The following is a 180,853-nucleotide window of genomic DNA, read 5'->3' on the forward strand; positions in this document are numbered from 1 at the left end:
TGCGTAGCCGAGCGCAATGCCGCCCAGGCCACCGTCCACTGGCAGTTTACCCTCGAAAAAGCCCGCGTCAAACTCGACCGCCACTATCAGAAAATTAGGGTAGCTAATTCCCCTGACTGAGCACTAGTTCGCCAGCAGCCGCTCTACTTCGGAGGCGTAGTAGCCGCCCCGCATGGCTTCGAGCGTGGCCTGGGCTTCGGCCTGCCAGGGCTGGTGGGCGCGCATAAAATTGAGAATATGCAACGCGCCTTGCCGGGGGTACCACTCACCCTGCTCGTTGACAAAGGCTACCAGGGCGGTGCGCAGCCGGTGCAGCAGCGGCGAGGGCAGCGTGGCCAGGGGCGCATTTACCAAGGCCGGGTCCGTTACGTCGCGCACTTCCTGCAAGGGATAGTACAAGCGGTAGCCAGCTTCCAGCGTCTGAAAATCAGCGGGGTTTTCCAGCAAATACACTTGGTCCTCCACAAATTCCTGAAAGGTGGCAAAGTAGGTGCGGGCTGCTGCTTCGGTAAAGGTGAGGGCGGGCCGGTCGGCCTGGTAATCACCTTCATACCAGCCAGTGAGCAGCCTGTTGGCCCAGCCGCGCACCAGCTCCGACTGCGCCACGTTGGTCAGAAAGCCGCGTAGCAGCCGGTGCAGCGGCTGCAACTCGCCTACCTGATGCGTTCGCAACTGCTCCCATACCAGGTTTTCCAGGTTTCGAAACGAGTTGACCGGAGCCATGCCAACCATGGTGGGTACACAGCTTATTGGCAGCGCCCCATCGGCTATGACCGTGTTGAGCGCGGGTATCTGCAGGGGGTCAAACAGGTCGTAGCGCAGCAGCTCGTAGCACACGTCTGGCACCTCGCCGGGCGGCAGGGAGGGCGATGTGAGCACCTTCGTGATGAAGTACGGCACGGGGTACAGGGTGATGAGGCGCACGGCATCGCCGGGGCGCAAGTCGAGCATCATCAAGTCTTCGACGGGCGCTATCTCGTAGCGGCTGAGCGACTTGCTATTCAGCAGCCGCAGTAGCAGCGGGCGCAAGTCGGGCCGCGGTCGCTCCTGCTGGCTGATAGTCCACAGCAGCTTGCTTATTTGCTGAGAATTAAAGCCGGGTAGCAGGGCCGCCAGGTCGAAGTCGGCCCCCATTTTGGTAAGGGTGAGGGCGGCGGCGAAGCGTCGCAGGGGCACCCGCAGGGCCGCGTGCAGGGCGTCGGGGGCCTGGCTGGCCAGGGCCGCCGCAAACGCGATGTCGGGGTTGGCACTGCCCAGCGCCTCCGGCAGCACGGGCTGCGGCCCGGGGCGGTTGCAGGCATCAAACAAGGCAATGCTGGTGTGTGCTTCTACCCGCGAAGGCCCCTCGCTGGCCGCATACACAGCCGATTTTAGCTGATATTCAGTACTATAGGATATCTGTTCCATCAGCAGCCGCCAGTGGCAGAGCGTAATACCCGCCTCACCTTGCAGAATCAGGTCGCGGTCGTTCAGGTGGGTGCGGGCAGTCTGAAAATCCGGCCAAAGCTCAGCCTCGGCAAAGGAGATGTCGGTAGCCAGCAGCAGGCGCAGGCGGGCCAGCGAGGCTAGGCTACGGGCAATAGGCAGCGGCGACTCGTCCCGGATTTCGAGTAGCCGCTCAGCATCCGAGCCGCCTCCCAGCGGCGGCATGAGCAGCAACTCCATTTCCTCCTCTGGCAGGGGCAGGCGGGGCAGTATCGCTTCTTCCCAGGCCTGTGCCCAGCCACCGCTTTGCCGCAGAAGGCTTTCGGCCAGCTGCATTCCTTGTACGTGTTGGGCTATCACGTTGCCCTGCGCCTCATACAGCCGAGTAAAGTGGGCTATCTGGTCGGGTTCCATGGTGGCCAGCCGCGGCGGAATCACAAACTGGTCGGAGCCAACGTGCTTCAGCCAGCGGGCGGCGGCATATTGCTCAGCGGGTATTTGCCCGGCCCCGCAGTGGCGGCAGTACTTGCCATCGGGCGTGTACTTTACGCACCAGTAGCAACGGTGCTCGCGGCGCACCGCGGCGCCGCAATGCACGCACAAGTCGCCAGGCTGCCAATCGGGCGGCTGCACTTGGCCGCAGGTTTCACAAGTAGCACGCATACAAACTCAGTAATGGGAAGAAAGGGGTGATTCGGTGGGAGATGGAAAGGTAAAGAATTTCGCGAAATCCTTTCGTAAATACTGTAAGGGGTGTGTTTGGGTTAGCTGGCCGGGTTGGTGGTAAGCCGAGCTGGCCGCCGGGTGGTAGCAATGCGTATCTTGGCAATGGTTGCCGGGCACAGTTGGCGGCCGGTTCACTTACGTGCCCCGCCCTGTTTTGCCTACCGAAGCCTCCGAATCAAAAACCGCCATTATTGCTGCGCTGGCGGCTAACCTGGCCATTGCCATTATCAAGTTTGTGGCGGCTTGGTTTACTGGTAGCTCGGCCATGCTCTCCGAAGGAATTCATTCCCTGGTAGATACGGCTAATGAGTGGCTGCTATTGCTGGGGTTGCGGGCCAGCCAGCAGCCGGCCAGCGAACGGCGGCCCTTCGGCTACGGCCGTGAGCTATATTTCTGGGCCTTTATGGTGGCGGTGTTCATCTTTAGCATCGGCGGCGGGCTGTCGCTGTACGAAGGCTACGAGCACCTGCGCCACCCCGCGCCCCTCGGCGACCCCACCTGGAACTACGTGGTGCTGGGCCTGGCCTTCTGCTTCGATGGGCTTTCGTTTCGGGTGGCGCTGCGCACCTTCAATGGCCAGCGTGGCCGCCAACCGTTTTGGGCCGCCTTCCGCAAAAGCAAAGACCCATCAGTGTTCGTGGTGCTGTTTGAGGACGCGTCCGACCTGTTGGGGCTGCTCATTGCCTTCCTCGGGGTGTTTCTCAGCCACATGCTCAACATGCCCGCCCTCGATGGTGTGGCCTCGCTGCTCATTGGTGTGCTACTGCTGCTGGTGGCTGCCTTCCTGCTGCGCGAAACCAAGAGCCTGCTCCTCGGCGAGCCCGCCGAGGCTGCCTTGCTGGCTCATATCACCGAGCTGGCCAACGCCGAAAAGGATATTGTGCGTACCAGCCCGCCGCTCTCGTCCTACCTCAGCCCGCACGAGATACTTGTGGTGCTGCCCATTGAGTTTACGCCCACGCTGCCGGCTGCCAAGCTCACCGAAACAGTTAATCGCCTGCTGGTAGCCATCAAATCGACTTATCCCGAGGTGCAGCATGTGTTCGTGCAGCCCATCTCCGATGCTACTGCCGATTAGTGCAGCCTTGCGTTGGCTCCAGGCTCGAAATCCTTTGTGAAATACGCTGGTTTTCAAGGCTTTGCTATTACTAGGTAGCCCCGCCGGGTACGACCCCGCTGGGGCTACCTAGTAATCCAAATTTTGTAGATAACGTATTGATAATAAATATGTTACGGCTAGAAAGCCGACCAGTTTCGTGCTTTACCTTCAGGCTGGCCTGATGTTCAGCAGTATTTCGTAAGCCTCACTAAGGTCCTCTGCATCTTTTTCGCTTAGCTGCGGCCCTTGCAGCAACCAGCTTTCCAGGCGCTGGATGAAGGTGCTGTGTACGGTAATATTCTGTAACCAACTGGCTACTAACTTACTAACTACTGGGGTAGCAAAAGGACTGGTGAACTGCGCCGACCCATCGGGCTCCGGCTCAACCCAATAAATCAGTAAATCTTTCAGGTGAAGCAGGCTTGCCGGGTTATCACTAGTCGCCCAAGCGTTTAGTAGTGGGGCCAAGTCAAAGTGCGCAATTCCGAACATAACCAGGACGCTCTCCAGCGAATCGCCGCCCGGCAGCGGATATTGCATCAGGCTCTGCCGAAAGTAAGCCAGCGCAAATGCCGCCAGCAGCTCCAATTCGGGTTTCAGCTTGGGCCCGGCCCACGCCGCAGGCTGGTCGAGGTCGAGCCGCAAAAAGGTAGTTTCAACGGCGAAGGCGGGAAAGTCATAGTCGCTTACCAACTCCAGAATTCGCGGTAGAAAATGCTTCATCTCCAATAACTCCCGCGGCGTGTGGCGGCGCGCCGACTCGTAGTAAGCCCGAAAAAAAAGATTGCTCGAAATACTACGCAATGGAGTAGAAACCAGCTCCTGCTCCTCCGCATCGGTTATGCAGCAAGCCTTGCACACATCCAGCGTGCTGCCAATGGTATACGGCGCAAATAGGGCATAAGCCTTACTGACAATAGCTTGCAAGCCAGTATTCATAGTAAAAATTAATTGGGGTATAGCTTACTTGCAAAAGAAAAAGGCGCGGCAGAATTTCTGCCGCGCCTTTCACGCTGGTACTAATTACCAAGGCCTACGCCATATTATTTGAGACTACTTTAGCGGTCAGGAACTCGCGGTTCAGAATGGCAATGTTCTCCAGCGAAATGCCCACCGGGCATTCGGCTGCGCACGAGCCAATGTTAGAGCAAGCCCCAAAGCCTTCGATATCCATTCGGGCTACCATGTTTTCCACGCGGGTTTGCGCTTCTACCTGGCCCTGTGGCAGCAACGCCAGCTGCGATACCTTCGCCGACACGAACAACATGGCCGAGGCGTTTTTGCAAGCCGCCACGCATGCGCCGCAGCCAATGCAGGTAGCCGCCTCAAATGCACGGTCAGAAATGTCTTTCGGAATCGGAATCTCGTTGCCGTCGGGGGTGCCGCCGGTGTTCACGCTCACGTAGCCGCCCGCCTGAATGATGCGGTCGAACGCCGACCGGTCCACGCTCAAGTCTTTGTTAACCGGGAATGCGTTGGCACGCCAGGGCTCGATGGTGATAGTCTCCCCATCCGAAAACTTACGCATGTGCAGCTGGCACGTGGTAGTGCCCTTCTCGGGGCCGTGCGACCGACCGTTAATGAAGAGCGCGCACGAACCACAAATGCCTTCGCGGCAGTCGTGGTCGAAAGCTACTGGGTCCTGGCCTTTGTGCAGCAAGTCCTCATTAAGCACGTCGAGCATTTCTAGAAACGACATATCGGGCGATATCTCGTTCACTTTATACTCCACAATCTGGCCTGATGCCTGGTGGTTGGGCTGCCGCCACACGCGCAGCGTCAGGTTCATGGGTTTCGCGTTGGGGTTAGAACCGGCCATTTGTTTTAAGCTGTTAGCTTTAAGCTGTTAGCTGTCAGTCTTCCCTTTGCTGTTAGCGTGTTAGCGCAAGGCTAACAGCTAACAGCTAAAGGCTAACAGCTTAATAAAATTATTTATAGCTCCGCTGGGTGAGCTTCACGTTCTCAAACACCAGCTCTTCTTTGTTGAGGCGCTCGGGCTGGTTGTCACCCGTGTACTCCCAGGCCGCTACGTAAGCGTAGTGGTCGTCGTCGCGCTTGGCTTCGCCTTCCTCGGTGGCGTACTCCTCGCGGAAGTGGCCGCCGCAGCTTTCGTTGCGGTCAAGGGCGTCGTCCACCATCAGTTCGCCAAGCTCCAGGAAGTCAGCCACGCGGCCGGCTTTTTCCAGCGCCTGGTTCATCTCTTCACCCGAGCCTACCACTTTCACATCCTGCCAGAACTCCTTGCGCAGCTTGGCAATCTCGGCTTTGGCAAACTTGAGGCCTTCGGCATTGCGGGCCATGCCGCAATACTCCCACATGAGGTGGCCGAGCTTTTTGTGAAACTCGTCGGGCGTGCGGTTGCCCTTGATGCTGAGCAACTGCTCTACGCGGGCCTGCACGCCGGCCTTAGCTTCGGCAAAGGCGGGGTGGTCGGTAGTAACCGGCTTGGGAGGCGTGGCAGCCAGATAATCACCAATGGTAGAGGGGATTACGAAGTAGCCATCGGCCAAGCCCTGCATCAGGGCCGAGGCACCGAGGCGGTTGGCACCGTGGTCGGAGAAGTTGCACTCGCCCGTGGCGTAAAGGCCAGGAATAGTGGTTTGCAGGTTGTAGTCAACCCATAGGCCACCCATGGTGTAGTGAACCGCCGGGTAAATGCGCATGGGGCGCTCGTAGGGGTTCTCATCTGTAATCTTCTCGTACATCGCGAAAAGGTTGCCATATTTCTGGCTAACCGCCTCAGCGCTGGTGCGCTTGATGATTTCGGAGAAATCGAGGTACACGGCAAGGCCCGTCGAGCCTACGCCGCGTCCTTCGTCGCACATCTGCTTGGCGTTGCGGGAGGCCACGTCGCGCGGCACGAGGTTGCCGAAGGCGGGGTACTTGCGCTCCAGAAAGTAGTCGCGGTCGTCTTCCTGCACGTCCTGCGGCTTCACCTCGTTGTTGCGCACGCGCTCGGCCATCTCCTTGGTCTTGGGCACCCACACGCGGCCATCGTTACGCAGCGACTCCGACATCAGCGTCAGCTTCGACTGGTAATCGCCCGATACCGGGATACAAGTCGGGTGAATCTGGGTGAAGCAAGGGTTGGCGAAATACGCGCCTTTCTTGTGCGCCCGCCAAGCGGCGGTGGCGTTGCAGTACATGGCGTTGGTGCTCAGGTAGAACACGTTGCCGTAGCCGCCGGTGGCCAGCACTACGGCGTGGGCCGCGTGGGTCTGGGTTTCGCCAGTGATGAGGTTACGCGTCACAATGCCGCGGGCCTGGCCATCCACTACTACTACATCAAGCAGCTCCGAGCGGGTGTACATTTTTACCTTGCCATAGGCAATCTGGCGGCTCAAGGCCGAGTAAGCACCCAGCAGCAACTGCTGTCCGGTTTGGCCGCGGGCGTAGAACGTCCGGCTTACCTGCGCGCCGCCAAACGAGCGGTTGGCCAACAACCCACCATACTCGCGGGCGAAGGGCACGCCTTGGGCTACGCACTGGTCGATGATGTTGACCGATACCTGTGCTAGGCGGTACACGTTGGCTTCGCGCGAGCGGTAGTCGCCGCCCTTGATGGTGTCGTAGAACAAGCGGAATACCGAATCACCATCATTCTGGTAGTTTTTGGCGGCGTTCACGCCGCCCTGTGCAGCAATGGAGTGCGCGCGGCGCGGCGAATCGTGGTAAGTAAACGCTTTTACGTTGTAGCCCAGCTCAGCCAGCGAGGCGGCGGCCGAAGCGCCGGCCAGGCCGGTGCCCACCACAATCACGTCGTATTTCCGCTTGTTGGCGGGGTTCACGAGCTTGACGTTGAACTTATGCTTGTCCCATTTCTCGGCCAGGGGGCCTTCGGGCGCTTTGGAATTCAGAGCCATTCTATTGGGTAGTTAGGTTAGTTGAGTGGGGTAGGGGCTAAAGTGGGAAGCAGGTGTTGGAGTGCCAGTGCTACCCAACCTCATAACCACTAAACAACTGACTTAGTTGAAGGCCACCAGCAAGTGTTGCAATACGGCTGGGGCGCTGGTGATAATTGCGCCCTCGTCGTTGGTGAAAAAGTAGAAGTACAGCGGCATCGAAGCAAAGCTCGCCGACACCAACACGGCAAACGCGTAGCCGAAATTGGTAATCAGGGGCATGTATTTACGGTGATTCAGGCCCAGCGTCTGGAAGCCCGAGCGGAAGCCGTGCCACAGGTGGTAGCCCAGGCTGGCCTGCGCGGCTACATACAGGGCTACGTACCACCACTGGTGAAACGAGGACACTACCAGCCGGTACAGGTCATCATTCTTGTTGATGTCCGGGTCGAGGGTGCCAAAGCGGGCACGCCAGAAGAAATTGTACAAATGCACGATGAGAAACACCAGGATGATGGAACCCAGGATGCCCATGTTGCGCGAGGTCCACTCCGAGTTTTTCTTAGCCTCCCACTGGTCATAGCCGTGCGAACGGGCGCTTTTGTTGCGCATCGTCAGCATCAGGGCCTCGTAAATGTGAAAGCCAAACCCCAGCACCAGTCCCCACTCAATGGTGCGGATAACGGGGTTGTGCCCCATGAAATGCGAGTAAACGTTGAAGGCCAGGCCATCATCGTTCTTGAAAAGCTGGAAGTTGCCAATCAGATGCACTACCAGGAACGTGCAGAGAAACAGACCCGTAAGGGACATAATAATCTTGCGCCCGATGCTGCTGGTAAAGGTTTTTGTAACCCAGTTCATATAATTTTCAGTCGAAAAAAAGACCGTTTGTACCGCCCAAAGGTAGGGCCCGCAAGGGCCTTAGCCCAAGGCACGGGCGTAACATTGGCGTTATTTAGAATGGTTAAACCCAGTGCCTAACCTAGCAGTCGTACAGCATGAATCAAACTAGCCAGAATACCGTTAGCCGATTCGCAGCGTACTTTAGGACAACCAACCGGCTCGGAAAAAGGTTGGCAAGAAGTAGGCTTTGGGCGAAGTCCGATTTTTGCGGTTGAAAACTGTCTTTACAACACCGGTAGATTATGCGAGTTCTTTTATCCTTTGGGAAGAATGGGGGGCGTAGCGCTTGGCTGTTGGCCACGCTGTTGCTGGTAGCGATGGGGTGGCTGCGGCCCCAGGCGGCGCAGGCGTCGCATATCCGGGCGGGTGACATTCAGGCCAAGGTGGACACCATCAATGGCAATCCCAACCGGATATTCTTCAAGCTCACGCTGTACCGGGACATTGCGGGTGTTGACCAGCCGACTGTTACGATGTATTTTGGGGATGGTACCCGGCTCGATGGTATTCCAAAGGCTTCTACGCTGCGAGTTGGGACAACCGATATTTTTACCTACTACTGCGAGCATACTTACCCAGGTACATTTAAATATACGGTAAGCTTTGTGGGCGAAAACCGAAATAGGGATGTCATTAACATGTTCAATTCGGACCAGCAGACTTTCTACATAAGCACGGTTATCAATGTAACGCCTCTTTATGGCCGCAACCATTCGCCTGTGCTACGAGCCCCGGCCATTGACCAAGGCGCGGTGGGACAGGTTTTCTTGCATAACCCAGCTGGCTATGATGCCGATGGTGACTCGCTAGCCTATCATCTTATTGATTGCCAGCAGGTAAATGGGGGTACGCCTGCCTCCAATGCTACCAACCGGCCAATTCCGGTACTCTGCACCAACTATGTGAAGCCTGATAATCAGGCAATTGCTTCGGGCGCTAAGCAAGTACCATTCTCAGGCATCCCCGCTGGTATTCCGGCTAATAATGCCATTATCGTGCAGGATGTGAATACCGGGCAGATAACTTGGAACGCCCCCGCGCGTGCCGGCATCTATAACATTGCTTTTCAAGTAGATGAGATTCGACGCACGGTCAATGGCTTCACCACGATTGGCTCAGTTATCCGGGATATGCAGATTATTATTCAAGCGACTAATAACCTGCCCCCCACGCTCATTGTACCGCCCGACTTGTGCGTAATAGCGGGCCAAAACGTGACGCTGAATGTGTCGGCCAGCGATGGTGTGGGCCCCAATGCCCCGCCTACCAATGTAATCCTGACGGCCTTCAGTGGTATTTTGCCGCCCGCCACCTTCCGGCAGACTTCGACGGGCACGTCCGTAACGGGTACGTTCAGCTGGAACACTGATTGTAGCAACGTGGCCAACCAGCCCTACGTGGTGGTTTTTCGGGCCCAGGACACGCCGCCCAACGCCGCCACGGCCCCGCTGGTTGATATTAAACCGGTGCGGATTACTGTGGTGGGGCCGCCGCCCCAGAACCTACGGGTAGTGCAAACGGCCGCCGGCGGCATCACCGACGTGGTTTCCTGGGATAGGTACACCTGCCAGAATGCCAGCCAGATACTGATTTACCGTAAGGAGAATCCCTCCGGCTTCAACCCTGGGCCGTGCGAAACTGGTATTCCGCCTTCGGCAGGCTACACGCAGGTGGGTTCGGTGCCGGTCACGGCCACCACCTTTGCCGATAACCAGGGCCTAGTGCGGGGCAAAACGTATTGCTACCGCATCTACGCCACGTTCCCGCTGCCTTCGGGTGGGGCCAGCATTGCCTCGGCCGAGACGTGCGTAACGTCGAGCGGCCGCTCGGCCATGCTCACCAACGTGGACGTGGATGCCACCAACCCCATTACCGGGCAAATAACCGTGAAGTGGACGCAGCCCCGCACCAGCTTGGGCGCGTTTATATCGCCGAGCTACCGCCTGAGTCGCAGCGTGGGCACGGGCACCCCGGCACTGGTGGCCACCATCACTAACATCGCCGATACGGTTTATGTCGACCGTGGCCTGAACACCACGGATAACCAGTACACTTACGCGCTGATATTCATCAACACGCCCACGGCCGGCGCGGCCCCGGTAGAGGAGCCCGCGCCCACGGCTACCAGCGTGCGCACCAGCCTCGTGCCCGATGGTATCAACAAAACCATCACCGTGAACTGGGCCTACAATGTGCCCTGGACCAACAGCACGCAGCCCAGCCGCATCTACCGCCAGGACCCCGGCACCACCACCTACAACCAGGTAGCCACTGTGACGCCGGGCGCGACCAGTGGCACCTACGTCGACCGCAACCTGGTGGCCGGGCAGCAGTACTGCTACTACGTGCAAACCAACGGGCAATACCCCGGCTTCCTGAATTCGGCCAACCAGCCCATTCTCACGAACCTGCTTAACAAGAGCCAGCAAATCTGCACTATGCTGCTCGACGTGCCTTGCACGCCGGTGCTGAGCCTACAAGTGACGAACTGCGACAGCTTGGCCAACCTGCCCGACTACCTGCCGGTGAATCAGGCCTACCAGAACCGCCTGCGCTGGACTACGGGCACACTGCCCGCCGGCTGCGCTACCAATGCCGTGCGTTACCGCGTGTTCCGCGCCGATACGGAGGGCGGTACCTACGTGCTCATCGACTCGACCACCGCGCTCACCTACCTCGACCGCAACCAGCCCCGGCCCACGTATTGCTACAAGGTGCAGGCTGTGGCCGCCAACGGCCAGCGTAGCGGCCTCAGCAACTCGGCTTGCCAAGCCGACTGCGTGTTCTTCATCCTGCCCAACGTCTTCACGCCCAATGGTGATAACATAAACGACGTGTTCCGGCCCAAGGTGTCGAGTCCGGTAACGCGCACCCACATCCAGATTTTCAACCGCTGGGGCCGCAAGGTTTACGAGGGCAGCGCCGACCCCTACATCAATTGGACGGGTGGCGGCGCGGCGGGTGAAAGCGCCACCAGCGGCCTCACCGCGGGCGGCATCTACTACTACCTGGCCGAGGTGGAATTTGCCGATGCCGCTCAGACCAAGCGCACCTTCAAGGGTTGGGTAGAGCTGATTCGTTAATCGCTTGCCATTGTGCTCACCGAGAAAGCCGCCCCCACCGGGGCGGCTTTTTTGGCTTTATTTTGCCGGGCCCGCCGGTAGCGCGGGTGGTTTTTCAGGCCCTAATCCCTTGTTATTTTGAATCCTTCCCACCTTTCGGAGGCCGCCGCGACGGCCGTAGTTTTTCCGGGCCAGGGCTCGCAGTTTCCGGGCATGGCCCGCGAACTGTTTGCGCAAAGTGAGGCCGCGCGCGCGCTGCTCACCCAGGCCAATGATATTCTGGGCTTCAACCTTACCAAGCTGATGTTTGAGGGCAGTGACGAGGACCTGCGCCGCACCGACGTAACGCAGCCAGCCGTGTTTGTGCACTCGGTGGCGCAGTTTGTGGCCCAGCCCGACCTGCAACCCGCCATGGTAGCGGGCCACTCGCTGGGCGAATTCTCGGCCCTGGTAGCGGCCGGTGTGCTCACCTTCGCCGATGCCCTGCCGCTGGTGGCGCGCCGCGCCCAGGCCATGCAAGCCGCCTGCGAGGAGCAGCCCGGCACCATGGCCGCCATCCTGGGCCTGCCCGATGAAGCCGTGGAGCGCGGCTGCCAGGAGGTAGCCGCTGGGGGCGATATCGTGGTGGCTGCCAACTATAACTGCCCCGGCCAGCTCGTTATCTCGGGCTCCACGGCCGGCATTGCCAAGGCCTGTGAAGTGCTGAAAGCCGCCGGGGCCAAGCGTGCCCTGCCGCTACCAGTGGGCGGCGCGTTTCACTCGCCCCTGATGCAGTCGGCCCAAGCCGCGCTGGCCGAGGCCATCGAGCGCACCACCTTCTACCCTGCCCGCTGCCCCGTATACCAGAACGTAGACGGCGCGCCGCACCGCGACCCCGCCGAAATAAAAGCCAACCTGCTGGCCCAGCTCACCTCCCCTGTGCGCTGGACGCAAAGCGTGCAGGCCATGTTCCGCGACGGTGCCACGCACTTCGTAGAGTGCGGCCCTGGTAAAGTGCTGCAAGGCCTAGTGAAGAAAATCGAGCCCACGGCCACGGCCGGCTCGGTAGGGTAGTACTATTTCTAGGATTTGCGCAGAAGGGCTAAAAAACGCCCTTCTGCGCAAATCCTGAATTCATAAAAACCCTCATAACGTCTCGTGCCCTACGAGCGAAGCACGACCTTATCAAGGCTTTTCATAAAATAGTAGCCTGCATCATAACCGCCTCACCTCCAGCATGTCCGGGCACGAGGCCAGTAGCTCGGCCACGGTGCGGTGCAGCACCGGGTGCACCAGCTGCGGGGCTACCTCGGCCAGCGGCACCAGCGCGAAGCGCCGGCCTTGTAGCGCCGGGTGCGGTACGGTAAGGTGCGGGCTATCAATGACTTCCTGCCCAAATAGCAGGATATCAACGTCGAGCGTGCGGGCGGCCCAGCGCACGAGGCGCTCGCGTTGCTGAAGCTGCTCGGCGGCCAGGCAGGCGGCGAGCAGGGTTGGGGCATCCAGCTCGGTTTCAATAGCCAATACCTGGTTGAGAAAGGCCGGCTGGTCCTCCACGCCCCAAGCCGCCGTTTCATAGAGCGACGAGGCCGCCGCGATGCGCCCCGCGGTGGCGGCCAGGTCGCGGCGTGCCTGCGCCAGGCGCGCCGGCCGGTCGCCCAGGTTACTACCTAACAGTAAGTAAGCTAACGTACTAACCATTTAATGGGCCGCAAAAAACGTCGCCGTGCGCTCGGCAATGAGCTGAACCTGGGGAGGCAATTCAGAGTTGGTCCACGGGTGCGTGCTGCCAAATACGTGGTTGGCCCCGGGCACTACCAGCACCTCGGCGGTGGGTTGGCCGGTGTGCAGCTGGTGCACGGCTGCCACGGGCACGGTTTCGTCGTGGTCGCCGTGGATAAGCAGCAGCGGCTGGCGCATAGCGGGCAGCAGGGCGGGTAGGTCGAGGCGGGCGGGGTTTTGGTAAAAATTTTCTACAATCTGGTAATACATGGGGAGTTGCTGGCCGGTGCGGGCGTTGGGCACTTGCAGCACGCCGTCGCGCTGCCACTGGGCCAGCACGGGGGCGGGCCAGCGCGGGTGCAGGTCGGCCACGGCGGCCCAGGTGGCCGCGGCAGTCACGCGCGGGTCCTCGGCGGCCTTGAGCAGCACCAGGGCCCCGCCCCGGCTGTGGCCCACCAGGTAGAGGCGGCGCAGGTTGAGAGCGGCGGGCGGCAGGGGCGTGGCCCCCGGCGTGTGCAGCGCATCGAGGAGCTGGCCCAGGTCGTCGAGCTCCAGGCTGAAATTGTTGCGGCCGAACGCCTCCAGGTCTTCCAAATCGCCGGAGCCGCCCACCACCACACCGTTGTGCGACAGGTTAATCTTAATAAATACAAACCCCTTTTCGGCGAAGAACCGGCCCAGCAGCCCGAAGTGGCCCCAGTCCTTGAACCCCTTGAAACCGTGCACGAACACTACCACGGGCTGGGGCTGGCCGGTGGGCTGGTAGGTGGCATCGGCGGCAAATTGCCGGCCGTGCGAAGGGCCGGTAAGCGTAAAATCGACGGTGGTCAGCATGGGGCTAAGGTAGGCAGTGCGGCCCGGCTGCCGTATTATTGCGCCCGCATGGCAAACCCCCTCGACCAGATTCAGGCTCCTATTGCGGCCGAGATGGCCGAGTTCGAAGTCAAGTTTCGGCAGTCGATGCAGACCAAGGTGCTGCTGCTGGATAAGATAATGGGCTACATCGTGCGGCGCAAGGGCAAGCAGGTGCGGCCGATGTTCGTGTTCCTGACTGCCCGCGCCAGCGCCGCCGACCCCACCGCCCCACTGCCCGAAGCCGTGTTCCGGGGCGCGGCCCTCATCGAGCTGCTGCACACCGCTACGCTGGTGCACGACGACGTGGTGGACGAAAGCAACTACCGCCGCGGCTTCTTCTCCATCAACGCCCTGTGGAAGAATAAGATAGCTGTGCTGGTGGGCGATTACCTACTGAGCCGGGGCCTGCTGCTATCGTTGGAAAACGACGACTTCGACCTGCTCAAAATCGTGAGCAACGCCGTGAAGGAGCTGAGCGAAGGCGAGCTGCTGCAAATTGAAAAGGCGCGCCGCCTCGATATTACGGAGGATGTTTACTTCGACATTATTCGCCAGAAAACGGCCTCGCTCATTGCCTCCTGCACGGCCGTGGGCGCGGCCGCGGCCGGGGCTGATAAGGCCACTATTGAGCGCGCCCGGCTTTTTGGCGAGAAAGTGGGCATGGCGTTTCAGATAAAAGACGACCTGTTTGACTACGGCACGGCCGAAATTGGCAAGCCAGTAGGCATCGATATCAAAGAAAAAAAGATGACGCTGCCGCTTATTTACGCCCTGCAAAAAGCCAGCTGGCTGGATAAGCGCCGCGTTATTTTCAACGTGAAAAACAACGCCGGCCACCGCGACCGCGTGCAACAGGTGATTGACTTCGTAAAGCAATCGGGCGGCCTCGACTACGCCATCCAAACCATGGAGCGCTACCGCGACGAGGCCCTGGAAATCCTGCGCGAGTTCCCCGCCTCCGAAGCCCGCGACTCGTTGGAAACGCTGATTAACTACACGATAGAGCGGGAGAAGTAGCGCGAAGTTTCCACTTCGTGCGCGAGCGTAGCGAGCATGCTAGTCGGCGTGGCCGGGCCTACTCGCTGCGCTCGTGCACGAAGCAGCGCTTCGCGCTACATCAACACCAACATTGGGTCGGGGCACAGCGCGGCCCAATACGCTCGCTCGCGCGGCGCGGCCACACCCGGAAAATCGCCCATTCTCCCCTGCATATCAGCGAGTAGCTGGAAATGCAGGTGCGGGGGCCAGTCGCCGTTTTCGGGGTAGGGGCCCACGTGGGCGAACACCTGCCTAGCGGCCAGCGTCTGCCCGGCGCGCAGCCCGGCCAGGTCGGTGCGGGTGAGATGGCCGTAGAGGCTGTAAAAGGTAACACCTTCTACATCATGCTGTAAGATAATGGTGGGGCCGTAGTCGCCGAAATTATCGTTGTCGGCCAGGCTGTGCACTACGGCGGGCAGCGGCGCGGCCACGGCCGTGCCAGCCGGCACCCACACATCGACGCCCAGGTGCAGGGAGCGCGGCTCGGTGGCCGCCTCAAAATGCGCGCTGCGGCGGTAGATAACCCGGTTTTCGAGGTAGCCGCCGATGCCGACGGTGGCGTACTGCTCACGCAGCATAGCGTGCACCAATTCAGCAAAGGCCGCTGTGTCGCGCAGGCGCTCGGGGTGGGTGAGGCGGGGGTTGGCGGCGGTGAAATTGAGCTGGGCCACGCCGGGGGCGGTGAGCGGGTAGGCGGGCAGCACGGGCGCAAACGCGGCCCGGTGCCGGGCCAGTAAAGTGGGTAAATCGGTCATAGGTGAAACGAAGCTAGCGCCGGCCGGTTAAACGTTTACCCCGCCTAAATGCGGGCAGCCCGGGCTTTGCGCGCCGCGCCTGCCGTAAATTTGGGGCCTTATCCAACTCTGCCTTATGTCGTCGTACCTGACGCTCACCGTCGTTGCCCTCACCCAGGAAACCCCTGATACCGTTACCATTCACTTGCAGCGGCCCGATGGCCAGAAAGTGCCCAGCAAGCCCGGCCAGTTTTTGACCCTGCTGGTGCCCTGCGGCCCGGCTGGCGGCAAGCCCGAGCGCCGTGCCTACTCGCTCAGCAGCACGCCCGCCGAGGCCCCGCGCCTGTCCGTGACAGTGAAGCGCGTGATGGGCGGCCTGGTAAGCAATTATCTGCTTGATAATGTGAAAGTTGGCCAGCAGTATGAGGTGATGCCGCCGCTGGGTAACTTTGTGGTGCAGCCTGCCGCCAAGGCGGCGCGCTCGCTGGTGCTCATTGGGGCCGGCTCGGGCATTACGCCCCTCATGAGCATGCTGAAAGCCGTGCTGGCCGAGGAGCCCCAGAGCCACGTGCTGCTCATTTATGGCAACCGTAACGAGGAGACGGTTATCTTCCAAAAGCAGCTTACTGACCTGGAAGCCAGCAGCCGCGGCCGCCTGCAAGTCGAGCACGTGTACAGCCAACCGCTGCGCGCCGCGGGTGCGCACCAGCACACCGGCCGCCTCAACCGCACCACTATTTTGCGGGTCCTGGAGCAGCGCCACCAGTTTCCGGCCCCGCAGGCCGAGTACTACATCTGCGGGCCCGAGGGCCTGATGGCCGAGGCCCAGGCCGCCCTGGAGCTGCTGAGTGTGCCCGCCAGCCGCGTGCGCCGCGAGAGCTTCGTGGCCGCGGCCGACGCGGCCGAAACCGGCGACGCGCACGGCGATACCCTCACTGGTAGTGACGATGGCAAAGTGACCGACCGCGCCGTAACCATTCTCTACGAAGGCAGTGAATACAAGCTGGTGGTGCCCGCCAAGCAAACTATTCTCGACGCCGCCCTCGATGCCGACATCGACCTGCCCTACTCGTGCCAGGCGGGCGTGTGCACGGCCTGCCGGGGCAAGTGCCTCAGCGGCAAGGTGCACCTCGACGAGCGCGAGGGTCTGTCGGATGCTGAGCTGGCCAAGGGCTACATCCTCACCTGTGTAGCGCACCCGCTCACGGCCGATGTGGTAATTGAAATCGATTGATAGCCAACGCATAAGCGTCGGAGATATAGTGGGTCTCGGTGTTCGGTAATAAGATTACCCGGGCGGCTGAAAATTATTTGCGTAACTTGTTTGCTATGGTGTTTTCTGAGTTTGATACCCCAGCCGCTTCGCTGGCCACCGATACTGCCCGCCCGCCCCGCCACTACCTGCCCGAGGACTTTTACGTGACCGACTGGGCCGCACTGGAACCGTTTTTTCAGGAACTGGCGCACCGCGACCTGGCCGATGCCGGGGCGCTGGAGCGCTGGCTGCTCGACCGCTCCGAGCTGGAGTCGGTGCTGAGCGAGGACTTGGCTTGGCGCTACATCCGCATGACCTGCGACACCCAGGACGGCGGCCGCGCCGAGGCGTTCCAGTTCTTCGTGCAGGAAGTGGAGCCCCTTACCGCGCCCTACGACCACGCCCTCAACGAGAAGCTGCTGACTAGCCCCTACCTACCGGAACTGGATGGCAGTCGCTACGGCGTGTTTCTGCGTTCGGTGCGCCGGGCGTCGGAAATATACCGGGAGGAAAATATTGCCCTCAAAACCGACATCTCGACCAAGCAGCAGCAGTACGCCGCCACTGCGGGCGCCATGACGGTAACCCTTGACGGCGAGGAGATTACGCTACCCCGCGCCGCCGACCGCCTCAAAAGCCTGAGCCGCCCCGTGCGTGAGCAGGCTTGGCGCGCCGTGCAGGCCCGTCGCATGCAGGATAGCCAGCCCCTCGACCAGCTTTTTACCGAGTTGGTGCAACTGCGCCACCAGGTAGCGCTGAACGCGGGCTTTGTCAACTTCCGCGACTACATGTTTGCTGCGCTGGGGCGCTTCGACTACACGGCCGAGGACTGCTTCGACTTTCACGCGGCCATTGGGGCCACGGTAGTGCCGCTCATCAACGAGTTTGATGAGGCACGCCGCCAAGCCCTGAAGCTGCCCGCCCTGCGCCCCTGGGACCTCGATGTGGACCCCAGCGGCCAGCCGCCGCTGCACCCCTTCACCACCGGGGCCGAGCTGCTCGACAAGACCATCACCGTCTTTGAGCACCTCAACCCTTTCTTGGGCGATTGCCTGCGCACCATGCGCCAGATGGGTCACCTCGACCTCGAAAGCCGCAAGGGCAAGGCCCCCGGCGGCTACAACTACCCGCTGGACGAAACGGGTGTGCCATTTATTTTCATGAATGCCACCTCGTCGCTGCGCGATGTGGTGACCATGCTGCACGAGGGCGGCCACGCCGTGCATTCGTTTCTCACGCGCCGCCTGCCGCTTTCGGCCGACAAGCACCCGCCGTCGGAGGTAGCCGAACTGGCCTCCATGAGCATGGAGCTGATGAGCATGGACCACTGGGACGTGTTCTTCCAAGACCCCGCCGACCTGCGCCGCGCCAAGAAAACCCACCTCGAAAGTGTGCTCGAAACCTTTCCCTGGGTGGCTACCATCGACAAGTTTCAGCACTGGGTGTACGAAAACCCCGGCCACACTGAAGCCCAACGCCACCAGCGCTGGACCGAGATTTTCCAGCACTTCAACCAGCGCACCGTAAGCTGGAACGGCCTGGAGCAGTTCCGGCCCTACCTCTGGCAGAAGCAGTTGCACCTCTACGAAGTGCCATTTTACTACATCGAGTACGCCATGGCGCAGCTCGGGGCCATTGCCATGTGGCGCAATTTCCGGCAAGACCCCGCCGCCGCGCTGGCGGGCTACCAGCGCGCGCTGGCGCTGGGCTACACCGTGCCCATCGGCGAGGTGTACGCGGCGGCTGGCATCCGCTTTGATTTCAGCACCGAGTACCTGCGCCAACTGGCCGACTTTGTGCGTGAGGAAATGGCGGCGCTGTAATTCGTTAGTTACTAGTAAGTTGCTCCGATTATTGACCTCGGTTACGTGCTCCGGTCCGACGGCGAAGCCGTCCGACCGGTTGACGGATGCGCCGCTTGGCTAGTCGTTCAGCTACCGCTCACGCGAAAGCTAGTCCGACGGCGGAGCCGTTGGACTGGCGCACGTAACCGAACCTGGAGAGTATCCAGACGCAAAAATGCCCGGCCGAATACCGGGCATTTTTGCGTCTGGATAAGTAGACTACCGAAATTTCGGGTTGGAAATCCGAACCTCGTGGTTGATGATTTCCACTTTTTTATCCTTTGGGTAATCGACCTGAAAGCTGAAACGCAGCCGCTGGCTGGCCCCGGAGACCAGGGGCAATACCCAGGTGAGCTTGCCGCTGCGCTCGTCGAGCTGGGCCCCGCTGGTTTCGAGCACTTTGACACTGATTTCTTTTTCCTCGGACACCGGCACCTGGTCCAGAATGCGCAGGCGTACGGCTTCGGGGTGGCGGTTGCGCACGTTTAGCTCGTAGGTAAGGCGCACGCGGCGCTTGTCGCTGAAGGGCACGTTGCCGCTGAAGTCTTCGAGCTTGGCGCGGCCCACTACCAGTTGGTCGTCGTGGCCCAGGGCTACTTCCAACGAGTCGTTGTAGGCGCGGTCATTCAGCTCCGTAGTGCCTACGTAAGCCCCCTGGTGGTAAACATTAGCCTCGCTGGGGAGCTGCAATCCCTCCCAACCTGCCACCTTGGCTTGCAGGAATACGTTTTCCGACAGGCGCGGGATGGCCAGGTACTCGGGGCTGGCCGCCAGCCGCACGGCGGGCAGCGTGAGCTCGCGCCGCTTGCCAGCGGCCAGGGTTACGGGCTGCGGCACCTCGTAGCGCGTGCTTTGGGCCACCTGCACCGGGCGGCCCTTGGCAGTGCCTTTGACTACAAACTCATCAACGCGGCCCTCGCCAACGTGGTCGCCGCCCGTAAAATCAAGGGCCCAGGGCGAAAGGCTGGGCCGCGATACATCGTCGGCTACCACATGGCGCATTAGTACCAGGCGCACCTGCTGCCAGGGCAGGCCCGTGCGGTTGCTCACCAAGCCGTGCGTCACGAACTGAAGCTCCCGGCCGGTAGCATTGGCCCGAATGTCGAGTTTGGGAAACCAGGGCGACCGGCTTTTCACGTAGTAATGTATCGTGAGGGGCACCGTGAGGGGGCGGGCCGCCCGCACCAGCAGCACCTGGTGGTCGTTGGTGCCGGTTTCGGAGGCGCGGGAGCGCACCAGGTCGGCCTGCGCTTTCAATAAGCCAAGGCGGTTTTGCAAGCGGTTAGTTTCCAGTTGAATAGCGGACAGGCGGGTGCGCATGAGGGCCGCGCCTTTTTGCACCTCGGCGCTCCAATTGGCTTGCGTGCCCGTGGGCAGGGTTTGGTTGGCCAGCAGGAAGGACTTCTCTTGCTGAAGCCCTTGCAGCTCGCCCTCGGTGGTAAGTCTTTCGGCTTCGGCGCGGGCCAGGCTATCCGCGGCCGTTTGGTTGATGATGACCGGCGTAGTAATGGGGTTGTCCTCTTCTTCTACCGAAAGCAGCTCGGCCCCGTCGCCCAGTTGCACCTCCAGGGTTTGGTTATCCAGGCGAGGAGATAGATTACTCACAACCAGCCGGTTGATGCCGGTGGCTAGCGTTACGGAGGCTTGGTGTTCCAGCGCGGTACCGTTCAGGTACACCGTTACGGTGGTGAGGGCAGGCTTAACGGTGAGGGTAGGCGGTGTCGTTTGGGCGGCCCCGTTTAACGTTGCGAATAAGCCCGGTAAAAGCAAAAAGTAGCGGAAGGACATAGGAATGAAGTAAGCCCAGCAGCGCGTGCCAAGCCCGCAAAGGTGCACCACGCCAAGCCCACCCGAAAAGCTTGGCCGCGCTTTAGTCGCCGAAGTACCTTTGCGGCCCTTATGCTCACCGTTCCCGTAATAAATTCCTCGCGGCACCCGCTGCCCGAATACCAAACCGCCCACGCCGCCGGCCTCGACCTGCGCGCCGACCTGCCCGCCGGCCCGCTCACGCTGGGCCCATTAGAAAGAATGCTGGTGCCCACCGGCCTCAGCCTGGCGCTGCCCATGGGCTACGAGGCGCAGGTGCGGCCCCGCAGCGGCCTGGCCTACAAGCACGGCATCAGCATTGTGAACAGCCCCGGCACCATCGATGCCGATTACCGCGGGGAGATTAGCGTGCTGCTGGTCAACCTTTCCAACGAGGTATTTACCGTGCAGGATGGCGAGCGCATTGCCCAGTTGGTGGTGGCCCGCCACGAAACCATTGTATGGCAGCCCACCGAGTTGCTAACCGAAACCGTGCGCGGGGCCGATGGCTACGGTAGCACGGGTAAGTAGCCTGGCCGCAAAAAAAATCAATAAAACAGAACGTCATACTGAGCTTGCGAAGCAGCGGGCTCGCGCCAATAGGTTGGTAACCCAACGGCGCGAGCCCGCTGCTTCGTAGGCTCAGTATGACGTTCTGTTTGCTCTTGGTTGCTTTATGCTAGCGGTTGGGAGCCGTGCCGGCGGCGCGCTGGCGGGCAATGATTTGCAGGTTGCCACCGGCGGAGTTGAGCTTCTGGCTCAACTCCCGAATTTTATCGCCCAGGCCTTCGAAGCTGTGGATGGGCAGTGCCGCGCGCGACGACAGGTCGGCCAGCCGCTGGAACGAGTCGCCCATACCGCCTACGTTGTTGGCTTGGATGTGGCCGTTGAGCACATCCAGCTCCTGGGCTACGAGGCGCACGGCGGGGTTATCGCTGCTGCTGAGGGTTTGGTACCAATTAGTTACGTGCTGCTGGCCCACGCTGGTGTCCTGCACAAAGCCGGCGTCGATGGCCGCAAATAGCACCTGAATGCTGGATTCGATTTCGGAGAAGAAGTTCATAATACAAAAGTAAGGACCTGCTGCCCTAACGCCTACCCGCGCCGAGTGGTTATGTAGCGAAGCAAGTGCCAGGCTGGCCGCCGCTGGGGCGCATCTTTGCGCGGGAGTACCCCCGGTGGCCCACCACGGCGGGGGCTGCCCCGCGCTGGCCGCAGAAACTGTTAGCTGTTAGCTTATTTATGTAACGTATTGATTAACTGATATTTATGAATTTAATCACGCTCACCGACTTGCAGCAGGCGCAGCAGCGGCTGCGCGGCATGGCGCGGCACACGCCCCTGCTGCCCTTTTCGCTGCCCGAGCTGGGTACCGAGCAGGTGTACCTCAAGCCAGAGAGCCTGCAACCCATTGGCTCTTTTAAGATTAGGGGGGCCGGCAACCGCATACTGGCGCTCAGCGCCGAGGAGCGGGCGCGGGGCGTGCTGGCGTATAGCAGCGGCAACCACGCGCAGGGCGTGGCCTACGCGGCGCGGCAGCTGGGGATGAAGGCCACCATTATTATGCCCACCAATGCGCCGCAGGTGAAGGTAGCCGCCACGCGGGCGCTGGGGGCCGAGGTTATTCTCTACGACCCGGCCCTCGAAAAGCGCGAGGCCGTGGCCGCCCGCCTGCTGGCCGGCGCCGCCGAGCCGCCCGTGCTGGTGCCGCCCTTCGATGACCCTTACGTGATTGCCGGGCAGGGCACCGTGGGCCTCGAAATACTCGCCGACCTGCCCAGCGTGGACCTCGTGCTGGCTCCCGTGGGCGGCGGCGGGCTGCTGGGCGGCATGGCGGCGGCCCTCAAGCTGCTGAAGCCCAGCGTGAAGGTGATTGGCGTGGAGCCCGAGCTGGCCGCCGATGCGCAGGCGTCCTTCCGGGCCGGGCGGGTGATAGAGTGGCCCGCCGCCGACACCAACCGCACGCTGGCTGACGGCGTGCGTACGCTGGCCGTGAGCGAGTTAACCTTCGCCCACCTGCGGCAATACGCCGACGATATCGTGACCGTGAGCGAGGCCGAGCTGCGCGCCGCCGCGCGCCGCCTGCTACTCGAAGCCCGGCTGGTGGTGGAGCCTACCGCCGCCCTGCCGCTGGCCGCGCTGCTGCGCCACCGCGCCAGCCTGCCACCCAGCCAGCACACGGTGCTGGTGCTCACGGGCGGCAACGCCGACCCGGCCACGCTAATTGAGCTGCTAAGGGGGTAAAATTCGGGGGGTATATGGGCAGGTTGGGGTTCGCCTACCATCTTTGCTTCACGTTGCGGCTGTCTATGGCAGCCAACCGCAGCGGGCTAAAAACAGTATGCCTTCTAAACACTTCTGAAAACACTTTCCACCCAAGTTTCTCCGATGAAAATTATTGTTCCGATGGCCGGCATGGGCAAGCGCATGCGCCCGCACACGCTCACCGTACCCAAGCCCCTCATTCCCATTGCTGGCAAGCCCATTGTGCAGCGCCTCGTGGAGGACATTGCCCGCGTGTGCGGCGAGCCCGTAACGGAAGTTGCCTTCATCATCGGCCGCTTTGGGGCGGTGGTGGAGAAAAGCCTGGTTGCCATTGCCGAGTCGGTAGGGGCCAAGGGCACCATTTGCTACCAGGATGAGCCGCTGGGCACCGCCCACGCCATTTTGTGCGCCAAGGATTCGCTGAGCGGCCCGCTGGTGGTGGCCTTCGCCGATACGCTGTTTAAGGCTGATTTTGTGCTCGATAGCTCGGTGCCCGGCACCATCTGGGTGCAGAAAGTGGCTGACCCCAAGCCCTTTGGTGTGGTAAAGCTGAACGAGCAGGGCCAGATTACGGAGTTTGTGGAAAAGCCGCAGGAGTTTGTGTCCGACCTGGCCATTATCGGCATTTACTACTTCCAAGACGGCGAGTACCTGCGTAGCGAGCTGCAGTACTTGCTCGACAATGACATCAAGGACAAGGGTGAGTACCAACTCACTAACGCCTTGGAAAACATGAAGAACAAGGGCACCGTATTCGTGCCCGGCCAGGTAACCGAGTGGCTCGACTGCGGCAATAAAGACGCCACCGTGCACACCAACCAGCGCTACCTCGAATACCTCAAGGAGCGCGGCGAAAAGCTGGTGGCCGACTCGGCCAAAATCACCAACTCGGTCATTATCGAGCCCGTGTACATTGGCGAGAACGCCGTGATTACCAACTCGGTAGTGGGCCCACACGTGTCGCTGAGCGCCGACGCCGTGGTGGAAGACTCGCGCCTGGCCAACTCCATTGTGCAAACGGCCGCCACCGTGCGCCACGCCAACGTGGCCAACTCGATGATTGGCAACAGCGCCAGCGTTACCGGCCAGCCGGCCGACCTGAGCGTGGGCGATTTTAATGTGCTGCGCGTGTGATGATTTAACCGCGTAGTGCGTTATCCAGCGGCGTGGCCCCCAGTGGGGCCGCGCCGTTCGTGGTTATGCCCCGTACATTCGCCCCAAAAGCTAGTTGGTTTGTTTGCTATGCATATGCGTTCGTTTGCGGTTAATATCCTTATTTTGAGCTTGTTGGCTGGCGGTAGCCAGGCGCAGGGGCTGGCCCCGGGGGCAGGTAGCCCGCCCGACTCGGCGGCCCTGCGCAAGCCCGTGAAGCTGAGCCGCAAAGAGCGGCGCGAGTTGGCGCAGCGCGTCGAGATTGAAGCCAAAAAGGTGGCGGCCCGCCCGCCGCTCTCAGCCAAGGAGCGCGAAATGAGCGAGTCGCTCTACACCGACGGCGTGAAATACGTCATCCTCGAAGACTACCCCAAAGCCCTGGAGCGGCTGCTGAAAGCCTACACGCTGATGCCCGAAAACGCGGCCGTGAACTACAAGCTGGCCGAGGCTAACTTGCTGAGTGGCAACCTGCGCGATGCCACCGGCTACGCCGAAGCCGCCGTGAAGCTCGACGCTAAAAACCCCTACTACTACCTGCTATTGGCCCAGTCGCAGGCCAGCCAGAAACAGTACGAGGCCGCCACTGCCACCTACGCCAGCCTGGTAAAGGAGGTGCCCAACTCGGGCAGCTACCTCTTTCAGCTGGCCGACCTCTACCTGGCCCAAAACAAGCTGCCCGAAGCCCTGGCGACCCTCGAAAAGGCCCAGACCCAGTTTGGTAGTCTTGACGAAATCGCCTTCAAAAAGCAGCAGATATACCTGCGCCAGAACAACTTGCCGCTGGCCCTGAAGGAAGGTGAAAACCTGATTGCGGCCAACCCCACTGAGCCGCGCTTCGTAGTGGCCCAGGCCGAGATGTACGCCGCCAACAACCGCCTGCCCGATGCCATTCGGGTGGCCGAGCAGGCCCTGCGCCTGGAGCCCAACAACCCCCAGGCCCGCCTGATACTGGCCGACGTGTACCGCCAGCAAAACCAGCCCACCGAGGTAGAGAAGCAGCTGCGCCTGGCCTTCGACAGCCCAGCGCTTGATATCGACCAGGCGGTGCGCATTCTGGCGGGCTACATCAAGCAGCTGCCCGACCCCAAAGTGGCCCCGCTGGCCCTCGACCTGGCCACCGCCACCGTGCGCAACCATCCCCGCGAGGCCAAGGCCTACAGCGTGGCCGGCGACGTGGAGATGCAAACCGGCCGTAAAAAAGAAGCCCGCAATACCTACCTCAAGGCCCTGAAATACGATAAATCGAAGTTTCAGCTCTGGCAGCAAGTGGTGCTGCTTGATGCCGAGCTGAGCCAGACCGACTCGTTGCTGGTGCACAGTGACGCGGCCCTGGAATTGTTTCCCAACCAGGCCCCGCTGTGGTTTTACAACGGCATGGGGCATCTGCTGAAAAAGCAGCCCCGCGAGGCCGTACAGGCCCTGGAGCACGGCCGCCGCCTGGCCGTGGGCAACGCTGAGCAGCAAACGCAGTTCGACTCGCAGCTCGGCGATGCTTACCAGGAAATGAAGGACTACGCCAAGTCGGACGCCGCCTACGATGCCGTGCTGGCCGCCGACCCCAACAACTACGGCGTGCTCAACAACTACAGCTACTACCTCAGCCTGCGCGGCGAAAAGCTGGACAAAGCCAAGGACATGGCGGGCCGCACGGTGAAGCAGTTCCCTGACAACGATACCTACCTCGACACCTACGCCTGGGTGCTTTACAAGCAGAAAGACTACGCCGGGGCCAAGCTCAACCTGGAGCGCGCCCTGAAAACAACCAAGGATGCGAGCATCCTGGAGCACTACGGCGACGTACTGTGGCAGCTTGGCGAGCGCACCGGGGCCGTGGCCGCCTGGCAGCGCGCCCGCAAAGCCGGCCCCGGCACCTCGGCGCTACTCGACCGTAAAATCAAAGAACAAAAATTATATGAATAAATCTGCTCTCGTGCTCGCCGCCCTGGCCCTGGCCAGCTGTCACCGCGTGCCGTCGTCGTCGGGCAAGCTCGGGCCGGGCACCTCCACCGCCATAGTGCCCGTAGAAACGCCCGCTGGCGTGAAGACGGCCAACACCAACTTTCCGTACCTGAACGGGCGCGGCAAGGTGCATTTTAAGCGCAAGGACAGCGACATGTCGGCTAATTTCAACCTGCGCATCCGGCGCGACTCGGCCATCTGGCTGTCGGGCTCGCTGCTGGGCATTGAGGGCGTGCGGGCCCTGCTCACCCCCGACTCGGTGCGGGTAGTCAACCGCCTGGAAAAGACCTACTTCGCCGGCGATTACGCCTACCTGAGCCAGCTGCTGAACGTGCCCGTAACGTACCACCAGATGCAGGATATCCTGCTCGGCGACTACCAGCCCGCCCCCAAAGGGGCCCTGCCCGTGGTGAAAACGGAGGGCGACAACCAAGCCGTAACCTACCCCCAGGCCCCCCTGATACTGGAGCAGCTGGTGAGCATCAGCACCGGCCGCCTGCAGCAGCTGAAAGTGAGCGAGAGCGCCGCCCAGCGCAGCCTCACCGTGGGCTACGCCGATTTCCAGGTGCCCATCGGCACGCAGCTGCTGTTTGCCTTCACCACCAACGTGCTGGGCCAGCAGGGCGGCACCGAAAGCACTTCGGCTACCCTCAACTACCAGAAAGTAGAAGTCGGCTCGGGGCATCTGGACTTCCCGTTCAGCATCCCCAAGGGGTATGATAAGCAGACCAAGGTGAAGAAGTAAAGCCAGGTAAATCAACTACTTACGCAAAAAGCCGGCCGTCCTGTCAGGATAGCCGGCTTTTTGCGTAAGTAGTTGATTTACCGCTTAATGCGTAATCTGAATGTGCTCGGAATAGGCGTCTTTGCCTTGGCCTACGCGTAGGTTATAGAGGCCATCGGGTACATCACGCACATCAAACACGGCTTTACCACCCTCGCTCTGCTTCGTCTTGACCTTCTTGCCGTAGGTGTCGTACAGGTCAGCCTGAAACGATTTGGTGGCTCCGGCGTCGGTTTTGGCAGTGGAGGAAGTGGGTTCGTCCGCGCCATCTGAGACGGTTAGCTCTGAAGTAGCCGGGTTGGGGGCAGCTGCAAATTTGGGCCCGGTAGGCACGAAGATGAAGTCGCCCACCAGGCCGCAGTCGCTGCTGGTGCCAGCGGCGGTAGCCATTATTTTAACTGTGCTCGTGACGGACGAGGGGATAGAGAATGTAATAGAATTGGCGGTCGTGTTATACAGCGTTACGGCCGGAGTGTTGGAGCTAAAGGTGAAGGTATAAGGCTGGTCGAGGGTGATAGTGATGGGGATATTATAGCCCATAATGAAGCTCGTTCCCGTCAGCGTGTAGTTCGACCCGTTGTAGTAGTAGCGGCCGGTCGGGTAAGCCCCACCCACCGAGACGGTTTTTGTGACGGGTGGCCCGCAGGGAAACGTAGCTGTAATGGTGGCTGAGCCTTGGGCACCTGGGGCCGCCGAGGTGGCAAACTGGCTACCCGAGCCGGTGGTGGTCGTGAAGAAATTGCTGGGTGTAACGCTCCACATCACATCTTGCGTCGTAATTAACCGAAAAAACGGACGTGGGCGAGGTACATACCTGAGTGGGGCCGGTAATAGTTAACGCGATACTGCACTCGGTAGCGCAAGGGAGCGAATTCGTATTACCATTAAACGGCCGTTGCATTTCGTTGTATATCCATTCGCTGTTACGGGCTGTGAAGCGAATATGAGGCTGGTTAAAATCACTGCCAGTAGTGTTCTGATTTGCGATATAGCTCGGTATACGAGGTGGGCTGGGATTATCAGTGGTGTTATTTATGTACTTAGCGTAGGCCGTGGCTGGCGTGACGGTGAGTACGTCGAGGGCACTGTAGGTAGGTACGAAGCAGAGATTACCATTGTAGACATTCGTAATGTCCGCAGCCTGCAGGATTCCAATATTAAAATCAGAGTTTTCAAGCAAATCCCGCTGCTCGTACAAATTGGTGTAGCCGCCCGCTAATGTTTCGTAGGGTAGGGTATTGGATGGGGAAGTATAGTTGCGATTGAGTAAGTTAACCGCGATACGGAGCCACAATACGCGAATCTCAAAGGAGACGCGCAAATGCGCAATAGTATTTTGGGTGCCATAAGCTGGCAAGCCGTTGGCGATGGCTTCCGTGCGAAAGCCAATATCTGCAAAATTATTGTTGGAGCCTAGTAGGTAAGCGCGGTCGTTGCGGGTCAGTTCCTGGTAGACTGGGGTATTTTGAGGCCGGCCGCACTGCGAGCCTACGCTGGTGGCAATGATGGGTGGAAAAATGGCCGGGGGCGTACCACCAAAGTCAATCATGTCTTTGTACGGGCCGTCGATAAACGTATTGTTCTCATACTCATTGTCGATGCCTGTCACGCTTTTGAGGGAGAGCTGCTTGGTAGCCGGGGCCGCAAGAATAGCCAGCGCATCTTTTAACTTAACGCTCATATCAGAAGTATACACTATGCCTTTAGCCCCACCCTGGTTGTTGCCGGGCAAGATGGCCAGCGGAAAATCGGCTTGCCGGGTGAGGGCTTGCAGGCCCATGGGGTTGTTGGCCCCGCGCTGGGGGCTGTCGTGCAGCACCAGCAGGCGGGTTTGGGGGTCATAGCCGGCGCGTACCAGCTGGGCCAGGCCGTAGCGGGCAATCAGGCCGCCCATGCTTTCGCCCATTACCACGTTTGGCTCCACGCTGCCCGCCTGCTGCTTCCAGTCGTTGACTTGGCGCAGGACTATTTCAAACAGCAGCGCATTGCGCCGGATGTCGTCGGCCCCGTCCCGGAAATCAATGTAGACGAGGTCGTAGCCGACGTTCTGGAGCGCGTCGTTAAAGTTGAAAGGAGCAGCACGGTCAATACCTCTTATAAAGCTTGCAATATCATTATTTTGATTATTCATCCCCACCAGATTTGGCGCGATGAGTGAGGTATCATACCCCTCCACCACAATAAACGGCTTGACGACGGCGGTATGAAGCTGCCCGTTGGTTTTGCCGTAGCGCACGTTGACTGTGCCCCCACGGTGGTGGGTGTAGTCGGTAGGTGCCGGGACATTGACAGTGGAGGCAATTGGCCAGTCGAAGCCCTCGGGAGAACCTGGCGGGGTATCGGGATTATAGAGGTTCGTGGTGCTGCCACTTTGACCCGAAGTGGTTTTAGCAGCGGCTGTTGTACTGCCCGGCAGTATAGTGAGGTCGAACCAACTCTCGCGTACTTCGTTGTAGTCGGGGTCTACCGTGGAGCGGTAGGTGAGGGCTACTTTGATGCGTTTGGTGCCAGCTGTGGCGTAGGTGGTGCTGAGCGGTTGGTCCCAGGCTGCCTGGTGGTAGCCCTGGCCATCGCCAAAGTCGAGGAGAAGTAGCGGGGCGGCCGTGGGAGTGCCGCTGGCCAGGTAGAGGTTGCTGGGAAGCACCAGCGACACGGTGGGCGTGGCCGAATACGTGCGCGCCGGGGCGGCCGCAAACAGCACGGCCGTTTGGTAGGGGCTTTGTTGGCGGCCAGCCACGTCGTACAGCTGCTCGTTTTGAATGGTGACCAGGCCAGCGGTTTCGGCATCGGGCCGGAGGTGGGCATAGCCGAGGTATTGCACGGCAATTGGAATGGTGCCGTCCGGCGTGGTAGGAGTAGCAGCCAGCACCCGTTGGTTGAAGGTGAGCAGGTCGGGCAGGTTGTCGGAGCCGGCAATGCGGCTGCTCTGCACCGACACGAAAAGGTGGCGAAAGACATCCATATCGGCGCGGGCCGAGTCGCGCAGAGTGCCATCAAAACCCTGAACGGGGGCCATGAGTACTCCGTATTCGAGCAGGCGGCCGGTAGGCACCTGGCTGATGTCGAGGTGGGCAAACACCTGGTAGAGCTTTTGGGTGAGTAAATCGGCCCCGGCGGGCGGGGCTACGAGCTGCGTGGGCAGTACCTGGAATGTAGTAGTAGGCCAACTCACGCGCAGCTTGCTGCTGCCAGTCCAGTTGCTGGTGCTGCTAAGGGCGGCCCGCAGGGCGGCTACCGTGCCGCTACGGGGGCTGCTGGCCAGGTAGTTGCCATTGACGAAGGGTAGCGATAAGGCGCTGCTGCCGGCAGTGAGGCCGGGCGGTAGCGCCGAGGTATTGGCCGAGACTACATTGCTCCAGGTGTTTTTAAAAGCCAGCCCGTACAGAAAGGCTGGAGCCGTTTCTGACCCCTGGTATACCAGCAGCTAGTCGCCGTCGGTGGCGAGTAGAAAGCGGCCGGGGTGCGTGAAGGCCGCGCTGTCGGCCCGAAAGCTGACAACTGTGCCACGGGCCACGCCCGCCGCCGGGGCCGTGTAGATGCAGATGCCCTCCGTGAGGCGAAAGCCGCCAGTGGGTAGCCAGCCGTTGTCGGTGAACTTGAGCTGGGTGCCGGGGGCCAGGTCCACAAGGGGCGTGAAGGCAAAGTCGTCGGGGTCGGTAGCATCGAAGCCGAGCAGGGCGATGTCGCCGGCCTGCAGGGGCGGCGTGGGGGACTGCGCGCGGGCCGTACCGACCAGCAGCAGGCTCAGTAAACAGGTAAAGAGGTGTTTCATGCGGGAAAAGGGAAAAGGTGAGGGAAGGGACTAGAGTTTTTTATCGAAGCGCCCTTGGGTAACGCGCACGCTGTCGCAGCCCGGCTTGTAGAGGGTGAAAGCGAAGGTGCCTGAGATGATGCCGGCTTGCTTGTCGAGGCGCGTGATGGTCAGCGTACCTCGGCGGTAATGCACTTCATTTTGGTGAAACTCGCATTCCCCTTTACTGCCGTAAAAGAGCCCTTCCTGATGGTTTGGAATAGAAAGAGAATAGGTGCCGGTAGATTTAAGACTATCTGAAAAAATTATAATGTCTTGTCGAGAAGTGCTGCCCACTGGATAGTATCTATAAGTGCCAATATTCAATGTGCCTTTGCGATAGTTTGGGTCGTAATAGATGGAGTAGTTCGAGGTTCCATCATTGCCGCCGGGCAGCCACGGCTGGCCATTGACGAGGCAGCCGAAGGTGTTAGCCCCGGTCTGAGTAGCGGGAGGCAATTGGCTGACTGGGTCGGGGTCGCTTTTCTTGCAGCCCAGCAACAGGGCCAGGGGCAGTACCAGCGTTAAGAAATGTTTCATGATGGAAAAGCGAAAGAGTAAAGATTATCAAATAAAAGAGTTTTTCAGTAAAAATCAATATTATCTTCTTGTGAATCAGAAAGTAAGGGTTGCTTTACTGAAGCCGGGCAGGTAGGCCAGGGGCACGGCGGCTTCGAGGAGGCGGCCGGTGGGCACCTGGCTTTTGTCGAGGCGGGCAAAGACGTTGTTGAACTTTTGGCGCACGGGGTCGGGGCTTTGGGCGCGAGCGGCATGAGCCAGCAGCAGCAGGCTTAGCAGGCAGGTAAAGAAGTGTTTCATACTGGACAAGGGAAAAGGGAAAAGGTGAGGGGAGTTAGAGTTTTTTGTCGAAGCGCCCTTGGGTAACGCGCACACTGTCGCAGCCCGGCTTGAAGAGGGTGAAGGCGAAAGTGCCCGAGATGATACCCGCCTGCTTGTCGAGGCGCATGATAGTTAAGGTGCCCCGGCGGTAAGTCGTCGTACTATCTGTGTTGCTCCAGTAGCAATTTGTTTTTCTGTCTTGAAACACAACCCCTACGCGTTTAGGGCTACGAAAGGAATAGGTACCGACCTGAAAATCAGAGAGAATATCAATATAAATATTCTGAAAATATTTACTCGCATCAGGGTATCGGTAGGTCTGCAAATCAAATACCCCTCCGTTCAAACCCGAGTCATAAGATATGCTGTAGTTAGAAGTGCCATTGTAACCCTGCGGGGTCCACGGCTGGCCATTAACGAGGCAGCCGAAGGTGTTGGCCCCGGTCTGGGTGGCGGGGGGAAGTTGGCTGACCGGGTCGGGGGCGCTTTTCTGGCACTGGCTCAGACCCAGCAGGGCGGCCAGCAGAAAGACGGTAGAGCGATGGCGCATGAACAAAAGGGTAACGGATGGGAGCAACTGGAAAAGGCTACGTTAAAACGAAGGTGGCAAAGCACCACTCAACAGCGCAAGCCTAAATTCAAGCTGGTCAGACTTTCAAAACCCTGGATTCGGCAGCTGCGCAAGTACCGGAAGTGGCTTTGGTACACCACAAACCTGTAAAGCGTAGCGCTGGTGAAGGACTTTAGGTAGTGGACTGAAAGTGACGTGCAACTCCCGGCCGCGGCCGCGTTTGGCGCAACAAAGCCACGGCGGCCGCCCGGCCCGCTATTCGTGCGTTATTTTGTGGGGCGGTATTCTGCCTGCCGCGCCCGGTTTGTTTCGTGACATTTTTCTCGTCTGTTGTTAAGTATTGGCTGGTGGCCAGCGTGCTGCTGCTGCTGGCCGGCCCCGCGGCGGCCCAGCGCCACCGCCCGGCCAAGGCGCGCAAGGCGGCGGCCCGGCCGGCGGCCAAGGCGCGCCGCCCTGCCCCGCGCGGCCCGCGCGCCAAGAGCAAGGGCCAGCTGGAGCGCGAGCGCGAGGCGAACATCAGCCGCATTGCGGAGGCGGGTAAAGTGCTGACCCAAACCACCCAGAAGAAGCAGGTTTCGCTGGGCCAGCTCAACGTTATCAAGGAGAAGCTGACGGTGAAGCAGGGGCAGATTCAGCACATTTCGACGCAGCTGCAAGGCATCGAAACCAACGTGCACCAAACGGTGCGGCAGGTGCTGAGCACCCAGGAGCAGCTGGCCCGCCTCAAAATCGAGTACGCCCGGCTCATGTACGCAGCTTCCAAAACGAGCAGCGGCTTCAACCAGCTCATGTTTTTGTTTGCCGCCGAGTCGTTCAACCAGTTTGTGCTGCGGCTGCGCTACGTGCACCAGTACACCGAGGAGCGCCAGAAGCAGGCCATGCGCATATTGGGCGCGCAGCAGCAGCTGAGCCACGAGCTCGATGGCCTTACGCAGCAGCGCCAGCGCCAGAAAAGCTTGTTAACCAACCAGTTGGTAGAAAACAAAAACCTGTTGGGCCTCAAAACCGAGCAGGATGAAGTAGTGCAGCAGCTCAGCCAGCAGGAGCAGGGCCTGCGCCAGGAGCTGGCCCAGCGCCAGCAGGCCGTGGCCCGCCTCGACGACCTCATTGCCCAGCGCGTGCGCGAAGAAATAGCCCGCGCCGCCCACGCCGCCCGCCTGGCCGCCATAGCCGCCCGCCGCCGCGCCGCCCGCGCGGCCACGGCCGGCACCCGCCGCCGCCCGGCCGCCGCCCGCAACGACGAGCCCGGTGCTGATAACCCCGATGACGACGCCAGCGCCAACCCCGAAAGCGACGCCCCCGAAGAAACCAACGCCGACCGCCACGCCAGCCGCGTGGCCCTCACGCCCCAAACCGCCGCGCTCTCGTCCAACTTTGCCGGCAACCGGGGGCGGCTGCCCTGGCCGGTGGCGCACGGCTTTTTGGCCCAGCGCTTTGGCCGGCACCCGCACCCGGTGCTCCGGCACGTAACGGTAGATAACCGCGGCGTGGATATTCAAACTAATGAGGGCGAGGCCGTTAGGTCAGTGTTTGCGGGCCGGGTGCTCACGGTGGCGCAGGTGCCGGGCATGAACACCATCGTCATGATTCAGCACGGCGAATACTTTACGGTGTATGCCAAGCTGCGCTCGGTGACCGTGCACGAGGGCGAGCAGGTGGGCGCCCGCGAGGCCATCGGCACGGCCGCCACCGACGCCGACGGCACGGCGCAGGTGCAGTTTCAGGTGTGGCGCAACTCGGCTAATCTTAACCCCGAGAGCTGGCTGGGCCGGAAGTAGGGCAGCGTGCAAGTAGTTAGCGTAAAAGAGAGCGTCATGCGCATCTGGCGGCCGCCGCCAGATGCGCGTGACGCTCTCTTGTTGACCTGCTGTCCGCGCTACCTTTAGCCTCATGCTCAATACTTTATTTCTGGTACTCGCCTTGCCCCTGCCCCAGGGGCCGGGGGCCGATACGACCCAAACCTTCGCGGGCGTACTGAACCAGCAATACGCCTGGGGCGTGGTGGGGCTGCAAGATGGCCAGGTGCTACGCGGATTTTTACCTGCCAACGCGAACGGCTCAACCGATGTGATACCCTACTACCAGCTGCGCTCCGATGGTAGCCGGCCGCGAAAGCCCAGAGCCCTGACCACCGCGCAAGTGCAGTGGATGCGCGTACGGGGCCAGTATTCGGAGCTACTGGGCAAAACCAAGGATGACACTGGCGAGCTGGCCGCCCGCCGCACCACGGGGGCGCTGGAGCTATTCGTGGTGAAGTCCCGCCCGCCCTTCATTGTCAATTTTATGGGGCCTACGCCGGTGGCGGGCCTGCCCACTGCCAGCGCCGCGCCGGTCTTCCAAGGCCCCGTGAGCTGGTACCTGCGCCACCCCGGCGCGGCGGCGGTGCGCGTGGAGTCCGGGCGCTTCGCCAGCCAGGTACCGGCCTTTTTGCGCAAAGATGCCGAGCTGGCCCGCCGCGTGTCCGCCGGCGACGAAGGCTACCGCTTCGCCGACCTAGAAAGCATTGTGCAGCAGTATAATGAGCGCGTGAAATAGGTAGGGTGCGGAGGTAGAGCCGTTTGTCATTGCGAGCAACGCGAAGCAATGACAAACGGCTCTACCCCCGCACCCTACCCTAAATCAACTGCTGCTGGGCGGCCAGGCGGATGAGCGACGCCGTGTTGCTGACCTCAAACTTGGTGAGTAGGTTGCGGCGGTGGGTTTCAATGGTGAGAGGACTAAGAAACAGACGGTTACCGATTTCCTGGCTGGTGAGGCCCTCGGCGATGAGGCGCAGCACCTCGCGCTCGCGGCGGGTGAGCAGGGGCGGGCCGGGCGCGGCGGCGGGCGTGGGGCGCAGCAGCAGCTCCTGCACTTCGTCGCTGAAATACTTTTTGCCGGCGTGCACGCGGGCGATGGCCTCGGCCAGCTCCTCGGGCGAGGCATTTTTGAGCACGTAGCCGGCCGCGCCGTGCTCCATCATGCGCAGCACGTAGCTTTTTTCGTTGAGGGTGGTGAGGGCCAGCACGCGCAGGGCCGGGTAGCGGGCCGTGAGCTGGCGGCACACTTCGGTGCCGCTTTCATCGGGCAGGTTGATGTCGAGCAATACCACGTTGGGGTGGTGCTGGGCCACGGCGGCGTAGGCTTCGGCGGCGGTGGCGCAGGCGGCCACTACCGTTACGAAAGCCAGCGGCTCCAGCAGCACTTGCAGGCCGGCGCGCACCAGTTGGTGGTCATCAACGAGCAGCACACGAATGGGAGGGGTCATACACAATTAATTGAAGGCGAAGTAGCTGCGTCATCGGCTGGGGCCAGGCGCAGGTCGAGGCTGACGGAGGTGCCCTGGCCGGGGGCCGACTGCACCTCCAGGGTGCCACCCAGGTAGGCGGCGCGGGTGCGCACGCTGCGCAGGCCCACGCCCGCGCCGGCCGCAGTGGGGTCGAAGCCCTGGCCATCGTCCTCCACCACCAGTTGCAGCTCGGGGCCGTGGCGCATCAGCTGCACCAGCACCTGCCGGGCCCGGGCGTGGCGCAGGGCATTGGTGAGCAGCTCCTGCACCATCCGAAACAGCGCCACCTCGGTGGCGGGGGGCAGGCGCGGGGCGTCGAGGCCGTGGGTCTGGAGCTGCACGTGCAGCGCGCCGGTTTGCTGCACCGCCTCGCAGAGGTCGCGCAGGGCCGGGGCCAGGCCGAAGGCCAGCACGGCTTCGGGCAGCAGGTGGCGGGCCATGCGGCGCAGCTCAGCAATGGCCTCATCTAAATGCGTGATGGCCTGGTTGAAGAGCTGGGCCGGCTCGGGGGGCAGGGTGGTGCGGCTGCGCACGCTGCCCAGGTACAGCTTCACGGTGGCCAGGGTGCCGCCCAGGCCGTCGTGCAGGTCGCGGGCCACGCGGGCGCGCTCCTCTTCCTGGCCCGCGAGCACCGCCTGGGCCGTGCGCAGCGCCCCGGCCTGGGCCAGCGCGCCCGCCTGCTGGGCTTGCAGCAGCTGGCGCTGGGCGCGCAGCCGGCGGCGGCTGGCCCACAGGCCCAGCGCCAGCGCGCCCCCGCCCACCAGGGCCAGCACCAGGGCCAGGTACACGGTATTGAGGCGGCGCGCCTGGCCCAGCGCGCGCTGCTGGTCGCGCAGCTGCTGGGCCTGCTGGCGGGTGCGGTACTGGGTTTCGAGGGTGCTCGCCTGGCGGCGCACGGCGGCGCTGGCCAGGGTGTCGCGCAGCTGCTGGCCGCGCCGGTAGTAGCCCAGGGCCGCCTGCCACTGGCCGGCATTTTCTTCGAGCTGGCCCAGGTTGGCGAGCGTGTTCAGCTCCTGCTGGGCGTCGCCGAGGCGCTTGGTCAGGGCCAGGCTGCGTTGCATGAGGGCGTGGGCCGGGTCCGGGTGGCCCAGCGCTACTTCGAGCTGGCCCAAGCTCAGCAGCAGGCGGGCCTGGTAGCCGGCCGCACCCTTGCGGGTGGCGGCGGCCAGGGCCTGTTGCAGCGCGGCGCGGGCCGGCGTAGGCTGCCGCGTATACAAATAATACTCACCCAGCTGGGTATAAAACTCGGTGGCGTACAAGGGGTTGCGCTGCACCAGCGGCCGGGCGGCACGCAGCTGCTGCCAGGCGCTGTCGGGCTGGGCGCGCAGCAGGTAGCGGGTGGCCAGCTGCACGTGCACCGGCACCAGCTCGGGCACGGGGCCGGTGCGGGCGGCCAGCGCCACGGCTTGCTGCCAGTAGCGGGCTGCTGCCACTGGCTGCCCCAGCTCTTGCAGGCAGTTGCCTATGTTGCAGTACACCGTGAGGCGGGTGCGGTAGTCGGGCGAGGCGGCCAGCAGGGTGGCGGCTTGCAGGTAGGCGCGCACGGCCGCCGCGTACTGGCCCCGGCGCTCGGCCACGTTGCCGCGGTTATTGGCCACGCCGGCCCGCAGCCGCTGCTGCCGCGGGCTGGGGGCGGGGCCGGCGAGCTGGTCGGCAGTAGCCTGGGCCAGCGCGCCGTAGCGGTCGGCGGCGGCATTATCATTCCGAATAATGGCCAACGAGCTGAGCCGCAGCCAGCTCACGGCCCGGCCGTAGCTAAAGCCGGCGCGCGTGCTCAGGGCCAGCGCCTGCCGGGCGTAGCGGCCCGCCCCGGCCGTGTCGGTGGCCGTGAGGGCCACCGATAAGCGCAGCGCGGTTTTGGCGCGGGCCGAGTCGCTGGTTTCGGTGCGCAGGGCGGCGCGCAGGCTGTCGGCCTCGGGCGGGGCGGGCTGCTGCGCGGCGGCGGAGTAGCCTGCCAGCAGCCCGGCCGCTACTGCCAGCCCGCGCCCGCGCCGGCCGCGCAAGGCGCGCCGGGCACACTCAAACAGGAAGCACACGGCTGGCATAGGCCCGCAAACTTGCGCATAATCTGGCGGCAAAACCAGGGCTGGCGAAAAACTACTGGTTTTCTGGTAGGGCAAATTACCGCTTTCCCGTGACGCGCGCCGGAATGAGCCGGGGGAGCTTTGTCTCATTCTTTCACCCCGCTTTTGCCCATGTCTACCGTCCCAGCTCTGGCCGCCGCTCAGTCGCCCTAGTGGTTACTAAACTGCTCATTAGCAGGTTTATTGCCTTTTTCTTAACTCCCTCCTTTTCTGCGTTTATCATGAAAAATATTCTCTGCTGCCTTGGCCTGCTGGCCGGCCTTGCCACGCCCGCCGCCGCCCAGGACCGCCGGGCCGCGCTGCCAGCCCCCGTTGCCCGCCCGGCCGTGTGGAACGCCGGCTCCCGGCCCGGTAGCCGCGCCGATATGCCGGCCTCGCCCCGCCCGGGCTGGCAGCCGGCGTGCCCCACCTACCGCACGCTGGATGTAGCCAGCGTGGCCTTGGGCGTGCTGCAAACCGTGCACATGGTCCGCTTTCTGCGTGCTCACCCCGAGGTGCTGACGACGTACCCGGCCGCGCCGGAGCCAACGTGCTTCGGCCGCCGCTGGGCTGCCGCCGCGGTAGGCCGCCCGGCGGGTAGCGGCGCGCTGGCCGCCCGGTTTGGGGTGAAAGCGGGCTTCAACCTGGCTGGCATCACGGGTAGCAATGACCGGGGCTACAAGTACCGGGGCGGTTTCAGCGCCGGTTTCATGGCCGATGTTCCCTTCAATGAGCTGGTTTCCTTCCACCCCGAGCTGCTGTATGCGCAGAAGGGAGCCCGGTACAGCGGCACCGATGAGCTAAGCGGTATTCCGGTTGGCATCGACGGCACCCTGCGGCTGCACTACCTCGACCTGCCCTTGCTGGCGCGCCTCAAAACCGGTGGGTTTTTTGTGGAGGCCGGCCCGCAGCTGGGCTACCTGCTGGGAGTGCGCGAAGAGGCCACGGCTACCATTGCTGGCCTGGGGCCCTTCGCCGACAGCAATACTGACCTCGCCGGCTATCGCCGGCTTGACGTAGGCTACGTGCTGGGCGTGGGCTATCAACTGCCGCAGGGCCTCGAAGCCAGCCTGCGCTACAACGGCGGCTTATCCGACCTGCAAAACCCCTCCGATGACCCGAAGCTGCGTAACTCAGTCTTTCAGTTGCAGGTTGGGTATGCGTTTGGTAAGTAGTTGATATAAAGAAAGTAGGGTAAGCTTTAGCTTGCCGGGGGGCGCGCCGACTAGGAATTTCCCAGTTGGCGCGCCCCCCGGCAAGCTAAAGCTTACCCTACGTTTTTATTATTCCATAATATCCTCGTTCCAAAGGCCGGGCTCGGCCTCAATAAACTCGCGCATCATCTCCACGCACTCAGTTGAATCGAGAATCTCCACCTCCACACCGTGCGATTTCAGAAACTCCAGCGACTCGCCGAAGGTCAGGGCCTCGCCCACTATCACCTTGGGAATTTTGAATTGCACGATGGTGCCGGCGCACATGTAGCAGGGCATCAGCGTGGTATAGAGCACGGTGTCGCGGTAGGTGCGCTGGCGGCCGGCGTTGCGCAGGGCGTCCATTTCGCCGTGGGCGATGGGGTCGAGGTCCTGCACGCGCTTGTTGTGGCCGCGGCCCACAATGTTTTGGCCGCGCACCAGCACCGAGCCGATGGGAATGCCGCCTTCCCGGCGGCCCAGCCGCGCCTCGTCGATGGCGGCTTGCATGAAAATATCCATTGCTTTGGTTATTAGTTAGTTAATGTTCTTCTGTCCTTGCGCTCGCAAGGACAAACGTACGCATTCAAACTCAGCCCCTTTACCGCACCAGCTCTACCCAGCCCTTGATGGCGGCCGTGCCGTCGGGCGGCGTGAGCAAGTAGTAGTATACGCCGGGGGCCAGGCCCGCGCCATCCCAGGTGTTTTGGTAGGCGGCGTTTTCGTACACTTGCTGGCCCCAGCGCGAAAACACTTGCAGGCGGGGCGGGCAGCCCCCCAGGCGCGGGGTGAAGAGGTCGTTTTGGCCGTCGGCATTGGGCGTGAAGATGTTGGGAATCAGCATCTCCTGTACCGTTACCGGGGGTAGGTTCAGCGCCTGGCTGCAACGGCCCTGGTTGAAGCTGAGCGTGACGCGGGGCCGGAAAGTACCGGCCTTGAGGTAGGTATGCGTCACATCGGGGCCCGTGGCGACGGCCGTGCTGTCGCCAAAATTCCAGGTGAGCACCGCGCCAGCGGGTAGCTCGGCCGCCGGCTGGCTGAAGCGCACCAGCAGCGGCGCTACCGTACTGGGCACGCAGGTACCCGGCACCAGTACCGGGGCCAGCACCGGCACGGCCAGCAGCGTCACGCGCCGCGTGGCCGAGGCCGCGCAGCCCGCCGCCGGGGCCACGGTATACGTGAGGGCCACCGTGCCCGGTGTAGTGGGGGGCGTAAACACGCCGCTTGCCGATACGCCCGGCCCAGCCCAGGTGCCGCCCGCCGGCAAGCCGCGCAGCCGGAACGCCTGCCCGCTGCCGGGGCACAGCACCGTATCGGCGGGCACCGTTACCACGGGTGCCGGCAGCACCTTAATGGTGACGGTAGCCTGGCTGCTGCTGGTGCCGCAGGCCGCCACGGCCGCCACCGAATAGGTGAGGGTTTGGGTGCCTACCAGGGCCTGGCTGGGGGTGAATGTATAACTACCACTTGATGAAGAAGTTACACCAGGCCCGCTCCAGGTGCCGCCGGCGGGGCTGCCGCCCGTGAGGGCCAGCGGCCCGGCGCTGGCGCACACTGCCGGCAGGGCTGCCACCACCGCCCGCACCGGGTTGCTCACCGTAATGAGTAATCGGGCCGAGGCCGTGCAGGCTGCCGTGGCCCCGGGTACGGTGTAGGTGAGGGCCTGGGTACCCACCAGCGCCAGGCTGGGGGTGAAGATGAAGCCCGCCGCTACCGACCCCGACACGCCCGGCCCCGCCCAGAAGCCACCGCTGGGCAGGCCCCCCAACGCCAGCGGCGGCGAGCTCACGCACAGCGTCTGGTCCTGGCCCACGGCCGCCACGGTGGGCTCAAAGTTGAGCTTGAAGGCGGCGTTGTTGCACAGCGGCGAGCTACCCTGGGCCGGCGTGGAGATTGAGCCATTGACGGGCGAGTACGAAAACGCGCCCGGCGGCACCGGGAAGCCGTTACGGTTGGAGCACGAGCAGGCCGCCGCGTACACCACGCCGCGGGGGTCGAAGCGCGAGGTGCCGCCGTCCACGTGGTCGCCCTCCGAGTTGGGGGTGGCGTCGCCGAAGAACGTGCCGTAGGTGAGGGCCGTGAGGCCGGGCGCGAACTGCGCCAGGTAAAAATCGGAGCCCGCGCCCGGCGTATCGGGGGCCTGGCGCACGGCGTTGGCGGTGGTGGGCATGCCGTGGGTATAGCCGTTTTGGTTGACGAAGCTGGGGTAGGTATAAATGGGGGTGCGAAAGCCATTTACCTCACCGCCCCAACCGCACACGTACACCCGGTCGCACTGGTCTACCAGGAAGGCGGTGGGCGAGATATCGAGGGTGTTGCGCCCGCTGCCTATTACGGTGCTTATCAGGGCTTTATCTAAATCGGGACTCAGCTTCTGGATGAACGTCCGGCTGCCGGGGTTGTGGTACGCGCCCGCCGATACGGGCCAGGTGCCCAGCGTCTGGCCCAGCACGTACACGCCGGCATCGGCCCCGAGCTGCACAAAAAACGCCTGGTCGTAGGCGCTGGTACCCAGGTAGGTAGCCCGCTGCACGGCGCTGCCATCGGCCGCGATGCGGGCCACGTAGCCATCCACGTTGCCCTTCGCCCGCGGTTGGTAGCCGCCCGCGGTGCCCGGAAAGCTGGGGCTGAGCGTGCCGCCCGCTACGTAGGCATTGCCGGTCGCATCGAGCTGGATGGAGTAGGCCGCATCGGCGCCGCTGCCGCCCAGGAAGCCGCTCCAAACCAGGCGGTTGAGGCCCGGGGTGAGCTTGCACACCACGGCGTCGCAGGTGCCGCCTTGGTAGCGGCTGGCAAAGCTGCCGGCCGTGGTAGGGAAGCTGCCGGAGCCCGTAACCGACGCGATGTACACGTTGCCCTGCGCATCGGTCAGGATGTCGCCGCGCAGCGCATCGCCGTAGTTTTGAGGTAGTTGGCGCGCGGCCGAGCTGGGCACGTAGGCCGCAATGCCGTCGTTGGCGGTGCCGCCCAGGTAGGTGGAGGCGGCCAGCCCGCCGCCGCTGGCGCTGAGGCGCGTCACCACAATGTCGGTGCCGTTGCTCACCCGGTACACGCCCGGCCCACCGTCGCCGAAGGGGTCGACCGAACTGCCGCCCTGAAACCGGCTTTGCACCGCCCCGGCCGTGGTGGGGTAATCGGTGGACGACGTACTGCCCAGCACCAGCAATTCGTTCTGGGCATTGACTACCAGGCTGCTTGGGAAATCGGCCCGGTTGCCGCCCAGGTAGGTGGCCCACACCCGCGCCGCCCCCCCGTTAACGGCCGGGTTATACTTGATGAGCGCTATGTCGATAACGGCCGCAAACGTAGTCTGGTAAGCGCCCATCGTGGTCGGGAAGCTCGGCAGGGTCAACAAGTCATCGAGCACAATACCACCCGAGTACATGTTGCCCGCCGCGTCGTAGGCCGCCGTGAAGCCCCAGTTGCTGCCCCGCGCCCCCGAGTAGGTCGAGAACACCACCGTGGGGTCAATAATCAGCGGCCGGGCGTGGTCGTACGCCCCCAGTTCAAACGAAACCAGGTTTTCGGGGGCCGGGCGCAGGCGGTAGTGGCAGGCCACCGGCTGGCGCTGGCCGGTGGCCGCATCGAGCTGGTAGGCGTGGGGCAGCAGCTCGGTAAGCTCGCCCACCGAGGTGCCCACGTGCAGCTGGCCATCGGCGCTGAGCGTGAGGCCGGTAGCGCCCTCGTAGCGCAGCTGCACGCGGCGCGCATCGGCCCCGGCCGCCACCTCAAAGTCGTACTCCAGGTGCTGGGTGGCGTTTTCGTAGAAGCGGGCGGCCACGCCCGGCCACGGTGCATCGTAGCGCACCTGCCGGTAGCCGGGCACGGCGCTGGCCCAGCGGGCGGGGTCGTTGCCGTGCAGGTAGTTGCGCACTTGGCCGGTGGGCTGGCTGGGTTGCAGCGCGGTGGTAGTGTCGGCCCCCACAAAGCGCACCCGCAGCTGGTGGCCCTTGATGGGGGCCGCGCCGCCGGGCGGCGCCGCGGCCGCCGCGCGGGCCGGGGCCGCTTTGGCGGCGGCGTGGCCCGGCCCCGCGTGCGGGTGCTCAATGGGCTGCAACAGGCTGTAGCGCAGGCCGCCCGGCTCCAGACACAGGTGGCCGCCCGGCACGGCCGCCGCGTAGCGCACCGCCGCCGGCCACTGGCCTTTGTTGGCCACAAACTCCAGGCTCGGGGCCTCGTCGGCCGGCAGGGCTACGGCCGCTGGGGCGCGCCCGGCGCTCGACTGCGCCCAGCTGGGCCCACTGAGCGCAAGTAAATAAAGAAGACCAGCGTAAAAATTCTTCTGCATATAAAATGGTCGGTGCGAGTGGCTAGTAAAGCTAGCGCAGTTTTCAGGTTGGCCGCTACTCCGGTCGGCCAGCTCGCGCCGGCCGACCAGTTTAGTATGTCGGGCGGGTCAACGACAACCGGTCGGCCGGCTAGCGCCGGCCGACCGGCGCGAAACCAACCCGCAAACCGCAGTGAGCCCGCCCGCCCACCGCCGGGCGCGAAAGGCCGTATTTTTGTCGGGTCGGGGGCCAGCTTACGCGCGCCCGGCCCGTTGTGCGCCGTTTGCTTTCTTATCGTTTTACCCTGCTCGTGCTCGTGGGCCTGCTGCTGAGTGTGGCCGCCGAGCGGGTGCCGGCCGGGCAATTGGCCCTGGCCCCGCTGCTGGCCCTCACGGTGCCGCTGTGGCTGGCGCTCACGGGGCTGCTGGCGCTAGGCTGGGGCTTGCGGGGCCGGCGCATTGCGCTGCTGCCGCTGGCCGCGCTGGCGCTGGCCTGGCCGCAGGTGCAGCGCGGGCTGCCGCTGCATTTAACAGTTAACAATAAGCAATTAGCAGATAATCAAGAGTCTGTAGTTAAAAATCAGAAAACCAATACGTTGCGTTTGCTGTCGGCCAACGTGCGGATTTTCAACGTGTATGCGCACCTGCGCAAGGCCGACCCTACTGCGCCGGCCCGCGCCATGGCCTGGCTGGCCGCCAGCCCCGCCGATGTGCTGTGCTTGCAGGAGTTTTACCAGGAGCCGGCCGGCACGCGCACGGCCGATGGCGACCTGTTTCGGGTGGCCGACAAGCTGGGGCCGCAGCGTGGGCGGCAGGTATTCGTGTCCAAGAGCCTCACTAATAGCGCGGGGGCCGAGTTTGGGCTGGCTATTTTTTCGCGGCTGCCCATTGTGGGGCGGGGCGAAATCGCCTTTGGCCGCCTCAGCCAGAACCACGCCATGTGGGTCGATGTGGCCGGCCCCGGCCGCCGCGACACGGTGCGGGTTTTCAACGTGCACCTCCAAAGCATGAGCATGGACGAGAACGATATTGTGGCCGCTGGCACCAGCAAGGCCGGTTTGCAGCGCAAGGGCCGGGGCCTGCTCGGGCGCTTTGTGCGCGGCGCGGCGGCCCGCGCCTGGCAGGCCGATACGCTGCTGGCCCACATTCAGCGCTCGCCCTACCCGGTGCTGCTGGCCGGCGACCTCAACGACCTGCCCTATTCCTACGCCTACAACCGCCTGGCCGGCCCGCTCCAAAACGCCTGGGCCACCGTGGGCTTTGGGCCGGGCAACACCTACCACGGCCACCTGCCCCCGCTTTTGCGCATCGACCAGCAGTTTGCCGGCCCCCAGTGGCGGGTGCTGGCCTGCCGCATTCACACCGAAATCCTGTATTCCGACCACTTCCCGGTGGAGGCGCTGTACGAGTTGAACGGTCTGTAGGGTAAGCTTTAGCTTGCCGGGCGTTGGTTGCCTATGAGCCTCAAGCTTACCGTTTGCCCACCTGCCCAAACGCCCGGCAAGCTAAAGCTTACCCTACAAACCGTTCAGTTGCCAAACTTTGCCGGACCTTTGCCGTTGGCTACCGCCCATTCCTCAACAAGCAGCCCGCCTGCTACCTGATGACTGCTACTTGATGACTGAAAAAATGCTGACGCTTTATAATACGCTCACCCGCAAAAAGGAATCTTTCGCGCCCGTGCACCCGCCGCTGGTGGGCCTCTACCTCTGCGGCCCCACCGTGTACAACGATGCCCACCTGGGCAACGCGCGCGGCCCCATCGTGTTCGACGTGCTCACGCGCTACCTGCGCTACCTGGGCTACCAGGTGCGCTACGTGCGCAACATCACCGACGTGGGCCACCTCGTGGGCGATGCCGACGACGGCGAGGACAAACTCGCCAAAACCGCCCGCGCCCAAAAGTTGGAGCCTATGCAAGTGGCTCAGCACTACACCGTTCGCTATCGCCAGGCCATGGCCGCCCTTGGCTGCCTGCCCCCCGATATCGAGCCCCAGGCCAGCGGCCACATCACCGAGCAAATCGCGCTTATTGAGGAGATTATGGCGCGCGGCCTGGCCTACGAGGCCAACGGCTCGGTGTATTTCGACGTGCCCAAGTACAACGCCGAGGGCCTGAGCTACGGCCGCCTCTCGGGCCGCGTGGTGGAGGAGCTGCTGGCCGGCACCCGCACCGAGCTGGCCGGCCAGGACGAAAAGCGCTCGCCCACCGACTTCGCGCTGTGGAAAAACGCGGCCCCTGAGCACCTGATGCGCTGGCCCTCGCCCTGGGGCGAAGGCTTCCCCGGCTGGCACCTCGAATGCTCGGCCATGAGCCGCAAGTACCTCGGGGCCGAGTTCGACATTCACGGTGGCGGTCTCGACCTCATGTTTCCGCACCACGAGTGCGAAATTGCCCAGAACGAGGCCAGCGCCACGCCCGGCACCGGCGCGCGCTTCTGGCTGCACAATAATATGCTGACCGTGAACGGCCAGAAGATGAGTAAGTCGCTGGGCAACTTCGTGACGCTCAACGAGATGTTTCAGGGCCAGAGCGCGGCGCTGTCGCAGGCCTACTCGCCCATGACGCTGCGCTTCTTCTTCCTGCAAGCCCAGTACCGCTCGCCCATCGACCTCAGCGACGACGCCCTGCAAGCCGCCCGCAAAGGCTACCGCAAGCTCATGAACGGCCTGCGCCTGCTGGATAGCGGCAAACTGGAAACGCGAACTGCGGAGGTTGAGATTGACGCCGAAAAGCTAACCGCCAACAGCCAGCAGCTAACCGCGCTAAGCCAAAAGCCCTTCGAGTTTCTCAACGACGACCTCAATACGCCCCGCGCTGTGGCCGCTATATTCGACCTGCTTAAGCGCTTCAATACGCTGGCTACCAGCCCCGTGGCCCTGGCCGAGGTGAGCCCCGAAGCCGTGGCCGAAACCAGCGCCGCCTACCGCACCCTGGTCACTGACATCTTGGGCCTGTGCGACGAGCCCCGCGCCAGCGCCGAAGAGCTGCTGGCCCTGGCCCTGGGCTTTTACCAGGAAGCCAAAGCGGAGAAAGCCTACGACAAAGTAGACCAGATTCGTGCCGCCCTCAAAACCCAGGGCATCGTCATCAAAGACACCAAAACCGGCGTCGAGTGGGCGTATAGCGAAGACTAAACCCAGAAGTTTGTCAGGCTGACGCAGGAAGCATCTTATCACGGCTGCCTTCGTCAGAACTACTAACTCAAGCGGCGCGGGCGTGATAAGGTCCTTCGCAAGCTCAGGATGACAACTGTTTTCTATGCGTGCTCAACGTTTTCAATTTTCGCTGCTCGCCGTGGCCGGCTTGGTCCTGCTCACCGCCTGCCCCGCCGAAAAGCCCGTCGAAACGGCCGCGCCGCCCGTGGCAGCGGCGGCCATCAAAGCCCCGGCCTTCAACGCCGATTCGGCCTACGCCTACACGGCCAAGCAGGTGGCCTTCGGCCCGCGCGTGCCCAACTCCAAGGCCCACGTGGCCTGCGGCAACTACCTGGTGGCCAAGCTAAAGCAGTTTGGCTTGAGCGTGCGCGAGCAGCCCTTTGAGGCTAATACCTTTGATGGCACGCGCATTAAGGGCCGCAACATTATTGCCCAGTACCAGCCCCAGACGGCGCGGCGCGTGGCCATTTTTGCGCACTGGGATACCCGCCCTTTTGCCGATGCCGACAAGGGAACCAAGAAAAACAAGCCCATGGACGGGGCCAGCGACGGGGCTAGCGCCGTGGCTACGGCCCTCGAAATAGCCCGCAGCATCAGCCAGCAGCCCGCTGGCCAGGCCCCCAACGTGGGCGTCGACATCATCCTGTTTGATGCCGAAGACTGGGGCCATGACGAAACCAGCCAGGCCGATGTGCCCAACAAGCTGCCCGCCGGCACCGACTCGTGGTGCCTGGGCTCGCAGTACTGGGCCAAAAACCTGGTGCCCGCCGGCTACAAGGCCGAGTACGGCATTTTGCTCGACATGGTAGGGGCCAAAGGCGGCCACTTCACCCGCGAGGCCCTCTCGCTGAGAAACGCCCGCCCGGTGGTGGACAAGGTGTGGAATACAGCCGCTAAAATTGGATATTCCGACTATTTCCTATTCAACGATACGAGCGAGATTCTCGACGACCATAAGTACGCCAATGACGCCGGCGTGCCCACCATCGATATCTACGACCACCCTGCCTACGGCGGCGAATACTTCCCGGCCTATCACCACACCACGGCCGACAACATGAGCCTCATCGACCGCAAAACGCTGAAGGCCGTGGGCCAGACGGTGTTGCAGGTGCTGTATCAGGAATAAAGCGCAGCTGAAAGGGAGGAAATAAGAACGTCCTGCTGAACAAAGTGAAGCATCTCTACCGCATCGTTGAATGACGAGGTAGAGATGCTTCACTGCGTTCAGCAGGACGTCCTTGTTTGGCGTGGCCCTCAGTTTGTCAGCGTAACTATTAGATTATCTATTTATTAGCCGTAGCGACTGCTACCTGCTCAGCTTGCTTCACGTAGCGCTGCAGGTGAATGACGAGCGCCTCAAACACATCGGTGAGGCGCAGGCGCAGCCAGGGGTACAGCGGGTTAGGTATGCGCACGGCACCGGCATCGACCTGGCGGGCCAGCAGCAGCAGGCGCAGCAGCTCATCGAGCTGGCGGTTGAACGACTCGACGACCGTGCCGGTGAGGCGGGTGCCGGTGGGCGCGTACTGCTTGGGGCGGCGCAACAGGTTGTCGCCCAAGCCGTTGCGGTCTTGCGTGGTGGAGGTGAAGTAGCGGCCAAGCCAGCCGCTGCGCACCTGCGCGCCGGCCGTAGAGCCACTGGCCTGGGCCAGCCGCAGGCGCGCCTTGAGGTTGGGCAGGTAGTAGCCACCCACTAGGTTGAGGTGTTCCAGGCACTGGGCGGCGCTCCACTTATCGTAGCCGGGGCGGCGGTTGAGCTGCTCCGAGGTGAGGGGGCGCAGGCGCTGGTGCGAGAGCACGCGCAGGGCCAGCACCTTGTTGGTGAGTTGGTCGAAAAACTCGGTTGTATCGCGTGCGGAAGCACTCATATGCGGAGGAATGCCGGGCAAGGCGCTGCGTTTAAGTTGTAATATTACGGCGTAGGCCGGATTAGTACTACCTGCCTCCATGCCTTTTCCCGTTGGCTTATGCATAAACCCGCTTCTCTTCTCCGTCACTTCTGCTGTCTGCTTGGCTTGTTGCTAGGAGTGGCAGGCAGAGTGGCGGCCCAGGCCGTGCCCAACCCAGGCGAGAAAATAGAAAGCCTGGTCACCTTTGGCGCGCAGGCCCCCATCACCAGCGGCGACGACGATTTTACCCAAACCTTCTTCTTTCTAGTGCCCGCCACCGAGCGGCGGCCCCTCTACATCCGGGTGTTTGACCCCGATTGCGGAGGGCAGCTCGATGCCAAGGTGGGCCAGTTTAATACCCGCACCGAGTTCAGCCTCTACGGCGGGCCGGGCACGCACTCGGCCAAAGGCGCTACCGACCCGCGGCCGGTCAGCCCCGCCGCGCCGCCCACCGGCCGCCTGCTCAAGCAGCAGGTTTTTGGCGAAGACCCAGCCTACGATGGCAAGTATTTCAACTTCGGCCCCCTCAACCCGCTGGAGGGCGAGCTGGTAGGCCAGTTTCAGGGCTACGTATATAAGGTAGTGGTGCGCGGGCTGAGCGGCAACGACGGCAACCTCTATCGCTTCTTCCTCAGCAGCAGCCCCACCGAAAACGTGCCTATTCCGGGGGGCAACGCCTTCACCTACGAGTACTGCTTTCGCATTCCGGCGGCGGCCCCTGGCCGGGCCGTTACGCTGCACCTCTACCCCTTTGCTAATGAAGGAGTTGTCAGTATCAAGCAGAGCAATTTCGACATGGATAACTCGGCCAAGCTCACCGTATTCAGCATAGCAAAAAACGGCCACGCGGCCCCCGTGAGCGGCGATGGGCAGTGGACGAGCAGCATCCTGCCCATCGACACCAAGGAGCACGGCTTGTCACTGGATTTTCGGCTGGTAAGTACCGCGCCCATCTTCAACGACGTGGTGTTCTACGTAACCGACCAGTACGACACGGCGCTGCCCTTCTTTGCCGTGCCCCTGGGCGGCCCGCCGCGCTATAAGTACGATATCGACATGAAAGTGCATCGGTAAAGGGGTAGTTGAGTAAATGAGTAAGGGGTGCAGGAGTGCTGTTGTTCATTGAATCAGCACGACATTACTCCTGCACCCCTTACTCATTTACTCAACTACGCCATTTACTGATTGTCCCGCCCGGCGTTGCGGCGCGGGGCGGTATCGTCGGCATCCTGGGGCTTGTCGCCGTCGGCAGGCCGGAAATCGTCGCGCTTGTCCTGGCCGTAGTTCTGGGCTTTGTCCTGGCTGGTAAAGTTGTCGTATTCCGGGCCGCGGGCGCCGGGGTTCTCATCGTCGTAGGAGCCGCCCTTCGAGCCGTGGCCCTGGCTGACGTCGCCCTCCTTGGAGCCCGCCGGGCCAAAGCCGTTGCGCGAGTCGCCGGTATTGGGGTTGCCCGCCGGGGCTTCCTCGCTGCGGCCGTGGCCATAGCCGTAGCCGGGCGCTTGCATAGTATCGGGCGAGTTGACGGGGGCGGGGGCACCCTGGCCGGCGGGGGCGTTGCCGCCCGGCTGCTGGTCGTGGCTGCGGCCGCCCTGGGTGCCCTGGTTGTCGTAGCCCCCGCGCGACGAGCGCTCATCCGCTGCCTCGCCGTGGCCGTTGGGGCCCATCGCAAGGTGGTTGGCCGTAGCGCCGGCCGGCAGGCCTACCCCCGAGGTATGGCCGTAGTCGGCCGCGTAGGCACTGCCGACGGTGGGCGAACCATTATCGTTCTGAAAGGCGGCCGTGGCACCTTCTTTACTGGGTAGGTTACGGTTGTCCTGCACGTTGCCGCGGCCATCGGTCTGGCGGTCAGCTATGTTATCGCCAAACGATGCGGTGGGCACGGGGGGCGTGTCGCGCACGGCGTGGCCCTGCTCGGCGGGGTTGCGGTCCTGTCCATCGTAGTCGCGGTAGGCGTTGTGCTGGAGGCCGGGCCGCGACGCGCCCTCGCCGTAATACTTTTCTTCAGTGGCCTCGGCGGCGGGGTGCTCGGCGGCCGTGTTCACCTCGCGAAACTGGTTGCCGTAGCCGCCGTGGGTAGCGCCCAGGGTACCCTGCTCGCCAAACTCGCCCCGGTTGGCATCGGCGCGCTGGTTATCGGCGCGGGTAAGGTCTCGGAAGCTGCCCTGCACGTCGTTGCCAAAGTTGCCGCCGTACACGTTGGGCTGGGCTGCGTTGTTGGCGGGGGCTGATACGTCGGCGGGGCTGGCCTCGCGGTTTTCCTGCTCGCCACCTTCCTCCACGGCTCCCTCGCCGGCGGCCATCTCGCTGTCAACCAGCTCTTTGGTAGAAGGCGGCGCAGTGTTGTCGGGGCTGGGGGCGGGGGCGGGCGGGGTGGTTTTATCGGCTAGCTGGTGCAGGTTTTGGGCATCGCCGGTGGGCTGGGGTTGCACATCGGCGGGGTTGGCTTCGCGGTTTTCCTGCTTGCCGCCTTCCTCCACGGCTCCCTGGCCAGCGGCCATTTCGCTGTCGAACAGCTCTTTGCTGGAAAGCGAAGGAGTGGGAGTCGCCTCGCCCGACTGCATAGCCGGCGTGGCTGGCTGGAGCGAGCTGTTGGCGTTGGTGTTTTGGGCGTCGGCTCCCATTTTGGCGGTTTCGTTGGCTGGCTGGCTGGGGCGGTTGCCGGCAATATCGTTGGGCTGGTCGTTGAGAGTTGGCATGAGTTGACGGGCTAGGAGAAAGGATGGAGGGTGGGAACGGAAAAGGATTACCGCTTAGCTATACGCCCCGGCGCGGCTGGTGTTCGGCTGGCCTTGCTGCGGGTAGCCGGGCTTACATTTGGTGGCCCCCTGGTCGGGGTCACTTTCCCACGTTTTCACCGCTATGATGCAACGCCGCCAATTTCTTCAGCAGAGCACGCAGGCCGCGCTAGCTTCCGCACTCCTGCCACTAGCTGCCACCGCCGCCACCTTGCCCGATGCGGCGCTGGCTGAACTGCCCTCCAACGCAATATTTGATAAAGAGGTAGATGTTATTGAATTAACAATCAATGACTTGCAAAAGATGCTGCAAGACGGCCTCACTAGCCGCCGCCTGTGCCAAGCCTACCTCAGCCGCATTGCGGCCATCGACAAGGCCGGCCCTGGCCTGAACGCTATTATCGAGCTGAACCCCGACGCCTTGCGCATCGCCGACGACCTCGACAAAGAGCGCAAGGCCGGCAAGCTGCGCGGTCCGCTGCACGGCATCCCGGTATTGATAAAGGACAATATCGACACCGGCGACCAGATGCAGACCACCGCCGGCGCGCTGGCCATGGCCGGCCACCACGCCGCCCAAGATGCGCACGTGGCCAAGCAGCTGCGAGCGGCTGGGGCTATCATTCTGGGTAAAACCAACTTAAGCGAGTGGGCCAACTTCCGCTCGACGCATTCGGTGAGCGGCTGGAGCAGCCGCGGCGGCCAAACCCACAACCCCAACGTGATTGACCGCACGCCCAGCGGCAGCAGCGCCGGCTCGGGCGCGGCGGCTTCGGCCAGCCTGTGCGCCGTGGCGGTGGGCACCGAAACCAACGGCTCCATCGTGTCGCCCAGCTCGTGCAACGGCTTGGTGGGCCTCAAGCCCACCGTGGGGCTGGTGAGCCGCACGGGCATCATTCCCATTTCGGCCACCCAGGATACGGCCGGCCCCATGGCCCGCAGCGTGCGCGATGCGGCCATTTTGCTGGGCGCGCTGGCCGGCCCCGACCCCGCTGATGCCGTCACGGTTTCGGCCCGCAACCCGGCCAAAGCCGCCGACTACACCCGCCTGCTGCGCCCCGACGCCCTGAAGGGCCAGAAGCTAGGCGTAGAAAAAAGCCACCTTGCCAGCCAAACCGCCGGCGGCGAGCTGCTACGCCAGGCGGTGGCCGCCCTCAAAGCCCAGGGTGCCACGGTAGTAGAAGTAGATGTGCGCACCCCCACCCAGCCCATCGGCGAGGCCGAGTTCGACGTGCTGCTCTATGAGTTTAAAGACGGCGTGAACAAGTACCTGGCCGGCACCAAGGCCCCGGTCAAAACCCTGGCCGACGTTATCGCCTTCAACAAGGCCAACGCCGCCAAGGCGATGCCCTACTTCCAGCAGGAAATATTGGAGCAGGCCGAAAAAACCGACGGCCTTACCAGCGACAAATACAAAACTGCTCTGCGTAAAGTGGTCGATATCTCCCGCGCCGCCCTCGACGCGGCCCTGAAAAGCAACGGCGGCCTGGCTGCCGTGGTCGGCATCACCACCGGCCCGGCCGCTTGCATCGACCTCGTGAATGGCGAATATGGCACCGGCCCCGGCTATGCGGGCGCGGCGGCCATGGCTGGCTACCCGCACCTCACGCTGCCCATGGGCTACGTGCACGGCCTGCCCATCGGTATTTCGTTCGTGGGCGCGCCGTATAAGGAAGCGGAACTGCTGGCGCTGGGCTACGCGTATGAGCAGGCCACCAAGCACCGCCGCGCGCCCGAGTACAAGGCGGTAGTGGGCTAGAAGTACGTAGCGTAAGCTTCAGCTTGCGAGCGAGCGCAGCGAGCATGCGGGCCTGGGTGACCCTAGCGCCAGCTGCTCGCAAGCTAAAGCTTACGCTACCTGCTAAAATATCTTGCCTGGGTTTAGAATACCTTGTGGGTCAAATACTTGCTTGATGCCGCGCATCAGGTTTAGGTTGGCTTCGGCTAGGGCAATGTGCATGTACTGCTTCTGCACCAGCCCGATGCCGTGCTCGCCCGAGATGGTGCCGCCGAGCTTCACGCAGAGCGCAAAAATCTCCGAAATGGGCTCGCGCAGGCCCACGTTCCACTGCTCGTCGGTGAGGGTGCCGCGGATGATGTTGACGTGCAGGTTGCCGTCGCCGGCGTGGCCGTAGCACACGGTTTTGAAGCCGTGGCGGGCGCCGATTTCCTTCACGCCTTTCAGCAGGGTGGGCAGCTCGGCGCGGGGCACCACGGTGTCCTCCTCCTTATATACGGAGTTGTAGCGCACCGAATTGCCGATGTTGCGCCGAATGCGCCAGAGGTCGTCCTTCTGACCGGCCGTGTCGGCAAGCAGGATTTCGCCCACGTCGTACTTCTCCAGCACGCCGTACACCTGCTCGGCTTCCTTGTAGAGCTCGTCGAGGTCCTGGCCGTCCAGCTCGATAAGTAACTGAGCGGTAATGTCTTCGGGCATAGTAAGCGGAATTTTCAGGTAGTCGGACGACCAAGCGATGGCCTCGCGCTCCATAAACTCCATGCCCGAGGGGATGATGCCCGCCCGAAATACCGCCGATACCGCCTCGGCCGCCTGCGCCTCCTGGCGGAAGGGCACCAGCATCAGAATGTTGTGCTGCGGGTAGGGGAGGAGCCGAAACACCGCCTTGGTAATGATGCCCAGCGTGCCCTCCGAGCCCACCATGAGCTGGGTGAGGTTGTAGCCGGTAGCGTTTTTGAGGGTGTTAGCCCCCGTCCAGATAATTTCGCCGGTGGGCAGAACTACTTGTAGGTTAAGCACATAGTCGCGGGTAGTGCCGTACTTCACAGCCTTGGGGCCGCCGCTGCTCTGGCTGAGGTTGCCACCCAAAAAGCACGAGCCTTTGCTGGCCGGGTCGGGCGGGTAAAACAGGCCCACTTCCTTCACCGCGTTCTGAAACGCCTCCGTTACCACGCCCGGCTCCACGGTCGCTTGCAGGTTGCGCTCGTCAATTTTGAGAATCTTGTTGAAGCGCTCCATGCTGAGCACCACGCCGTTGTGAATGGGCAGTGCCCCGCCGCTGAGGCCAGTGCCGGCCCCGCGCGCCGTTACGGGCACCCGGTGGTCGTGGCAGAGCTTCATAATGGCGCTCACCTCCTCCACGGTGCCGGGGCGCAGCACCACGTCGGGCGCAAAGTGGAGGTCCTCGGTGTGGTCGCGGCCGTAGGCTTCGTACTGCTGGGCCTCGGTGCGGGCGGCCGTGAGCACGTGGGCCGGGCTCACTATCTCCTCGAAAGCAGATACTAGCGCGGGGGTAAGGGCGTTGAATTGCATGAGTGAAAAAACGCGGCCGGGGGCCGCTGGGCTATATTTGCCAGTAATGCAGTGTGAAAAAACGAAGGTAAGGCCCACAGCGACAGTGCTCACTACGGCGCGGCGGGTGGGCCCCCGTGGCGGGTGGCGAGGGTATTACGGCCTGGTAATCGTGTTGTTACTGCTCGGCAGCAGCTGCCAGCGCAAGCTCAACCAGCACAACGGCCGCTACTACTCGGCCCGCGACATGGCCCGCCTGAAGCACGGCCAGCGCACGGCCCGCCCCAGTGCCCCGCGCACCAAAACCAGAACCACCACCACGGCCGCCGGCGGCAGCGTAACCACCACCAAAACGGTGGTGAAGCGCCCCTTTCGCACCGGCAACGCCACCGGCACGCTGGCCAGCGTCATCGACAATGCCCGCGGCTACCAGGGCACGCCCTACCTGTTTGGCGGCACCACGCGCCTGGGCCTGGACTGCTCGGCGCTGCTCCAGTTATCGTTTGCCGAGGCCGGCGTGACCATTCCGCGCTCCAGCAACGAGCAGGCCGTATGGGGCCAACCCGTGAAGCCGACCGAGCTGAAGCCCGGCGATTTTCTTTTTTTTGGGGCCTCGCCCGGTTCGCAGGTCATCACGCACGTGGGCATGGTGACGGTAGTCGATGGCGAGGGCGTCGAGTTCATTCACGCCTCTACTTCGCTGGGCGTCATTGAGAACAGCTTCGAGGCCGACTATTACCTGAGCCGGTTTATTCGGGCGGTACGGCCCCGTTTGTGAAGGCTTAGTGAAAAATAGATGAAGGTTTAATGAGTATTTAGTAAACAGTGGAGCTTAGTAAGCAATTAGCCCTTAGATTGTTAACATTGCCGTAATATGGCGGCCTAAAGAGGCGAAGTACCTTTGCGCGCCTACCCGCTGCGCTCTTTTTTACTTTTTTCCCTCTTTATGAAAATACTATACTTTCGGCACGCTTTCGTGCTGGCGTTGCTGCTGCTGGTAGCCCAGCTAAGCTGGGGCCAGGGTGCCACCACGGCCGCTATGAGCGGCACCATCACCGATAGCAAGGGCCAGCCCCTGCCGGGCGCTACCGTGCTGGCGGTGCACACGCCCACCAACACGCAGTACGGCGTGGGTACCAATACCGAGGGCCGCTTCAGCATCCAGAATATGCGCGTGGGCGGGCCCTACACCATTAAGGTGTCGTTTGTGGGCTACCAGGATTTCACCCGCACGGGGGTGAACCTGACGCTGTCCGAAAACTTTCGCCTCGATACCAAGCTGGGGGAGGCCTCGACTCAGCTGACGGAGGTGACGGTAACGGGCCGCCAGAACTCGGTTATCAACGCCGACCGTACGGGCGCAGCCACTACCATTCAGCGCGCCCAGATTGAGCAGTTGCCCACCATCAACCGCTCGTTTGCGGACTACACCCGCCTCACGCCCCAGGCCAGCGGCAGCGGCGGCTTCGGGGGCCGCGATGGCCGCGTCAACAACGTAACCATCGACGGCGCGCTCTTCAACAATGCCTTCGGCCTGTCGGGCACCATTGGCGGGCAGGCCAACGCCCAGCCGATTTCGCTCGATGCCATCGACCAGATTCAGGTAAGCATCGCGCCCTTCGACGTACGCCAGGGCTCGTTTACGGGGGCCAACGTGAATGCCGTGACCCGCTCGGGCACCAACAAGGTATCGGCTTCTGTATATGGCTTTTACCGCGACCAGAAGTACGTGAGCAAGCAGATTGGCGACGTAAACAACCCGGTGCCTACCTTCAACCTCAAGAACTTCGGCTTCCGCGTGGGCGGCCCCATCATCAAGGACAAGCTGTTTTTCTTCCTCAATGCGGAGCGCGAGCTGCGCACCGACCCGCCCTCGGGCAACTACCAGGCCGCTACGGCCGGCAACCCGGCCAACGGGCAGACGGTATCGCAGGCCTCGGCCCGGGACCTGGACGCGCTCAGCAGCTTTCTGACGCAGAATTATAACTACAGCCCCGGCGCGTACCAGGGCTACTCGCTGGCCTCCAACAGCGATAAGATTACGGCCAAGCTCGACTGGAACATCAGCGCCAACCACCGCTTCAACATCAAGTACAACTACCTCAAGTCGTACCGCGACGTGCCGCCCAGCTCCTCGGGCGCTATCGGCAACAACCGGGCGCAGACGATATACGGCTTGCCCTACGCTGGGGCGTATTACCGCATCAACAACAATCTGAACTCGATTATCGCGGAGCTGAACAGCTCGTTCGGAACGAAATACTCGAACAACCTGACGGCGGGCTACATCGCTAACCGCGACTTCCGGCAGGCGGTCGGGGGCGGGGATATTCCGCAGTTTCCGCTGGTGGACATCGGCACTGGTTCGGGCCTGAGCCCCATCACGACGGACGCTAAAACGGGCCAGCCGGTTTATGCGCGGGTAACGGCTCCGCAAACGCTTACTTCGTTTGGCTATGAGCCGTTCTCGGCCTTCAACATCCTGAACACCGACACCTACCAGATTGGCGACAACTTCACGGCGTTTTTGGGCAAGCACAACCTCACCGTAGGTACCTACAACGAGCTGTATAAGTTTACCAACGGCTTTGCGCCCCAGTACTACGGTGCGTTCACGTACAACTCGTTGCAGGATTTTTACGCTTCGGCCTCCACGGCCACCGCACCCTACGGCTACAACTACACCAGTGGCGGCCAGCCCACACCCCGCACCCAGGCCGATGGCCTGCGCCCGGCCCAGCGCTACCAGTTGCGCTACTCGGCCCTGGCCGACGGCTCGTTTCCCTTCGCCGTAACCAACGCCGCCCAGATTGGCCTGTACTTGCAGGATGAGTGGTCGCCGGCCAGCAACTTCAAGCTGACCTACGGCATCCGGGGCGACTTGCCCATCATTTACTCCACCATTCAGCAAAATACCGCCCTGGCCAACCTCACTTTCCGGGATGGCATTCAGCTGAACACCAGCCAGACGCCCAAGCGCACGGTGCTGTATTCGCCCCGCGTGGGCTTCAACTGGGATGTGAACGACGACCGCAAAACGCAGTTGCGCGGCGGCACGGGCATTTTCACCGGCCGCGTGCCCTACGTGTACCTCTCGAACCAAGCCAGCAACAACGGCGTGCAGTTTGGTACGATTGACTTTCAGGGCAATGCTGCCCTGCCCTATTCTTTTGGTGGCGACCCCAACAAGTACCGCACTCAGCTGGCGGCGGGCGGGGCCAATACCCAGTACAACATAGCCGTAACGGACCGTAGCTTCAAATTTCCGCAGGTATGGCGCTCTAACCTGGCCCTAGACCACGAGCTGCCCGGTGGCGTGGTGGCTACTATCGAAGCCCTGTACTCCAAGGATGTGAACGCGGTTTACTTCCAGAACGTGGATTTGCCCGTAACGACGCAGCGCGCGGCAGGGGCAGATAACCGTCCGATTTTTTACACCGCCAACGGAACCGGCGGGGTAAACTCATCGCCCTACAACCGCCTCTACGGGCAAACGCCTGCCGGTGTGGCCACTACCGCTACGGCCGCCAACCCCGCCATCACCGATGCCATTCTGCTCACCAATACCAACAAAGGATATTCATACAGCCTGACGGCTCAGCTGCAAAAAACCTTCAGCAGTGGCTTCTATGCCATGGCCGCCTATACTTATTCCGATGCCCGCTCGGTAAACGATGGTGGCACCATTGCGCAGTCGAGCTGGTCGGGCCGCCCCGTTTCGGGCGACCCCAACGCCAACGTACTCAGCTACTCGCAGTACTTGGTAGCGCACCGCGTAATTGGCTCCGTGTCGTACCGCTTCAACTACCTGGGCCACCTCGGTACCACGCTCTCCGCTTTCTACAACGGTCAGCCCAACGGCCGCTACTCGTACACCTACGGCGGCGACATGAACGGCGATGGCGTGCAGGGTAACGACCTGATGTACATCCCGCGCACCACCAGCGTCGACCAGATTCAGTTGGTAGACCGTGTATTTGCTGATGCCAGCAAGGTGACGTACTTCACCTACACCGCCGCCCAGCAGGCCACCGACCTGGAAAACTACATTCAGGCTGACCCTTACCTGCGGGCCCACCGTGGCCAGTATGCCGAGCGCAATGGCGCCTCGCTGCCCTGGCAGCACCAGGTTGACGTGCGGGTGCTGCAAGATATCTTCACCAATATTGGGGAGAACCGCAACGCCCTGCAATTCAGCATCGACATCTTCAACGTAGGCAACCTGATTAACCGTAACTGGGGCTCGGCGCAGTTTCAGTACACGGCCCAGCCGCTGGCCTTTGCGGGCTACAATGCCCAGGGCACGCCCACGTACCAGTTTCAGTACATCAGCAGCCCCCGCCAGGCGGGTGGCACCGTAGCGGCCCCCACGCTGCTCACCACGCCCTTCCGCCCCGACGTAACCACGCTGGTATCGCGCTGGCAGGCCCAGATTGGCCTGCGCTACCTCTTCAACTAATTGCCCCCGGCCCTGGTGGCCCAGCTGGGTACCCGCATAAGCGGGGCAGGAAGTAATTCCTGCCCCGCTTTTTTTGTGGCCGTCCGTCCCAGTCAAATTGGTCTTATTATGTTTTAGTGAATTATTTGCAAGTGGCCATTGCTTGCGAATAAGTAACATAAAATATTGATAATCAGTAAACTAAAAACATTATAATCGTTGCTAAATGCTTTTGGCGGGCATTTGCTTCTGTTGCTGGGGTAGGATAGCGTTTGGATGATGAAGGGGTGAATGCTTGCCAGGACTGCTTATCTTTGCAGCCTCTTGGCAACTGTGAGCCTTTACCCTTTTTTCATTTTATGAGAAATCTACCTTTACGCCACTTTACCCTGCTTCTGCTGCTGCTGCTGACGGCCCACCTGGGCTGGGGGCAGGGAGCCACTACGGCTTCTATTAATGGCATCGTAACCGACGGCAAGGGGGAGGCCCTGCCCGGTGCCACTGTGCTGGCTATCCACACCCCCACTGGCACCCAGTACGGGGTTGGTACCAACGCCGACGGCCGCTACAACATCCAGGGCATGCGCGTGGGCGGTCCTTACACGATTAAGGTGTCGTTTGTGGGCTACCAGGATGGCACCCGCAGCAACATTGTGCTGGCGTTGAGCGCTAATCTGCGCCTGGACTTTCCGCTCAGTACCTCCACCACCGAGCTGGGCAACGTGGTCGTGACCGGTCGCCCCGACCCCACCATCAACGCTGGCCGCACTGGGGCTGCCACCAACGTGAGCCGCGAGCAGATTATGCAGCTGCCCACCCTGAGCCGCTCGCTTACCGACTTCACCCGCCTCACGCCGCAGGCCGGCGGCGGCGGCAGCTCGTCGTTTGGCGGGGCCAACAACCGCTACAACAACATCACCATCGACGGGGCTGTGAACAGCGACATCTTTGGCCTGGGTACCACTGGTGCTCCCGGCGGGCAAGCGGGTACTAACCCCATTGCCCTCGATGCCATCGACCAGATTCAGGTAGTACTTGCGCCCTACGACGTGACGCTGGGCAGCTTCACCGGGGCCGGCATTAACGCCGTAACCCGCTCGGGCTCCAACGACTTTTCGGCTTCTATCTACGGCTTTGGCCGCAACCAGAACTCGGCCGGCAAGAGCGTGAACGAGCCCCGCACCAAGCTCGATGAGTTTTACAACTACCAGACTGGCTTTCGGGTCGGTGGCGCCCTGGTGAAGGACAAGGTATTCTTCTTCCTCAACGGCGAGATTGCCCGCGTGAGCGCCCCGCTGGGCTTCCAGCCCGGCACGCCCGACTCAAAAATTGCCGTGGCCGACCTGCAACGCATTGCCACGGCCGCCAACACGGCCCAGTATGACAACTACGACGTGGGCAGCTACGGCAACTTCAACCGCCGCACCCAGAGCAACAAGATTTTTCTGCGCTTCGACTTCAACCTCTCGGAAAATAACACCCTGACGCTGCGTCACAACTATGTGAATGCGTTTGATGACAACCTCACGCGTGCCAGCAACAACTTCCGCTTTGGCAACAACGCCTACCAGTTCAACAACCTCACCAACAGCACGGTGGCCGAGCTGAACTCGCGCTTTGGCGGCGGCTTCTCCAACAAGCTGATTCTGACTTATACCGCCATCCGCGACTCGCGCGGCGTGGTGGGGGCGGCCGGCCCGGCCTACCAGATTCAGACCAACGGCATTACCTACAGCCTGGGCCAGGAGCGCAGCTCGGTGGGCAACGAGCTTGACCAGGACATTGTGGAGATTACCGACAACCTGACCAAAGCCTACGGTAAGCACACCTTCACGGTGGGCACCCACAACGAGGGATACAAGTTTCGCAACCTGTTCCTGAACAACGGGGCCGGCTACTACCTGTTTGGCGATACGGGCACCCCTAATACCCCTGCCTACCGCACGGGCATTCAGAACTTCGAGAATGGCTTGTCTACCCGCGTGCAAGCCAGCTACCCCCTGACCAATGGTGGGGAGGCCCGCTTCAAGGCGGCCCAGCTGGGCTTCTACGTGCAGGATGAGTACACGCCCGTGGAGAACCTGCGCCTGACCTTGGGCATGCGCATCGACATCCCCGTGTTTGTGGACAAGCCCGGCAACAACGAAGGAGTAGCCGCGCAGTTTGGCGACCAGTACCGCACCAGCAACACCCCCAACGGCCAAGTATTGTACTCGCCCCGCGTTGGTTTCAACTGGGACGTGAACAACGATTCAAAAGTGCAGCTGCGCGGTGGCACGGGCATCTTCACCGGCCGCGTGCCCTTCGTATGGCTGTCGAACAGCTACACCAACAGTGGCCTGATTCAGGGTGCGGTTGACCAGACTGGTACGCCCGCCATGCCGGCTACGCCCACCTCGCCCGCCGTGCCGGCCTCTCCCACGCTGCCCTTCGTGCGGCTCACGCCGGGGCAGATTGCCTCCGATTATAACTCCTTGCGCACTTCCCAGATTAACCTGGTGCGCAACGATTTCAAGCTGCCGCAGGTGTGGCGCTCTAACCTGGCCGTGGACTTCCGCCTGCCGGGCGACATCGTAGCGACGCTGGAGGGTATTTATACCAAGACAATTAACGATATCTACTATAAGGACCTGAACCTGACGGCTCCCGTGGGCCGCCTGGCTGGCCCCGACCAGCGCCCGGTATACGCGGCTTCCACCGCACTGCGCCGGGCTAACCAAAGCTACACCAACGTGTACTTGCTCGATAACACCAGCAAGGGCTACCGCTACAACGCTACCTTCCAGTTGCAGAAGCGCTTCGTGGGCGGCCTGAACACTACGGCGGCCTACACCTACGGTGTATCCAAGGAAATCAACAGCGGCGGCAGCAGCACGGCTTCATCGAACTTTGCCTTCAACCAAGTAGCCTACGACCCCAATAACCCTGAGCTGGGCTACTCGCGCAACGACCAGCGCCACCGCGTAATCGCCAGCACGGGTTACACCTTTAACTACGCCGGCGGCGCAATGGCTACTACTTTCACTGCCTTCTACGAAGGATTGTCGGGCCAGCCGATAACGTATATCTACGGGCAGAATGGAGACCTGAACCGCGACGGTAATAACAGCAATGACCTGCTCTACATCCCGACCAATGTGCGCGACCTCAACCAGATTCGCCTGGTTTCGAATGATTCGCGCACGGTAACCCAGGTGCAGGACCAGTTGGATGCCTTCATCAACAACGACCCTTACCTGAGCACCCACCGCGGCCAGGTAGCCGAGCGCTTTGCCGCCCGCCTGCCCTGGACGCACGAGGTAGACATCCGCGTAGCCCAGGACTTCAACTTCATGGCCGGTGGCAAGAAGAACTCCCTGCAGATTACGTTCGACATCTTCAACCTCGGCAACCTGCTCAACCAGAACTGGGGCCGTCAGTATTTCGTCTCGAACCAGGCAGTTGAGTTGCTGCGCGCCGAGAGCACCGGTCCTAACGTGCAGCCGACCTTCTCGCTCCCGGCTTCATTTGCCACCACCAACCGCTCGTATGACTTCTCGAACCTGGGTTCGCGCTGGCAGGGGCAGCTGGGCGTACGCTACAGCTTCAACTAAGCACTGCGGTACCAACTGAGTTAAAAAGAGCGGGGAAATTTCCCCGCTCTTTTTTTTGGGCCTGATTCTGCGGTAGTTGCGAAGAATGTTGCCCCTGGCGCTTGCATAAGCCGAAAACTACCGTACTTTTGTTAAACCAAAGCGCAATAGGCACCTTGGTAAAGCCAAAAACGGGGGATTAGCTCAGTTGGCTAGAGCGCTTGCATGGCATGCAAGAGGTCATCGGTTCGACTCCGATATTCTCCACTCCCGTTTAATAAAAAGCGATTAGTAGCCTCGGCTGCTAATCGCTTTTTGCGTTTGCGCTGGTTACGTAACGGCTTCTCACTGAGCGCTCCTCACAGAATGAGTACCAGCGTGCCGCCAACAATGAGGGTGGCCCCCAGCGCCACTTTCAGCGTGAGGGTTTCGCCCAGAAATACCACCGACAGGCCAATGGCCAGCGCCACGCTCAGCTTATCGACCGGGGCCACCTGCGACACCTTGCCCAGTTGCAAGGCCCGGAAGTAGCACAGCCACGACAGCCCCGTGGCCACGCCCGATAGCACTAGAAACAGCCAGGTGCGCGGGGCCAGCGTGAAAATATCGGCCGGGTTGTCTTTGGCAAACACGATGCCCCAGGCCACCACCAGAATAACCACCGTGCGAATAGCCGTGGCCAGGTCGGAGCTGACGCCCTTGATGCCCACCTTGGCCAGCACCGCCGTAAGGGCCGCAAACACGGCAGAAAGAAGGGCGTAGGTCCACCACATATCAGTTAGCAGTTAACAGTGAGCAAGTAGCAATTCGCTCGCAAGGACAACCAGCTTTCTGGTGAAAACCTGAGCGGGCTTAGCTCTGGCAAAACTGGCAGGTGCCCGAGAGCAGGAAGTCGCGCCGCTGGGCCTGGAAGCCGCCGGGCAGCTGCACCACCGGAATGGCTACCTGGCTCAGGCAGTACGTGTGGCTACACACGTCGCACTTGAAGTGCACGTGGTTGTCGAAATGCGCATCGGCCGAGCACTCGATGGAGCAGGCGGCGTAGCGCAGCACGTCGGTGTCGTCGATGACGCGGTGAATGAGGCCTTGCTGCTCAAAGCTTTTGAGCGTGCGGTAAAGCGTGATGCGGTCGGTGGCCGTGCCGATTTCCTGCTCAATCTCGGCCCCGGTGAGGGCGTAGCCTTTGCCGCTGAGGGCAGCCAGCACGGCCCGGCGCACGGGCGTCTGGCGCAGGCCGTGGCGCAGCAGCGTCTGGGTGAGGCGGTCGGGAGCAGGGGGAGCGGAGGGAGACGACATAAACCAAACTTACGAAAAGATAGGGAGCCCGCGGGCCGTAAAGTGCCCGGCAGCGGGGGGCGTACCTTTGCAGCGGCGGGGCCGCCAACGGCCCAACCCCTACCAGGAACGCCCCTGACCAACTTAACCAAACTTGTGGTAGAATCGTTAGCCCGCCGGGTAATTAGTGCCCTTAGCCAGCGGCCGTGGTGGGTGGCGGCCCTCACGCTGGCCCTGGCGCTGCCCGCCCTGCTTGTGCACCTGGGCTGGCAGCCGCTGCTGGTCGATGAGCCCATCCGGGCGCTGGTGGCGCTCGAAATGCACTACTCGGGCCACTTCTTCTCGCCCACGCTGCTGGGCCTGCCCTATTACAACAAGCCGCCGCTGTTCAACTGGCTGCTCATTGCGCTGTTTCGCCTCACGGGGCGGCAAGATGAGTGGGTGCTGCGCCTGCCCACCATTGCGGCGCTGCTGCTTTACACCACCGCGCTGTGGCGGGTGCTGCGCCCGCAACTGGGTAGCCGCCTGGCCTTTACGGTGGCGCTGGCTTTTGCTACTACCGGCCGGGTACTGTTCTACGATTCATTTCTGGGGCTGATTGACCTGTGGCACGCGGGGCTGACGTGGCTGGCCTTTATGGCCGTGTGGTACCTGGGGCAGCGCCAGCAGTGGGCGCGGCTGTTCATTATCACCTACGCGCTCACGGCGGTGGGCTTTTTGCTTAAGGGCCTGCCTTCGGTGGTGTTTCAGGGGCTGGCGCTGCTGGTGTATTGCCTCGATACCAAGCAGTGGCGGCGCTTATTCGGCTGGCAGCACGTGCTGGGTGTGGCGGTGATGCTGAGTATTGTGGGCGCCTATTTCTTCGTGTACAGCCGCCACAACTCGCTCGAAGTGGCCTTGCAAACGCTGTGGTCGCAGTCGAGCCAGCGCACGGTGGCCGCCCAGCCGCTGGCCGATTCGGTGCAGTACGTGCTGCTGTTTCCCTTCGATTTTATCAAGCACTTCCTGCCGTGGTCGCTGCTGGTGGGCTGCCTGCTGGTGCCGGGGGCGCGCCGGCTAGTGATGCAGCAGCCGTTTTTGCGCTACAATGCGCTGCTGTTTCTGGCCATTTTGCCGGTGTACTGGCTGTCGCCGGCCACCATTCCGCGCTACCTGTTTATGCTGGTGCCGCTGGGGCTCACGGTAGTTATTGCGCTGTATGCGCAGTACCAACCGGCTGGTACGCGCCCCACGCGCTGGCTCGACAGTATTCTGCTAGGATTATTGATAATCTGCACGTTAGGAATACTGTCTCTGCCTTTTGTGGCGCTCACGCGGGTGGTGCCGGGCGCGCTGGCCTGGACGTTGGGCCTGTTTGCGGTGCTGGCGCTGGGCACCTACCTGTTTTGGCGGCTGGCCGACTACCGCCTGCTGGTGCTAGCCTACTACCTGCTGGTGCTGCGGGTGGGGTTCGATATCTTCATCTTCCCGGCCCGCATGCAAACCTCGGCCGAGGTGGCCTACCGCACGGCCGCCATCCGGGTGGGCCGCGAAACCAAGGGCCGCCCCCTGGTGATGTATCCCCACGGGGGCCCGCTCGACAACGTGGAGGCCTTCTACATTGCCCGCGAGCGGGGCGAAACGCTCACCTACGCCCCGCTGCCGCTGCGCCCCGGCGTTCTGTATATTATTGATGAGCGTTACCTGCACGGCCTGCGCTACCGCACGCTCGACCGCTTTACCATTGATGCCCACGTCACCTTCCGGGTGGTAGAGTTTCAACTGCCATGAGCGCCGCCTCCGACGAAGTAGCCGCTAGCAGCGCACCAGCTTGGCGGCGGCATATACTGCTGGTAGTCAAGCTATTGTTTATGGCCGCTGCGCTGTGGCTGGTGGCCCGCCACCTCGACCTGCCGGCCCTGGCCCGCACCCTGCGGCGGGCTCGGCCGGGGTGGCTACTGCTGGCGGCGGCACTCTTCACGCTCTCGAAGCTGATTGCATCGGTGCGGCTCAATACGTTTTTTCGCACGGTTGCTATTCAGCTTACCGAGCGCTACAACCTGCGGCTGTACTGGCTGGGCATGTTTTACAATTTGTTTTTACCGGGCGGCATCGGGGGCGACGGCTATAAAGTGTACCTGCTGGGCCGCGAGTTTCCGGGGCGGCGGGGCGTTATTTTTCGGGCCCTGCTCCTGGATAGGCTCAGCGGCATGGTGGCGCTGCTGGTGCTGCTGCTGGGGTTGTTTGCGGCCACCGACTACCCCGGCTGGTGGCAGGCCGGCGCGCTGGCGCTGGTGCCGCTGGGCCTGGGCTTGAGCTACGGGCTGGGCCGCTGGCTATTTGGCGAGTTCCGGTGGGTGTTTGGGCGCACTTCGTGGCAGGCGCTGGGGGTGCAGGGCGCGCAGGTGCTGTGCGCCTGGGCCCTGCTGGCGGCATTGGGCGCGGCCGAGGGACCAGTGCTGCCCTACCTGCTGGTGTTTCTGGCGTCGAGTATTGCGGCGGTGCTGCCCCTCACGGTGGGTGGGCTGGGGGCCAGGGAGCTCACGTTTTTATACGGAGCCAAGCTATTTGCTCTGAGCGTGCCGGTGGCGGTAAGCGTGAGCGTGCTGTTCTACGTGATTACGGCGCTGGTGTCGCTGGTAGGGGCGGGGGTAAAAATGGGCAAGAATGGCTAGCTGAAGCGGTTTTCAAAATAGCACTGGCCAGTGGCAACCAGGCAGGCGTACGCTACCCGGAAATCGCACTACGCAGCGTCGAACCTAGCCTGCAAGGCAATGGCGGCTTTGGTTAACTCAGCAGCCCAGGTCGGCGAATTGTTAGTTGGGTTCGTGATTCGCTGGATAAGCGTTTCGGCCAGGGCCCGCAAGTCAGCCAGCCGGGAGGCCGCCGGGGGCGACCAGGTTTTGCCGGTGCGAAAGCCACTGCCTTTTTGAAAGGCAGTGAAATAGCAGTATGTGCCATCGAGGCTGATACCGGGCTTTTCGGCGTAGCGGGTTTGGCCCAGGGCAGCCCAGCATACCGCCGCCAGCGCCTCGGCCAGTGCCGCCGGCAACTCCGCGTTGTGGGTAGCGAAGGTAACCGGCGCATCCAGGGGCCGGCGCATAGCCTGCCAGATGCTTGCCTTTGCTACGCGGCAAACGGCGTAATGGCGTTGCCAGTCCTGGCCAACCCACAGCGCGTACTCCATCCCAAAGGAAGGCAGCACGACGAGGCCCGCCAGCGGTGTATCGCTAAAATCGGCCAGCAACGTTTGGCGCAGCCGGGTATGGTAAGCGTGGCTGTACCCGGTAAAATAGCCGTTAACCGGCTCTAGATAATCCTGCATTGCGGTAAGGGGAGGATAGGCCAAATGCCTGACATAAAGCTAGCTACCAAAGGCAGGCTAAACATTGGCCTTACACCGCCGCGTAGCTCACCAGCTCGCCGCCTAGCTCGCGCAGCAGCTCCCGCGCCGCGCCGCTGCGCCAAAAAGCATATTCCGGCACTCGCATCAGCGGCGAGCCGGCCCGCTCGCTCAGGCCAGGGTGACTCATAAACTCCACTAAATCATGCTGTTGAAAGGCGGCGGCTACCCCGCGCCGAAAGCCCGCCGCGCTGGCCGGCTCGGTCGAAAACGTGCTCACCAGCGCGCCCGGCGCCGCAAAGCCGCGCAGGGCATGGCTGCTGCTGCGGGCGAAGGCTTGCAGCACCAGCCCGCGGCCGTCGCGGCGGCCGGCGGCCGTGAGGCGGCGCACCCGGCCCACGCCCAGCTCGCGCAAAATGCCCAGCAGCGCCGGCCCTAGCAGCGGGTATTGGTGCAGGTGCTGGTGGCTATCGGCGTGCGTGAGCACGAGGCTGGCCCCGGCCAGACGGTGCAGCTGAGCGGCTATTTCGGTTTTCAATTCGGCGCGCCGCACCTGCCCGCGCAGGTAGCGCTGCCACAGCTGGCTGGAGGTATAAAACTGACCATCAACATTTACTAGCGAGGGTACGGCCGAGGCGGCGCTCAAGGGCTGGCCGGCGTTCAAAGTAAGGTGCAGGCCCACGGACAGGGTAGGGGAGGCCAGTTGCCGCAACTCGCGCAGCTCGGCGGCGCTGGCAAAGTTGGCCATCACGGTGGTGCTGCTCACCTGCCCGGCCGCGCCCAGCTCCAGAATGGCTTGGGTAGCGGGCGCGTCCCAGCCATAATCGTCGCAGTTGATGATGAGCTTTTTTAACATGGTGAATGAGGCATTTTGCCCTGGCGATTGCCGCGCGCCAATCGCCAGGGCAGTTAATCCTTATTTCCTGCTAAATGCCTCACTACGTAGGGCTTGCGCGTGCGCCGCGAGTAGTAGTTATACATCCCGATTTCGGCTAGCACGCCGAAGCAGAGCAGGAAGATGCCCGCCATTATCAGGAACAGGCTGAAGATGAACTCCAGCGGGTAGCGGGCCTCAATGTTGAGCCCGAAAAAGATGGAGCGCACCAGGAACTGCCCCGCCAGCCCGCCGCCCAGCAGCAGGCACAGCAGGCCCGAGAGCCCGAACAAGCGGAATGGCTTGCGCGAGTGCACAATGAAAAAGCGCAGAATAAACAGGTCCAGAATAACGTAGAAAAGCTTGCTAATCTTGTAGTTACTCTGTCCAAACTGCCGCTCGTGAATTTCAATTGGAAACTCGCAGTAGCGCAAATTCTTGCGGGCCACCAACGCGCCCAAAAAGCGGTGGGCATCGCCGAGCATCTCCACGTTTTGTACCAGGTAGCTGCGGTAGGCCTTGTAGGTGGCCCCAAAGTAGCGCAGCTGCACCCCCGACAGCCGCCGGATGATGCCGTGCGCCGTGGTGGCCAGCGCCGTGGCAATGGGCCCCTCGGGGCGCTTGGCCTTGGCCCCGCCCACCATGTCGTAGCCCTCGTTGATGAGGCTGATAAACTGCGGAATGTAGGCCGGGTCGTGCTGCAAGTCGCCATCCATGGCAATGATGACCTCGCCCCGCGCCTGGGCAAAGCCGGCGCGCAGGCTCAGCGTCTGGCCGTAGTTGCCGGCCAGGTCGATGGCCACCAGGTGGCGGTCGTGGGCGGCCAGCTCGCGCATGATGGTCCAGCTGCGGTCGGTGCTGCCGTCGTTCACCAGTATCAGCTCGTAGTCGTAGCCGTGCTGCTGCATCACGGCCCCCACCCGGCTCACGAGCTGGGCCACGGTGTCGGCCTCATTATACAAGGGCGCTACCACCGAAATGAGGCCGGCAAAGGCGGTGTTGGTAGTAGGGGTGACGAGGGGCGGCATGGGCAGAGGGTGAAACCACAAAGGTACTGGCGCGGGCGTGGCAGCCTCGCGCCGGGCCCCGCGGGCCAGTAAGCTCAACCAGTGAATGATTCGGCACCGTCCCCCGTTAAGGCAGTTGTAACTTTGAACTATGCAATACCTGGAAGGCCGGCGCTACGTGGTGCTGGCAATTTTTACCCTCGTGGGGGTGCTGTTTGCGAGCCGGCTGTTTTACTTACAGGTGCTCGACGACTCCTACAAAACGGCGGCCGACCGCAACACCTTGCAGCGGCAGGTGCAGGTGCCCTACCGCGGCCTCATCTACGACCGCCACGATTCGCTGCTCGTCACCAACACGCCCGTGTACGACCTCATGGTGGTGCCCCGCGAGGTGAAGCACCTCGACTCGGCCAGGTTTTGCCAGGTGATGCAGCTGCCCCTGGAGGACCTGCGCCTGGGGCTGCGCGCCGCCCGCGTCTACTCGCGGGTGCGCCCCTCGCCACTCATCCAAAACCTGAGCACGCCCGAGCTGGCCGCCATTCAGGATAACCTCATCAGCTTTCCGGGCTTCCGAGTGCAGGCGCGCATGGCCCGCGCCTACCGCACCCAAAACCTGGCCCACGCCCTGGGCTACGTGGGCTCCATCACGCCCAAGCTGCTCGAAGCGCCCAAGTACGCGCACTACGCGCCGGGCGAAAACGTGGGTATTTCGGGCCTCGAATCGTTTTATGAGCCCGTGCTCATGGGCCGGCGCGGCGTGCAGTACCGGCTCGTCAACGTGCGGGGCATCGACAAGGGCCCGTTTCGCGGCGGGCAGTTCGATACGCTTTCGCAGGCCGGCCAGGACCTGCACCTGAGCATCGACGCGGGCTTGCAGGCCTACGGCGAAAAGCTGCTGGCCGGCCGGCGCGGCTCCATTGTGGCCATCGACCCCAAAACGGGCGAAATCCTGTGCTTCGTGTCGGCCCCGCGCTTCGAGCCCCAAATGCTGACCGGCAAGGGCATGGGCAACCGCTACATGGACCTGCTGCGCAACCCCGACCGCCCGCTCTTCGACCGCCCCCTGATGGCTACCTACCCGCCGGGCTCGGTATTTAAGATGGTTAACGAATTGGTGGCCATGCAATTAGGGGTAGTAAATGCCAGCACGGGTTTTCCTTGCGACCAGCACCTCATCCGCTGCACCCACAACCACGAGTACCCCAGCAACCTCAACATCGCCATCAAAAACAGCTGTAATCCCTACTTCTACCAGGTAATGCGGGCGGCAATCATGCGCGGGCAGTCCAAGAACAAGTTTGAGGATGCCCGCCTGGGCCTGGGCCAGTGGCAAAAAATGGTGAAAACCTTTGGCCTCGGCGAGCGCCTGGGCGTGGACATGGGCCACGAAAAGCGCGGCCTCATCCCTTCGCCCGAGTTCTACGACAAGCTGCGCGGCTACCACCACTGGAACTACAAAACGGTGTACTCGCTCAGCATCGGGCAGGGCGAAATCGGCATTACGGGCTTGCAAATGGCTAATGTGCTGGCCACCATTGCCAACCGCGGCTACTACTACGCGCCCCATTTTGTGCGCGGCATTGGGGCCAGCGGCCAGCCGCTACCCGAGTACCAGCAGCGCCACTACACGGCCGTCGACACCACGCTTTTCAAGTACGTTATTCCCGGCATGCAGCAGGTGGTGGATGGCCGCGGCGGCACCGGCTCGTTTGCCAGCCTGGCGCAGTACGGCATTTCGGTGGCCGGCAAAACCGGCACCGTGCAAAACTCGCACGGCCCTGACCACTCTACCTTCGGCGCGTTTGCCCCCGCCAACGACCCCAAAATCGCCATCTCCGTCTTCATCGAAAACGCGGGCTTTGGGGGCACGTTTGCCGCCCCCGCCGCCGGCCTCATGATGGAAAAATACCTGCGTGGCAAAGTGGGCCGCGGCCGCCAGCGCTGGGAAAACTGGGTGATGTACGGCACCGCGCCCACGCACCACTAATAACAGCCGGCCCCTCTAAAGCGACCTAACCTTATGACGGCAACCGAAGCCTTGGCTGTTGTGTGCGATTGCCTGCTGGGGCCCGGCGCTATCCCGGCGCAGCTGCGCCAGGGCCTGGGGTTGGATAAGCCGCGCTTCGCGGCGTTGGTAGCCGCGCTGCGCCTGCTCACCAGCCACTACGCCCCGGCCACCGAAGTGCCCAAGCGCCTGGCTTTATGCCTGGTAGATGTGTACGGGGGCTTCTCCTTCAGAGAAGGCTTTTACCCAGGCCAGCAGGCAGCGGAAATAGAAGATGCGGGTATATTATTGCAAAATATTGCTAATGAGTTGTTTAGCTAAACAGGCTGCCCCGGGTTAGCCGGCCGGCCAATAAAGACCCAGGGTGGTGGTTTAGCTGCCTTCAGGTGGTGCGGGGGGCACGCGCCACGGCGCGTTTGGCGCCTACTAGTTCGGCCCCGGTTGGTGAGCGAGGGCACGCGCCGTGGCGCGTGCCTACTGCAAAAAAAATATTATTCGCGCGGGTTCAGCGTTTGGTAGCTTGGCCGGCGGCGCGGCACCGTACCAAACTCGTGCCCGCCCTGCCGACCTTTGCGCAAAGTTTCCTAATGTCCCCCGTTACTCCCCGTTCCTCGCGTAGCATCGACTGGCCGCTGCTGCTTATTTACCTGGTGCTGGTGGGCCTGGGCTGGGTGGCCGTGTACGCGGCCAGCTACTCGCCCGATGCGCCGGCCCACCCGCTTTCCGCGCTCAGCTTTTCGGAGCTGATGGCTTTCAACTGGTTCAAGCAGCTCATCTGGATGGGCACGGCGGTAATCCTCATCGCGGTGCTGCTAGTGGTTGATTATAAGGCCTATGACACGCTGGCCTACGTGCTCTACGGCGGTATGATAGTGCTGCTGCTGGTGACGCTGGTGGTAGCGCGGCCCATTGCGGGCTCGCGCTCGTGGCTGGAGTTTGGGCCGGTGCGTTTGCAGCCGGCCGAGTTTGCCAAGTTTACCACTGCGCTGGCTGCTTCGCGCTTCATGGCCGGCATCAACCTGCGCAACCAGAACTGGCGCGACCAGGCCGTGCTGGCCGGGCTCACGCTGCTGCCGGTGGCCCTCATCCTGGCCAGCAACGAAACCGGGCAGGCGCTGGTGTTTGCGGCGCTGCTGCTGGCGTATTTCCGCGAGGGCATGTCGCCGATTATCCTGCTGCTGCTGGCGGCGGGCGGCATTATTTTGCTGCTGGCGCTGCTAGTGCCCAAGCTGTGGCTGGTGGGCGGCTTCACGGTGGTGCTGGCCGTGGCGTTTTTGCTGAATTCGCGGCTGTGGCGCCACCACCTGCCGCTGAGCCTGGGGGCCTGGGCGCTGGTTATCAGCATGGTATTCGGGGTCGATTTCTTCTTCAACAACGTGCTGCAACCCCACCAGCGCCAGCGCATCGAAATGCTCATCGACCCCGGCAAAGACCCGCTGGGTAAGGGCTGGAACGTGACGCAGAGTAAAATCGCGCTTGGCTCGGGCGGCTGGTTTGGCAAGGGCTTCCTCAACGGCACCCAAACCAAGTTCGACTTTGTGCCCGAGCAAAGCACCGACTTCATCTTCTGCACCGTGGGTGAGGAGTGGGGCTGGGCCGGCTGCCTGGTGGTTATCGGGCTCTATCTCACGCTATTGTGGCGCATCTTGCTGGTGGCCGAGCGCCAGAAATCCGTGTTTAGCCGCACCTACGGCTACTGCGCGGCCAGCATCCTGTTCGTGCACTTCACCGTGAACCTGGGCATGACGATGGGCCTGATGCCGGTGGTGGGCATTCCGCTGCCGTTTTTCAGCTACGGCGGCTCGTCGCTGTGGTCGTTTACTATTTTGCTTTTTGCGCTGCTGGCCCTCGATGCCCACCGCAAGCAGGACCTGGTGCGCTAGGCGGCGCAAAAGCGGGCTGCTTGCGCAGGTACCCGCCGCGTAAGCCCTACGTAGAGTGGGCTTTAGCTTACCAGTAGCTGGGCCTTGTATTGAGTATTCTATTGATAGTAAGTAATTTATAAGATTCTGTCGGGTAAGCTAAAGCTTGCCCGACATCCCGGCTGCCTACCCCCCAAGCCCGCCAACTCATGCAGAATCTTGTTAGGTTGCTGGCCCCCGGCCGCTGGCTCAGTTTACCTGGAGGCGTGTGGCTGGTGCTGCTGCTAGTGCACGGCCTGGCCGCCACGCATGCCCTGCGCACGGGCCACTACTGCTTCCCCGACTCTGGCCGTTACGTGCAGGCTGCCCAGAACATGGGGCAGCGCGGGCAGCTCTATGCGCAGCCCTGGCCAGCGGGCCTACCCACCGGCCGGGCCGTGCAGGAGTTTAGTATTCGGCCGCCGGGCTACCCGGCGTTGCTGTGGCTGTTGGGCGCGCCAGTAGGGGTGCTGCTGCTGCAAAATATGCTGAGCATAGTCGGCTTGGCGGCGGTGCTGAGTGGGTGGGCGGCCCGCCGGGCCCGGCCACCGGGCCTCGGCGCGTGGTTGGCAGCGCTGGGGCTGGTCCTCAGCTTTCCGGCGCAGTTTATCTACGCCAATGCCCTCATGAGCGAGCTGCCGCTGCAAGCCGTGCTGCTGCTGGGGGTAGGGCTGGCGGGGGGCTTCGCGCGTACCGGGCGCCTGGGCTACCTGGTGGGGGTGGCCGCCTTGCTGGTAGCCGCCTGGCTACTGAAGCCGGTTTGTGCGCCGTTTACAGTGGTGTTTTTGGCCATGGCCAGCTGGCTGGCCTGGCGTCGGCACCGCCCGGCGCTGCTACTGGTAGGAGGGCTGCCGTTGCTGCTGGCCCTCAGCTATATGGGCTGGAACTGGCAGCGTACGGGCTACCTGCATTTCTCCAGCATCAGCACCATCAACCTGCTGCACTACAACGCGGCGGGCGTGCTGCGCCAGGCGCAGGGCCCTGCGGCAGAAGAGGCCTGGGTGGCCCAAACGCTACGGGTAGCTAATGCGCAGCCCTCCTTTGGGGCGCGCCAAGCCTCCATAGAGACGGCAGCCGTGGCCATGTTGCGCCGCTACCCGCTACGCTACGCGGGGCAGCATTTGCTAGGAATGATAACGTTTTTTATTGACCCCGGCCGGTTTGATATGAGTGTTTTTTGGGGAAAAAACCAGTCCGCTGGTTTGCTCGCCGCCCTGCGGGGCCAGGGCGTAGCCGGTGTGGTGCGGGGGCTGGCCGGGCAGTCTATGCCGCTGGTTACCCTGCTACTGATAACATTGCTAGCCAACGCCTTACGTCTGGTGCTGGCTTTGCGCGGCCTGTTGCGCCCCGCTACGCCAAGTGCCGCCGGCCGGGCAGACTGGCTGCGGATTGGTGCGCCCGCCGGCCGGTGGCTGGCGGCTGCCCTGCTGGGGTATTTGGCGCTGCTTACTGGTCCGCTGGGGGCGGCGCGCTTTCTGGTGCCGGGGTGGCCGCTGCTGCTAGCGCTGGCACTGCACGGGCTGCCCCAACTTGCAGCACCCACCCCCCCGCCAACGCCAGCGCAGCCGTGAAAACCGGGGCCAGCAAGTAGCCCATCCGCCCCAGGTCGCCGGAGAGCAGCATGTGCACGGCCACTATTACCAGCAGCCCCGCCTCGGGCGCGCCCAGCACCGGGGCCAGCGCCCGCCGCCCGGCCGGCCGCACCAGGGCCGCCAGCACCGGCAGCCAGAATAAGCCAAATATGCTGAACAGCTCGGCCCCGCCTTTCACCGACAAGGCCCGCCGCAAAGAGTAAGTGAAGTTTTCGACGTGCGATAGGGCATTGGTTACGCTGGTGCTGGGGGCTGCGCCGGCCGCTTTATCAACCCAGTAGTGCGCGGCTGCTAAAGCGGCCAGGCCCAGGCCCAGCGCCAGCGCCTGCCCCCGCCAGCCCAGCGCCCGCCGGCCGTACCAGGCCACCCACGGCAGCAAAAACACGAACGACTCCTTGGCCAGCGGCCCTACCAGTAGCGCTGCGGCCACGGCCCAGCCCGCCCCCGCGCCGCGCCGGGCGGCGTAGTAGCTCAGCCCAAAAACCAGTAGGTACAGGCTGTCGGTGAGTGGCAGGCCGGCCGCGTAGCCCGCCCAGCGGCTGCTGAGCACCGCCACCAGCGCCAGCGCCGCCGCGCCGGCTGGCGCGCCCGCCCGCCGGGCCCCACGGTAGAAGCACGCGCCGGCCGCCCCCAGCAACGTGCAGTTAACCAGGTAGAAAGCCAGCCGTAGCGGCCACTCGCCGGCCGGCCGCGTGGAACCGGCCGGGTCGCCGAGCACTGCCAGCGGCCGGGCCAGCGCCCCGGCGGCTAGTGGCACCAGCAGGCGGTAGCGCCGCGTCACGTTCACGCTGTCGAGGCGTCCGCTGGCCAGGCGCAGGTAGCTGCGCGTGTCGAGCGAGTGCGAAAAATCGTAGTGCCGGTACAGGGGATAGGCGGCGTTGAGCAGCACGCCCAGCGCCAGGGCCCAGGGCAGCAGCCAGCGCCGGGCGGCCGCCCAGCCCAGCCTGCTACTCCCCGGCAAACTTGCGCTCAATCAGCTTGAGCAGCTTACCCACGTGCTCTTCCTTGCGGCTCCAGTCGTGCTGCGTGCTCAGCTTCTGGCGCACGTAGGCCACGGCGGCCTCCACGTCGGGCAGCGCGTCGAGGTGCTGAATGGCCGCGTGGTACTCCATGTTTTCGCCGTTAAACAGCTCATTGATAAAGCTAAAGCGCTGGTTGATGGAGATGGCCTCGCGCAGGCTCACTACCTTGGGCGCGCCGCGGCTGGCCAGCGTGGCGTTGCCGCCCTGGGCGGCTTCGCGCAGGGTGTCGGCCAGGTGCGTGGTGGTGGGCTGGGTTGCCTTGAGCTTGGCGTAGAGTGGGGCTTCGGCCGGCGTGGGGGCTGGGGCCTCCGGTAGGGGCGGAGCGGGGGGCGCACTAACGGACGGCACCACGGTCGGCTCGGCCACGGGAGCCGGTGCGGGCTTTACCTCGGCGGTGGGCGGCGCTATGGCGGGCGCCGCCTTGAGAGCAGGCGGCGCTACCGGGTGGGCGGCTACCGGCGCGGCCAGCGCACTGGCCGTGGCGGCCGGTTTGGCCGGGCCGTCGTCCCAAAGGTCGGCCTCGGTGAGGGGCAGTAGGGGGTTGAACTCCAGTATCAGCTGCGCTAAGGCTGGCAATTCTTGGTGGTGTGCGGCCTGGTAGAGGTCGAAGCGCTGGCGCAGAAAGTCGCGGCTGAGCGGGGCGTTGCCGGTGGGCAGGCTGTTCACAAAGCCCTCAAAAAATCCTTTGGCCTGGTCGAAGTAGCGCAGGTAATCGCGCAGGGCAGCCACGGGTACCTCGTCGTCGGCCTCGGGGCCGGCGGGTGGCAGCAGCAGGCGCTCGAAGGCCGCGGCAGGGTTAGTAGCCAGCACCAGCGTGCTTGCAATGGCCTGGGCCAGCAGCGGCTCCCAGGCGGCCCGGTCGAGGCGGATATGGCGCGAAAGCACGTTCATAAACTGCCCCAGCGCGGCGCGCACGGGTGCCGCCTCAAAGTCGAAGTAAGGGCTGCGCAACTGGCTGGCTTCCTGCTGCCAGCGGCCCAGCAACTGCCGCAGCACCAGCAGGTTTACCTGCCGAATGGGCGTCACCTTCAGCAGCGCCGGGCCATCGAGTGTGGCATTGGGCTGCGCCCCAAAAAACTGCTGGCCGAGCCGGGTAGCCAGCCGGCGGCCGTATTGCTCGCACTTGGCGAGGCTATATTTGTCCTCCATAGCGTGGGCCGGCCGGTAGGCCGGTTTCGTGTGCCAAGTTAGCCACAAAATGCCCCTGCTGACCATTGCGGGCCTGCCCGGCCCCCCACTCGACGTGCCCGCCGGCCGCACCGTGCTGGCTGCCATTCATGCGGCCGGCCACGATTGGTGGCACGCCTGCGGAGCCAAGGGCCGCTGCACCACCTGCCGGGTGCGCGTGCTGGCCGGGGCCGAAACCCTTGGCCCGCCCACCGCCCCCGAGCTACGCTACCGTGCCGCCGGCCGCCTCGGCGAGCACGAGCGCCTGGCCTGCCAGGCCCGGGTGGGGGAAGCAAGCGCGTAGCGGAGCAGCTGGTGGCGCGACATCGGCAGGCGATGCCGTACTTTGTAGAAGATACCGTTTTAATAGTGAGCGAATGCGACCGCTAGCCGGATTACGCGCTCACGCATCCACTCATTCGCCCATTCACCCTTTGTTCACCGAGCCCCGCCGCCTGTCCGACTTTCCGCGTCACCGGGGCTGGCTGGAAGTCGTGTGCGGCTCCATGTTTTCGGGTAAAACCGAAGAGCTGATTCGCCGCCTCACCCGCGCCCGCATTGCGCGCCAGCGGGTCGAGATTTTCAAGCCCGCCCTCGACACTCGCTACCACGCCCAAGACGTGGTAAGCCACAACCAAAACAGCATCCGCTCCACGCCCGTGCAGTCGCCGGCCGAAATCCTGCTGCTGGCCGGGGGCAGCACCGACGTGGTGGGCATCGACGAGGCCCAGTTCTTCGACGAGAGCCTGGTGGAAGTATGTAAGCAGCTGGCCGATAGTGGTATACGCGTTATTGTGGCCGGGCTGGACATGGATTATCGTGGCCAGCCCTTCGGCCCCATGCCCGCCCTGCTGGCCACCGCCGAGTTTGTAACCAAGGTGCATGCCGTGTGCGTGTGCTGCGGCGAGCTGGCCGCCTACTCGTACCGCATTGCGGCCAGCGAAAAGCAGATTTTGCTGGGCGAAACCGATAGCTACGAGGCCCGCTGCCGCCCCTGCTTTTTGGCTGGCGCGGCCATTAAGCCCGTGAGCGACGAGCAGTTAGCCATAAATAAAACCAAGTAGACAGGAAGAAGCCGGACACTGCCGCAGCGGGTGGCGGCAATGTCTGGCACGGTTCAAACGTTGGGCAGTGCTAACTGCCAATTGCTCACTGATAACTGACCTCTATGCCCCGTTTTTCCGCTTGGTTTTTACTGCTGGGAATGCTGGCTGCCACCCGGGCCTGGGGCCAGGGCGCGGCCTACGGCGACTGGCAGCTGCACCTGCCCGCCCGGCACCCGCTCACGCTGGCCGAAGCTGGTAACCGGCTGTATGTGGCCGATGAGTCGTCCTTCTATTTTTATGATAAAGACCTGCACACCACCCAGATGCTGTCGCGCCGCGATGGCCTCAGCGACGTGGGAGTGGCGGCACTGGCCTACGATTCGGCCTCGGCACAGCTAGTGGTAGTGTACCGCAACGGCAACATCGACCTGCTGGGCCGCAACAATGCGGTGCGCAACGTAACCGACCTGCTGCGCAAGGAAAGCCAGGCCGCCAAAACCGTGAGCCAGGTGCAGGTATACAACGGCGTGGCCTACATCGGCACGACCCTGGGCGTGGTGGTGCTCGACCTGGCCAAGCGCGAGGTGCGCGACACCTACAGCGCCATTGGCCCGGGGGGCAAGGTAGTGGCAGCCTATGCCACGGTGGTACTGCACGATACAATTTACGCGGCTACTTCGGCCGGTATTTTGCGCGCGCGCATCAGCCCGGCCTCAAACCTGCTCGACTACCGCAACTGGCTGGCCGAGCTGCCTGCGCCTGCCGAGCCCGCGCTTGCTTATTTACAATTGGTGGCCTACCGCGGGCACGTGGTGGCGGGCAGCAGCTTCCGGGGGGTATATTACCTGGCCGGGGTGGGGGCCGCCCGCCGCTGGCGCTTCGCAGCTAATAGCTACGGCAACGACGTGCGCCGGCTGCAGCCCAGCACCGGGCAGCTGCTGCTGGCTTTCCAGGGCAGTGCCCTGCGGCGGTTTGATGCGCCCACCGGCGCAGTGGTAGAAGCCCTGCCCCTGGCGGCCGTGGGCACCGATGTGCGCGATATGCTGCGCGAAACCGACGGTACGTATTATGTGGCGAGCTACGACAAAGGGCTGCTGCGCTTTGCCTCGGCCACGGCCGCGCCCGAAGTTATTCAGCCCAACGCCCCCGAAAGGGCTGCCGCCTACGGCCTGCTGGCCAACGCAGCTACCAATTCGGTTGATGTGTTTAGTGGCGGCTACTCGGGCGAAAGCGGCCTGCAGTTTGGTAATCGAGGCGGTTTTTACGAATATAAGGATGGGCAGTGGACCAACTATACAGCTACTGCCTACCCTTCAGTCACCGACTTTCCCAACCCGCTCGACCTCTCGCACGGCACCCGTACCCCCGATGGCACGCTCTACCTTGCGAGCTACGGCAATGGTCTGCTCGAATGGAAGGGGCCCGGCCAGTACCGGCAGTTTACAGTAGGCGTTCCCGGCTCACCCTTGCGTAGTAGCCTGGTAGCCAGCGATGTAAATTACCTGAGCTTTGTGCGTGTGACCGACGTGGCCGCCGACCCCAACAGCGGCCAGGTGTGGGTGGCCAACCGCCACCAGCAGGCGGGGGTGCCCGGCCTGTTCCGCTTCCGGCCTGCCACCGCCACCTGGACGGTAGTGCCCGCCTACGCGGGCTTCGAAAACCTCGACCGCCTCACGGTCGATAACTTCGGCAACCCCTGGGCCACGCAGTCGCGCAAGGGTGGCCAGGGCCTGGTAGTATTGGACACGGCCAGCCAGAAGCCGTTTTACTTCACTGCCAACCCCGACCCCGCCGCCCGCACCGGCCTGCCCAGCAACCTGCTCTATGCCGTGACGCGCGACCGCAACGGCGCTATTTGGGCGGGTACCGCGGCCGGCGTGGCCGTGTACAACGACCCCAGCCAGCTGGTGAGCGCGGCGGCTAATAATACGCAGTACCCTGATTTTGACCGCCCCGTGGTAACCCGCGGCTCGGGCACCGGCTTCCAGGTGCTCTTCAGCGAAACGGTGCGCTGCATTGCTATCGACGGGGCCAACCGCAAGTGGTTTGGCACGCCCAACGGCCTGTGGCTCTTCAGCGCCGATGCCACCGAGGCCCTGCTCAACTTCACCACCGCCAACAGCCCGCTGCCCAGCAACAGCATCGTGGACGTGGCCGTAAACGACAAAACCGGCGAAGTTTTCGTGGCCACCGATGCCGGCGTGGTCAGCTACCGCGGCTCGGCCTCCATCACCGACGGCCCGGCCAGCTGCGCCCAGGTATCGCCCAATCCCGTGCGGCCCGAGTTTGCGGGCACCGTGGGTATCAGCGGCGTGGTCAACAACGCCCAAGTGCGCATCACCGACGTGGCCGGCCACCTCGTATACAGCACCCGCGCCGCCGGCGGCACCGTTACCTGGAACCTCGCCGACACCGCCGGCCGCCGCGTGCGCTCGGGCATCTACCTGATACTCACCTCCGATGCCGAGGGCAAAAACACCTGCGTAAGCAAAGTGGCCGTGCTGTAGGGGCGCGTCGCACGCGCCCGGTCGCCTGCTTTTCTACCTGCGCTTTTTTATCAAATAACCCGTCTGCACCCGGTTGACAACGGGGGCCGGACGACCGGGCGCGTGCGACGCGCCCCTACAACCAAAACTTATGCTTATCAAAACCCGCGGTATCGTGCTGAGCTACCTCAAGTACCGCGAATCCAGTATCATCACTCGCGTGTACACCGAGCAGCGCGGCGTGCAGAGCTACCTCGTAAATGGCGTGCGCCGGGCCAAGCCGCCCGGCCGCATTGCCCTGTTTCAGCCCCTCACGCTGCTGGAGCTGGTGGCCTATGTGCCGCGCCAGGGCGGCAGCCTCACCCGGCTGGCCGAGTTCCGGTGCGCCGAGCCGTTTCGCTCGCTGCCCTACGATATGCGCAAGAGCAGCGTGGGCCTCTTCCTGTCAGAGGTGCTGAGCAAGTCGGTGCGCGAGGAGGAAGAAAACGTGTCCCTCTTTCGCTTCCTACACGACTCCATTCTCACCTTCGACCAGCAGGACGAGGGCATCGAAAACTTCGCCCTCCTTTTTCTATTGCATCTGGCTGGTTACCTGGGGTTTGGGGCCGAAACCGGGGCCGAAATCATTGACCAGGTGGCTATGGCCGGGGCCGCACCCGTGGGCGGCACCTTCAACAGCGGCCCCGCTACGCTGCGCCTGCGCGAGTTTGAGCACTACTTCGATGAGCTGCTGCGCACCCCCGCCGCCAGCACCATCCCCAACGGCCAGGTGCGCCGCGAGCTGCTCGCCGTCGTTATCCGCTACTATCAGCTTCACGTTGAGGGACTTGGCCCAATTAACTCACTGGAAATACTGAGCGAAGTGCTGGGGGGGTGAAGGAAAGTTGACAAAAAAGAACGTCCTACTCATCTGGCGTCCGCTTGCCGAAGCATCTCTACCACACCGCTAAGGTTAGTAATCCCAGTGGTGTGGTAGAGATGCTTCGGCAAGCGGACGCCAGATGAGTAGGACGTTCTTTTTTGTCAATGTGCTTATTTAACGCCAGTTAGCTCCACATCAAAGCGCAGCACGGCGTTGGGCGGAATGTCGCCGCCCGCGCCGCGCTCGCCGTAGCCGAGCGGCGCGGGGATGAGCAGCATGGCTTTGCTGCCCTTGGGGAGCACCGCAATGCCCTGGTCCCAGCCCTTGATTACCTGGCCCTGGCCCAGCACAAAGTCAAACGGTGTGTCGCCGTGCTTGGCCGTCGAGTCAAATTCCTTGCCCGTAGCCAGCACGGTGCCGCGGTATTTGACGCTCACCGTCTGGCCCTTTTTGGGCAGCACGCCCGTGCCGCGCTTCGTAATCACGTACCAGGTGCCGCCCACCGTCTTTTTGGCCGTAGTGGTTAGCTTGTTCTTCTTGAGGTAGGCCTGAATGAAGGCATCATCCTTCACTACTTGCTTGGCGGTGCGGGCCTTCAGCAGGCGCTGCTGCTCATCGAGCATGGCCTTTTGGCGGGCCTCCATTTGCTCGGGGGTGAGCAGCTGCTTGGCTACCACCACGAGGCGCAGCGCATTACCCGAGTTCTTGATAAACGGGGGCACCGGCTGCCGCAGCGACTTGGCAAATGCCGTGTCGGCGTTGAAGCGGAACAGCGCGCTGTCGCCGGGTAGCAGCAGGCTCATGGCCTCCTCAATGCTGCCAGTGGGCAGCGTGGGGCCCAGCACCACGGGCAGCGGCTCGGGCCGCATCTGGCGCGAGTCCATCAGCAGCGAGTCGCGGTCGGTGCGGTACTGAATAAAAATGAGCAGTACCTGGCCCACGCGGCTGGCATAGGCCGCATCGGCAGCCACGGCCAGCGGCCGGGGCGCGTAGCGGCCCGCCGCATCGCGCCGAAACAGCTGGTACTCGGTGCCGCTGGCCGTGCGCTGGTAGCCAGGGGCCGGGGCCAGCGTTTGCGCCCGCAGGCCGGTGGTGCTACCGAAGATGAGTAGCAGGAGAAAAAAATTAAGTAACTGCTTCATAATATGATGATTAGCCAAAGGGCAGTGCTATTTTGATGAAAGCGGCACGTAGGGTAAGCTTCAGCTTGCCGCCAGTATGGTTATAAGATACTGATTAGTAAGTAAATGCAAAAGCCCTGGCGCCGGCAAGCTGAAGCTTACCCTACATTCCTTGTTATAAACAAAGCCGCCACGCCGGAGGGGCGTGGCGGCGTAAGGTTAACTGCGGTGGGCCAGCCGGCTTAGCGGCCAGCGGGGGCCGGAGCCATCGAAGCCGAAGGGGCCGGGGCATCGGCCACGTTGGTCAGCTCGATGTCGAAGCGCAGGGGCGAATTGGCTGGGATGGCGGGCGGCGAGCCCTGCTTGCCATAGGCCAGCGACGACGGGATGAGGATGGTGGCCTTGCTGCCCTTGTTAAGCTGCTGCAAGGCATCGTCCCAGCCCGGAATTACCTGGCCACGGCCCACGGCAAACGAGAAGGGCTGGCCGGGGTGCTTGGCCGAAGCATCGAACTCCTTGCCGTCGAGCAGGGTACCGCGGTACTGCACGGTCACCATCTGGCCGGGCTTGGCATTGCCACCGGTGCCGGGCTGCGTCACGATGATGTACACGCCGCTCGGGGTTTTCTTGAAGTTGGTGAGGTTGTTCTTCTTCACGTACTCCTGCAGGGTGGCGTCATCTTCCTTATCCTGGGTGGCGGCGTAGGTGCGCATCTGGCGCTGCTGCTCGGCCATCATCTTCTGCTGGTCGGCCATGGCCTCGGCCATCGCAGCCTCGCGGTCTTGCAGGGCCACGGCTTTCACCGTGAGAATGATGTAGTTACCCTTTTTCTTCAGGTTGGCCGGGGCCAGCTGGTGGGCATTGCGCATGTACAGCGTGTCGGCGTTGAAGCGGAATACGCCGCTATCGCCAGGCTGAAGCAAGGCAAACGCCTCGGGCTCAGCACCCATTTGCTTGGCCGTGAGGGCCTCCAGCGGAATGCGCACCGGCACCCCAAACTGGCGCTCGCGCGACTTCATCATCACCGAGTCGCCGGCCGTGCGGTACTCAATGTGGGCCGACATTACCTTGCCCACGCGGTCTTTGTAAGCGGCATCGGCGCCGCCGACTACCTCGCGGGGCGAGTAGCCGGTGCCATCTTTCTTGAAAATCTTGTACTCGATGCCCGACTTGGTTTTGGCATAATCGCCGCCGCCTTTAGTGCACGAAGACAGGAACGAAGTTGCGCTGAGCACGCCGGCCGCTAAGGCCAGCTGCCGGGCCACACCGGGCCGGAGAGAAAACTGCATTGAAAACAAAAAATTGGAATAAAGACGAAGACAGGCCCAAAGTTAGGCCACGGGCGGCGCAACTGCTACCGACGCGGTACCCGTGCTCACCAACTGCGCCTGGTACTGCGGCAGCAGCCCCAAAAACCGCTCTACCGTGGCATCCAGCGGTAGCATGCTGATGCCGCCCGATGCATTGTTATGGCCGCCGCCCTCGAAGTGGTTGCGCGAAAAATCGCTCACCGAAAAGTCGCCCACCGAGCGGAAGGAAATCTTCACGGCCGAGCCGCGGTCGATGAACACGGCCGCAAATACGATGCCCTCAATGCTGAGCGCGTAGTTTACAAGTCCTTCGGTGTCACCGGTTTTGCTCTCGTACTGGCGCAGTTCCTCCTTGGTAACAGCGATGTAGGCCGTGTTGAACTCGCGGTTTACCACCAGCTTATCCTTTAGGATATAGCCCAGGAAGCGCAGGCGAATTTCGGTGTGCGAGTCGTATATGCGGCGGTGCACCGCCGACAGGTCGATGCCCGTGTTGAGCAGTTCGGCAATGATGAGGTGCACGTTGCGCGAGGTGCTGGGGTGCCGAAACGAGCCCGTATCGGTCATAATGCCCGCGTAGAGCGCCTCGCCCATGCCCTGGTCGATGAGGTCCTGGTCGCCGAGGGCGCGGATAATCTCAAACACCAGCTCGGCCGTGGCCGCCGCCTTGGGCTCCGAAAAGCTCACGTCGGCGAAAGCCTCGGGGCGCTGGTGGTGGTCGATGAGGATTTTGGTGCCAGGGGCCTGGCGCACGTACTCGCCCAGCTCGTTGATGCGGCCCAGGCAGTTGAAGTCAAGGCAAAAAATGAGCTCGGCGCGGTTCACCAAGTCGCGCACCTGGCGGTCGTTGTGGCGCGGCTCATACACCACCACCTCGTCGTTGCCCTGCATCCAGTTGAGGAAAGCGGGGTAGTCGGAAGGGGTAACCACCGTGACGGAGTGCCCCTTCTTTTTGAGATAAGTGGCCCAGGCCAGCGACGAGCCCAGCGCATCGGCGTCGGGCTTGTGGTGCGTAGTGATAAAAATCTGCTTGGGTTGCGCCAGCAGAGCTTGCAACTCGGATACGGAAGGAAACATCGACGACGTAAATGGCCTACGAATGCGAAAAAATGCCGCTAGGCTCACGCTGAGCAAACGGGCCGGCAAAGGTCGGCATGAATTGGGTTTCAACAACCAAACCCCGGGGGAAGGTTCGGAAAGGGGCGGCCGCGGCCCCTACCTTTGCCCCACAAAGTACCTCTTTTTTATTTACCCCCAACATAATGGCAACCAATCGCACCTTCACCATGATTAAGCCCGACGCCGTGGCCGAAAACCACATCGGCGGCATCCTGAGCATGATTGAGCAGGGCGGCTTCCGCATCGTGGAGCTTCAGAAAGTGAACCTGACGCCCGAGCGCGCCGGCGAGTTTTACGCCGTGCACAAGGAGCGTCCTTTCTACAACGACCTCGTGAAATACATGTCGAGCGGCCCCATCGTGGCGGCCATCCTCGAAAAAGAAAACGCCGTAGCTGACTTCCGCACCCTCATCGGCGCTACCAACCCAGCCAACGCTGAGGACGGCACCATCCGGAAGAAGTACGCCAAGAGCATCGAAGCCAACGCCGTACACGGCTCGGATTCGGACGAGAACGCCCAAATCGAAGGCGAGTTCTACTTCTCGAAGTAATTGCTCGCAGCACGGAACAGCCTTCCATTCTGCACAAAAAAGCCGCTCTGCATAATGCAGAGCGGCTTTTTCTTTATACTGAAATCAGACTAATTTTATACCAATTTTGTATTGACGAGCTTGCGCTCATCGGCTGAAACCGATGCGGCCGGCGGTTTTGGTTTCGCTCACGAAAGTCGGTTCTTCGCGGTTGTAGATATCGGCCAGGGCCATTGCTTCGGTTACGGGCGTGGTTTGGCCCAGCGTGGTGGCCAGGGCCTGGGCCCTGGCCTGCTCTAGCGGCCCGAAGGCGTAGGAAGCAATGAGGCGGCCCTTCCGCAGCAACGCCTTGTCGATGCGGGCAAGGTCGGCGTTGAAGGTGCAGATAATCTGAATGTGGAAGCCGTCGCTCAGCAGGCCGTCGCTGAGATTCAGCAGGTTGCTCACGGCGTTGCTGCCGCTGGCGTCGCGCTTGGTAAGCAGCTCCTCGGCATCCTCGATGAGCAGGATGGAATTGGTGTTATCGTGCAGCAGGTTGATGAATTCGGGGTCAGCGATGCGCAGCGCCAGGTTGGGCGGAATGAACAGCTTGGGCTTGTCGGTGAGGCTGCACAGGTGCCGGATGTAGCTGGTTTTGCCAGTGCCGGGCGGGCCGTGCAGGATGATAAGACCCTTATCATCGGGCTTTTGCAAGCGCTTCACAATGGCCTCGTGCACGGGCAGCAGGTCCTCGTTGTAGTTCGCAGCCAGGTCGAGGGCCGGGATTTTGAGCGGCAGCGGCGAGAAGGCCAGGTCGCTGCCCATGAGGCGCAGCACCTGAATGCGCTGGCGCTCTACCTGCCCGCTTTCAAGCTGGGCCTGAAGCGAAGCCCGCAGGCGGGCCAGGGTGTCGGCATCGGTGCGAGGCGAGAAGTACAGAATGGCGCTTTGGTCGCCGTAGCTGCTGGTAATGCTGAAAAACAGCAGGGTGTGCGGCTCGGGCGAGAGGGCGTAAAACTGCCACTCGGGCGCTTTGTCCACCTCCTCAATAAACACCGACTGCACCACCGTTATCTGGTCGAGGTCGTAGGTTTCGGCCAAGGTGGTGAGCACGGTTTTGCGCGCGTCAGCCGTTACGAGCTGGTAGATTTCGCGGCGGGGCAGCTCGCCAAACATGGTATAAAACCACACCGTGGGCTGAAAGCCGTGTTGGTTGTAAGCGGCCGATAGGTCGGGACTTGCCGCCGGAAGCGGGTTGGGGTTGCTCATTAAATAGGGTAATGGAGCCGGGCTCAGAGACTAGCCAAATAGCAGCCCGCCCAAGGCCTGTTTGGATAGCCTCTAAGCGCCAGCTTACGCGGCTACTGCCGGCTCAGAATATTCGTTTTCGACTACCTGCTCTTCGTGCTTGTGCTTGAAAATGAACACGAACAGCACAGCAATCACCAGCGCGTAGGCCGCAAAGGCCAGCCAGATGCCGTGCCAGTCCTTGTTGCCGGCGGCATCGGTGAAGTAGTTCTGGATAACCAGGCCGCTGATGGAGCTGCCCAGCACGGCCCCGAAGCCGTTGGTCATCATCATAAACAAGCCCTGGGCGCTGGCCCGGATGCTGGGCTGGGTCTGGGTTTCGACAAACAGGGAGCCCGAAATATTGAAGAAGTCGAAGGCCATGCCGTACACAATGCACGAGAGAATAATCATCCAGAGGCCGCCGCCGGGGTTGCTGAAAGCCAGCAGGCCAAAGCGCAGCACCCAGGCCACCATGCTAAACAGCATCACCTGCTTGATACCGAAGCGCCGCAGGAAGAAGGGAATAGCCAGGATAAACAGCGTTTCGGAAATCTGCGAAATCGACATGATAAAGGCCGGGTGCTGCACCGAAAGCGTGTCGCGGTAGGCCGGTATCTTGTCGAAGTCGTGCAGGAAGGTGTCGCCATAGGCATTGGTGAGCTGCAAGGCCGCGCCCAGCAGCAGGGCAAAGGCGAAGAAGGTCGCCAGCTTGCGGTCGCGCAGCAGGGCAAACGACTTGAGGCCCAGCGCATCGACCAGCGAGCGGCTCGACGCGCCCTTGGAAGGCGGCGGGCAGGCAGGCAGCGTAAACGCGTACACGCCCAGCAGCAGCGCGGCCCCGGCAGCTACGTAAAACTGATTGGCCGACTTCTCGAAGCCCAGGAACGTGACGGCCCACATGGCCGCAATGAAGCCGATGGTGCCCCACACCCGGATGGGCGGGTAGTCCTTCACCACGTCGAGGCCCTGGGTTTTGAGGGCCGAGTACGACACGGCGATGGACAGCGACAGCGTGGGCATGTAGAAAATCATGTTCAGCAGGATAACCCAGAAGAACACGCCGGGGTCGGTAACCAACGGAATGGTACACAGCGTAATAGCGCCGCAAATGTGCAGCACGCCGTAGAGCTTTTCGGCGTTTATCCACTTATCGGCCACAATGCCCATGAGTGAGGGCATGAAGATGGACGCGATGCCCATGGTGGAGAAGATGGCGCCAAACTGCGCGCCCGACCACTGCTTGGTTTGAAACCAATAGGCACCAATCGTAATCAGCCACGCGCCCCAGATAAAAAACTGGAGGAAGCTCAGGACGGTAAGACGCAGCTTGATACTCATGCAGGCGTAGTTTTAAAAGTTTCGGAAAAGGGCCTTTAGCGCCTAAAGTTACGCAGTTTTTAGCAGGCGCGGCGCAAGCGGCGTAGCATTGGCGTAACAATGGCCGGGTGCCGGCCGGACGGCGGCGCGCAACAAAAAAGCCCTCCTGCGCAGGGCAGGAGGGCTTTCTGAAAACGCTTGCCAGCGGGCAGCTTACTTGGCATCGGCAAAGCGCTTGTTCACCTCGTCCCAATTGATGAGGTTGAAGAAGGCGGCCACGTAGTCGGGGCGCTTGTTCTGGTACTTGAGGTAGTAGGCGTGCTCCCACACGTCGAGGCCCAGGATGGCGGTGCCCTTAATGCCGGCGTCGGGCATCAGCGGGTTGTCCTGGTTGGGCGTCGAGGCGATGGTGAGCGAGCCGTCGGCCTGCTTCACCAGCCACGCCCAGCCCGAGCCGAAGCGCGTAGTGGCCGCCTTAGTGAATTCGGTTTTGAAGTTATCGTAGCTACCAAACGACTTGGTGATGGCATCGCCGACGGCGCCGGTGGGCTGGCCGCCGCCGTTAGGCGAGAGCACGGTCCAGAATAGCGAGTGGTTCCAGTGGCCGCCGCCGTTGTTGCGCACGGCCGGGGTGGCCGCCGCAATGTTGTGCAGAATTTCCTCGATGGTCTGGTTTTCCATCGCCGTGCCGGCCACGGCAGCGTTGAGGTTCGTTACGTAGGCCTGGTGGTGCTTAGTATAGTGAATTTCCATCGTCTGCGCGTCGAAGGTGGGTTCGAGGGCGTCGTAGGCGTAGGGCAGCTTGGGCAGTTCAAAAGCCATGATTCAGGTGTTTTAAAGTGAAAAGATGGGTGGATGCTTCTTCTATAACCCGCAATTGGGGGCGGGGGTTGCGTGCGGTAAGCTTCAGCTTGCCGTTTTAAGCATAGATTATTCTTTTACCCACGGCAAGCCAAAGCTTACCTCACATAGTTCTCTTGGCTTGGAAAAACGCCTGCATGAGGGCCGTGCATTCGTCGGCGCACACGCCCGCCCGCACTTTCGTGCGGGGGTGCAGCAGGCCCAGGGCATGGCGGCGGTAGCCGGTTTTGGGCTCGGCCGCGCCAAATACCACTCCCCCAAGCTGCGCCCAGGCGCTGGCCCCGGCGCACATCACGCAAGGCTCCACAGTGACGTAGAGCGTGCAATTAGCTAAGTACTTGTTGCCCAGATAATTAGCTGCGGCCGTGATGGCCAGCATTTCGGCGTGGGCTGTTACGTCGTGCAGCTGCTCGGTTTGGTTGTGGCCCCGGCCGATGATGGTGCCCGCCAGCACTACCACCGCACCAATCGGGATTTCGCCGCCCGCCAGCGCCCGCCGCGCCTCGGCCAGCGCTTGGCGCATGAAGTAGTCGTCGGTAAGCATAGTTTGGTGCCTTGTTGGGTGCGCTCGCCATGACAAACGCCGCAACCGGGCATTGTTCGCTATTTCAGGTTAATGTCGCTGAGGGCGGCCTGGGCCACCGGGCGCCACTGCGCCTGCTCCTCGGCTGGGGCCGAAAACGAGAAAATGTACAGCTGCTGGCCTTGCACGGCGTACTCGATGTACTCGTACTTTTTGATGGGCGCGAGCTGCACCGAGCGGCGGCTCTCGCTGAAGGTGGAGATGAACTCCAGGGCCACCACCTCGCGGCCGTTGACTTTGCGCACTTCCTGGGTCAGGAAATCGACCTTGGTGTAGAGCCGCTGCACGCTGGCTTTGTACATGGGTAGCAGGATGTGGTAATCGGGCCCGAAGGTGGTGGGGCGCACCGAAATGCTGTAATCGACCCGGCCGTTGGGGCTGCTGAACACCGCCAGCGGCTTGCGCGGCGACGGAAACTTGGCGGCAATGCCCTCGTCGGGCAGCGGGGTAAAGCCCTGCGGTACGGCCACCGTGAGGTTGGGCGCCAGCTTCACCGAGGTCAGCTTGGGCTTGGGGCCGAAGTTAGTGAGGGCCAGAACGGTGAGTAGCAGAGCAAGAGTTTTCATAAGCTGGGCAAAAATACGGGGCAGGCGCTGGGCAAAGTAGTTGTACTATACCAGCACGTCATGCTGAGCTTGCCGAAGCATCTCTACCGCATCGTTGGATTATTGACCCCAACGATGCGGTAGAGATGCTTCAGCAAGCTCAGCATGACGTGCTTATAAATAGCAGTAGAATAAGGTGTTACCTAGCGGCGTACCACCGTAGGGTACTTGATGCGCACCTTCTTCCAGTACACGTAGTTACCCGTTTTGGCCTCTACCAGGTAGGTGCCGGCCGAAATGTGGCCCAGGTCAACGGGCTCGCCGGTGTTGTTGGCGGGGTCAAGCTCCTGCTGGTACACCACCTTGTTTTTATAGTCGGTCATCACCAGCGTGCCGGGCTTGGTAAACTGCTGCGTGAAGCTGAGCAGCACGCTGTTGGAGTTGGGCTTGGGAAAAATATCGATGCCCGAAAGCGTTTCGATACGCTTGATGGGCCCATCGAGCGTCACGGCCGGCACCTCGCCCTTGGTCTTGATTTCGGTGCCGCCGGCGTACTTGTTTTTAGTCTTGACTTTGATTTGGGCCTGGGCCGCGCCGGCCGTGAGCAGAGCGGCCGCCAGGGCCAAAGAAGGAAGAAGTTTCATGTCGAGAAAGAAGAAAAGAAGGGAGGCCGCAACAGCAGCGTACCAACCTCTTTTACATACTTCATACCAAACCCCACAGTTTTGGCCCGCCCCCCCGAAGTACCTTCGCACTAATCTTGCGCCTAACAACCAAAAGACCCTTCCAAAAAGCACAGTCAGCCCGCCGCAGGCGGGCGCATCTGCGAAATCCGTTTAATCCGTTTGAATCTGCGGTCATGTTGAGAACCCATACCAACGGCGAGCTTCGCCAAGAACACGTCGGCCAAACCGTCACCCTCGTCGGCTGGGTGCAGCTCACCCGCGATAAAGGCAGCATCCTGTGGGTGGACCTGCGCGACCGCTACGGCATTACGCAACTGGCGCTGGAACAAGGCGTTGAGAGCGAAGCCGTGCGCGAAACGGCCCGCACGCTGGGCCGCGAGTTCGTGATTAGCGTAACCGGCAAAGTGGCCGAGCGCTACTCCAAAAACGCCCAAATGGTGACCGGCGATATCGAAATTCGCGTGGAGAAGCTGGAGGTGCTGAACCCGGCCAAGCTGCCGCCCTTTCTCATTCAGGATGAGACTGATGGCGGCGACGAGCTGCGCATGAAGTACCGCTACCTCGACCTGCGCCGCGCCCCGGTGCGCAACAACCTGATGCTGCGCCACAAAATGGCCCAGGCCGTGCGCCGCTACCTCGATGGCCAGGATTTTATCGAAGTCGAAACCCCCGTGCTCATCAAGAGCACGCCCGAAGGCGCGCGCGATTTCGTGGTGCCCTCGCGCATGAACCCCGGCGAGTTTTACGCCCTGCCGCAGTCGCCCCAGACGTTCAAGCAGCTGCTGATGGTATCGGGCTTCGACCGCTACTTCCAGATTGTGAAGTGTTTCCGCGACGAAGACCTGCGCGCCGACCGCCAGCCCGAGTTCACGCAGATTGACTGCGAAATGGCCTTCGTGGAGCAGGAAGACATCCTCCACACCTTCGAGGGCCTGGTGCGCTACTTGTTTAAGGAAATTAAAGACCTCGATTTCCCCACCGTGCCCCGCATGGAGTACGCCGACGCCATGCGCTGGTACGGCAACGACAAGCCCGACGTGCGCTTCGAGATGAAGTTCGTGGAGCTCAACGACGTGGTGCAGGGCCAGGGCTTCCCGGTATTCGACAGCGCCGAGCTGGTGGTGGGCATCAACGCGGCCACCTGCGCCGCCTACACCCGCAAGCAGCTCGACGAGCTGACCGCCTTCGTGAAGCTCCCGCAGGTTGGGGCTACGGGCCTGGTTTATGCCCGCGTAGAGGCGGGCGGCGTGGTGAAGTCGTCAGTCGATAAGTTCTACTCGCAGGAGGAATTGCAGAAGTGGAAAACTGCCTTTAATGCCAACGAAGGCGACTTGCTGCTGCTCATGGCCGGTCCGGCCGATAAAACCCGCAAGGCGCTGTCGGTGCTGCGCCTCGAAATGGGCCAGCGCCTCGGCCTGCGCGACAAAGACACGTTTGCGCCGCTGTGGGTAGTCAACTTCCCGCTGCTGGAGTATATCGAGGAGGAGGGCCGCTACTTCGCTATGCACCACCCCTTTACCTCGCCCAAGCCCGAGGACCTGCACCTGCTCGATAACCCCGACACCATCGGCCAGGCCCGTGCCAATGCGTACGACCTGGTTATCAATGGGGTAGAAGTAGGTGGCGGCTCCATCCGCATCCACGACCGGGCGGTGCAGGCCCGCATGTTCTCGCTGCTCGGCTTCTCGCCCGAGGAGGCGCAGGCGCAGTTCGGCTTCTTGCTCGATGCGTTTGAGTACGGCGCGCCGCCCCACGGCGGCATCGCCTTCGGCTTCGACCGCCTGTGTTCACTCTTCGGCGGGGCCGACTCCATCCGCGATTTTATCGCCTTCCCCAAGAACAACTCGGGCCGCGACGTGATGATTGACTCGCCCTCGCCCATCTCGGATAAGCAGCTGACGGAGCTGAGTATCAAGACGAACGTAGTGGTGAAGTAGCGATTAAGTTTACCATAAAAACAGCAGCGGCGACTGAGGAATCAGTCGCCGCTGCTGTTTTGGGCAGCTATTCTATCTTGTAATCCACGCTGGCGTCAAGCTCTTGGCGCTCTTCGGGCGATAGTTGATTGCGGAGCACTTTGATGGTGCGGCCACCCACCAGCCGGTGGTGCTGCACATATTTCCAGTCAGAAACTTTGCTGGTATCCACCTCTACGGTTTGGCCCTCTTGCACGGCCTTGGTGTACTCGGGCAAGTTGCTTATTACCCCGTAGAGCTTGCCATTATTCTGAGATAGGTTAGAGAGCCAGATGTGCTCGGGCTGCTGGCCATCATCGTAGTGCACTTTCAGCGCGAAGTCGCTGGTGGCCGTGTCCTGCCGCTCGAATACGTGCAAAAACTCGGGTAGCGTAGCCCTGCTGGTTTGAATGGCGGCGTCCATTTCGGCGTCGTCCGACTTCACCGTGTAGATGGTGGGCTCCCCGGCGCGTTCAATTTTAGCATTAGTTGCATCGCTCTTTGATTGGCACCCACCAAGTAGCAGGAAACCTAGCCCGCACGTAAGCTGGCCCAGGGAAGTACGTATAAAAAGCACGTTATCAGGGTAAATTATTGTACTAAAGACTTTTAAGAAAATTTGGTTGGCGCTCTTGACCAGTAGCGGTGGAGATAGTGCCCGCCCGGGCTTTTAGTTTTGGCAAGGTTGACGCGGGCAGCTTGCCGCGTGCGCCAGTCCGACGGCAAAGCCGGCCGGCCGGTTGACGGGTGCGCCGCCTGGCCAGTCGTTCAGGTATCGTTTACGTGTCAATCGGTTGCGAAGGCGGCGCCATCGGACCGGTGCCTGTGCCCTGATTTGAAAATTGTGCTGGGTTTTCACAGGAAGCGAATTGGCAGCTGTTCGCAGTAGCTTGTTGATAGAAGGTAAGCGATATGTCAAAAGTAGCGCGGGTGGCCTTATGCCTGCCCAACGCCTATTCGGATAGGCACCAACTAGCAGCAAGCTGCTACGGAATCTTAAAGACAAGAAGCGGCCTCCAAACATTGGAGGCCGCTTTTGTGCTGGTGCGTGTTACTTCCCGGTATGGCCGGCTAACTATAGCCGCGCCGCTCGCGTAGGGCAGCATACTGGCCGGCGGGCCGCCAAGCCGAGGGCAACGGATTACTCGGGGCTTGCGCGGTTATTTCGTAAAATATTGATAAACTTGTACTTACAGCGTAAAAGTAGCCTTCTGCCGAATGTCATCTGAGGCGCTGCCCACGAGCACCTCAAACTGGCCGGGCTCCAGCACCCATTGCTTCTTGGCCTCGTCGTAGTATTGAAAGGCGGTGGCCGGCAGCTGCATGGTCACGGTCTTGGTTTCGCCGGGCTTTAGGGCAATTTTATCAAACGCTTTAAGCTCCTTCTCAGGCCGCTTCACGCTGGATTTCAGGTCTTTCACGTAGAGCTGCACGATTTCGGAGCCGGCCATTTTGCCGGTGTTGCGCACCGTCAGGGTCACGGTGGCGCTCTGCGGGCCGGGCTTCACGCTCAGCTTGCCGTAGTCGAAGGTGGTGTAGCTGAGGCCGTGGCCGAAGGCAAACTGCGGCTTCACCTGGTAGGTATCGTAGTAGCGGTAGCCCACCCAGATATCGTCTTTGTAGGTCTGCTTCAGCGGGTTGCCGGGGGTGCTGGGGTACTCGCCCAGCTTCATGGCGGGCGCGTCTTCCAGCTTCACGGGGAAGGTGAAGGGCAGCTTGCCCGAGGGATTTACATCGCCAAATAGGATGTGGGCCAGCGCATTGCCGCCTTCCATGCCGGGGTACCAGGCCTCCACTATGCTCTTGGCCTGGCCAGCCCAGGCCGCTACCTCAATGGGGCCGCCGCCCAGCAGCACCACTACGGTGCGGGGGTTGGCGGCCAGCACGGCCTGCACCAGCTCATCCTGGCCGAAGGGCATTTTGAGGTCGGGCTTGTCGGTGCCCTCGGCGTCGTAGGCGTTGTCGCTCCACTTGCCATAGTCGTAGCCGTGGAACGAGCCGCCCACAAAGATGACCTCATCGGCGGCCTTGGCGGCGGCCACGGCCTGCGCAATCAGCTGCGGGTCGGCCTTCTGGTCGCGGGCAATGGTGTAACCGGGCGAGTAGGTAACGTTTACGCCGCTACCCAGCTCATTTTTAATGCCTTGCAGGGCGGTAATCTCGTACTTGGCCTTTATTTGCCCGCTGCCACCGCCCATCGAGTTGGCCCGCTCGGCATTGGCCCCGATAACGGCCACGGTCTTGATTGACTTCTTGAGGGGCAGCAGGCTACCCTCGTTTTTGAGTAGCACAATGCCCTCTTCGGCCACTTTGAGGGCGGTGGCCTGGTGCTCTTTGGTGTTGAAGGCCCCGGGCTGGCGCTTGGGGCCGCCCAGCATATGGGTGGCGTACATCACCCGCAGAATGCGCCGCACTTTGTCGTCGAGCAGGGGCAGCAGCGTAGGGTCTTTCTTGATAGCCGCCAGGGCGGGGTCGGCCAGGAAAAAGCGGTTGTAGAGGCTTTGGCTGCTGCCGTTTACTAAGTCGGGCTGGCCAGTCACGCCCGAGGCGGCCGCGCTCTGGTCCACGCCCTGGCTCATCAGCACCAGGTCGGTACCCATTTCGAGGTCGGTGCCATTGCGCAGGGCCTTCTGGGTATCGTGCACCGAGCCCCAATCGCTGATTACCAATCCTTTGAAACCCCATTCGCCCTTCAGAATGTCGTTCATCAGGTAGGCGTTTTCGGTGGCGTAGGTGCCCCGAAACTTGTTGTACGAGCCCATGAGCGAATACACGCCACCCTGCTGCACGGCCGCCCGGAAGCCCGGCAGGTAGATTTCGCGCAGCGCCCGCTCACTCATGTCCACGTCGATATCGTCGCGGTGGGTTTCCTGGTTGTTGGCCGCGTAGTGCTTCACGCAAGCCGACACGCCCTGGTCCTGCACGCCCCGGATGTAGCCCACCACCAGCTGGCTTACCAGGTAGGGGTCTTCGCTGAGGTACTCAAAATTGCGGCCATTGAGGGGCGCGCGCACGATGTTGATACCCGGCCCGAGGATAATATCCTTGCCGCGGGCGTTGGCCTCGCTGCCCAGTACGGTGCCAAAGGCGTAGCCCAAAGCGGGGTTCCAGGTGGCGGCCAGGGCGTTGTTGTTGGGCATGTAGGTGCTGGCATCGTCGGCCCCCACGGGGGCCTTCCAGTTGCGGCCCTGCTCGGGGCGCACGCCGTGCGGGCCGTCGGAGGTCATCAATTCCGGAATGCCCAGGCGCGGAATGCCCCCGGCGGCAAAGGCCGAGTTGGCGTGAATCATGTGCACCTTTTCTTCCAGCGTCATTTTCTGGAGCAGGGCATTGATTTCAACGTCGTGGGTGGTGAGGGCCGCCTGGCGGTTGGGTGGGGTGGTAGCGGCTTTCTTGGTTGGGGCCTGCGCCGCGCAAAAGGAGCCGCTGGTCAGCAGGGCCGCGCCAACAGCCGTGGCAACGTACAAGGGTAGGTAACGCATTGGTTGAGTGGGTTTAATTAGAATATGGAGGTAAGTGCCCTGGCCCCTTACCGGTTGGAAAAATGGCCAGGATATGCTGTTGGAAAACTAGGTTAGCGGCTGCCGGGCCGCGGCTGGCCGGCCTTTAGGTCGGCCACTGGCTGCTGGGGCACGAGCAGCGGGCGGCTTTTCATAACTACTTGGAAAATAGATAATTGGAACGTAGTCTGCTGCTTGATAGCCAGCGGCGACGCGCCCACCCGCACGGTGTAGGTGCCGGCCGCAGCCACCCACGCCGAAGTGGGCGTGTCGAACGAAGCCAGGTCCATGTTGTTAACTGCAACGTGCTTGATGCTGGCACCCACATCGTTCGACTCCACACCACTAACCAGCGCGGCGGCGATATTGCCGGTCACCACCGGGTCTTCGGAATAATACTCGAAGTTGCGCCCGCCCAGCGGGTTACGGTGGCTGTTCATGCCCGGCGCCAGCAGCACATCAATGCCAAAGGCCCGCACCTCGCTGCCAAATGCCACGCCCACCCGGCGCACCAGGGCCGTATCCCAGGTTGAGGCCAGCAGTGTAGCCACCAGAAAAGCCGTGGCGTAGTAGGTTTTCGTGCTGTCCTTGCCCCGAATGGGGGCGATGCGCACGCTGGCCGGCCCGTCGGAAAGCGTGAGCGACGGAATGCCCAACCGCGCCACGGCGTGGGTGCGGCCGGCCGCGCCGGGTACTTTCTCGGGCACGTCTTTATCGCCGGGGTTGCCAGCCGGCAGCGCGTCCGGCGGAAAGCCCGCCGGGTAAAAGCCCATGCCCACCACCAGCTGCACTTTCTCCTCGGGCGTGAGAGCGGCGAGAATCTCCTTTAGGCTGGCCTGGCCCAGCTGGGGCGGGCCACTTTTGGGAGAGGTGCAGCCCCCGAGCAGACCAGGCGCAGCCAGTGCCCACGTGAGGCGGTGGGTAACTGTGCGGTTAATCATGGCGGAGAGAGGCTACGGAACCGCCTGGCCTGCGCCAGGCCGCCGGCAAATAAGAAGGTGAAAATTAGTGGCTACAAACGAAAAGAACGTCATGCCAACCACTCGGAAGCATGACGTTCTCTTACTACTAAACGCGCCTAACTAACTAATAACCGGGGTTTTGTGATAAACCAGGGTTGATGTCGCGCTCGGCCTGCGGAATGGGCAGCAGGTCGTTGTACTTCTTGATGCCTTTGAGCAACAACTGTGCGTTATTGGTCAACCTATCGGTGCGCTTGAGGTCAAACCAGCGGTCCATCTCAAAGGCCAGCTCGTAGCGACGCTCCTTAAGCACTACATCCTTGTCAACGGTGGTAGCGGCGGGCAGGCCGGCGCGCTTGCGCACTACGTTCAGCGCCGTGAGGCCATCACCTGTTTTGCCGCTGGCGGCGGCGGCCTCGGCCAAAATCAGGTACACTTCGGACAGGCGCAGCACGGGCACGTTGAGGGGCGAATCCCAGATGGTGGAGGCCCGGCCCACAAAATACTTGCGCACGTTGAAGCCGTTGGGGTCGCCCTCCAGCTTGGCGGGTTGCGTCTGGCCCAGGGGGTACTTGTCGCCGGGCACGAACACGGTCGGGCCCTTGCGCAGGTCGCCGGCTTCGTAGCCGTCCACAAATTCCTTCTCGGGAATATTGAAGCCGTAGCCGCCGTTGGTTACCACGTAGCCCAGGGCTTTAAGCTCCGGCGTAGAGTTGTCGGTGAAGAAGCGCGCACCCCAAAACTCGTTGATGGGCGAGCCCGGCCCATCGGTCGTGTACTGGTTGAGGCCGCTCTTGTACTGCACCTCAAACAGCGACTCCTGGCCATTCTCATTTTCCACCTTAAAGTTGTCGCCATAGTTGGCCCACAGGGACTTACCAGCGGAAGCAGCGGCGGTGAGCGTTGCCTGGGCCTGCGTAGCGGCTTCGGGCATCTTGTTCTCGGTCAGGTAAACTTTAGCCAGCAGCCCCATGGCCGCCACGCTGCTGGCCCGACCCAAATCATCGCCCACATACGTAGCTGGCAGCTTGGTAATGGCATCTTTAAGGTCCAGCTCAATCTGCGCATATACATCGGCCACTGGGGTGCGGGTAACGCTGGCGGCCTCCGCGGGGCTGGCAGCGGGCGTGAGCACCAGCGGCACCGCGCCAAACGAGCGCACCAGGTAGAAGTAGTAGAGCGCCCGTAAAAACTTGGCCTCCCCCAGGCTTCGGTTCTGAATGGCGGGGTCCATCGTCTTAATGTCGGGCACGTGCAGCAGCACTTGGTTGCAGGCCCCGATACCCAGGTAGCAGCGCTGAAAAAGCGCCGTTACAACCGGGTTGCTAGTGGGAATGGTGTAGTTGTCGAGCTGCTGAAACTCGATACCGTCGGCCGCGCCGCCGCCGCCCACAAAGGAGTTGTCGGCCATAATGTCCATCGCCCACAGCGAGTGGCCATACAGCCCATCCTGCTGCAGCTGCGCATAGGCCGAGTTGGTGGCCTGAATGGCGTCGGTCTGGTTCTGGTAAAAGGTATCGGTCGAGGCCGCGTTGCGCGGCGTCAGCTCCAGGTACTGCTTGCCGCAGCCCGTGAGGAGCCCCAGCGTAAGCAGTGTGCTGCTCAGTACCTTACGGTTCGAAAATGAAGAGGTAGATAGCATAGCTATGAAAATTTAAAGAGGAGAAGGGGAGCCGCCGGGCCTAGAAGCCGATGTTGACGCCAGCCAGAAACACGCGGGCCTGCGGGTAGATGCCCCGGTCCACGCCAAAGCTTTGGCCGTTGTTGCCCAGCTCGGGGTCGAAGCCCGTGTACTTGGTGGCCGTCAGCAGGTTTTGGGCGCTCACGTACACGCGCAAGCGCTGCGGGTTCAAGATACCCAGCACCGACTTGGGGAAGGTGTAGCCCAGCGTTACTAGCTTCACGCGCAGGTAAGACCCATTCTCCAGGTAGTGGCTTGAGGGCCGGATGTTCTGGTTGGGGTCGTTGAACACGGCGCGCGGCACGTAGTTGCTGGTGCCCTCCCCGGTCCAGCGAGCCAGGGCAATGGTGCCGGCGTTAGTAGCGGCGGCCAGGCCACCTTCCTGGTAGTAGCGGTTCAGGTTATACACATCGTTGCCCTGCGAGCCCTGCAGGAAAACGTTCAGGTCGAAGCCCTTGTAGCCAAACGTGTTGTTCAGGCCATAGGTGAATTTCGGATTCGGGTTACCGATAAACGTGCGGTCGGCGTCGTTGACAACGCCATCGCCGTTCAGGTCCTTGAACTTGATATCACCCGGAGCCGTGCCCGAGCTTTGGTAGAAGCCGGTTGGCGACTTGTCGTTCAGCGCCGCCAGCTCGGCCGGGGTCTGAAACAAGCCATCGGCCACGTAGCCGTAGAACTCGCCCAGCGGCTGCCCCACGTCGTAGCGCGTAATGTTGGAGCCCCCCCGGATGCCCTGCCCGTTGAAGGGCTGGCCGCCGCCCAGCGACAAAATCTGGCTGCGGTAGGCCGACACGTTGAGGGTGGTCGACCAGGTGAAGCCGTTGTCGTCGCTGCTGAAGTTGTTGGAAGTGACGTTGATATCAATACCCCGGTTGCGCGACGAAGCCGCGTTGGTGGGTATTGCCTCGCTGGTGCCCGACACGTAGCTGGGTTGCTTCGAGAGTAGCAGGTTGGGCGAGGTGCGGGTGTAAATATCCACCGAGGCCGTTATCCGGTTCTTCAAAAAGCCCACGTCCACGCCCACGTTGTACTGCTCGTTGTTTTCCCAGCGCAGGTTGGTGTTTTGCAAGCGGGTGGGCACGCCCCCGGTATTCAGGGTTTGGGCGCCGGGCCCAAAGATGTAGCCCGTGCCCTGGCCACCCGTGCCAATGGGGTTGGAGTTGATGAGCGAAGCGTAGCCGAACGTGCCCGCATTCAAGGGGTTACCCACCTTGCCGTAGCCGGCCCGCAGCTTCAGGTTGCTGATGGTGGCGTTGTCCTTGAGGAAATCTTCCTCCGAGATGCGCCAGCCCGCCGATACGCCCGGAAACACCCCAAACTTGTTGTCGTAGCTGAAGGCCGACGAGCCATCGTAGCGCACAATGGCCGAAAACAGGTACTTGCCAGCATACTCGTAGTTGAGGCGGCCAAAGTAGCTGGCCAGGCGGCTCTGCCCGTTGCCGCCGTTGTTGTTAATCTGGGAGTTAACCGGGCCGCGGTCCAGAATCGACAGCGTGTTGGTAGCGTAGCCCGTGCGGCTGCCGCCCAGGTAGAAGTAGTCGAACTGCTGCGCCGACTGGCCCAGCAGGAACGTTACCGCGTGCTTTTCGGCAAATACATTGCTGTAAGTGGCCGTGTTCTCAATCAGGTAGCTGGGGTTGTAGTTCGAGTTGCTGCTGGCCGAAGCCCCCTGGGGCTGGTATTTCGACGAGCCCGGGATGGAGGGGTAAAACTGGTCATTCTGGTTGAACTGCAGGTCGGCCCCGATGTTGGTGCGCAGGCGCAGGTGCTTCACGGGCTCCAGCTCCACGTAGAAGGTAGTGGTCACGCGGTTGCGGTTGTTGCGGTTGCGCGGGCGCAGGGCCGCCGTCACCGGGTTTTCCTCACCAAAGTTGTCATTTGGCAGGCTGCCAAACTCGTAAAAGCTGCCGTCGGGGTTGTAGGCCGGCCGGAACGGCGGGGCCTGCAAGGCCAGCTGAATAGGCCCGCTAATCTCGTTGTTTTCGTTGGCTAGCGGCCGCTCCTCCTGGTGGCTAAGCGAAAGGTTATTGCCGACTTTGAGAATCTTGGTGAGCTGAATTTCGCCGTTAGTACGTAGCGTAAAGCGCTGAAAATCAGAGCCTATAATAGTGCCATTTTGCTGAAAATACCCGGCGCTAATGGCGTAGCGGGCCTTTTCGCTGCCCCCGTTGGCCCCCACCGAATAGTTCTGGATGCGGGCGGGCCGAAAAAGCTCATCTATCCAATTGGTAGTGGGCAGAGCCGCTATTTTATCCGGCGTATCAAACAGTGGGTTAAGCGCCCGCGTGTCGTTCGGAAACTGCGCGTTGTAGTTGTTGCGGGCCTCGTTGTTAAGCTCCGCATATTGCTGCGAGTTGAGCAAAGTGGGCTTGCGCCACACGTTTTGCACGCCCGCATACACGTCAATGTTGATGTTGGATGTGCCAGCCTTGCCGTGCTTGGTCGTGATAAGCACCACGCCATTGGCAGCCCGCACGCCGTAGATGGCGGTGGCCGAAGCGTCTTTCAGCACGTCAATCGTCTCAATATCATTGGGGTTGATATTGTTGATTTCGGTGCCCGTGGGGTTGCCGTTGCCATCCGTAGCTGCGGGCAGCGGAAAGCCATCCACCACGTAGAGCGGCGAGTTGTTGCCGGCCGAGGTAATGCCCCGCACCCGAATAGACGTGCCGCCCTGCCCGCCCGGCGAGCCCGAGTTGGACACCACCTGCACGCCCGCCGCGCGGCCCTGAATGGCCTGCGCCGGGTCGGCCACCGGCTGCGACGAAATCTCGCGGCCCGACACCGAAGCCACGGCCCCCGTCACGCTCTGGCGCTCCTGGGTGCCGTAGCCCACTACCACTACCTCACTCAGGGCCTGCTGGTCCTCCTTCAGCGCCACGGCCAGGCTGCTCGTGGGGCCGGTTACCGGTACTTCCTGCCTGGCGTAGCCCACATTGCTGAATACCAACGTGCTACCTTCTGGCACGTCGAGGGTAAAGCGCCCGTCGGCGTCGGTATTCGTGCCAATGGTCGTGCCTTTCACCACCACCGTCACGCCCGGCAAACCCTCGCCGTTGGGCTGCGTCACGCGGCCCGATACGGGCACATTCGCCGCTGGCTTGGCCTGGCTGAGGATAACGCGGTTGTTGCGCACCTCGTACGCAATTTTGCGCGGGGCCAGCAGCTCGTCCAGTACCTGCGTCAAGGGCTTGTCGGCTATCTTGAGCGATACCCGCCGGCTGGCTCCAATGAGCTTGGGGCTGTACACAAACTTGATATGAAGCTGGCTGGCCAGCTGGTCCAGTACCGATTCAATTGTCTGTGATTCAATCTTTACCGTAACCTTGCGGTCTAGTACAATCTGGGCCCTGGCCGAGCCGTTCGCCGCCAGGCTCACCAAGGGCGACGCCAGGCAGAGATGTAGCGCGAGCACACTGGCTGGGCGCCAGAGGCCTCGCTGAGGAGGTACGCCGTTTTTCATACGCCGAAGTTGTTTTAGGGTGGGGAATGGAAAAGAATACAAAGTCATCTGACTGAAAAACGGCCTGATAGATTAAGTAGCGGGCCGCCGCGGTATCAGGCGGCGGCTGAAGTAGAGCGTAGTGCGCAAGTGAGTAGCGCCGGGTTGGGCTAGTTCCTAGCCAGGGGCATTACACCCAGGGCTTTCGAACATAATCTGGGCATTGTTTGCCTTTTTATAGCTGCCATCCAACGCTTTGCATAAAGCATCGAGCTGTTCGAAAAGGGGTTCCTTATCAAAGTCTATCGTGATGGTGCATTCCCGCAGCTTCGCGGGGTCATACACGATATTGACGCCGTATGCTTTTTCCAAAGCGGCCAGTACCTCGGCCACCGGCCGGTTTTTGAAGGTCAGCGTCTGGGGGGCCAGTAACACCGGCTGCTCCACCAGCATTTTAGTAAGCGCCTTATTAGCAGATGAATACATGGCCTGCTGGTTGGGCAGCAGCAGTACGCTGTGCGCCGCCGGCTGGGCGGGCGTGGCCGTTAGCACGGCCCCCGTGCGAGGCTGCACGGCCACCCGGCCCTCCCGTACTGCTACCTTGGCCTCCGTGCCAGCGTAGGCAGTTACCAGGAAGGTGGTACCCAGCACGGTAGTTACCAGCTTATCGGTAAAAACCAGAAAGGGCCGGGCGGGGTTTTTGGCTACTTTGAAGCAGGCTTTGCCTTGCAGGTATACCTCGCGCCGGGCCCCCAGCAGGCCATCTTCGTAGCGCAGAGTGCTGCCCGGGTACAGCGTTACGAAGCTGCCATCGGCCAGGGCCAGTTGCTGCGCGGGCTGGTTGATATTGGTGCGCTGCACCCAGTGCGCCGTTTGGGTAGTTGGCTGGTGCCGGGGTAGCCACCAACCCACGCCCAGCCCCAGCAGGGCCACGGCGGCCCAGCGCAACACGGGCCGCTGCCAAAGCGCAGGGGGCCGCATAAGCAGCTGCACCGGTGGGATAGGCATTGCCGCAGCCGGGTCTTGGGTAAGCTGCTCAATGCGCTGCCACATAGCCGCCCGCACCTGCTCTTGCAGTTCGGGCTGCAAGAGTAGGTTTTCATCCTGCCCCAGCTGACGGCTCCACTGCTCCACCAGCCGCTGCTCACTGGCCGGGCTGCGGCCGCTGAGGTAGCGTTGGAGCAAATCGTCGAATTCAGCTTGGGATATCATGGCAGTAGCGGGCTTCTACCAAGGAAGACGCGCAACTACTCCTGACCCCTAACGTAAGAAAAACATTTTTTTTGCTCCTGCTCCGGCGTGCTGCCTGAGTTCCCAGGCACCACAATCCTTTGTGATTGCAAAATTCTGTAAACCAATCGATTATGCAAGAATGAATTCTTTGCTAGCTAAACAGAAAAAACAGCCCTATCAGCACAAAATCCCGCAAATAACCCCGGAGCAGACGGCGTGATTTTGTAAGGTGGTACTCCACCGCCTTAGCCGAAAGGTTGAGCTGATGCGAAATATCCTGCACAGAAAAGTGCTCCAATCGGTTGAGCCGGAATATTTCCCGCGATTGCTCGGGTAGGCACAGCAGCGCCCGGGCAAAGGCTTCGGATAGGTCGGCCGCCGCTAAGGCTTGCTCTGTTTCCTGAGTCATTTCCTGCTGGTGCCAGCGGCAGTAGTCGGCATAGGCGGTACGCACCTGCTGCGCCCGCAAGTGCCCAATAATGCGGTGGTTGATAGCGCCTATCAAGTAAGACTCCAACTGCTCAATGTGGTGCTCGGCTCGCTTGTGCCACAGCGCGGCAAATAGGTCCTGCACCAGCTCCTCGGCCGTTTCCCGTGATTTGAGCTTGCGGTAGGCCAGCCCAAACAGGCGCTGCCAATACCGCTCATATACCTCCGCAAAGGCCGCCCGGTCGTCCTGGCCCAGCGCCTGAAGCAACGCCTCGTCGTCCCAGGCTGCGCGTGCTCGTTGCGAGGAAGTGTTCACAAGCCAATAAAAGATGGGTTAGAGAAAGCACTAAGGCAGGAATATGGTAAATGTACTGAATGTTAATGGTAAATTGCTCTTTCAGCAAATACTTGTCAGCCAACTAAATAAATTTTTGTAGAAATAGCTATGCTAGTACTTACGCATGTACGGTCAGCCGGGCGGCCTTGGTGTAAAGGCGGCTACGTGTCAGTATTTGGATATAAAAAAAGAGCGGTAACTACCTTGGCAGCTACCGCTCTTCAACAAAAGGAATATGCTAGAAATTGCGCTCGCCTGTCTCACGCTTGCCCAGCATTACCGAGCCTACCATAGCAGCCAGCAGCAGGATGGAAGCCAACTCAAATGGCAGCGAATACTGCTTGAACAACACCATGCCCAGCCGGTTAACCATACCCACCTGCGAGTCAAACGTAGCTGCGTCGTAGCCAGTGGGCTGTACATTGTGCAGAGCCGCCACCATTATCAGCAGCAGCGAGCCCCCGGCGATAGTAGCCGCCACCTTCGCCAGCATAGGCTTGTGCGGCTCCGTATCCTGGTTGAGGTTCAGGAACATAATCACGAACAGGAACAGCACCATAATAGCCCCCGCGTACACGATGATATTCACGGCGGCCAAAAACTGCGCGTTAAGCATCAGGTAGTGAGCAGATAGCGTGAAAAACGTGAGAATGAGGAACAGCACGCTGTGCACCGGGTTTTTGGCTAGCACCACGCCCAAGGCACTCAGTAAGGCTACGAACGCAAGGAAAAGAAAGAGGGACATACAAGGTGTGGTAAGCTTTAGCTTGCCGTTCTACTTATGAGTTTTAGTAATCGGCAAGCCAAAGCTTACCGCCCAGCACTAGGCTGGCGTTGCCTGGCCGCGTAACTTATCGGCCTGCTCAGACGTCAGTTGGATGCCGCGCTTCGAGCGATTATCCGGCGACACGGGCTCTACCAGCCGGTCTTTGCCGTAGATAAACTCATCGCGCTCGTAGCGTGGCGGGGCCATCTTATCAGCTTGCAGGTACACGGCGGCTTTGGGGCAGGCTTCTTCACACAGACCGCAAAAAATGCAGCGCAGCATGTTAATTTCGTAGCTAACGGCGTATTTCTCCTCGCGGTAGAGGTTTTGCTCACCTTTTTTGCGCTCGCCGGCCACCATGGTAATGGCCTCGGCGGGGCAGGCTACGGCGCATAGCCCGCAAGCTGTGCAGCGCTCGCGGCCCTGCTCATCGCGCTTGAGCACGTGCAGGCCCCGGAATACGGGCGAAAACGGCCGCGTTTCCTCGGGATAGCGAATAGTGACCTGCTTTTTGGTTGCGGCCCGGTAAAAGTGCCGCATGGTAATGGTCAGGCCCTGAAAAATCGCTGGCAAATAAGCCCGCTCGGCGAGCGTCATTGGCTTTTTTTCCAGTTTCTTGGCGCGGTTACTTAGCGATTGCATAGGTCAGGTAGGTAGGGCAGGGGAAGGGAGCGGCCGGGGCCTAGCTCAGCAGCCACCACGACTTTATTTCCGGAATAATGCCGGTGGTGATAAGGCCGCCGGTGAGCAGAATATTGAAGATAGCCAGCGGGATGAGGATAGTCCAGCCCAAGCGCATCAGTTGGTCGTAGCGGAAGCGCGGCAGCGTCCAGCGCACCCACATAAAGAAAAAGATGAACGCGAAAATCTTCGCAAACACGCTCACCACGCCCAAAATAGCCACGATGTTCTGCGCCGCATCCAGCGACAGGCCCTGCGCCGTGTGCAACCAGCCTTGCAGCTCGTATTGGAAAGGAAAGTTGAAACCCCCGAAATAGATAACGCTCATCACGGCCGACGCCACGAACACGTTGATGTACTCAGCAAACAGGTACAAACCCATTTTCATGGAGCTGTACTCGGTGTGGTAGCCGCCCACCAGCTCGGTTTCACACTCGGGCAAGTCGAAGGGCGTGCGGTTGGTTTCGGCAAAAGCGCACACAATGAAGATAAGGAAGCCCAGCGGCTGCTTCACCACGTTCCAAAAGTGCCACTCGCCGGGTACCGACTGCTGCAACGTGATGTCACGCAGCGACAATGAGCCCGACATCATCAGCACCGCAATCAGGGCCAGGCCCATGGCTAACTCGTAGCTAATGTTCTGGGAAGCAGCGCGAATGGCACCCAGTAGCGAAAACTTGTTGTTCGAAGCCCAGCCGCCAATCATGATGCCGTATACGCCCAGTGATACGATGCCAAACACGTAGAGCATGCCCACGTTGATTTCGATGCCTTGCAAATGCACCACCGTATCCCCAAACTTGAGGAAGCTGCCAAACGGAATAACCGCCGACGACATCAGGGCCGTAATCATCGCCAGGCAAGGCCCGAAGATGAACAGCGCCTTGTTGGCCCCGCTAGGAAAAAACTCTTCCTTGGTAAATAGCTTCACGGCATCGGCCAGCGGCTGCGCGAGGCCCCAGGGCCCGGCGCGGTCCGGCCCCACGCGGTCTTGCAAAAAGGCGGCGATAACGCGCTCTGCATAAGTGCAGTAAGTGGCAATCAGCAGCGAAACGCCGAAAATTACCAGAATAACGAGGCCTTGCCAGCCTAGAGTTTCGAGAGGCATAAAGAGGGTGTCATGCTGAGCTTGCGAAGCATCTTATCACGTTCGCGGCGCTCGAATAGTAAGTAGCTCTGACAGAGGCAGCTGTGATAAGATGCTTCCTTCGTCAGCATGACAAAAATCGTGATTGCTTAAAAAGTCGTGCCGCTCAGGCCGCCTAGCTTCAGGGGCGGGTTCTGCTCTAGCTCGCGCACCGTGCTCTCGGGTAAGTCGGCGATGACCTGGGGGTTAATTACTGGCAGCTCGTAGTGGTTGGCCGAAATAACCGAAGAGCGGTTGATGTGCGCCGGGCCTTCAATCACCCAGTCAGCCGTTTCCTTTTTCTCGAAGCGGCACTCGTTGCAAATCCACTCTTTCACCTCGCCGTACTCGTCCTTTCGGGCAGTCACGCGCAGCACGTCCTTGCCTTTGTACCAAAGGGTTACGTGGCCCGCGCATTTCTCGTGGCCGCATTCGCGGTGGGCATTTACCGGCTTGGTAAACCACACGCGCTGCTTGAAGCGGAAGGTTTTGTCGGTGAGCGCGCCCACGGGGCACACGTCAATCACGTTGCCGCTGAAGTCGTTGGAAATCGTATTCTCGATATACGTGCCGATTTCGGAGGCGTCGCCGCGGCCCAGCACGCCGTGCACGCGGGCCTCGGTGAGCTGGTCGGCGGTATACACGCAACGGTAGCACAAGATGCACCGCGTCATGTGCAGCTGAATGTAGGGGCCGATGTCGATTTTCTCGAAAGTGCGGCGCTCCTCTTCGTAGCGCGTGGTGCTCACGCCATGCTCAAACGCGAAGTTCTGCAGGTCACACTCGCCGGCCTGGTCGCACACCGGGCAGTCGAGCGGATGGTTGATGAGCAGCATCTCCACAATGCCCTTGCGCACATCGAGCACCTGCTGGCTGGTCGTGTTTTCGACTACCATGCCATCCTGCACCGGCGTAATGCACGAGGCCACCAGCTTGGGCATGGGGCGCGGGTCCTTAGATGAGCCGGCCGCTACGCGCACCAGGCAGGCGCGGCACTTGCCGCCACTGCCTTTTAGAGGCGTGTAGTAGCACATGGCGGGCGGCACTACGCCGCCCCCAATTTTGCGGGCTGCATTAAGGATGGTGGTACCGTCTGGCACTTCTACCTCAATTCCGTCGAAAGTTATCTTAGCCATTAGAATATATACGGCTTATGAATACGTTTGTCATCCTGAGCTTGCGAAGGACCTTATCACGCGCGCATCGTTGGATTGATTTAATCTGAGAGGCGCAGCCGTGATAAGATGCTTCGTTCCTCAGCATGACAGTTACTTATGCAAGCACCATGTTGCCGCGGTACACCGCGCCCGGCGCAGTTGCCTCCTTGGGGTGCGTTACGTGCCACTCAAACTCGTCGCGGAAGTGGCGCACGGCGGCGGCTACCGGCCACGCTGCGGCCTCGCCAAGCGGGCAAATGGTATTGCCCTCAATTTGCTTGGCCACGCTCACCACCAAGTCGATGTCGTGCATCGAGCCGTGTCCGTGCTCTAAGCGGTGCAGTACTTTCTCCATCCAGCCGGTGCCTTCGCGGCAGGGCGAACACTGCCCGCAGCTTTCGTGGTGGTAAAAGCGCGAGAAATTCCAAGTGTTCTTCACGATGCACGTCGTTTCGTCCATCGCAATAAAGCCCCCCGAACCCAGCATGGTACCCGTTACGAAGCCCCCGTCGCTCAGCGACTCATACGTCATCAAGCGGTTTTCGCCAGCAGCCGTTTTGAGAATCAATTCTTTAGGCAAAATCGGCACGGACGAGCCGCCGGCCACTACGGCCTTCAGTTCGCGGCCTTTCCAGATGCCACCGCAGTACTCATCGGAGTAGATAAATTCCTCCACCGGCACGCCCAGTTCCAACTCGTAGATACCAGGCTTGTTGAGGTGGCCGCAGGCCGAAAATAGCTTGGTACCCGTGCTTTTGCCCAGGCCAATTTTGGCATATTCATCGCCGCCCATGTTCAGGATGGGCACGACACTGGCAAGGCTTTCTACGTTGTTCACTACTGTGGGCCGGGCATACAGGCCCTGCACAGCCGGAAATGGCGGCTTGTTGCGCGGGTTGCCCCGCTTACCTTCCAATGATTCCAGCAGTGCTGTTTCCTCGCCGCAGATATACGCGCCTCCACCCGGATGTACGTGTAAATCAAGTGAATAGCCCGAGCCCTGAATATTTTCTCCCAGGAAACCCGCCGCGTAAGCTTCAGCAATAGCCTTCTCCAGAATACGCATCACGTACAAAAGCTCACCGCGAATGTAGATGTAGCTGGTGCGCGCCCCTAAGGCGTAGCTGCCCGCAATCATACCCTCAATGAGCAGGTGCGGCAGCTTCGACATCAGGTAGCGGTCTTTGAACGTGCCGGGCTCCGACTCGTCGGCGTTGCACACGAGGTAGCGCGGCACGCCTTCGGGCTTGGCCAGAAAGCTCCACTTGAGGCCTGTGGGAAAGCCAGCGCCGCCACGCCCACGCAGGCCCGACTTCTTCACTTCTTCCACCACTTCTTCGGGCGTCATTTTCAGCGCCTTTTCCACGGCGCGGTAGCCGCCGTGCTTGCGGTACACGGCGAAGGTTTCAATGCCTTCGACGTTGACGTGTTCGGTTAATAGCTTGCGTCCCATATTACTTGTTTTCTAGGCGTTCAAGGCAATTTTCAAAGCTGACGATAGCCCGCTCAATGCGGTCGCCCTGCTGCTGCTGCTGGTCAAAGCGGCGGCTGGTTTCTTGCTGCTGGTCTAACTGGTTGAAGCGGCGGTTGAATGCCTGCTTTTGTTGCAGCGTTACTTCTGCTGTGCGATTAATAGCTTTACTCGAATGCTGAACGTTGTCTACTACTTGTAGTAAAATATTTTTCATATTTCCTAAGTGGCTTTCAACGCTCTCCAATCGGTCGTTTATACCGTGTATCTCAATTAAAATCTCCGCTACTACCAGCGGCAGGTCCTTGCCCTGCTCAGCCACAGTAGAGGTGAATTAGTTGTTTTGCAAGGAGTTAGGCAAATTGCCTTCCCAAGGTAGAATGGGCCGATGCACCAGCCCTTTCAACTCATCCAGCATGGCGTGCACGTTTTCTTCCGTGTCGAGCGACTCGTAGTACTTCTCGCGCACCTGCACCACGGGGGCAAAGCCACAGGCCGCCAAGCATTCTACTTCCTTGAGGGTGAAGTGGCCGTCGGGCGAGGTTTCGCCCACCTTTGCGCCAGTAATGCGCTCTAGGTGAGCCGTTAGCTCGTCGGAGCCGCGCAGCATGCAGGGGCCGGTGCGGCAGATTTCCAGCACGTGCTTACCTACTGGCTTGAGGTTGAACATCGTGTAAAACGTGCTCACCTCGTACACTTCAATTGAGCGCAGGCCCAGGGTTTCGGCTACCAAGTCCTGCACCTCGGGGCTCACCCAACCGCCAAACTCGGCCTGCGCAATGTGCAGCACGGGCAGCAGGGTTGACTTCTTGCGGTCGTCGGGGTAGTGCGTGAGCAGGCGCTTAATCTCGGCCTGAGCAGCGGGCGAAAACTGAGGTTTGGCGGGCGTGGTAGTAGGCTCCATATCAAGTACTTTCAACTAAAAAACTAGGCGTCCAGCTCGCCGGCAATCACATTCATCGATGACAAAATCACGATGGCATCCGAAAGGCTCGTGCCCACTACCATCTCCGAATAAGCTTGATAATAAATGAAGCACGGGCGGCGGAAGTGCAGGCGGTAGGGCGTGCGCCCGCCGTCTGAAACCAGGTAGAAACCCAACTCGCCGTTGCCGCCTTCCACCGAGTGATACACTTCACCCACTGGGGCGTCAATCTCGCCCATGATGATTTTGAAGTGGTAAATTAAGGCCTCCATGTTTTTGTACACGGCTTCCTTGGTGGGCAGGTAGTAATGCGGCGCGTCGGCGTGGAAAGGCCCGTCGGGCAAGCGGTCAAGGGCCTGATTGATAATGCGCAGGCTCTGCCAGATTTCCTCGTTGCGCACCATGAAGCGGTCGTAGGTATCGCCGTTGGTGCCTACCGGAATGTCGAACTCGAAGTCTTCGTAGGAAGAATATGGGTTCATCACCCGCACGTCGTAATCGACGCCGGCGGCCCGCAGGTTAGGGCCGGTAAAACCGTAGTTGAGGGCTTTTTCTGCCGTGATGGGGCCCACGTTTACCACGCGGTCCATGAAGATGCGGTTGCGATTGAACATCGCCTCGAACTCCTTCATCACAGTTGGAAACTCCTTCAACCACGTGCGCAGCTTGTCGATAGCTACGGGCGTGAGGTCGCGCTCCATGCCGCCCACGCGGCCCATGTTGGTGGTGAGGCGCGAGCCGCAGACCTCCTCGTAAATTTCGTAAATTTTCTCGCGCTCCTGAAACACGTAGAGGAAGCCGGTGAAAGCGCCCGTGTCCACACCCAGGATAGAGTTGCAGATAAGGTGGTCGGCAATACGTGCCAACTCCATCATTATCACGCGGATATACTGAGCACGCTTGGGCACCGTTACGCCGAGGAGCTTTTCTACCGTCATGTGCCAGCCCATGTTGTTGATGGGCGACGAGCAGTAGTTCATGCGGTCCGTCAGCGGCGTAATCTGGTAGAACGGCCGCCGCTCCGCGATTTTCTCAAACGCCCGGTGGATGTAGCCGATAGTGGGCACGCCCGAGATGATACGCTCGCCATCCATTTGCAGGATGTTCTGAAAAATGCCGTGCGTGGCAGGGTGTGTCGGGCCCAGGTTGAGGGTCGTAAGCTCCTGCGAGAAGTCGTTGAGGGTGGGCACCAACTGACCGCCTTGCTGCTCGCGGGCCTCTTCAGTTATTTTGTGGGTGCCGGCCAGGGCGTCGTTTACTGCCATTTGAATGGGTGCTTGGTGCTCAGTGCTTGGTGCGTAGTGCATGAATTGCCGGTTGAACAATCCAAGGACCAAGCACTAGGTACCATGCACCGTTTATGGGTTAGCGACCGAAGAAAAGGTCGGTTTTATCTTCGCGGGTGCCGTCTTCCACGGGGTACTGCTTGCGCATGGGGAAGTAGTCCATGTCATCCACATTCAGGATGCGGCGCAGGTTGGGGTGGCCGGTGAAGATGACGCCGTAGAAGTCGTAGGCTTCGCGCTCCATCCAGTTAGCCGCTGCGTAAATATCTGATAGCGTGGGCACTACCGGGTCAGCCACCGGAAAGAAAATCTTGATGCGTAGCCGGACGTTGTGTACCAGACTATGCAGGTGATAAATCATGCCGAGCTCCTGGTTCAGGTTTTCGGGATAATTGATGCCGCACATAGTGGTGAGGAAGTGGAACTTAAGGGTTTCATCCTGCTGCAAGCCCGCCACAATACCGTGGATATGCTCGCGCTTGGTCGTTACCGTGAGCAGGCCATAGGGCTCACTCACGTCGCTGAACGTGGATTCGCCAAACAGGCTGTGCAGCAGCGCCAGTATCTGGGCGTTTTGCTGCGCGGTTGGGTCCTGCGCGGCGGCGGTTTCCTGGGCGGCGGTCGATTCTTCTTTGGTCGGGTCAGCCATGCTTTTTAGCTGTTAGCTTATGGCTGCTAGCTGTTAGCTTTTTACTGAGCCTCTTTCAAAAGAAAGAAGCTAACAGCTAACGGCTACAGGCTAACAGCTAAGGAAATTACTTGATATTGTAGGAAGCCAGCAGCGCAGCATACTCGGGCGAGTTGCGGCGGCGAATGCTCTCGTTCTTGGCGAGGTCCTGCACGCGCATCAGCCCATCGAGCACCTGCTCGGGGCGGGGTGGGCAGCCCGGAACGTATACATCGACCGGGATGATACGGTCGATGCCTTGCAACACCGAATAACTGTCGAAAATGCCACCCGAGCAGGCGCAGGCACCCATGGCCAGCACCCAGCGGGGCTCGGCCATTTGTTCGTACACCTGCTTCACGATGGGGGCCATTTTCTTAGCAATGGTGCCCATCACCATCAGCAAATCGGCCTGACGGGGCGAGAAGCTGGGGCGCTCGGAGCCGAAGCGGGAGATGTCGTAATGGGCTCCCATTGTTGCCATGAACTCGATGCCGCAGCATGAGGTAGCAAAGGGCAAGGGCCATAGCGAGTTGGCGCGGGCAATGCCCACCACTTTCTCCAGGGAAGTAGCAAAAAAGCCCGCGCCCTCGATGCCCTCGGGGGCCGACACGGATTTGATTTCAGGAACGCGGGTATCCATATTCAATTAACAGTTAACAGGTGTCAATTATCACTTCAAGTGGCAATCAGTGAGTTATAATGTCTTTGGGAAGATAAAAAACTGATAATTGCTAGTTGTTAACTGATAATTGCTAGGCGGCCTGGGCAACTTCAACAGGCTGCTTAGCCAACACCGGCTTTGCCTTGAAAGTTTGGCTGGGTACGGCCTCGTTCCAGCGCAGAATGCCTTTTTTGATAACGTAGCCAAAGCCGGCCATGAGCAGCGTCATGAAGATTATCATCTCGACGAAGCCGGCGGTGCCGAGCTGGCGAAAATTAACGGCCCAGGGGTACATGAAAATCACTTCCACATCAAACAGCACAAACAGGATGGCCGTGAGGAAATATTTCACCGAGATGGGCGTGCGGGCGTTGCCTACGCTCTCGATGCCACACTCGAAGGAGGCGTCTTTTACCTTGCTGTGGCGCTTGGGCCCCACGAGGTGCGACACAATCATGGCGAAGGCAACAAAAGCCACGGCCAGCCCAAACTGAATGAGGATGGGCAGGTAGTCGCTGGGCTGGTAGGCAGAATTAAGGACGAGTAACATACAGGTCAGCTAGTTAGGTGGCGGGCGCCTTGGCGCGGACAGGCAAAGGTACACTTGCGCCGGGTTGGGCGAAAGCGAAAAGTGACCTGCCGCCGCTCAGCGCGGGGTTTCGGAGGCTGGTACTACGCTCGGCGCGGCCCCCGGCTCGCCGCTGGGCTGGGCATTCATGGCCCCGTCGAGGTTGCCGCCGTTGAAGTAGTTTTCAGTAAAAATGCGGTAGCGGTCGAAGATGGAGCGTACCGAGCGCACCAGCACATATTCGCCGCGTAGGCCCTCGGGCACCACCACGCCCGAGGCGTAGCCGTTCCAGATGGCGTTGTCGGTGTGCGTGTCGATGAGCGTGACCATGAGGGTGCCATCAAGCATGAGCAGGCGAGTTTGCTGGTAGGCGTGGCGCTGCTCGTCAGGGGTTTCTTCATTTTCGGCCTCGTTGTTTTTAACCCAGCGCGTAATGTCGTCCTGCACGAAGCCGGGGAAACGGATATCACCTTCAAACAGCTTGAGGCTCACCATGAGGTCGGGGTTGCGGTGCGAGAAGCGGTAGCCTTGCATGCGCATGCGCTGCTTCACGGCGTCGCGCAGCGCTTCGCTGATGCGGGTGCTGTCGGCGGTGAGGCCATTGCCGCTCAAAAAATTGTAGGTGCGGTAGTGCCGAAAGCGGCCCCGATAGCTGTAACTCGACTCGATGCGGGCATCACGCGAGGTGAGGCAGCTGGAAAGTAGCAGCATGCTTAACAAGCAGACCAGCTGAAGAGTAGCGGTAAATTTCATAGGAGGAGAAGAGGGAATTCATTGAACTCTCTAAATTACTGCAGAAACCTTGTTTTGATGCTAGCGTTCAGCTTATTACGGGTGGTGGGGGTGCCCAAAGGTTATATTTGGCCTTTAGCCAAAGTGCCCGCCCGATGGAATAGCCTCCTGCTTATCCACCCCACTACATTGGCAGAAGAGTATTTTGCCCGGGAAAAAAAAGCCAGGTGCGCCACGAGTTTTTTGAGAACAAAGTCTTCGCAATGCCCGGGCCAGTCTTGCGCATAATGCTATATGCTGGCAAATTATAGATGAATTGCCACCAAGCGTTGCGTGGCCAAAAATACCGGGTGCTAATGGCCGCCGGCTTCAACTCCAAATCGGCGTTCAACGCGGCTTTTAAGAAGCACACCCAGACTACCTCGTCTCAATTTCGAAAAAGTGACCCGCTGGAGTGAAAAGGCAGAATTGTGGGAGGTAGCGCGTCCGACGTTCGTGAGGTGCTACGCCTGGTTGGCAAGGTATGTCGGGGAAGGGGAGGGCCGCCGGGAGGTTTGTTTCATCAGTTCACTTGGCCCTGCTCGGCTATGAGTCCCCTTGCTGCCCAACCCTCCACCAGTACCCGCCGCTACGACCTCAACTGGCTGCGGTTGCTTGCCTTCGGCCTGCTGATATTCTGCCGCCCGGGTATGGTTTTCGTCGGCGGGGGCTCCCACCTGATGAGCCGGCTCAACAGCCCCGCGCTGGAACTACGGATGGAGTCTCTGAACCAGTAGCGCATGCCTCTGCTATTTGTAATTTCCGGGGTAGAGCTCACCTTCGCTCTGGGGCGGCGCACCGCGGGGCAGTTCGTGGGCGAGCGCCTGCAAAGCCTGCTGTTGCCACTGGTATTTGGCATGGTGGTGGGTCCGCAGGTGTACTACGAGCGGCTGGCGCAAGGCGCGGGGTACACGTCCCTGCTCGATTTTTATCCGCACTACTCTGAGGGCTCCTACCCCAAGGGCAATTTTATCTGGAATCACTTGTGGTTTATTGCCTGCCTGCTGCCCTTTTCTCTGCTTAGCCTACCCTTGGCGTTGCAGCTGCGCAAGCCCTGCTGGCCCGCCTGAGTAACTGGCTGCAACGGCCGGGCCGGGTGCTGCCGGCGTTGCCGCTCGTTGCCTACCAACTCGTGCTGCGCGTCTTAATTTGGCTTGAAACCCCGCAGGCAGCAATATGTCACATTGCGTTTAATGTCGAATATTTCAGTTGCTCATTATTTATTTAACTGTCTGATAATTAATAAATTGCGGTAGGTGCTGCTGCCTGGAGTGCTGAGCATATACCATGCTGGACAAGCCAGCGCCCAGCTTGTTCGACTCACTGAGCGCGCCGGCCGAATGGGAATAGCCTCTACCATTGCCCTGCCTTCTGCAAGGCAAGCAGTTTCGCGTAGCGCCCGCCCTTGGTCCGCAATTCTTTGGGTGAGTAATTTCCTGTGCCCGGCCGCATTCTACTACCAGCATGCGGCCGGCGGTTTTGTCTGGAGAATAATAACCGCAGGGCTACTGACCGGGGCAGGTGGCCGACGGGTGAATACTCTCCTGGCTTCTGGTCAGCGTAGGGTGCTTGGCTTTGCCTTTGGCCCCACCACCGCTGAAGGTTATGGTCCAGATGCTATCATAATCGTCATCGGGCCACTCTAGCGGCTCTTCAATACCCAGGTTCTTAGCGATTTCGGGGATGCTGTTGTGCTCCCACACCACCAAGGCCGTGCCCCGTTGGTACCGCAACTCCTTAGCAATGCCCTTGGTATTGTCAACGTCGTAGTCGCTATTTACAATGAGGTTGTGCTGCACTGCGTAGGGCGTCACGGTCTGAAACATGCGGGCCGTACTGGTATTCTCGCTGTCGGTGCCGATGAGGGGCACGTAGGTGTAGTCGGGCGGGGTGGGCATGAGCCGGTCGAGCACCGTGGGCAGCGCCAGCGCCCGGTTGAGGCCGGCGCAGGAGAGGTTGTCACCCTCTTCGGGCTTCTCGCCGTGCCGGATGATGATGATTCGCAATACGGCCGCTTCCGGCTTTGCGCGGATAGCCGGGGCTAACGGGCTGATTCTGAATAGTAAGTAAAGACGTGCTTTATCAAGTTCGGTAAGTGTCGGCATGTTGGGAAGGGGGAGGATTCTGGTCAACTTCTAAATTACTGGGGGCATTTGCTTTCACAAAACAGTAACAAAAGTTCTCGGGCCGTCGCTTTTAAAAGTCCAGTTAGTTGTTGGTTTCGGCTCTTCAAGCCGCAAGTTGATTAGCCCTTTATTATTAATATTCCATTCATATTTATAATCCCCCAGAAGCTCAAAATCGACGTATATTTTTACGTCTAGCCAATAAAGCTTACTTAGAATACTTTCAAATTTTTCAAGCCATAACTCCCACTCATATTCTAGTGACTTATAGCTTGCTCCAAACGTGATTACTTGTTGCCGAAATGTGCCCTGCTCATTCGCTGTAGAAAACATGGTTTTGTTTATGGAAGGGATATTTTCGCTAAACTCAGGCAGTTCTGAAATTATCCTTTCATTAAGTAGATGGAGTTTGTAAAAATCTTTTGTCTTCCAAGCTGGACTGTTTATTCGCCCATAAACTAACGTGTTATGAGCCATTTCGATTCTTATTCAATTAAAATACATTTTGTTTATTATTGCTCCCATTTTATTTTTCGCCTTTTTCTTTAATAAAATTATAAGTAATTTCGAGATTATTCATAATTTTATTAATTATAGTAATAAATATGCTTACTTTAGTACTATCAGACTTGTTATAGAGTGCAATATACGTTTCTCCTTCAGAGTCTGTATCAAGTCCTTTTAAAAGTTCTGGATAGTTAGTCTGTAAATAAGTACCCATTAGCAAATAGTTTATGTTAAAAAAATAATGTCATGCTGAACGCAGTGAAGCATCTTAGTCGCGTAACCAGCTCTAAACGTGAAGATTGCTCTTCTGATTAAGATGCTTCACTGCGTTCAGTATGACGTTTTTGTATAGCAAACTAATGAGCAACGGGTACTTAGTAGCTTATAACTGCTTCCCAATTGTATCCGGTCATATAAGCTTGGCTATTAATTGTTTCCATTCTTGCGCTAATAACCATTATCTCCTTATTTCCGGCATCTAAGCAAACCGAAACCTGGTCCCCATATGCGTATTTTTTTACAAAGTAATTCATAATTACTTGCGTTGATTTTCTGCACTAATAAAAAATAACATAAGCCTCACTGCAAATAAGTGCGACTGTATCAGGGATTTTAGCTAATTTTTAGCTCTTCCTTTAGCCCCTTAATCAAGGCATTTAAATTTTCTGACCATTTGTCGTAATTCTTAGATTTTTTCCAAAGTTCTACAATCTCTCTCTCGCCATCTTCATCTGGCACGTTATTTTGAATATCTTCTAGGTACTGTAGAAGAAAGAAAAAAGATTTTTCATCTCCGATGAATTCTATGACTCGGGTTTTTAAATTTTTAGTTTCATCATCTTCGTTTTCATAAGGTAAACTTCCCGTTGTTTTAAATAGTAGATACAACTCCGTGAGCGCCATTGAAGAGTTATCGTACAAGAAGTCAACTTCTTCAAATGATTGACCGAAAAGACTGCCTTTGAGAAAACTTAAAATTTCTGAAAGTGTTAAGGTTATTTGCTGGGAATTTGGGTATTTAATCGAAATATATTCTTCGATTGAATCAACTACGTCTAAGCCGTTGTCACTATCCAATGCCTTGAATCCCCAGGCTCCCATAATCTAACGCTTTAATATCTTGCGTGATTTCGCCAACAATAGCTATATTACTAATGCTTTTTGACTGCCAATAACGGCAAGCATACTACTAGCAGTAAGCTTGCCGGAGGATAATAGCTTGTCTCTACTGCGTAAGCCAGCCCGCTACTACCGGTAGCCCGCCGCCTGCAACGCAAACAGCTCGGCGTAGCGCCCGTTCTTGGCCAGCAGCTCCTCGTGCGAGCCGATTTCCTGCACGCGGCCGTCTTCAACGACCAAGATGCGGTCGGCCATGCGCACGGTGCTGAAGCGGTGGCTGATGAGCACGGCGGTTTTGCCCTGGGTCAGCTCTTTGAAGCGTTGGAAGACTTCATACTCGGCGCGGGCGTCGAGGGCGGCGGTGGGCTCGTCGAGGATAAGTAGCTGGGCCTCGCGCATGTAGGCGCGGCCGAGGGCGATTTTTTGCCACTCGCCGCCGCTCAGGTCCACGCCGCCGTTGAAGCGGCGGCCAATCATCTGGTCGTAGCCCAGGGGCAGCTTGGCGATGACCGAGTCGGCGAGGCTTTGATGGGCGGCCTGCTCGATGCGGGGCTGGTTGGTGCGCTCCTCGATGCGGCCCACGGCCAGGTTTTGGCCGGCGGGTAGCTGGAAGCGCACGAAATCCTGGAAGATGACGCCGATTTCCTGGCGCAGCTCGGCGGGGTCGTACTCACGCAGGTCGTGGCCGTCGAGTAGGATGCGGCCCTCGCTGGGGTCGTAGAGGCGGGATAATAGCTTGACCAGCGTGGTTTTACCCGCGCCGTTTTCGCCCACTAGGGCCAGCTTTTCGCCGGCGTGCAGCTCGAAGCTGAGGTGGCGCAGGGCCCATTTTTCGGCGTTCTTGTATTTAAAGCCCACATCCTCAAACGTGAAGCCCTGCCGGATGGGCCGCGGGAACGGCCGCACCGCCTGGCCCAGCTTAGGCCGCACAATGCGCGGCTCAATCATAAAGAAATCGAAGAAATCCTGCAAGTAGAGCGCCCCGTCGGCCACCTGGCTGAAGCGGCTCAAAATACCTTCGAGCAGGCCCCGCAGCCGGGCAAACGAACCCGCCAGAAACGTAAGCTGCCCGATGGAAATGGCCCCGCCCACGGCCTGCTTAATGATGTATAAATAAGCCCCGTAGTAGCCGGCCGCCCCCACGGCCGCAAACACGGTGCCCCAGCTGGCGCGGCGCAGCGCCAGCGTCTTGTTCTGGTAGTAAAACTGGTCGGACAGCGTGGAGAAGCGCGCAATCAGGAAATCGGATAACCCAAAGATTTTCACCTCTTTAGCCGTTTCGTCGCTGGCGCCGGTTTGGCGCAGGTAGTCGAGTTCGCGGCGCTCGGGCGTCCAGGAGTGGGAGAGGGAGTAGCTGCGCTCGTTGAAGTGGCTTTCGCCGAGGAAGGCGGGCACCACGGCCAGCAGCAGCAGGCCCAGCAGCCAAGGCTGGAAGGCCACCAGGCCGGCGGCCAGCAGCACCAGCGTCACGGCGTCCTGGCCCTGGGCCAGTACCTGGCTCATGAGCACTGAGCGCGAGAGCGTCTGGCGGCGGGCGCGCTCCAGCTTATCGTAAAAATTGCTGTCTTCAAACTGGTCGAGGTCGAGCTCGGCGGCGTGGCGCATGAGGCGCACCGAGCTGGCATTGGCGAAGAGGTCGCCGAGCAGCGAGTCGAGAAGGGCCACGCCCCGGCCCAGCGCATCGGCCAGTAGCACGAGACCAAACTCCAGGGCCACGAGGCTGAAAACCGGCGTGAGCACCCGGCTGGCCGGCGGCAGCTTGGTGAGCTGCACAATGTCATCAATGATGAGCCGGCCCACGTAGAGCATGGCCAGCGGCAGGGCGGCCCGCAGCAGACGCAGCGCAATGTTGCCGAGCGTGAGCGCCGGTGAGGTGCGCCAGATGAGCCGCAGAAAAGCCGGCAGGTGGCGCAGGGCCGACACCCGTTCGCGCACGCTCACGGCGGGCTTCTCGGGGCCGCGCCCGCCGCTGGGGTTCTTTGCAGAAATACGTTGAAATAAATTAGATAAGAAACTCATAGACCCGCCATACGGCATATTTGGGGCCGGGGTGGGGGAGGGGTCATTTTGGCAGGGGCGCGCCGGCCGCAGCCCGTCGAACGGAGCTGCCCGAAACGGCTCGTTGCCCTGAAATTCTCGTTGGCCGGCCCATAACCCTGCGGCACAAGCGCCGTTCAACCGGCCGTAGGTGCGCTTGCCACTTCGTAACCCGTTGCTTTTCTGTATTTTATATGAAGGATTACTGCGTTGCCTTTGCTACTGCCACGCTTGGGCTACTCGGCCACGCGGCCACCGCCCAAACCCCAATGGACGATTGCGCAAAGCTGAAGCTCGATAATGACCGGCTCCGGTTTGAGAATACCAACCTGCGGCAGGGCGTTATGGTGCGCAGCCTGACCACGGCCGCGCCGCAAGCGATAAGCCAGCCGGGCGATGAACTGGCAGCAATGCAGCACCAAACGGCGCACAAAGTAGACTTTGACCTCATCAAGTGCCAGGGCGATACCAAGGCGCAAACCGTAACCATCACGCTGGTTCTGACTAATGCGGTAGCCAGCCAGGCCGTGCAGTTCGTGCGGGTAACCGCCATTGATGAGAAAGGGGAGACGTACAAAACGCTTAATATCCACGTTGGCGCGCAGGGTCAGCAGCGCACGCTAGCCACGGGGGTGCCCGTGAAGGCCACTTTTATTATCCCCCAGGTACTGCCTTTTAATCAGGTACTTAGAATTATTTCGTGCCCCATTCAGGCGGCCGGCAGCTACCCGGCTACGAATATCGAGTTCAGGGACGTGGCCATTACCTGGCAGTAAGTTGAGGACTGCTTCGAAAATGCCCTTTGCGCGTGTCACCTGGTAACCCCTGCTAGAAAGGGCCGTTTAATGGGTGCTATACCCTTTTTTCTAGCTCCTTAACCTTTGTATGAAGTATTTCTGCCCTGTTTTCGCCACTGGTATGCTTTTGCTCCTCGGCCAGTCGGCCACCGCCCAAACGGCGATGGATGAGTGCGAGAAGCTGAAAATTGACAACGCCAAGCTCAAGTTTGAGAATGCTAATCTGAAGAAGGGCATTATAGCCCGTAGCCCGACCACTGCCCCGGTGCAGGTTACGGGTGGGCAAATGGGCGGCGCTACCCCATCGGGCACCACGCAGGGCACGCAGCATCAAACGGTGCAAAAAGTTGATTTTGCCCTCGTCAAATGTCTAGGTAATGCGAAGGGCCAAACGGCCATTATAACCTTTTTATTGACAAACACCGCCGCCAATCGTGATGTGCAATTCATGCAGTTTAAAGTAGTAGATGAGAATGGCGATGAATACCAAACTGACGACATTTTAGTTGGCTCAGGCAAGCGCAGAGGCAGCCTGGCCACTGGTATACCAGTAAAAACAATCGCTACGGTCTCTAAAATACTGCCATCTGTTAAGCAGTTTAAACTGGTGTCATTTGAGATTTATCAGGAGGGTAGCGTTGGTAGAACGGATGTTGTTGAATTCCGCAACGTGCCCATCTCCTGGAAATAGCCGTTGCTCATGCCATTCGTAGCGCCCGGGCCCGACCTTTGCGCTACTTATGCTTGGTTCGTATTCGCGGGGCTTCTGGCTGATGTGCCTGTCGTCGTTTCTGTTCTTCCTGTCTTTCAATCTGTTGCTGCCCGAGTTGCCGCAGCACCTCACCGACCTGGGCGGGGGCGAGTACAAGGGCTTCATCATTGCGCTGTTTACGCTCACGGCGGCCATTTCGCGGCCGTTTTCGGGTAAGTTGTCCGACACGGTGGGGCGCATTCCGGTGATGATATTCGGGTCGCTGGTGTGCTTTGTGTGCGGGTTTTTCTATCCGCTAGCGCTCACGGTGAGCGGGTTTTTGCTGCTGCGGCTGCTGCATGGTTTCAGTACGGGTTTTAAGCCCACGGCTACCGCCGCCTACGTGGCCGACATTGTGCCCACCCACAAGCGCGGCGAGGCCATGGGCCTGCTCGGCGTAACGGGTAGCCTGGGCATGGCCGCCGGCCCGGCGCTGGGCTCGTGGGTGGCCGAGACGTTCTCCCTGAACACCATGTTTTACCTGTCGAGCGCGGCGGCGCTGCTCTCGGTGCTGGTGCAGGGCACGCTCACCGAAACCCTGCCCCAGGTGCAGCGGCATAGGTTTAGCTTCTCGCTGCTAAAGATTAAGCTGGATGAGATACTGGAGCCGCGGGTGCTGAGCCCGGCCCTGGTAACGCTGCTGTGCCTGTTTCCCTTCGGCGCGGTGCTCACCGTGATACCCGACCAGAGCCGGCTGCTGGGGCTGGCCGGGCCCACCAAAGGGCTGTTTTACATCTGCTACACGCTGGCCTCGCTGGCGGTGCGGCTGGCGGCGGGCAAGGCCAGTGACACCTACGGGCGGGTGCTGGTGCTGCGCTGGTCGGCGGGCTTGCTGGCGCTGGGGCTGGCGGTGCTGGTGTGGTCGCCGTCGGTGCCCGTATTCCTGGTAGCGGCCGTGATATTCGGCCTCGGCACGGGGCTGAACTCGCCCACGCTTTATGCCTGGACGATTGACCTGAGCCACCCCGAGCGCCGGGGCCGGGGCGTGGCCACCATGTACATTGCCCTGGAGGTGGGCATCGGCATTGGGGCGCTGCTGGCGGGCTGGGTTTTTGACAACCAGCCCGGCCGCCTGCCCTGGGTGCACGCCCTGAGCCTGGCCTGCGTGCTGGCGGCCCTGGGCTACCTGCTGCTGGGCGTGAAGGCCACGCCCCCCGGCCCCGCCGCCCACGACGACCTGGCCGCCCAGGCAATGGCCGTGGCCGGGCCCGAAGAAGTTGTGTAGATAACGGGAAGAAGATGTTGGTAATCAAGTAGCCGCCCCCTACTTTTACCAGGTAAGGGCGGCTATATGATTTTATACCCGCAGCCTCCAATAACATCTTTCTATGATTCAAAAACTACGTACTTGGAGTTCTGCGGTGGTAGGAGTGCTGGGGCTGTTGGGCCCGGTAGCCAGCCAGGCGCAGCAGGCCGGCGCGCAGCCGGTGGTTATCAAATTTGGCAAGCCCGAGCTGGCCGATTTTGCCGCCAAAAACTTTGTGGGCGACAGCGCCGCCGCGGCCGTGGTGCTCTACGACTTTGGCACGGCGCGCTTCACGCTCAACGGCCTCAGCTTTCAGATGGAAACGGAGCGCACCACGCGCATTAAGATTCTCAAAAAAGCGGGCTACGAATACGCCACCGTGGAGATTCCGCTGTACCACCGCAATGGGAGCGAGGAGAAGGTAACGAACCTTAAGGGCTTCACCTACAACGTGGTAGATGGTAAGGTGGAGAAGGTGAAGCTGGAGAGCGCCAACATGTTTACCGAGGAGCGCAACCAGAACAACCGGGTGCGCAAGTTTACGCTGCCTGGCGTGCGCGAAGGGGCCATTATCGAGTATTCGTACTCCGTAACGTCGGACTTCCTCTTCAACTTCCAGCCCTGGACGTTTCAGCGCGACATCCCCACGCGCTGGAGCGAGTTTCGGGCCACCATTCCCGAGTACTTCACCTACAAGATGCTGATGCAGGGCTACGAGCCCCTGGCCCTGCAAACCCAGGAAGAAGTAAGCACGCAGTTTACGGCCACCGAGCGCGTGCAGCGCGCCGATGGCGTAACAATAGGCGGGGGCGTAACGAGCCACTCGGCCAGTTCTACGGAAACCATTCAGGCGCGGGCCACCAACTACCACTGGGCCATGCAAAACGTGCCCGCCCTGCGCGAAGAGCCCTTTATGACCACCCCACGCGACTACGTGGCGCGCCTCGATTTTGAGCTGGCCGGCGAGCGCATGCCGGGCGGCGCGTACCAAAACCGCTCGGGCGGCTGGCAAAAAATCAACTCCGAGCTGATGGCCCACGAGGAGTTTGGCCTGCTGCTCGAACGGGCCGGGTTTCTGAAAGAAGCCCTGCACGTGCTGGCCATTCAGCACCCCGACCCGGCCGCCCGCGCCGCCGCCGTGCGCACCCTGGTGCAGCAAACTGTGAAGTACGACGGCACCAACCGCCTGCTGGCCAGCGGCTCGCTCAAGCACACCTGGGAGCAGCACCGCGGCAACTCGGCCGATGTGAACCTGCTGCTCATTGCGGCCCTGCGCCAGGCCGGGCTGCCCGCCCAGCCGGTGGTGCTGAGCACCCGCACCCACGGCCGCATCAACGAGAGCTTCCCGCTGCTAGAGCAGTATAACTACGTGGTGGGCCTGCTGCCGCTGGCTGACAGCACTGAGCTGCTGCTCGATGCCACCGAGCCGCTGCTGCCCTGCGGCATGCTGCCCGCGCGCTGCCTCAGCCAGCTGGGCCGCCTGGTGGCCGCCAGGGAGCAGCCCGGCCGCTGGGTAACGCTGGCCCCCAAGCAGCACCACAATCACTTTCAGAACATTAAAATGGCGGTGGACGACCAGGGCAACCTCACGGGCGAGGTGCACGAGGAGCACGGCGGCTACGCGGGGGCCTTGGCCCGCGAGGAATTGCAGGCGCTGGGTGAGAAAAAATACGTGAGCCAGCTCACCACCCGGCACCCCAGCTGGGAAGTGCCCAGCTACAAGTTTGCGGCCGTGGGCGAAGTGGCTCAGCCGCTGGCCCTCACCTATGCGCTGCGCCAGCCGGCCAGCACGCCCGGCACGGCCCAGGAGATTTACGTGAGCCCATTGGCCTCGTTTGGCGAAGGGCGCAACCCGTTTCACCACGCCGTGCGCACGTACCCCGTCGATTTTGGCGCACCCACCCAGGACGTTATTATGCTGACGCTGACCCTGCCGGCCGGCTACACCGCCGAGCTGCCCAAGCCCGCCGTGGTAGACCTGCCCGACCACGGCGGGCGCTACATGTATTCGGCCAGCAGCACCACGCCCGGCACGGTGCAGCTCATGAGCCGCCTCGTGCTCAACAAGGCCGTGTACGGCGCTGAGGAATACGCCAACCTGCGCGAATTCTACCGCCTGGCCCTGGCCAAGCAGTCGGAGGCACTGGTTCTGAAAAAAATCTAATTACGGCCCGCCGCGCCCCGGCCGGGGTGGGCGGGTATTTCTGCTGAGTATGTATGATGGGAGTAGTGCGTTGGCCGGGGCAAGCCCTGGCGGGGTTGGGTATGATACTGTTAATGAATGGGTTGCCTGCTAGTTGCTGGGCGCAGACCCACGTGCCGCCCGCGGCGTTTAAGGGCCCGCCCCCGGTGCGCTTCGGCCAGCCCGAGGCAGCCGATTTCGAGGCCAAAAACTTCGTGGCCGACAGCGGCGCGGCGGCCGTGGTGCTCTGCGACTACGGCACCTCGCGCTTTGCCAGCCCGGGCGGCGAAATGTGCGTGATTCACGAGCGCGTGGTGCGCCTCAAGATTCTTAAAAAAGCCGGCTACGACTACGCCACCGTAGAAGTGCCGCTTTACCACCGCGACGAGAACAAGGAGAAGCTGAGCAACCTGCGCGGCTTCACCTACGTGCGCGGGGCCGATGGCAAAATCTTGAGAACCAAGCTCGACGACGCCGGCGTGTTTGTGGAGAAGCGCACCGACCGGGTGAATGTGCAAAAGTTTACGCTGCCCGCCGTGCAGGAAGGCGCCGTGGTGGAGTACGCCTACACCATCACCTCGTCGATGCTGAGCGACTACCCCGGCTGGACGTTTCAGCGCGACATTCCCACGCGCTGGAGCGAGTACCGCTTCAGCTACCCCATGCCCTACCGCTACAAGATGCTGTACCACGGCTACGTGCCGCTGGCTACCAGCGAGGAGAGCACTGGCTCGGTGGCGCTGATACTCACGCGCCGGGCCGAATTTGGGGCGGGCGCGGGCATCGACGTGGGCAGCACCGGTGTGAGCATGACTACCGAGCAGCACCGCCTGATAGTGCGCAACGCGCCCGCCGTGCGCGCCGAGCCCTACATCACGACCCCCGACGACTACCTGACGCGCATCACCTGCGAGCTGGCCGGCATTCAGTGGCCCGAGGAGCAATACCGCGACCTGGCCGATAGCTGGCCCAAAAAGAACGGCCTGCTGCTCAAGCACGAGGAATTTGGGCTGGTGCTGAACCACGCCGGCTTTTTGGCCGATGTGGTGCGCCCCGCCGTGCAGGCCAACCCCGACCCGGCCGCCCGCGCCGCCGCCGTGCGCGCCCTGGTGCTGCAAGCCGTGAAGTACGACGGCAGCCCGCGCCTGCTCACCAGTGGCTCGCTCAAGCACACCTGGGAGCAGCGCCGCGGCAACTCGGCCGATGTGAACCTGCTGCTGGTGGCCGCCCTGCGCCAGGCCGGCCTGGTGGCCCAGCCTCTGCTGCTAAGCACCCGCGCCCACGGCTACGTGAGCCAGGAATACCCGCTGCTCGACCAGTTCAACTACGTGCTGGCCGCCGTGGAGCTGCCCGGCGGCCACGACCTGCTGCTCGACGCCACCGAGCCACTGCTCACCGCCGACGCCCTGCCGCTGCGCTGCCTCAACAAAATCGGCCACACGGTGCCCGCCGAGGGCGAGGGCCGCTGGGTGAGCCTTGCGCCCAGCCTGCGCTACACGCATTACCAGGAAGTGAAAATGACCCTCGACGCCCAGGGTGGCCTAACCAGCCAGGCGCGCGAAGACTTTGGCGGCTACGCCGGCCTGGCCGCCCGCGAAAAGCTGGCCCAGTTGGGCGAGAAAAAATTTGCCGCCGAGCTGGCCAGCGAGCACCCCAGCTGGGAAATGCCCAGCTACCAGCTGAGCGGCACCACCAACCTGGGCCAGCCCCTGAGCATCAGCTACACCCTGCGCCAGCCGGCCGAAACGGCCACTACGGCCGAGGAGCTGTACGTCAAGCCGTTGGCCACGTTTAGCGAGGATAGCAACCCGTTTCAGCTGGCCGAGCGCAGCTTCCCAGTCGATTTTGGGATGTTGCGCCAGGAGGTTATCAGCCTCACCCTGACCCTGCCGGCCGGCTACACTGCCGAGCTGCCCAAGCCCACCACGCTGGCCCTGCCCGACCAGGGCGGCCGCTACGTGTACGCGGCCAGCAGCCCCGCGCCCGGCACGGTGCAGCTCCTCAGCCGCCTCACCCTCGACAAGCCCGTGTACAGCGCCCAGGAATACCACGCCCTGCGCGAGCTCTACCGCCAGATGCTGGCCAAGCAGGCCGAGGCCCTGGTTATAAAAAAGGCCGGTAGTTGAGAGGTTCGAGAAAAGGTGCTCAAGAGCCAAAAGGAACGTCATGCAGACCGCAGGGAAGTATCTCACTCGCACCGTTAAACGGTTCGGGAGAAGCGAGCAAGATGTTTCCCAGCGGTCTGCATGACGCTCCTCCAAAGTATTTCACATAAAATATTGACTAGCAAATACTTATGCTTTATTTGTTCTTCACCACGCTGACGCTACTGGCCCCGCCCGCCCCCAAGTACCCCGCCGATGCCATTGCCCCGGCCCTACGCGAAAACGCCCACGCCGTAGTGCGCGCCTACGACGAAAAGGTGGTCGTAAAGTCGGCCAGCCAGCTGGTTAAAACGGTGCACAAGGTGGTGACGGTGCTCGACGAGTCGGGCAGCGACGACTACGGGATGCTGGCGCTGGACTACAGTAGTCTGCGGCATATCAGCTACTTGCGCGGGGCCGTGTACAACGCGCAAGGTCAGCTGCTGCACCAGCTGCGCCCCTCCGAAATACACGACCAGGGCATGGGTAGCAACAGCTTCATGGACGACCTGCGCACGCGCTACGCCGACCTGCGCCAGCCCACCACGCCCTACACGGTAGAGTTCGACTACGAAATTGTGTCGGAGAACACGCTATTCTACCCCGATTGGCAGCCCCAGGATGCCGAAAACCTCGCCCTGGAAGGCGCTACGCTGCAAGTAACCATGCCCACCGCGCTGCCCCTGCGCTACCAAGAGCAGCTGCTGCCCGCCGGCGCGGCCAGCGCGCCCGTGGCCACCGGCAACCAGACCACCTACCGCTGGCAGCTGCCCGCCGCCCCCGCCCTGGAGCGCGAGCCGCTGGCCCCACCGCTCGATGAGTTGCTGCCCGCCGTGCACCTCGCCCCGGCCACCTTCGAGGTGCAGGGCCACGCCGGCTCGCTGGCCTCGTGGCAGAGCCTGGGGCAGTGGGTGTATCAGCTGGGGCAGGGCCGCGACGCGCTGCCGCCCGCCCTCACCGCCAAAATGGCCCAGCTCATCACTGTGGCCCCCGACCCCCGCGAGCGGGCCCGCAAGGTGTACGAGTTTTTGCAGGGCTCGACGCGCTACGTGTCGGTGCAGCTGGGCCTGGGCGGCTGGCAAACGGCCTCCGCCACCGCCGTGGCCACCGGCGGCTACGGCGACTGCAAAGCCCTGAGCAACTACACCTGCGCCTTGCTGAAGGCCGCGGGCCTGCCGCCGGCCTACGTAGCGCTGGTGGGCGCCGGCGAAGGGGCGTCCGACGTGCGCGCCGACTTCCCGAGCAGCCAGTTCAACCACGCCATCTTGTGCATGCCGCTGGCCGCCCACGGCACCATACCGGCCGATACCCTGTGGCTGGAATGCACCAGCCAGACCGATGCTTTCGGCTACATGGGCGCCTTCACCGGCAACCGCCACGCGCTGCTGCTCACGCCCGAGGGCGGCCGCCTAGTTGCCACCCCCCGCTACGGCGCGCAAGCCAACCGCCAGCAGCGCCGCACCGACCTCTGGCTCAATACCGAAGGCGGGGCCAAGGCTACCGTGCGCACCCAGCGCCTGGGCTTGGCCCAGGACACTTACGCCCAGCTGCTGCACAACGCCGACCCCGAGCAGCAGAAAAAATACGTTTCCAGCCGTTTGCGCCTCAGTCACTTCACCATTACGAGCCTGCGCCTGGCCAACGCCCCCACCCCGGCCTTGCCCGGCGTAGTCGAAACTATGGGCCTGGAGCTGGCCAGCATCGGCACCGCCGCCGGCCGCCGCATCTTGCTGGAGCCCAACTTGTTGGGCCGCCTCGGGGCGCTGCCGGCGCAAGTGGGCCCGCGCCTCACGCCGCTGGCCCTGCCGCCCGCCAGCCTCTACCAGGATACCGTGCGTCTGCACCTGCCCGCCGGCTTCCGGGCCGAAAACCTGCCCCAGCCCACGCAACTCACCTCCGCCTACGGCACCTACTCCAGCACCTGCACCACCCTGGCCGATGGCACCCTGCAATACGTGCGCCTGCTCGAAACCCGCCGCCCCAGCGGCACCACGCTACCCGCCGCCAAGTATTCTGAATATCAGGATTTTCGCCGCAAAATCAGCCAGGCTGATAACGCCCAGGTAGTGCTGGTAAAAACGGACGCGTGAGTAGCCTATGGCGGCGCCTATCAATAGGATGACGCAGGCTAAGAAGCAGAAAGTAGTCGTTGGGATAGCAATAATTTACATTCTGCAAAGGACCGCTCATAGAATGTAAAAGCTAAATCTCCTCTTGAATAGCCACCTAAAAAATATCATTTACGGCGGTATGTTTGGCTAAATCCATCCGCGTAATTGTCTGCTATTTTTAGTTCAGCTCCTAATTCTTCAATGAGATAGGTAATTGGCTGTATGACTGAGGTACTAGGTGACCCTCCGCTAACGTGGTGATTAATGCGTAAAGTCTGGGTAATCTGCCCATTATAGATACTACGAGCTGACCTGACGGAAAAAGTAGTAGATTCTGTTAGCTGAGTAACTCCTTGTCGGGTATCATATTGTTGAAAGGTGCTGTCGGGTTTAAATACCCATATGGTAGCTACGCCTGTGGAGGAAGGCGTGTAGTTTTGATTTCCCGTCAGCCCGCCAACGGTCTTGACCCATTCCCATTCGCCACTAATGCTGTTTTCCGAAACTGCTGCTGGGGTAGGGTCAGTTATTGTGCTCTTCTCACAGCTGGTACTCATAGCTAACAAACTCAAGCTGGCTAGAGCAGGTAATGAATTGAATTTCATAGCAGGAAAGTAGGAAAAACTAAGCAGCGAAAAATTTGAACAACAACAAGTTGATGCCATATGAAAGTAAAACGTTGCATTGAGGCCCAGGATATATGACGGAGTCGAGCACCTAAGCGAGAATTCTTGCTAAAATACCACACTATGCACAGCGGCCAGCCAAGCCCAAAATCACCATTTTTCCCAGACTGGTCCGACAACTCCGCTTATGTTAATGGATTTTACTCAAAGGAAATATAAGCATAAATTGGCTGTCACCTTGAAAGTTTTATACCTGTCTTTCGACTCAGCAAGCAACCCTCACAGCTTATACCGCACCTGGGCAGTAACCTCCGAGCGCGCCGCGCCCTTGATTTCTTCCAGCCCCGAGCCCACGGTGGCCTGGTGCCGGTAGCGCGTGTCGGCGTAGCGCAGCCATACCGTAAAGTGCTTATTGAGAGTAGCTTGGCCGATGGCGTAGGCCCGCGTACCCTGCCCGTAGAGCGCGGGCACCGACACGGCGTACAGCACGTCTTGCTCAAACACGTACTGCCGCGTGTCGTAGTCGTCGGTATCAAACACGGCGTAGCGGGCCGTGAGCCGTACCCGGCGCGCGAGCTGTACCGTGGCATCTTGGCTGAGCACGAAGCCGCGCCGCCAGGGCTGGTTGTCGTCGGCGCGCAAGTAGGTGGTTTGCAGGCGGGTGCGCAGGCCCAGCTGGGCGGTGGGCTGCACGTCGGCATACAGCAGCAGCGAGTGGCGCAGCTGCTGGCCGGGCAGCGGCAGCGGCCGGCCGGTGATGCTGGTGGGCAGGTCGAGCGGCTTGAGGCGGGCGCGGTACTGCACGTAGAGCAGGCTGGTTTTGGTAGGCGTGAAGGCCACGCGCAGCAGCGCATCCTGCCCGTGGCTGGGCGCGCCCACCCGGTAGCGCAGCCACGGAAACCGAAACTGGTCGAAGTAAGCCGAGACCTCCCAGCGCGCCAGCGGCCTCACCTTCAGGCCGATATATAAACCGCTTTCGTTGATGTTGCGCGTGTTCTCGCCTAGCGCGTTGCCGTAAAAGGTGTGAAAATCAGTCTCATAGTGCCGCACCAGCACCGAGGCATCCACGGCCGGGCCGAGGCTGGCGAGTAGGCCATTAACCAGGCCCAGGCCGCCGCCGCTGCTGCGCCCGCCCTCGCCAAAGAGCAGCAGGTTGCGCCAGCCGTAGCTGTAGTGCGCCCCCAGCGCCAGGTTGTTTTGGCCACTAAACTCGAACCGATTGTACGGCTCGGCCCGCTTTTGAAAAGCCGTGCCGTAGTGCGTGCCTACCGCCGTGAGGCCGAAGCTGAGGTGACCATCGGCGCTGAGGTAGCCGACGTGGCCGCCGCCCACGGTTTCGGCCAGGCGCTGGCGGCCGGCTATTTCGGTGGCGGTGCGGTGCAGGCCGGTCAGCAGCAGGCTACTGCTGAATTCATCGAATTGCGCTAGCGAATCGGTGTTTTGCCGGGTGTTGGCGTCGATGTTTTTGCGCGAGGCGAATGCCGTGGCCTCCCAGCGCGGGGCCAGCTGGTAGGTGGCCGCCGCGCCCCGAAAAAACGTGTTTTCGAGTAGCGCCGCGTAGGGCCGCACGCCCAGCGCGGCGCGGCGCAGGTTGGTGATGGTTTCGGCCCCTTTGCCCGCCGCCAACCCCGACGACAGCAACAGGCCCTGCCCAAATTGCAGCTGGTAGTCGCCCAGCGCCAGCGTTTTGAGCCGGCCCTGTTCGTGCAGCACAAAGTGGGCCGACACAAAATCGGGCCCGTACTGGCGCTGGCCCGGCCGCCAGGCCAGCGGCTCGCCCGCGTCTTTCTCGGCCGTGAAGCCCAGGCTGAAATCGTGGGCGTGGCTCACGCGGTAGCGCAGGGCCACGGCATCGGGCGAGCCCAGGTAGCGCAGCGTGGGCCGCCCCTGAAACGTATCGGCGGCCGCGTAGCCCTTGCGCTGTTGCAGCACCCGCTCGTAGCGCAGCAGCACGGCGTTATTCTCCTCTTGCTTAATGCGCTGCCACAGGGTGCCGCGCACCGCGTTGGGCCGGGTGCTGGCCACCGTCACGAACGGCGCCACCCGCTCGATGGTGCGCACGTCCCAGCCCGGCACGGCTTGCAGCTCGTACACGCTCAGCAGCGGGCCAGTGGCCTGGCGGTGCCGCAGCAGGGCGGCCACCTGCTTTTCGGCGAGCAGGGGCAGGGCGCGCAGCTCCTCGGCGGTGGCGGTATTAAGGTTGAGCGGCGACTGGTAGTAGTTGAGCAGCGTGCCGTACAAATCCTCATAAGGCACCTGGTCAGTCTGGATTTCGGCAAAAAGCTCCTGCGTAAGCCGGTCCAGCTCGGGCGCGCGGCGCGGAAATTCCTGGGCCGCCCCGAGGTAGGGAATTAAAAATGATAAATTAAAAATTAAAAACTGGGCTAACCGATGCTTCATGGTTCTTTATTCCAGACTCGTTGGCGCGCTTGCACCAAAGAGCCATTTTTAATTCCTCATTTTTAATTCTCCCTCTTCTCCCACTGCCAGCCCACGCTGAAGTACTGGCTCAGCCCCAGTGCATTGTGCCAGCCGGCCGCGTAGTCGAGCTGAAAATCGCCGGCGCGCAAACCCACGCCGCCGGTAGTTTGCTGGCTTAAGCTGGCGTAGCCCAGGCGCACGGCCACGGCCGCCGTGGGCAGGTATTCGAGGCCGGCCTTCACGCCGGTATCGCGCTCCACGTCTTTTTCGGCCTCGGCCAGCAGCAGCACCTGCTTGCCGGGGCGGTAGGCCAGGCCCACGCGCAGCACGGTGGGCAGGCGCTCATCTTGGTAATCAGCTAGTTTGGCCTGCGTGATATTGTAGAGGTAGGCGCCCAGCGTGAGGCGCTGGGGCAGGATGTCGGCCTGCCCGCCCAGCGAAGCGGCCAGCGTGCGGCGGCTGCCCAGGTCCTGGAAGCTCACTTGCAGCGCGTCGAGCCGGCCGCCTACGCTCACCACGCCCACCCGGTAGGCGTAGGCCGCGCCCACCCGCGTCTCATTATACAAAACGCCCCCAAAGCGCTGGGCCTCAATGCCTACTACGCCCCGGCCCGCGCGGGCTGGCAGCCCCGCCGCGGCTGGCTCTACCACGCCCAGAGGCAGCGCTACCGCTACCGCCGCCACGTTGAGGCTCGGAATGAGGTAGCGATTCTCGAAATAAATGCCCGCCGTGGGCCGGGTGAGGCTGCCCAGCCCGGCCGCGTTGTTGGCCACCGCCCACACCTCGCCGCCCAGCGTGGCCGAGGCATTGCCCAGCGCCTGCGCCCGGCCGCCGTGCCCGGCCGGGCCGTTGCCCTGCGCGTGCAGCAAGGGGCAAGTAATGAGTAAGAGGATAACAAGGAAGGGTAAATACTTGGTCATAGGCCCCAACGTGGCTAAGAAAGTCGAAATATAAGCCTGCTAGCAATCAGCTGCTAATGCATACTAGTAACTTTATTTTTACGTGCGTGCGGTCCCTTGGGTCGCCCAGCCCGGCCGGCCGGGGCAAACTTTGCGCGGTCCTCCGGTCTTTTTGCCTTATGCTTCGTCGCTTGCTGCTTTTGCTAGTGCGGTTTTACCAGCTCTTTATTTCGCCGCTCACCCCACCGAGCTGCCGCTACACGCCCACCTGCTCGGCCTACGCCGCCGAGGCTATTGGCAAGTACGGGGCCTGGCGTGGAGGACGGCTGGCGCTGCGGCGCATCGGGCGCTGCCATCCGTGGGGCGGGCACGGGCACGACCCGGTGCCGTAGTGTAGCCAACAGGCTCATTTTAGCGTACAAGCGCACCTATGCTGTATATCCCGCTCCTTATCCGCCCACTGCTGGGCTTCATGCTCCTCACTACGGCCTGCTCCTCGGCCGAGGGTGACCGCGCCAGCGCCGACCAGCCGCAGGACGTGACCCAAACGCACCCCGGCAAAAAAGGCAAAAAAGGCGGCCACAAAAAAGACAAGCAAGCCGTTGCCCTGGAGGGCCTACGCCGCGTGGGCAAGCTCACTGATGGCATTATGGAAAGCTCGGGCCTGTGCGCCGCGCCCGAGGCGGGCACCTACTTCACCTTCGGCGATGATGGCCAGCAGCCCACCGTGTGGCGCGTGGACGCCACCGGCCAGCAGGTAGGCGAGTTCACGCTGGGCGCGCCCAACCACGACTGGGAGAGCCTGAGCCGCGACGCCAGCGGCAACTACTACCTGGGCGACTGCGGCAACAACAACAACGACCGCCAGAACCTGGCCATCCTGCGCTTCCGCCCCGACGCCCCCGATAAAGTCAGTAAAATCAACTTCAAGTACCCCGACCAAACGGCGTTTCCGCCTGACAAGCCAGAGCGTAACTTCGACTGCGAGGCCAGCCTCTGGCACGCCGGCCAGGTGTATTTATTCACCAAAGACCGCGCCCAGTCGGCCACCTGCAAGGTTTATACGGTGCCCGAAGCCCCCGGCAACTACACCGCCAAGCTCGTAACCAAGCTCGCCCTGCCCGGCCAGGTCACCGATGCCACGCTGGCCCCCAGCGGCCACCGCCTCGCGCTGCTGGCGCGGCAAGAGCTGTTCGTGCTGGAGGGCAATACCTGGGACGAAATCCTGAAAGCCCCGCCCCGCCACATCAGCCTCAAAGGCGCGGGCCAAACGGAGGGCGTAGCCTTCAAAACCGAGAATACGCTGCTGATTACGACCGAGCAAGGCGATGTGTATGAGTTTGATTTATAAAGCATTATGTGTAAAGCGCCTGTTATTGCGAGCGCAACGAAGTGGAGCGCGGTAATGACAAACGGTTTTGCGTAAGTCATAATATGTTTAACAGAAAAGCCCGCTGCACTTAAATGCAGCGGGCTTTTCTGTTAAACAACAGGTAGCGTTCCAAAGCGAGGCGTGGCAGGCGCGCACCATGGCGCGTGCCAGCGCTACACAGCCAGGCCGGCGGCAAACGCATCGTGGCGCGTGCCTACTATACTTTGGCGGCGGCCGCCTGGGCGGCTTCTTCCTCGGCCAGGTCGCGTGGGGCGTAGCCGTACGGGTTTTTGGGGTCTTTGCCGGCGCGCAGCAATATCCATAAGCCAATGATAATGCACGGGATGCTCAGCAATTGCCCAATGTTGAGGTGATACTGCGCGATGAGGCCCGTTTCCTGCGATACCTGGTTTTCCTTTAGGTATTCAACTAAAATACGGAAGGTGAAGAGCAGCACCACGAACAAGCCAAGGAGCAGCCCGCGCGGCGTGCGCTCCTTGTATTTATTCCACAAGCCGTAAAGAATAACGAGTAGAAACACGCAGAACAGCGACTCGTAAATTTGGGTGGGGTGGCGCGGCACGGCCATTTCCATGCCCATGGCGGGCGCGGTGCCAGCGGGTAGCACTTCGGTGTGGTCCTCGCCGTTGGGCAGGCGGCTGCGCTGCACCAGCACGGCCCCGGGGGGCAGCGGCGTCACGGGCACTTGCAAGTGCTCGGTATCGCGCGGAAACACGAAAGCCCAGGGCACATCGGTGGGCTTGCCCACAATTTCGGAGTTCATCAGGTTGCCCAGCCGGATGCACGCCCCGGCTATGGCCACCGTAATCACAATGCGGTCAAGCACCCACAGGTAGTCGAACTTATTGCGATAGCTGAAAAGAATTACCGCTAGCGGGATGACAACCGTGGCCCCGTGCGAGGCCAGGCCACCGTGCCATATTTTTAAAATCTCCCACGGATGCTTGCTGTAGGCGGGCCAGTCGTAAAAAAAAACGTGGCCCAGCCGTGCGCCCAGTACTGTGCCCACTACCATGTAAAACGTGAGGACGTCGACCCAATAAGGCCGCACATCCTCTTTTTTGAACATATTGGTAATTACAAACGAGCTAATGACGAAGCCCAAGGCAAACAGCACACCGTACCAACGCAGCAGCAGCGGGCCGATTTCGGCAATGATGGGCGAGACGTTCCAAGTAATGTAGGCGAGTAAAGGGGACATAGACGGCAAAGGAGAAGAAGCTTCAAAAGTACTAGCGCTACGGGCTAAGAGCCAGCAATGGCCGCGGCGTAGCCAAGTGTGTCGAGCTTAGGCAGCACGAAGCCTAAGCGTGGATGAGCAAGGAAAAAAATTGCTTAGCGAGCCAGCGGTTGCGCTGGGTTGCTGGTAGGGTAGCCAGCGCCGGCCGGGGCTGCTACGGCCCCATCGCCGCTCATAGCCAATACCAGCGCACAGAGTGCGGCGGCATAGGCGGGCTTACGTAGCCAATTGGGTAGCAAGGCGTTAGCAGCATCAGCCTGGGCCAGGAGCCGGGCGTGCACCCGCGCGTAAAAGAACGGCTGCGGTTCTGCCCGAGGGGGAAATCGCAGTTGGTGCAGCAGTTTTCCCCAGTCTTTGTCGGAGCCAGGGGGTAGGTCAGAATTAGACATGGCGAAACTAGGCTTGAAGGGATTGCTGAATTTTTTGCCGGGCCCGAAACAACAAGGACTCTACCGCGGGCACGCTAGTAGCGAGCACGGCGGCTATTTCCTCATAGCTCAGCTCCTGCTCGTGGCGCAGCGTAAACGCAACCTGCTGCTTGGCCGGCAGGCGGCCGAGGCAGGCCCGCAAAAGCCCCAGCTGCTGTGCGCCCTCCAGCAGCGCCTGCGGATGCGCGTGGTCGGGCAGCTCGTGCAGCACTTGGTTATCGAGCCCCAGCAAGCTGGTAAAATGGGCAAAGCGCTTTTTGGCGTGGGCCCAGCGGCGGCAGCGCAAAGCCCGCGACGTGGCCAGGCGGTAGAGCCAGGTGCTCAAAGCGGCCTCGCCCCGAAAGCTGGCAATAGTTTGGTAAACCTCGATAAAAACCTCCTGGGCCACGTCTTCCGCTTCCTCCGGCGAATGCAGCAGCGAGAGCGCAGTCTGGTAAATGCGGTTTTGGTAGCGGGCCACCAGCGTGCGAAAAGCCGCTTCGCTGCCTTGCTGCAACTGCGCCACCAACTCCTCGTCGGTGGCGCTCAGCCGGGAGCAGCGCGGCAGCTCAAAGGAAAGAGGTAGCGAAAGGCCAAAAGCCATAGTAGCCAAAACGACAAGTAAGTGCCCACACAACGCCGGCTCTTTTGCCAGGCCAGCGTTACGAAATGTTAGGCACCAACACTACTGAAAACCTGCGTTCCTTCGCCTTGATAATTATGCAAATAGCTTGTAATCAAGGTGTTTATTTCAGCAGAACAGGCTACAGCGCGGCCAACTCCTCGCTAAAGCCACCGCTCAGGATGGGGAAGCGTAGCCACGAGCGCGGGTCCACGTTGTAGTCGTCGAGGTGGAAGCTGGGGGCATAGCGCTCGCGCTTCCACTGGTTGCGGCTCCAAAGCTGGTAAAAGCGCCGCACGTAGGCGCGCAGCTGGCCGGCATCGGCGGCGGGGTCTTCGGCGATAAGCTGGGCCAGCACGGCCGCCGGGGCCAGCCGGTCATAAAAGGCCAAGCGCTCGATGCGGTTGAGCAGCACGTAGGGCATCAGGTCGCGCTCGTCAGTCTGGTTATCGGCAAGGGGCCGCAGCTCGGCGGTAGGTTGCAGGTCGTTTACGTAACGCAGGCCTTCGTAGCCCAGCTCGGTTTGGGCCCAGCGCAACCACTTCTTTACGAAGTCTTTATCGACGCCCGCAATGGGGGAGATGCTGCCCGCCGTGTCGCCGTCCATGGTGCAGTAGCCCACGCTGGCCTCCGAGCGGTTGGAGGTGGTGATGAGCAGGCAGTTCTGCACGTTGGCCAGCAGCCAGATGCCGGGGGCCCGCACCCGCGCCTGAATGTTTTGCAGCGCCAGGTCGTCGGTTTGCCAGGTGAGTGGGCGGCCCAGCGCGCCCTCAATCTTGCCCACGTAGCCGCTCACCTGCTCGTCAATCGTCCAGTCGAAGAACCGGGCCCCGATGCTGTCGGCTAGCTCTTTAGCTGAATTAAACGTATCGTCCGACGAGTTTACCGTGCCCTGGTAGGCGCAGGTGAGCAGGTGGTTGACGAGCGCCTGATTGGCGGTATCAGGCTTCTGGTTTTGGGTTTCGGCTGCGTTATCTACATCAATAGCCGTTTGGTGTGCCGCGCCGCCTGCGCCGGTTTGTACCACCTCCGTTTTAGCCTCGTCAAACGCCCCACTGCGGCGCTTAAACTCCTCCTCGCCCAGCTCGGCCACGCCCAGGCGCACCATTTCGGCCACGCCCACGGCGCAAAACGACGAATCGGCCCCGCCGCTCAAACTCAGCACGAAACCCCGGCTGCGGGCCTTGCGCAGGTAGTCAAACAGGCCCAGGCTCATGGCCTGGTTGAGCTCGCGGTACTCGTCGGGCGCGGGCAGCGGTACCAGCTCGCCAGCCATTTCGAGCGGCGTGCTGAAGTCCACATCGGCCCATTCCAGGTCCACTTCCTTGAAGCTCAGCAGCTGGTTGCGCTTGAGCAGGTGGCCGTTGCGGGCAATCAGAATCTCGCCGTCGTAGATGATGCGGCCGGCCTCGTTGCCCAACAGATTGGCATAGAGGTAGGTGCATGTAAAGTTGCGCGACGCGTTGAGGACCAGGTTGTAGCGCTGGTCCGTCTTGCTCATGGCAAAGTGGCTGGCCGACGGGTTCACAATCAAGTCAACCTTGCCGCGCAGCCGGCAGGCGGGCCGCACGTTGTCGGGCCGCCAGGCGTCTTCACAAATCTCGAAGCCAAACCGCACGCCCAGGTGCTCAAACGTGAGGTCGCCGAGCGGCCAGCTTTCGCCGGCGTGCTCCACGGTGGTGGTTTCGCCCGCCACCCACGGCGCAAAAAAGCGCGGCTCGTAGTGCACCCCATCGCTGGCCAAAAACTGCTTGGCCGCGAAGCCCAGAATCTCCCCATCGCGCAGCACGGCAGCCGTGTTGTAGGTGCGCTGGTGCAGCCGCACCGGCAGGCCCACCACCACGCAAATGCCCTCGGTGAGCGGCCGAATCTGCTGTAAGTGCGCCAGCGCCGACTCGGGCAGCCAGTCGCTCAAAAACAGGTCCTCGCAGTTGTAGCCCGTCAGGCACAGCTCGGGCAGGCACAGCAGCTCCACGCCTTCGGCCTTGGCCTGCGCAATAGCCGTGCTGATAGTCTGGATGTTATGGGCCCAGTCAAAGGGAATCTGGTTGAGGGCGGCTCCGGCGATGCGCATGATGTGAATGGAGGGAAAGTGTAAAACTATCTGTCAATGCGAGCGCAATGACAGCCGACTCAAGCTAATGCCTTACACCCCCAGCGCGGTCAGCGCCCGCTCGGCGGCCAATTGCTCGGCTTGCTTTTTATTGAGGCCCATGCCGGTGGCAATTACCTCGTCGCTCAGCAGCACGGTGGCCGTAAACTCCATTACGCCGCCCGGCCGGGGCTCGCCGGTTAGCTCGTAGCGCACGTCCTTGCCCTGGCGCTGCGCCCACTCAATAAGCTTGCTCTTGTAATTAGAAGTGGTGGTAGTCAGCTTGGTAACGTCCACAAAGGGCTTAATCAGGCCTTTAAGCACAAACTTGCGCGCCGCCTTGTAGCCCAGGTCCAGGTATACCGCGCCCACCAGCGCCTCCAGGGCGTTGCCGTTTACGGAGCGCGAGCGGGCCACCCGGCTCTGCGCCGTGTCGAGCTGTACCAGCTTGTCGAGGCCCATCTTGAGGGCGATGGCGTTGAGGCTTTCGCGGTTAACTATGCGCGAGCGCGTTTCCGTCAAAAAGCCTTCCTGCTCGTACGGAAACTTGCGAAACAGGTACTCGGCCACCACGGTACCCAGCACCGCGTCGCCCAGAAATTCCAGCCGCTCGTTGCTCTGGTGGCGGCCCGCGCCGGGGTCCAGCTTCACCACCGACGAGTGGGTGAAGGCCAGCTGGTAGAGCCGCGCATTATGCGGGTCTTGCCCAATAACGGTGGCTACTGCCTGCCGAAACTGCTTATCGCTACCCAGCAGCCGCCGAAACAGGCCAAAAAGAGGTATTGCCATGACCGCAGATTCAAACGGATTTAACGGATTTCGCAGATGACGGGGCTGCGCCCCTGGCTTTTGGGCTGGGACTCAGGGGAAGCGGGGAGAGCGGGGGGAGCGAGGAGGTTAATTTCAAGGGGCAAAGGACAATGAGGAGTGGTAAACCACTCGGCAACAAGCAATAAAAAATAATTGGCTGCCCAATAGTAGTATATCAGACAGCCAATTCAAGTGCAGGAACCAAGCCTAACCTAAGTGGGTAAACCCAAAACTCCTGAAGTAAGCAATAACCAAAGCCAGAGAGTCAGGGGCAATGCCCCGCATCTGCGAAATCCGTTAAATCAGTTTGAATCTGCGGTCAGCTTACGGAAAACTACCGATGTGTTGTGCCCGCCGAAGCCAAACGTGTTGCTGAGCACCACGTTCACCTCGCGGTGCTGCGCCACGTTGGGCGTGAAGTTGAGCGCCTGATTGATTTCCGGGTCGGGCGTGTGCAGGTTGATGGTCGGGGGCACGATGCCGTGCTGAATGGCCAGAATGCTGGCCACCGCCTCGATGCCGCCCGCACCGCCCAGCAAGTGGCCGGTCATGCTCTTGGTCGAAGAAATGTTGAGCTTGGTGGCGTGCGCCCCAAACACGGTTTCGATGGCCTTAATCTCGGCCCCGTCGCCGAGCGGCGTGCTCGTGCCGTGGGTGTTGATGTAGTCCACGTCCTCGGGCTTGATGCCCGCGTCGCGCAGGGCATTGCGCATGACCAGCACCACGCCCGAGCCGCTGGGGTCGGGGGCGGTAATGTGGTACGCGTCCGACGACATGCCGCCGCCAATAATCTCGGCGTACATCTTGGCGCCGCGCGCCTTGGCGTGCTCGTATTCTTCGAGCACCAGCGCGCCCGCACCCTCGCCCAGCACAAAGCCGTCGCGGTCCTTATCGTAGGGCCGCGAGGCCGAAGCCGGGTCGTCGTTGCGCTCGCTCATGGCCTTGAGGGCGTTGAAGCCGCCCACGCCCGATTCGGTGATGGCCGCCTCCGAGCCGCCGCTCACAATGGCGTCGGCCAGCCCCAGGCGAATGTTATTGAAGGCCGCAATCAGCGCATCGTTCGACGAGGCGCAGGCCGACGTCGTGACGAAGTTGGGACCGCGGAAGCCATTCTTGATGGAAATATTTCCCGATGAGGAGTCGGCAATCATGCGCGGAATAAAGAAGGGCGAGTACCGGGGGGTACCGTCGCCGCGCTCAAACTGGAAGCACTCTTCTTGCAGCGACTTCAGCCCGCCAATGCCCGAGCCCCAGATAACCCCGATGCGGTCCTTGTCCACGTTGTCCGTGAGCAGGCCCGCGTCGGCAATGGCCTCGTCGGCGGCAATTACGGCAAACTGCGTGAATAAGTCCATCTTACGGCCTTCCTTGCGGTCGAAGTAAGTATCTGGGTTGTAATTCTTTACCTCGCAGGCAAAGCGGGTTTTAAACTTGGTGGCGTCGAAGCGGGTAATGATGGCCGCACCACTCACCCCATTTTTGAGCCCTTCCCAATACGTGGGAACGGTGCTGCCCAGTGGCGTGATGGCCCCCAGGCCGGTTACGACAACGCGGCGAATTGACGACATAAAATCGCAGATTAAACGGATTTAACAGATTTCGCTCAATACGCCCACGCTACGCGAGCTGACTAAGCGGCGACCTGCAAACGGTGATGAAACGACCTTAAACTACAAAACCGGCCGGCAGTGTGCCGGCCGGTTCTAAGGGGAAGCTTAAACAGCAGCCAAACGAACCACAAAAATCGCAGCCAGATAAGTCAGCCCACGCAGTGGGGGCGTATCTGCGAAATCCGTTAAATCCGTTCGAATCTGCGGTCTACTTAGCGTGCTCTTCGAGGTAGCTAACCGCCTGGCCCACGGTCTGGATGTTCTCGGCCTGGTCATCGGGAATGCTGACGTTGAATTCTTTTTCGAATTCCATAATCAGCTCCACGGTGTCAAGTGAATCGGCACCCAGGTCGTTGGTGAAGCTCGCCTCTGGCGTTACTTCCGAGGCTTCAACACCCAGCTTGTCGATAATGATGGCTTTTACTTTTTCGGCGATTTCAGACATTGCAGTCGTGCGTTAAGGGGAAACTTGCCTGCAAAGTAACGCACCTTTTCGCAACTACGCCGCGAATTGCCTTCTCAGAGCACGTGTAATATTTTAGTGTGCCTCCCAAAACCCGTTCCACCGGCCCCTTTGCAAGGTGTAGCTTTGCAGTTCGCCCCTACCACATGAAAACCCTAACTCTAGAGGCCGAGTACGACTGCGACTTTGCCCTGTTTGGGCTGGTTTCCAGCACCCGCGACTACACCCTGGCCTGGAGCCTCAACCGGGGCTTGCGCCTGCGCCTCGTGCGCCAGCCCGATTTTGTGCTGAATCTGGTGCAGCAGGGCGCGCTGGCGTTTAGCTACTACCTCTACGCTACCGAGGTGCTTACCTTGCGCCTGCTGCGCAACCGGGCGGCGCTACCTTCTGCGCTGGCTAAACCGTTTTTGGCCCCCGATATTCGCGAGTATGATTACCTGCTGCAAGTGCAGGGCGGGGCCGACGAGTGGGCCGGCACCGAGCTGCTCGACCGCCTTACGGCCCTACCTATCGTGCAGTATGCCAGTGAGTTTGACCCCAATGAACTGAAATACAAGGAAAACCTGATTTTTTAACCACGCTGCTTCGCTAGTCTCTCCATGGAACCCTCCGTTCTCTCCTTCAACAAGACCAAAATCGTGGCCACCGTGGGCCCCGCCTCCAACACCTACGACCTGCTCGGGATGCTCATTCGCGAGGGCGTGGATGTGTTTCGCCTCAATTTTTCGCACGGCACGCATGAAGAGCATCTGTCCGTTATCAACACGGTGCGCCGCCTCAACAAGGACATGCGCACCAACGTGGGCTTGCTGCAAGACTTGCAGGGGCCGAAAATCCGGCTGGGTGAGGTAGAAGGCGGCAGCGTCGAAATCAAGCGCGGCGATAAAATCAAGCTGGTGTGCGGCGAGAAGGAAATCAGCACCGCCACGCGCCTGAGCACCATTTATATGGGCCTGGCCCGCGACGTGAAGCCCGGCGACCAGATTCTGATTGACGATGGCAAAATCGAGCTGAAAGTGCTGGCCACCGACCGCGACCACGAAGTGGACGTGGAAGTGGTGTACGGCGGCACCGTGAAGCCCCGCAAGGGCATTAACCTGCCCGACTCGGAGGTTTCGGCCCCCAGCATGACGGAGAAGGACATCGAGGACCTGAAATTTGGCCTGGAGCACGACGTGGACTGGGTGGCGCTGAGCTTTGCCCGCAAGGCCGACGATATTCGCTTCATCAAGCGCCTGATTGCTGAGGCGGGCAAAACTACCCGCGTAATCGCCAAGATTGAGACGCCCGATGGCCTGCGCAACATCGACGAAATCATTGCCCTCACCGATGCCGTAATGGTAGCTCGCGGCGACCTCGGCGTGGAGGTGAAGATGGAGGAGGTGCCGATGGCCCAGAAAATGATTATCGAGAAGTGCAACAAGGCCGGCAAGCCCGTTATCGTTGCTACCCAGATGATGGAGAGCATGATAACCGCGCCGCGCCCCACCCGCGCCGAAACCAGCGACGTAGCCAACGCCGTTATCGACGGGGCCGATGCCGTGATGCTTTCGGCCGAAACCGCCGTGGGTGCCTACCCCGCCGAGGTTATCCGCTCGATGGTAGGTACCATTCTGAGCGTGGAAAGCCGCAGCCCCAAGCTGTTCTACAAGTGGTGGCCCGTTGATGCGGCCGCCTCCACGTTTGTGGAAGACAGTATTCTGTCGGCTTCGTGCCACTTGGCTAAGAATACCACGGCCCGCGTTATCACCGGCATGACGGGTAAGGGCTACACGGCCTTCCAGCTGGCCAAATACCGCCCCAAGGCCGACATCTTCATCTTCACCGACAACCGGCCGCTGCTCACGGTGCTGAGCCTGGTGTGGGGTGTGCGCTGCTTCTACTACGACCGCTTCAATAGCACCGACAGCACCATTGCGGATATTAAGAACATCCTCACCACCACCGGCAACCTCAAAGAGGGCAACGTGTTCATCACGACGGGCACCATGCCCATCAGTGAGCGCGGCCGGGCCAACATGGTCAAAGTGAGCGTGGCCTAAGCCATAGATTTACCCGAATGAAGGCACATCGCCCGGATTTTATAAACGCTAAAATGGCCGCTCATCAGAGCGGCCATTTTTGTTATTTATCAGAATCGTTACGTTTTGTTAATCAGTATTTTATCTATTTTAGTATAAATTATTAACCTTCAAAGCGTGAGCACGTTAATTACGCTGCTTGACCAGCTTCCACGTCAGGGAAAGGGCGCCAGGGGTTGCTAGCTGCACCAGATACAGGCCGGCGGCCTGGCTGGCCAGGGGTACGGCCAGGGTCGTTTGGCCAGCTGCTACCGGCTGGCTCCACACGCGGCGGCCCGTCGCATCGGTGAGGGCCAGCGTGGCGCCGGGCAGGGAGTAGCCAGGGTAAGCGTAGCCGCCTCGGCAGCGGGGTTAGGAGCCAGGGTAGCGGCGGCCGCGGCCTTGGCCGCGCGGCTGGGCAACAGGCCGGCGAAATAAAGCGGCTGGCCGCAGCTAGTAGCGCCCCGGCAGTAGTAAGCCAGGTAATTAGCGTAATAATCAGTAAAATAAGTAGGGCCGACACCCAGCAGCGCCGAGAAAGTTTGGTTAACTGCCAGGTAATCAATCCCTGGTAAATACTGCCTGGATGCGCCGTAAACCTGGCTGAAAGTAAACGGCTTCAAGTCGTTCAGGCACAGGCCGGAACCCTTTTGCAAGTCGTAGCCTCTGCCCATGAAAAGCGCTGATGCCTTGCCGGGCACCGCCCGGTACTCGCCCGCCAGCAGCCCCATAATCCACTGGGGCGAGGCACCCGTGCGCAGCGAAAAGGCCCAGCGGTCCTGCCGGATAGTACTCATTACCGTGCCCGGTGTGCTAAAGCAGCCGGGTGCGGCTGTTGTGGTTACCTGGTCCTGCTCTTTGTAGGTGAGAAGCAAGCTGTCGGCGGTGAGCTGCCGGGTTCCGATGCGCCGCAGCCGGTAGCCCGACTCGCAGGGCAGTGTGGCCAGCAGCGGCGCGGTTAGCTGGTATCCTACCTCATCACCCACCCCCAGGCAAAAATCACCCGCGGGTCTTAGGAGCTCAGCCCGACCTGGGGGGCGCTGCCGTACTGCTGCCACGCCGGGGGCAGCGTGCCGCCGCTGGCCGGCAACTCCAGCCACTGGGGCCCTTGCAGCAGCCCATAGCGGCGGCTTAGCAGCAGCACCTACCCGTTGCTGAGAGAAATGGTGGCTACCGAATCGGGCGTAGGGGTGAGGGTACTGAGGGTGCGGCTGCTGAGGGTAGCCGTGAGCGCCGGCTGCACGCTGGCAGCTCAAGCGCTGCCCACGGGGGTGCGGGGCCTCAGTAGCAACGCTACGGGGGTGGCCGGGCCACCCAGCGCTGGCTCAGCTTTGGCTTCCAGGTAGTGGTCGCTGGTGCCGCAACGCCAGCGTAAGCGCGCCCTCAGCAGGTTGTTGCGGCTTTTAAACAAGGGGAATGTAGAAGCACCTGCGGGGCGTAGCAAGCGGTTGAAGGTGTAAACCGAGTCGCTGCCCGCCGTGGCGTAGGCCGAATCAACCCGTAGCGTATGCACGTGCGTACCAGTAGCCACACCCCTCGCTTGAACAAACTGGTATACCACGCCGGGCCGAAAAGGCCGCCATAGCGCCGCTTGCGCGTACGCCCGTTGCGCGGCCAGCCCGAGAACGAGTAGCAGTAGAAAGCAGAGACTTTGCATAGGCCTGAATATTAAGAAAATAGGGGGTCACTGAAAAGCCCGCAAGTATAGCGACCAACCAGGCAGCAACGCAAAAAGCCCTGCCGGGTGGGGCAGGGCTTTTTGGTGATGAGCGCGGGACCGAACGGTGGGGCGGCAGAGTTCGGCCCCGCTAGACTCGTCTCGCGCTAAAGCGCGTTAACGAGTTTTGTCAGCTTGCTCTTGTTGTTGGCAGCTTTGTTTTTGTGGATGATGTTCTTCTTAGCCAAGCGGTCCAACATCGATGTTACCTTCTTCAGTAGCTCCTGAGCGGCCGATTTATCGGTGGTGTCGCGCAGCTTCTTAATAGCGGTGCGGGTAGACTTGTGCTGGTAACGGTTTAGTACGCGCTTCGCTTCGTTGCTGCGGATGCGCTTAATAGCCGACTTGTGGTTTGCCATGACAAAAAAGAGAATTCTATAAGGAACAGCCAGGCGGCTGCGGTTTTCGCGTTTGGGAGGGCAAAGGTAAGAAGTAAAACCAACAAATCCCAAGGCATTAGCAATAAAGTTTGGTAGCTGGCGTGCTTACGCCTGGTTTTAAGGCTGGTAGTCGGTTTGGGGAGGATGTTGCGTTGGGTGGGCCACTGCCAGCGCGGCAAGTTGGCGCGGTGGTTGTGGCTGCGGCTGGCCGCTTTCGGTCTGCCACCAGTTTCCGTTTCCCTATGCCTTTGCTCCCCACTTCTACCTACCGCCCCACGGCGCTGCTGGCCAACGGCCACCTACAAACCATTGCGGCCAGTGTGCTGCGGCGGGTGCCAGAAGTGCGCTACCAGCGCGAGCGCCTGGAGCTGCCCGACGGCGACTTCGTGGACCTGGACTGGTCGCTGGCTGGCGCACAACCGTCTAATAGATTGGTAGTTATCTCGCACGGGCTGGAGGGCGACAGCAGCCGGCCCTACGTGCGCGGCATGGCGCGGGCCCTCAACCAGGCCGGCTTCGATGCGCTGGCCTGGAACTACCGGGGCTGCGGTGGCGAAACCAACCGCCTGCTACGCGCCTACCACCTCGGCGACACCGACGACTTGGCGGCGGTAATCGACTATGCCGCCCACGTTAAAAACTACCCCGCACTGTTTCTGACGGGCTTCTCGGCCGGGGGCAACGTGACGCTAAAATACCTGGGCGAGAACGCGGCGCGGGTGCCGGCCCAGGTGCGCCGGGCAGCGGTTTTCTCGGTGCCCACCGACCTTAAGGCCAGCTCGGTGCAAATCAGCCGCTGGCAAAACCGGGTGTATTTGCGGCGCTTTATGAGCTCACTGCGCGCCAAAATGCGCGAGAAAGCCGCCCACCTGCCCGGCCAGCTCGACCTTACGCAGCTCGACGCGCTACGCAGTTTTCCTGAGTTTGATGCGCACTACACGGCCCCGCTGCACGGCTTTGCCTCGGCCGACGACTACTACGAGCAGGCCGCATCGGGCCGCTATCTGGCGGGCATAAGTATCCCCACGCTGTTGGTTAATGCGCTGAACGACCCCTTCTTAACCGCTACCTGCTTTCCGCGTGCGGCCGCCGAAGCCAGCCCGTTCTTCTACCTCGAAACGCCGGCCGAAGGCGGCCACGTGGGCTTCAACGAAAACGGCCCGGCAGGCTCGTATTATTCCGAGCGCCGGGCCGTTGATTTCTTCACCCGCGCAGTGCCGGGATGATACTAAGTGAGTAAATGAGTAAAGTAAGGCCGTGCCTCAAAAATTTACTCAACTACTCACTTATCGCTAGCCCAGCTGTGGGGGCGAGGTGGCCTCGATGGCCGAGAAAGTTTCCAGGATTTTGTAGGTGTGCGAGGCACCCTGGGGCACGAGGTACGAAACGCCGGGCTCCAGGGCCGTTACCTTGCCTTCTAGGTGTAGCTCGGCGCGGCCTTTTAGTACGTAGCCTACGGTTTCGTAGGGCTTGCTGCTGAGGGGCTTGGGCTCGCCGGGCTCCTCGTTTTCCCAGAGGCGGAGCGAAACGTGCTGGCCGGCGGCGAGGTGCTTGGCGCCATCGGCGCTGGACGTGGTAGAGGTAGCGTTGACGTTGGAAATGGACATGGGAAAAGGGAGATGAGCACGGAGCAATGCTTCGGGCAAGAGAAGAAAAATTAGTGGATAGCAGTGGCGTTTAACCCACGCGGCCACCCACTCCTACTAACGGCCCGACTGGCCCGGCGGTTGTGCCGAGGGCGGGCTAAAACCTTCGGGCCGGCCGCCTAGTTAAAGAAGTTCTGCCCCGCAAACGGCCTTGCCGAGTGGGCTTTTAAGTCCCTTTTTCATGATTCTGCCGTGTCCACTGCCGTCCTCGAAACGTTTGCGGAGCAATTGGCACGGGCGCACGCGGCCGTGCCCAGCCCCTTGCCCGGTGCCGCTTTTTGCGCGCTAGCCGAGCAGGTATTGGCGGTGCTTTTTCCGGAGCGGGCCGCCCGGCCGCTGGCGGGCACCGATGCCGTAGCCGCCACCCTCTACCAGCTGCAAGCCGACCTTGGCGAACTATTAAGCCAGGTGCCCAACCTGGCCGATGCGCCCAATAGCCTGGCCGCCAGCTTGTTCGACGGCCTGCCCGCCCTGCGCGATGCACTGCTGCACGATGCCGAAGCCACGCTGGCCGCCGACCCGGCCGCCCAAAATGTGGCCGAGATACTAAGCACATACCCAGGATTTTACGCCACGGCGCTGCACCGGCTGGCCCACGCCCTGCACCAGCGCGGCGTGCCGCGCCTGCCGCGCCTGCTGAGCGAGTACGCCCACCAGCGCACGGGCATCGACATTCACCCCGGGGCCCGCATCGGAGCCTCCTTCTGCATTGACCACGGTACGGGCATCGTCATTGGTGAAACGGCCGAAATCGGGGCCTACGTGCAGATTTACCAGGGCGTTACGCTGGGCGCGCTCAGCGTGACCAAGACCTTGCAGGGCCTCAAGCGCCACCCCACCATTGAGGACCACGTAGTGATTTATGCCAACGCCACCATCCTGGGGGGCAGCACGGTAATCGGCACCCGCAGCATCATCGGCGGCAACGTGTGGCTGACCGAAAGCGTACCCTCGCACTCGCGGGTGTACCACCGGGCGCAGCTGCACATGGCCCGGCAAGACGACCCGGCCGGCGAGCTGATGTTTTCTATTTAAAAGGGTAAATGAGTAGGTGAGCAAATGAGTAAAGTCCTCACCTGAAGCACGTTGTTCATTTACTCACCTGCTCATTTACCCACCTACTCATTCTGAAAAATGAAAGCTAATTCCATCCTCGACGTTATCGGCAACACGCCGCTGGTTAAACTCAACAAGCTATTTGCCGCCGAGCGTCCCGACGTGGAGGTGTGGGTGAAGCTGGAGCGCCAAAATCCCGGCGGCTCCATCAAGGACCGCATTGCGCTCAGCATGATTGAGCAGGCCGAAAAAGACGGGATTCTGACCAAAGGCAGCACCATTGTGGAGCCCACCTCGGGCAACACCGGCGTGGGCCTGGCGCTGGTGGCGGCCGTGAAAGGCTACAAAATCACGCTGGTGATGCCCGAGAGCATGAGCATTGAGCGCCGCCGCCTGATGACGGCCTACGGGGCCAACCTGGAGCTGACGCCCCGCGAGGGCGGCATGAAGGCCGCCATTGCCAAAGCCCAGGAGCTGGTAGACAGCACGCCCGGCGCTTGGATGCCCATGCAATTCAACAATCCCGCTAATATCCAGGTGCATATCGACACCACGGCCAAGGAGATACTGGCCGATGCGCCCGAGGGCGGCTTCGATTTTCACATCACGGGCGTGGGCACCGGCGGCCACATCACGGGCGTAACGGAGGCGCTCAAGCCGCACTTCCCCCACATGAAAACCTTCGCCGTGGAGCCCGAGCTGTCGCCGGTTATCAGCGGTGGTGCGCCGGGGCCGCACCCGTTGCAGGGTATCGGCGCGGGCTTCATTCCCGAAAACCTGCACACCGACTTGCTCGACGGCACGATTCAGGTGAGCCGCGACGAGGCGTTTGAAATGACGCGCCGCGCGGCCCGCGAGGAAGGCATTTTGTGCGGCATTTCGTCGGGCGCTTCGCTGGCGGCCGTGGCCAAAAAGCTGGCCGACGTGCCCCAGGGTGCCAAAATCCTGACCTTCTGCTACGACACCGGCGAGCGCTACCTATCGGTAGAAGGCTTGTTTGTGTAACCGTTTGATTGACAAATAATTAGGTAAAGAGCGTCGGCTTTCGGTTTTGCTGGAGGCCGGCGCTCTTTGCGTTTCTTCCGTATTTGCACAGCATGAATGCTTCTGAAGAAACGCGCGGCGGCCTGTGGCGCTGGCTGCTGCCGGTGGCGGTGGCGGGCTGCCTCTACGTCAATTACTTATACAATGCTAGCCCGCCCGCCGGGGCGCTCAGCAACGGGGCCATGTCGGCGCTGCACCCCACGCTGCTCACGCCGGCCGGGTACGCGTTCAGCATTTGGGGCGTCATTTTTACGGGGCTGGTAGTATATACGGTTTGGCAGCTGCTGCCGGGGCAGCGTAATTCACCTTTGGCGCTGCAAATCAACCCATTGCTGACGTGGGGCGTGCTGGCTACTACCGCCTGGACGCTCGTGTTCAGCTACGGCCTCATCAGCGCCAGCCTCACGGTGATGCTGCTGATTTTGCTGCTGCTGGCCCAGGCCTACGGCCGGGCGCGGGGCGTGGTGCTGGCCGGCCGGGCCCCTGGCTGGCCAGTGTGGTTCCTGAGCCTGTACCTGGGCTGGATAACGCTGGCGGCGGTGCTTAACGTCATTTTTGGCCTGCGCGATGGGTTTGGCGTGGAGTGGTCGGCGCCGGCCAGCCTAGCGGGCAGCTACGCCCTGGTGGCGGTAGCGGCCGGGCTGGGCGTGGCGCTGGCCGTGCGCAGCCGCGATGCGCTGCTGCCGCTGCCCATTGCCTGGGGACTGGTGGGCACCTGGCAGGCCCAGCAAGCCCCTACGCCCGGCCTGGCTACTGCGGCGCTGGGCGCGGCCGTGGTGCTGCTGCTGGGCGCGGCGCTGGCCGGCTGGCGGCGGCGCCAATGGCAGCTGGGCGCGGCCTAGCGCCGGGGCTGCGGGCCGCGAGCTGGCAACAGGGGAGGGGCAGCTACTGGGCTCCTTACTTTTGCCGGTGCCCAATGGTGGGTATACGTCGCCCTTTTAGCCTCCTCCGCATGCGCCAGAATTTTGTTGCCGGCAACTGGAAAATGAACCTCACCCTGCCCGAAGCGCAGGCCCTGACCTCTGAAATCGTGCAGATGATGCACGACGAACTCACCGGCCCCGCGCCCCAGGTGGTTATCTGCCCGCCGTTTCCGCTGCTGGCGGGCGTGGGCCACCTGCTGGGCGACTCGGGCAACCCCGCGCTGGGTGCGCAAAACTGCCACCAGAAAGAAAGCGGGGCCTACACCGGTGAGGTATCGGCCAAGCAGCTGCAATCGGTTGGTTGCAAATACGTTATCCTGGGTCACTCGGAGCGCCGCCAGCATTTTCACGAAGATGATGCCCTGCTGGCTGCCAAGCTGAAAACGGTGCTGGCCGCCGGCCTCAAGCCGATTTTCTGCGTGGGCGAAAGCTTGGAAACCCGCGAGGCCGACGAAACCTTCGACTTCATTGGTAAGCAGCTGAAAGACGGCTTGTTCCACCTCAGCAATGAGGAGTTTGACCAAGTGGTGATTGCCTACGAGCCCATTTGGGCCATTGGCACGGGGCGCACGGCCAGCAGCCAGCAGGCGCAGGAGGTGCACGCCTTCATTCGGGAGCGGGTGGCGGTGGCCTACGACGCCCAGGCGGCGGCCAACACTACTATCCTATACGGCGGCTCGTGCAACGCTCAGAACGCCCGCGAGCTCTTCAGCCAGGCCGACGTTGACGGCGGCCTGATTGGCGGTGCTTCGTTGAAATCGCGCGATTTTGTGGAGATTGTAAAGTCTTTTTAGCCGGGTGGCACTGCGCGGAGAGACGTTTGCATTTTAGGCCGAATTATTGCCCTAGTGGGTAGCAACTGCCACCAAACCTTCGTCTTACTTCTTTTCGCAACCTAGCCCGTGCTGTCTTTTCTCCTCTCTTTTCTGCTTTTTTTTGCGCCGCCCAGCCCCAGCCGGATGGTAGCGCCGGCTGGCTCGGTGGAGCCCTGCAAAATTTTTGGCTCCATTTACCTCGAAAATGACCCGCGGCGGGCCAACTCGTGCTTCGCCGTGGTGTACGTGGAGCCCGAGCAGGCTTTTGCCGATGTAGTGGTTTTCAACGAAGCCAACAAGCTTTTTGCCGATAAGGCGGGCTTGTGGTGTCCCAGCGAAAGCCGCGAGTTTGCCGATTATACGCTGTTCGTCACCACCGACCGCAGCCGGGCCGACTTCGCCATTCACTACACCAAAGTGCGCTCGTATGCGGGCTGCAAGCAGTAGCCCGCGGGGCCACCCAACCGAAGAAGCCGCTGGCAGCCTGTCAGCGGCTTCTTTCATTTTACCACGCTAAAGAACCAAAAAAAGGCGCGGTGCGCAAGGGCTTTTGCAGCGAACTTTGTGACATAATTACCTTTTTACAACGTTTACCAAAATGGATTTTATTGAGTTGACCGTGCAGGCCCCCCGCGACCTGGCCGATATATTGGTGGCTGAGTTGGGGGAGGTGGGCTTCGACACGTTTGAGGATAACGACGCCGGCTTTTGCGCCTACACTACGGAAGAAGTATTTGACCGCGACGCGGTGGCCGAAATCATGAGCCGCTACGAGGGCATTGGCGAGCTGGCGTTTTCGGACCGCGTGATTACGCGCCAGAACTGGAACGCCGAGTGGGAGAAGAATTTTCAGCCCCTCATCATTGCCGAAAAGGTGTCGGTGCGGGCTCCGTTTCACCCCAAGCCCGAGGGCGTGGCGTACGATATCGAGATAATGCCGCGCATGTCGTTTGGCACGGGCCACCACGAGACTACGGCCTTGATGATTGAGAATCAGCTCGATATCGACCATCAGGGCAAGCGCGTGCTGGACATGGGCTGCGGCACGGGCATCCTGGCCATTATGGCCGAGAAGCTGGGCGCGCGCCAGGTGCTGGCTGTGGATGTGGAGCCCTGGACGGTAGAAAACGCCGCTGACAACGCCGCCGAAAACCACTGCCGCACCATCGAGTGCCGCCTGGGTGGCGTGGAGACGCTGGCCGAGGAAGCACCCTTCGACCTCATTCTGGCCAACATCAACCGCAACGTGCTGCTGGAAGACATGCACGAGTATGCCCGCCTGCTGCCCACCGGGAAACCAATTTTATTCAGTGGGTTTTACGAGGAAGACCTCGCCAAGATAACGGCCGAAGCCACCAAGCACGGGCTGCGCTACGAGCGCCACCGCACGCTGCGGAGCTGGGTGTCGGCTATTTTCATAAAACTGTAAGCTGCCCGGCCTTGCCCGGAGACTACCTGCCGCCCCGCGGCCCTTGCCCGACCTTATGAAGCGCCTGCTCGCCGCCTTTTTCTGCATTACCCTCCCATTGCTGCCCGCCGGGGCCCAGACTACCAAGCCCACCGCGGCCCCGGCGGTTAAGCCAGCCGCCTCGCCCACGCCGCCACCCGCCGGGCGCGTGGCGGGCGAAGCGCGCCCCGGCCAAGTGAGCGTGCAGCGCTACACGGGCCACCTCTCGCCCGACCCGGCCCAGTTTATTATGGACGTGCGCACGATGATGCTGGCCAGCGGCAACGCGGGCGCGCAGGCGCTGGGCGAGCAGCTGCGCCAGCTCTGGAGCAGTAACCAGCTCACAACCAGCCAGCAAACGGCCATTGCCGCGCTGTCGCAGAAGATACTGGATAAAAAGATGCGGCCGCTGCCGCACCTCACGGCTTTTTACAGCGCGCTGGTGAGCGGTAAAACCAAGGCTAGCCTTAGCGATGGGCAGGTAGACCAGTACCTCGACGCCCTAGGCCAGTCGGTGGACAAGGATCCGCTGGCCGACACCGAAAAGTACCTGCTTTCTACGGCTCGCGTGCTGAATGGCGGCTACCTCTACCGCTCGGGCTTTAACGCGCTGCGGGTTGCGGGCGGCAGCTTATCATTTGCTTACAAAGGAGCCGCCGCACCCGACCCCAACGCTACGTTTGAAGCTCCGGCCGCGCCCAAGCCCGCCGCCCTGCCGGCCCCCAAGCCGGCCGTTGCCACCGCTAAGCCCAAGCTAAAACCCAAACCCGTAGCTAAGAAAAAGCGCGCCAGCGACGGCTGGGACACCGCCGATATGTGGAGCGGCGGCAGCAAGGCCAGCAGCAGCAACGACGGCTGGGGCCCGCCCATTGGCAGCACGCCTAAGAAAAAGGTAGCCAACGATGGCTGGGGTGCGCCCGCAGCCAATGATGGCTGGGGCAGCCCCGCCCCCAAGAAAAAAGCGCCGGTCAAAGCCATTGCCAAGGCCCCGGCCAAAGCGGCGGCAAAGCCCGTAGCTGCCCAGCCCACGCCCAGCGCGGCCGACTTCGACCAGGCCAGCCAGCCCTTCGTGCCCTCGCCCAGCGCGGCCTACGATGCATATTACCCGCCCGCGGTGAGCGGCCCGGTAATCGAGCTGAAGGATGCCAACCTGGTGGTGCGCACCGCCGGCGATTCCATTGTGATTCACAAGGTTAGCGGGGTGGCCGCGCCGGGCAGCAGCCACTTTGTGGGCACCGGCGGGCAGGTGGCCTGGACCATTAAAGGCAACCCCGTAACGGCCGACCTGGCGGGCTTCGACTTCGACCTGAGCAAGCCCGAGTTCACGGCCCAGCCCGTGACGCTTACCTATCCCTTCCTACTCGAAGCGCCGGTGAAGGGCGCGCTCAGCTACAAGAGCGTGCGCCGCAAGGCGGGCGCTACCGAGAGCAGCTACCCGCGCTTTATCTCGCTGACTAATGATGTGAAAATCAAAGACTTGGGGCCGGGCATCAAGTACGTGGGCGGGTTGTCGCTGGCGGGTAGCACGGTGCTGTCGGCGGCGCTCGATGGCTCGTTTTCGCATCTTACTGTGAGCCAGAATGATAAGCTGCGCTTCCGGTCGGCTTCGCGCAAATTTGCGCTCGGCGACTCGGTTATCATGGCTACCGGGGCGGCGGTGGCGCTGTATGGCAGCACCGGCGACTCCATCACGCACCCCGGCGTGGAGCTGAAGTACCTGAAGACCAAGGAGGAGCTTAAGCTGCTGTACGACAAAGGCATGTACCGCAATGCGCCGTACTCTGACTCTTACCATCAGATGGACATTCGGGCGCAGATGCTGACCTGGAACCTGCGCGAGCCCAAGATAGAATTTGCCATTATCACGACGCCCACCCAGGTTTCGGCCGATTTTGAGAGCCAGGATTTCTTTTCCAACACCCGCTACCAGCAGCTCAAGAGCATCAACCACCTGCACCCGCTGCAAATGCTGCTGGGCTACAGCATCACCCACGGCCACGGCAGCGTGCTCAACGTGCACGACGTGGCGGTGGCTACTAAAACCAACGAGGACAACCTGCGCTCGGCCATCAGCGGGCTGGCCCGCGACGGCTACGTGGACATCAGGCCGCAAACCAACGAAGTGGTGCTGCTGCGCAAGGCCCGCCACTACGTGGGCGCGGCCCGCGACAAAAAGGACTTCGACCACATCAACATCAAGTCGCTGAGCGGCTCGGGGCGTAGCGCCACCCTCAACCTCACCAGCAACCAGTTGTTGGTGCGGGGCGTGAAGGAATTCAGCTTTTCCGACGACTCGGCGGCCGTGTCGGTGCAGCCTGATAGCAACCTGATTCGGCTGGAGCGCAACCGCACCATGAAGTTTGGGGGCCGCATCAAGTCCTCCGTCTATGGCTTTAAGGGCCACGACTATGAGTTTGATTATGACGGGTATTATATTGATATGCCCCGCATCGACTCGCTCACCATTCGCACTAAGCGCAAGAGGGCGACCAGCAAAAATATTGCCGCCGACGAAGCGCCGCCCACCGACTTTGTGCTCACCAACAAGGGCAAGTACCAGAGCGGCCGGCTCTACCTCAACGACCCCGCCAACCGCTCGGGCCGCAAGAAAATAGCCAAGTACCCATCGTTCAACTCCACGTCGGGGGCCTACGTGTACTTCAACAAGCCCGACGTGCTGGGCGGGGTGTACGACACCACCACCTACTTCGACGTGCCGCCCTTCAGCTTCGACTCAATGGGCACGGGCCGGTCGCGCGGCAACTTTGTGGGTGTGTTTCACAGCCCGGCGCTGCCGCCCATCAAAACGGCGCTTACTACGCAGCCCGATGGCTCGATGGGCTTTGTGCACACCGTGCCGGCCGGGGGCTACCCCATGTACGGGGGCAAGGGCCGGCTGTCGGCCGGGGCCAAAGTGCGCCTGAACAAGGACGGCTTGCAGTCGAACGGCACCGTAACCTACCTGGGCGCTACCATGCAAAGCGACCGCTTTGTGATGTACAGCGACTCGCTCACCGGCGAGGGCAAAACCGGGGGCATTGCGGCGGGCCCCAACACGCCCAAGGTGGTGCTGCCGCCCGGCTACCTCATCAACTGGCGCGCCCGCACCGACTCGCTGCACCTGCGCACGCCCCCGGGCGGGGCCTCGGCCAAGCTCTATGCCGACCATACCTTTAAGGGCTCGCTGCTGCTCACGCCCCAGGTGGTGGGCGGGGCCGGCCGCCTCGATGGCCCGCAGAGCTACGTGCGCTCCGAAAGCCTGGTGTTTAAGAACGACGTGTACTCGGCCGATAAGGCCTTGCTGAGCCTCAAGTCGTCGCAGGCGGGCAAGCCCGCCCTCATTGCCGACGACGTAAAGCTCACCTACGACCTCAAGCGCAGCTACGCTGAGTTTACCCGTGAAGAAGGCAGCAAGGCCCCCATCGACCTGCCTTACACCGATTTTCAAACCTCGCTCAGTAGTGGGCGCTGGGACTTTAAGAAGAAGCAGGTGCTGCTGCGCGCCACCGGGGCCGACTCGGCCCAGTCATCCTTCGTGTCGAAGCTGCCCGAGCAGCACGGCCTCAAGTTCCGGGCTGCTGCTGCCTCCTACGACCTAGCCAAGTACAAGCTGCAGGCGAAGGGCGTGCCCTACATCGCCATTGCCGACTCGTGGGTGCTGCCCGATTCGGGCAAGGTGGCCGTGCTGCCGGGTGGCAAGTTTCAGCCAATGAAGCGCGCCCGGGTGCTGATGGACTCCGTGGCAAAGTTTCACGAGCTCTACCTTGGCAACCTCACCATCAAGTCGCGGGTCGAGTTTGTGGGCCAGGCCAAGTACACGTTTAAGTACGCCAACGGCGATTCGGTAGCGCTGACGTTCAGCGATTTTCGGCCCGACTCGTCGGCCTTCAAGCCCCTGGCCGCCGGTATGGTCGCCAAAAAGCGCGGGCTGTTTGGCAGCCAGCCCACCCAGAGCGTGGTGCCTACTCACGGCGGCGTTACGCTAACGGGGGCCGCCACGGTGCAGGCTACCGACAAGTTCAACCTGGCCCCGCGCATTGCCTACCGCGGCGAGGTAACGCTGAACTCGCAGCGACGGGGCCTGGCTTTTGAGGGCGAGATAAAGCTGGCCATCAGCAAGAATGCCGCCTCCGCGGAGTGGGTAGCTATGCGCGACACCGTGAACCCCAAGAATATTGCTATTAAGCTCGAAGACGTGAAGGGGGAGGATAGCGCGCCCCTCACGGCCGGCATAATGGGCAGCGACGAAGCGCCCGGGCTGTACCCGCTCTACTTTGGGTCATTGGCCGCCACCTCCGACCATCCTATCTTTCAGGTAGATGGCACCCTGCGCTACGATACCAAAAACGGGGTGTACTCGCTCAGCCGCGCCGATTTTGCCGACCCCAACCAGTACGAGGGCGCTACCCTCAGCTTTGCCGAGGCCACCAACAACCTCAGCTGGCGCGGCCCGCTCAGGCTGCTGACCACCGAGAAGAACTTCACCATTGCCGGGGCCGCCGTTGGCACGGCCCACCCCGACTCGGCTGCCTACCGCATGCATGCGCTGCTGGGCTTTGATATCGTGATGCCCCCCAAAGCAGTGGAGGCCATGGCCGCGAGCATGACCAAGCTCACCAAGTATGCGGGCGAAGCCATTGGCAATGCGCCCGATGATATCTACAACGTGGCCCAGCTGGGCGGCAACCAGGCGGCCCGCAACTTTGCCGACCACAAGATGGGCGCCGCCCCCGACGCTCTCCAGAAGCTCTCGCCCAAGCTGCTGCACACACTGGTTATTAACCGGGCCGACCTGCGCTGGAACGCCAAGGAGCGCGCCTGGTACTCGGTGGGCCGCCTGGGGCTGGGCGGCGTGGGCAAGCAGCCCTTCAACGCCCTCATGGACGGCTTGCTCGAAGTGAAGCGCGTAGATGGCCAGGACTACGTAGAGCTCTACTTGGAGCCCTCGCCCGGCGTGTTTTACTACCTGCGCTACGAAAAGAACGTGCTCGTGACGCAATCGCTCGACGAAAAGTATAACTACGCCATCAGCTCGAAGGCGAAGTACGATTATAACTCCGCGACGGAATATGGGGTCTTCGTTGGCGAATTTGACGAGGTAGAAGCCTTCCGCACGCGCTTCCGCCGCACCTACCTCAACGAGTCGGACAAGGAGGCTACGGCCCGCCGCAAAGCCAACGCCGCCATTGAAGAAAAGCTGGCCCAAGAGAAAGCCGCTGAGGAAGAAGCCGCCGCCGCCGCCGCCGAAGCCAAGAAAAATAAGAAGCGCAAGCCCAACGAAGAAGCCACCGACGACCCGGCGGCCGACCCCAACGCCCTCAGCGAGCCCGCGCCCGCGCCCACCAAGAAGAAAAAGGGCAAGGACAACGACCCCTTTGGCGATGGCGTGATGGAGCCCGCCCCCGAACCCGTCAAGAAGAAGAAAAAGGGCAAGGACAACGACCCCTTTGGCGATGGCGTGATAACCCCGGCCGTGGCCCCCAAGCCCGCCGCCCCGGCCACCCCCAAGCCGGCGCCCAAGCCGGTTGCTGCCCCCGTGCCGACGCCGCCCCCAGCCTCGGCCCCGGAGCCAGTAGCAACGCCGGCGCCCACCCCGGCCCCGGAGCCAGTAGCAACGCCGGCGCCCGAGCCCGTAGCCCCGCCGGCTGCGGAGCCCGCCAAGCCAGCAAAGGCGGCCCCCGCCGAGCCCGACCCCAACGCCGAGCCGGGGGCTGAGCCGGATAAAAAGGCCAGGAAAAAGAAGAAGAAAAATACCGAAGACGACCCCTTCGGCGACTCCTAATCCAGATGCCCCGGAGCCTACCTCCGGGGCATCTTACTTTTGCCCCATGTTCGTTATTATTCTGGCGCTGCTTGCCGCTTATTTGCTCGGTTCCATTCCTACGGCTTTGTGGGTGGGGCGCGCCTTTTTTAACCTTGCTGATATTCGGGAGCACGGCTCTGGCAACGCGGGCGCCACCAACACTTTTCGGGTGTTAGGCAAAAAAGCCGGCACCTTTGTGCTGCTGGTCGATGCCTTTAAGGGCTTCGCGGCTGCCTGGTTTCTGCCCAATTTTCTGCTCAGCCAGGGCGTTATTACCCCCGAAAACCTATTCTATTTCCGGCTGGCGTGCGGCGTGCTGGCGGTGGTGGGCCACATTTACCCGGTGCTGGCCCAGTTTCGGGGTGGCAAGGGCGTGGCCACCATCCTGGGTATGATGCTGGCCATTGCGCCGGCCACCGTGGGTGTGGCCCTACTGGTGTTTCTGGTGGTGCTGGGCACCACGCGCTACGTGTCGCTGAGCAGCATGAGCGCCGGCGTGGTGTTTGCCTTCTTGCAGCTGCTGCCCGCGTTTCGGCCCGTCAATTCGTTGCAAATCTGGTTCGGCTTTCTGCTGGCGGCCATGCTCATCTACACCCACCGCGCCAACATTGGCCGCCTGCGGGCCGGCACCGAGAGCCGCGTGCCGCTGTGGGGTAAGCGGTAGCTTATATTATCTTAAATAGCTGTTAGCCAAATAATTGAAAAAATAAGTGTATTCTAAATGAGCGTTTCTTTTCCCCAGTTCGAAACCCCACGCCTTGTGTTGCGCGCCTTCACCCCGGCCGATGTGCCGCACTTGGTAGAGCTGGCTGGCAACTACGAAGTAGCCAAAAACACGCTCAATATTCCGCATCCCTACCACGAGGAAGATGCCCGGCGCTGGGTGCAGTTAACTCAGGAAAACTACCAGCAGCGGGTCGGCTATGCCTTTGCCATTGAGCTACGGGCCACCGGCAAGCTGGTGGGTGGCATCGGCCTCACGCTCCAGGCGCGCTTCGACCGCGCCGAGGCGGGCTACTGGCTGGGGCAGGCGTACTGGGGCCAAGGCCTGGCCAGCGAGGCGCTGGCTGCCCTGCTGGGCTTCGGCTTTGGTACGCTGGGGCTGCATAAAATAGTTGCCACCCACCTAGTCGACAACCCTGCCTCGGGCCGGGTTATGCTCAAAAATGGCATGGTGAAGGAGGGCGAGCTGGTGCAGCACACCAAGCGCGACGGCCACTACCACGACCTCTGGCAGTACCGCCTGCTGCGCGCCGAGTATGCGCCGGTGGCGCCGGCCTAAACGCCGGCAGCCGCTGCGGGCACCCGGCCAAGACAAGGCCTGCTCCCTATGCCAGGGTTTTCGGCGCTGGGCGGCGGCCATTCTTTCGGGGTGGTGGCGGCCTTGGCCGCGCGAACTATGCTGTGCTGGTTGCGTGTAAGTGGCAGCTAAAGAGCGCACTACTGCTAAGGCCCGCAAAACGCCCAGTGGGCCTGCGGTAAGCCCCAATTTTCAGCAGCCTACTTTTGTCCTTCCATTTATTCAATTCCACCCTATGCCCGCGCCCGCTTACCTTACTCAGCATCAAAATCGCTTTCTCGAAGAACTACTCGACTGGCTCCGCATCCCCTCGGTATCGGCCGACCCCAAGTTTCACGGCGACGTGCTCAAGGCCGCCGATTTCCTGAAAATAAAGCTGGAAGAAGCTGGTGCTCAAAACGTGGAGCTGTGCCCCACCGCCGGTAACCCCATCGTGTACGGCGAGTATTTTGTGGGTGCCGACCGGCCCACCGTGCTCGTGTATGGCCACTACGACGTGCAGCCCGCCGACCCCTACGAGCTGTGGACCTCGCCGCCCTTCGAGCCCGTCATCAAGGACGAAAAAATATACGCCCGTGGGGCCTGCGACGACAAAGGCCAGGTGTACATGCACGTGAAGGCCCTCGAAATGATGCTGCGCGACGGCGGTAAGGGTGCCCCCTGCAACCTGAAATTCATGTTTGAAGGCGAGGAAGAAGTAGGCTCCAACAACCTGGGCATCTTCGTGCAGGAAAATAAGGCGAAGCTGCAAGCCGACGTAATTCTCATTTCCGACACCGGAATTTTGGCCAACGACGTGCCTAGCATCGAGGTGGGCCTGCGCGGCCTCACCTACCACGAAGTGGAAGTAACCGGCCCCAACCGCGACCTGCATTCCGGCCTCTACGGCGGCGCGGTGATGAACCCCATCAACGCGCTCTGCGACATGATTAGCAGCCTGCACGACGAAAATCGCCGCATCACCATCCCCGCATTTTACGACAACGTGGATGAACTGCGCGCCGATGAGCGCGCCGAAATGGCCCAGGCCCCGTTCTCCGAAACCGAGTTTGAGCAGAGCATTGGCCTGTCTGCCGCCGTGGGCGAGGCCGGCTATACCACACCCGAGCGCACCAGCATCCGGCCTACGCTCGATGTCAACGGCATTTGGGGCGGTTACACCGGCGAGGGTGCCAAAACGGTAATTGCCAGCAAGGCCTACGCCAAAATATCCATGCGCTTGGTACCCCACCAAACCAGCGCCGAGATTACCGCCCTCTTTCAGGCGCACTTCGCCAGCATTGCGCCCGCCGGCATCACCGTGAAGGTGACGCCCCACCACGGCGGCGAGCCCGTGGTAACGCCCACCGACTCGGCCGCCTACCGCGCCGCGGCCAGGGCGCTCGAAACTACCTTCGGCAAGAAGCCGGTGCCTACCCGCGGCGGCGGCTCCATCCCCATCGTGGCCATGTTCAAAACCGAGCTGGGCCTCGATTCGGTACTGCTCGGCTTCGGGCTCGATAGCGACGCCATCCACTCGCCCAACGAAAGCTTCGGGGTATTCAATTTCCTCAAAGGCATCGAAACCATCCCTGAGTTTTATAAGGAATACGCCGCGGCCAACTAAAGCATAAGCTTGTTTGTGGCACAAACAAGGCCCGCTCTTCTAAATGAAGAGCGGGCCTTGTTATATTCGTAGTATGCTGATAATAAGTTAGTTGAACGAATAGGTGGCGTAGAGCTGAAATGCGCTGTTGCGCTGCCGCGGCTGCACCGTGACGTTGCCAACAGTAGAAGAGTTTGGGAAGCTGGTGAAGGCCCCGTTGTAGCGCAGGCCTACGCCCAAGCCATGCTTAAGCTGGTAGCCCAAGCCCGCCAGATAGCCAAAATCAACCGATTTGTAGCTGTTTTTTACGTCAACCGATACGCTGCCACTTTCCGCTTTTGCGGCCACCAGGAACCCTACCTGCGGGCCAGCCTCGAAGAAAAAACCGTCGGTGTTGACGTGGAAAGCCAGCGGCACATCTACGTAGTGCAAGCGGATGCCCGCATCACTGTTGTTAGTGTATTTGGCCCCCTTTTGCGAGTAGAGTAGCTCGGGCTGAAAGGCAAACAGCTTGGCAAAGCCAATATTGGCAAACACGCCCGCGTTGAAGCCAAAGCGATTAGCAAACCTATTTCCGGCATCGGGCCCCACAAAATTGGTGAGCGAAGCGCCTGCCTTAACACCCAGCGATACGTTGCCGCCGCGGCCGCGGTACTGCGCCTGGGCCGCCGTGCTCAGGCCAAGGCCGAGGGTAAGCAATAGAATAGTCTTCTTCATAAAGTAGCAGTAGTTACAGAAATGGTTGAGCAGGCAAAGCTACGGCCCGGCCTCAAACGAGCCTCATGAACGCAAAAACGCCAGCCTTCTTGCGAGAGCTGGCGTTTTCAGATAATAAACTGCTACTTAGCTTTTGCCACCAAACAGGTAGTGCACCTGAAACTGGAATACGCCGTTGTGGAAGTTGTTGCTACCTTGTATGGGAGCGTTACCGGTGTTAAAACCGTCCTTGTACACGTTGGAGAAGTCACCGGTGTAGCGCAGGCCTAGGCCCAGGCCGCTCGTAATCTGGTAACCAATGCCACCTACGTAGCCGATGCCCACGGGCACCATGCGGTCGCGGCTGCTATAAACAGTGACTTCTTTGGGGCTACCCGCCTTCTCACCCTGCGGGCGAAAAAACTCGCGGTCGCGAAGTGCAAAGCTGGCCTGCGGACCGAGTTCGAAAAATAGGCCTTTGCCAGCCTCGCCCGTATTTACTTTAAACAATACAGGTACGTCGATATAGGATAGCGTTGAGCGGTATTGCTGCCCGTTGTAAGGAGCTAAGTTGCTACCAGCCGGGTAGTTAGATTGGCTGATAAAAGTGCCCTTTTGTGAGTACAGTCCTTCAACCTGAATAGAAGTCATGTCCGAAAGGCCGTAGTTTACAAGTACACCGGCCGTAAAACCAGGCTTAAAGCCCGTGTCTTTGCCAATATCCCCACCGCCCGTGTAAGAGCTCAGGTTGAAGCCACCCTTAACACCATATTTTACGACGCCGCTCTGGGCATTGGCCGCACCGGCGAAGCCAGCGAGCAGACCGAGAGAAAGAAGTACCTTTTTCATGACTGAATTAGTTAATTAAGCCCTGGTCGGCTAGAGATAAAATAATTGACGGGCGGTGGCCAGGATGCCCCTTATACCAGTCAGGGCGGGTTGAGGTTTAGCATCTGAATAGAATTCGGGGGTTTTTGCGAGCCGCTTGGGCCGGGCCGCGTCGGCGCGTAGCTTTGAAGCTACTTCAGTTGATACGTGGTGCTAGCGTTGGGCTTTCGGTTGCAGTGGGCTAAATATTATCTACTTAGCGCCGCCTTGTTGAGTTGGCTAAGCGCCGCGTTGCCGGCCCGGGCCCAGGCCCAAACCCCAACCGACTCGCTCGAAAAAAAAATAGCGCGGGGCGCATTTATTTTTGGAGCCTACGCCCAAGGGGGTATTATCATCAGCCACACGGCCCCGGTGAGCCACCTGGTGGCCTCGCATCCTACGGGGTTTGAGCTCAACGTGCAGCGCCAAACTACCGGGTCTGCCGCCTGGCACAGCTGGTACAAATACCCCAAAGTGGGCTTGGCGCTGGTGTACTACGACTACCACAACCCCATTCTGGGCCGCAGCTACGCGGCGTCGGTATACCTGAGCAAGCCCATCAGCCGCACGGGGCACCACGATTTCAGCTTTCGGCTGGGTACCGGGCTGGCCTACTTCCCCGAGCACTACGACCTCTACACTAACCGCAAAAACACGTTTGTGGGCTCGCCGCTCAACGCCACGCTACAGCTGCGCCTAGAGTATGACGTGGCCCTGAGCGAGCACCTGGGGCTGCTGCTAGGGCTGGCCCTCAACCATTACTCCAACGGCGGCACGGCCAAACCCAACTTCGGCATCAACCTGCCCACGTTGCAGGTGGGCCTCAACTACTACCAGCAGCGCGTGGTGCCAATAGCGCCCGGCCCGGCCCCGGAGCCTGCCGATATCGGGCATAACTTCTTCAACATCAGCACGAGCGCGGGCTACAAGCAGCGCACCGGCGGCGACACCCGGCGCTACCTCGTCAGCTCGGTTACGCTGGCCGCGGGGCGGCGCATCAGCCGCAAAAGCAACCTGCTGGTGGGGGCGGAGGGCTTCTGCGACCGTTCGCTGCTGGCCGTGCTGCGCGACACCGCCCGCAGCCAGGACCACCTGCCCGACACCAAAAAAGCCAGCGCCTTCGTGGGCCACGAGCTGCTGCTGGGCCGGCTGGCGCTGGTTACGCACCTGGGGGTGTACCTGTATAATCCCTACAAATCCAACCCGCCCTACTACGAGCGCGTGGGGCTTAAGTATCAGTTTACCGACCTGCTCTTTGCCGACATCGACCTGAAAGTGCACCGCGCCACGGCCGACGTTATTGAGTTTAAGGTAGGGGTGAAGCTGTAGCCGGCCGGCGCTTCGACGGGCAAAAAAGCCGGTCTGGGTGCCTGTTGCCAACGCTTGAGCCACAAGAAGTTGCGCCCCAGCTACCGGCTATGCACCTTTAATGCACAAACCCCGCTGACTTTCCGGGTTTTGCCTGCGCCGTGCTTGCTACCCTGCTTCAGTACACCCGCTACCTGCACATTGCGGCGGGATTCATCGGGTTTTTTGTGGCCCCGGTGGCGCTGGCCGTGCGCAAAGGCGGGCCAGCGCACCGGCGCTGGGGGCTGGTATTTTTTTGGGCGATGGTAGTGGCCGGCAGCACGGCCATCTTCAACGCGAGCTTTAAAGGTATGACTTTCTTGCTGTTAACAGGAATTTTTAGTCTGTACCTCGCCTTGTTTGGCTACCGCTCACTCTACCAGAAGCACCTAGCGGTGGGCCGCGCTGCGGGCGCCCGCCCCGCCCTGGCCGACTGGCTGCTGGCCGGGGCCGGGCTACTCATTTTCAGTGGCACGCTGGGGTATGGGGTAATGGCGGGCGTGGTGCCCTCCCTGGTATTTGGGCTGATAGGGATGCTGCTGACCGGCCGGCAACTGGCGGGCCTGCGGCGGCGCGGGCCGTGGCCGGCGGGGCAATGGCTGCTCAATCACATGTCGGGCTTCGTGGGGGCGTATATCGCGGCGGTATCAGCTTTTTCGGCCACCAGCCTGCCTTTCATTCCCTGGCCCTGGAATTTTCTGTGGCCTACCCTGGTGTTCGTGCCGCCCCTGGTATGGGTGAGCCGGAGCTACAAAGCCCGCTTCGCTCAGGGCCAGCGCCCCGCCGATGTACTGGAAGTGCGTATTCAGCCGGCTACGGCACAGGTAATTTATAAGGGGTAACAGAACGTCATGCTGACCAAGGAAGCATCTCGTTCGCCTCATTGGACGAATGGGGTTACTACCCCACGCGAGATGCCCCCTGCCGTCAGCATGACGTTCCGTTACCCATTGCCCACCACCAGCTGCTTATTAATTTTCCTCACCAGCCCGGGGCCTTCATAAATAAAGCCCGTGTAGAGCTGCACCAGCGCTGCGCCGGCGGCTAGCTTTTCGAGCGCATCGGCAGCCGAGTGGATGCCGCCCGCCCCGATAATGGGCAGCGCGCCCTGGCTGCGGCGGTGCAGGTAGGCGATAACCTCGGTGGCCCGCGCCCGCAGGGGCCGCCCGCTAAGGCCGCCCGCGCCGTAGCCAGCCACCTGGCCGGCGGCGGTGGTCAGCCCGTCGCGGCTGATGGTGGTGTTGGTGGCTACCAGGCCGCTGAGCTGGGTTTCGCGGGCTATTTCGAGGATGTCGTCGAGCTGCGCATTGGTGAGGTCGGGCGCTATCTTGAGCAGGAGGGGGCGCGGCTGGGGGCGGGCCAGGTTGCGCTCCTGTACTTGCTGCAACAACTTGATTAACGGCTTCTTATCCTGGAGCTCGCGCAGGCCGGGCGTGTTGGGCGAACTCACGTTGACCACAAAATAATCGACTACTTCGGCCAGGGCCTCGAAGGCGGCCACGTAATCGTCGCCGGCGCGCTCGTTGGGCGTGTCCTTGTTCTTGCCGATGTTGCCCCCGATGATGAGGTGCCGGTTGCGGCGCTGGCGCAGGCGGGCGGCCACGGCGGTGGCCCCGTCGTTGTTGAACCCCATGCGGTTAATCAGCGCCTCATCCTGGGGCAGCCGAAACAGGCGCGGCTGCGGGTTGCCGGGCTGCGGCCGGGGCGTAACGGTGCCAATCTCGACGAAGCCGAAGCCCATGGTGGCCAGCTCGTCGGTGAGGGCCGCGTTCTTATCGAAGCCCGCCGCCAAGCCCACGGGGTTGGCAAACTGGAGCCCGAACACCGTGCGCGCCAGGCTGGGGTGGCGGTAGTCGTAGAGGCCGCGCAGCGCGGCAGCAGTACCTGGTAACTGACTGGTCCACTTCAGGTTATCGAATACGAAGTGATGGGCGCGCTCGGCATCGAGCTTGAAAAGGAGCGGCTTAACGACGGACTTATACACCAGCAGGGGAGGCAACGGACGATGACGGACAAACCCAACTAGCCAGCGTTGTGGCGCAACGCTTCTGGCTAAATGCGTTGGGCAAAGTTACCCCGCCCAGCCCTCGCGGTCGAGGCTGCGGTACTGAATGGCTTCGGCAAGGTGCTGAATCTGAATCTCTTCGGTATCAGCGAGGTCGGCAATGGTGCGGGCCACTTTCAGGATGCGGTCGTAGGCGCGGGCGCTCAGGCCAAGGCGCTCCATGGCCGTTTTGAGCAGCGTGCGGCCGGCCTCACTTATCTCGCAGATGTCCTTCACCATTTGCGGGGGCATCATGGCGTTGGAGTGCACGTCGGCCTGGTCGGCGAAGCGCTTGGTCTGCACGTCGCGGGCTTTCTCCACGCGCAACTGAATGTCGTGGCTGGTTTCCGACTTGCGGGTTTCCGTCATCTGGTCGAAGGTCACGGGCGTTACCTCCACGTGCAGGTCGATGCGGTCGAGTAGCGGTCCCGACACCTTGTTGAGGTACTTTTGCACCACGCCGGGGCCGCATACGCACTCCTTGTCGGGGTGGTTGTAATACCCACACGGACAAGGGTTCATGCTGGCAATGAGCATAAAATTGGCCGGAAAATCGATGCTCACCTTGGCCCGCGAAATCGTGACGCGGCGCTCTTCCAGCGGCTGGCGCATCACCTCCAGCACGGTGCGCTTGAACTCGGGCAGCTCATCGAGAAACAGCACACCATTGTGCGAAAGCGAGATTTCGCCTGGCTGCGGGTTGCTGCCGCCGCCCACCAGCGCCACGTCCGAAATGGTGTGGTGCGGGGCCCGAAAGGGCCGCTGGTTGAGCAAGCCCTGGCCGGTGCTCAGCTTGCCGGCCACCGAGTGAATCTTGGTAGTTTCGAGGGCCTCCTGCATGTTGAGGGGTGGTAAAATGGTGGGCAAACGCTTGGCCAGCATGGTTTTGCCCGCGCCGGGCGGCCCAATCATAATCACGTTGTGGCCGCCGGCCGCCGCTATTTCCAGCGCGCGCTTGATGTTTTCCTGGCCCTGCACGTCGGCAAAGTCGGCGGCGTACTGGTTGGCGGTGTGCTGAAAGATGTCGCGCGTGTCAATGCGCACGGGCTCAATCACTTCACGGCCTTCAAAGAAGTCGATGGCCTGCTGCATCGTCTCCACCGGAATCACATCGAGGTTGTTAACGATGGCCGCTTCCTGGGCGTTTTCCTTGGGCAGAATAATGCCCTTAAACCCCTCCTTGCGGGCCTGAATGGCAATGGGCAGCACGCCCTTGATGGGCCGCAGCGCGCCGTCGAGCGAGAGCTCGCCCATAATGATGTAATCGCCTAGATTATCAGTAGTTAGCTGCTGCGAAGCGTGCAAAATGCCCAGCGCAATGGGCAGGTCATAGGCCGCGCCTTCCTTGCGGATATCGGCCGGGGCCATGTTCACCACCACCTTGGTGCGGGGCATGCGGTAGCCGCGCAATTTCAGGGCCGACTCGATGCGCTGCTGGCTTTCCTTGATGGCGCTGTCGGCCAAACCCACCACGTAGAACAGCGTGCCCGCCGTCACAACTACTTCAATGGTAATGGTATACGCATTAACCCCTTGCACGGCGGAGCCGTAGGTTTTAGTCAGCATCTTTTTAGTATAACGATTTTACCTACAAAAGAACGGCAGGCCCGCGCATAAACGGTGGGGGAGGGGCCAAAAAAGAACGTCATGCATTCCGCAGGGAAGCATGACGTTCTGATTAAAGCAAACGTTTGTCCTTGCGAGCGCAACGCAGTGGAGCACGTAAGCCCTATTAAGCGAGCAAAAAACTACGCGATTACCAGCTTCTCAATTAGCAATATCAGGATGTGAATGACCTTGATGTGCACCTCCTGGATGCGGTCGGCAAAGCCGAAGTGCGGCACGCGAAGCTCCACGTCGCTGAGGGCGGCGAGCTGGCCGCCGTCTTTGCCGGTAAGGCTCACGACTTTCATGCCGGCGGCGCGGGCGGCCTCGGCCGCGCGCAGGATGTTGGGCGAGTTGCCGCTGGTGCTGATGGCCAGCAGCACATCGCCGGGCCGGCCCAGCGCCTCCACGAAGCGGCTGAATACGAACTCGAAGCCGAAGTCATTGGCCACGCAGGTCATGTGCGAGGCTTCGGTGAGGGCGATGGCGGCCAGGGCGCGGCGGTTGTGGCGGTAGCGGCCGCTCAGCTCCTCGGCAAAGTGCTGGGCGTCGCAGAGGCTGCCGCCGTTGCCGCAGGTGAGGACTTTGCCGCCGCCATTGAGGCTGGCCGCAAATAGCTCAGCGGCCTGGGCAATGCGGGCGAGGTTGGGTTCATCGGCCAAAAACTGGTCGAGCACGGAGCGGGCTTCAGTCAGCTCGGCGCGGATGAGGTCGGGGAGGTGCAAGCAGAAAAACTAGTAGGTGGGTGGGGGAGTGGGCGGCGTGTTATAAGCCTGGGGATAAGTGGGCGCAGCAGGGCCAGGCGTCGGGGGCACGCTGCGGGCGGGCGGATACACGGTGGGGTTGGGCAGGTGCTGCGGCTGCATGGGGGGCTTTTTAGCGTCGAAAAGCTGGGCTTTTAGCTCGTTTATTTTCTGCTCCTGCTTCGATACATTGCGGCGCAGCAGGCCGCTGTCGGCTTTCTCCACCAGCATGAGCAGGGCCGTGACGAATACGCCCACCCAGGTGAGGCCCAGCAGCAGGTTCACCTCCATGCCCAGCGTGTAGGCTTCGACCCCAAACACGCTCATGGACGAGCGCACGGCCGGGAAAAACAGGAAGAGCAGCGCCACAAGCAAGTAAAGTAGCGCAATGATGGTAACAATGCGTTTGAGAAAGAGCATAACGAAGGAGCAAAAGGATGGATGAATGCCAAAAATAGGCTGAACCAGCAGGCTCGCTTTCCCTTACGTTCAGACTAACGCGGCGTTGGTTTGCAGCTGGCTAAGGCGGTGGTAGAGGCCGCCCTCGCGCAGCAGCAGCTCGTCGTGGGTGCCGCGCTCCACAATGCGGCCGTGCTGGAGCACGATAATCTCGTCGGCGTGGCGCACCGTGCTGAGGCGGTGGGCAATAACGAGCGAGGTGCGCGAGGCCATGAGGCGCGTAAGGGCCTCCTGCACCAGCTTCTCGCTCTCGGTGTCGAGGGCCGAGGTGGCTTCGTCGAGAATGAGAATGGGCGGGTTGCGCAAAATGGCGCGGGCAATGCTCAAGCGCTGGCGCTGCCCGCCCGAGAGCCGCCCGCCCCGGTCGCCGATGGTGGTTTGGTAGCCGTCGGGCGAGGCCATGATAAAGTCGTGGGCATTGGCCGTTTTAGCGGCTTCTATCACCTCTTCCTCTGTGGCTTCGGTGTTAAACTTGATGTTGTTGTAAATGGTATCGTTAAACAGGATGCTTTCCTGCGTGACGATGCCCATCTGGGCGCGCACCGAGTGCAGGGTGCAGTCGCGCACGTCGTGGCCATCTATGAGCACCTGCCCGGCGCTAGGGTCGTAGAAGCGGGGCAGCAGGTCGGCCAGGGTGCTTTTGCCACCGCCGCTGGGGCCTACGAGCGCAATGGTCTGGCCCTTTTTCACGGTCAGGCTCACGTCAAACAGCACGGGTACGTCGCCGTAGTGAAAGCTCAGGTTACGCAGTTCGACCTGCTCCTTAAACTCGGGCAGCTCGATGGCCCCCGGCTTATCGCGCACGTTCGACTCAGTATCAATAATGCTGAGCACCCGGCCGCCGGCCACCAGCCCGCGCTGGATGCCGCCAAACGCCCCCGAGAGGTTTTTGGCGGGCGTCAGAATCTGCGAAAACAGGATGATGTAGGTCATAAACTCCGAGGCTGACAGCCCGCCGGCCTCGCCGCTGAGCACCAGTGAGCCGCCGTAGTACAGCAGCCCCGCCACCACCGTCACGCCCGCAAACTCACTGAACGGCGAAGCCAGGTCGCGGGTGTTGTCGATGGCCTGCGTGGTGCGGGCGTATAAGTCATTCTGGTACTGGAACTTACCAAACACGTAGTTGCGGGCGTTAAACGCCTTCACCACGCGCATGCCGCCCAGCGTCTCCTCAATCACCGAAAGCATAGCGCCCAGCGTGGTCTGGCTAATGGTGGCGTGGCGGCGCAGGCGCTTCGACACGCTGGCAATAATGCCGCCCGAAATGGGTAGCAGCACCAGCGAAAACAGTGTGAGCCGCGCCGACATCGAGAACAGCAGCACAAAAATGCCCACAATGTTGAGCGGCTCCTTGAACACGGCCGTGAGCGTATTGACCACCGAAATCTCGACCTCCTGCACGTCATTCGTCAGGCGCGAAATGAGGTCGCCCTTGCGCTCGTTGGAGAAGTAGCCCAGCTCCAGCTCGGTGATGCGCCCGAAGAGCGCGCCGCGCACGTTGCGCACCACCCGCGCCCGCACCCGCGCCAGCAGCCGCCCGCCCAGGTAGCGAAACACGTTGCTCAGAAACACCGACACAATTATCAGTACGCACACAAACGCCAGCGTGCCCTGCTTGCCGTAGCGCCCCAGCATCTGGTTGAAGTAGTAGTTGAACAGCTCCTTGATGAAGTCGATGGACAGCGAGAAGGCCGGTAGTGCCGTCGGGGCGGCCACCGTGTGCGTATCGGTGGTGTTGAACAGCACGTTGAGCAGCGGAATAACCAGCGTGAAGTTGGCGATGCCGAAGAAGATGCCCAGCGTAGCGTACACCGCGTAAAGCGGCACAAAGTCGGCGTAGGGCCGCGAAAAGCTCAGCAGGCGCAGGTAAGTTCTCAAAGAGTCACAGATTAAACGGCTTCCGGACCGCAGATTCAAACGGATTAAACGGATTTCGCAGATACGCCGCTAAAGCGGCTGACTATGCGAGGCGGGCGGGGCCGGGTGCTTTGTGGGGCGCTGGCTAGTGGCGAAACGTGGCGGTTACTTCAATTTTGCCTTGGATGTGCTGGTTGAACTCGGGCAGCTGCTCGGCGGGCACCCATAGCTCGTTGTGTTGGGCGTCGCCCACGTTTTGCACCGCGAATTGGGCCAGGTAGTCGGTAGCCACCGCGAAGCGCACCACGTGGCCCACGCCGTAGTAAGGCACGTTCCAGTCGCGGCTGATTTGCACCGCGTACTCCTCGTTCAGCACCGGATAGAAGATGGGCTGCTCCGGCAGCCGGGGCGGAAACGCCCGCCACCCGCTGGCCGCAATTAAATCCAGCTCCACCTGATTAACAGGACGATACAAAAAAGTAATGTCAGCCATCTCAAATCAAAAAGGGGAAACAATCCAAAAGGCATAGTCAGCAAAAAGCGTAGTCAGCCGCGCAGCGGCGTATCTGCGAAATCCGTTTAATCCGTTTGAATCTGCGGTTAAAATTCGTGCAGGCGCTGGGCGATATTCCAGCGTAGCGCCACCGACGGGTACACCTCCGTGCCGTTGCCGATGGAGCCACCATCTGTGTAAGTAAGCGGCTGATTGATTGACTGATGCCGCACAATAAGGCTGGCGTCGAGGTACAGGTTGAGGCGGGGCTGGTAAGTAGCCGTGAGGTCGCCGTGGAAGAGGTGGCTGGTGTTGCCGTCGCCCACGCGGTAGCCGTACTCGCGGGGCTTGCCAGTGGCATCGAGGGGGCGTTTGTCGTAGGGCAGCAAGGGATTTGAGCCGTAGTTGCTGTCCAAGATGGGCATGCCCACCGGGTTGTACACAAAATCGAGGCCCTGCTTGGTATAGAACGCCTTGGCCACTAAGTTCAGGCGGGGCAGCGGCTGATAGCTGAGCACGCCCAGAATTTCGGTCAGGTTGGCTCCCATAGGGTGGGCAAGGGGCTGCTGGTACTGCTCATAGGCAGTATAAATATTGGTGTGCTGGTACGTGTAGGGCCGGATGTAGTTGAACTCCACCTGCAAGTCGAGGTTGCGGATACCGGCCAGGTCGATGAGCTTGCCGCCGAGCTGGATGGCCTGCTTATTACTCCACCAGCCATCGCCGGCCAGCACTTCTTTTATCTTAAACTCATCCAGCACCAACTGGCCATACAGCTGGGCGCGGTGCTTGATGTTCCACTTAAAGTCGAGGCCCAGCAGGGCATTATCGGTCGAGCCAACTTGCTGCTCGATAGCGCGGTAGAAAATAAGGGGGTTCAGGTATTGCAGCTCCAGCCCCCGCCCCGGCCCGCCCGACACCTCCGACTCAAACACGCCGATGTTGAAATTATTGGTCACATCGAAGCTCAGGTGGTGCAGCGCCAAGTACTTCTTGGGGTACAGCGTATCGGTGTTGGCGATGCCCCGGCGGGCCGTGAGCTCGGCAAAAATGTTCTGGTAATTAAATTTCCAGACGCGGGTATTCAGCTTCAGAAAGAAATAGGGCGAGCTGTAATCGCTCAGAATGAGCGAGCGGTACCCATTGCCGATAAAGTTGCGGTCGTGGGCCAGCTGCACATTAATGTGCCGGGTGGCGGCGTAGGTGATGCCGCCGCGCGCCGTAAAAAAGTCGTAGGCGCTAGCGAGGCCCTTAAAAGGCTTGGTGTAGCCCTCGTGCGGGGCCACTGGGTTGCCGGGCCGGCTATCCAGCTCGGTTTGGGCTTGCACCCAGCCCGGTACCTTCTCCTGGTTATCGGTAAGAAAGCCGTAGAAGCCCAGCCGCTGGTCAATCAGCCCCTCAAAGGCCACGCCGCGGGTGTTCACGTAGCGCAGGCCGCTGTTGCTGTTTGTGCCGCGGTCGGCGCCGGCTTGCAGCAGCAGCACGGGATTGAGGCGGAAGGAAAAGTCCTTGGTCTGAACGTGGTAAAAATCGGTCTGGTCGCGGTAGAAATACTTTAGAAACGGCTTCCGGCTCTGGTTGAGGCTGTCGCCGGTGGCCGAAAACATCCAGTTATCCTGCACCAGGTATTGCGCATTAAAGCGGTCGGCGGCCGACAAGTCGGCCCCGCTATCGAGCAAATGCTCGCCCAGGTGGCCCGCCGCCGAGCGGGTGTAGGGCCGGGCGCTGGTGTGGGGGTCTTGCAGCGAATCGGGCCCATACTTAATAGCGTAGCGGTCGATGAGCCGGTAGGTATTGGGGTCGAGCGGCACGTAGAGCGGGCCCTGGTAGGGCGAGCGCGCCGCGCGGTAGCCGGGGCGGGCGGGCAGCGCGGGGGCATCTTGCACCACGGCCGGGGCTGGCCTGGCCTCCACCGCGGTGGGCTGCGTGGGCTTGCTATCTACGATAACGGGCTGGTCGGCTTTATCGGCTTTGGGCTCCTTGCTCACCGGCTTTTCGCCGCTGGGCGCGGGCGGCAGGGGCTTGTCGAAGATGTACCAGTTGGCCGAGTTGGGCTGGGGCGGCGTAGTCTGGGCCGCCAGCGGGCCCACCAAGGCGAGCAATAAGAAAGACAGGTAGTATTTCATTCAACCAAAAACTACCCGAAAGGGGGCAGGTCAGGCAAATTTACGTCGGCCGCCGCTGCCTTGGGTTTTGGCCCCGACCTTTGGCTCTGGCCCACCGCCCGGGCTGCCCCGCCCGCCGTGCTTCGCCTGCTCCGTTTTTCTGCCCTCGACCTTGCCCGCTGGGATGCCTGCGTGGCTGCCAGCCCCGGCGCGCCGCCCTACGCCCAGGCGTGGTGGCTGCGCGCCACCGCCGGCCGCTGGGCTGCCGTGGTCGAGCTGGGCCCGGCCGGCGAATACCGCTCGCTGCTGCCGCTGCCCACCAAGTGGCGGCCCTGGGGCCGGGTGGCCTACCAGCCACTTTTCACGCAGCAGCTGGGCCTGGTGCTCACGGCAGAAAGTGCTTATTTGCAACTAGCAGATTATCTGGTAGTTGCAAATAAATTCGTAAGCTATCTCTACCAGCAGCTGCCGCCTGCGGTGCTGCCGCTGCCCCCGCTGCCGCCCGGCTTTGCCGCCGCCGAGCGCCTTACCTACCACCTCAGCCTGGGCCCCGCTGTTGCCGCCCTGCGCCAGGCCTACGCCGCCGACTACCGCCGCCGCCTGCGCCGAAATACCGAACTACATGACCCACTGATAGTTAGCGAAAGCAAAGACTTGGATGAGCTCATTCAGCTTTTTCTCACCTACCGGGGCTCCGAGCATACTGGCCTGCGCCCGCGCCACTACGCGCCGCTGCGCCGTCTCTACGCCGCCGCGCTGGCTCGGGGCGTGGCCGAGCTGCGCCAGGTGCGCGACCCCGCTACCAGTGCGCTGCTAGCGGGCGCGCTGTTTGTGCGGCACATGGGCGGGGTGGTGTACCTGTTTGCGGCGGCCTCGCCGGCGGGGCGGGCGGCGGGCGCGCCGCTGCTGCTGGTTGACGAGGCGCTGGCCCGGCACGCGGGGCAGCCGGGGCAGGTATTCGACTTTGAGGGCGGCAGCCGGCCGGCCATTGGGCGTTTCTTCGCGAACTTCGGGGCCCGGCCCGTGGCCTACCCCACGCTCACGTTCACCGTCAACACTTGGTTTCCAACATGGATGCGCCCCTGACTACCCCCGATACCACCGCCCCCGCCGAGCGCCTGCACGTCATTTGTGCCGAGCCCAGCATTGCCAATCATTTTCTGGCCGAGCTGCGTGACGTCGATATTCAAAAGGACAGCCTGCGCTTTCGGCGCAACTTGCAGCGGCTGGGCGAAATAATCGCCTTCCGCATCAGCAGCCACCTCAGCTACACGCCGCAGTCGGTGCGCACGCCGCTGGGCGAGGCGGCCAGCCAGCTGCTGCGCGATTTTCCGGTGCTGGCCACCGTGCTGCGCGCCGGCCTGCCGTTTCACCAGGGCTTTCTCAACTATTTCGACCAAAGCCCCAGCGCCTTCGCGGCCGCCTACCGCATCGAGGGTACGGCCCAGGTGCAGGTGCAGCTCGACTACCTCACCGCCCCGCGCCTCGATGAGCGCGTGCTCATCCTGGTTGACCCCATGCTGGCCACCGGCAAAAGCCTGGTGCAAACCTACCGCGCCATGCTGCGCTTTGGCACGCCGCGCCAGGTGCACATTGCCGCCGTCATCGCCTCGCCCGAGGGCGTGGCCTACGTGATGCGCGAAATTCCGGAAGCCACGCTCTGGATGGCCGCCGTCGATGAGAAGCTCAACGAGCAAGCCTACATCATCCCCGGCCTCGGCGATGCCGGCGACCTCGCCTTCGGCAGCAAAATTTAACGGGCTTAAACCCGGTCCGGCCGCTGCTTTTGTACCGCCTGCTGCCCGGGCAGCGTTGGGGCTGTGCGGAACCAGCTTGGTCGAAACCGGGTATGTTTGCGAGACTGCCCACCTCATTTTTAGTGGCTGGGCCGCCCAATTTCACTTTCCCCGTGCTGGTGTTACAATTTACCATGAAACTTGCCACTGTCTTTCTGCTCAGCACCGTTAAGTTTTTGGGCGGCCCGCTGGCGGGGAGCAGCATGGGCCTGGGTTTTTGGCCCACCATGGGCCTCACCGTGGCCGGCATGATGACGAGCGTGTTTATCATTTCGGGCGTGGGCCGGGTGTGGGTACGCCACCGGCAGCAGCAGCGCCGCCTGCGCCGCGAGCCGGTGTTTTCCAAGCGCTCACGCAACATTATCAAGGTATTTCGGCGATTTGGCATGGGCGGCATCGCGTTTTTGACGCCGGTGCTGCTCTCGCCCATCGGGGGCACCGTTATCGCCACGCTGCTGGGCGTGCCGCGCCAGCGCATTATGCTGCACATGCTCTGGAGCGCGCTGCTCTGGGGCGGCGTGCTCACGCTGGCCAGCGCCCGCATCGGGCACCTGCTGCACCACTAAGTAAATTATTGATAATCAGTTACTTGCATTTAATATAAGGCGTGCCTAACGGCTAGCTTTGCCAGCCAGTACCTTCGTGCTCTCGCCCACGCAACGCTGCTAATGAAACTGAAAATAACCCTGCTGGCCAGCTTGTTAGGCTTTTGGCTGCCTCTCGCCTGGGGCCAGTCGCGGCCGCCAGCCGACCAGTTGGGCGTGGGCCTATTGGTGCTCAACGAGCAGAATACCAGCTTCTTCAGGAAACCGCCGCCCTTGTTCAGCGATAGCCTTCTGGCCACGCGGCTGCCTACCCTCACCCCCGAGCGCACTACCTGCCCCACCTGCATGGCCTGCGCCGAGCCGGTAGCCTATCACAAGGGAAAAATTCAGCCCTTCATATGCGGGAGCGAGGGCATGGAATTTATTTGCACCAAAAAGGCCGCTGGCTACACCGAAATCAGTATCGACAAGCTGGGAAAAAAAGCCTACCTCCAGCCCGGGGCCGGCATTTTCTACACCTGGAACGGCTACATGCGCCACCAGGCCAGCCAGGGCGATTATTTCACCTTTGTGCGGCAGTGGGACCGCACCGTTCTCTATGACCAGCCTTACGATTTGCGCCGCCTGCCCCGGCCAACCGCCGCATTGCTTGTTGGGCTTAAGATAAAGAACATCAGCGATTTAAAGTTTTACCCGGTGCTGGTGAAAGGCTATTGGATGAAGCTGCGCTTTACGGAAGACGGCAATGCCATGCGCTATGCCTGGGTTGTGTGGCGCAACGAAAAAGCCTGGCTGCACGGCTTTCAATTCCGCACTGATTGAAAATGAATCGAGGCCTGTAGAAATCAAAAGTGATGAGTTAAAAGTCTGACTGTCAGAATTTTAACTCATCACTTTTGAGTGCGTCTATGCTGCTGCCTTAGCTGCCTGTTCGAATAGCCGCTTAGCTGCTGCGCCGGCGCGGGCGGGCATTGATGGCCTTCATGGCCGGGGCCGAAGCGCCTTTCTTGCCGGGGTTTTTCTTGTTGCCCTTCTGGCTCTTTTTGTGGTGCTTGCCTTCTTCGAAAGCCTTGCCGGTGCGCTTGTCGATGGTGACGCCGGGCTTAATCCATTCCTTTTTCTCGTGGAACGAGCCTTTGAAATCGGGGTCTTCGCGGCGGCGCTGCTCATCGAGCACGCGGGCGTGAATCTGGCCCTCTATGAAGGGCGTGTTCGTGATTTCCACTTCCTCCGGAATGGGTAGCAGCTCAATATCCTGCCGAATCATGTCCTGGATGCGCTCGATGTGCTGGCGCTCGGCGGGGTTGGCAAACGTGATGGCCGCGCCCGTGTGCCGCGCCCGGCCCGTGCGGCCAATGCGGTGCACGTAGTCATCGTACACCAGCGGCACGTCGAAGTTGATAACGTGGCTCACCTGCGGCACGTCGATGCCGCGTGAGGCCACGTCGGTCGCCACTAGGTAGCGCACGCCGCCCTCCTTAAAGGCGTCCATGCTGTTGAGGCGGGCGTTCTGGCCCTTGTTGCCGTGAATTACGCGTACCTCGCCCACGGGCGCTTTGCGCTGCAGGAAGCGCGCCACTTCGTCGGCGTTTTCCTTGGTGCGGGTAAAGAGCATCACGCGCGTCATCTGCTCGGCGTCGCGGTGCAGCAGGTGCTCCAGCAGGTTGATTTTGGTGGCCAGGTTGGGCACTTCGTACAGGCTCTGGGTCACAGTTTGGGCGGGCTGGGCGGGGGGCGTTACCTCCACGCGCACCGGAAACTCCAGAAACTCCTCGCTCAGTATGGTCACCCGCTCGGGCATGGTGGCCGAAAACAGTACGTTCTGGCGCTTGCGCGGAATAATTTCCAGCACCCGCCGAATCTGGGGCATAAAGCCCATGTCCATCATTTTATCGGCCTCATCAAGCACCAAGGTCTGAATATTTTTCAGCACCAAATCACCCTTGAGGTAAATTTCCATCAGCCGGCCCGGCGTGGCAATCAGAATATCGAGCCCGGCCTGAATGGTTTCAATCTGCGTTTTCGGCCCTAGCCCGCCGTAGATGGCATAAATGCGCAAATCGGTGTAGGTGGCCAGCGCTTTGAGGTGCTTTTCGAGTTGAATGGCCAGCTCGCGGGTAGGGGCCAAGATGAGGGCGCGCGGGTGCTCGCCCTGCGCATATTTCACCTTCATGAGCAGCGGCAGGCCGAAGGCGGCCGTTTTGCCGGTGCCCGTTTGGGCAATGCCCAGCACGTCGTGCCCAGCCAGCAGCAGCGGAATGGTTTGCACCTGCACCGGGGTGGGCTCGGTGAAGCCAGCCTCGGCTACGGCGGTGAGTAATTGCTTGTTAAGTTTAAAGTCGGCGAAGGCGGCAAGGGTATCCATTCCGCAAAGGTCGGGCTATTTTGCTGCGTGGGCCGCAAAGTGGGATGTCCTTGCGAGCGCAACGCAGTGGAGCGCGGCAATCTTTCCTTATTGTCCTCACCAGCTGATTAGTACCCCGAATGGTAAGGAAAGATTGCCGCGCTCCACTGCGCTGCGCTCGCAAGGACAGATGATTTTTGCTGAAAAACCTTGCAGGAAACATTCCTCCGCGTATCTTTGCACCCACAAAACCACACACGGTAGATATAGCTCAGCTGGTTAGAGCATCGGATTGTGATTCCGAAGGCCGTGGGTTCGAGCCCCATTATTTACCCGCAGGAAAGTCCCTGGATGCGAATCCAGGGACTTTTTTTGTTATTTGCGCAGTTGCGTAGCCAATCGCCTACTTTTTACCACTCTAAATTTCCGCAATGAGTCTGCTCGTTATCGGCTCCGTGGCCTTCGACGCCCTGGAAACCCCCTTCGGCAAAACCGATAAAATCATCGGTGGCGCGGCCACTTATATCAGCCTGTCGGCCTCGTACTCGACCAAACCCGTGAACCTGGTGGCCGTCGTGGGTGGCGACTTCCCGCAGGCCGACATCCAGACGCTGGAAAACCACGGTGTAAATACCGAGGGCCTGCAAATCAAGCCGGATGAGAAATCGTTTTTCTGGTCGGGTCGCTATAATAAGGACCTCAACTCGCGCGAAACCATTACCACTGAGCTCAACGTGCTTGGCTCGTTCGACCCCCTTATCCCGGACGCGTATCAGGATTGCAAGTACCTGATGCTGGGCAACTTAGCCCCGCAGGTGCAGCGCCTCGTAGTGGAGCGCCTCGTGAACCGCCCCAAACTCATCGTGCTCGACACCATGAACTTCTGGATGGACGTGGCTCCCGACGAGTTGCTGGCCACCATCGAAATGGTAGACGTGCTCAGCATCAACGACGAGGAAGCCCGCCAGCTGTCGGGCGAGTACTCGCTGGTGAAAGCAGCTCGCAAAATTCTGGCCCTGGGGCCAAAGTTCTTGATTATCAAGAAGGGTGAGCACGGCGCGCTGCTGTTTCACAAGAATAAAACGTTCTTCGCCCCGGCCCTGCCGCTGGAAGAAGTATTCGACCCCACCGGCGCCGGCGACACGTTTGCGGGCGGCTTCATCGGCCACATCGCCGCCACCGACGACTGCTCGTTCGAAAACCTGAAGCGCGCCGTTATCCACGGCTCAGCCATGGCCTCGTTCTGCGTCGAGAAATTCGGTACCGAGCGCCTGCTCAATCTCACGCAGGAAGAAATCGAAGCCCGCGAAGCCCAGTTTGAAGAGCTGGTGCGCGTGCAGCCGGTTATAGTAAACGCCTAAATAACAGATAATTAGAAGAACGTCATGCGGAGCTTGCCGAAGCATTTCGCTCGCACCGTTGGGGTTACAACTCCAACGGTGCGGGCGAAATGCTTCGGCAAGCTCCGCATGACGTTCTTTTTGGTGCCTACTCACAGTTAATCTCACCTCCCCATGTTAACCTGGCTGCGTAAAAACCGGGGCGAGCTTGTTTTCTTCGCTGCCTTCGCGGTGGTGATGACCACGGACCTGCGTCTGCCCGTGCTAAGCACCGTGCAGCGCGGCCTGCTGGCCACCGGCCTGTGGCGTGCCACGCCGCCCGTGCCCCCGGCGGCGCTGCCCGTGCGCTTCGCCAGCCTGCGCACCGACTACCCGTACCCACTGCCGCTTTACACCCTGGATGGCCACCCGGCCAACCTGCGCCAGTTCCGGGGCAAAGTGGTGCTCGTAAATCTGTGGGCCAGTTGGTGCCCGCCCTGCCTGGCCGAAATGCCCGGCTTACAAGCACTCTATCAAAAAACGGACACGTCGAAGGTGGCTTTCGTGCTCATCTCGCTCGATGAAAACCCGAACAAGGCGCGGGCTTTGCTGAAGAAGCGGGGCTACACGCTGCCGGTATTTTTTCCGGCTGCGCCGCTGCCCGCGCCGTTCGATTCGCCCTCTATTCCAGCTACCGTCATTCTCACGCCCAACGGGCGGGTGGCCGACCGCCACAGCGGCATGGCCGACTACGACACGCCCGCGTTTCGGGCGGCCCTGGAAAAACTGGCCGAGTAAGCCAGCTTCGGCAAGAAGATGGGCGGCGGGGCAACCTTACGGCCCGTTGGCGGGTACAATAGCTATACGCTCACTAACCCTTTTCCCGCCATGTCATTAGCACACAAAGCCACCGACCCGCAGGACGAAGCTTCCTCCGTCAACCCGTTCGAAAATACCAAGGGCAAAAGCACCAAGGTGCAAAACCCCAACGACAACCAAGTGTCGCACCAGGGTAATACCACCGACGGGGCCGATGCCGGCGAAGGAGTAAATAACATTCGCAATAACCCGCAGGGCAACAACCCGATGTCCGTCAACAAAGGCAAAGTAGGCAAAGGCGGCGACGCCAAGCACTAGTAGTCCAGCCTCAATAAAAACGCCCCGCTCCATCGGTTCACCGATGGAGCGGGGCGTTTTTATTGAGGAAGAATCAGCCGAATGTAAGTAGTACGCTCTTGGGGCTCGAAACGCAACTGCTCAATAGCTATCGTGTGGTTATCGAGCCACCGGGTCTGCTGCGGCTGCCAATTGGTGAGTTCCCTTGCCCATAATGGGCTAATTAACTGGTCGGATATAGTGAATAACTGCAAGCCATTGTGTAAAATACTGTTTAGTCCCTGCGCGGCAACCAGTAGCTGTTCACGGTTTGGTGAAAGATCCGGAGTATTCCACAAGGAGGTTGCGCGGCCCGAATATTTGTTGATGAGAGAGTGTTGGTAATATTCATATTGAAATAATAGGCTATCGACTATCCAGTAAGGCCGGCCGGGCACACTACCCGAAAACTCACAACGAGTACCCATATCCTCCTTCTCATCCCCCCCTCATTTGATAGGTGTCGTCGGCAAAGCGTAGCAAGGGGCCCTTGAAAGGTCGAATTACCAGGATATGGCCCACACGGTTCACCCGGCCATTACCCTCTTGCCGGATGATTTGAGCTTCTGAATACGGCCTTTGGCTACGCGGTGCCTGCGCAAAATCATTCTTACTACCTGGTTCCAACCGCAGCACAAGGCCCCGACCCACGCGCAAGGTGTCGTGTAGCCCGTTAACAAGGCGGTCGCCAGACGTGAATGCTACATTGGACCTGACCATAGCAGTTGGCTGCTCGTCGGCATGGTGTGACCTAGCCGGAAGGCTTGCTTCTGGAGAATCGGGCTTGGTATGTTCGCACGCAGTGAGGGCCAGCAGCAGCCAGTAGAAGGGCTTCATAGCGGAAAATTATCAGCTTAAAATTTAGCTAGCCAGCCGCGTAGCGGCGTATCTGCGAAATTCGTTTAATCCGTTTGAATCTGCGGTTAGTATGAGGTGGTCCGATTATGCTGGACAGTTTAGGGCACTAAGCTGAAGAAGCTGTTGATGAGTATAATAGGGCAGTTGATAGGCGATGCTGGAGTGCAAACGCTCGTGATTATAGTAGTCAAAATAAATAGCCACGCTGGCCTGAGCGTCGGCCAGGTCG

Annotated in this window: 152 protein-coding genes, 2 tRNA genes and 1 pseudogene; 68 read left to right on the forward strand and 87 right to left on the reverse strand. The window is 61.2% G+C overall.

The features are described 5' to 3' along the window. Window positions 1–123: 123 nt before the first annotated feature. Window positions 124–2,088: an FYVE zinc finger domain-containing protein gene (locus QMK33_RS10760; protein ID WP_283564589.1), complete on the reverse strand. Its 1,965-nt coding sequence runs from the start codon at window positions 2,086–2,088 to the stop codon at window positions 124–126. Between the two features lie 217 nt (window positions 2,089–2,305). Between QMK33_RS10760 and QMK33_RS10765 the strand changes: the two genes are divergently transcribed. Beyond that, window positions 2,306–3,229, forward strand: a complete 924-nt coding sequence (locus QMK33_RS10765; protein ID WP_283564590.1) for a cation diffusion facilitator family transporter — start codon at window positions 2,306–2,308, stop codon at window positions 3,227–3,229. A 189-nt stretch (window positions 3,230–3,418) separates the two neighbouring features. Here QMK33_RS10765 and QMK33_RS10770 read toward each other — a convergent pair whose 3' ends face one another. From QMK33_RS10770 to QMK33_RS10785, 4 genes are all read right to left on the reverse strand, one after another. Next, entirely contained in the window at window positions 3,419–3,895 is a 477-nt protein-coding gene (locus QMK33_RS10770) for a hypothetical protein (protein ID WP_283564591.1), read from the reverse strand. A 388-nt stretch (window positions 3,896–4,283) separates the two neighbouring features. Beyond that, on the reverse strand, window positions 4,284–5,039 hold the full coding sequence (locus QMK33_RS10775) for a succinate dehydrogenase/fumarate reductase iron-sulfur subunit (protein ID WP_283564733.1): 756 nt from the start codon (window positions 5,037–5,039) through the stop codon (window positions 4,284–4,286). Window positions 5,040–5,178: 139 nt separating this feature from the next. Continuing rightward, the gene (locus tag QMK33_RS10780) at window positions 5,179–7,113 is read right to left on the reverse strand and encodes a fumarate reductase/succinate dehydrogenase flavoprotein subunit (RefSeq protein ID WP_283564592.1); all 1,935 of its coding nucleotides are present in this window, start codon (window positions 7,111–7,113) and stop codon (window positions 5,179–5,181) included. Between the two features lie 102 nt (window positions 7,114–7,215). Then, window positions 7,216–7,953, reverse strand: a complete 738-nt coding sequence (locus QMK33_RS10785; RefSeq protein WP_283564593.1) for a succinate dehydrogenase cytochrome b subunit — start codon at window positions 7,951–7,953, stop codon at window positions 7,216–7,218. A 284-nt stretch (window positions 7,954–8,237) separates the two neighbouring features. On the opposite strand from QMK33_RS10785, the gene QMK33_RS10790 reads away from it, so the two are divergent. Both QMK33_RS10790 and fabD read left to right on the forward strand, forming a co-directional pair. Continuing rightward, entirely contained in the window at window positions 8,238–11,078 is a 2,841-nt protein-coding gene (locus tag QMK33_RS10790) for a T9SS type B sorting domain-containing protein (protein ID WP_283564594.1), read from the forward strand. 117 nt (window positions 11,079–11,195) lie between these two features. Then, window positions 11,196–12,110 carry an ACP S-malonyltransferase gene (gene fabD / locus QMK33_RS10795; RefSeq protein ID WP_283564595.1) on the forward strand — a complete coding sequence of 305 codons (915 nt, stop codon included), beginning with the start codon at window positions 11,196–11,198 and terminating at the stop codon, window positions 12,108–12,110. A 141-nt stretch (window positions 12,111–12,251) separates the two neighbouring features. On the opposite strand, the gene folK is transcribed toward fabD, so the two are convergent. Together folK and QMK33_RS10805 are read right to left on the reverse strand one after the other, a co-directional pair. Then, window positions 12,252–12,737 (reverse strand): 2-amino-4-hydroxy-6-hydroxymethyldihydropteridine diphosphokinase, encoded by a 486-nt coding sequence (gene folK, locus QMK33_RS10800; protein ID WP_283564596.1) that lies wholly within the window; start codon window positions 12,735–12,737, stop codon window positions 12,252–12,254. Next, window positions 12,738–13,592, reverse strand: a complete 855-nt coding sequence (locus QMK33_RS10805; RefSeq protein WP_283564597.1) for an alpha/beta hydrolase family protein — start codon at window positions 13,590–13,592, stop codon at window positions 12,738–12,740. A 48-nt stretch (window positions 13,593–13,640) separates the two neighbouring features. Between QMK33_RS10805 and QMK33_RS10810 the strand changes: the two genes are divergently transcribed. Continuing rightward, window positions 13,641–14,630, forward strand: a complete 990-nt coding sequence (locus tag QMK33_RS10810; RefSeq protein WP_283564598.1) for a polyprenyl synthetase family protein — start codon at window positions 13,641–13,643, stop codon at window positions 14,628–14,630. Between the two features lie 95 nt (window positions 14,631–14,725). Here QMK33_RS10810 and QMK33_RS10815 read toward each other — a convergent pair whose 3' ends face one another. After that, a complete protein-coding gene (locus QMK33_RS10815; protein WP_283564599.1) occupies window positions 14,726–15,406 on the reverse strand; it encodes a peptidoglycan DD-metalloendopeptidase family protein in 681 nt (226 codons plus the stop codon). 115 nt (window positions 15,407–15,521) lie between these two features. Between QMK33_RS10815 and QMK33_RS10820 the strand changes: the two genes are divergently transcribed. Beyond that, window positions 15,522–16,619: a ferredoxin--NADP reductase gene (locus QMK33_RS10820; RefSeq protein ID WP_283564600.1), complete on the forward strand. Its 1,098-nt coding sequence runs from the start codon at window positions 15,522–15,524 to the stop codon at window positions 16,617–16,619. Window positions 16,620–16,714: 95 nt separating this feature from the next. Next, window positions 16,715–18,463, forward strand: coding sequence for a M3 family oligoendopeptidase (locus QMK33_RS10825; protein WP_283564601.1), 1,749 nt, complete (start codon window positions 16,715–16,717; stop codon window positions 18,461–18,463). A 240-nt stretch (window positions 18,464–18,703) separates the two neighbouring features. On the opposite strand, the gene QMK33_RS10830 is transcribed toward QMK33_RS10825, so the two are convergent. Then, window positions 18,704–20,272 carry a DUF4139 domain-containing protein gene (locus QMK33_RS10830; RefSeq protein WP_283564602.1) on the reverse strand — a complete coding sequence of 523 codons (1,569 nt, stop codon included), beginning with the start codon at window positions 20,270–20,272 and terminating at the stop codon, window positions 18,704–18,706. Window positions 20,273–20,383: 111 nt separating this feature from the next. Between QMK33_RS10830 and dut the strand changes: the two genes are divergently transcribed. Continuing rightward, entirely contained in the window at window positions 20,384–20,821 is a 438-nt protein-coding gene (gene dut / locus QMK33_RS10835; protein ID WP_283564603.1) for a dUTP diphosphatase, read from the forward strand. Between the two features lie 148 nt (window positions 20,822–20,969). Here dut and QMK33_RS10840 read toward each other — a convergent pair whose 3' ends face one another. Beyond that, entirely contained in the window at window positions 20,970–21,353 is a 384-nt protein-coding gene (locus tag QMK33_RS10840) for a hypothetical protein (protein ID WP_283564604.1), read from the reverse strand. Between the two features lie 206 nt (window positions 21,354–21,559). On the opposite strand from QMK33_RS10840, the gene QMK33_RS10845 reads away from it, so the two are divergent. From QMK33_RS10845 to lolB1, 4 genes are all read left to right on the forward strand, one after another. Beyond that, entirely contained in the window at window positions 21,560–22,534 is a 975-nt protein-coding gene (locus tag QMK33_RS10845; protein ID WP_283564605.1) for a threonine ammonia-lyase, read from the forward strand. A 144-nt stretch (window positions 22,535–22,678) separates the two neighbouring features. Next, on the forward strand, window positions 22,679–23,689 hold the full coding sequence (locus tag QMK33_RS10850; protein ID WP_283564606.1) for a sugar nucleotidyltransferase: 1,011 nt from the start codon (window positions 22,679–22,681) through the stop codon (window positions 23,687–23,689). Window positions 23,690–23,803: 114 nt separating this feature from the next. Then, window positions 23,804–25,627: a tetratricopeptide repeat protein gene (locus QMK33_RS10855; protein ID WP_283564607.1), complete on the forward strand. Its 1,824-nt coding sequence runs from the start codon at window positions 23,804–23,806 to the stop codon at window positions 25,625–25,627. Beyond that, the gene (gene lolB1 / locus QMK33_RS10860; protein ID WP_283564608.1) at window positions 25,620–26,411 is read left to right on the forward strand and encodes a lipoprotein insertase outer membrane protein LolB1; all 792 of its coding nucleotides are present in this window, start codon (window positions 25,620–25,622) and stop codon (window positions 26,409–26,411) included. The genes QMK33_RS10855 and lolB1 overlap by 8 nt, the downstream gene beginning before the upstream one ends. Window positions 26,412–26,495: 84 nt before the next feature. Here the strand turns inward: lolB1 and QMK33_RS10865 are convergent, their stop codons facing one another. From QMK33_RS10865 to QMK33_RS10890, 6 genes are all read right to left on the reverse strand, one after another. Next, entirely contained in the window at window positions 26,496–27,212 is a 717-nt protein-coding gene (locus tag QMK33_RS10865; protein WP_283564734.1) for a T9SS type A sorting domain-containing protein, read from the reverse strand. Then, entirely contained in the window at window positions 27,160–29,622 is a 2,463-nt protein-coding gene (locus tag QMK33_RS10870) for a lipase family protein (RefSeq protein ID WP_283564609.1), read from the reverse strand. Before QMK33_RS10870 ends, QMK33_RS10865 begins: the two co-directional genes overlap by 53 nt. Window positions 29,623–29,874: 252 nt before the next feature. Beyond that, a complete protein-coding gene (locus QMK33_RS10875; RefSeq protein WP_283564610.1) occupies window positions 29,875–30,222 on the reverse strand; it encodes a hypothetical protein in 348 nt (115 codons plus the stop codon). Between the two features lie 30 nt (window positions 30,223–30,252). Beyond that, the gene (locus QMK33_RS10880) at window positions 30,253–30,780 is read right to left on the reverse strand and encodes a Riean_0653 family protein (protein WP_283564611.1); all 528 of its coding nucleotides are present in this window, start codon (window positions 30,778–30,780) and stop codon (window positions 30,253–30,255) included. Between the two features lie 75 nt (window positions 30,781–30,855). Continuing rightward, window positions 30,856–31,059 carry a hypothetical protein gene (locus tag QMK33_RS10885; protein WP_283564612.1) on the reverse strand — a complete coding sequence of 68 codons (204 nt, stop codon included), beginning with the start codon at window positions 31,057–31,059 and terminating at the stop codon, window positions 30,856–30,858. Window positions 31,060–31,093: 34 nt separating this feature from the next. Then, window positions 31,094–31,630 (reverse strand): Riean_0653 family protein, encoded by a 537-nt coding sequence (locus tag QMK33_RS10890; protein WP_283564613.1) that lies wholly within the window; start codon window positions 31,628–31,630, stop codon window positions 31,094–31,096. A gap of 332 nt (window positions 31,631–31,962) precedes the next feature. Here QMK33_RS10890 and QMK33_RS10895 point away from each other — a divergent pair, with 332 nt between their 5' ends. Together QMK33_RS10895 and QMK33_RS10900 are read left to right on the forward strand one after the other, a co-directional pair. Then, on the forward strand, window positions 31,963–33,429 hold the full coding sequence (locus QMK33_RS10895; RefSeq protein ID WP_283564614.1) for a murein hydrolase activator EnvC family protein: 1,467 nt from the start codon (window positions 31,963–31,965) through the stop codon (window positions 33,427–33,429). A 112-nt stretch (window positions 33,430–33,541) separates the two neighbouring features. After that, a complete protein-coding gene (locus QMK33_RS10900) occupies window positions 33,542–34,186 on the forward strand; it encodes a hypothetical protein (protein ID WP_283564615.1) in 645 nt (214 codons plus the stop codon). A 79-nt stretch (window positions 34,187–34,265) separates the two neighbouring features. Here the strand turns inward: QMK33_RS10900 and QMK33_RS10905 are convergent, their stop codons facing one another. Both QMK33_RS10905 and QMK33_RS10910 read right to left on the reverse strand, forming a co-directional pair. Next, window positions 34,266–34,898, reverse strand: coding sequence for a response regulator (locus QMK33_RS10905; protein ID WP_283564616.1), 633 nt, complete (start codon window positions 34,896–34,898; stop codon window positions 34,266–34,268). Further along, window positions 34,895–36,964 (reverse strand): ATP-binding protein, encoded by a 2,070-nt coding sequence (locus QMK33_RS10910; RefSeq protein WP_283564617.1) that lies wholly within the window; start codon window positions 36,962–36,964, stop codon window positions 34,895–34,897. The genes QMK33_RS10905 and QMK33_RS10910 overlap by 4 nt, the downstream gene beginning before the upstream one ends. A 260-nt stretch (window positions 36,965–37,224) precedes the next feature. Between QMK33_RS10910 and QMK33_RS10915 the strand changes: the two genes are divergently transcribed. Beyond that, on the forward strand, window positions 37,225–38,157 hold the full coding sequence (locus QMK33_RS10915) for a porin family protein (protein ID WP_283564618.1): 933 nt from the start codon (window positions 37,225–37,227) through the stop codon (window positions 38,155–38,157). A 108-nt stretch (window positions 38,158–38,265) separates the two neighbouring features. Here the strand turns inward: QMK33_RS10915 and QMK33_RS10920 are convergent, their stop codons facing one another. Together QMK33_RS10920 and QMK33_RS10925 are read right to left on the reverse strand one after the other, a co-directional pair. Beyond that, complete coding sequence (locus tag QMK33_RS10920; RefSeq protein ID WP_283564619.1) at window positions 38,266–38,697, reverse strand: nucleoside deaminase; 432 nt, start codon at window positions 38,695–38,697, stop codon at window positions 38,266–38,268. Window positions 38,698–38,776: 79 nt separating this feature from the next. Further along, a complete protein-coding gene (locus QMK33_RS10925) occupies window positions 38,777–42,463 on the reverse strand; it encodes a DUF7948 domain-containing protein (protein ID WP_283564620.1) in 3,687 nt (1,228 codons plus the stop codon). Window positions 42,464–42,717: 254 nt separating this feature from the next. Here QMK33_RS10925 and QMK33_RS10930 point away from each other — a divergent pair, with 254 nt between their 5' ends. The 3 genes from QMK33_RS10930 to QMK33_RS10940 all read left to right on the forward strand — a co-directional run bounded on the left by QMK33_RS10930 (window position 42,718) and on the right by QMK33_RS10940 (window position 46,730). Further along, window positions 42,718–43,866 carry an endonuclease/exonuclease/phosphatase family protein gene (locus tag QMK33_RS10930; RefSeq protein WP_283564621.1) on the forward strand — a complete coding sequence of 383 codons (1,149 nt, stop codon included), beginning with the start codon at window positions 42,718–42,720 and terminating at the stop codon, window positions 43,864–43,866. Window positions 43,867–44,059: 193 nt separating this feature from the next. After that, window positions 44,060–45,580: a cysteine--tRNA ligase gene (cysS, locus tag QMK33_RS10935; RefSeq protein WP_283564622.1), complete on the forward strand. Its 1,521-nt coding sequence runs from the start codon at window positions 44,060–44,062 to the stop codon at window positions 45,578–45,580. A 124-nt stretch (window positions 45,581–45,704) separates the two neighbouring features. After that, window positions 45,705–46,730, forward strand: a complete 1,026-nt coding sequence (locus QMK33_RS10940; RefSeq protein WP_283564623.1) for a M28 family peptidase — start codon at window positions 45,705–45,707, stop codon at window positions 46,728–46,730. Window positions 46,731–46,887: 157 nt separating this feature from the next. Here the strand turns inward: QMK33_RS10940 and QMK33_RS10945 are convergent, their stop codons facing one another. Continuing rightward, window positions 46,888–47,472, reverse strand: coding sequence for a DinB family protein (locus tag QMK33_RS10945; protein WP_283564624.1), 585 nt, complete (start codon window positions 47,470–47,472; stop codon window positions 46,888–46,890). A 159-nt stretch (window positions 47,473–47,631) separates the two neighbouring features. Between QMK33_RS10945 and QMK33_RS10950 the strand changes: the two genes are divergently transcribed. Then, a complete protein-coding gene (locus QMK33_RS10950) occupies window positions 47,632–48,567 on the forward strand; it encodes a hypothetical protein (protein ID WP_283564625.1) in 936 nt (311 codons plus the stop codon). 104 nt (window positions 48,568–48,671) lie between these two features. Here the strand turns inward: QMK33_RS10950 and QMK33_RS10955 are convergent, their stop codons facing one another. Continuing rightward, window positions 48,672–50,189: a hypothetical protein gene (locus tag QMK33_RS10955; RefSeq protein WP_283564626.1), complete on the reverse strand. Its 1,518-nt coding sequence runs from the start codon at window positions 50,187–50,189 to the stop codon at window positions 48,672–48,674. A gap of 163 nt (window positions 50,190–50,352) precedes the next feature. Here QMK33_RS10955 and QMK33_RS10960 point away from each other — a divergent pair, with 163 nt between their 5' ends. Continuing rightward, entirely contained in the window at window positions 50,353–51,987 is a 1,635-nt protein-coding gene (locus QMK33_RS10960) for an amidase (protein ID WP_349361730.1), read from the forward strand. Window positions 51,988–52,089: 102 nt separating this feature from the next. Here QMK33_RS10960 and QMK33_RS10965 read toward each other — a convergent pair whose 3' ends face one another. Further along, entirely contained in the window at window positions 52,090–53,499 is a 1,410-nt protein-coding gene (locus tag QMK33_RS10965) for an FAD-binding oxidoreductase (RefSeq protein ID WP_283564627.1), read from the reverse strand. 151 nt (window positions 53,500–53,650) lie between these two features. On the opposite strand from QMK33_RS10965, the gene QMK33_RS10970 reads away from it, so the two are divergent. The 4 genes from QMK33_RS10970 (at window position 53,651) to QMK33_RS10985 (ending at window position 61,755) form a co-directional block, all read left to right on the forward strand. Next, on the forward strand, window positions 53,651–54,256 hold the full coding sequence (locus QMK33_RS10970) for a C40 family peptidase (protein WP_283564628.1): 606 nt from the start codon (window positions 53,651–53,653) through the stop codon (window positions 54,254–54,256). A 168-nt stretch (window positions 54,257–54,424) separates the two neighbouring features. Further along, complete coding sequence (locus QMK33_RS10975) at window positions 54,425–57,937, forward strand: TonB-dependent receptor (protein ID WP_283564629.1); 3,513 nt, start codon at window positions 54,425–54,427, stop codon at window positions 57,935–57,937. 338 nt (window positions 57,938–58,275) lie between these two features. Continuing rightward, window positions 58,276–61,509: a TonB-dependent receptor gene (locus QMK33_RS10980; RefSeq protein WP_283564630.1), complete on the forward strand. Its 3,234-nt coding sequence runs from the start codon at window positions 58,276–58,278 to the stop codon at window positions 61,507–61,509. 172 nt (window positions 61,510–61,681) lie between these two features. After that, window positions 61,682–61,755: transfer RNA gene (locus tag QMK33_RS10985), tRNA-Ala, on the forward strand. A gap of 92 nt (window positions 61,756–61,847) precedes the next feature. On the opposite strand, the gene QMK33_RS10990 is transcribed toward QMK33_RS10985, so the two are convergent. Next, on the reverse strand, window positions 61,848–62,261 hold the full coding sequence (locus tag QMK33_RS10990; protein WP_283564631.1) for an EamA family transporter: 414 nt from the start codon (window positions 62,259–62,261) through the stop codon (window positions 61,848–61,850). A 79-nt stretch (window positions 62,262–62,340) separates the two neighbouring features. Next, window positions 62,341–62,784, reverse strand: a complete 444-nt coding sequence (locus QMK33_RS10995) for a Fur family transcriptional regulator (protein ID WP_283564632.1) — start codon at window positions 62,782–62,784, stop codon at window positions 62,341–62,343. Window positions 62,785–62,919: 135 nt separating this feature from the next. Between QMK33_RS10995 and QMK33_RS11000 the strand changes: the two genes are divergently transcribed. Together QMK33_RS11000 and QMK33_RS11005 are read left to right on the forward strand one after the other, a co-directional pair. Next, the gene (locus QMK33_RS11000) at window positions 62,920–64,533 is read left to right on the forward strand and encodes an ArnT family glycosyltransferase (RefSeq protein ID WP_283564633.1); all 1,614 of its coding nucleotides are present in this window, start codon (window positions 62,920–62,922) and stop codon (window positions 64,531–64,533) included. Continuing rightward, complete coding sequence (locus QMK33_RS11005) at window positions 64,530–65,417, forward strand: lysylphosphatidylglycerol synthase transmembrane domain-containing protein (RefSeq protein ID WP_283564634.1); 888 nt, start codon at window positions 64,530–64,532, stop codon at window positions 65,415–65,417. Before QMK33_RS11000 ends, QMK33_RS11005 begins: the two co-directional genes overlap by 4 nt. A gap of 68 nt (window positions 65,418–65,485) precedes the next feature. Here QMK33_RS11005 and QMK33_RS11010 read toward each other — a convergent pair whose 3' ends face one another. The 3 genes from QMK33_RS11010 to QMK33_RS11020 form a co-directional block, all read right to left on the reverse strand. After that, window positions 65,486–66,067, reverse strand: coding sequence for a hypothetical protein (locus QMK33_RS11010; protein WP_283564635.1), 582 nt, complete (start codon window positions 66,065–66,067; stop codon window positions 65,486–65,488). A 70-nt stretch (window positions 66,068–66,137) separates the two neighbouring features. Then, complete coding sequence (locus QMK33_RS11015) at window positions 66,138–66,941, reverse strand: carbohydrate deacetylase (RefSeq protein ID WP_283564636.1); 804 nt, start codon at window positions 66,939–66,941, stop codon at window positions 66,138–66,140. A gap of 53 nt (window positions 66,942–66,994) precedes the next feature. Continuing rightward, window positions 66,995–67,987 carry a glycosyltransferase family 2 protein gene (locus tag QMK33_RS11020; protein ID WP_283564637.1) on the reverse strand — a complete coding sequence of 331 codons (993 nt, stop codon included), beginning with the start codon at window positions 67,985–67,987 and terminating at the stop codon, window positions 66,995–66,997. 130 nt (window positions 67,988–68,117) lie between these two features. On the opposite strand from QMK33_RS11020, the gene QMK33_RS11025 reads away from it, so the two are divergent. From QMK33_RS11025 to QMK33_RS11040, 4 genes are all read left to right on the forward strand, one after another. Beyond that, complete coding sequence (locus QMK33_RS11025; protein WP_283564638.1) at window positions 68,118–69,953, forward strand: penicillin-binding transpeptidase domain-containing protein; 1,836 nt, start codon at window positions 68,118–68,120, stop codon at window positions 69,951–69,953. A gap of 33 nt (window positions 69,954–69,986) precedes the next feature. Next, a complete protein-coding gene (locus QMK33_RS11030; RefSeq protein WP_283564639.1) occupies window positions 69,987–70,292 on the forward strand; it encodes a hypothetical protein in 306 nt (101 codons plus the stop codon). 266 nt (window positions 70,293–70,558) lie between these two features. Further along, window positions 70,559–71,854: a rod shape-determining protein RodA gene (gene rodA / locus QMK33_RS11035; RefSeq protein ID WP_283564640.1), complete on the forward strand. Its 1,296-nt coding sequence runs from the start codon at window positions 70,559–70,561 to the stop codon at window positions 71,852–71,854. Window positions 71,855–72,042: 188 nt separating this feature from the next. Beyond that, the gene (locus QMK33_RS11040) at window positions 72,043–73,443 is read left to right on the forward strand and encodes a hypothetical protein (RefSeq protein ID WP_283564641.1); all 1,401 of its coding nucleotides are present in this window, start codon (window positions 72,043–72,045) and stop codon (window positions 73,441–73,443) included. A 968-nt stretch (window positions 73,444–74,411) separates the two neighbouring features. Here QMK33_RS11040 and QMK33_RS11045 read toward each other — a convergent pair. Further along, the gene (locus QMK33_RS11045) at window positions 74,412–75,635 is read right to left on the reverse strand and encodes a DUF8457 domain-containing protein (RefSeq protein ID WP_283564642.1); all 1,224 of its coding nucleotides are present in this window, start codon (window positions 75,633–75,635) and stop codon (window positions 74,412–74,414) included. Between the two features lie 49 nt (window positions 75,636–75,684). Here QMK33_RS11045 and QMK33_RS11050 point away from each other — a divergent pair, with 49 nt between their 5' ends. The 4 genes from QMK33_RS11050 (at window position 75,685) to recO (ending at window position 80,062) form a co-directional block, all read left to right on the forward strand. Next, window positions 75,685–75,957, forward strand: coding sequence for a 2Fe-2S iron-sulfur cluster-binding protein (locus tag QMK33_RS11050; RefSeq protein ID WP_283564643.1), 273 nt, complete (start codon window positions 75,685–75,687; stop codon window positions 75,955–75,957). Between the two features lie 130 nt (window positions 75,958–76,087). Beyond that, window positions 76,088–76,717 (forward strand): thymidine kinase, encoded by a 630-nt coding sequence (locus QMK33_RS11055; RefSeq protein ID WP_283564644.1) that lies wholly within the window; start codon window positions 76,088–76,090, stop codon window positions 76,715–76,717. Window positions 76,718–76,821: 104 nt separating this feature from the next. Next, window positions 76,822–79,206 (forward strand): type IX secretion system anionic LPS delivery protein PorZ, encoded by a 2,385-nt coding sequence (porZ, locus tag QMK33_RS11060; RefSeq protein ID WP_283564645.1) that lies wholly within the window; start codon window positions 76,822–76,824, stop codon window positions 79,204–79,206. Window positions 79,207–79,336: 130 nt separating this feature from the next. Next, window positions 79,337–80,062 (forward strand): DNA repair protein RecO, encoded by a 726-nt coding sequence (gene recO, locus QMK33_RS11065; RefSeq protein ID WP_283564646.1) that lies wholly within the window; start codon window positions 79,337–79,339, stop codon window positions 80,060–80,062. A 155-nt stretch (window positions 80,063–80,217) separates the two neighbouring features. Here the strand turns inward: recO and QMK33_RS11070 are convergent, their stop codons facing one another. The 3 genes from QMK33_RS11070 to QMK33_RS11080 form a co-directional block, all read right to left on the reverse strand. Then, on the reverse strand, window positions 80,218–81,189 hold the full coding sequence (locus QMK33_RS11070) for an FKBP-type peptidyl-prolyl cis-trans isomerase (protein WP_283564647.1): 972 nt from the start codon (window positions 81,187–81,189) through the stop codon (window positions 80,218–80,220). 221 nt (window positions 81,190–81,410) lie between these two features. Beyond that, window positions 81,411–82,457, reverse strand: coding sequence for an FKBP-type peptidyl-prolyl cis-trans isomerase (locus tag QMK33_RS11075; RefSeq protein ID WP_283564648.1), 1,047 nt, complete (start codon window positions 82,455–82,457; stop codon window positions 81,411–81,413). 42 nt (window positions 82,458–82,499) lie between these two features. Beyond that, the gene (locus QMK33_RS11080; RefSeq protein ID WP_283564649.1) at window positions 82,500–83,555 is read right to left on the reverse strand and encodes a DHH family phosphoesterase; all 1,056 of its coding nucleotides are present in this window, start codon (window positions 83,553–83,555) and stop codon (window positions 82,500–82,502) included. A 185-nt stretch (window positions 83,556–83,740) separates the two neighbouring features. On the opposite strand from QMK33_RS11080, the gene QMK33_RS11085 reads away from it, so the two are divergent. Then, the gene (locus tag QMK33_RS11085; protein WP_283564650.1) at window positions 83,741–84,148 is read left to right on the forward strand and encodes a nucleoside-diphosphate kinase; all 408 of its coding nucleotides are present in this window, start codon (window positions 83,741–83,743) and stop codon (window positions 84,146–84,148) included. A 126-nt stretch (window positions 84,149–84,274) separates the two neighbouring features. On the opposite strand, the gene QMK33_RS11090 is transcribed toward QMK33_RS11085, so the two are convergent. From QMK33_RS11090 to QMK33_RS11115, 6 genes are all read right to left on the reverse strand, one after another. Beyond that, window positions 84,275–85,375: an AAA family ATPase gene (locus tag QMK33_RS11090; protein WP_283564651.1), complete on the reverse strand. Its 1,101-nt coding sequence runs from the start codon at window positions 85,373–85,375 to the stop codon at window positions 84,275–84,277. An 84-nt stretch (window positions 85,376–85,459) separates the two neighbouring features. Next, window positions 85,460–86,734, reverse strand: a complete 1,275-nt coding sequence (locus tag QMK33_RS11095) for a nucleoside permease (protein ID WP_283564652.1) — start codon at window positions 86,732–86,734, stop codon at window positions 85,460–85,462. Between the two features lie 192 nt (window positions 86,735–86,926). Further along, on the reverse strand, window positions 86,927–87,535 hold the full coding sequence (locus QMK33_RS11100; protein ID WP_283564653.1) for a superoxide dismutase: 609 nt from the start codon (window positions 87,533–87,535) through the stop codon (window positions 86,927–86,929). A 142-nt stretch (window positions 87,536–87,677) separates the two neighbouring features. Further along, window positions 87,678–88,118, reverse strand: coding sequence for a nucleoside deaminase (locus QMK33_RS11105; protein WP_283564654.1), 441 nt, complete (start codon window positions 88,116–88,118; stop codon window positions 87,678–87,680). 59 nt (window positions 88,119–88,177) lie between these two features. Next, window positions 88,178–88,723: a hypothetical protein gene (locus tag QMK33_RS11110; RefSeq protein ID WP_283564655.1), complete on the reverse strand. Its 546-nt coding sequence runs from the start codon at window positions 88,721–88,723 to the stop codon at window positions 88,178–88,180. A gap of 182 nt (window positions 88,724–88,905) precedes the next feature. Next, window positions 88,906–89,346 carry a T9SS type A sorting domain-containing protein gene (locus QMK33_RS11115; protein ID WP_283564656.1) on the reverse strand — a complete coding sequence of 147 codons (441 nt, stop codon included), beginning with the start codon at window positions 89,344–89,346 and terminating at the stop codon, window positions 88,906–88,908. Between the two features lie 215 nt (window positions 89,347–89,561). On the opposite strand from QMK33_RS11115, the gene aspS reads away from it, so the two are divergent. Continuing rightward, the gene (gene aspS / locus QMK33_RS11120; protein ID WP_283564657.1) at window positions 89,562–91,325 is read left to right on the forward strand and encodes an aspartate--tRNA ligase; all 1,764 of its coding nucleotides are present in this window, start codon (window positions 89,562–89,564) and stop codon (window positions 91,323–91,325) included. A 67-nt stretch (window positions 91,326–91,392) separates the two neighbouring features. Here the strand turns inward: aspS and QMK33_RS11125 are convergent, their stop codons facing one another. The 19 genes and pseudogenes from QMK33_RS11125 to QMK33_RS11215 all read right to left on the reverse strand — a co-directional run bounded on the left by QMK33_RS11125 (window position 91,393) and on the right by QMK33_RS11215 (window position 112,952). Further along, entirely contained in the window at window positions 91,393–91,920 is a 528-nt protein-coding gene (locus tag QMK33_RS11125) for a YegJ family protein (protein WP_283564658.1), read from the reverse strand. A gap of 613 nt (window positions 91,921–92,533) precedes the next feature. Further along, a complete protein-coding gene (locus QMK33_RS11130) occupies window positions 92,534–94,825 on the reverse strand; it encodes a glycoside hydrolase family 3 C-terminal domain-containing protein (RefSeq protein WP_283564659.1) in 2,292 nt (763 codons plus the stop codon). A 92-nt stretch (window positions 94,826–94,917) separates the two neighbouring features. Then, window positions 94,918–95,784 carry a glycoside hydrolase family 3 N-terminal domain-containing protein gene (locus tag QMK33_RS11135; RefSeq protein WP_283564660.1) on the reverse strand — a complete coding sequence of 289 codons (867 nt, stop codon included), beginning with the start codon at window positions 95,782–95,784 and terminating at the stop codon, window positions 94,918–94,920. A gap of 145 nt (window positions 95,785–95,929) precedes the next feature. After that, complete coding sequence (locus tag QMK33_RS11140; RefSeq protein WP_283564661.1) at window positions 95,930–97,447, reverse strand: RagB/SusD family nutrient uptake outer membrane protein; 1,518 nt, start codon at window positions 97,445–97,447, stop codon at window positions 95,930–95,932. Window positions 97,448–97,487: 40 nt separating this feature from the next. Next, the gene (locus tag QMK33_RS11145) at window positions 97,488–100,952 is read right to left on the reverse strand and encodes a TonB-dependent receptor (RefSeq protein WP_283564662.1); all 3,465 of its coding nucleotides are present in this window, start codon (window positions 100,950–100,952) and stop codon (window positions 97,488–97,490) included. A gap of 156 nt (window positions 100,953–101,108) precedes the next feature. Then, the gene (locus QMK33_RS11150) at window positions 101,109–102,143 is read right to left on the reverse strand and encodes a FecR family protein (protein ID WP_283564663.1); all 1,035 of its coding nucleotides are present in this window, start codon (window positions 102,141–102,143) and stop codon (window positions 101,109–101,111) included. A 172-nt stretch (window positions 102,144–102,315) separates the two neighbouring features. Further along, on the reverse strand, window positions 102,316–102,909 hold the full coding sequence (locus QMK33_RS11155) for an RNA polymerase sigma factor (RefSeq protein WP_283564664.1): 594 nt from the start codon (window positions 102,907–102,909) through the stop codon (window positions 102,316–102,318). A gap of 259 nt (window positions 102,910–103,168) precedes the next feature. Beyond that, a complete protein-coding gene (locus QMK33_RS11160) occupies window positions 103,169–103,675 on the reverse strand; it encodes an NADH-quinone oxidoreductase subunit J family protein (protein WP_283564665.1) in 507 nt (168 codons plus the stop codon). Window positions 103,676–103,753: 78 nt separating this feature from the next. Next, window positions 103,754–104,338 carry a NuoI/complex I 23 kDa subunit family protein gene (locus tag QMK33_RS11165; RefSeq protein ID WP_283564666.1) on the reverse strand — a complete coding sequence of 195 codons (585 nt, stop codon included), beginning with the start codon at window positions 104,336–104,338 and terminating at the stop codon, window positions 103,754–103,756. 40 nt (window positions 104,339–104,378) lie between these two features. After that, the gene (gene nuoH, locus QMK33_RS11170; protein WP_283564667.1) at window positions 104,379–105,485 is read right to left on the reverse strand and encodes an NADH-quinone oxidoreductase subunit NuoH; all 1,107 of its coding nucleotides are present in this window, start codon (window positions 105,483–105,485) and stop codon (window positions 104,379–104,381) included. A 128-nt stretch (window positions 105,486–105,613) separates the two neighbouring features. Beyond that, on the reverse strand, window positions 105,614–106,639 hold the full coding sequence (locus tag QMK33_RS11175) for an NADH-quinone oxidoreductase subunit G (RefSeq protein ID WP_283564668.1): 1,026 nt from the start codon (window positions 106,637–106,639) through the stop codon (window positions 105,614–105,616). Between the two features lie 136 nt (window positions 106,640–106,775). Further along, the gene (gene nuoF / locus QMK33_RS11180; protein ID WP_283564669.1) at window positions 106,776–108,113 is read right to left on the reverse strand and encodes an NADH-quinone oxidoreductase subunit NuoF; all 1,338 of its coding nucleotides are present in this window, start codon (window positions 108,111–108,113) and stop codon (window positions 106,776–106,778) included. A gap of 1 nt (window position 108,114) precedes the next feature. Further along, window positions 108,115–108,453 (reverse strand): hypothetical protein, encoded by a 339-nt coding sequence (locus QMK33_RS11185; RefSeq protein WP_283564670.1) that lies wholly within the window; start codon window positions 108,451–108,453, stop codon window positions 108,115–108,117. Between the two features lie 12 nt (window positions 108,454–108,465). Continuing rightward, on the reverse strand, window positions 108,466–109,035 hold the full coding sequence (locus tag QMK33_RS11190; protein ID WP_283564671.1) for an NADH-quinone oxidoreductase subunit NuoE family protein: 570 nt from the start codon (window positions 109,033–109,035) through the stop codon (window positions 108,466–108,468). Between the two features lie 23 nt (window positions 109,036–109,058). Further along, window positions 109,059–110,321: an NADH-quinone oxidoreductase subunit D gene (locus QMK33_RS11195; RefSeq protein ID WP_283564672.1), complete on the reverse strand. Its 1,263-nt coding sequence runs from the start codon at window positions 110,319–110,321 to the stop codon at window positions 109,059–109,061. A 100-nt stretch (window positions 110,322–110,421) separates the two neighbouring features. Further along, entirely contained in the window at window positions 110,422–110,991 is a 570-nt protein-coding gene (locus tag QMK33_RS11200; protein ID WP_283564673.1) for an NADH-quinone oxidoreductase subunit C, read from the reverse strand. A gap of 106 nt (window positions 110,992–111,097) precedes the next feature. Continuing rightward, window positions 111,098–111,652, reverse strand: a complete 555-nt coding sequence (locus QMK33_RS11205; RefSeq protein ID WP_283564674.1) for an NADH-quinone oxidoreductase subunit B — start codon at window positions 111,650–111,652, stop codon at window positions 111,098–111,100. A gap of 193 nt (window positions 111,653–111,845) precedes the next feature. Then, window positions 111,846–112,223, reverse strand: a pseudogene (locus tag QMK33_RS11210) (NADH-quinone oxidoreductase subunit A); the annotation flags it as partial. Between the two features lie 96 nt (window positions 112,224–112,319). Further along, window positions 112,320–112,952, reverse strand: a complete 633-nt coding sequence (locus QMK33_RS11215; protein ID WP_283564675.1) for a DUF4136 domain-containing protein — start codon at window positions 112,950–112,952, stop codon at window positions 112,320–112,322. Window positions 112,953–113,560: 608 nt separating this feature from the next. On the opposite strand from QMK33_RS11215, the gene QMK33_RS11220 reads away from it, so the two are divergent. Then, window positions 113,561–113,749 carry a hypothetical protein gene (locus QMK33_RS11220; RefSeq protein ID WP_283564676.1) on the forward strand — a complete coding sequence of 63 codons (189 nt, stop codon included), beginning with the start codon at window positions 113,561–113,563 and terminating at the stop codon, window positions 113,747–113,749. Window positions 113,750–113,752: 3 nt separating this feature from the next. Continuing rightward, complete coding sequence (locus tag QMK33_RS11225) at window positions 113,753–114,082, forward strand: acyltransferase family protein (RefSeq protein ID WP_283564677.1); 330 nt, start codon at window positions 113,753–113,755, stop codon at window positions 114,080–114,082. A 435-nt stretch (window positions 114,083–114,517) separates the two neighbouring features. Here the strand turns inward: QMK33_RS11225 and QMK33_RS11230 are convergent, their stop codons facing one another. From QMK33_RS11230 to QMK33_RS11245, 4 genes are all read right to left on the reverse strand, one after another. After that, entirely contained in the window at window positions 114,518–115,018 is a 501-nt protein-coding gene (locus QMK33_RS11230) for a histidine phosphatase family protein (RefSeq protein ID WP_283564678.1), read from the reverse strand. 153 nt (window positions 115,019–115,171) lie between these two features. Next, entirely contained in the window at window positions 115,172–115,615 is a 444-nt protein-coding gene (locus tag QMK33_RS11235) for a hypothetical protein (protein ID WP_283564679.1), read from the reverse strand. A gap of 642 nt (window positions 115,616–116,257) precedes the next feature. Then, window positions 116,258–116,746, reverse strand: a complete 489-nt coding sequence (locus QMK33_RS11240; RefSeq protein WP_283564680.1) for a DUF4259 domain-containing protein — start codon at window positions 116,744–116,746, stop codon at window positions 116,258–116,260. Window positions 116,747–116,893: 147 nt separating this feature from the next. Next, complete coding sequence (locus QMK33_RS11245) at window positions 116,894–118,783, reverse strand: ABC transporter ATP-binding protein (RefSeq protein ID WP_283564681.1); 1,890 nt, start codon at window positions 118,781–118,783, stop codon at window positions 116,894–116,896. Between the two features lie 212 nt (window positions 118,784–118,995). Here QMK33_RS11245 and QMK33_RS11250 point away from each other — a divergent pair, with 212 nt between their 5' ends. From QMK33_RS11250 to QMK33_RS11275, 6 genes are all read left to right on the forward strand, one after another. Continuing rightward, window positions 118,996–119,577 (forward strand): hypothetical protein, encoded by a 582-nt coding sequence (locus QMK33_RS11250; RefSeq protein ID WP_283564682.1) that lies wholly within the window; start codon window positions 118,996–118,998, stop codon window positions 119,575–119,577. Between the two features lie 109 nt (window positions 119,578–119,686). Beyond that, complete coding sequence (locus QMK33_RS11255) at window positions 119,687–120,289, forward strand: hypothetical protein (protein ID WP_283564683.1); 603 nt, start codon at window positions 119,687–119,689, stop codon at window positions 120,287–120,289. Window positions 120,290–120,338: 49 nt separating this feature from the next. Beyond that, a complete protein-coding gene (locus tag QMK33_RS11260) occupies window positions 120,339–121,574 on the forward strand; it encodes an MFS transporter (protein ID WP_283564684.1) in 1,236 nt (411 codons plus the stop codon). A gap of 103 nt (window positions 121,575–121,677) precedes the next feature. After that, window positions 121,678–123,759 carry a transglutaminase family protein gene (locus QMK33_RS11265; RefSeq protein WP_283564685.1) on the forward strand — a complete coding sequence of 694 codons (2,082 nt, stop codon included), beginning with the start codon at window positions 121,678–121,680 and terminating at the stop codon, window positions 123,757–123,759. Window positions 123,760–123,860: 101 nt separating this feature from the next. Next, entirely contained in the window at window positions 123,861–125,903 is a 2,043-nt protein-coding gene (locus QMK33_RS11270; protein WP_283564686.1) for a DUF3857 domain-containing protein, read from the forward strand. Window positions 125,904–126,073: 170 nt separating this feature from the next. Beyond that, a complete protein-coding gene (locus QMK33_RS11275; protein WP_283564687.1) occupies window positions 126,074–128,011 on the forward strand; it encodes a transglutaminase family protein in 1,938 nt (645 codons plus the stop codon). A gap of 146 nt (window positions 128,012–128,157) precedes the next feature. On the opposite strand, the gene QMK33_RS11280 is transcribed toward QMK33_RS11275, so the two are convergent. The 3 genes from QMK33_RS11280 to QMK33_RS11290 form a co-directional block, all read right to left on the reverse strand. Continuing rightward, window positions 128,158–128,637 carry a hypothetical protein gene (locus tag QMK33_RS11280; RefSeq protein ID WP_283564688.1) on the reverse strand — a complete coding sequence of 160 codons (480 nt, stop codon included), beginning with the start codon at window positions 128,635–128,637 and terminating at the stop codon, window positions 128,158–128,160. 300 nt (window positions 128,638–128,937) lie between these two features. After that, a complete protein-coding gene (locus QMK33_RS11285; RefSeq protein WP_283564689.1) occupies window positions 128,938–131,058 on the reverse strand; it encodes a helix-hairpin-helix domain-containing protein in 2,121 nt (706 codons plus the stop codon). A gap of 62 nt (window positions 131,059–131,120) precedes the next feature. Beyond that, window positions 131,121–131,999, reverse strand: coding sequence for a PorV/PorQ family protein (locus QMK33_RS11290; protein ID WP_283564690.1), 879 nt, complete (start codon window positions 131,997–131,999; stop codon window positions 131,121–131,123). Between the two features lie 158 nt (window positions 132,000–132,157). Between QMK33_RS11290 and yidD the strand changes: the two genes are divergently transcribed. Both yidD and QMK33_RS11300 read left to right on the forward strand, forming a co-directional pair. Beyond that, the gene (gene yidD, locus QMK33_RS11295; RefSeq protein ID WP_283564691.1) at window positions 132,158–132,370 is read left to right on the forward strand and encodes a membrane protein insertion efficiency factor YidD; all 213 of its coding nucleotides are present in this window, start codon (window positions 132,158–132,160) and stop codon (window positions 132,368–132,370) included. Between the two features lie 38 nt (window positions 132,371–132,408). Continuing rightward, window positions 132,409–133,329: a hypothetical protein gene (locus QMK33_RS11300; protein WP_283564692.1), complete on the forward strand. Its 921-nt coding sequence runs from the start codon at window positions 132,409–132,411 to the stop codon at window positions 133,327–133,329. 238 nt (window positions 133,330–133,567) lie between these two features. Here the strand turns inward: QMK33_RS11300 and lgt are convergent, their stop codons facing one another. From lgt to QMK33_RS11330, 6 genes are all read right to left on the reverse strand, one after another. Beyond that, window positions 133,568–134,572, reverse strand: coding sequence for a prolipoprotein diacylglyceryl transferase (lgt, locus tag QMK33_RS11305; protein WP_283564693.1), 1,005 nt, complete (start codon window positions 134,570–134,572; stop codon window positions 133,568–133,570). A gap of 435 nt (window positions 134,573–135,007) precedes the next feature. Continuing rightward, window positions 135,008–135,622 carry an RNA polymerase sigma factor gene (locus QMK33_RS11310; RefSeq protein WP_283564694.1) on the reverse strand — a complete coding sequence of 205 codons (615 nt, stop codon included), beginning with the start codon at window positions 135,620–135,622 and terminating at the stop codon, window positions 135,008–135,010. 160 nt (window positions 135,623–135,782) lie between these two features. Further along, the gene (gene nadE / locus QMK33_RS11315; RefSeq protein WP_283564695.1) at window positions 135,783–137,714 is read right to left on the reverse strand and encodes an NAD(+) synthase; all 1,932 of its coding nucleotides are present in this window, start codon (window positions 137,712–137,714) and stop codon (window positions 135,783–135,785) included. Window positions 137,715–137,786: 72 nt separating this feature from the next. Further along, window positions 137,787–138,521, reverse strand: a complete 735-nt coding sequence (rnc, locus tag QMK33_RS11320) for a ribonuclease III (RefSeq protein WP_283564696.1) — start codon at window positions 138,519–138,521, stop codon at window positions 137,787–137,789. Between the two features lie 323 nt (window positions 138,522–138,844). Continuing rightward, complete coding sequence (gene fabF, locus QMK33_RS11325; protein WP_283564697.1) at window positions 138,845–140,110, reverse strand: beta-ketoacyl-ACP synthase II; 1,266 nt, start codon at window positions 140,108–140,110, stop codon at window positions 138,845–138,847. 250 nt (window positions 140,111–140,360) lie between these two features. After that, window positions 140,361–140,597: an acyl carrier protein gene (locus QMK33_RS11330; RefSeq protein WP_068229068.1), complete on the reverse strand. Its 237-nt coding sequence runs from the start codon at window positions 140,595–140,597 to the stop codon at window positions 140,361–140,363. 164 nt (window positions 140,598–140,761) lie between these two features. Here QMK33_RS11330 and QMK33_RS11335 point away from each other — a divergent pair, with 164 nt between their 5' ends. Together QMK33_RS11335 and pyk are read left to right on the forward strand one after the other, a co-directional pair. Beyond that, a complete protein-coding gene (locus tag QMK33_RS11335) occupies window positions 140,762–141,190 on the forward strand; it encodes an IPExxxVDY family protein (protein WP_283564698.1) in 429 nt (142 codons plus the stop codon). 24 nt (window positions 141,191–141,214) lie between these two features. Next, window positions 141,215–142,657, forward strand: coding sequence for a pyruvate kinase (gene pyk / locus QMK33_RS11340; protein ID WP_283564699.1), 1,443 nt, complete (start codon window positions 141,215–141,217; stop codon window positions 142,655–142,657). A 165-nt stretch (window positions 142,658–142,822) separates the two neighbouring features. On the opposite strand, the gene QMK33_RS23590 is transcribed toward pyk, so the two are convergent. The 5 genes from QMK33_RS23590 to rpsT all read right to left on the reverse strand — a co-directional run bounded on the left by QMK33_RS23590 (window position 142,823) and on the right by rpsT (window position 144,751). Next, window positions 142,823–142,963, reverse strand: coding sequence for a hypothetical protein (locus QMK33_RS23590; RefSeq protein ID WP_502867059.1), 141 nt, complete (start codon window positions 142,961–142,963; stop codon window positions 142,823–142,825). Further along, window positions 142,945–143,661 carry a hypothetical protein gene (locus QMK33_RS11345; protein ID WP_283564700.1) on the reverse strand — a complete coding sequence of 239 codons (717 nt, stop codon included), beginning with the start codon at window positions 143,659–143,661 and terminating at the stop codon, window positions 142,945–142,947. The genes QMK33_RS23590 and QMK33_RS11345 overlap by 19 nt, the downstream gene beginning before the upstream one ends. Window positions 143,662–143,687: 26 nt before the next feature. Next, window positions 143,688–143,819, reverse strand: a complete 132-nt coding sequence (locus QMK33_RS11350; RefSeq protein WP_283564701.1) for a hypothetical protein — start codon at window positions 143,817–143,819, stop codon at window positions 143,688–143,690. A 108-nt stretch (window positions 143,820–143,927) separates the two neighbouring features. Then, a complete protein-coding gene (locus tag QMK33_RS11355; protein WP_283564702.1) occupies window positions 143,928–144,332 on the reverse strand; it encodes a hypothetical protein in 405 nt (134 codons plus the stop codon). 167 nt (window positions 144,333–144,499) lie between these two features. Further along, a complete protein-coding gene (gene rpsT / locus QMK33_RS11360) occupies window positions 144,500–144,751 on the reverse strand; it encodes a 30S ribosomal protein S20 (protein ID WP_157567491.1) in 252 nt (83 codons plus the stop codon). A 263-nt stretch (window positions 144,752–145,014) separates the two neighbouring features. On the opposite strand from rpsT, the gene QMK33_RS11365 reads away from it, so the two are divergent. After that, on the forward strand, window positions 145,015–145,998 hold the full coding sequence (locus tag QMK33_RS11365) for a YheT family hydrolase (protein WP_283564703.1): 984 nt from the start codon (window positions 145,015–145,017) through the stop codon (window positions 145,996–145,998). Between the two features lie 66 nt (window positions 145,999–146,064). Here QMK33_RS11365 and QMK33_RS11370 read toward each other — a convergent pair whose 3' ends face one another. Beyond that, complete coding sequence (locus QMK33_RS11370; protein ID WP_283564704.1) at window positions 146,065–146,379, reverse strand: cupin domain-containing protein; 315 nt, start codon at window positions 146,377–146,379, stop codon at window positions 146,065–146,067. A 231-nt stretch (window positions 146,380–146,610) separates the two neighbouring features. Here QMK33_RS11370 and QMK33_RS11375 point away from each other — a divergent pair, with 231 nt between their 5' ends. The 10 genes from QMK33_RS11375 (at window position 146,611) to QMK33_RS11420 (ending at window position 160,412) form a co-directional block, all read left to right on the forward strand. Further along, window positions 146,611–147,453, forward strand: coding sequence for a serine O-acetyltransferase (locus QMK33_RS11375; protein ID WP_283564705.1), 843 nt, complete (start codon window positions 146,611–146,613; stop codon window positions 147,451–147,453). Window positions 147,454–147,552: 99 nt separating this feature from the next. Continuing rightward, the gene (cysK, locus tag QMK33_RS11380) at window positions 147,553–148,479 is read left to right on the forward strand and encodes a cysteine synthase A (RefSeq protein WP_283564706.1); all 927 of its coding nucleotides are present in this window, start codon (window positions 147,553–147,555) and stop codon (window positions 148,477–148,479) included. Between the two features lie 92 nt (window positions 148,480–148,571). Further along, entirely contained in the window at window positions 148,572–149,360 is a 789-nt protein-coding gene (locus QMK33_RS11385) for a TspO-related membrane protein (RefSeq protein ID WP_283564707.1), read from the forward strand. 110 nt (window positions 149,361–149,470) lie between these two features. Further along, window positions 149,471–150,235, forward strand: coding sequence for a triose-phosphate isomerase (gene tpiA / locus QMK33_RS11390; protein ID WP_283564708.1), 765 nt, complete (start codon window positions 149,471–149,473; stop codon window positions 150,233–150,235). Between the two features lie 108 nt (window positions 150,236–150,343). Beyond that, window positions 150,344–150,703 (forward strand): 7(1) septoil knot domain-containing protein, encoded by a 360-nt coding sequence (locus QMK33_RS11395; RefSeq protein WP_283564709.1) that lies wholly within the window; start codon window positions 150,344–150,346, stop codon window positions 150,701–150,703. A gap of 151 nt (window positions 150,704–150,854) precedes the next feature. After that, on the forward strand, window positions 150,855–151,685 hold the full coding sequence (gene prmA / locus QMK33_RS11400; RefSeq protein WP_283564710.1) for a 50S ribosomal protein L11 methyltransferase: 831 nt from the start codon (window positions 150,855–150,857) through the stop codon (window positions 151,683–151,685). Window positions 151,686–151,740: 55 nt separating this feature from the next. Further along, window positions 151,741–157,485, forward strand: a complete 5,745-nt coding sequence (locus tag QMK33_RS11405) for a hypothetical protein (RefSeq protein WP_283564711.1) — start codon at window positions 151,741–151,743, stop codon at window positions 157,483–157,485. Between the two features lie 46 nt (window positions 157,486–157,531). After that, the gene (gene plsY, locus QMK33_RS11410; RefSeq protein WP_283564712.1) at window positions 157,532–158,170 is read left to right on the forward strand and encodes a glycerol-3-phosphate 1-O-acyltransferase PlsY; all 639 of its coding nucleotides are present in this window, start codon (window positions 157,532–157,534) and stop codon (window positions 158,168–158,170) included. Between the two features lie 57 nt (window positions 158,171–158,227). Next, window positions 158,228–158,788: a GNAT family N-acetyltransferase gene (locus QMK33_RS11415; RefSeq protein WP_283564713.1), complete on the forward strand. Its 561-nt coding sequence runs from the start codon at window positions 158,228–158,230 to the stop codon at window positions 158,786–158,788. A 253-nt stretch (window positions 158,789–159,041) separates the two neighbouring features. After that, on the forward strand, window positions 159,042–160,412 hold the full coding sequence (locus QMK33_RS11420) for a dipeptidase (protein ID WP_283564714.1): 1,371 nt from the start codon (window positions 159,042–159,044) through the stop codon (window positions 160,410–160,412). A gap of 87 nt (window positions 160,413–160,499) precedes the next feature. Here QMK33_RS11420 and QMK33_RS11425 read toward each other — a convergent pair whose 3' ends face one another. Together QMK33_RS11425 and QMK33_RS11430 are read right to left on the reverse strand one after the other, a co-directional pair. After that, window positions 160,500–161,108 carry a porin family protein gene (locus tag QMK33_RS11425; protein WP_283564715.1) on the reverse strand — a complete coding sequence of 203 codons (609 nt, stop codon included), beginning with the start codon at window positions 161,106–161,108 and terminating at the stop codon, window positions 160,500–160,502. A 126-nt stretch (window positions 161,109–161,234) separates the two neighbouring features. Beyond that, entirely contained in the window at window positions 161,235–161,936 is a 702-nt protein-coding gene (locus QMK33_RS11430) for a porin family protein (RefSeq protein ID WP_283564716.1), read from the reverse strand. Between the two features lie 246 nt (window positions 161,937–162,182). Here QMK33_RS11430 and QMK33_RS11435 point away from each other — a divergent pair, with 246 nt between their 5' ends. Both QMK33_RS11435 and QMK33_RS11440 read left to right on the forward strand, forming a co-directional pair. After that, window positions 162,183–163,283: an acyloxyacyl hydrolase gene (locus QMK33_RS11435; protein WP_283564717.1), complete on the forward strand. Its 1,101-nt coding sequence runs from the start codon at window positions 162,183–162,185 to the stop codon at window positions 163,281–163,283. A 140-nt stretch (window positions 163,284–163,423) separates the two neighbouring features. After that, window positions 163,424–164,143 carry a DUF2306 domain-containing protein gene (locus tag QMK33_RS11440; RefSeq protein WP_283564718.1) on the forward strand — a complete coding sequence of 240 codons (720 nt, stop codon included), beginning with the start codon at window positions 163,424–163,426 and terminating at the stop codon, window positions 164,141–164,143. Window positions 164,144–164,244: 101 nt separating this feature from the next. Here the strand turns inward: QMK33_RS11440 and QMK33_RS11445 are convergent, their stop codons facing one another. From QMK33_RS11445 to QMK33_RS11475, 7 genes are all read right to left on the reverse strand, one after another. Next, a complete protein-coding gene (locus tag QMK33_RS11445) occupies window positions 164,245–165,285 on the reverse strand; it encodes a quinone-dependent dihydroorotate dehydrogenase (RefSeq protein ID WP_283564736.1) in 1,041 nt (346 codons plus the stop codon). Between the two features lie 87 nt (window positions 165,286–165,372). Beyond that, complete coding sequence (locus QMK33_RS11450; RefSeq protein ID WP_283564719.1) at window positions 165,373–166,911, reverse strand: YifB family Mg chelatase-like AAA ATPase; 1,539 nt, start codon at window positions 166,909–166,911, stop codon at window positions 165,373–165,375. A gap of 182 nt (window positions 166,912–167,093) precedes the next feature. Next, complete coding sequence (gene lpcA / locus QMK33_RS11455) at window positions 167,094–167,675, reverse strand: D-sedoheptulose 7-phosphate isomerase (protein ID WP_283564720.1); 582 nt, start codon at window positions 167,673–167,675, stop codon at window positions 167,094–167,096. Between the two features lie 9 nt (window positions 167,676–167,684). Further along, window positions 167,685–168,113 carry a hypothetical protein gene (locus QMK33_RS11460; RefSeq protein ID WP_283564721.1) on the reverse strand — a complete coding sequence of 143 codons (429 nt, stop codon included), beginning with the start codon at window positions 168,111–168,113 and terminating at the stop codon, window positions 167,685–167,687. 69 nt (window positions 168,114–168,182) lie between these two features. Next, window positions 168,183–170,030 carry an ABC transporter ATP-binding protein gene (locus tag QMK33_RS11465; protein ID WP_283564722.1) on the reverse strand — a complete coding sequence of 616 codons (1,848 nt, stop codon included), beginning with the start codon at window positions 170,028–170,030 and terminating at the stop codon, window positions 168,183–168,185. A gap of 124 nt (window positions 170,031–170,154) precedes the next feature. Beyond that, window positions 170,155–170,502, reverse strand: a complete 348-nt coding sequence (locus QMK33_RS11470; RefSeq protein WP_283564723.1) for a hypothetical protein — start codon at window positions 170,500–170,502, stop codon at window positions 170,155–170,157. A 107-nt stretch (window positions 170,503–170,609) separates the two neighbouring features. Next, window positions 170,610–172,628, reverse strand: a complete 2,019-nt coding sequence (locus tag QMK33_RS11475) for a capsule assembly Wzi family protein (protein ID WP_283564724.1) — start codon at window positions 172,626–172,628, stop codon at window positions 170,610–170,612. 117 nt (window positions 172,629–172,745) lie between these two features. Between QMK33_RS11475 and QMK33_RS11480 the strand changes: the two genes are divergently transcribed. The 4 genes from QMK33_RS11480 to QMK33_RS11495 all read left to right on the forward strand — a co-directional run bounded on the left by QMK33_RS11480 (window position 172,746) and on the right by QMK33_RS11495 (window position 175,770). After that, the gene (locus QMK33_RS11480) at window positions 172,746–173,693 is read left to right on the forward strand and encodes a GNAT family N-acetyltransferase (RefSeq protein ID WP_283564725.1); all 948 of its coding nucleotides are present in this window, start codon (window positions 172,746–172,748) and stop codon (window positions 173,691–173,693) included. After that, the gene (upp, locus tag QMK33_RS11485) at window positions 173,678–174,364 is read left to right on the forward strand and encodes a uracil phosphoribosyltransferase (protein WP_283564726.1); all 687 of its coding nucleotides are present in this window, start codon (window positions 173,678–173,680) and stop codon (window positions 174,362–174,364) included. Before QMK33_RS11480 ends, upp begins: the two co-directional genes overlap by 16 nt. Window positions 174,365–174,537: 173 nt before the next feature. Then, on the forward strand, window positions 174,538–174,969 hold the full coding sequence (locus tag QMK33_RS11490) for a hypothetical protein (RefSeq protein ID WP_283564727.1): 432 nt from the start codon (window positions 174,538–174,540) through the stop codon (window positions 174,967–174,969). Between the two features lie 102 nt (window positions 174,970–175,071). Beyond that, complete coding sequence (locus QMK33_RS11495; protein WP_283564728.1) at window positions 175,072–175,770, forward strand: hypothetical protein; 699 nt, start codon at window positions 175,072–175,074, stop codon at window positions 175,768–175,770. 121 nt (window positions 175,771–175,891) lie between these two features. Here the strand turns inward: QMK33_RS11495 and QMK33_RS11500 are convergent, their stop codons facing one another. Then, window positions 175,892–177,313, reverse strand: coding sequence for a DEAD/DEAH box helicase (locus QMK33_RS11500; RefSeq protein WP_283564729.1), 1,422 nt, complete (start codon window positions 177,311–177,313; stop codon window positions 175,892–175,894). Between the two features lie 239 nt (window positions 177,314–177,552). On the opposite strand from QMK33_RS11500, the gene QMK33_RS11505 reads away from it, so the two are divergent. The 4 genes from QMK33_RS11505 (at window position 177,553) to QMK33_RS11520 (ending at window position 179,748) form a co-directional block, all read left to right on the forward strand. Continuing rightward, window positions 177,553–177,626: transfer RNA gene (locus QMK33_RS11505), tRNA-His, on the forward strand. Between the two features lie 97 nt (window positions 177,627–177,723). After that, on the forward strand, window positions 177,724–178,653 hold the full coding sequence (locus QMK33_RS11510; RefSeq protein ID WP_283564730.1) for a PfkB family carbohydrate kinase: 930 nt from the start codon (window positions 177,724–177,726) through the stop codon (window positions 178,651–178,653). Window positions 178,654–178,806: 153 nt separating this feature from the next. Next, entirely contained in the window at window positions 178,807–179,409 is a 603-nt protein-coding gene (locus QMK33_RS11515; RefSeq protein ID WP_283564731.1) for a TlpA family protein disulfide reductase, read from the forward strand. 90 nt (window positions 179,410–179,499) lie between these two features. Then, on the forward strand, window positions 179,500–179,748 hold the full coding sequence (locus QMK33_RS11520) for a hypothetical protein (RefSeq protein ID WP_283564732.1): 249 nt from the start codon (window positions 179,500–179,502) through the stop codon (window positions 179,746–179,748). A 960-nt stretch (window positions 179,749–180,708) separates the two neighbouring features. On the opposite strand, the gene QMK33_RS23595 is transcribed toward QMK33_RS11520, so the two are convergent. Next, window positions 180,709–180,849, reverse strand: coding sequence for a hypothetical protein (locus QMK33_RS23595; RefSeq protein ID WP_502867060.1), 141 nt, complete (start codon window positions 180,847–180,849; stop codon window positions 180,709–180,711). Window positions 180,850–180,853 lie beyond the last annotated feature (4 nt).

Source organism: Hymenobacter sp. H14-R3 (assembly GCF_030063445.1).
GTDB lineage: Bacteria > Bacteroidota > Bacteroidia > Cytophagales > Hymenobacteraceae > Hymenobacter.

Excerpts from the sequence above, each read along its gene's own strand:
- QMK33_RS11190 (WP_283564671.1), bottom strand. The coding sequence starts at position 109,035 with ATGGAGCCTACTACCACGCCCGCCAAACCTCAGTTTTCGCCCGCTGCT.
- QMK33_RS10900 (WP_283564615.1), top strand. The coding sequence starts at position 33,542 with ATGCTCAATACTTTATTTCTGGTACTCGCCTTGCCCCTGCCCCAGGGG.
- QMK33_RS11275 (WP_283564687.1), top strand. The coding sequence starts at position 126,074 with ATGCTTTATTTGTTCTTCACCACGCTGACGCTACTGGCCCCGCCCGCC.
- QMK33_RS10820 (WP_283564600.1), top strand. The coding sequence starts at position 15,522 with ATGTCGTCGTACCTGACGCTCACCGTCGTTGCCCTCACCCAGGAAACC.
- QMK33_RS11405 (WP_283564711.1), top strand. The coding sequence starts at position 151,741 with ATGAAGCGCCTGCTCGCCGCCTTTTTCTGCATTACCCTCCCATTGCTG.
- QMK33_RS11040 (WP_283564641.1), top strand. The coding sequence starts at position 72,043 with ATGCAGAATCTTGTTAGGTTGCTGGCCCCCGGCCGCTGGCTCAGTTTA.
- QMK33_RS10945 (WP_283564624.1), bottom strand. The coding sequence starts at position 47,472 with ATGAGTGCTTCCGCACGCGATACAACCGAGTTTTTCGACCAACTCACC.
- QMK33_RS11270 (WP_283564686.1), top strand. The coding sequence starts at position 123,861 with ATGATACTGTTAATGAATGGGTTGCCTGCTAGTTGCTGGGCGCAGACC.
- QMK33_RS11250 (WP_283564682.1), top strand. The coding sequence starts at position 118,996 with ATGAAGGATTACTGCGTTGCCTTTGCTACTGCCACGCTTGGGCTACTC.
- QMK33_RS10875 (WP_283564610.1), bottom strand. The coding sequence starts at position 30,222 with ATGAAACACCTCTTTACCTGTTTACTGAGCCTGCTGCTGGTCGGTACG.
- fabF (WP_283564697.1), bottom strand. The coding sequence starts at position 140,110 with ATGTCGTCAATTCGCCGCGTTGTCGTAACCGGCCTGGGGGCCATCACG.
- QMK33_RS11245 (WP_283564681.1), bottom strand. The coding sequence starts at position 118,783 with ATGAGTTTCTTATCTAATTTATTTCAACGTATTTCTGCAAAGAACCCC.
- QMK33_RS10785 (WP_283564593.1), bottom strand. The coding sequence starts at position 7,953 with ATGAACTGGGTTACAAAAACCTTTACCAGCAGCATCGGGCGCAAGATT.
- QMK33_RS11070 (WP_283564647.1), bottom strand. The coding sequence starts at position 81,189 with ATGAAGCAGTTACTTAATTTTTTTCTCCTGCTACTCATCTTCGGTAGC.
- QMK33_RS10805 (WP_283564597.1), bottom strand. The coding sequence starts at position 13,592 with ATGCTGACCACCGTCGATTTTACGCTTACCGGCCCTTCGCACGGCCGG.
- QMK33_RS11115 (WP_283564656.1), bottom strand. The coding sequence starts at position 89,346 with ATGAAACTTCTTCCTTCTTTGGCCCTGGCGGCCGCTCTGCTCACGGCC.
- QMK33_RS11130 (WP_283564659.1), bottom strand. The coding sequence starts at position 94,825 with ATGCGTTACCTACCCTTGTACGTTGCCACGGCTGTTGGCGCGGCCCTG.
- prmA (WP_283564710.1), top strand. The coding sequence starts at position 150,855 with ATGGATTTTATTGAGTTGACCGTGCAGGCCCCCCGCGACCTGGCCGAT.
- QMK33_RS11355 (WP_283564702.1), bottom strand. The coding sequence starts at position 144,332 with ATGCAAAGTCTCTGCTTTCTACTGCTACTCGTTCTCGGGCTGGCCGCG.
- aspS (WP_283564657.1), top strand. The coding sequence starts at position 89,562 with ATGTTGAGAACCCATACCAACGGCGAGCTTCGCCAAGAACACGTCGGC.
- QMK33_RS11010 (WP_283564635.1), bottom strand. The coding sequence starts at position 66,067 with ATGCAGGATTATCTAGAGCCGGTTAACGGCTATTTTACCGGGTACAGC.
- QMK33_RS11370 (WP_283564704.1), bottom strand. The coding sequence starts at position 146,379 with ATGTCCATTTCCAACGTCAACGCTACCTCTACCACGTCCAGCGCCGAT.
- QMK33_RS11235 (WP_283564679.1), bottom strand. The coding sequence starts at position 115,615 with ATGGCTCATAACACGTTAGTTTATGGGCGAATAAACAGTCCAGCTTGG.
- QMK33_RS10965 (WP_283564627.1), bottom strand. The coding sequence starts at position 53,499 with ATGCAATTCAACGCCCTTACCCCCGCGCTAGTATCTGCTTTCGAGGAG.
- QMK33_RS11490 (WP_283564727.1), top strand. The coding sequence starts at position 174,538 with ATGAAACTTGCCACTGTCTTTCTGCTCAGCACCGTTAAGTTTTTGGGC.
- QMK33_RS10850 (WP_283564606.1), top strand. The coding sequence starts at position 22,679 with ATGAAAATTATTGTTCCGATGGCCGGCATGGGCAAGCGCATGCGCCCG.
- QMK33_RS11085 (WP_283564650.1), top strand. The coding sequence starts at position 83,741 with ATGGCAACCAATCGCACCTTCACCATGATTAAGCCCGACGCCGTGGCC.
- QMK33_RS10980 (WP_283564630.1), top strand. The coding sequence starts at position 58,276 with ATGAGAAATCTACCTTTACGCCACTTTACCCTGCTTCTGCTGCTGCTG.
- QMK33_RS11415 (WP_283564713.1), top strand. The coding sequence starts at position 158,228 with ATGAGCGTTTCTTTTCCCCAGTTCGAAACCCCACGCCTTGTGTTGCGC.
- rodA (WP_283564640.1), top strand. The coding sequence starts at position 70,559 with ATGTCCCCCGTTACTCCCCGTTCCTCGCGTAGCATCGACTGGCCGCTG.
- porZ (WP_283564645.1), top strand. The coding sequence starts at position 76,822 with ATGCCCCGTTTTTCCGCTTGGTTTTTACTGCTGGGAATGCTGGCTGCC.
- rpsT (WP_157567491.1), bottom strand. The coding sequence starts at position 144,751 with ATGGCAAACCACAAGTCGGCTATTAAGCGCATCCGCAGCAACGAAGCG.
- nuoF (WP_283564669.1), bottom strand. The coding sequence starts at position 108,113 with ATGGGACGCAAGCTATTAACCGAACACGTCAACGTCGAAGGCATTGAA.
- tpiA (WP_283564708.1), top strand. The coding sequence starts at position 149,471 with ATGCGCCAGAATTTTGTTGCCGGCAACTGGAAAATGAACCTCACCCTG.
- QMK33_RS11095 (WP_283564652.1), bottom strand. The coding sequence starts at position 86,734 with ATGAGTATCAAGCTGCGTCTTACCGTCCTGAGCTTCCTCCAGTTTTTT.
- QMK33_RS11265 (WP_283564685.1), top strand. The coding sequence starts at position 121,678 with ATGATTCAAAAACTACGTACTTGGAGTTCTGCGGTGGTAGGAGTGCTG.
- QMK33_RS11135 (WP_283564660.1), bottom strand. The coding sequence starts at position 95,784 with ATGATTAACCGCACAGTTACCCACCGCCTCACGTGGGCACTGGCTGCG.
- QMK33_RS11075 (WP_283564648.1), bottom strand. The coding sequence starts at position 82,457 with ATGCAGTTTTCTCTCCGGCCCGGTGTGGCCCGGCAGCTGGCCTTAGCG.
- QMK33_RS11150 (WP_283564663.1), bottom strand. The coding sequence starts at position 102,143 with ATGATATCCCAAGCTGAATTCGACGATTTGCTCCAACGCTACCTCAGC.
- QMK33_RS11105 (WP_283564654.1), bottom strand. The coding sequence starts at position 88,118 with ATGCTTACCGACGACTACTTCATGCGCCAAGCGCTGGCCGAGGCGCGG.
- QMK33_RS11290 (WP_283564690.1), bottom strand. The coding sequence starts at position 131,999 with ATGACCAAGTATTTACCCTTCCTTGTTATCCTCTTACTCATTACTTGC.
- QMK33_RS10825 (WP_283564601.1), top strand. The coding sequence starts at position 16,715 with ATGGTGTTTTCTGAGTTTGATACCCCAGCCGCTTCGCTGGCCACCGAT.
- QMK33_RS10760 (WP_283564589.1), bottom strand. The coding sequence starts at position 2,088 with ATGCGTGCTACTTGTGAAACCTGCGGCCAAGTGCAGCCGCCCGATTGG.
- QMK33_RS11195 (WP_283564672.1), bottom strand. The coding sequence starts at position 110,321 with ATGGCAGTAAACGACGCCCTGGCCGGCACCCACAAAATAACTGAAGAG.
- cysS (WP_283564622.1), top strand. The coding sequence starts at position 44,060 with ATGACTGAAAAAATGCTGACGCTTTATAATACGCTCACCCGCAAAAAG.
- yidD (WP_283564691.1), top strand. The coding sequence starts at position 132,158 with ATGCTTCGTCGCTTGCTGCTTTTGCTAGTGCGGTTTTACCAGCTCTTT.
- QMK33_RS10780 (WP_283564592.1), bottom strand. The coding sequence starts at position 7,113 with ATGGCTCTGAATTCCAAAGCGCCCGAAGGCCCCCTGGCCGAGAAATGG.
- lgt (WP_283564693.1), bottom strand. The coding sequence starts at position 134,572 with ATGTCCCCTTTACTCGCCTACATTACTTGGAACGTCTCGCCCATCATT.
- QMK33_RS11140 (WP_283564661.1), bottom strand. The coding sequence starts at position 97,447 with ATGCTATCTACCTCTTCATTTTCGAACCGTAAGGTACTGAGCAGCACA.
- nadE (WP_283564695.1), bottom strand. The coding sequence starts at position 137,714 with ATGCGCATCGCCGGAGCCGCCCTCAACCAGATTCCCTTTGACTGGGCC.
- QMK33_RS11365 (WP_283564703.1), top strand. The coding sequence starts at position 145,015 with ATGCCTTTGCTCCCCACTTCTACCTACCGCCCCACGGCGCTGCTGGCC.
- QMK33_RS11335 (WP_283564698.1), top strand. The coding sequence starts at position 140,762 with ATGAAAACCCTAACTCTAGAGGCCGAGTACGACTGCGACTTTGCCCTG.
- QMK33_RS11310 (WP_283564694.1), bottom strand. The coding sequence starts at position 135,622 with ATGGCTTTTGGCCTTTCGCTACCTCTTTCCTTTGAGCTGCCGCGCTGC.
- QMK33_RS11205 (WP_283564674.1), bottom strand. The coding sequence starts at position 111,652 with ATGGATACCCGCGTTCCTGAAATCAAATCCGTGTCGGCCCCCGAGGGC.
- QMK33_RS11280 (WP_283564688.1), bottom strand. The coding sequence starts at position 128,637 with ATGAAATTCAATTCATTACCTGCTCTAGCCAGCTTGAGTTTGTTAGCT.
- QMK33_RS10790 (WP_283564594.1), top strand. The coding sequence starts at position 8,238 with ATGCGAGTTCTTTTATCCTTTGGGAAGAATGGGGGGCGTAGCGCTTGG.
- QMK33_RS11100 (WP_283564653.1), bottom strand. The coding sequence starts at position 87,535 with ATGGCTTTTGAACTGCCCAAGCTGCCCTACGCCTACGACGCCCTCGAA.
- QMK33_RS11460 (WP_283564721.1), bottom strand. The coding sequence starts at position 168,113 with ATGCTCTTTCTCAAACGCATTGTTACCATCATTGCGCTACTTTACTTG.
- QMK33_RS10890 (WP_283564613.1), bottom strand. The coding sequence starts at position 31,630 with ATGCGCCATCGCTCTACCGTCTTTCTGCTGGCCGCCCTGCTGGGTCTG.
- QMK33_RS11090 (WP_283564651.1), bottom strand. The coding sequence starts at position 85,375 with ATGAGCAACCCCAACCCGCTTCCGGCGGCAAGTCCCGACCTATCGGCC.
- QMK33_RS10885 (WP_283564612.1), bottom strand. The coding sequence starts at position 31,059 with ATGAAACACTTCTTTACCTGCCTGCTAAGCCTGCTGCTGCTGGCTCAT.
- QMK33_RS11215 (WP_283564675.1), bottom strand. The coding sequence starts at position 112,952 with ATGCTGCTACTTTCCAGCTGCCTCACCTCGCGTGATGCCCGCATCGAG.
- QMK33_RS10880 (WP_283564611.1), bottom strand. The coding sequence starts at position 30,780 with ATGAAACATTTCTTAACGCTGGTACTGCCCCTGGCCCTGTTGCTGGGC.
- QMK33_RS11475 (WP_283564724.1), bottom strand. The coding sequence starts at position 172,628 with ATGAAATACTACCTGTCTTTCTTATTGCTCGCCTTGGTGGGCCCGCTG.
- rnc (WP_283564696.1), bottom strand. The coding sequence starts at position 138,521 with ATGGCAATACCTCTTTTTGGCCTGTTTCGGCGGCTGCTGGGTAGCGAT.
- cysK (WP_283564706.1), top strand. The coding sequence starts at position 147,553 with ATGAAAGCTAATTCCATCCTCGACGTTATCGGCAACACGCCGCTGGTT.
- QMK33_RS11285 (WP_283564689.1), bottom strand. The coding sequence starts at position 131,058 with ATGAAGCATCGGTTAGCCCAGTTTTTAATTTTTAATTTATCATTTTTA.
- QMK33_RS11025 (WP_283564638.1), top strand. The coding sequence starts at position 68,118 with ATGCAATACCTGGAAGGCCGGCGCTACGTGGTGCTGGCAATTTTTACC.
- QMK33_RS11050 (WP_283564643.1), top strand. The coding sequence starts at position 75,685 with ATGCCCCTGCTGACCATTGCGGGCCTGCCCGGCCCCCCACTCGACGTG.
- QMK33_RS11420 (WP_283564714.1), top strand. The coding sequence starts at position 159,042 with ATGCCCGCGCCCGCTTACCTTACTCAGCATCAAAATCGCTTTCTCGAA.
- pyk (WP_283564699.1), top strand. The coding sequence starts at position 141,215 with ATGGAACCCTCCGTTCTCTCCTTCAACAAGACCAAAATCGTGGCCACC.
- QMK33_RS10955 (WP_283564626.1), bottom strand. The coding sequence starts at position 50,189 with ATGCCAACTCTCAACGACCAGCCCAACGATATTGCCGGCAACCGCCCC.
- QMK33_RS10810 (WP_283564598.1), top strand. The coding sequence starts at position 13,641 with ATGGCAAACCCCCTCGACCAGATTCAGGCTCCTATTGCGGCCGAGATG.
- QMK33_RS10845 (WP_283564605.1), top strand. The coding sequence starts at position 21,560 with ATGAATTTAATCACGCTCACCGACTTGCAGCAGGCGCAGCAGCGGCTG.
- QMK33_RS10830 (WP_283564602.1), bottom strand. The coding sequence starts at position 20,272 with ATGTCCTTCCGCTACTTTTTGCTTTTACCGGGCTTATTCGCAACGTTA.
- QMK33_RS11145 (WP_283564662.1), bottom strand. The coding sequence starts at position 100,952 with ATGAAAAACGGCGTACCTCCTCAGCGAGGCCTCTGGCGCCCAGCCAGT.
- QMK33_RS10990 (WP_283564631.1), bottom strand. The coding sequence starts at position 62,261 with ATGTGGTGGACCTACGCCCTTCTTTCTGCCGTGTTTGCGGCCCTTACG.
- QMK33_RS11165 (WP_283564666.1), bottom strand. The coding sequence starts at position 104,338 with ATGCAATCGCTAAGTAACCGCGCCAAGAAACTGGAAAAAAAGCCAATG.
- QMK33_RS11160 (WP_283564665.1), bottom strand. The coding sequence starts at position 103,675 with ATGTCCCTCTTTCTTTTCCTTGCGTTCGTAGCCTTACTGAGTGCCTTG.
- QMK33_RS11425 (WP_283564715.1), bottom strand. The coding sequence starts at position 161,108 with ATGAAGAAGACTATTCTATTGCTTACCCTCGGCCTTGGCCTGAGCACG.
- QMK33_RS11515 (WP_283564731.1), top strand. The coding sequence starts at position 178,807 with ATGTTAACCTGGCTGCGTAAAAACCGGGGCGAGCTTGTTTTCTTCGCT.
- QMK33_RS10775 (WP_283564733.1), bottom strand. The coding sequence starts at position 5,039 with ATGAACCTGACGCTGCGCGTGTGGCGGCAGCCCAACCACCAGGCATCA.
- QMK33_RS10940 (WP_283564623.1), top strand. The coding sequence starts at position 45,705 with ATGCGTGCTCAACGTTTTCAATTTTCGCTGCTCGCCGTGGCCGGCTTG.
- QMK33_RS11225 (WP_283564677.1), top strand. The coding sequence starts at position 113,753 with ATGCCTCTGCTATTTGTAATTTCCGGGGTAGAGCTCACCTTCGCTCTG.
- recO (WP_283564646.1), top strand. The coding sequence starts at position 79,337 with ATGCTTATCAAAACCCGCGGTATCGTGCTGAGCTACCTCAAGTACCGC.
- upp (WP_283564726.1), top strand. The coding sequence starts at position 173,678 with ATGGATGCGCCCCTGACTACCCCCGATACCACCGCCCCCGCCGAGCGC.
- QMK33_RS11200 (WP_283564673.1), bottom strand. The coding sequence starts at position 110,991 with ATGGCTGACCCGACCAAAGAAGAATCGACCGCCGCCCAGGAAACCGCC.
- QMK33_RS11330 (WP_068229068.1), bottom strand. The coding sequence starts at position 140,597 with ATGTCTGAAATCGCCGAAAAAGTAAAAGCCATCATTATCGACAAGCTG.
- QMK33_RS10855 (WP_283564607.1), top strand. The coding sequence starts at position 23,804 with ATGCGTTCGTTTGCGGTTAATATCCTTATTTTGAGCTTGTTGGCTGGC.
- dut (WP_283564603.1), top strand. The coding sequence starts at position 20,384 with ATGCTCACCGTTCCCGTAATAAATTCCTCGCGGCACCCGCTGCCCGAA.
- QMK33_RS11385 (WP_283564707.1), top strand. The coding sequence starts at position 148,572 with ATGAATGCTTCTGAAGAAACGCGCGGCGGCCTGTGGCGCTGGCTGCTG.
- QMK33_RS10995 (WP_283564632.1), bottom strand. The coding sequence starts at position 62,784 with ATGTCGTCTCCCTCCGCTCCCCCTGCTCCCGACCGCCTCACCCAGACG.
- QMK33_RS11240 (WP_283564680.1), bottom strand. The coding sequence starts at position 116,746 with ATGGGAGCCTGGGGATTCAAGGCATTGGATAGTGACAACGGCTTAGAC.
- QMK33_RS10920 (WP_283564619.1), bottom strand. The coding sequence starts at position 38,697 with ATGGATATTTTCATGCAAGCCGCCATCGACGAGGCGCGGCTGGGCCGC.
- QMK33_RS11500 (WP_283564729.1), bottom strand. The coding sequence starts at position 177,313 with ATGGATACCCTTGCCGCCTTCGCCGACTTTAAACTTAACAAGCAATTA.
- folK (WP_283564596.1), bottom strand. The coding sequence starts at position 12,737 with ATGGTTAGTACGTTAGCTTACTTACTGTTAGGTAGTAACCTGGGCGAC.
- plsY (WP_283564712.1), top strand. The coding sequence starts at position 157,532 with ATGTTCGTTATTATTCTGGCGCTGCTTGCCGCTTATTTGCTCGGTTCC.
- QMK33_RS11110 (WP_283564655.1), bottom strand. The coding sequence starts at position 88,723 with ATGAAAACTCTTGCTCTGCTACTCACCGTTCTGGCCCTCACTAACTTC.
- QMK33_RS11220 (WP_283564676.1), top strand. The coding sequence starts at position 113,561 with ATGAGTCCCCTTGCTGCCCAACCCTCCACCAGTACCCGCCGCTACGAC.
- QMK33_RS11015 (WP_283564636.1), bottom strand. The coding sequence starts at position 66,941 with ATGTTAAAAAAGCTCATCATCAACTGCGACGATTATGGCTGGGACGCG.
- QMK33_RS11080 (WP_283564649.1), bottom strand. The coding sequence starts at position 83,555 with ATGTTTCCTTCCGTATCCGAGTTGCAAGCTCTGCTGGCGCAACCCAAG.
- QMK33_RS11255 (WP_283564683.1), top strand. The coding sequence starts at position 119,687 with ATGAAGTATTTCTGCCCTGTTTTCGCCACTGGTATGCTTTTGCTCCTC.
- QMK33_RS11495 (WP_283564728.1), top strand. The coding sequence starts at position 175,072 with ATGAAACTGAAAATAACCCTGCTGGCCAGCTTGTTAGGCTTTTGGCTG.
- QMK33_RS11175 (WP_283564668.1), bottom strand. The coding sequence starts at position 106,639 with ATGGCTAAGATAACTTTCGACGGAATTGAGGTAGAAGTGCCAGACGGT.
- QMK33_RS11520 (WP_283564732.1), top strand. The coding sequence starts at position 179,500 with ATGTCATTAGCACACAAAGCCACCGACCCGCAGGACGAAGCTTCCTCC.
- nuoH (WP_283564667.1), bottom strand. The coding sequence starts at position 105,485 with ATGCCTCTCGAAACTCTAGGCTGGCAAGGCCTCGTTATTCTGGTAATT.
- QMK33_RS11045 (WP_283564642.1), bottom strand. The coding sequence starts at position 75,635 with ATGGAGGACAAATATAGCCTCGCCAAGTGCGAGCAATACGGCCGCCGG.
- QMK33_RS11450 (WP_283564719.1), bottom strand. The coding sequence starts at position 166,911 with ATGCTGACTAAAACCTACGGCTCCGCCGTGCAAGGGGTTAATGCGTAT.
- QMK33_RS11005 (WP_283564634.1), top strand. The coding sequence starts at position 64,530 with ATGAGCGCCGCCTCCGACGAAGTAGCCGCTAGCAGCGCACCAGCTTGG.
- QMK33_RS11470 (WP_283564723.1), bottom strand. The coding sequence starts at position 170,502 with ATGGCTGACATTACTTTTTTGTATCGTCCTGTTAATCAGGTGGAGCTG.
- QMK33_RS11430 (WP_283564716.1), bottom strand. The coding sequence starts at position 161,936 with ATGAAAAAGGTACTTCTTTCTCTCGGTCTGCTCGCTGGCTTCGCCGGT.
- QMK33_RS10975 (WP_283564629.1), top strand. The coding sequence starts at position 54,425 with ATGAAAATACTATACTTTCGGCACGCTTTCGTGCTGGCGTTGCTGCTG.
- QMK33_RS10905 (WP_283564616.1), bottom strand. The coding sequence starts at position 34,898 with ATGACCCCTCCCATTCGTGTGCTGCTCGTTGATGACCACCAACTGGTG.
- QMK33_RS11020 (WP_283564637.1), bottom strand. The coding sequence starts at position 67,987 with ATGCCGCCCCTCGTCACCCCTACTACCAACACCGCCTTTGCCGGCCTC.
- QMK33_RS10915 (WP_283564618.1), top strand. The coding sequence starts at position 37,225 with ATGAAAAATATTCTCTGCTGCCTTGGCCTGCTGGCCGGCCTTGCCACG.
- QMK33_RS10815 (WP_283564599.1), bottom strand. The coding sequence starts at position 15,406 with ATGACCGATTTACCCACTTTACTGGCCCGGCACCGGGCCGCGTTTGCG.
- QMK33_RS11300 (WP_283564692.1), top strand. The coding sequence starts at position 132,409 with ATGCTGTATATCCCGCTCCTTATCCGCCCACTGCTGGGCTTCATGCTC.
- QMK33_RS11510 (WP_283564730.1), top strand. The coding sequence starts at position 177,724 with ATGAGTCTGCTCGTTATCGGCTCCGTGGCCTTCGACGCCCTGGAAACC.
- lolB1 (WP_283564608.1), top strand. The coding sequence starts at position 25,620 with ATGAATAAATCTGCTCTCGTGCTCGCCGCCCTGGCCCTGGCCAGCTGT.
- QMK33_RS10960 (WP_349361730.1), top strand. The coding sequence starts at position 50,353 with ATGATGCAACGCCGCCAATTTCTTCAGCAGAGCACGCAGGCCGCGCTA.
- QMK33_RS11030 (WP_283564639.1), top strand. The coding sequence starts at position 69,987 with ATGACGGCAACCGAAGCCTTGGCTGTTGTGTGCGATTGCCTGCTGGGG.
- QMK33_RS11260 (WP_283564684.1), top strand. The coding sequence starts at position 120,339 with ATGCTTGGTTCGTATTCGCGGGGCTTCTGGCTGATGTGCCTGTCGTCG.
- QMK33_RS10865 (WP_283564734.1), bottom strand. The coding sequence starts at position 27,212 with ATGTGGAGCGTTACACCCAGCAATTTCTTCACGACCACCACCGGCTCG.
- QMK33_RS10925 (WP_283564620.1), bottom strand. The coding sequence starts at position 42,463 with ATGCAGAAGAATTTTTACGCTGGTCTTCTTTATTTACTTGCGCTCAGT.
- QMK33_RS10910 (WP_283564617.1), bottom strand. The coding sequence starts at position 36,964 with ATGCCAGCCGTGTGCTTCCTGTTTGAGTGTGCCCGGCGCGCCTTGCGC.
- QMK33_RS10840 (WP_283564604.1), bottom strand. The coding sequence starts at position 21,353 with ATGAACTTCTTCTCCGAAATCGAATCCAGCATTCAGGTGCTATTTGCG.